Raw genomic sequence first — 207,355 nt, forward strand, 5'->3', positions numbered from 1 at the left:
GCAATCAGGCATGTGTCAGACGAAGCAGAGGGACAATGGCTCGGCGATATAGGCCGGTTTGTCCGATCCTTCGATTTCAAGCGTAGCGGTGGCCTTGAGCAGCCATTGGCCGGGTTTCTTCTCGGTGACGTCGTTCATGTCGACCTTGAGTCGAACCCTGGAATTAACCTTCACAGGCTGGATGAAACGCACGCTGTCCAGGCCATAGTTGACCACCATCTTCGCGCCTTCGGGCAGGATGAGGATGTCTTCCATCAGTTTGGGGATCAGCGACAACGACAGGAAACCATGGGCGATGGTGCTGCCAAAAGGCGTTTGCGCGGCTTTGACCGGGTCGACATGGATGAACTGATAATCGCCTGTGGCTTCTGCGAACAGGTTGATGCGTTCCTGGTCGATGGTGAGCCATTGGGAACGTCCGAGTTCCTTGCCGACATAATCTTTGAGCTCTGCAACTGGAACATAGGGCATTGAGACTCTCCTTGGGTTCATCGGATTTATAGTTTTTCGAGTGGGGGCTTGACCTCCCTGCGAACCACTTTAGATCAACATGACAAATTGCTCCGGTCAACTGACCATGCTTTTGGCGAATGCCGACTCATAGCGTGCTTATAATGTCGGGCCCCTTCTTGGTGGGGGAGAGCGCGGGAGAGGATGGATGTTGTTACGTGGCCTGACCTGGCTGGTGCTGTTTCAATTGCTCGGCACAGCCCTCAATCATCTGTTTTTGCCGGTGCTGCCGGGGCCGATCATTGGCCTGCTGTTGCTGCTGGGGTATCTGATCAGCCGCGGTCAAGTCGGCGAACCGCTGAACCTTGCGGCCAGCAGCCTGTTGCGTTATTTGCCGTTGCTGCTGGTGCCGCCGGCCGTGGGCGTGATGGTCTACGCCACTGACATTGCCGCGGATTTCTGGGCGATCACCGGTGCGCTGGTGTTGTCGTTGGTGCTGTCGATGGCCTTCGCCGGGGTGCTGATGCAGCGCCTGGTCAAGCGTCACGCCCATTCCGAGGACAGCCAATGATGTTCGATTGGCACGGCGCCTGGGCGTCGGTGATTCATCATCCGCTGTTCGGCATCGGCATTACGCTGGGCGCGTATCAATTGGTGCTGGCGGCGTTCGAGAAAACCCGCTGGATTTTTCTGCAACCGGTGCTGGTCTCCATGCTGCTGGTCATCGGCGTGCTGGTCAGTTGCGGCCTGAGTTACGTTGAGTACCGCAAGAGCACCGAGATCCTCAGTATCTTGCTCGGGCCGGCCACCGTTGCGCTGGCGGTGCCGCTGTACCTCAACCTGCGGCGGATTCGACAGTTGTTCTGGCCGATATTTACTACGCTGGTGATAGGTGGCGTGGTCGCCACGGGCATGGGGGTGCTGCTGGGTTGGTGGTTCGGCGCCGAACACATGATCCTGATGACCATGGCCCCCAAGTCGGTGACCTCGCCGATTGCCATGCTGGTGGCGGAGCAGATTGGTGGCGTCGCGGCGCTGGCGGCGGTGTTCGTGTTGATCACCGGGGTGATCGGAGCGATCTTCGGGCCGAGTCTTTTGACTCGTCTCGGTGTCCACAGCCCGGAGGCCCGCGGTATGGCTCTGGGCATGACCGCCCATGCGGTCGGCACGGCGGTGGCCATGCAGGAAAGTGAGGAGTGCGGCGCCTTCGCGGCGCTGGCGATGAGTCTGATGGGCGTGGCCACGGCGGTGTTCCTGCCGTTGGCGGTGTCGATGGTGGTGTAAGGAAATGTCTATGAGTCTGCCGCTTTTTCCGCTGAACACGGTGCTGTTTCCGGACTGCATCCTCGACTTGCAGATTTTCGAAGCACGCTACCTGGACATGATCGGCCGTTGCATGAAACAGGGCAGCGGCTTCGGCGTGGTGTGTATTCTCGAGGGCGAAGAAGTCGGCATCGCTCCTGAAGGCTACGCGCGGGTGGGGTGCGAGGCGCTGATCACCGATTTCCATCAGCAGGACAACGGCCTGCTGGGCATTCGGGTAAAGGGCGGGCGGCGTTTTCACGTGGTGCGCACCGAGGTGCAGCGCGACCAGTTGATCGTCGCCGAAGTCGAGTGGCTCAAAGATGAACCTGAGCAACCGCTACAGGATGAAGATGCCGACCTGGTCGCGCTGCTCAAGGCCTTGGCGGAACACCCGATGGTCGAAGCACTGAGCATGGGCACCGAAGCGACGGGGCAACAGTCGCTGGCCAATCAGTTGGCGTATCTGTTGCCGTTTTCCGAGGTGGACAAGATCGACTTGCTGCAACTCGATGATCCGCAGCAACGGCTGGATGCGATTCAGGCGTTGCTGGATGAACTGCAAGGTGAGTTGTTTGCCTGATGTCCACTGAAAGATCGCAGCCGCTACAGGTGCGATCTTTCAATCCTCAATATGCATACCGCAACAAAGCTTGCGGCAAATGCCGCAACACAAAGAAGCCGAACAACGCCAGCAACGACGGCAACACCAGCCACCAGACCTTGGGTGGCATGGCGTTGAGCGGCACCTGGCGTTGCGTCAGCCACAGGCTCGCCGCACACACGCATGCCGCCAGCATCGCGCCGGCCAGTACATCGGTAGGCCAGTGCGCCCCCAGGTAAACCCGCGACAGGGCAATCGCCAGCGCCGGCAAACAACCCAGCAACAACCAGGTCAGGCGCATTCGCGGCGGTTGTCCGCGGCCAGCCAGCACCGCGAGCGTCAGAAACAGCGCGAACGAGCCCGAGGCGTGGCCGCTGGGCATGCTGTAGCTGGTCAGTGGATCGCTCAGCACTTCCGGGCGAATGCGGGCGAAAAAGTGCTTGGTTGCCGTGTTACCCAGCGCGGTGAAAAGCAACGTGCTGCCGGCGAAGATCGCGTGCCGCCATTGTCGCGTCAGCAACAGCAGGGCCGTCAACAGGGCGCTGATCATAAACATGTTGCGGAACTCGCCAATCAGCGTGAACACCACGGCTACTTCATCGAGCATCGGGCTGCGGTGTTCCTGCACCAGGGGCATCAACCCTTGGTCGAGGGCGGTCAGGTGCGGATAGCCGATGAACAGTCCCGCCAGAATTAGAAAGCTCATGCCGGTGATCAGCATCGTCGCCTTGCGATGGCGGCGCATGCTGCTGGTAATGCTCAAGCCCACCATGACGGCGATGCTGCCGGCAACGATCCCGGCCTCGGGCCAGAACCCTTCGGGCAATGGCAAGCGAATCGCCGCGCCGGTGGCCCAGCCGGGCAGCAGATAGGCAACGCTCCAGCCCGCGGCGGCCAACAGGCTGACGGCGGCGAAGCGGGGGAAGGGCATATCGAACATACCTGCGACCATCGGCAGCATTGGCCGCAACGGGCCGATAAAGCGTCCGACTAACAGGCTGGCAATGCCATAACGCTGAAAATACGCTTCGGCCCCGGCGATCCATTCCGGATGATGGCGCAACCCCGGCAGGCGCCGGATGTTCTGGTGGAAATGTCGTCCCAGGAAATACGAAACGATGTCGCCCAGCACGCCGCCGAGGAAACCCAGCAGCAATGTTTCACCCAGCGACAGTGCGCCACTGCCGGCCAGTACTGCCGCGGCAAACAACAACACCGTACCGGGTACGATCAGCCCGGCAATCGCCAGGCACTCCACACACGCCACTACGAACACTGCCATGGCCAGCCACTGCGGATTGACCGTCAGCCAACCGATCACGCTATCGAGCCATGGGCCCATAAAAACAACTCCATCGAATGTTCACTTGGCCCCAAAGGGACGAATCTCCCAAATGCTGAACGACCGCTCCCACTGGGATTCCCGTTTGCCCGGGCACGTTTCAAGTCAGCAAAAAATAATCGCGCCCTTCGACCTGACCCCGACGCATCGGATTGCGAGTGCAGTACGGCGCGTAAGCCGCATCGACGAAACGGTACATTAAATGTTCGTCGCGCCCCTGGGGGATGCCCAGGCGTGTGGTCTGGATGATATGGCCGGGCGCAGGCCCGATGTCTTCCACCAGCAGCACTTCATGGTCAAAACGCTTGGCGTCCCAGACCGGCACCTTCAGCCCCAGCGCCTTGCACAGCAACGTCTGCCCGGCGCACAGCTTTTGTGAGGGGCGAGGGCGGCCCTGGGCGTCGGGATTGTTCAGCAGCATCTGCGCCAGGCTGGCTGGCCCGCTCAGTTCATCGACCCATGGATAGGCGGATTTGATCAGCACCGCATTGCCCGGACCTTGGGCACTGAAGTTCAGGGAATCGCCGCCGCGGGCGTAATACATATAGATGTGGCCGCCATCCAGAAACAAAGCTTTACGCTTTTCTGTGTAGCCCAGGGAAGCGTGGCTACCCTTTTCTTCGCAGTAATAGGCTTCGGTCTCGATAATCCGGGCGCTGAGCCACAGGTCGTCGACCCGGTGGCGGATGATTTTGCCCAGCAGATCCCGGGCCAGCGTTTGGGCGTCGCGGTCGAAAAATGCATCCGGCAGAGCCTTGGGCGGGCGCGTTTCGGACGCACGAACAGTCAGGTTAGTCATGATGAACAGCGTTTATCAGGGCTGATTGAGTCGTGATGATAACAATATGCTAAGGGGGCGCTCTCAATGAGTTTCCCCGCCGCGCCGGGTCTGCTGTTGTGCAGGGCAAGGCGCGAGAAGCGTGGTTTGGTCATTCCAAATAAGCTTCGAGCAACGCAGCCCTGCACAACAGCAGGCCCGGCCCTTCGGGTTGTGCCTTAAAGCGGGCCAGGCTGCGTTGCAGGCCTTGGAAAGGGAACAACCATTCCCAGCGGCCTGCGCCTTGCCTGGCCCGCTTTAAGGCGACAACGCGGCGGGGAAACTCATTGAGAGCGCCCCCTGGTCACGGCTGAACGTCGGCAAATTGCCTTCCATTTCGACCATCCGCCCGTCACCGCTGTTAGTCCCGAGACGCGACAGCTATAATCTGCCGCTTTCCTCTTTACCAAGACCACAGCAGACCATGACTGAGTCCGTTCTTGACTACATGACCCGTTTGGGTCGCGCCGCCCGCGAAGCTTCCCGCGTGATCGGCCGTGCCAGCACCGCGCAGAAAAACCGCGCCTTGCAGGCGGCCGCCAATGCGCTGGATGCTGCGCGTGCCGAGCTGACCGCAGCCAATGAACTGGATTTGGCCGCTGGCCGTGCCAATGGTCTTGAGCCGGCCCTGCTGGAACGCCTGGCGCTGACCCCGGCGCGCATCGACGGCATGATCGTCGGTTTGCGTCAGGTCGCGGCCTTGCCGGACCCGGTCGGCGCGATCCGCGACATGAGTTACCGGCCGTCGGGCATTCAGGTCGGCAAGATGCGCGTGCCGTTGGGCGTGATCGGGATCATCTACGAATCCCGGCCTAACGTGACCATCGATGCTGCCAGCCTGTGCCTGAAGTCCGGCAACGCGACCATCCTGCGTGGCGGCTCCGAAGCGATTCACTCCAACCGCGCCATTGCCGCCTGCATCCAGCGCGGCCTGGCCGAGGCCGATCTGCCGGCCGCGGTGGTGCAAGTGGTCGAAACCACCGACCGTGCCGCCGTCGGCGCGCTGATCACCATGCCCGAATACGTCGACGTCATCGTGCCCCGCGGCGGCCGTGGCCTGATCGAACGGGTCAGCCGCGATGCCCGCGTGCCCGTCATCAAGCACCTGGACGGCATCTGTCACGTCTACGTCAGTGCCCACGCCGATCTGCCGAAAGCCCAGCGCATCGCATTCAACGCCAAGACTTACCGTTACGGCATCTGCGGCGCGATGGAAACCCTGTTGGTCGATCAAGCCGTCGCCAAAGAGTTTCTGCCAGCGATGGCTGCCCAGTTCCGCGAAAAAGGCGTCGAACTGCGCGGTTGTGAGCGCACCCGGGCGATCATCGAGGCCGTCGCGGCCACTGAAGACGACTGGACTACCGAATACCTGGCGCCGATCCTCTCGATCCGCGTGGTCGACGGGCTGGACCAGGCCATCGAGCACATCAACCAGTACGGCTCCCATCACACCGACTCGATCGTCAGCGAAAACCTGTCTGACACCCGGCGTTTCGTGGCTGAAGTCGATTCGTCCTCGGTGATGATCAACACCCCGACCTGCTTCGCCGATGGCTTCGAATACGGATTGGGTGCCGAGATTGGCATTTCTACTGATAAGCTGCACGCCCGCGGCCCGGTGGGCCTCGAAGGTCTGACCTGCGAGAAGTACATCGTGGTCGGTGACGGTCAGCTGCGCGGCCAGGAGTCGCTCTGACTTGGGCGACCTCGACCCGTCAGTCCCAGTGACCGCCAGCGAGCCCCGGCCTCGACGCATTGGCGTACTGGGCGGGACCTTCGACCCGGTGCACATCGGCCATTTGCGCGGTGCACTGGAAGTCGCCGAATCGCTGGCTCTCGATGAGTTGCGTCTGACACCCAGTGCCAGGCCGCCCCATCGGGACAAGCCGCAGGTATCGGCGAAGGACCGTCTGGCGATGGTCAAGTGCGCGGTGGCCGGTGTGGCACCGTTGGTGGTGGATGCCCGCGAATTGCAGCGGGACAAGCCGTCCTACACCATCGACACCCTGGAACTGATGCGCGCCGAACTTGCCGCTTCAGACCAGGTTTTTCTACTTTTGGGCTGGGACGCATTTTGCGGCCTGCCCACTTGGCACCGCTGGGAAGAGTTGCTCCAGCATTGCCACATCCTGGTGCTGCAACGCCCGGATGCCGACAGCGAACCGCCGGATGCCTTGCGCAACCTGCTGGCAGCACGTTCGGTGAGCGACCCGCTGGCTCTCAAAGGGCCGAGCGGACAGATTGCATTCGTCTGGCAGACACCGCTCGCGGTATCCGCCACCCAGATCCGTCAACTGCTGGCCAGCGGTAAGTCGGTACGTTTCCTGGTGCCCGACGCGGTCCTGGCCTACATCGATGCGCACGGACTTTACCGTGCGTCGAACTGAAAAAGGGCGCGCTTCAAGGCACGTGAATGCGTGTATCGAAGCGCCCGAACATACGAGCAAAACGAGTTTTATATGACTGACAAAGACGTAAACAAAGTAAAGCGCAAGGGCACATTCAAGAGCGCACCGCTGCCAGTAGAAGCACCAACTGGCGCGCCACTGGCCGGCGAAGAGCTGGTCAAGGTTGCCGTAGCGGCCCTGGAAGACGTCAAGGCCCAGGACATCCAGGTGATCGACGTTCGTGAAAAGCAGAGCATCACTGACTACATGATCATCGCCACGGGTACGTCCAACCGCCAGATCGGCGCGATGCTGGACAAGGTCCGCGAAGCCGTCAAAGCCCAAGGCGTCAAGCCGCTGGGTGAAGAAGGCAAGGGCGACAGCGACTGGGTGCTGCTGGATATGGACGACGTCATCGTGCACATGATGACTGCCTCGGCGCGCCAGTTCTATGACCTGGAACGCCTGTGGGCCGGTGCCGAGCAAAGCCGTTCTGCCAGCGCTGCACACCACAGCCCTGAGAACACCCATGAGCATTTCACCAAGCTCAACAAAGACCAGCAATAAGGGAACGCTGTGCGACTGCGACTGATCGCCGTCGGTTCACGCATGCCCAAGTGGGTGGAAGAAGGCTGGCATGAATATGCCAAGCGTCTTCCTTCCGAGCTGGCGCTGGAACTGGTGGAAATTCCGCTCAACACCCGCGGCAAGAACGCCGATGTGGCGCGCTTTATCCGTCAGGAAGGCGAAGCCATGCTGGCCAAGGTCGGGTCGAACGAGCGCGTTGTCACCCTCGAAGTCCACGGCAAGCCCTGGAGCACCGAGCAACTGGCGGTCGAACTCGATCGCTGGCGGCTGGACTCGCGCACGGTGAATTTCATGGTCGGCGGCCCCGAGGGGCTGGCGCCGGAAGTCTGTGCCCGGGCGGATCAACGCTGGTCGTTGTCGCCGTTGACGTTGCCGCACCCGTTGGTGCGGATTCTGATCGGTGAACAGCTGTATCGTGCCTGGACAGTGCTGTCCGGCCACCCTTACCACAAGTAGTTCTGCCCTCATGTCCCAGCCGATCCGCATCAAGGACCACGAAAAAGACGCCCGTCTGGTGCGTGGCCGCGTCGTGTTCGGGGCTATTACGGTGGTGACGCTGATCGGCGTGCTGATCGCGCGGCTGTATTTCCTTCAGGTGATCCAGTACGAGTACCACTCGACCCTGTCGGAAAACAACCGCGTCCATGTGCAGCCGATTCCGCCGACTCGCGGGCTGATCTACGACCGCAATGGCGTGGTGGTGGCCGACAACCGGCCCAGCTTCAGCCTGAGCATGACCCGTGAACGCTCCGGCGACTGGCAGCAAGTGCTCGACGTGATCGTCGAAGTGCTGGAGCTGACGCCCGAGGACCGGGTGATCTTCGAGAAGCGTATGCGTCAGGGGCGTCGGCCGTTCGAGCCGGTGCCGATCCTGTTCGAGTTGACCGAAGAGCAGATCGCCCGCATCGCGGTGAACCAGTTCCGTCTACCCGGTGTGGAAGTGGTCGCGCAGCTGGTTCGTCACTATCCGCAGGGCGCGCACTTTGCGCACTCGGTGGGATATATGGGGCGGATCAACGAGAAAGAGCTCAAGTCTCTGGACCCGGTGAGTTACAGCGGCACCCATCAAATTGGCAAAACCGGCATCGAGCGCTTCTACGAGCCCGAATTGCACGGTCAGGTCGGTTACGAAGAAGTCGAGACCAACGCCCGTGGCCGCGTGCTGCGGGTACTCAAACGTACCGAACCGATTTCCGGCAAGGACATCGTTCTGAGCCTGGACATCAAATTGCAGGAAGCTGCCGAAGCCGCGCTTGGCGGTCGCCGTGGCGCGGTGGTAGCGCTGGACCCGAAAACCGGTGAGGTGCTGGCGATGGTCAGCCAGCCGAGTTTCGATCCGAACCTGTTCGTCACCGGCATCAGTTTCAAGGCCTACTCCGAGCTGCGTGACTCCATCGACCGGCCACTGTTCAACCGCGTGCTGCGCGGTCTGTACCCGCCCGGTTCGACCATCAAGCCAGCGGTGGCGATTGCCGGCCTGGATGCGGGCGTGGTCACGGCGTCGACCCGGGTGTTCGACCCGGGCTACTACATGCTGCCCAACTACGATCACAAGTACCGCAACTGGAACCGTACCGGTGACGGCTTCGTCGATCTCGACACGGCGATCATGCGTTCCAACGACACCTACTTCTATGACCTGGCGCACAAGCTGGGGATTGATCGGTTGTCGTCCTACCTGAGCAAATTCGGCATTGGCCAGAAGGTCTCCCTGGATATGTTCGAAGAGTCGCCGGGGCTGATGCCGACACGGGAATGGAAGCGCGTGACCCGTCGTCAGGCCTGGTTCCCGGGCGAGACGCTGATTCTGGGGATCGGTCAGGGCTACATGCAGTCCACTCCGTTGCAACTGGCGCAGGCCACGGCACTGGTGGCCAACAAGGGTGTCTGGAATCGTCCGCACCTGGCCAAGACCATCGAGGGCGAGAAGCCGAAGGATGAACATCCGATGCCGGACATTATCCTGCGCGACCCGTCGGACTGGACCAAGGTCAATCACGGCATGCAGCAGGTAATGCACGGTGCCCGGGGTACGGCGCGCAAGGCATCGATCGGCGCGCAATACCGGATCGCCGGCAAAAGTGGTACGGCCCAGGTGGTTGCGATCAAGCAGGGCGAGAAGTACGACCGCTCCAAGGTGCAGGAGCGCCACCGCGACCACGCCTTGTTCGTCGGCTTCGCGCCGGCCGACAACCCGCAAATCGTGGTGTCGGTGATGGTCGAGAACGGCGAGTCCGGCTCCGGCGTCGCCGCGCCGGTGGTGCGTCAAGTGATGGACGCCTGGCTCCTCGACCAGGACGGACGACTGAAAGCCGAATACGCCAGCCCTATCAGTGCGGAGGCTACGGCCCGTGAAGAATAATTTCGATCGCATGCTCTCCAGCGAGGATGTGATGCGTCGCCGTGCGACGCTGTTGCAACGCCTGCACATCGACGGCCCGCTGCTGATCCTGCTGCTGACCCTCGCCGCCGGCAGCTTGTTCGTGCTGTATTCGGCCAGCGGCAAGAGCTGGGATCTGCTGGCCAAGCAAGCCACTTCCTTCGGCATCGGCCTGATATCGATGATCGTCATCGCCCAGTTCGAACCGCGCTTCATGGCCCGCTGGGTGCCGCTCGGCTATGTGGTCGGCGTGATCTTGCTGGTGGTGGTGGACGTCATGGGCCATAACGCCATGGGGGCCACCCGCTGGATCAATATCCCCGGGGTGATCCGCTTCCAGCCCTCGGAATTCATGAAGATCCTGATGCCGGCGACCATCGCCTGGTATTTGGCCAAGCGTTCCTTGCCACCCCAGCTCAAGCACGTGGGGATCAGTCTGGTGCTGATCGGTGTCCCGTTCATTCTGATCGTGCGTCAGCCCGACCTCGGCACTTCGTTGCTGATCCTCGCCGGTGGCGCATTCGTGCTGTTCATGGGTGGCCTGCGCTGGCGCTGGATCCTCAGCGTGATCGCCGCCGCCGTGCCGGTGGCCGTGGCGATGTGGTTCTTCATCATGCACGACTATCAAAAGCAGCGAATCCTGACCTTCCTCGACCCCGAGAGCGATCCGCTGGGCACGGGCTGGAACATCATTCAGTCGAAAGCGGCCATCGGTTCCGGTGGCGTGTTCGGCAAGGGCTGGTTACTCGGTACCCAGTCGCACCTGGACTTCCTGCCAGAAAGCCACACCGACTTCATTATTGCGGTCCTGGGCGAAGAGTTCGGCCTGGTCGGTATCTGCGCGCTGTTGCTGATTTACCTGCTGTTGATCGGTCGCGGGCTGGTGATTACCGCCCAGGCCCAGACATTGTTTGGCAAATTGCTCGCGGGCAGCCTGACCATGACGTTTTTTGTTTATGTTTTCGTCAACATCGGTATGGTCAGTGGCCTGTTGCCGGTGGTGGGGGTGCCGTTGCCGTTCATTAGCTACGGAGGAACTTCGCTGGTGACGCTACTGTCAGCGTTTGGGGTTTTGATGTCGATCCATACCCATCGCAAGTGGATCGCGCAGGTTTGAATAAGGTGAAGATTTCAATGCAAGTAATGCGTGGCTGGGCGACTCGATACGCACCGTGGGTCGGCCTGGTGAGCATCCTTGGTTCCGTGCAGGAAGCATTGGCCGGCGATTACGAAGGCTCACCCCAGGTGGCCGAGTTCGTTGGTGAAATGACCCGTGACTACGGCTTTGCCGGTGAACAGCTGATGGGCGTGTTCCGCGAAGCCGAGCGCAAACAGTCGATTCTGGACGCGATCTCCAAACCCGCCGAACGCGTCAAGCAGTGGAAAGAATATCGCCCGATGTTCATCACCGACGCGCGCATCGCCCGTGGCGTGGACTTCTGGCGTCAGCACGAGGCGGTGCTGGCTCGCGCCGAGCAGGAATACGGTGTGCCGGCGCAGGTGATCGTCTCGATCATCGGCGTCGAGACCTTTTTTGGTCGCAATACTGGCAATTATCGGGTGATCGACGCCTTGTCGACCCTGGGTTTCGACTATCCTCCCCGTGCTGATTTCTTTCGCAAGGAGTTGCGTGAATTCCTGCTGCTGGCCCGTGAAGAGCAGGTCGACCCGTTGACCCTCAAAGGCTCCTATGCCGGAGCCATGGGCTTGCCGCAATTCATGCCGAGCAGCTTTCGCGCCTATGCGGTGGATTTCGACGGTGACGGCCACATTAATATCTGGAACAACCCCGATGATGCCATCGGCAGCGTCGCCAGTTATTTCAAGCAACACGGCTGGGTCGCCGGCGAACCTGTGGTCAGCCGTGCCGATGTGCGCGGCGATCAGGTGGACGAGGGGCTGACCGACGGCATCGAACCGACGAAAACCGTCGGGGAGTTGCGGGCGCTGGGCTGGTCGAGTCATGATGCGCTGCGCGATGATATGCCGGTCACGGCTTTCCGCCTGGAAGGTGACAATGGCCCTGAATACTGGATGGGCCTGACGAATTTTTACGCGATCACGCGTTATAACCGCAGCGTGATGTACGCCATGGCCGTACATCAACTGTCTGAACAGCTGGTCCAAGCACGGGGCGTCAAGTAATGCGGGCATTGCCTATGAATAAACCCCTGAAGCTCATGGCATTCGCCGCGTTGGCGGTGCTGGTCGCCAGTTGTTCGACCAGCCGCTCACCGACTCAGAAGTCTTCCACCGCCGTTCGTTCGGCCCCCGGCCTGGACATCAACCGGGCGCACAAGGATGGCGCACCCTGGTGGGACGTCGACGTATCGCGCATCCCGGATGCCACGCCGACCCTGCACAGCGGTCCTTATAAAGCCAACCCGTACACCGTGCTGGGCAAGACCTACTTCCCGCTGCAGGAATCCAAGACCTACGTCGCGTCGGGCACGGCGTCCTGGTATGGCACCAAGTTCCACGGCCAGAACACCGCCAACGGCGAGGTGTATGACCTGTATGGCATGAGCGCCGCCCACAAGACCTTGCCACTGCCAAGTTACGTTCGGGTGACCAACCTGGACAACAACAAGACGGTGATTCTGCGGGTCAATGACCGTGGGCCGTTCTATTCAGACCGGATCATCGACTTGTCCTACGCGGCCGCCAAGAAGCTTGGCTACGCTGAAATCGGCACGGCGCGGGTCAAGGTCGAAGGCATCGACCCGCAGGAATGGTGGGCGCAGAGAGGTCGTCCGGCGCCGTTGATGCTCAACGAGCCGCAAGTGGCGCAAAATGCCGCGCCGACCATGACCGCTTCCACTGGCACCGTCGAGCAATGGACGCCACCGCCGCAGCAACACGCCGCGGCCGTTGTGCCCGTGCAGATCGATGCAAAAAAAAACGCTTCTGTACCAGCCTCTGGCCAGTATCTGCAGGTGGGCGCGTTCGCCAACCCGGACGCTGCAGAGCTCCTGAGATCGAAGCTCAGCGGGATGGTGAGCGCTCCGGTGTTCATCAGCTCGATCGTGCGTAACCAGCAGACACTGCATCGGGTGCGCATGGGGCCGATCGGCTCTGCGGGTGAAATCCAGCAGGTGCAGAACAGCGTGCGGCTGGCCAATCTCGGTTCACCGAGCCTGGTCAGCGCCGAGTAACACGTAGTACTTGATTGACGGTTCGCTTGCAGTTTTGGGGGGCGAACCGGGTTGTTGGCTCGTTGAAGAACAAAAGCCCGGCAAGGGTTACAGAGTGAGCAACTGAACACGTGACAGCTTTTTGAAAAGTTGTCTGATTAGTTTTGCCCTAGGGCAGTTTCCATTAGCGATTTCGAGAGACGGATGAACATCACCACCTTTGCCAAACGCCTGTGCCTGCTAGTCCCGCTGCTTCTCTCACCCGCGGCTTTCGCGGTCGAGATGATGCCGTCGCCACCGCAATTGGCCGCCAAAGCCTACGTACTCATGGACGCCAGCAGCGGCAACGTGCTGGTAGAGAACAACGGTGACCAGCGTCTGCCGCCGGCCAGCCTGACCAAGCTGATGACCGCGTACATCGCGACCCTGGAAATCCGTCGTGGCCAGATCGGCGAAAACGATCCGGTGACCGTCAGCGAGAACGCCTGGCGTACCGGTGGTTCGCGGATGTTCATCAAGGTCGGCTCGCAAGTTACCGTCAGCGACCTGCTGCACGGCATCATCATTCAATCGGGCAACGACGCCAGTGTTGCGCTCTCCGAGCACATCGCCGGCAGCGAAGACGCATTCGCCGACCTGATGAACAAAACCGTTGCTGATCTGGGCATGACCAACACCCACTTCATGAACCCGACCGGTCTGCCGAACCCGGAGCACTACTCGTCGGCTCACGACATGGCCGTGCTGGCTCGCGCGATCATCCACGAAGACCCGGCTCACTACGCGATCTACTCGCAGAAAGAGTTCTTCTGGAACGGTATCAAGCAGCCTAACCGCAACCTGCTGCTGTGGCGCGACAAGACTGTCGACGGTCTGAAAACCGGTCACACTGACGAAGCCGGCTACTGCATGGTGTCTTCGGCCGTACGTGACGGCATGCGCCTGATCGCCGTGGTGTTCGGCACCAACAGCGAAGTGGCTCGTGCTGCCGAAACCCAGAAGCTGCTGACTTACGGTTTCCGCTTCTTCGAAACCCAGACCTTCTATCAGAAAGGCGCCGAGCTGGCTCAGGCACCTGTCTGGAAAGGCACCACCAATCAAGTCAAGGCCGGCCTGGCTGAAGACCTGACCATGACCTTGCCAAAAGGCCAGCTGAAGAAGCTTGCTGCCAGCATGACCATGAACCCGCAACTGGTTGCACCCATCGCCAAGGGCGACGTGATCGGTAAAGTCGAAGTGAAACTGGACGACAAAGTGGTGCACAGCGCCGACCTGATCGCTCTGGACGCAGTCGACGAGGGTGGTATCTTCCGCCGCATGTGGGATAGCATCCGTCTATTCTTCTACGGCTTGTTCAACTGATAGTGTGCACCTGCATGGCCCCACGCTGATCCGGCGTGGGGCCTTGCTGTCGCCACGGCTTACGCTTACGAGGCCGTTACGCCATGACCGATACCGAAGTAAAGGCGCCTAAGATCGAATTCCCCAACGTTGATTACCCGGTTAAGGTGATCAGCGATACGGGTGTGGGCAACAAAGACAAGATCATCGAGATCGTCAAGAAACACGCGACGATCAACCATGACCGCGTTGATGAGCGCCAAAGCACCAACGGCAAGTACACCACGATTCAGTTGCACATCGTTGCCACCGACCAGGACCAGCTGTACAACATCAACAGCGAACTGCGGGCTACCGGCTTCGTGCACATGGTGCTGTGATGCCTGGCACGCTGGGCTTTCGCGAACTTGGCCAGATGGCTTACGAGCCGGTCTGGCATGCCATGCAACGCTTCACCAACGAACGCGGCAGCGATGCCGCCGACGAGATCTGGCTGGTCGAGCACCCGCCGGTGTTCACCCAGGGCCAGGCCGGCAAGGCTGAACACCTGTTGCTGCCAGGCGATATTCCGGTGGTGCAGGTCGACCGCGGTGGGCAGGTGACTTACCACGGTCCGGGCCAATTGGTGGCCTACCTGTTGCTGGATGTGCGCAAGCTGGGGTTCGGCGTGCGTGACCTGGTCAGCCGCATGGAGCAGTGCCTGATCGAGTTGCTGGCCAGTTACGGCGTGACCGCATCCGCCAAGCCGGATGCACCGGGTGTCTATGTCGATGGCGCGAAAATCGCGTCCTTGGGTCTGCGGATCCGCCACGGTTGTTCCTTTCATGGCCTGGCCCTGAACGTGGATATGAACCTGGAACCGTTTCGACGGATTAATCCCTGCGGCTATGCCGGGCTGGCGATGACCCAGCTGCGCGATCACGCAGGACCGATTGAATTTGCCGAGGTAAGTGCCCGGCTGCGCGCGCAGCTCGTCAAACACCTCGACTATGCTGAGCAGACGACCCTAACGGGCGGAATCGATTGATATGACTACTGATGCAGTGCAAACCATGATCCCGACGCTCGATGTCACTGAGCGTCCGGCCCCGCGTGCCAAGGTTGAAGCCGGCGTCAAGCTGCGCGGCGCCGAGAAGGTTGCACGCATCCCGGTGAAGATCATCCCGACCACCGAACTGCCGAAGAAACCAGACTGGATTCGCGTGCGCATCCCGGTTTCCCCGGAAGTCGACCGCATCAAGGCCTTGCTGCGCAAACACAAGCTGCACAGCGTTTGCGAAGAAGCATCCTGCCCGAACCTGGGCGAGTGCTTCTCCGGCGGCACCGCGACCTTCATGATCATGGGCGATATCTGCACCCGTCGTTGCCCGTTCTGCGACGTTGGCCATGGTCGTCCGAAGCCACTGGACGTGAACGAGCCGGAAAGCCTGGCCATTGCCATCGCCGACCTGAAACTGAAATACGTGGTCATCACCTCGGTAGACCGTGACGACCTGCGTGACGGTGGTGCCCAGCACTTTGCCGACTGCATCCGCGAAATCCGCAAACTGTCGCCGAACGTACAGCTCGAAACCCTGGTCCCGGACTACCGTGGCCGCATGGACGTTGCACTGGAAATCACCGCCGCCGAGCCGCCAGATGTGTTCAACCACAACCTGGAAACCGTGCCGCGCCTGTACAAGGCTGCGCGTCCGGGGTCGGATTACCAGTGGTCGCTGACCCTGCTGCAACGCTTCAAGCAGATGATGCCGCACATTCCGACCAAGTCCGGCCTGATGCTGGGTCTGGGCGAAACCGACGAAGAAGTCATCGAAGTCATGAAACGCATGCGCGAACACGACATCGACATGCTGACCCTGGGCCAGTACCTGCAACCGTCCCGCAGCCACTTGCCGGTCCAGCGCTTCGTGCACCCGGACACCTTCGCCTGGTTTGCCGAGGAAGGTTACAAGATGGGCTTCAAGAACGTCGCTTCCGGCCCGCTGGTACGCTCCTCGTACCACGCCGACGAGCAGGCGAAGCTGGTCAAGGCCGAATTGATGTCGTCCTGATTCCGCGCTGAGAAAAGAGCACGCCCGCAAGGTTAGTCCTTGCGGGCGTTTTCATTGGCGGTGCCCACATCCTCTGCAGGCTTTTCCTGCAAGCCGTGGTGCGACTGACCCTCTTTTGTTTATTCCCGTTCCTGACTACTGTGTGCTGAAGCATTCACACAGGGAGAATCATGGATGACCGCTCGACCGACCCACACCCTTTGTCCTCACGTCCCTGTTCCGGCCTTGCCGCCTGCAGGGCTGATCGGCGTCATTGCGCCTGCCGGCCCCGCTGCCCTGGACACCGATAAAGCGATTGCCTGGATGCGCGCTCGCGGCTATTCGCTGCGAGTGTTCCCCGGTGTTTACGAGAAAGACGGCTACCTGGCCGGCAGCGACGATGTGCGGCTCAATGACTTGCACGCGGCATTTACCGACAGCGAGGTCGACGCCATCATCTGTTTGCGTGGCGGTTACGGTACGCCGCGTTTGCTCGATCGGATCGATTTCGAGTTACTGCGCAACAATGCCAAACCGTTCATCGGCTATAGCGATATCACTGCACTGCACCTGGCAATCAGCCGTTATGCGGGTTTCGTGACGTTTCACGGCCCGATGCTCAATGCTGACCTGCTGGGTGACAAGCAGAAACCCACCGAGTCCTCGTTTTTCAACATGTTGCGCGGGCAAGTGACGGCGGACAGCGTGCTGGCGCACCCGGTGGCCTATCCGTTGACGACCGTCTCGCCAGGCATTGCTCACGGGCGTTTGCTGGGGGGCAATCTGTCGATGATCGCCGCGACCATGGGCACGCCTTACGAGATCGACGCCGAGGGCGCCATCCTGTTCATCGAAGACATCAACGAGCCGCTTTATCGCATTGATCGGCTGCTGACCCACTTGCGTCTGGCCGGCACGCTGCACAAGTTGCGCGGGGTTCTGGTGGGGGATGTGGCGGGCGTGGACACCATCGCGCTGGAGGGCTTGCTCAAGCAGACCTTCGCGTCGTTGCGCATACCCGTGCTGGCGGGGTGGCGCAGCGGGCATTGCGATCCGAACCTGACGTTGCCGATGGGGGCACTGGTCAGGCTGGATGCGGGGAGCAAGACGTTGGTGTTGGAGCAGGATGTGGTGATCAAGTAACAACACATCGCAAAAAAAGATCGCAGCCTTCGGCAGTTCCTGCAGGTGTACACAAAACCCTGTAGGAGCTGTCGAAGGCTGCGATCTTTTGCTTTTAGCGGTTACGCAAACCTTCGAGCAACTTGTGCGTAGGGTACCCATCCGCCGGCCAGCCAAACGACTGCTGCGCGCTGCGGATTGCTTTACGGGTATTGGCGCCGATGATGCCGTCGGGGGTGCCGGCGTCATAGTTCCGGGCGCTCAGCAGGGTTTGCAGCTCGATTCGCTCGGTACGGCTCAGCGGCAAGTCATCTTTTGGCCATAGACCGTTGATCAGGCCACCGCCATTGAAACGCTCAGACAACAGGCTCACGCCCAAGGCGTAGGACGAAGAGTTGTTGTACTTGAGGATTGCGCGGAAGTTATCGAAGATCAGGAATGCCGGGCCGCGATAGCCTGCCGGCAGGAGCAGGGCGGCCGACAGGTGTTCGGAACCGGCCGGAACCTGGACACCATTGGGCAGGGTGACCCCCAGTTGCTGCCACTCGGCGACGCTTTTGCGAATCGCGCCATCGGCCAGGACGTAATTGAAGCTGCTCGGCAGTTGGACTTCGAAGCCCCACGGCTGGCCTTTCTGCCAGCCAGAGCTTTGCAGGTAGTGCGCGGTCGAGGCCAGTGCATCAGCGGCGCTGTTCCAGATGTCACGGCGGCCATCGCCGTCGAAGTCTACGGCGTGGGTGTTGTAGGTGGTCGGGATGAACTGGGTCTGGCCCATGGCGCCCGCCCAGGAGCCGAGCATTTTCTCGGGTTCAATATCGCCCTGTTGCAGGATTTGCAGGGCAGCGATCAGCTGCGCATGAGCAAAGCCTGGGCGTCGACCTTCATAGGCCAGGGTTGCCAGGGAGTTGATCACAGACTTGTTACCCTGGAACTGACCGAAGTTACTCTCCATGCCCCACACCGCGACCAATGCCTGACGGTCGACGCCATAGCGCTGTTCGATGCTTTGCAGGATATCGGCGTACTGGCTGACCAGTGCCTGACCTTTGCGTACCCGCAGCGGCGACAGCGCGCCATCGAGGTATTCCCACACCGGACGAGTAAATTCCGGTTGGCTGCGGTCGGCACGGATCACGCTGGCGTCCAAGCTGACATTGGCAAAGGCACGGTCGAACAGGTCGGCGCGAATGCCGGCGGCGAGGGCGTCTTTGCGAAAGCCCGCCTGCCATTCGGCAAAGGTCTGGGTGGGCTGGATGTCGAGATCCTCACCAGTCGGAACCACTGGCGGAACGACCGCAGGGGCCGTGGCAACGGCTTGGGTTTGAAGCGGCTGGGCGTCGGCGGCGGTGGGTTTTTCCGCGCAGGCGACAAGCAGAACGAGGCTGGAGGCAGCTATCAATTGGCGAAGGTGCCAACGACGGGAAAGACAAAGGGGCATGCACAGGTCCAGAGGATACGAATCAGGTGCAGACCTTAACATGTTGAGCGATGGCTTGCCTTTCAGGCTGCCAGAAAGTAAGAAGCCTCCCAGCTATTAGACTGGAAGGCTTCGCGGCGGTAGCTGCCTTTGCCCTTGCCGGCTCGTTCCTGACGGCTGCGGAACAGTGGCTGGGCGATGATGGATTTGGCCTTGTTGGGGCCATGCTTGGATGGCTTTTTACTCATGATGATCTCTCGCAAGTGAGTGGATTTTGCGGGACAAATCATCGGCCGAAGTTGGGGTTCTGTCTAGTCCCTGGGATATGTAGGAAATGATGACCTGTGGCGAGGGAGCTTGCTCCCGTTCGGCTGCGGAGCAGTCGTAAAACCGTTTCGGGGTCGCTTCGCAACCCGGCGGGAGCAAGCTCCCTCGCCACAGAGGTTGGTGCAGGCTGGAAAACAGGTTATTCGGCAGGCAACGACAATCTCTGCCCAGCCATCAACAACGTCAACCGGCTCAAACTCATCCAGGGTGAACCCGCCGCCTGGCCTTTGATCTGCGCGTCGATGCGCTGTGCTTCAAGCAGCAATTGCGCCCAGCGTTGTGCCGAGTAGCGTTGCAGTGCCTTGCTCATCAGTGGTTTGCGCTTGTCCCAGACCGGCGGTCGGGCCTGGCTGAAGGCTTTGTCCAGCGGCACGCCCTGGCTGTATTGCAGCGACAGGTTGGCCAGCAGGCGCAGTTCACGGGCAAGCGCCCAGAGAATCACCGGCGGTTCGACGCCTTCGCCGCGCAGTCCTTCGAGCATGCGCAGGGCATGAGCGGCTTCGCCGTTGAGGATCGCGTCGGTCAAGCCGAAGACGTCGAAGCGCGCGCTGTCGGCCACCGCCGCTTGCACGGTTTCGACGGTGATCTGACCACCTTCGGCCATCAGCTTGAGCTTTTCGATTTCCTGGGCGGCAGCCAGCAAGTTGCCTTCGACCCGAGCGGCGATCAGTTCGACGGCGTCCTGGCTGGCGGAAAGCCCGGCCTGGGACAGTCGTTGACGAATCCAGCTCGGCAACTGGTTGGTGTCCACGGGCCAGATTTGCACGAACTGGGTCTGCGGACCTTCGACCAGCGCCTTGCCCCACTTGGTTTTCTGCGCACTGCCATCAAGCTTGGGCAGGCTGATCAGCAGTAGCGTGTCTTCTGCCGGGCGCGAGCAGTACTCGATGAGCGCGGCGGCGCCTTTGTCACCAGGTTTGCCGGAGGGCAGGCGCAGTTCCAGAAGACGTTTTTCGGCGAACAGCGACATGCTTGCACCAGCCTGCAGCAGCGTACCCCAGTCGAAACTGGCGTCGGCGGCGAAGACCTGGCGTTCATCGAAACCTTGTTGGCGAGCAGCGGCGCGAATGGCGTCGGCGGCTTCCTGGCACAGCAGTGGGTCATCGCCACTGATGATGTAGACCGGCGCAAGAGCGCCTTGCAGGTGTTTACCGAGTTGGGCGGGGGCGAGTTTCATAAGAGGAGGCGAACGGGGCGCCTGAGCGCCCCGTAAGTCTTATTGCTGCGGCAGTTCGACAGGCGACTGACGCGGAGTCTCCGCTTCAGCTTTCTGCGCTGCTTCCAGCGCGGCGGCTTCAGCCTTGGCCCGGGCGTCGGCGGTCTGTTGCAGCTGCTCCAACTGAGTCGGAGTGAGCTGTTGCAGACGCAGCATCATGCGTTGAACCAGTTCACGACGAGTCTCGCGGCGGGCATCGTTGGCTTCCTGGTCGGAACCTACCAGGTTGTTGCCATCGTGGATGAACACCTTCTGCACTTCAAGCTTGTCGCTCAGCAGTGGCAGGCCACCTTGACCACGGATGTCGTAATTGAGCACGGTGTTCACCTGGTACTCGCCAGTACGGCCGGCACCGGCATAGCTGAGGATGCGCTGGCTTTCCTGCTCATCGGTCAGCACCAGTTTGTAAGGTGCGCCGCTGTAGACCCGGACGCCGCTGCTTTCCAGTACCTGACGCAATTGTGTCACGGTTTCGCCGTAGGCATTGCGGGCACTCAGGTCGAGTTCCTTGATCGCCAGTTCGGTGGTTTCGGTGCCACGCAGGTGGAAACCGCAGGCGCTCAGCAGGACTGCAAGGCCCATCACCAGCAAATTGCGTTTGATCATCTTGTTGCTCCCCTTGAAACCATGTGGGCCGGTCAAGCGGCCCGAAAGGTTTTACTCGGCGCCAGGCTCACCTGGCGCCCGATCCAATTTTTAGCTGGCGACGATATTGACCAGTTTCCCGGGCACTACGATCACTTTGCGAATAGTCAGGCCATCGACGAAGCGCAGGACGTTTTCGTTGGCCCGTGCGGCGGCTTCGACTTCTTCGCGGCTGGCGCTGGCTGGCATTTCGATGTGGCCGCGCAGCTTGCCATTCACTTGAATGACCAGTTGCAGGCTGTCCTGTACCAGGGCGCTTTCGTCCAGCACCGGCCAACCGGCGTCGATCACCGGGTCGGCGTGGCCCAGGCGATGCCACAGCTCGTGGCTGATGTGCGGGGTGATCGGGGCCAGCAGCAGAGTCACGGTTTCCAGGCCTTCGTGAATCAGCGCGCGATCCTGTTCGGTGCCTTGCGGGGCTTTTTCCAGCACGTTCATCAGCGTCATCACCTGGGCGATGGCGGTGTTGAATTTGTGATTCTGGCCGACGTCGTGGCTGGCCTGCTTGATGGCCTGGTGGATCGAACGGCGAATGGCTTTCTGCTCGTCGTTCAGGCTGGCGACATCCAGTTTTCCCGGCAGGCCCTGAGTGACGTGCGCTTGAGCCAGGCGCCAGACGCGCTTGAGGAAGCGGTGCGAACCTTCTACTCCGGAGTCGGACCATTCCGCGCTCATGTCAGGTGGCGAGGCGAACATCATGAACAGGCGGCAGGTGTCTGCGCCGAACTGGTCAATCATCGACTGTGGGTCGACGCCGTTGTTCTTCGACTTGGCCATCTTCTCGGTGCCGCCGATTTCCACCGGCAGACCGTCGGCGATCAGCTTGGCGCTAATGACCTTGGCCTTGCTGTCGCGTTCGAGTTCGACGTCCGCCGGGTTGAACCAGGTGTAGGCACCGTTGGCTTCGCGACGGTAGTAAGTCTCGGCGATCACCATGCCCTGGGTCAGCAGGTTCTTGAACGGCTCGTTGGAGCTCACCAGGCCTTCATCGCGCATCAGCTTGTGGAAGAAGCGCGCGTAGAGTAGGTGAAGAATCGCGTGTTCGATACCGCCGATGTACTGATCCACCGGCAACCAGTGGTCGGCCGCCGATTTTTCTACCAGGCCACCTTCAAAGTGCGGCGAGGCGTAACGGGCGTAGTACCACGAGGACTCGACGAAAGTGTCCATGGTGTCGGTTTCACGCTTGGCCGGTGCGCCGCATTTCGGGCAAGCGCACTCGTAGAACTCGGGCATGCGCGCCAGCGGCGAACCAGCGCCGTCCGGTACCACGTCTTCGGGCAACACCACGGGCAGTTGATCTTCCGGGACCGGTACATCACCGCAAGTACCGCAGTGGATGATCGGGATCGGGCAGCCCCAGTAGCGTTGACGGCTGATGCCCCAGTCGCGCAGGCGGAACTGGGTGCGCGAGGCGCCGAGGTTTTTCTTGATCAGTGCGACTTCGATAGCGTCGAAAGCGCCTGCGAAGTCGAGGCCGTCGAACTCGCCGGAGTTGATCAGCGTGCCGTACTCGCCGTAAGCGTCCTGCCACGGGGCAGGATTAGTGTCACCGGCACTTGTGCGCACCACCGATTTGATCGGCAGGTTGTACTTGTGGGCGAACTCGAAATCACGCTCGTCGTGCGCCGGAACTGCCATGACCGCGCCATCGCCGTAGTGCATCAGCACGTAGTTGGCGACCCATACCGGGAGTTTCTCACCGGTCAGCGGGTGCTCGACGAACAGCGAGGTCGGCAGGCCTTTTTTCTCTTGAGTGGCGACGTCGGCTTCAGCAACGCTGCCGCCCTTGCATTCAGCGATGAACGCTTGCAGTTCAGGGTTGTTCTGCGCCGCCAGGGCAGCCAGAGGGTGTTCGGCGGCCACGGCAACGTAGGTTGCGCCCATCAGGGTATCCGGACGGGTGGTGAAGACTTTCAACGCGCCGGCTTCACCGATGGAAGCGACGTCGTACGGGAACTGCACTTCCATGCCGCGGGATTTGCCGATCCAGTTGCGCTGCATGGTCTTGACCTGTTCAGGCCAGCCAGTCAGTTCGTCGAGGCTCTCCAGCAGCTCATCCGCGTAAGCGGTGATCTTGAAGTAGTACATCGGGATTTCGCGCTTTTCAATCAGCGCGCCGGAACGCCAGCCGCGACCGTCGATCACTTGCTCGTTGGCCAGAACAGTCTGGTCGACCGGGTCCCAGTTCACAGTGCCGCTTTTTTTGTAAATCACGCCTTTTTCGAACAGGCGAGTGAACAGCCATTGTTCCCAGCGGTAGTAATCGGGCTTGCAGGTGGTCACTTCGCGCGACCAGTCCACCGCCAGGCCCAGGCTGCGCAGCTGGCTTTTCATGTAGGCGATGTTTTCGTAGGTCCACTTGGCGGGCGCTACGTTGTTCTTCATCGCGGCGTTTTCCGCCGGCATGCCGAACGCGTCCCAACCCATGGGTTGCAGGACGTTCTTGCCTTGCATGCGCTGGTAGCGGGAGATCACGTCGCCGATGGTGTAGTTGCGCACGTGCCCCATGTGTAGCTTGCCGCTGGGGTAAGGGAACATCGACAGGCAGTAGAAAGTCTCCTTGCCTGGCTGTTCACTGACTTCAAAGGACTTTTGCTCGTCCCAGAACGACTGGGCGGCGGCTTCGATTTCACGGGGCTGATATTGTTCGTGCATGGCTACTTTTGAACTGAATAGGGGTGGCCTAATCCTCTTCAATGCAACGCTGGACGGTGATGACGCCAAATCGGCGTTTCGCTGCCCAGCCGAGCTGGAAGTGGAGTTACAGGAAGCGCCGTAGCATACATGACGGCACTCTACCGAGGGAAACCCTGATTACACGCAAGGGCGCGGCCAATTCCCACCCCAAGGGCCGTTGGTCGCGGCGCTCAGCCGGTTTTTTCAGCGAAGCTAAGCTCTAAAAGGGGAGTGAGTCTTATCTTCAATGAGGTGATGGATGGTTGATTCACAGCAAAAAGCTACAAAACCGGAGTTGTACGAAAGACTGATCGACCGTCTCGCAATGGCCCTGGACGCGGCCAAAACCGCTGGACGGCTTCGCGACGAGCGTCCCCTGGAGCTGGAACTGCGTGGTTTGACCCCCGCAGAGTTTGAGCTGGTCAAGGCCTATCTGGACCGCAGTGAACGTGAAACGCACGGATGCTTGTCAGCAGCAATGAAGCAACTCGAGGCACCACGTACGGCCAAGATCCTCTGGCTCAAGGATAAGACACCCGGCGGAGGCGCGGTAAAGGTCCGGTCTCTGCAGTTCAAGTAAGGACACTTGAAACCATCGCATATGGTTTTTTGAAATAAAGTCCTTCCGCATTTGTTGTCGCATTGCGTTAACCCACTTAGGCTTCGGGCATCTATGGAGATGCCCGATGCCTTTTCGTTATTTCATTAAACAACTTCTATTGCCGCCCGGCGTTCTTTTGCTGTTACTGGTACTCGCCTGGTGGTGGCGCCGCTCAAGGCCGAGGCTGGCGGGAGCGTGCTTCGTTATGGGGGTGGGCGGCTTCTGGTTGATGAGCCTGCCAGTCATGGTGGAGTGGACTGCCAAGGCTCTGGAGCGCGAGCCGCCGCTCGTGCGCGAGGAATGGGCCACCCTGGGCCAGCGCGCCGACGCGATCGTGGTGCTGGGTTCCGGGCGTGAGCGTGGCGACCTGGCCTGGGGTGTCGACCAGCCCACCGGCGTAGGGCTTGGGCGCGAGCGTTATGCCGCGCGTCTGGCCAAGGCTTCCGGCTTGCCGATTCTGGCCAGCGGCGGCCTGCATTACGGGACACCGCCGACTGAAGCGCAGCTGATGGCGGATTCGTTGCTCGATGATTTTGGCGTGACGGTACGCTGGCAGGAAGGGCGCAGCCGCACAACCTGGGAAAACGCGCAGTTCAGCGCCCAGGTATTGTTGCCGCAGGGGATCAAACGGGTGGTGGTCGTGACTCAGGCGTGGCATATGCCGCGGGCGGTGTGGAGCTTTGAGCAGGCCGGATTTGAGGTGGTGCCGGCGCCGGTGGGGTTTTTAGGCGTGGACAATGCGCGGCCGCTGGGTGGCTGGATGCCGGAATTCAAATCGATCTGGCAATCGGGGCAGTTGATGAATGAGCTCGTGGGGCAGGTCGGGTATTGGATGTTCTATCGAGGCGAGCCTGTTGAGGAGTGATCATTCCCACGCCAGTGCATGGGAATGATCCTGCCGGGTTAAACGGTCTTCGCCATCCGGTTGGCCATCAACGCCCAGCCAAACAACAGCACGCAAATGATGATCAACGGCCACGAACGCCATTGCAGATACGGCGTCAGGTTATGCATTGGCACCACTTCGCCGTACAGAATACCGCGTTCGAACTGCGGGATCCGGGCAGTGATCTGACCAAACGGGTTGATCAGGCCGGTCACGCCGTTGTTGGTGGCGCGGATCATCCAGCGGCCGGCCTCAAGGGCGCGCATCTGCGCCATCTGCAAGTGTTGCAATGGGCCGATCGAGGTGCCGAACCAGGTGTCGTTGCTGATGGTCAGCAGCAAATCGCTGCGGGCGGCGAGGCCTGCGGCGAATTCCGGGTAGACCACTTCGTAGCAGATGTACGGCGCAATCTGATAGCCCTTGGCCTGTAGCAGCGGTTGATCGGCCGGTCCACGGGCAAAGTCGGACATCGGCAGGTCGAAGAACGCGATCAGGCCGCGCAAGACTTCCTGCAACGGAACGTATTCACCGAATGGCACCAGTTTCTGCTTCAGGTAAGTGCCATCACCTTCACCGACAACGGTGATGCCGTTGAAGTAGCGCTTCTCGTGATGGACTTCCTGTCGAATCGGTACACCGGTAATCAGCGCGGACTTACGCTCTGCAGCGAAGCTGCCCATCATGTCCAGATAGCCCTCGACGGACTCCTTGAGTACCGGGACCGCCGTTTCCGGCCAGATCAGCAGGTCGACGGGTTTGGAGCTGAAACTCATGTCGCGGTACAGCGCCAACTGCGCGTTGATTTGCGACGGGTCCCATTTCATGCTTTGTTCGATGTTTCCCTGAATTGCCGCGACGCTCAGCGGCGCACCCGAAGGGCTGGTCCAGGCGTGTTCCTTGAGCGCCAGGCCGATCACCCACGGGCCGGCCAGCAGCAACACGCCAGCGGCAATAAAGCCCTTGCGAGCGGTGCGAATCAGGCGCGGTGCGTTATAGACCAGTGCGGCGGTCAGGGCCAGCGCGAAGGAAATCAGCCACATCCCGCCGACCGGCGCGAGCCCGGCCAATGGGCCGTCGAGCTGGCTGTAACCGGAATACAGCCACGGGAAACCGGTGAGGAACCAGCCGCGAAAGGCTTCCTGACCCACCCACAGCGCCGCAAACGCCAGGGCATCGGCCAGCGGCGCTTCGTTACGGCGCAGCCAGCGCGCCCAAATCCAGGCGGGCAAGGCGAAGAACCAGGCAATCGCTGCGGTGAAGAGCAGCATCAAGAACCCGGCCAGCAGTACAGATGCGCCGCCGAAGTTGTGAATGCTGTAGTAGATCCAGCTGGTTCCGCCGGCAAACAGGCCGAAACCGAAACACCAGCCACGGCCCAGGGCCTGACGGGGGCTCAGCTCGCGCAAGCCGGCGTAAAAGAAACCGACCGCCAGCAATGCCAGCGGCCAGATATCGAATGGCGCCAAGGCCAGGGTGGTGAGTGCACCGGCCGCCACGGCCAGCAGGTTACCGGGCCAGCCGGGGCGGGTCATCCAGCGCATTTCAATCCTTAGAGTTACCGAGCTATAGGTGTCAGACGCAGCAAATGAATCCGACGGCTGTCGGCGTTCAGGATGCGGAAGCGATAGGCGCCGATTTCGGTGATTTCGTTGCGTTTTGGCAAGTGCCCGAACGCGCTCATCACCAGACCGCCGACGGTGTCGAATTCGTCGTCGGAAAATTCGCTGTCAAAGAACTCGTTGAAGTTCTCGATCGGCGTCAGGGCCTTGATCAGGAAGTCACCGCTTGGCAGCGGCTTGATGTAGCTGTCTTCTTCGACGTCATGCTCGTCTTCGATGTCGCCGACGATTTGTTCGAGCACGTCTTCAATGGTCACCAGACCGGCCACGCCGCCGTATTCGTCAATGACGATGGCCATGTGGTTATGGTTGGCGCGGAATTCGCGCAGCAGCACGTTCAGTCGCTTGGACTCGGGCACGAAGGTGGCCGGGCGTAGCAGGTCCTTGATGTTGAAGCTGTCGCCGTTCTCCTTGAGGATCAACGGCAGCAAGTCCTTGGCCAGCAACACGCCCATCACGTCATCATGGCTTTCGCCGATCACCGGGTAGCGGGAGTGGGCCGAGTCGACCACGGCGGGCAGGAACTCGCGAGGTGTCTGGGTCGCCTTGATGCTGATCATCTGCGAGCGCGGGACCATGATGTCCCGTACTTGCAGGTCTGCAACCTGGATGGCGCCTTCGACGATGGCCAGCGCTTCGCTGTCCAGCAACTTGTTTTGGTGTGCATCGCGCAGCAGCTCCAGCAGCTCCTGGCGGTTTTTCGGCTCGTGGGCAAAAGCCTGGGTGAGCTTACCCAGCCAAGACTTCTGCCCGTTGCTCGATCGATCTTCGCTCATAGCGATTACTCTGAATCCTTTGTTGTAACGATAGGGGATGTGTCTGTTTCGTCGTCCGCATAAGGGTCCGGATGACCCAGTTCTGCAAGCAACGTTCGTTCCAGTGCTTCCATTTCTTCGGCTTCGTCGTCATCTATATGGTCGTAACCAAGCAGATGCAAGCAGCCGTGAATGACCAGATGCGCCCAATGGGCGTTGAGTGCCTTGCCTTGTTCGGCGGCTTCGCGCTCGACCACGGCCACGCAGATCACCAGATCGCCCAGTAACGGGATATCCAGCAACTCGTCCGGCACATCGGCAGGAAATGACAGCACGTTGGTGGCGTAATCCTTCTGCCGCCAGGTGTGATTCAGTTCGCGGCCTTCTTCTTCGTCGACCAGACGAATGGTCAGCTCGGAGTCGGCGGTGCGCTGGCGCAAGGCCAGTTCGCACCATTTCCGGAACTCGGCTTCACTCGGGGCAGGTGCGTCGCTGGCCAGTTGCAGATCAAGCTCAAGCATCGTGCGGGGTGTCCTTTGGCGCGGCATCGGCAGCGCGATTTTCGAAGCGCTCGTACGCCTCGACGATGCGTTGTACCAGCGGATGGCGCACCACGTCCTTGGGCTGGAAGTGGGTGAAGCTGATGCCCGGAACGTCCTTGAGCACTTCGATCACATGATGCAGCCCGGACTTGGTGCCGCGTGGCAGGTCGACCTGGGTGATGTCACCGGTGATGACCGCCGTGGAGCCAAAGCCGATCCGGGTCAGGAACATCTTCATCTGTTCGACGGTGGTGTTCTGGCTTTCGTCGAGGATGATGAAGCTGTTGTTCAGCGTGCGGCCGCGCATGTAGGCCAGTGGCGCGACTTCAATCACCTGACGCTCGATTAGCTTGGCGACATATTCGAAGCCGAGCATTTCGTAGAGCGCGTCGTAGAGCGGGCGCAGGTACGGGTCGATTTTTTGCGACAGGTCGCCGGGCAGGAAGCCGAGTTTTTCACCCGCTTCAACCGCCGGACGCACCAACAGGATGCGACGAATCTGCTCGCGTTCCAGTGCGTCTACCGCGCAGGCAACAGCCAGATAGGTCTTGCCGGTACCGGCTGGGCCGATGCCGAAGTTGATGTCGTTACCGAGGATTTCCTTCACGTAGCGCAGTTGATTCAAGCCGCGAGGGCGAATCATGCCTTTTTTGGTGCGCAAGGCGACGGACGGTTCGGCGGGGGAGTGGTTGTCCAGTTCCTCGACGGCCGATTCCTGCAGGAACAGGTGAACCATGTCCGGCGACAGCTCGGTACCCTTGGTTTCTCGGTACAAGCGACGCAGGAGGTTTTCCGCGGAGGTGGTGTGCTTGGGCTCGCCGATCAGTTCGAACTGGTTTCCGCGGTTGCGGATCTCGATGGTCAGGCGCTGTTCGATCAAGCGCAGATGCTCATCGAATTGCCCGCACAAATTGGCGAAGCGGCGAGCTTCAAAAGGCTCGAGGATGAAACGATGTGGTTCTATGGGTGCGTTCAAGGTCGTATTTAGCCGCCCTGGGGCAATATTGATGAAATAAAGGATAACGCCAGTCGCCTGGGTGCGAAAGCTCTTAAAGCAGTCTCACTGGATAACTGTGGCGAGGGAGCTTGCTCCCGCTGGAGTGCGAAGCGCTCCCAAATCATCCAGCCTCAATCTTTCAGGATGATCGAGGTGTCTGGTTTGCGGCTGCTTCGCAACCGAGCGGGAGCAAGCTCCCTCGCCACAAAGGCTCTATGGCCTGCTGTTATTGGATCAACGAGCCCCGCAGCGAGTGCGGTTGCGCGGCGTCGATGTGCACGTCGGCGAACTGGCCGATCAGGGTCGGATTGTCGCAGCGGAAGTTGACGATACGGTTATTCTCGGTGCGCCCCTGCAGTTCGCCAGGGTCTTTTTTCGAATAATCGGTAACCAGAATCCGCTGAATGGAGCCCACCATTTGTCGGCTGATCTCGAACCCTTGCTGGTTCAGGCGATGTTGCAGGGCATTCAGGCGTTCTTTTTTCAGTTCTTCCGGCGTTTCGTCGGCCAGGTCGGCGGCCGGGGTGCCCGGGCGCTGGCTGTAGACGAAAGAGTAGGAGAAGTCGAAACCGACGTCTTCGATCAGCTTCATGGTCTGTTCGAAGTCTTTTTCGGTCTCGCCCGGGAAGCCGACGATAAAGTCCGAACTGATGCAGATCCCCGGCACGGCGGCCCGCAGTTTGCGCAGTTTGGACTTGTACTCCAGCGCGGTGTGGTTGCGCTTCATCGCCGCGAGGATTCGGTCGGAGCCCGATTGCACCGGCAAGTGCAGGTGTTTCACCAGTTCCGGCACGTCGGCGTGGGCCTGGATCAGGCTGTCGGAGAACTCCAGCGGGTGCGAAGTGGTGTAGCGAATCCGGTCGATGCCATCGACGGCGGCGACCACCCGGATCAATTCCGCCAGGTCGGCCAGACGACCATCGTGAGTGGTCCCGCGATAGCCGTTGACGTTTTGCCCTAGCAGGGTCACTTCGCGCACGCCGTTTTCGGCCAGGTGGATGATCTCGGCAATCACATCGTCGAACGGCCGGCTGACTTCTTCACCGCGGGTATAAGGCACCACGCAGAAGGTGCAGTACTTGCTGCAGCCTTCCATGACCGACACGTAAGCGCTCGGCCCATCGATGCGCGGTTCGGGCAAGTGGTCGAATTTTTCGATTTCCGGGAACGAGACGTCGACTTGCGGCAGTTTGGTGGCGCGCGCGGCGTCGATCATTTCCGGCAGACGGTGCAGGGTCTGCGGGCCGAACACCACGTCGACATACGGAGCGCGATCACGGATGGCCGCGCCTTCCTGGCTGGCCACGCAACCGCCGACGGCGATGACCATTTCCGGATTGGCCAGTTTCAGTTCGCGCCAGCGGCCGAGCTGGGAATACACCCGGTCCTGGGCGCGCTCACGGATCGAGCAGGTATTGAGCAGGATCACGTCGGCGTCTTCAGCGCGGGCGGTGACTTCCAGGGCCTGATGTTCACCCAGCAGATCGACCATGCGCGAGCTGTCGTACTCGTTCATCTGGCAACCGTGGGTTTCGATGTAAAGCTTCTTGGCCATGGAAAGATTCATCACGTGATTCAAAGAACCGCGCATTATAGGGAACATGTCCCAAGGTTCCTACCGCTGCGCGTCCGGTGGCTATGCTATAGTTCGCGCCCTCATTTTTATCCCCGATGTGTTACCCGCCCACCATGACCAAACGTGAAGCTCCAATCTACAAGGTGATTTTCCTCAATCAGGGCCAGGTGTTCGAAATGTACGCCAAGCAGATCTATCAAAGTGATCTGTGGGGCTTCCTGGAAGTGGAAGAGTTCGTCTTTGGCGAGCGCACGCAAGTGGTCGTCGATCCGAGCGAAGAAAAGCTCAAGGCTCAGTTCGAAGGCGTTGTGCGCAGTTTTGTGCCGATGCATTCGATCGTGCGCATCGACGAGGTCGAACGCCTTGGCACGCCGAAAATCAGCGAAGCCCGCGGCGCGGTCGGTAATGTCATGCCGTTTCCGATGCCGATGCCTGAGAAGTAAGCAGTAGGTTTCTCTAAGGTGAGAATGGCTTTTTGTGGCGAGGGAGCTTGCTCCCGCCAGGGCGCGAAGCGGCCCCGAGATCTGCAATCACGATAAGTCTGGCACACCGCGTTCTTGGGTTTTACGACTGCTGCGCAGCCGAGCGGGGAGCAAGCTCCCTCGCCACAGGGGGGCGTGTTCAATTCAGGGAAGTGGCGAAAACGGCGTACGCCCGTCGGCGCTCTGCAATTCCATCAGGTATTTACGGAAAATTTGCCCCAGCACCTGGGTAGCAACTTCCAGGTCTTCGCGGGGCATTTTTTCGGCGACTTCGTCGGCGGTGTCCAGCGCGTCTTCGGCGCCGTTGACCGCAGCCATTTTCAGCACGATATACGCCTGAATGTTATTGGCCGGTACACCTTCGCCATGGAAGAACATGGTGCCGAGTTTGAATTGCGCCTGGGCATGACCTTGCAGCGAGGCCTTTTCGAAGTAGCTCAGGGCTTTATTGAGGTCGCGCGGTACGTTTTTGCCTTCGTAGTAGAACTCACCCAACTCGTATTGCGCTTGCGCATCCCCTTCATCCGACGCTTTCTGGCAGGCGGCGAGCGCTTGCGTCAGGTCTTGCGGCTGAGTATTGAGGGTGCAGCGACCCATCGCCGGGATCAACAACGAGTTGCCGCCTGCTTGTGCGAGCGCGAGCAGGGGCTGAAGGAGCAACAGGCAGCCCAATGCAAGGGTGCGGCCGGTGCGGTTCATGGGAATCGACTTACCTCTGAGGGGCGCGCGGACCCGTCGAGGGATCCAATAAGCGCGCATTATGAAATAAGCAGGGCCAACCTTACAAAGTCTTTACTCGTTTTTCTGCTGCGCGGGGACTATATCACCCACTTTGCGGGGGATTATTGGCAGCTGAGCAGGAAAAAGGGAGCGGATGTAGGTGAAAGCTGACGCTGGCAATCGCCAACGTCAGCGTCGCAGATTTACTTCAGTGCGGCGAAGGCACGTTCGGCGGCGTCCAGCGTCAGTTTCAACTCGGTTTCGCCGTGGGCGATCGAGGTGAAGCCGGCTTCGAAGGCGCTCGGCGCCAGGTACACGCCGCCTTCGAGCATCAGGTGGAAGAAGCGCCCGAACAGGTTCGCATCGCTGGCCATCACGTCATCGAAGGTGACGATGTCGTCGGCGCCGCTGAAGTACAGACCGAACATGCCGCCGGCCTGAGTGGTCACGAAGGGAATGCCGGCGGCATCGGCGCGCTGTTGCAGGCCATCGAGCAGGCGGCTGGTGTAGTCGCTCAGTTCGGCGTGGAAACCCGGACGACTGATCAGACGCAGCGTGGTCAGGCCAGCCGCCATCGCCAGCGGGTTACCCGACAACGTACCGGCCTGGTAGACCGGGCCCAGTGGCGCGATGTGTTCCATGATTTTGCGTTTGCCGCCGAAGCAGCCCACGGGCATGCCGCCACCGATGATCTTGCCGAAGGTGCTCAGGTCCGGTGTTACGCCGTAATAGGCTTGGGCACCGCCGAGGGCGACACGGAAACCGGTCATCACTTCGTCGAAAATCAGCACCACGCCGTGCTTGTCGCACAGGGTCCGCAGGCCTTCGAGGAAACCCGGTGCCGGCGGTACGCAGTTCATGTTGCCGGCCACCGGTTCGACGATGATGCAGGCCACGTCCTGGCCGACTTCGGCGAGCATGGCTTCTACTGCGTCGATGTCGTTGAACGGCAGGGTCAGGGTGTGTTTGGCGAACGCCGCCGGTACACCGGCCGAGCTCGGTACGCCTTGGGTCAGGGCGCCGGAACCGGCCTTGACCAGCAGGCTGTCGGAGTGACCGTGGTAGCAGCCTTCGAATTTGATGATGCTGTCGCGACCGGTGAAACCACGGGCCAGACGGATCGCACTCATGGTCGCTTCGGTGCCGGAGCTGACCATGCGCACCATTTCCATCGACGGCACGATCGAGCAGACCAGGTCGGCCATCTCGGTTTCCATCGCGGTCGGGGCGCCGTAGGACAAGCCGTGCTCAAGCTGTTTGCGCACCGCATCCAGCACGTCCGGGTGGCTGTGGCCGAGAATCATCGGGCCCCAGGAACCGACGTAATCCACATAGCGCTTGTCGTCTTCGTCGGTGACGTAGGCGCCTTCGGCGTGTTTGAAGAACAACGGTGTGCCGCCAACGCTCTTGAACGCACGAACAGGCGAGTTCACGCCTCCGGGGATGTGTTTCTGGGCATTGGCAAACAGGGTTTCGGAACGAGACATTATTTGGCTCTCAAAATCAGGATTTGAACAATTCGTTAAAGGCGCGGGCGCGACGCGTCACTTCAGCCGTGCTCTCGGCGCCGAACAGGCCATGCACCACCGCCAGCAGATCGACGCCGTGGGCCACCAGCGGGGCAGCGTTGTCCAGGGTGATGCCGCCGATCGCACAGATCGGCAGGTGCAGCTTGCTGCGGGCCTGGTCGAGCAGGTCGAGGCTGCACGCGGGTGCGCCGGGCTTGGTGTTGGAATTGAAGAAGCGGCCGAAGGCGACGTAACTGGCGCCTTCCTTGGCGGCTTGTTCGGCGAGTTCGAGTTGCGCGTGGCAGGTCGAGCCGATGATCGCCTGGCGCCCGAGCAGTGCTCGCACCGGCATCAGTGGGCCATCAGTCTGGCCCAGGTGCACGCCGACATTCAGTCGCGCGGCCAGTTCGGCGTCGTCATTGATGATCAGCTGGGTCTTGTAGCGGTCGCACAGATCACGCAGGGCTTCGGCCTCGCGCAGGCGGCGGGCCTCGTCGCTGCTTTTGTCGCGGTATTGCAGCAGGGTGACGCCGCCTTCGAGCGCCGCCTCCACGTACGAAAGAAATTTACCGGCCAGTAGCTGGCTGTCGGTAATGGCGTACAGGCCACGTAGTTTCATCGGACAAGCCTCTGCGCTTTACGCATCGAAAGTTACGAACAGAAATCCAGCGGCAGGCGGCGGGGCACGAACTGGCCTTTGCCCAGCTGTTCCGCATCTCGCAGGGTGCGCCAAGTGTAGTCAAGCGCGCTCTGTACGGCACTGGCGAGGTGTTCACCCTGGGCCAGGCGACCGGCGAGGGCGCTGGCCAGCGTGCAACCGGAACCGTGATAACTGCCGGGCAGGCGCTGGCAGGTAAAGGTTTCGCGGCGACCGTCGCGGCTGTACAGGCGGTTGTGGATTTCGTGTTCGTCGCCATGGCCGCCGGTGATCAGCAGGTGTTTGACGAATGGCAGGAGTTTTTCCGCGCACTCGTCGGCGGTGCCTTCGGGCAGTTCGGCGAGGATGCGGGCTTCGGGAAGGTTAGGGGTGGCGATGATCGACAACGGCAGCAAGCGTTCGCGCATGGCGTAGCCGACTTCGTCCTTGCCCAGTCGTCCGCCACCGCCGGCACGCAGCACCGGGTCGCAGACCACTGGCAAATGCGGGTGCGCTGAAAGCAGTTCGACCACGGTGTCGACCATTTCCAGGGAACCGAGCATGCCCAGTTTGACGGCGGCGACTTCGGAGTCGTTGAGCACGGCATTGGCCTGGGCCAGTACCCACTCGCGATCGAGCACGCGGAAGTCAGTGACGTTGACTGTGTCTTGCACGGTCAGGGCGGTGACGGCCGGAGCCGCATGGCAACCCTGGGCAAGCAGGGCTTCGATATCTGCCTGCAAGCCGGCGCCACCACTAGGGTCGTGGCCGGAGAGACAGAGGACAACGGGGCGAGAGCTGTAGATATTCATGGTGCGCGAGCTTACCACCAAACATGTTTTTTCGGGTGTTGCGACGTCCAGTCCGGCCGATACATTGTGGGCGAGGGGGCTTGCCCCCGTTGGGGTGCGAAGCGCCCCCTTTGCCTTCTGTCTGGAACACCGCGTCGGCAGATTTACGACTGCTTCGCAGTCGAACGGGGGCAAGCCCCCTCGCCACAGGTGTTCATCACTCGCCGGGACATTGTCACATCCTGATCAAGCCAACAGCTCTAGCTCAATACATAGCGCTGGAACGCCCGTGCTAGAGCCTTTTTAGGAAAAAATTCAATGGTGTTCAATGGCCACTAACGGCTATGCTAGAGTGGATCCAAACCAATAACAGGTAATACCGGTTTTACGTCTACTCAAAAGGAATGGGGGGCTTCCTGACAGAACCGGACAGGCCACGCTGGGGCTTAAATGCGCTATTTGCTGATGTTGCTGTTGTGCTTGCCCCTCCTGGCGAGCGCCGTCGAGTTCGACGAGTTCACCCAGAGCCTTCCCCTGGGCCGAACGATGCAGGTTTATGAAGACCCGGGCGGTCAAGCGACCATTGCCGATGTCCGTGCGCAAGCCGCGGCCGGGCACTTCAAACCCCACGATAAAGCCACCCTCAACGCCGGCTATTCGCGTTCGGCGTTCTGGCTGAAAATCGACCTGCAATACCGTCCGACCAATCCGTCGGCGCAACGGACCTGGCTGCTGGAATTGGCCTATCCACCCCTCGATCACCTTGATCTGTACTTGCCCGATGCTGGCGGCGACTATCAATTGGTCCGACAGACGGGCGATGCGTTGCCGTTCGCCACTCGCGAAATTCGTCAGAACAACTATCTGTTCGGTCTGAGCTTTGCGCCCGGGCAGGCGCAAACCGTGTACCTGCGTCTGCAAAGCGAAGGCTCGATCCAGGCGCCCGTCACCTTGTGGTCGAGCACTGCTTACCTTGAAGAGCAGCCGGTGCGGCTTTATGTGCTGGGGCTGATTTACGGCGTGTTGCTGGGGATGCTGGTCTACAACCTGTTCATCTTCCTCAGTGTGCGCGATACCAGTTACCTCTATTACATCGTCTACATCGCCTCGTTCGGCTTGTATCAGCTGTCGGTGAACGGCGCGGCCGTGGAGTATTTCTGGCCGAACAATCCGTGGTGGGCCAATGCCGCGACGCCGTTCTTCATCGGCTGTTCAGGGTTGTTCGGCAGCCAGTTCGCCCGCAGCTTCCTGCGGACGGCCACCCACAGCCGCTGGCTGGACCGTGTGCTATTGGCGCTGATCGCGTTCAGTACGCTGGTGGTCGGGTTATCTCTGATGACCAGTTACGCCCTGGCCCTGCGTCTGGCGACGGCGTTGGCACTGGTCTTTACCGTAGTGATTTTCGCTGCCGGGGTTTTCGCCTGGTGGCGTGGCTTGAGGGTGGCGCGCTACTTCATCATTGCCTGGTCGGCATTTTTGCTCGGTGGCGTCGTCAACACGATGATGGTGTTGGGGTATTTGCCCAACGTGTTCCTCACCATGTACGCCAGCCAGATCGGCTCGGCGCTTGAAGTGGCGTTGCTGTCCCTGGCCCTGGCTGATCGTATCAACGCCATGCGCGAGCATCAGGCACAGACGTTGTTCGACGCCGGCCAGAAGCTTGAGGTGCTGAACCAGCAACTGGCTCACAGCAATAGGCTCAAGGACGAATTCCTCGCCACGTTGACCCACGAACTGCGCACGCCCATGAACGGTGTGATCGGTTCGCTGGAGCTGATGCAGACCGTCGAGATGAACCCAGAGCTGGAGCAGTATCAGCAAACTGCGGCAGGTTCGGCGCGGGACATGATGCGCATGGTCAACGGCATCCTCACCCTGACCGAATTGCAGGCCGGCAAGCTCAAGGTCTATCCGGACACGTTCAGCTTGCGCAGTATGGTCGAGTCTTTGCGCGGGCAGTTCGATGGCAATGCGTCGAGCAAGTCGCTGGACTTCAAGGTCGAGGTAGCACCCGGGTTGCCGGATCGTTTGTTCGGCGACAGCGGCAAGCTGGCGCAATGCCTGGAATGCTTGCTGGACAACGCAATCAAATTCACCCGAGTCGGTGGTCTGGCGCTGCGGGTGACGGGTAAACCGGCGGCGGAGCCCGGTCGGCTGGCGCTGTCTTTTGCGGTGATCGACACCGGCATCGGTTTTACCGATCTGGGGGAGGCGACGCTGTACCAGCGCTTCTTCCAGCTCGACGGCTCGATGACCCGTGAATATGGCGGTCTTGGCGTTGGCCTGGCGATCTGTCGGCAGTTGGTCGAATTGCTCGGGGGGCGCCTGAGCCACCGTTCCGAACCAGGCCGTGGAAGCCGCTTCCAGCTGGACGTCGAATTCGAGCTGTCGTTGGTGGAGCCTGCTCCCTCGATCACCCGGCAGACCACCGGCCTGCGCTTGCCCCAGGAGTGCACGGTATTGCTGGTCGATGACAACAGCATCAATCAATTGGTGATGCGCGGCATGTTGCTCAAGCTCGGGTTCCGGGTACGCACCGCTGACAATGGCCTTGCTGCGCTCGATCAATTGCAATGTGAAGCCGTTGACGCTGTATTGCTCGATTGCCAGTTGCCGCCAGCGGACAGCGCCTCCATCTGCCGCCGGATCCGTGCGTTGCCGGGTTGCGCCGAATTACCCGTGTTCATGATTGCCCTGAGTGCGGACCGAGTGCACTGCCCGAGCGACACCGTGGTCGACTACCTGAACAAACCGGTGAAATTCGAGGACTTGCAGGCCGCGCTCTATCGACGGGTGCTCTGTTCTGGACAAGGCGAAAGCGCCGACATTTAGGCAGATATGCCACTTTGTTCGGCCTCGGGGCGGTGCTTAACTGAAGCCCTTGGCTGACCAAAGGAGCCCCGTCATGAACCTGCATCAGTTCGCCGAAACCCACGAAGTCACCAACCAGCCCCCGTCGCTGGATGGCATCAACCTCTATCGCATCGACCTGCCTTTGCAGGAATGGTCGCGACGGTTCGATGCCGGTTGGGCCGAGTCGCGGATCGATGCTTACGGCGCATTGGCCGGCGGGCCGCTGATGGAGGCCGGGTTTGCGGCCAATCAAAACAAACCCGTGTTCGTCAGCCATGACCGTTACGGCCATCGCATCGACCTGGTGGAGTTTCACCCGGCTTATCACCAGTTGATGCACACGGCGGTGGAGCATGGCCTGACAGGGTTGCCCTGGACCGATCCGCAACCGGGCGCTCATGTGGCTCGCGCGTCCATGACGTATTTGCACAGTCAGGCAGAGGCCGGTAGCGGTTGCCCGTTGACCATGACTTTCGCCAGCGTCCCGGCGATGCGCCTGCAGCCGGATCTGGCCCGGCAATGGCTGCCGAAAATCCTCGCCACCGAGTACGACCCGCGCAATGTCGGCATGGCCCATAAGGCCGGAGTCACCATCGGCATGGCGATGACCGAGAAACAGGGCGGCACCGATGTGTGGGCCAACACCACCAAGGCGTTTCCGGTGGGGGGCGGTGGGCCGGGCCAGGCGTATGAACTGGTGGGCCACAAGTGGTTCTGCTCGGCGCCAATGTGTGACGCCTTCCTGACCCTGGCCCAGACCGACAAAGGGCTGACCTGTTTCCTGCTGCCGCGTCATCGTCCGGATGACACGCGCAATCAGTTCTACATACAGCGGCTGAAAAACAAACTCGGCAACTGGTCCAACGCCTCCAGCGAGGTGGAGTTCCGTGGCGCCCTGGCCTGGATGGTCGGCGAAGAGGGCCGGGGCGTTCCGACCATTATCGAAATGGTCGCCATGACCCGTTTCGATTGTATGGTCGGCTCCAGCGCGCTGATGCGCCAGGCCCTGACCCAGGCCAGCCATCACTGCGCCCACCGCAAGGTCGGTGGCAAGTTGCTCAGCGAACAACCCTTGATGCAAAACGTGCTGGCCGACCTGGCCCTGGAAAGCGAAGCCGCCCTGGCGTTGAGCCTGCGCATGGGGCGAGCGCTGGATCATCTGGATGACGACCACGAAGCGAAATTCGCTCGATTGGTGACGGCAGTGGGCAAGTACTGGATCTGCAAACGCGCGCCCGCGATGATCAACGAAGCGGCCGAATGCATGGGCGGCGCCGGTTACGTCGAAGAAAGCATCTTGCCGCGACTGTACCGTGAGGCACCGGTCAACTCGACGTGGGAAGGCTCCGGCAACGTGCAATGTCTCGACGTGTTGCGCGCGTTGTCGAAAGAACCGGGCGTGCTCGATGTGCTGTTCAACGAGTTGGGCGATGGCCATGGCGACAAACGCCTGGCCACACACATCGGCCAGTTGCAGAAGGCGTTCAAGGACACCGACGACATTCAATACCGCGCCCGCCAGCTCACCGAAGACATCGCCTTGGGGCTTCAGGCCAGGCTGTTGCTGGAGGCGGGTAATGCGGCGGTCAGTGATGCGTTCATCGCCAGCCGCCTCGGTTCGGCCGGTCGGGTGTATGGAACGTTGCCGCGAGGGCTGGATGTGGAAGCGATTGTGGCCCGCTCGACACCGCAGGGCTTCTGAAGGGCGAAAAGATCGCAGCCTTCGGCAGGTGTACGAGGACCTCTGTAGGAATTGCCGAAGGCTACGATCTTTTTTCACTGTTCCCGTGAAGCGATGATGCAGGCAAGATGAAGGTCTGCAAGCCAGAACACAGGAAGCTGATCGTGACCGAAGCGTTTATTGTCGTTCAAACCGCCGAGCAAGCCGTTGATCGGCTTGCTGTCTTGCACGAGCGTGCAACCACAGCGCTGAATCAAGCGCTCAAGCGTTATCTCAAGGATCGCGTCGAGCCGGACGCTGAACAGCGTGCCCTGTTTCGTTATCCCGAGTTGCGTCTGACCTACCTCTGCCAGGGCGAAGTCCCACAGACCACTCGCGCCTATGCCAAGGTTCAATTGCCGGGGACCTACAGCGTCACCGTCACTCATCCAGCAGCCTTTCGCAAATACCTGCTGGAGCAACTCGTTCCGTTGATGCACGACTTCACCGTGACCGTGGAAGTCGGCGTCAGCCAGCAAAACATTCCTTATCCGTATGTGGTCGAGCAGGGCGATGAGCTGGCCGGCTCTGGCGTTACGGCGGCGGTACTGGCGCGGGTGTTCCCGAGTACGGATCTGTCGGCCGCCACCGATGGCATCGCCGACGGCTTGTACGATTGGGAAAACACCGACCCGCTGCCATTGGCCCTGTTCGATGCCGCGCGGGTGGACTTCTCCCTGCGCCGACTGGTGCACTACACCGGCAGCGACTGGCGGCATGTGCAGCCGTGGATTCTGCTGACCAACTACCACCGTTACGTCGACCAGTTCATCGTTCATGGCCTGGAACAACTGCGCAAAGACCCGCGTTTTGTACGCATGGTGTTGCCGGGCAACGTGATCATCGAAAAGGGCATGGACCACGGCGAAGCCTCGGCGATTGCCGCGGGCGTGGTCTGGCATCGTTACCAGATGCCGGCCTATCACCTGATCGCCAGCGATGGCCATGGCGTGACCCTGGTGAACATCGGCGTCGGCCCGTCCAACGCCAAGAACATCACCGACCATTTGGCCGTGCTGCGTCCGCATTGCTGGCTGATGATCGGCCACTGCGGCGGCTTGCGTCAGTCGCAGACCATTGGCGATTACGTGCTGGCACACGCTTACATGCGTCGCGACGGGATTCTCGACCGGGTGGTGCCACCGAACATTCCGATTCCGGCCTTGGCCGAAGTGCAGTTGGCGTTGCAGCAAGCGGCGGCCAACATCACCGGTGAGAAGGGCGACGAACTGAAGAAACGCCTGCGTACCGGCACCGTGTTGACCTACGACGACCGTAACTGGGAACTGCGCTGGGCGCAGGAACGTCCGCTGATCAACCTGTCCCGCGCCGTGGCGGTGGACATGGAAAGCGGCACGATTGCGGCCCAGGGTTATCGCTTGCGGGTGCCCTATGGCACGTTGCTCTGTGTGTCGGATAAACCGCTGCACAGCGAAATCAAACTGCCGGGGTCGGCCAACGCGTTCTATGAGCGCGCGGTCAGCCAGCATTTGAAAATCGGCATCGAGGCGGTGGATCTGTTGCGCACCGAGCTCAACTCGCTGCACTCACGCAAACTGCGCAGCTTCGACGAGCCGCCGTTCCGCTGATTGTTCTCATGGTCATTTGACGGTTGGGGCACTAGCATTAGCAGCCCTGACCGTTAGATGTTCTTCTCGCCATGTCCCGTCCTCAACGTCCCGTTTCCCGCCGCCCTGGCGTGAAGCCTGTGTCATCTTCTTCCGCCCCGCGCCGTATCGCCAAAGCGCCCCCGGCCGAGCCGAAGCTGATTCTGTTCAACAAACCTTTCGATGTGCTGACGCAATTCAGCGACGGCGAAGGGCGGGCGACGCTCAAGGACTTTATCGAGATTCCGGGGATTTACCCGGCAGGACGGCTGGACCGCGACAGCGAAGGCTTGTTGCTGCTGACCAACGACGGCCAGCTGCAGGCGCGGATTGCCGACCCGAAACACAAACTGGCCAAGACTTACTGGGTGCAAGTGGAAGGCGAGCCAACCGCTGAGCAGTTGCAGCGTTTGCGCGAGGGCGTCGAGCTGAACGATGGTATGACCTTGCCCGCCGAGGCGCGGCAGCTTGATGAGCCTGAGCTGTGGCCGCGCAACCCGCCTGTGCGTTTTCGCAAAAGCGTGCCCACCAGTTGGCTGGAGTTGGTAATTCGCGAGGGGCGCAACCGTCAGGTGCGGCGCATGACCGCGGCGGTCGGCTTGCCGACGTTGCGCCTGGTGCGGGTCAAAATCGGTGACTGGTCGATCGAAGGGCTCGATCAGGGACAGTGGAAGGAAGTGCCGGCGCGTTTATAGCGTGCCGGATTCGATCAGGCCGATGACCACGCTTTTGATCACGAATGCGGCCACACCCAACCCCAGCACAAAGAACAGAATGAACGAGCCGAAGCGTCCGGCTTTGGATTTTTTTGCCAGATCCCAGACGATGAAACCCATGAAAATGATCAGGATGCTGACCAGGCCAGTCATCATCCACTCTTCGAAAACTGCAGGATCCATTGAACATCTCCAGCGCGGGCGGGGCTAAAAAGGCGGGAGGAGTATACGCCAAGGGGGATTGGCGGGGTATTGACCTGCGTCGGATTGTGGCGAGGGGGCTTGCCCCCGTTGGGTTGCGAAGCAGCCCCAAAGCCAGCCCATGAGTTTTACCTGACACACCGCGTTCTTTGATTTTACGACCGCTGCGCGGCCGAACGGGGCGGTGCGGCGTTCCGACAAGCCCCCTCGCCACAATCAGCTGCGCAGGTGGGTTAGAGGCAGTTCAGTGCTGTTAAGCACCTGGTTCAACACGAAACTCGACCGTACACTCGTCACCCCTTCAATCCGGGTCAGATGCCCCAGCAGCAGCTTCTGATAGTGATCCATGTCCGGCACCACCACCTTGAGCTGATAATCCGCGTCCATCCCGGTCACCAGGCTGCATTCCAGCACTTGCGGTAATGTGCGAATGGCGGCTTCGAAGTTCTCGAAACGCTCGGGTGTATGGCGGTCCATGCCGATCAGCACGTAGGCGGTCAGGCTCAGGCCGAGCATCTTGCGGTCCAGCAAGGCGACCTGGCGGGAGATGTAGCCGTCGTCTTCCAGTTGCTTGACCCGTCGCGAGCAAGGCGAAGGCGACAGGCCGATGCGTTCGGCCAGCTCCTGATTGGAGATGCGCGCGTCGCGCTGTAATTCCGCCAAAATACTCAGGTCGTATCGGTCGAGTTTGCTCATCAATCAGGCCTTTGTCATAACTATTGCGGCAGATTATCTATCCTGAGTTAAAAATTGCGCAAGTGATGTTTATTTGAGCAATCTTCGCAATCCTCTGTCGGTGCTCCGGGCCTATTCTTATCACCAGAATCACTGCTCGGACAAACAGTCCAGTGCGGCTCGCCCAATCAGGCCAGCTGCGGTCGCCACCCCCACCGGGGATGCGTCGGCCCCCGAGCTACACACTGTCCAGAAGACGGCGTGAGGTGAGCCGACGTCATAAGCGTCGAGCACGGACGAAGTTCTCAAAGGGAGGCCGACGGGTCTCCCTTTTTTCTTGCCCGCAATTCGGCATGCCCTTAATAAAAAGCCGCTCAATAAAAAAGTTACGTGACTGATAACCTGTTGCAGAACCGGCCTGCGCTTTCCCAGTCTTACGTACAGGCCCTAACCCGCCGTGAGGAAAAGCATGAAATCGCGCATCTGGCGTTTAGCCAGTGTTGGTTTGCTGTGTGTAAGTGTCACTGCACAATCGCTTGCCGATGAACCGCAGAACCGTGGCCCCGATGGCGGGCAGCGTGGGCCTGATCATCGGGGCAATGAACAGGGCCAGGGCCATGGCAGCAGCAATCAGCCACGCCCGCAGAACACCGAAATCATTCGTGGCGACAACAGCCGCCAATTCGAACGCCACGACCAGAATCAGGGCGGCCAGTGGCAGAACCGGGCGCCGCACGACTCCAGCGTTCAGGGCGGCCAGTGGCAGAACCGTACGCCGCACGACTCCAGCGTTCAGGGTGGCCAGTGGCAGAACCGTCCGCTACACGATCCAAACGTTCAGGAGCGAGCGCCGCAACAACCGAGTAATAATCTGCCAATCCAGAGTCGGCCCGATACCGTGCGCCAGACCCAGGAACCGCGGCGTGGCTACTATCAGGACGAACCGTGGCGTAACAATCACAACCAGCCATGGCAGACCGGGGGGCGGGAGCCGCGTCACGATGACCGTCGCTGGCCCGGTCGTCCGGAGGGGCACGGCACAGGCTGGGGCCCCGGCCCGCAGTATCGTCCTGGGTACGTGATCGACCGCTTCCCGGAGGAGCGTCACTTCCGCGTGCCGTATCGTGGCCAGGATTACTTCTATTCCGGTGGCTACTGGTATCGCCCGCAAGGCCCGCGTTATGTGGTGGTTCAGCCGCCTCGCGGGATTCGCGTCAGCTACTTGCCCGATTACGCCCGTGAAGTGTGGATCGGCGGCACGCTGTTGTTCCTGGCGGCCGGCGCATATTACGCCTATCAGGAGAGCACTCAGGATTACGTCGTGGTCGACCCTCCTGTGCAGCCGCCACCGGTGAGCAATGGTTATGACGTGGTGGCGTACCCAGCCAACGGCCAGTCGCCGGAGGAAGTCAGCCGGGACGCTTATGAATGTTATCGCTGGGCCGTGCAACAGAGCGGTTTCGATCCACGTACTGCCACCTACCGACCGGATCCGTCGGTGGTGCAAGTTTACCGACAGGCCCAGGGCAACTGCCTGAGCAGTCGCGGTTATCAGGTGAGTTACTGAGCCCTGGCGGCCTTCACCACTTCCTGCGGGTCGGCGTGCACCAGCACTTCGGCTCGCGGGTAGACGGCATGAATCGCATCGGCGGCTTGATCGCTGATGCCGTGGGCGACTGACAGGGTCAAGTCCCCCGGCAATTCCAGATGCAGTTGCACGAACCACTGGTTGCCGGAAATCCGCGTGCGCAAGTCGTGGGCACCCAGAACGCCGGGTACGCTGCAGGCCAGTTCGAGCATGTGCTGGCTGACATCGGTCGGCAATTCTTCATCCATCAGCACTGCAAAACTATCCCGGGCGATTTGAATCGCGCTCCAGAGGATGTAAGCAGCGATCCCCAGGCCGAACCACGGGTCGACTTGCTGCCAGCCAAACCCTGCCAGCACCAGCGCTACGAGAATGCCGCCGTTGAGCAGCAGGTCCGAACGGTAATGCAAGGAGTCGGCGCTCACCGCGTTGGAGCCGGTAGCCTTGATTACCCGGTGCTGCAACATCAGCAGGGCCACGGTCAGGACGAGGGAGAACACAATCACCCCGATACTGAGCCACGCTGCGCCTATCGGTTCCGGATGTTTCAACCGTTCGATCGCCTGCAGGGAAATCAGCACGGCACTGCCACCAATGAACAGCGCCTGAGCCATGCCCGCCAGTGATTCGGCCTTGCCGTGCCCATATCGATGATCATCGTCGGCCGGGCGCAAGGCGTAATGCACGGCCATCAGGTTGAGCAGCGAGCTAATGCCGTCGAGGGCGGAGTCGGTCAACCCGGCGAGCATGCTCACCGAGCCGCTCAGCCACCAGGCGATGGCTTTGGCGATGATCAATATGCACGCGACCGCCACCGAGGCGCGCGTCGCCAGCCGCAGCAGGCGGGCGTGGTCGGTAGGGGTCGTCATCAGTGCTGTGGTTCCTTCAAATGCACGAATTATGCAGCCGGTTGCAGGCCGAACATAGCCAGTTGCTGGGCGCTGCCCTTGTGCTGGATCAGACGCGGATCGTCCAGCGGGAAGCTGCGGCCCAGTTCACTTTCGAGAATAGTCTGCAACTTGTGGTTATCGACCTTGCCGTCGGCGCCGATGGCTTCCTTGAGTTTTTCCGGCGCCACCTGGGCGGTCCGGCCGGGCTCGAAGTAAATGGCACCCGTGGTGAAGTCCACTGCAAAGGCGATCAGGCCGGGGATGATATAGAACAGCAGGCCCACTGCATCCAGCGCGGCAATGGCCGGGTCAATCTTGCCGTCAATCTGGCCGCGGCGATCGGGGTAGAAAATCGAACCGCAGGCGGTCATTTGGGTCAGCAAGGACGCGATCAATACACCGCCGATCAAGCGAAAGGGAGCACGCATTTGAAATCTCCTGGGTTATCTGGAAACGAAGCATCGTCGATATGAATTAGGACCGCGCTGAACGCCGTTATACTCGGCCCTCTGTTTGGGAGCCAGCATGATTTCTTTGCCAATTGATGAAGTTTTACCCGCCCTGCGTGAAGCCCTCGCTACGCGCCACGAAGCCGTGCTCGAAGCACCGCCCGGTGCTGGTAAAACCACCCGGGTGCCGTTGGCCTTGCTCGATGAGCCGTGGCTGGCCGGGCAGACCATTCTAATGCTCGAACCGCGCCGGTTGGCAGCGCGGGCGGCGGCGGAGCGCTTGGCCAGTGAATTGGGCGAGAAGGTCGGCGAAACCGTGGGTTATCGCATTCGTCTTGACAGCAAGGTCGGCCCCAATACCCGCATCGAAGTGGTCACCGAAGGCATCCTCACCCGGCGCCTGCAGGATGACCCGGCGCTGGAAGGCGTGGGCTTACTGATTTTCGATGAATTCCACGAGCGCAGCCTCGATGCCGACCTGGCGCTGGCCCTGAGCCTGAATGGCCGGGAGCTGTTCCGCGACGATCAACCGCTGAAAATCCTCTTGATGTCGGCAACCCTGGAAGGCGAACGCCTGGCCGGGTTGCTGGATGACGCGCCAATCCTGCGCAGCGAAGGTCGCATGTACCCGGTGGCGATGCGCTGGGGCCGGCCGTTTCAGCCCGGTGAGTTCATCGAGCCAAAGGTGGTGCAGACCATCCTCGACGCGCTGAACGATGAAACCGGCAGCCTGCTGGTGTTCCTGCCGGGGCAGGCGGAAATTCGGCGGGTGCATCAACAATTGGCCGATGCCTTGGGCGAGGGCACGCCGGTGTTGCTGTGCCCGTTGCACGGCGAACTGGACCTGGCGGCGCAGCGGGCGGCGATTGACCCGGCGCCTGCGGGCAAGCGCAAAGTGGTGCTGGCCACCAACATCGCCGAAACCAGCCTGACCATCAATGGCGTGCGCGTGGTGATCGATGCCGGGTTGGCGCGCGTGCCGCGTTTCGACCCCGGCAGCGGCATGACTCGCCTGGATACCCAACGGATCTCCAAAGCCAGTGCAACGCAGCGTGCAGGTCGGGCCGGGCGTTTGGAGCCCGGCGTGTGTTATCGCTTGTGGTCGCAGGACCAGCACGAGCAACTGGCGGCTTACGCCAGTGCGGAAATACTCTCGGCGGACCTTGCCGGGCTGGCCTTGCAACTCGGTCGTTGGGGCGTGACGCCGGGGCAGTTGGTTTGGCTCGATGTGCCTCCGGCAGCGGCTTATGCACAGGCCCAGGATCTGCTTGAGCGTTTGGGTGCGCTGGAGGGAGAAGCGCTGACCCGTCATGGTCAGGCCATGGCCGAACTGCCGGCCCATCCACGGATCGCCCATTTGCTGTTGCGTGGCCAGGCGCTCGGTCTGGCCGACATGGCCTGTGATGTCGCGGCACTGCTTGGTGAGCGCGATATCTTGCGTGGTGCTGGCGCGGACCTGCACAGCCGACTGGTGCTGTTATCCGGTGAAGAGCGGGCCGCTCGCGGTGCGCAGGGCGGTGTTCAACGGGCCCGGCAACTGGCGCGACAGTATCGCGGTTATTTGCGCGGCAAAGCGTCGGAGCCGGTCAGCGATCCCGAACATCCGCGTTGGCTCGGTGCGCTGCTGGCATTGGCTTATCCCGATCGGGTCGCCCAACAGCGGCGGGCCGGTGGCGCGGAGTATCGCCTGGCCAACGGTCGTGCGGCGCTATTTGCCGAGGCGGACAGCCTGATGAAGCAACCGTGGCTGGTGATCGCCGATCTGGGCAGTCGTCAGGGCCAGCGTGAAGAACGGATTTATCTGGCGACGGATTTTGATCCGGCGCTGTTCGACTCCGTGCTGGCCGAACAGGTGCGGTGCGTCGATCAACTGGATTGGGATGAGCGCGAAGGTGTGCTGCGGGCCGAGCGTCAGCGCAAGGTCGGCGAGTTGATCCTCAGCCGCGAACCGCTGACCGGGCTCGATGAAAGTGCTCGCAGTCAGGCGCTAGTGAACCTGGTGCGGCGCAAGGGGCTGGAGTTGTTGCCGTGGACCCCGGAGCTGCGTCAGTGGCAGGCGCGGGTGGCGTTGTTGCGGCAGTTGGATCTCGCGGGTAAAGGCGAGAGCGAATGGCCGGATGTCAGCGACGCAACATTGCTCAAAAGCCTCGAACACTGGCTGATGCCCTATCTGGGGAAAGTCTCGCGGCTCAGTCACTTCGCCAATCTGGACCTGTCGAGCATCGTTCACAACCTGCTGCCGTGGCCGTTGCCGCAACGGCTGGATGAGCTGGCGCCGCATCATTTGAGCGTGCCGTCGGGCTCATCGATTCGTCTGGATTACAGTGAACAGCCACCGATTCTGGCGGTGCGGTTGCAGGAGTTGTTCGGCTTGGCCGAGACTCCGCGGATTGCCGGCGGCCGGCAAGTGGTGAAACTGCATCTGTTGTCCCCGGCGCGGCGGCCAGTGCAGGTGACGCAGGACCTGGCGAACTTCTGGCGCAGCACCTATGCCGAGGTGAAGAAGGATTTGAAGGGGCGGTATCCGAAGCACTACTGGCCGGATGATCCGCTGGTGGCCGAGGCGACGGCGCGGGTTAAGCCTCGTAAGTAGGGCACGGATTTTTGTGGCGAGGGAGCTTGCTCCCGTTGGGCTGCAAAGCAGCCCCAAATTCTGTCACATCATTTTTCAGGTGCGTGGCGTCAATCGGTTTACGACTGCTGCGCAGTCGAGCGGGAGCAAGCTCCCTCGCCACAGGTGTTTTATGGCGCGGCCGGCAACAGAAACCGCGCAATCACCGGCAAATGATCGGAAATGCGCAACGTATCGTCCTGCCGCACCCGCGCTTCGACCCGTTTGATGCGCGGGCTGTAAAACAGGTAGTCGACGGTCCGGTCCGGCCCGTTCAAGCCGGGATCATTCGGGTAATGGGTCAACCATTGTGCCCGGTCGATACCGCTGGCTTCGTTGTTGGTGGGGATCATCGGGTATTTGTCCCACAGCACATGCAGCGCGCTGTCGGCAGAGTAGGGCGTGCGTTGCTCGGCGGGCAGGCGTTGATACTGGCCCAGCGGCAACAGGTTGAAATCTCCACCGATCAACCACGGCGTGCCTTGGCTTTCGAACTTGTCGAGCACCTTGGCCACGGCGGTCACCTGGGATTGCAAGGTATCGTCGAGCTGGCTGGTGCGGTCCAGATGGGTGTTGAGCACGGCCATCTGGCCACCGTCGTTCAATGCCAGGTACGTGACCAGCAAGGCGTCTTTCGGCTTGAACTGACGGCTGATGACATTGGCCGGCGCGACCGGCAATTGCAGGCGTTCGGCGTGTTCGATTCGGTAGCGGCTCAGGGTCGCCAATTGCCGGCCAACGCTGCCGAAAATATGCGGTTCAGGTACGAAGTCGGCTTTCCAGTCGAAGGCCTGAGTGGTGCACGGATACAGGTCGGTGACCCGATCCTGAAGTAATTTGAACTGGTTCTGGTAGTCGCTGGCCTTGGCGCCTTCATCGAGTTCCTGCAACAGCACGATGTCCGGTTGCTCGTCGCGAATCACCCGCGCCACTTCGTCGAGGCTGAAGGCCATGTCTTCAGGTGTAGGGGATTCGTCGTCTCCTGCGGCCAGGTCGTTCCAGAACACGTAGCGCTTGCCGGCCAGATACTGGACGTTCCAGGTCATCACCTTCAGCGCCTGGCCGGGCACCAGCGTCGGCGCCTGGGCGTTGCAACTGACCGGCAGCGCTTCCTTGGCGTCGGGGCGCCAGGTCAGGCTGTAGATCAGCATTGCAATCAGGCTGATGGCGATCAGCAGGCCCAGCAGGGTGTAGCGCAGTAGACGGGGCATAGCTCGGCTTATCGCGTTACAAGATTGACCCCGAGCATAACCGAGAGCAGCGCCAAAGCCCAAGGGTAGAGCGGTCAGAGCCGCTCATCAGATTTCTCGGGCGCATCGGCGATCAGCATGAACAAACGGAACAGCACCACGCTGGTGAACAGCTGCAGGAAGCTGTGGGCGCTGTCGATCAGCAGGGAGATCACCGGGTTCTGCGGGTCAGGGTAAACCGCCAGCGTCGCTCCCTTGAGCACCCACAGCGGGCCCATCACGCACAGAATGCACACCAGAATGCGTATGAAATGCCCGCGGGTCAGGCGCAGGCTTTCCTTCATCGCCGCCAGCGGTGCCAGGCCGCGCAGCACCAACAGGTACTCGCCGAACGCCAGCGTCACCATCAGCCAGATGCCCGGCAGGAAATACAGCGACAGGCCGATCAGGATCAGCAGGGTATTAAGGGCGGTCAGCACGGCGAAGCGCGGCCACAGGGTCGCCGCGGCTGCCAACAGGTCGCGGGTACGCGGCGATTCGCCTCGGCTGCGGGCATCGAGAAACAGGATCAGCGCGGCGGTGTACAGCGGATACACCAGCAAGCCGACAATCACACTGATGCCGGCGAAACTGTCCGGCCCGGTGGAGCGGTCGACCACTTGTTGCAGCAGCGCCTCGACAATCACCAGCGGCAGGCATAGCTGCACGATCTGGCTCAGATTGCGCTTGAAGAAATACAGAGAGTCACGCAGTACATCGAACGAATTCATCAGTCGGTATCGCAGGTTGAAAGCAGTGCCTCACTTTAACCGATCAACCCCTTCGGGGCACAAACGTAAACGTTCGGTAAAGGTCATTGAAACATCCTGTATCAGCCCCATTACTGGTGAGCACCTTATCCACTGTGGGTGAGGGCACTGATATTCCCGGCAATCTACGAGGTCGCCATGAACAGCGAAGAACAAACCCTGATCGATGGACTGTTTTCCCGGCTGCAACAGGCCGAAACGGACTCAGCCCCGCGCGACGCCCAGGCCGAGGCGCGGATCAAGGAACACCTGACTCGCCAACCAGCGGCGGGCTATTTCATGACCCAGGCGATTCTGGTGCAAGAGGCAGCCATCAAGAGCCTCGACGAACAGAACAAGCAACTCACCCAGCAAGTGCAGCAATTGCAGGCCGAACTGCAACAGGCCAAGGCCCAGACAGCGGCGCCGGCGCCAAGCGGCGGCTTTTTGTCGAGCATTTTCGGCGGAGCTTCCCGTGATCCGCAGCCTGCGCCGACTCAAAGCGCAGCCCCCTCGAATGGCGGCTGGCGTGAACCAGGACGGCCGTCGTTCAACTCGCAGCCGCAGCAAAACTTCGGTGCACCGCCTGCTCAGCAGAATTTCGGAGCGCCACCTCAGCAGAATTACGCACCGCAACAGCCTGTCGGCAGCGGTTTCCTCGGCGGTGCGTTGAAAACGGCAGCAGGTGTGGCCGGTGGCGTGATGCTGGCGCAAGGCATCAGCAGCCTGTTCCATCACAATCAGCAGCCGGAAGTGGTTGAAGTCATCAAGGAAGAACCGGCCAAGGTCAACGATCAGAGCGATAGCAGCGGTTGGGGCAATGATCAGCGCGTAGCTGACAACTCCAGCGATCAGGGCGGTTTCACCGACGCGGATTACGATGATGACAGTTCATCGTTCTTCGGCGGCGATGACGACGACTCCTTCATCTGACCTGCCATTCGTCCGGAGCGCCATGGCGCTCCGGGCCGATTATTCGCGGAACAATCCTTCTGGCTGGCATACTGGGCGACTTTTCGGGCCTGGAGCCTGATCCAGCCCGCGCGCCTGTGCGCCACGACCCCGCGCGCCAACGCGCTGAGAGGATGTACGGTGAAAAAAATCGCAGTGTTCGCCGATGTCCAGAACCTCTACTACACCGTGCGCCAGGCCTATGGTTGCCACTTCAACTATGCCGCCTTGTGGGCTGACGTCAGCAAGCAGGGGCAGATTGTCGAGGCCTACGCCTATGCGATCGATCGTGGCGACAGCAAACAGCAGCAGTTCCAGCAGATCCTGCGCAACCTCGGCTTCGTCGTGAAGCTCAAGCCCTACATCCAGCGCAGCGACGGTTCGGCCAAAGGCGACTGGGACGTGGGCATCACCCTCGACATCATGGACGCCGCCGACCATGTTGACGAAGTGGTGCTGGCCTCTGGCGACGGTGATTTCGACATGCTGCTGGAGCGCATCATCGCCAAGCACGGTGTGCAGGCGGTGGCCTACGGCGTGCCGGGCCTGACGGCCAACTCGCTGATCCGCGCCGCCAGTCGTTACGTACCGATCGAAGGCGCGTTGCTGCTCAAGAATTGATTTTTACGGAGTTGAAACAGGTTTGGAACGCATAGCAGTCATCGACTTTGAAACCACCGGGATCTCCCCGAGCAGCAGCTGCCGGGCCACGGAAATTGCCGTGGTGATTCTTGAACAGGGGCGCATCGTCGAGCGTTACCAAAGCCTGATGAATGCCGGCGTGCGGGTGCCGGCGTTCATCGAACAACTGACCGGCATCAGCAACGCCATGCTGCGCACTGCGCCTTCGGCCGAGCAGGTGATGAACGAGGTCAACGAATTCGTCGGCATCACGCCGCTGCTGGCGCACAACGCTGCGTTCGACCAGAAGTTCTGGGACTACGAGCTTGGGCGAATCAAACGTACACGCCTGCAGAACTTTGCCTGCTCGCTGTTACTCGCCCGCCGCCTGATGCCCGCCGCGCCGAACCACAAACTCGGCACCCTCACTACCTTCGCCAGTCTGCCCAATACCGGCAAGGCTCACCGGGCCATGGCCGATGCGGAAATGGCCGCCAACCTGACGGCGCATCTGGCGCAAGAGCTGCGGCAAAAGCATGGATTGCGCGAGTTGTCCCATGATCTGTTGTGCAGCCTGCAGAAAGTACCGGCGGCGAAGATCAATGAGCATTTGAAGCGGTATCGCGGGTTCTGACAGAAGCACCCTGGAGAACTATTTGCCATTCCCCTCCAGTTGACCCAACGGCACGCGCTTTTCGATGGCACTCGACAACACAATCGAGGTCTTGCTGAACCCGAACGTGGCGATCCGGTTGATCAACTCTTCCAGCTCCGGCATCGAGCCCACCGCCGCTTGCATGATCACGCACGGGTCGCCGGTGACGCGATGGCATTCGGTGAGCTGTGGGATTTTGATCAGTTCGTCGTAGGTTTTCTGATTACCGTGCTGGTTCAGGCGCAGCTCGATGACGCACTGGATCGGCAGGCCGATTTTGGACAGGTCGACTGTCGCCTGGTAACCGGTGATCACCCCGCAAGCCTCAAGTTTGGCGACGCGTTCGGCCACCGCCGGAGCGGACAGGTTCACCTGGCGCGCCAGATCGGCGTAGGACGCACGACCGTTTTCCAACAGGGCGCTGAGGAGCATGCGGTCGTATTTGTCCATCGTGGCCTACCTGAAAAATGACTGACTTTCGAAAGCACGGTTTATAGCGTCGAACTCCGTGTTTTGAAAAGTGTACCGGCGCTATAAACAGGTTTTGTAGCTTATTTTCCGCTGTTGGCCTTTCTAGAATAGCGGCTCTCCTTGTCTTGTTCATCGAGCTGCCCATGTCTGGTCTACGCCGTTTTTCCTTACCGCTGATCGCTGCTTTTTTCGCGTTGTACGTGATTTGGGGGTCGACTTATCTGGTGATTCGCATCGGCGTGCAGTACTGGCCGCCGTTGCTGCTCGCCGGTATCCGCTTCGTGCTCGCCGGGACGTTGATGTACGCGTACCTGCGCTGGCGCGGGGCGCCGGCGCCGACCTGGGCGCAGTGGAAAGCGGCGGGGATCATCGGGATTTTGCTGCTGACATGCGGTAACGGTGCGGTGAGCGTCGCCGAACACACGGGCGTGGCCTCTGGCGTGGCCGCGTTGGCGGTGGCGACGGTGCCGCTGTTTACCTTGCTGTGCGGATATTTCTGGGGCGCGCGTAATACCCGTCTCGAATGGGCCGGGATTGTGCTCGGGCTGATCGGCATTGCCATGCTCAACCTCGGTTCCAACCTGCAGTCGAGCCCGTTGGGCGCGGCGTTGCTGGTGTTCGCGGCGGCGTCCTGGGCCTTCGGTTCGGTGTGGAGCAAACATTTGCCGTTGCCTCAGGGCGCGATGGCCAGTGCTGTGGAGATGCTGGTGGGTGGCGTGGTGTTGCTGATCGGCAGTGCGGTGAGTGGTGAGCGTCTGGAAAGTCTGCCGCCGATCGAAGGTTGGGCGGCGCTGGCGTACCTGACCCTCTTCGGTTCGATCATCGCCTTCAACGCCTACATGTACCTGTTGAAACACGTGCGGCCGGCAGCGGCCACCAGCTATGCCTACGTCAACCCGGCGGTGGCGGTGTTGCTGGGGATCGTGTTTGTCGGCGAGACCATCGGTATCGAAGAAACGCTGGCGATGGCGGTGATCATCAGTGCGGTGGTGTTGATCGGGTTGCCACAGTGGCGCCGTGGCACAGATCGGCCTGCCCCTGCCGTAGCGGTGCCGACAGAATCCCGCGCGAATTAGGGTAAACTGCGCGCCATTGCACACTTGTTTCGCACAATCGCGCTGATTTTTCCTACGGTATTCCCATGACTTTCGCCACCCTTGGCCTGATCGAACCCTTGCTGCGCGCCCTCGAGACGCTTGGCTACCAGACCCCGACGCCGGTTCAGGCGCAAGCGATTCCGGCGGTGCTGGCCGGTCGCGACCTGATGGCCGCGGCCCAGACCGGCACCGGCAAAACCGCCGGTTTCGCCTTGCCGCTGCTGCAATTGCTGGCCATGGAAGGGCCGAAAGTCAGCGCCAACTCCGTGCGCGCGCTGATTCTGGTGCCGACCCGCGAACTGGCCGAACAGGTTCACGAAGCCGTGCGCCAGTATGCCGAGAACCTGCCGTTGAGCACCTACGCGGTGTACGGCGGCGTCAGCATCAACCCGCAAATGATGAAACTGCGCAAAGGCGTCGACCTGTTGGTGGCGACCCCGGGCCGTTTGCTCGACCTGTTCCGTCAGAACGCGCTCAAGTTCAACCAGCTGCAAACCCTGGTGCTGGACGAAGCCGATCGCATGCTCGATCTGGGCTTTTCCGAGGAGCTGGGGAATATCTATAAAGCCCTGCCTTCGAGACGTCAGACGCTGCTGTTCTCCGCGACCTTCTCCGATGCGATCCGCATGCTGGCCGGGCAAATGCTCAACGACCCGCTGAGCATCGAAGTCAGCCCGCGCAACGTGGCCGCCAACACCGTCAAGCAATGGGTGGTGACGGTGGACAAAAAGCGCAAGCCGGAGCTGTTCATTCACTTGATGCGCAAGGGCAAGTGGAAGCAGGTGCTGGTGTTCGCCAAGACCCGTAACGGCGTCGACGCGTTGGTGGAAAAGCTCCAGGGCCTGGGCGTCAATGCCGACGGCATCCACGGCGACAAACCCCAGGCAACTCGCCAGCGGGCGCTGGATCGCTTCAAGGCCAGCGAAGTGCAGATCCTCGTGGCCACCGACGTGGCTGCCCGAGGCCTGGATATCGAAGATTTGCCATTGGTGGTCAACTTCGACCTGCCGATCGTGGCCGAGGACTACATCCACCGCATCGGTCGTACCGGCCGTGCGGGCGCAACCGGGCAGGCTATTTCGCTGGTCTGCGCTGATGAAGTGAATCAACTGTCGGCCATCGAGATGTTGACCCGTCAGACGTTGACTCGCCAGACAGAGCCGGACTTCGAGCCCGAGCACCGCGTGCCGGATACCGATGCCAGCGGTCAGGTGATCAAGAAGCCGAAAAAACCGAAGAAGCCCAAAACCTCCGGTGGCGGCAAGCGCAACCTGGGTAAATGGGTCGAGAGCGGTGAGGCGTCGGCGCCGGAGCCTTCGATCAAGCCGGTGCGTAAAGTGCCGGTGTTCAATACCGGGCCGCGTAAGCGTAAGCCTTGATCCTCTGAAGATCGTTCCCACGCAGTGTGGGAACGATCAGTGTCGGTGCTTCAACCACTCCACCATCCCCAACCCCGCCGCTCGCCCACTGGCGAAACACGCGGTCAGTAGATAGCCGCCGGTCGGCGCTTCCCAATCGAGCATTTCCCCTGCGCAGAACACACCGGGTAGTTGCTTGAGCATCAAACGTTCATCCATCGCCTCGAACATCACGCCACCGGCACTGCTGATGGCTTCGTCCAATGGCCGGGTTTTCACCAGCGTCAGCGGCAATGCCTTGATTGCTTTGGCCAGCAGGGCCGGATTGGCAAAACAGTCAGCCGGTGTCAATTCCCGCAACAATGCTGCTTTCACGCCATCTAGCCCAAGCTGACTGTGCAGGTGTTTGGCCATGGAGCGTGAGCCGCGCGGTTTGCTCAGCGCCGCCTGGATTTTATCCACAGGCTTGCCCGGCAACAGATCGAGGTGAACGGTTGCCGAGCCATGTTGATTGATCGCTTCGCGGATCGCTGCCGACAGGGCGTAGATCAAACTGCCCTCAATTCCCGTGGCAGTGATCACACACTCGCCGAGTCGCGGCACGTCGTCATTGAGACCGATGGCGATGTTTTTCAGCGGGCTGCCGGCGAATTTGCTGACCATCAATTCGCTCCAGGCCTGCACCTCGAAGCCGCAATTGCTCGGTTGCAATGGCGCCAGCCCTACACCGCGCTGTTCCAGCGGCAGCATCCAGGCACCGTCCGAGCCGAGACGCGACCAGCTTCCGCCGCCGAGTGCCAGCAGGCTCGCATCCGCGTGAACGGTTTTTTCGCCTTCGGGGCTGTCGATTAGCAAATCACCGTTGTTATCCCAACCGAGCCAGCGATGGCGGGTGTGGATAACTACGCCCGCATCGCGCAGGCGTTTGAGCCAGGCACGCAACAGGGGCGCGGCTTTCATGTCGGTGGGAAACACCCGGCCGGAGCTGCCGACAAAAGTTTCGATGCCCAGGTCATGAATCCATTGGCACAAGGCTTCGGCGCCGAACGAGCGTAACAGCGGGGCGATCTGCGGCGCCCGTTCGGCATAGCGTGAGAGAAATGCCGGGTAGGCCTCGGAGTGGGTGATGTTCATGCCGCCGACCCCGGCGAGCAGGAATTTTCGCCCCACTGAAGGCATGCCGTCGTACAGGTCGACCTTGATCCCGGCCTGGCTCAACACTTCAGCCGCCATCAAGCCGGCGGGGCCGCCGCCGATGATGGCGACGTGAGGGGGGAGGGAAGTGGAGGGCTGGGTCATGGCGAGAGCTGCGGCGTGGCGGAATAAGCCGCGCATTCTACCAGCCCTGCTCCCTGTGGGAGGATTCGAGGGCTGGTTAAAAAACAACCACCGCTCTGTAACCTATACCCCGCATGGGCTGCAGGCCCTTTCACTCAGGTTATCCACAGGCGGTTCCACAGGCATTGTGGGTAAAGACTCACACATCAATGACAACCTGATGACTGCCACACCCGTTGGGCGCTGTGATGGAGGATGCCATGACGGCGCGCCAGAGCCTTGCGATCCTTGCTGTAGCCGCCGCCGATCACGCCGACCATCGGAATATCCCGGCCCAGGCAATGGCGCATCACGCTTTCATCACGAGCGGCGACGCCTTCGTCGGTCAGCTTCAGATAACCCAGGGCGTCATCCTTGTGCACATCGACACCGGCGTCGTACAGCACCAGATCCGGTTGATAGAGCGGCAGCAAATAGTTGAGCGCATCGTCCACCACCTTCAGGTAATCGGCGTCGCCCATGCCCATCGGCAACGGGATGTCCCAGTCGCTTTCGGCTTTGCGTGCAGGAAAATTCTTTTCGCAGTGTAGGGAAACGGTCACCGCTTCCGGGGTGTTGTGCAGGATTCGTGCAGTTCCGTCGCCCTGATGCACATCGCAATCGAAGATCAACACCCGATTCACCCGGCCACTTTCCAGCAGGTAATGGCTGATCACCGCCAGGTCATTGAAGATGCAGAACCCGGCAGGGTGATCGTAATGCGCGTGGTGCGTGCCGCCGGCCAGGTGACAAGCCAAGCCATGTTCCAGCGCCTGTTCGGCCGCCAGCAGCGAACCGCCGACCGCCCGCACGGTGCGCCGGGCCAGTGCTTCGCTCCAGGGCAGGCCGAGGCGCCGCTGGTCTTCGCGGGACAACTCGCCACCCATGTAGCGTTCGATGTACGCAGGGTCATGAGCGAGGGCGAGAATATCCGCCGGGCACAGGTCCGGGCGCAGCAGATCGGCGTCGCGGGTCAGGCCACTGTCCACCAGGTGATCGCGCAGCAGGCGAAACTTGTCCATGGGGAAGCGGTGATCCGCCGGGAACTCGGGGCTGTAGTCTTCGTGGTAGATCAGGGGCAGGGGCATGGCTGATTTATCGGGGAAGCATGTAGGAATGAGTGAACGATCCTACCAGCGATGTAGACTTGCGGCATGGAAACCGAGGGGAGGGGCACGATGGAGCCGATACTGGAACTCGAAAGCGCACGACTGTCATTACGGCAGTGGCGCGATGAGGATTTGCCGGCGTTTGCGGCGATGTGCGCCGATCCACAGGTGATGCGTTATTTTCCGGCGCCCTTGAGTCGGCTGGAAAGTGCCTCGCTGATCGGGCGGGTTCGCGGGCATTTTGCCGAGTATGGCTTCGGCCTCTGGGCACTGGAGCGCAAGGACACCGGAGCGTTCATCGGGTTTACCGGGCTGAGTGTGGTCGGCTTTGACGCACCGTTCACGCCAGCCATCGAAATCGGCTGGCGCCTGGCGCGCGAGCACTGGGGCCTGGGTTATGCCAGCGAGGCGGCATGGACCGCTCTGCGCTGTGGGTTTGATCGCTTGGCGCTGCAAGAGGTCGTGGCGTTCACCACCGAAACCAACCTGCCTTCGCAAAAAGTCATGCAGGCGATCGGCATGCACCATGCCCCCGCCGATGACTTCGAGCACCCGCGGCTTGCAGAGGATCATCCGCTGCGCCCGCACGTGTTGTATCGCATCACCCGTGAGCAATGGCTGCAAACCTTGCATGGATAAGCAGGCACGGACGTTTACAATGGCCCTCATGTTGAGCCGGGCCATAAACTGAATCGACCGCCGCAGCCAAGACTGCGCGGCATTATTGCTCTGTGTGAGGAGAGTCTGAATGAGCCAAGTGTTGGAAGATCTGGTAGACCTGCTGACCCTGGAACCGATTGAAGAAAACCTGTTCCGTGGCCGCAGCCAGGACCTGGGTTTCCGTCAGTTGTTCGGCGGCCAGGTGCTCGGCCAGTCCCTGTCGGCGGCCAGTCAGACAGTCGAAGAGACGCGTCATGTGCACTCGATGCACGGTTACTTCCTGCGTCCGGGCGATGCGAAGTTGCCGGTGGTGTATCAGGTTGATCGGGTGCGCGATGGCGGCAGTTTCAGCACGCGCCGGGTGACGGCGATCCAGAAGGGCAACCCGATTTTCACCTGCAGCGCCTCGTTCCAGTACGACGAAGAGGGCTTCCAGCATCAGAGCCAAATGCCGCAAGTGGTCGGCCCGGAGAGCCTGCCGTCGGAGCTGGAACTCACTCAGCAGCGCGCACACCTGATCCCGGAGCACATGCGCGAAAAACTGCTGTGCCCGAAACCGATCGAATTCCGGCCGGTGACCGAAAAAGACCCCTACAACCCGCAGCCTGCCGATCCGGTCAAATACGTCTGGTTCCGCGCCGATGGTGCGTTGGCTGACACTCCAGCGCTGCACAAATACCTGCTGGCCTATGCGTCGGACTTCGGCCTGTTGACCACCTCGATGCTGCCCCACGGCAAATCGGTCTGGCAGAAAGACATGCAGGTTGCCAGCCTTGATCATGCGTTGTGGTTCCACGCCGACCTGCGCGCCGATGACTGGTTGCTGTACGCCATGGACAGCCCGTGGGCCGGTAACTCGCGTGGATTCTCCCGTGGCAGCGTGTTCAACCGTGCCGGGCAACTGGTGGCCTCGGTCACTCAGGAAGGCCTGATTCGTCATCGCAAGGACTGGATATGAGCCTGGCCGAAGTGCGGCACTGGGTGTTCGACATGGACGGCACCCTGACCGTGGCCGTGCATGACTTCGCGGCGATTCGCGTGGCATTGGCGATTCCTGCAGAACACGACATCCTCACTCACCTCGCTGGGCTGCCGGCCGAAGAAGCGGCGGCCAAACATGCGTGGCTGCTGGAGCATGAGCGGGATCTGGCGCGGGGTTCGAAACCGGCGCCGGGTGCGGTGGAACTGGTGCGTGAGTTGGCCGGGCGTGGCTATCGCCTGGGCATTCTCACGCGCAATGCCCGTGAGCTGGCCCATGTCACGCTGGAGGCGATTGGCCTGGCCGATTGCTTTGCGGTGGAGGATGTATTGGGCCGGGATGAAGCGCCGCCCAAACCGCATCCCGGTGGTTTACTGAAACTGGCCGAGGCCTGGAAGGTGCCGGCGAGTGAAATGGTGATGGTCGGTGATTACCGCTTCGACCTGGATTGCGGCCGGGCGGCGGGGACGCGGACGGTGTTGGTGAACCTGCCGGATAATCCGTGGCCGGAATTGACCGATTGGCATGCGCGCGATTGCGTGGAGTTGCGGCAGCTGCTTTCGGCTTGAGAGATTGGGCGTCCGATCAGACGCCCCAAAACTCACTGCCCGAACAACGCCTTCTGCCCCTCGGGCGAGGTAAACATCCCGTCCCCATTGTGCCCGACGCCGGGCACTTCGATCAGCTGCTGACTCAACCCTTGAGGATGGCGCCGTTTCAGATAATTGAAATAATTGCGCCCGCGAATCAAACGAGAAGCGCCCTGGGCTTTGGCTTCGCAACTTTTATCCAGTGCCGGGTGATTCGGGTCGATGTCCTGCTGCCCGAGTAGATAAACGATGTCGCGTTTGACGTAGTTTTCTTCCAGCTGCGCAGGCGTTTGCCCATTGGCATAGGCGGGCAAGTCCGCCAGCCCATACTTCCAGCGATTGAAGTTCGGACACCCCGCGTGACTGAACGCCACTGGCCGTTGCTCATTGAAATAGGCATACGACGAAGGATTGGCGATCACATAACGCACCTTCACCCCCGCTGTGTCGAGGGCTGGCTGAGGGTGGCTCAACATGGCGTAACGCTGAACTACCTGAGCGCCGCCCGAGTGACCGGCAATGACAATTTGCTTCACGTCCGGAAACTGTCGCCGATCACCCAGGCGAGCGATGATTTCGTCGAGCGCCGCGTAGGAGCTCAGCGTAAACGGCGCGGTGGATAACCCGCCGGCCATCCAGTCATTGCCGTGCCAGCGTAAAACGCTGTCAGGCACCGGGTGGCTCGCGATGTCGGTTTCATTGAGAAACTGTGGGGCGAGCACCAGGGTGTTATCGCTTTGCCCGGCTTGCTGGGCCGCGTGCTCGGCGCTCTGGCGGTAGGTTTCAGCGTTGCGCAAACGACCATGAATGATGATCAGCACTCGTTCGATATTCTTCGCCGGTGTCGGGCCGATGCCCACCGCGATTTCGCCGGCGCTCAACAGCAGGCGCCCGGAACTGATCTCCTTGACCCCCTGCTCGGCAGCCTGGGCGCTTGTGCAGGTGATCAACAGAGCTAACAACCACTTGTGCATTACAGATTCTTCGCGGCAAAGGTATCGCACTGGCCAACCTGGCCTTGTGCAAATCCGGCTTTGAACCAGCGCACCCTTTGCGCTGACGTACCATGAGTGAACGAGTCCGGTACCACGCGGCCCTGACCTTGCTGCTGCAAGCGGTCATCGCCGATGGCGTTGGCGGCGTTCAAGGCTTCTTCGATGTCACCGGGTTCCAGCCAGTTCAGGCGCTTCTGCGCAATGTTGGCCCAGACCCCGGCCAGGCAATCAGCCTGCAGTTCCTGACGCACCAGCAAACCACCGTCGCCCTCCATTTGCCGGCCCTGCTGCCGAGCGGTCTGAATCTTCGCCGAAACGCCGAGCAAGGTCTGCACGTGGTGTCCGACTTCGTGAGCGATCACGTAGGCCTGGGCGAAATCACCTGCGGCGGAAAAACGCTGGGACATTTCCTGGAAGAAACTCATGTCCAGGTAGACCTTCTGGTCTGCCGGGCAATAGAACGGACCAGTCGCCGATGTCGCCAATCCGCACGCCGAGTTCACCTGATTGCTGAACAGCACCAGGGTCGGGTCTTTATATTGCCGACCGGCCTGCTGGAAAATCTGGCCCCAGGTGTCTTCGGTGTCGCCGAGGATCGAGCGCACGAATTCGGCGTTTTCATCATTGGCCGGCGGTGCCTTGCGGGTGTGGGTGGTGGCCGGAGCCGATTGCTCGCTCATTTGCCCGGTCAATTGACCGAGGATCTGCATCGGGTCCTGGCCGGTGATCCAGCCGATCCCGACGATCAACAGGATCGCCGTCAGGCTCAGGCCCTTGCCCCCGCCGAAGCGCATCCCGCCACCCCCACCGCCGACATCATCGCCACGGGCATCGACCACGTTGTCGCTGCGTCGGCCTTTTTTCCATAGCATGGGGGTGAGTCCTCGTTTGAATATGGTGATGAGTGTTGCTGGTCAGAGAGAGCGGCGCCAGTCCGGTCGTCTGTCTTTTACTGCGCACGGAACATTTCAGACTTGTATTGAACACGGATAGCCCAGCGAATTCCTTCAGGGCGACAGGTTTTTACCGAGTGGGCGAATGCTTGTCTCGAGAATCACTGATCAAACTCACTCTATATCGGCGATATGCCGGGCAGCGATGTAGCCGAAGGTCAGCGCCGGGCCGAGATTGATACCGCCGGCTGGATAGTGCCCGCCCATGATGCTGGCCATGTCGCCGCCCGCTGCATACAACCCGGCGATGGCCTGCCCCGACTCGCCAAGAACCTGGGCATGTTCATTGACCTTGAGCCCGGCGAAGGTGCCAAAGCAGCCAGGCTGGACCTTCACGGCGTAGAACGGGCCTTGTTCAATCGGCGCGACGCACGGGTTGGGTTGCTGCAACGCATCGCCCTGTTTGCGGTTGTAGGGCGTCGAGCCACGACCGAACAACGGATCTTCGCCGTTGCGCGCACACCGGTTGTATTCATCCACCGTGCTGCGCAATCCGTTTGGGTCGATGCCGCAGGCCAGGGCCAATTCCTCGACAGTGTTGCCGGTTTTCAGATAACCGCTGCGGATAAAGGATGACAGCGGCACCGGAAACGGCCGAGAAATTCCCAGGCCATAACGCCGTTGAAAACCATGAGTGCAGATCAGCCAGGAGGCGACTTCTTCGCCCAGCGGTGCGGCGGCGACCATGGCCGTCACGTAGTCGTAGTAGCCGTCGGCTTCGTTGACGAAGCGCCGGCCGTTGCTCAGCACACCGATGATCCCCGGTTTGCCGCGTTCGATGATGTGCGGGAAGTGGCCGATGCTGCCGTCACTGTGCGGCACTTGCGAAACCGGCGCCCAGGCCACGGGCGATGCCATGTCGGTGTTGACCCGCGCACCGGCGCTTTCGCCCAATCGCAAACCATCACCGGCGACGCCGAGAGGCGGCAGCGCCAGGTGTTCGTTGCCGGTCGGTGTGCGGGGGAACAGCGCCTTGCGCCGCTCGATATCATTGGCGAAACCTCCGGTCGCGAGCACCACGGCCTTGCGTGCATGGATGCGGATATTGCCTTTGGCGGTACTGACGATCGCGCCTTGCACCTGATCGCCTTCGCGAAGCAACTCGGTCACCGGTGCCGATTCCCAGAGCAAGACGCCCAGGTCTTCGGCGGACTTTGCCAACCGCGCAACCAGCGCCACGCCGTTGACCAGTTGCATCGCCCGACCATGAACAACGAGGTCGAACAAGTGCCGAGTGAAGCGCCGGGCCACGTGCCATGCAGCGGGCAAAGAGTGAGTCAGGTTGAGAAATGCGCTCAGGTCCGTTCCCGCCATGATCGGCATGCCCATGAACGAAGTTTCCCGCATGGTTTTGCGAAGGCGCTTGAGTAGCTTGCCGACTTTTCGCCCGTCATAAGGCGCAGCGATCACCGACCGTCCACCGGTGCCGGCACCCGGTGTGTCGCCATGAATGTCGGCGATGGCGTTGCCATCGGCGAATTGCAGGGCAGTGTGTTGCTCGAAGAACGCGACCATTCGCGGGCCAGCCTCAAGGAACGCGTCGATCATCGCCGGATCGTAACGCTCACCCAATTCGTGCTTCAGGTAAGTGCGCGGTTGCTCGACGTCTTCAACGATGCCGGCACGACGCGCCAGAGGATTGCACGGCACCCAGGCCCATCCGCCGGACCACGCCGTGGCGCCGCCGAACACCGGGTCTTTCTCGACCACGATCACTTTCAAGCCATGCCAGGCTGCGGTTACAGCTGCGGACAATCCGGCCGCACCGGAGCCGACGATCAGCACATCGCATTCGATGTCCGCAAGGAGGGGAGAGTCGGCAGGCATCGTTTAAAAGCTCCAGGTTGTTTTTGGAATTTGATTCCAGAAAATATAAAGGCTTGATTGATCCCGGCAACCATTCACTGCATAAAGAGGGCGGTTATCGGACAGCGGGTTCCAGATTTCGCATTACGTGGTTTGTCTTTTAGAATCGGCAAAATTTCGAGTGGAACCCCCCATGGCCGGCAGTCAGATCGAACGTGTTTTCAGCGTGCTGGAAAGCCTCACCAGTGACCCTCGCGGCCTGCCGATGCAGACGTTGGCGGAGCAACTGGACATCCCCAAAAGCGCGACCCACCGTCTGCTCGCCGAGCTGATTCGGCTGGGTTACGTGCGACAGAATCCGGAGAACCTGCGCTATCACCTGTCGACCAAACTGGTGGCGATGGGTTTCCGTTACCTGTCGAGCAGCGGCGCCGATATCGTGCAGCCGGTGCTCGATCGCCTGGCCGAGGAAACCGGTGAGCTGGTGCGCCTTGGCGTTATTGAAGGCGAGCGCCAGGTCTGGATCGCCAAGTCTCAGGGCGCTCGCTCGGGCCTGCGTTACGACCCGGACATGGGCCGTGATGCGCCCTTGTTCTATACCGCTTCGGGCCATGCATGGCTGGCGTGCATGAGCGATGCCGAAGCGTTGTCGCTGGTGGAGCGTCAGGGGAGCGAACGGCCGAAAGACCTGGGGCCTAACGCGCCGCGCTCCAACATTGAGTTACTGGAACGCCTGCGTCTGGCGCGAGAGCAGGGCTATGCCTGGGTCGAAGAGAGTTCGGCCGTGGGCACCTCGGCGATAGCGGCGGTGGTGCGTCACCCAAGCGATGGTCGAGTGATCGGTGTGCTGAGCATTGCCGGGCCAAGCGCGCGGATGCCGGGGGCACGGTTGCATGAACTGGCGCCGCTGTTGTTGAAGTTCACTGAAGAGCTGTCTGCCGCAAGCCTGGCTTCGGAGTTGTTCGTCTAATTCTGCCCGCACAAACCCATATGTGGGCTATGCGAATCTGTGCGTTGTTCGAACACAAGTTGCCGTTACTCCTGTAAGAATCTGGAACCAGGTTCTAAATTATTGGAATTCATCCCTCCGACAATAATCACAAGAGGACCGCAGCATGACTTCGCCCCTTCGCATCGCCCTGATCGGTGCCGGCAACATGGGCCAGCAGCATTACCGGCATCTGCAAACCCTGACACAAGCGACGTTGTGTGCGGTGGCCGATCCCGGCCCACAAGCGGCAGGCCTCGCGGGCGAATGGGGCGTGGGGTATTTCGCTGATCACCGTCAGATGCTGGAGCAGGCGAAGCCAGACGCGGTGATCGTCGCCAACCCGAACACGCTCCACGTCAGCACGGCGCTCGATTGCCTCGCCGCCGGCGTGCCGGTGCTACTGGAAAAACCGGTGGGTGTGCACCTGGATGAAGCGCGCGAACTGGTGGCCGCGTCAAAAGCCACCGGAGTTCCCGTGCTGGTCGGCCACCATCGCCGGCACAATCCGTTGATCGTCCGCGCCCATGAACTGGTGCAGGGTGGCGTTTTGGGGCAACTGACGACGGTGACGGCGCTCTGGCAGTTGCGCAAACCCGACAGCTATTTCGAAACGTCGTGGCGCCGCGAGCCCGGTGCGGGGATGTTGTTGACCAACCTGATTCACGACCTCGACCTGCTGCGCCATCTGTGCGGCGAAGTGCGCCAGGTGCAGGCAATCACCAGCAATGCGGTGCGTGGGTTTGCCAACGAAGATTGCGCGGCGGTGCTGCTGCAATTCGACAACGGCGCACTGGGCAGCCTGACCGGTTCCGACGCGGTGGCGGCGCCCTGGAGTTGGGAGCTGGGTTCCGGGGAGAATCCGGCCTATCCGCGCCAGGCCGATCAGCCCTGTTACTTGCTGGCCGGGACGGGTGGTGCATTGAGCATTCCGCAGCTCAAGCGCTGGCACTACGCCGACGTCGATGGCGGATGGCATCAACCGTTGCTGGCGGAACAGGAACGCTTCAGCGTCGATGAAGCATTGCGTTTGCAGTTGCAGCACTTCGTGCGCGTGGCGCGTCGGGAAGTCGAACCCTTGGTGAGCGCGGCCGATGCTGCGCGCACCCTGGCGCTGGTTGAGGCGATTCGCGAGGCCGCCGAAACCGGTCGTGCCTGCACCCCGATGTCAATCGAGGGATGAGCATGAGTGAGCGAATCTTTTCCCTGGCCAGCCTGACGGTGCTGGAGTTGTCTCCGCCGGAGATGGTCGAAGTCGCAGCACGGGCAGGATACAGCCATGTTGGACTACGCCTTGAACCTGCGACACCCGAAGAACATCACTTTGCGCTGGTAGCCGATGTCGGTTTACGGCGTGAGACGCTGGCGCGGCTGCACGACACCGGCATTCGTGTGCTGGATGTTGAAATCCTGCGTCTTAAACCGCAAACCGTCGTCGCTGACTTCGAGAAGATTCTGGCGGTCGGGGCGCAATTGGGTGCCAGTGAATTGCTGGTGGCCGGTAACGATCCCGACGAACAACGACTCACCGAGAACTTCGCCCGGCTGTGTGATCTGGCGGCACCTTACGGGCTGCATCCGCATCTGGAGTTCATGCCATGGACCGATGCACGCAATCTCGAACAAGCGGTGCGCGTCGTCGAAAACGCTGACCGGGAAAACGGCGCGGTGTTGGTGGACGCGTTCCATTTCGACCGATCGGGTTCGCGGTTGGAAGATCTGGCCAAAGTTGCCCCGTCACGGTTACGGTACACGCAGTTATGCGATGTCGCGGGGCCACGGCCAACGGACATGGCGGAGATTTTGCGTCAGGCGCGTAACGAGCGGCGTTTTCCGGGCGATGGTGATTGTGATCTGGCGGGGTTGTTGCAGTGTTTGCCGGCCGATATCCCGTTAAGCCTGGAGATTCCCACCGTGAAGTTGCTGGAGCAGGGCGTGAGCGGGTTGCAGCGGGCGCAGATGGCGTTGGATAAGACCCGGGAATTGTTGGCGCGCCTTTGAACCTGTGGCAAGGGAGCTTGTCGGACCGCCGCACCGTCCCGTTCGGCGGCGAAGCGGTCGTCAACGACCTGTGATATGCAGTGACGGAACACCTTTGCTGATTTGGGGGACTGCTGTGCAGTCCAGCGGGAGCAAGCTCCCTCGCCACATTCTGATTTGATTACAGAGGCTTTGCATGACCATCAGCACCCCGCTCTCCGGTGTAAACCAACCCTTCAAAGGGATTCTGCTGATCGTTGTCGCGACCTTTCTGTTTTCCAGTCACGACGCCTTGTCGAAATATCTATCGGGGTTCTATCCGATCGTCATGGTGGTCTGGGCCCGTTATGTGGTTCACACCTTGCTGATGGCCGGGATTTTCCTGCCGCAATCGGGGTTGCGAGTCCTGCGCACCAAACGGCCATTGCTGCAGTTGTTCAGGGCGTTGTGCCTGTTGGGCACCAGTTTGTTTTTCACCACTGGTTTGCAGTACATCCCGTTGGCCGAAGCCACGGCGGTCAACTTTCTCGCTCCGGTTCTGGTCACCGCGTTGTCGGTGCCACTGCTGCGTGAGCGGGTCACCCGTGGCCAATGGATCGCGGTGATTTGCGGATTTGTCGGCGTATTGATCATCGTCCATCCCGGCGGGGATCTGTTCACGCCAGCAGTCTTGCTGCCACTCTGCTCGGCGCTGTTTTTCTGCTTCTATCAATTGCTCACCCGCAAGCTCAGTGAAATCGACAGCCCGACCACCAGTAACTTCTTCGCCGGCCTGTGCAACACCCTGGTGATGAGTGCGTTGGTGCCGTTTTTCTGGAAAGTGCCAAGCCTTGGGCATGGATTGATGATGGTTGCACTGGGCGCCTGCGGGATGACGGCGCACCTGTTTCTGACCCAGGCGTTCCGCCATGCCGCCCCCGCGCTGCTGGCACCGTTCGGCTATTGCCAGATTGTCTTTGCCGGTTTGCTCGGCTGGTTGCTGTTTTCTCACACGCCGACCCTGACCACGGTGGTCGGGATCGCGGTGATTTGCTGCAGCGGGTTGGCGGCGGCGTGGCAACAAAGCCGCCGCTGAACCCGGTCAAAATTTGAAACGCACCACCAGGTTTTGCAGGCCCGCCGCCAGTCGCGACAACTCCTGGCTGGTGGCGCTGGTCCGGGTCGCGGCGTCGGCGCTTTCCAGCGACAGGTCGCGGATGTTCAGCAGATTACGATCCACCTCACGGGCCACCTGCGCCTGTTCTTCCGAGGCGCTGGCGATCACCAGGTTACGTTCATGGATCTGCTCCATCGCCCGGGTGATTTCTGCCAGTGCCAGCCCGGCCTGTTCAGCAATCGACAAGGTTTCGGCGACACGCTGACTGTTGTCGTGCATCGACATCACCACACCGTTGGTATCGCCCTGAACCCGGCCAATGATCTGTTCGATCTCCCGGGTTGATTGCTGAGTGCGATGCGCCAGCGCCCGAACTTCATCAGCCACCACCGCGAAACCACGCCCGGCTTCCCCGGCCCGCGCAGCCTCGATGGCGGCATTGAGCGCGAGCAGGTTGGTCTGTTCGGCGATGGCGCGGATCACGTCCAGCACCTTGCCGATTTCCCGGGACTGCTCGGCCAGGGTCTGAACCTGTTGCAGTGCGATGCCCGCATTGCTGCTCATCGCCTGAATCGAATCCAGTGTTTCAATCACCCGTGCCTGGCCCTGATTGGCTTGCTGTGTGGACTGTCTGGTGCTGTCGGAAGTCGACACCGCGTTGCGTGCCACTTCTTCCACCGCGACGGTCATTTCGTTGACGGCCGTGGCGGCCTGCTCGATTTCATTGTGTTGCTGTTGCAGCCGACTGGAGTCCTGTTGAGTGCTCTGATTCATCTGCAGGGCGGCGGCCGCCAATTGAGTCGACGTGCCGCTGATCAGTTGCAGGGTTTCCCGCAGGCTGGTCTGCATGGCCGACAGGGCCTTGAGCAAGCGTGCGGTTTCATCGGCGCCGTGGCTGCGGATCGGTTGACTCAGGTCACCGGCGGCCACTTGCTCGGCCACGTCGACCGCCTGACGGATCGGCAGGACGATGCTGCGAATCAACAGCCAGGCCAGGCACAGGGTCAGGAGCGCGACCGCTATTAGCGCACCGATCACGGTGATTTTTACCTGGTTGTAGAGCGAGTCAGCCTGGTTGGCTGACAGGCTGACTTCGTTGGCGGAAAGCGCCATCAATTCGGCGAACTGGTCACCGGTCTGGGTCGAGTAGTCCTGGATTTTTCCATTGAGCAACGCGGTCATTTCTTCGCTGCGGTTCTCCCGCGACAGCGCTTCGTATTGCGCCAGCGCCTGGCGGTAGCTGGTGACGGTGGCGACGAACTTTTCGTACGGCCCCCGGTTGTAATCACCGACCAGCGGAGTGAATTTTTCCAGCGTCTCTGCAAGCCAATCCTGCACTTGGTGCAGGCGTGTGACGGTGGCATCGAGCACCTTTGGATCGCGGTTGAGCGCCATGCGCAGGCTGAGCACGCGAATACTCAGGATGTAGTCGCGGATTTCACCCAGGTGGCGAATGCTGGGCAGGGAGACGTTTTCAGTGTGCTGGCCGGTGGCGCGAACCTGCGCGACCTGTTTAAGGGCGAACAGCCCCTGCAACAGGACCAGCAGGGCGATGACGCCGAAGCTGATCACGGCACGTTTGGCGATGCTCAAGTTACCTGGCGACATGGTGTGCCTCTGTGGCTGTGAGAAAAACAGGGTGAAATGGATAAATCGCGGCCATAAAAAAACGCAGGCCCGGGATCAGGCCTGCGTTTGTGGTGTATCAATCTTTTACGGTCGGAATCTTGCGCGGTGCCATGAAGTACATCCAGGTCAGCGCGATGAAGTACATCGCCGGAATGATGGTGAACAACACGGTGTAGTTGTTGTTGGTGATGGTCAGAATGTGGCCGACCAACTGGGTCATGAACATCCCGCCGATCGCCGCGCACATGCCGCCGAAGCCGAACACCGTACTCATCATGTGTTTAGGCGTGTAGTCCATCACCAGGCTCCAGATGTTCGCGGTCCAGGCCTGGTGCGCGCCGATGGCCAGGGAGATGGCGAACACCGCGAGCCACAGGCTGCTCGAACCGGCGGCCATGACCACGCCGATGATGCAGCAGGCGAACAGGAACATGGACATCAGTCGGGCCTTGATCGGGTTGATCCCGCGACCGATCAGGAACGAAGACAGGATCCCGCCGCCGACGCTGCCGAAGTCAGCCGTGAGGTAGATGATGATCAGCGGAATACCCATCTGGGTCACGTTGATCCCCAGGTTGTATTGCTGATTGAGGAACGGCGGCAGCCAGTACAGGTAGAACCAGAACACCGGCGCGGTGATCGAGTAGGCGAGGGCGAAGGCCCAGGTGCCACGCATGCGCAGGATTCGCGAGAACGGTACGCGGGATTGTTCCGGTTCGACTTCCTTCTGGATGTAGTCCAGTTCCGATTGTTTAACGCTCGGGTGATCTTCCGGGTTGAAGTACTTCAGGCCCCAGAACAGCAACCAGATGCCGCCCAGCGCCGCCATGCACAGGAACGCGGCTTGCCAGCCCCAAGCGTGAAGAATCAGTGGCAGCAGCATCGGTGTGAACATCGCACCGACGTTGGTCCCGGCGTTGAAAATACCGGTGGCCACGGCGCGCTCGCCAGCAGGGAACCACAACCGGGTGGTTTTCACGCAGGCCGGGTAGTTGGCGGCTTCGGTCAGACCGAGAATGAACCGGCAGACCATGAAACCCGCCGCCGAAGTGGCCAGGCCATGAGCGCCGGTGGCCAGGCTCCAGAGCAGTACCGCGAAGAAGAACACGCGCTTCACGCCGACCCGGTCGATCAACCGGCCTTGCAGCACGAAACCGACGGCGTAGCCGACCTGGAACCAGAAGTTGATGTTGGCGTAGTCCATCGCCGTCCAGCTCAGTTCCTTGGCCAGGATCGGCTGCATGACGCCCAGGGCGGCACGGTCGATGTAGTTCAGGGTGGTGGCGAAAAATACCAGCGCCAGCATTCCCCAGCGGGTTTTGCCGACGGCCATGGCGCCGCGGATTTTGTCGCCGATGCCGCCAGTGGCGACGCTTTGGGCCGAAGCCACGCGAGAGCTTTGAGAAGGAAACATGAGTGTGCCATCCGTTCAATGACTGACAAGCGAGGCTTGTCGGGACTTCAAGGGCGCGTGATCAATCGATGGCGACGGGCGCGGATGAGATTGATCGGCTGAGGTGTTTTCGTCAGGCGACGACAACGTTTTATTCAGCGAGCGGCGCAGTTCGGCCGAGTGGGCGCAAGGTTCGGATGGACACCAGGTCTGGCGTGAGATCGGTGGAGCAAGCAAACAAGGCGTTGAATGAGCGCATGAGCGTGTACCCGTTTTTTGAAATTTTTATGTGGTGTTCAGGGTCTTTGGTAACCGAGTCCATGGGGTCGTGACCGGACTCAATGTGGTGTCGATGGTGCGCAGTGGACGAAAAATCGTCAATTCGCCAACCGCCATTGTGTTCGATAATCGCCCGCAAAACTAACCGGGTAGTACACTTTGAATTGCTGTGCGGATTCGTCAAGCCAATAATTTGCCCAACAAGAATGTCCCCACCACCGGGAGTCGACACATGCAGCGTTCCATTGCCACCGTTTCCTTGAGCGGTACCCTGCCGGAAAAACTAGAAGCCATCGCCGCCGCCGGTTTTGACGGGGTGGAAATTTTCGAGAATGACCTTCTCTACTACGACGGCAGCCCACGGGAAATCAGGCAGATGTGCGCTGATCTCGGGATCGCGATCACTCTGTTCCAACCCTTTCGGGATTTCGAAGGTTGCCGCCGCGATCGCCTGCCGCGCAATCTGGAAAGGGCCGAGCGCAAGTTCGATTTGATGCAAGAGCTGGGCACCGACCTGGTGCTGGTGTGCAGCAACGCCTCGGCCGACTCCATCGGCGATGAGCAGATCCTGGTCGACGACTTGCGTCTGCTCGCCGAACGGGCCGGCGCTCGTGGTTTGCGGATCGGTTACGAAGCGCTGGCCTGGGGCCGCCACGTGAACACGTACCAACAGGTGTGGAACATCGTTCGCCAGGCCGATCATCCGAACCTTGGCGTGTTGCTGGACAGTTTCCATACGCTGTCGCTCAAGGGTGACCCGACGGCGATCGCCGAGATTCCCGGTGACAAGATCTTCTTCGTGCAAATGGCCGATGCACCGATCCTGGCCATGGATGTGCTGGAGTGGAGCCGGCATTTCCGTTGTTTCCCCGGCCAGGGCGAATTCGATCTGCCGGGGTTCCTCGCGCCGATCATCAAGAGTGGCTACACCGGCCCGCTGTCGCTGGAGATCTTCAACGACGGCTTCCGCGCCGCGCCACCCCGGGCCAACGCCGCCGACGGCTTGCGTTCGTTGCTGTACCTGGAAGAGAAAACCCGCCAGCGCCTGGAACAGGAAGCTGCGCCTGTGGCCAATCGCGACATTCTGTTCGATACCCCAGGCGCCAGCGAATACAACGGCATCGAGTTTCTTGAGTTCGCCGTGGACGAAAGCCTCGGCGCGAAGTTGTCCCATTGGCTGGAGCGACTGGGTTTCGTCAAGGCTGGGCAACACCGTTCCAAGAGTGTCAGCCTGTTGCGTCAGGGCGATATCAACCTGATCCTCAACTCCGAACCTTATTCCTTCGCCCACAGTTTTTTCGAGGCCCATGGGCCATCGCTGTGCGCCACCGCCGTGCGGGTCAAGGACAGCGCCAGTGCGTTGGCCCGAGCCGTGGCTTACAAAGGCCAGCCGTATCGCGGGCTGGTAGGCCCCAATGAGCTGGAACTCGCCGCCGTGCGTGCGCCGGACGGCAGTCTGATTTACCTGGTGGACCAGGACGCCGACGTCTATGGCACCGACTTCAATTTGCAACCGGCGGCCGTGGCCAGCGGTGGCCTCAAGCGCATCGACCACATGGCCATGGCACTGCCCGCCGACAGCCTCGACAGCTGGGTGTTGTTCTATAAAAGCCTGCTGGATTTCGAAGCCGACGATGAAGTGGTGCTGCCCGACCCGTATGGTCTGGTGAAGAGCCGTGCCTTGCGCAGCCGTTGCAGTTCGATCCGCCTGCCGCTGAACATTTCCGAGAATCGCAACACCGCGATCTCACACGCACTGTCGAGTTATCGCGGTTCCGGCGTGCATCACATCGCTTTCGATTGCGACGACATCTTTGCCGAAGTCAGCCGTGCCAAGGAGGCGGGCGTGCCGCTGCTGGATATCCCGCTCAACTACTACGATGACCTCGCCGCACGCTTCGATTTCGACGACGAATTCCTCAGCGAGCTAGCGTATTTCAACGTCCTCTACGACCGTGATGCCCAGGGTGGCGAGCTGTTTCACGTGTACACCGAGCCGTTCGAAGGGCGGTTTTTCTTTGAAATCATCCAGCGCAAAAACGGCTATGCGGGTTACGGTGCGGCCAACGTAGCCGTGCGACTGGCGGCCATGGCCAAATCCCGAAGTGGTGGCGTACGTCAGACAAAGTTGTAGGAAAATCGTAAACACGGGTACAAAACCGCTGCCGCGTGGCTTCCTTCACTGTGCGCAGCGGCCCATAATCGCCTACTTGTGCAGTGATGGCCGTGAGCCCGCAATGACAATAATTTCAAAACTCTCCGTAGCGCCCGAAAAGCCAATTGCCGAGCCTCGCAAGAGTCGCAAGAACAACCCGGAAAAAACCCGCGAGAACATCCTTCAAGAGGCCATTGTCGAGTTCGTCCAGCAGGGGCTTTCCGGTGCGCGCGTCGATGCGATCGCCGAGCGCATCCACACCTCCAAACGCATGATCTATTACTACTTCGGCAGTAAGGAACAGCTCTATGTCGAGGTGCTGGAAAAACTCTACGGAGATATCCGCAGCACCGAAAGTCGCTTGCACCTGGCCGAGCTGGCGCCGGTGGAGGCGATTCGGCGGTTGGTGGAATTCACCTTCGACCACCATGATCGCAACGTTGATTTCGTGCGTATCGTCTGCATCGAGAACATTCACAACGCTGAGTATGTGAAGCGCTCCGATGCGATCAAGGCGATGAACAACACCATCCTCGATTCACTGGGCGAGATTTTGCGTCGCGGGGCCGCAGAGGGTGTATTCCGCGCCGGCCTCGATCCGCTGGATGTGCACCTGTTGATCAGTTCGTTTTGCTTCTATCGCGTGTCGAACCGTCATACCTTTGGTGAGATCTTTCAGATCGACTTGCCGGACGAAAGTATCAAGCAGCGTCATCGGGAGATGATCTGCGAGTCGGTGTTGCGGTATCTGCAGGCCTGACGCCTTCGCAGGCAAGCCTCGCTCCTACGGACGATGCTTGCCTGCGAAGCTTTTCAACCATTCATGCTCTGAAAATGCTCCAGCATCCGCTGGGCATCCGGCACCACGCCGCTGAATAATTCAAACGCCTTCACCGCCTGAAACACCGCCATGTTGCCGCCGTCCAGGGTTCGGCAACCCAGCGCGCGAGCATTGCGTAGCAGTTCGGTTTCCAGCGGGAAGTAAACGATCTCCGCCACCCACAACTGCGGCCGAAGCAGTTCTACCGGCACCGGCATGCCAGGCAGCTTTTTCATGCCCATGGGCGTGGTATTCACCAGTCCATCAGCCTGACCCAGCGTCCCCGGCAAGTCATGACCGGCCACGGCGCGGCCAAAACCGAAATGCTGATTGAGGTTGTCCGCCAAAGACTGAGCCCGGCTGTGATCCACATCGAAAATGCTCAGCAGTTGTACGCCTTCGCTCAATAACGCGTGGGCCACCGCTGCGCCTGCGCCACCGGCGCCCATTTGCACCACTCGTTCACGGGCAACGTCCTGCAGGCCGCGACGAAACCCTTCGGCGAAGCCCAGGCAATCGGTGTTGTGGCCGATGCGTTTCCCGTCCTTCAACACCACCGTGTTCACCGCGCCAATGCCGCGGGCTTCCGGAGACAATTCGTCGAGCAACGGGATGATTGTCTGCTTGCACGGGAAGGTGATGTTCAGCCCGGTGAAATTCATCCGCTCGGCGGCCATCAGCAGGTCGGGCAGGGCGCCGCTGTCGAGTTTCAGCTGATCCAGGTCGATCAGTCGATACAGGTAGCGCAGACCCTGCGCATCGCCTTCGTGCTCGTGCAGCGCCGGAGTGCGGGAAGCCTGAATGCCGGCGCCGATCAGCCCGGCCAATACCACGGTGTTCTGTGTCATCACGCTTAACCTTTCAAACGTTGGCTGAAATGCTCCAGCGCCAAACGATAGCCGTGGCTGCCGAAACCGCACATCACCGCCGTGGCGATGGACGAGACAAAGGAGTGATGCCGGAAGGGTTCGCGGGCATGGACGTTGGACAGGTGCACTTCGATCACGGGCAGTTCGCTGGCGACCAGCGCATCGCGAATGGCGACCGAGGTGTGGGTCCAGGCAGCCGGATTGATGACGATCCCGGCGCAGCGGCCACGGGCGGCATGAATCCAGTCGAGCAGTTCGCCTTCATGGTTGGTCTGGCGAAACTCCACCTTCAGGCCGAACTCTTCGGCGGCGCGACCGCACAGCGCTGAAATATCCGCCAGGGTTTCGTGGCCATAAGTCGCCGGTTCACGGGTACCGAGCAGGTTCAGGTTCGGGCCGTTGAGCACCAGAACGATAGGGGACATCGGGTCTCTCCACTTATTATTGTTGGCATTGGCCGAGGGTCTCAGCCTGTGGAGATAAATTGTACTAACTGGTTAATAAGGTCAATTGTAGAGGCGCCGGCCCTGGATTATCTGTGCGGTGATCGAACATTCAGCGCGGAAGACGCTCAACCAGAAAATCGATAAACGCCCTGAGCCGCAACGGCACATGGCGGCTTTGCGGATACAGCAAAGTGAAGGGGCGGGAGCGCCCGCCATAGGGCTTGAGCACTTCCACCAGCGAGCCATCCGCCAGTTCGTTTTCGACGATGAAGCGATAGGTTTGAAACAGCCCGGCGCCGTGTTTCGCCAGCGTCACGCCGCCCAATACATCATCGGAACAGCAGTAATTACCTTCGGCCAAAATCTCCAGCGGCACGCCGTTATCGTTGAACAGCCAGGCAATCCGCCGCCCGCTGCTGGGTAGCTCGAACTGGATGCATTCGTGGTGCGCCAGGTCGTCCAGGGTTTGTGGCATGCCGGCACGCTTCAGATAGTCAGGGCTGGCGATCATCACCAGCGCGGCGTCTTCCAGTGGCCGGGCAATCAGTCCGGAGTCGGGAATCGCCCGCACACGGATGGCCATGTCATAGCCTTCGCCGACGAAATCGATGTTGCGATTGCTGATGTGCACCTCGACTTTCACGGCGGGAAAACGCGCCCGGAACGCCGGCAGCAGCGGCAGGATGCGGTGGTGGGCATAGGTGGTGGGAATGCTGATACGCAAGGTGCCGGAGGGTTCCTGCTGTTGACCCATGACTTCGCGCTGAGCCTCGACCAGTTGCGCAAGGGCCAGGCGACACTCCTCAAAATAGCGCCGGCCACTGTCGGTCAGCTTGACGCTGCGGGTGGTACGCGCGAACAGCCGCACACCCAGACGTTCTTCCATCCGCGACACCGAGCGGCTGACCGCGGCCGGGGTCACACCCGCCACCAGGGCCGCGGCGGTAAAGCTGCCCGCTTCGGCGGCCAGGCAAAACAGTTCGATGCTGCCGAGCTGAAGATCGTCGAAATGTCGCTGCATGATTGATTACACCAAGAATCAAATGGGATGCCTGAGGTGGTATTTATCAAATGCAGGCGTACAAATACAGGATTCGTTTCAACCACCAGCGCCGTTGAGTTCATCACCGGCCAGATATTGGCAGTGAAAGGATTGCTTACTCTTTTTTGCCCTGATTGGCAGGGGACGGTCGACCTGAAACGCTAGGCTCAAACGTGGTCAGCTGATCGAACGGTTAGCGCCAGTTATCGGGTTTTTCAAGGAATGGCGAATCTTCGGATTCTATAACCTAACTGATGGGTTAGCATGAATGTATGCCGCTACAAGGGATTGTCACTGGTAGTCATGTTGCGTGACGAGCATTGCCCACCACACGTTCACGTCGATGGAGGCACATGGAGCGCACGCTTTCGGTTCAGCTTCTGGCACAACGGCGTAGAGCTCTGGGATGTCATTCCTCATTCGCATCGACCTCCTCTGGCCATGCTGGAGGGGTTACGCCAGGCGCTCAGGCAACCTGCCCATTTGCGGCGAGCCCGTGGCATCTGGTGGAGCAAATTGCAGACGGCCTGCCTCGACAATCAGTTATGGGATTGGCAGGGCAATGAAGTGGTCGTGATGAAGAGGGTTGCCAGCACGACTTACATGATTGGTTCGGCTCGCTATGAGCCTGAAGGAAACAAGACCTTATTGACGCTGATGGGAGCACCGGAGGGCGTGGAGATCGAATTATGAAAACGATAAGTGCAAAAATGCAGGTAGATCACCCTGTGACCGAAGGCGTTTTGGACGAAGCGATCGAGAGTGGCGAGTTACGCCGTCGCAGTGGATTGAATGCAACGACGGTGATCTTTCTCGATCCATGTCTCGCCGTCGGTTTCGAGGATGGCAGCGGTGTGTTGTTGCCAGTGAAAAACTATCCAGAGTTCGATGGTTTTGAGACCGAGGATTTCGCCGGTTTGAAAATCGGTTTCGCCGGAGCCGCGCTTTTTCATGAAGACAAGGATCTGCAGGTCTCCATCGCCGGTTTGATTTCGGCGAGCAAACCGCTGATGGATATGGCGGCCTCGGTGGTCGCCTCGCGCAATGGCCGTCAGAGCAGCACCGCCAAAGCCGAGGCAGCTCGGGCCAACGGCAAGAAGGGCGGTCGCCCACGCAAGGTCGATGCGGCTCTTTGATCGCCCACAAAAAAGCCGTCCCGAGGACGGCTGATCTGTGTAACGGTTGCAATCAACGACGGGTCAACAACACTCCGGATTCCATGTGATGGGTCCACGGGAACTGGTCGAACATCGCGCATTGAGTAATGCGGTGAGTGTCGTTCAGTTGGGCGATGTTGGCCGCGAGGGTTTCCGGGTTGCAGGAGATGTAGAGGATGTTGTCGAAGCGCCGGGTCAGTTCGCAAGTATCCGGGTCCATGCCGGCGCGGGGCGGATCGACGAACACGCTACCGAACTCGTAGCTCTTGAGGTCGATGCCGTGCAGGCGACGGAACGGGCGAACTTCGTTCAGGGCTTCGGTCAATTCTTCGGCAGACAAACGCACCAGCGTGACGTTATCCACCGCGTTTTCGCTCAGGTTGCTGAGCGCTGCGTTGACCGAGGTCTTGCTGATTTCGGTGGCCAGCACTTTGCGCACGCGCGTAGCGAGCGGCAAAGTGAAGTTGCCGTTGCCGCAATACAGCTCCAGCAAGTCGTCGGAACGATCGCCAAGGGCGTCATACGCCCAGTTGAGCATCTTCTGGTTCACCGTGCCGTTGGGTTGGGTGAACGCGCCTTCCGGCTGGCGATAGCTGAAGATGCGGCCGCCGACTTCAAGTTGCTCGACCACGTAATCGTGACCGATCACTTCGCGTTTGCCCTTCGAGCGACCGATGATGCTGACGTTCAGGTCGGCTGCCAGCTTCGACGCCGCCGCGTGCCAGTGCTCGTCCAGCGGGCGGTGGTAGCACAGGGTGATCATCGCATCGCCGGCCAGCGTGGTCAGGAACTCCACTTGGAACAGTTTGTGGCTCAGGGCAGCACTCGCTTGCCACGCCGCCTTGAGCTGCGGCATCAACTGGTTGATGCGCAGGCTTGCGATCGGGAACTCTTCGATCAGGATCGGCGTGCGCTTGTCTTCCTGGGAAAACATTGCGTAGTGGCGCTCGCCGGCTTCACGCCACAGGCGGAATTCGGCACGCAGGCGGAAGTTTTTCAGCGGCGAATCGAACACCGCAGGCTCGGGCGCACCGAACGGGGTCAGCAGATCACGCAGGCGCGTGACCTTTTCTTCGAGCTGAACGGCGTAGGCCTGGGAATCAAAAGTCATGCGTTGAACCAACCTAACTTGATCACGAACAGAATCGACAGAACCACCAACGCCGAGTTCAGCTCACGGCCACGGCCGGACAGCAACTTGATGGCGGTCCAGGAAATGAATCCGAACGCGATACCGTTGGCGATGGAGTAAGTGAATGGCATAGCCAGCGCGGTGACTACCACTGGCGCGGCAACGGTGATGTCGTCCCAGTCTATTTCCGCCAGCCCCGAGGTCATCAATACGGCGACGAACAGCAAGGCAGGTGCGGTGGCGAAGGCCGGTACGCTGGCGGCCAGTGGTGCGAAGAACAGCGCCAGCAGGAACAGAATCGCCACCACGACGGCGGTCAGGCCGGTGCGGCCACCGGCACTCACGCCGGCTGCGGATTCGATATAGCTGGTGGTGGTCGAGGTGCCCAGCAACGAACCGGCCATGGCCGCGGTGCTGTCGGCGATCAGGGCACGACCCATTTTCGGCATGTGGCCGTCCTTGCCCATCAGGCCGGCGCGCTTGGCGACGCCGATCAGGGTGCCGGAGTTGTCGAACAGATCGACGAACAGGAACGCGAAGATCACGCTGACCAGACCGATGTCCAGTGCGCCTTTGATGTCCAGTTGCAGGAAGGTCGGTGCCAGCGACGGTGGCATCGACATCACGCCGCCGAACGGGCTGAAGCCCAGCAGGATGGAAACGATGGTCACCGACAGAATGCCGATCAGCACCGCACCGCGCACTTTCAGGGCCTCCAGGGCAACGATCAGGGCAAAGCCCAGGGTTGCGAGGATCGGCGCCGGTTGCTTCAGGTCGCCGAGGCCGACCATGGTCGCCGGGTTGCTGACGACGATGCCAGCGTTGTGTAGGGCGATCAGTGCCAGGAACAGGCCGATGCCGGCGGCAATCGCCGAACGTAGCGCCAACGGGATGCTGTTGATGATCCATTCACGGATGCGGAAAATCGACAGCAGGAAAAACATCACCGCCGAGAGGAATACCGCACCCAGCGCCACTTGCCAGGTGTGGCCCATGTGCAGGACCACGGTGTAGGTGAAGAAGGCGTTCAGGCCCATGCCCGGTGCCAGCGCGATCGGGTAGTTGGCGATCAGGCCCATGGTCGTCGAGCCGATGGCGGCTGCCAGGCAGGTGGCGACAAACACCGCGCCTTTGTCCATGCCGGTCTCGCCGAGGATGCTCGGGTTGACGAACAGAATGTAGGCCATGGCCAAAAAGGTCGTGACGCCCGCCAGAATCTCGGTCCGCACGTTGGTGTTGTGTGCCTTGAGTTGAAACAGCCTTTCCAGCATGTCTGCTCCCCGTGGCGCGCCCGGCGCCGTGAATGTATCGACCTCAACAGCAAAGCACAGACCGCCGTAGGCGCCTGGGAATTTTCTGTGGGTCGGAAAAAGCCGCGCATCATACCAGCAGCGTGGAGCCATGGCTGCTTATGGCTGCGATCGTCGTCGATGTTTTGCCAAAAAGGGAAGTGCGCCATACTGCGCGCTGTTTTTTTAGGGCAGGGAAGGGTGGAATATGAAGTACATGGGCACGCGCGTGGTTGCCGTATTCACGATGTTGATCGCGTTGTTCCTGGGTGCCCAAACCGCCTCGGCAGCGTCGGCTCCACCACTGAGTCAGGTCAAGGTGCTCAAGGTCGAGTCGCCCAACTGTGGCCTTGAAGATATTGCGGACAAGCAGGAGCAGACCCGTTGCGATCACCAGGGGCCGAACATCAAGGTGTACGTGCTGGAAGTCGGTTACGGTCGCGAAGCCCATGTTGCCCTGGACGGTTTCGAAGTGGATGGCACCCGGACCCCTGTCTGTGCTTTTGATACCGGCAACCTGACCGAGTGCTCAGCCGGGAAAAAAACTGTCGGCTATCTGTACATCTTTAACCTGGCAGGCAAGCAGGACGGCATCTTCACATTCAGCAACACCTCCATCAACGCGCCGGGCAACACGATGTCGACGCAGCTTTACATCAAGTAACGGCCAGGCTCGAACAAGGGGCAGGAAAGCTGACTACGCTTTAAAGATCATTCTCTGGACCGCGCCCATGACCTTTAGAGCCCTGATTACCCTCGCCGAGGGCATCGACGATCTGCAAACCGTGACCCTGATCGATGTTCTGCGCCGCGCCAAGGTTGAAGTGGTGGTGGCCAGTATCGAGTCGCGGCGCATGCTGACCTGCGCTCGCGGCACCCGCCTGACCGCTGATGCGATGCTGGTCGATTTGCTGGCCCAACCCTTTGACTTGATCGTTTTGCCCGGCGGCGCCGTGGGGGCGCAGCATTTGGCGGCCCACCAACCCCTGCAACAATTGATCAAGGACCAGGTCGCCGCCGGGCGCTTGTTCGCCGGCATTGCCGAAGCGCCGGCGCTGGCGCTGCAGACTTTTGGCGTGCTGCGTCAGCGGCGCATGACGTGCCTGCCTTCCGTCAGCCATCAATTGTCGGGCTGCAACTTCGTCGATCAACCGGTGGTGGTCGATGGCAACTGCATCACCGCCCAGGGTTCGGGCGCCGCGTTGGAGTTTGCGCTGACGCTGGTGGAGCAACTCTGCGGCAAAGCCACGCGGTCGACGGTGGCGGGGGAATTGCTGGTGTAGAAGACGGCTTCAGGCCCTGACCTCTTCCACCGGCACATGCATGCGGTCGCGGTTGGCCAGGGTCGGGAACAGTCTGACCCAGACCCCGGTCACCATCAGTGTGCCGATGCCGCCCATCACCACGGCCGGTACGGTGCCGAACCAGTGGGCCGTCAAGCCAGACTCGAATTCGCCGAGCTGATTCGAAGCACCGATGAACAAGCCATTCACGGCACTGACCCGGCCGCGCATCTCGTCCGGAGTTTCCAGCTGCACGAACGAGGCGCGGATCACCATGCTGATCATGTCTGCCGCGCCTAAAACCACCAACACAGCGAGAGAGAACCAGAACGAAGTCGACAGGCCGAAAGCGATGGTCGCCACGCCGAATACACCCACGGCGGTAAACATCACCCGTCCGACGTTGCGTTCCACGGCAAATCGCGCCAGAAACAGCGACATCAGCAGTGCGCCCACCGCCGGGGCCGAACGCAGCAGGCCCAGACCCCAAGGGCCGGTCAGCAGAATATCTTTGGCGAACACCGGCAGCAGCGCAGTCGCGCCACCCAGCAAGACGGCAAACAGATCCAGGGAAATCGCCCCGAGAATATCCGGACGGCTGCGAATGAAGCGGATGCCTGCGAGCAGCGAATCCAGGGTTGCCTTGCCCTTGTTCAACGGTGTCTGCCGAGCCGGTAGGTTAAGCATCAGCGCACAGGCGATGAGGTAGAGGATCACCGTCGGGCCATACACCCAGACGCTGCCGAAGGCGTAAAGCAAACCGCCCAGCGCCGGGGCAACGATGGTGGCCGATTGCTGCGCAGATTGCGCGGCAGCAACCGCGCGCGGGAATAAGGCACTGGGCACGATGCTCGGCAGCAAGGCCTGGGTGGTTGGCATCTCGAAGGAGCGGGCGGCGCCGAGCAGGAATGCGAGGATGAAGATCATCTCCCGGGTGACATGGTCAGTCGCGCTGCCGATGGCCAGCGACAGGGCGATCAGCGCTTGCACGGACTGACAGATCGCCGCGACCTTGCGCCGGTCATAGCGATCCGCCACATGCCCGGTGTGCAGCATGAACAACACCCGCGGGGCAAATTCCACCAGACCCACCAGACCCAGATCGAGCACATTGCCGGTCAGTTGATACAGATTCCAGCCGATGGCCACGGTCAGCATTTGAAAACCGCTGGCGGTAAATACCCGAGCCAGCCAGAACGCAATAAAAGGGCGGTGATGACGTAACAGCAGGGGCGCTTGGCTGGGCATCTGAAGGCAAGTCTGGGTGAGGGGAAGGGCGAGATTATCACCAACCTGTAACCAGAGGTTGCGAGCGCGGAAAATTTAGTTAGCTAGATACCGATCCCACAGAACATACAAATACCCTGTGGCGAGGGAGCTTGCTCCCGCTGGGATGCGAAGCAGCCCCGAACCTGCTACCCCACACCACAGGCACATCGCGTTACCCGGTTTTACGACTGCTGCGCAGCCGAGCGGGAGCAAGCTCCCTCGCCACAGGGAATGCATTGCAACGCATGACCAAACCCGTGAGGCAACCTGTCACGCGGCAATAGACCACACCGTCCATCGGCAAAAATGCGACTACTCTTTCAACGTTGCTTGATCCAGATCAAGACCCTTCGTGGAAATGATCCGGTGGCCAGATGGCCAGATTCCCTACGTTGTGATGATGGTAGAAAAAGAACGAGTTCAAATTCGCCACACTCCATAACCGTGGGGGCAGTGGGTGCAGGCCGCAAGCCTTCAGCCAGTATTACCTGACAGAGGAAGACTTATGTTCGGTTTGGAGGCGCTTGATCTCGCCCGGATTCAGTTCGCGTTCACCATTTCGTTCCACATCCTGTTCCCGGCCATCACCATTGGCCTGGCGAGTTACCTGGCGGTACTCGAAGGCCTGTGGCTGAAGACGCACAACGACACTTACCGCGATCTGTACCATTTCTGGTCGAAGATCTTTGCCGTCAACTTCGGCATGGGCGTGGTGTCCGGCCTGGTCATGGCCTATCAGTTCGGCACCAACTGGAGCCGCTTCTCGGATTTCGCCGGTTCCGTGACCGGGCCGTTGCTGACCTACGAGGTACTCACTGCGTTCTTCCTCGAAGCCGGCTTCCTCGGCGTCATGCTGTTCGGCTGGAACAGGGTCGGGCGCAAGCTGCACTTCTTCGCCACCGTCATGGTCGCCATCGGTACCCTGATCTCGACCTTCTGGATTCTCGCCTCCAACAGTTGGATGCAGACCCCGCAGGGCTACGAAATCGTCAACGGCCAAGTCATTCCAGTGGACTGGCTGGCGATCATTTTCAACCCGTCGTTCCCTTACCGCCTGATGCACATGGCCACGGCGGCGTTCGTCGCTACCGCCTTCTTCGTCGGTTCGTCGGCGGCCTGGCATTTGCTGCGCGGCAAGGACAACCCGGCCATCCGCACCATGCTCTCGATGGCCATGTGGATGGCACTGATCGTGGCGCCGATTCAGGCCGTCATCGGTGACTTCCACGGCCTCAATACCCTCGAGCACCAGCCGGCGAAAATCGCTGCGATTGAAGGTCACTGGGAAAATGTCGGCGATGAGCCGACCCCGTTGATCCTGTTCGGCTGGCCGGACATGAAAGCCGAAAAGACCAAATTCGCGGTCGAGATTCCGTACCTGGGCAGCTTGATCCTGACCCACACCCTGGACAAACAGGTGCCGGCGCTCAAGGAGTTCCCGCCTGAAGACCGGCCGAATTCGACCATCGTGTTCTGGTCGTTCCGGGTCATGGTCGGCCTGGGTTTCCTGATGATCTTCACCGGTTTGTGGAGCCTGTGGCTGCGCAAGCGCGACACGCTGTATACCTCGCGTCCGTTCCTGTACCTGGCGCTGTGGATGGGCCCATCCGGCCTGATCGCGATTCTCGCTGGCTGGTTCACCACTGAAATCGGCCGTCAACCGTGGGTGGTCTACGGCTTGATGCGCACGGCGGATGCGTCCTCCGGGCATAGCTTCGTGCAGATGAGCATCACCTTGATCATGTTCGTCGTGGTGTATTTCGCGCTGTTTGGTGCCGGTCTTGGTTACATGATGCGCCTGGTGCGCAAAGGGCCGAAGATCGACGAAGGCAAGGAAACCAACGAAGGCGGTCCTGGCCAGAAGCGCACGCCGGCCCGTCCGCTGTCCGCCGCCGACGACAACGGTGACGGCGATCACAACCACAGCCTGACCAAGGAGATTTGAATCATGGGTATTGATCTTCCGCTGATCTGGGCCGTGATCATCATCTTCGGCATCATGATGTACGTGGTCATGGACGGCTTCGACCTGGGGATCGGGATTCTTTTTCCGTTCATCAAGGGCAAGACCGACCGTGACGTGATGATGAATACCGTCGCCCCGGTCTGGGACGGCAACGAAACCTGGTTGGTATTGGGCGGCGCGGCATTGTTCGGCGCCTTCCCGCTGGCCTATTCGGTGGTGCTCTCGGCGTTGTACCTGCCGCTGATTTTCATGCTGATCGGGCTGATTTTCCGTGGCGTGGCCTTTGAGTTTCGCTTCAAGGCCAAGGACGCCAAGCGCCACTTGTGGGACAAGGCATTCATCGGTGGTTCGATCGCCGCGACCTTCTTCCAGGGCGTGGCATTGGGTGCGTTCATCGATGGGCTGCCGGTGGTCAATCGTCAGTTTGCCGGTGGTTCACTCGACTGGCTGACGCCGTTCACGATGTTCTGTGGCGCGGCGCTGGTCGTGGCTTATGCGCTGCTCGGTTGCACCTGGCTGATCATGAAGACCGAAGGCAAGCTGCAGGAGCAGATGCATGACCTGGCGCGACCATTGGCCTTCGTGTTGCTGGCGGTGATTGGCATCGTCAGCGTCTGGACGCCGTTGGCCCACGCCGAGATCGCCGCACGCTGGTTCACCCTGCCTAATCTGTTCTGGTTCCTGCCGGTGCCGATTCTGGTGCTGGTAACTTTGTACGGTCTGATTCGCGCGGTGGCTCGCAATGCGCATTACACGCCATTCCTGCTGACCCTGGTGCTGATCTTCTTAGGCTACAGCGGTTTGGGAATCAGTCTGTGGCCGAACATCGTGCCGCCGTCGATCTCGATCTGGGACGCTGCCGCACCGCCGCAGAGCCAGGGCTTCATGCTGGTGGGCACGCTGTTCATCATCCCGTTCATCCTGGGTTACACCTTCTGGAGCTACTACGTGTTCCGCGGCAAGGTCACCCATGAAGACGGTTACCACTAGCCCATACGAATACGGCGCAAGGTTGATACCTGCGCCGTTGCAGAGGAGAACGCGATGATGGCTGGCAAACCTGATTTGCAGGAAATCGAAGCCGCAGAGAAAAAGCCGCTTTGGCAACGACTCGGCTGGCTGGCGTTGATCTGGGCCGGCAGCGTTGGGGCACTGTTCATCGTGGCCACGCTGATGCGCATGTTCATGAATGCCGCGGGTCTGAGCACCCACTGAAATTCCCATCCCGTTGCCTTGCGGCACGGATTTTTAACCCTCCTGCGACGGAGGGTTTTTTTTGCCTGCTTTTATTTGCGTGCCTTGAGAATCACGAACTTGGGAGTAGCGGCTACTTGTTCGACGCCGCGGAACAGCCGCGCAAGCTTGCTGTGATAGCCCAGATGACGGTTGCCGACGATGTACAGCGCGCCGCCCACCACCAGCGCTTCGCGCGCTTGCTGGAACATCCGCCAGGCCAGGAAATCGCCGACCACTTGCTGTTGGTGGAATGGCGGATTGCACAGCACCACGTCGAGGGATTGGGGTTCCTGCCCCGCCAACCCATCGCCGGCACGTACGATCACGTCACGATCACCCAGCGCCGCGCGCCAGTTTTCAGCGGCCGATTGCACGGCCATGAATGACTCGTCCACCAATGTGTAATGGGCCTCGGGGTTTTGCAGGGCGCTGGCGATCGCCAGCACGCCGTTGCCACACCCCAGATCGGCGACCCGCGCTGTGCCGAGGTTGTTCGGCAAATGCGGCAGAAAGGCTCGCGTGCCGATATCCAGCCCTTCGCGACAGAACACGTTGGCGTGATTGAGCAGTTCGATTGCAGGCGTGTCGAGTCGATAGCGCGTCGGGTATGGAGAGACAGCGGGGGCTTTGGTTTCGGGCGTGGCGATCAGCAGCCGAGCCTTCTTCACGGCCAGCGAGGCTTGCACCGGGCCGATGTAGCGCTCCAGCAGATCGCCCGCGGCACGTGGCAGGTGCTTGACCATCGCGGCGGCAATCACTTGAGCACCGGGAGCCAATTGACCCTGTAGCCGGATCAGTTGCTCTTCCAGCAAGGCCAGGGTTTTCGGTACCCGGATCAATACTCGGTCAAACGGCCCGACGAACGCTTCGCTGGCTGGTACGCTCGGCACCGCATCAAACGCCTGGCCATTGCGCGTGAGGTTTTTTTCGAGCCCCTGAAAGGCCAGAAATGAATCGCCGCTGCTGGTCACTCGGACCTTGCCCGCCAGGCTAACGGCCAATGCGCCGAAGCTGTCGTTGAGCACCAGTACGCGAGTATCAGCCGTCGGTTGTTGCCCGGCCAGATGATTGAGCAGGTATTCGTCTGCGGCATCAAACGCTTGCAGTGGTTCGTTCTGCTGTTCTGGCTGGCGGATCAGGTCGAGTTGGGCGAAAGAAGTTTCGAGCAGAGGCATGAGGCGGAGGGCTCTGGGTAGTCAGCGGAGATAATCAACGAGTGGCCGCCGGACGTTGTAGCGGGCGGAGCCATCCGAGCGGACTGCGTCGTGGACGCTTCACACGACATCACTCGGGATGGAGCGCAGATGGTACGTTTTTTTGGTCTGGATTACTTGCAGGGATTACCTGATTCGAACAGTTTCAGATGACGCCAGCTTTCGCTGCCCTGATCACCGCCGCGATCTTGTTATTGACGCCAAGTTTGTGGATGGCGTTCTTTACATGGAAATGCACAGTGCTTTCGCTCACGCAGAGGATGATTGCGATCTCGCAGGCCGTCTTGCCGACGGCTGAGTATTTCAGCACCTCGATTTCTCTGCATGACAAACTCGTTGTGGGCGGCTTCAGCGAGGAGGCCGGCAGGTCTTTCGCGATAATCCCGTGCAGGTGACGGTTGATAAACATCGCGTAGCCCAGATTTTTGTACAGTTCATACGCGGTAATCGGGCAATGGGTTCTGGCCACGCTCAAGATGCTGCAAAGCCCGTTCTTATCATGAACGGATTGGGACCAACCGTAGTGCAACCCCTGGTTTTTTTGCGCTTGCCACAGCCGTGGTGTTTTTGAATAGCACTCTTCTTGCCAGAGAATCGGTACTTCGGAGCCGCAGCAGTGGGCTAGTATTGGATCAACCGCATCGTAATGCTCGTTTTGATATTTCGTGTTCCATTCGCTAGGGTAATTATTCAGGATTATCTTATGGCGGTGTGTCCCTGTTGTTGGGGATGTTATTGAAAATGCACAAAAATTAAAGCCCATATTTTTAACGAGGTTAAGCGATATCTCGTACGCGGTCTCTATTTTTTGAGCGCAAGAAAGCTGTGTTAGCTGTGACTCCTTCCACACTTTCATTTGGTAACTCCATGCGGAATTTCTTGGGGGGGGTGCCGATTGGATCCAAGATCCGGCACGTCCCAGAGTGTAGGAGAATTCTTACAAGCATGCTGAACTATTTTGCTCTTGAAAAATTCTGTAGCTGCATAACTAGTTCTTAGCGTTGTTTTAGGGTTATACAAAATCAACACTCCGGTACTAGTTCTTTATTGCACTGCCCAAGTCTCTGCACGAATAACACTACAAACCATCGGTGTTTACGTCGTCTGCTTTGGGGGACACTGGTGTCATCTGTTGATCGGAGCGGCCCATGACTGCCAGTGTTGAAAAATTCACTCGTCAGACCTTGCTTGAGGTCCAGCCGTTGACTCCGAACCTGTTCACCCTGCGTACCACCAGGGATGCGGGCTTTCGTTTCCGAGCGGGGCAGTTCGCCCGGCTGGGTGTCACCAAGACAGACGGCAGCACGGTATGGCGGGCTTATTCCATGGTCTCTTCGCCCTATGACGAGTTCCTCGAGTTCTTCTCTATTGTTGTGCCGGGAGGGGAATTCACCAGTGAGCTGTGTCGGCTGGAAGCTGGCGATACGCTGCTGGTCGACCGTCAGGCCTTCGGTTATCTGACGCTGGATCGCTTCGTCGATGGCCGTGATCTCTGGTTGTTATCCACAGGCACGGGCGTGGCGCCCTTTCTGTCGATCCTGCAGGACTTCGAAGTTTGGGAGAAATTCGAACGAATCATCCTGGTCTACAGCGTGCGCGAAGCGCGGGAGCTGGCGTACCAGGCATTGATTGCGGAGCTAGCGCAGCGTGACTACCTGGCCGAGTACGCGCACAAACTGCAATTCATTCCCACCGTCACCCGCGAACAGCATCCGGGTGCCTTGAACGGGCGGATCACCAGCCTCATCGAGAATGGCGAACTGGAACAGACGGCCGGTGTAGCGCTGACAGCCGAGCATTCGCGGGTGATGCTCTGCGGTAACCCACAGATGATCGATGAGACGCGTAAGCTGCTGAAACAACGGGACATGCACTTGAGCCTCAGTCGCCGACCTGGCCAAGTGGCGGTGGAAACCTACTGGTAAACAAACGGCGCCCCGGAGGCGCCGTTTCTCTGGGCAATCAGCGATCAGGGCCGATTGTTCTGAGCCTTGAGCAGATCGCGGATCTCGCTCAGCAATTCTTCTTCCTTGGTCGGAACCGGCGGCAGGGTTGGCGCAACGGCCTCTTCGCGTTTCAGACGGTTAATGGCCTTGACGCCCATGAAGATCGCGAAGGCGACAATGATGAAGTCGATCATGCTCTGGATGAACTTGCCGTAGGCCAGCATCACCGCCGGGACATCACCGTTGGCAGCCTTGAGCGTAATGGCCAGGTCACTGAAGTCCACCCCACCGATCAGCAGTCCGATGGGTGGCATCACCACGTCGCCGACAAATGACGTAACGATTTTGCCGAAGGCGGCGCCGATGATAATACCGACGGCCATGTCGACCACATTACCTTTGACCGCGAAGGCCTTGAACTCACTTATCACGCCCATAGGTTATTTCCTTGTTACAGATGAGGTTGGTGAGCGCAGTGTAAATCAGCAAAGCATCCCTTGCTTGAAACGCCTTCTTACAATGCTCGTGTCTATCGACACATCTTCCGGCAATTAGTTTACAAAATGCCACTCTTCGCGCGCGTCTACCCGCTCTAGACCGGGCTTTCCAGAACCTTTTCGCTATCGGCCCGGTACGGGATTTCTATTTATGTTTTGGCCTTTGGGTCACTAGCCTCTGTGGTGCGCACCAGGATGCGCTTAATAAAACCAGAGGAAACTTCCATGACAACTCCCCTTGGCCTCGGGGCTTTTCCCCTTCGTCGTACCTTCGGCGTTCTGAGCGTCAGCCTGCTGTCCTTCTCCATCAACGCTGCGACGTTGACCCGTGATAATGGTGCCGCTGTCGGCGACAACCAGAACTCGCAAACCGCCGGCGCGACCGGGCCGGTGCTGTTGCAAGACGTACAGTTGATTCAGAAGCTCCAGCGTTTCGACCGTGAACGCATTCCTGAGCGTGTGGTGCATGCCCGTGGCACCGGCGCCCATGGCACGTTCACCGTGACTGACGACCTCAGTGACTTGACCAAGGCCAAGGTATTCGCCGGCGGCCAGAGCACGCCAGTATTTGTGCGTTTCTCCGCAGTGGTCCATGGCAACCACTCCCCGGAAACCCTGCGTGACCCGCGGGGGTTCGCCACCAAGTTCTACACCGCCGACGGTAACTGGGACCTGGTCGGCAACAATTTCCCGACCTTCTTCATTCGGGACGCCATCAAGTTTCCGGACATGGTCCATGCCTTCAAGCCGGACCCGCGCACCAATCTTGACGATGACTCCCGTCGTTTCGATTTCTTCTCTCATGTTCCGGAAGCCACTCGCACCTTGACCGAGTTGTATTCCAACTCCGGCACCCCGGCCAGTTATCGGGAGATGGACGGCAACAGTGTACATGCCTACAAGTTGGTTAACGCCCAGGGCGAAGTTCACTATGTAAAGTTTCACTGGAAAAGTTTGCAGGGAATAAAAAATCTCACTCCTAAAGAAGTCGCCAATGTTCAAGGTCAAGATTACAGTCATATGACCAACGACTTGGTTGCTCATATTAACAAGGGGGACTTTCCGAAGTGGGACTTGTACGTCCAGGTTCTAAATCCTCAAGATTTGTCCAAGTTTGATTTCGATCCATTGGACGCCACCAAGATCTGGCCCGGTGTTCCTGAGCGAAAAGTTGGACAGATGGTATTGAACCGTAATCCGGCGAATGTATTCCAGGAAACCGAACAAGTGGCGATGGCACCGGCCAACTTGGTTCCGGGTATCGAGCCTTCGGAAGATCGCTTATTGCAGGGGCGAGTGTTCTCGTATGCCGATACCCAACTGTATCGCCTGGGGGCCAATGCACTGCAGTTGCCGATCAACGCACCGAAAGTCGCCGTGAACAACGGTAATCAGGATGGTGCGATGAACATCGGCGCCAGCAGCACGGGGGTGAATTACCAGCCGAGCCGTCTGCTGTCCCGTGAGGAGCCGCAAACCGCGCGTTACAGCCAGTCGACCCTGTCGGGCAGCACGCAGCAGGCGAAGATTCAACGTGAGCAGAACTTCAAGCAGGCCGGTGATCTGTATCGCTCGTTCAACCAGAAGGAACGTCAGGACCTGATCGACAGCTTCGGCGGCTCCCTGGCCACCACCGATGACGAGAGCAAGCACATCATTCTGTCCTTCCTCTACAAGGCCGACCCGGAATACGGGACAGGCGTAACCAAAGTGGCCAAGGGTGATCTGGCCCGGGTCAAGGCGTTGGCGGCCAAACTGGTCGACTGATCTATCTGCCTGAAGCGGGGCCTCGTACGGGGTCCCGTCTGACCAAGGAGTCCCGCCATGCGTGTTTATCTGTCTGTGTTTCTGGCGTGCGTGTCGTTCGGTGTATTTGCCGGGCCTGACGCGCAAGTCTCGAAGGACCCCGAGGCGCTGAAAGCGCAATTGCAGGATTACTATTTCGATGCCGCCCGAAGGGGGGATGTGCCGATGCTCGATACCTTCATCGAGGCCGGCTATTCCCTCGACACCCGCGACAGCAAGGGTTACACCGCGTTGATACTGGCCGCCTATCACGGTCAGGGGGCTGCCGTGGAGCGCTTGTTGGCGGCCGGGGCGGACGCCTGCGCTCAGGACCAACGCGGCAATACCGCGCTGATGGGCGCGATTTTCAAAGGCGAAGTGCAGATCGCTCGAACCCTGCTGGCCGCCAATTGCAGCCCCGACCAACGCAACGGCGCCGGGCAGACTGCCGCAATGTATGCCGGGTTGTTCAAGCGCGTCGAGTTGCTCGACGCACTCAAGGCCAAAGGGGCGGACCTGAACGCCGAGGATCCGTTGGGCAACAGTGCCGCGCGTCTGGCCAGCGGTGAAATCCGCACGGCGGCGCCGCGCTGATCCGCGTCAGCTGAGCTATCATCGCGGTTTTTGCCGGGAGTTCAGATGGCCAAGGCCAAGCGCATGTACGGCTGCACCGAGTGTGGCTCAACCTTCCCCAAGTGGGCCGGCCAGTGCGGCGAATGCGGAGCCTGGAACACGCTGACCGAAACCATGGTGGAGAGTGGCGGCGCCGCGGCCCCCAGCGGTCGCACCGGTTGGACCGGCCAGCAGGCACAGATCAAGACCCTGGCCGAAGTCAGCGTCGAAGAAATTCCGCGTTTTTCCACGGCGTCCAGTGAGCTCGATCGTGTTTTGGGTGGCGGCCTGGTGGATGGCTCGGTGGTGTTGATCGGTGGTGACCCCGGCATCGGCAAGTCGACGATTCTGTTGCAAACCTTGTGCAACCTCGCCAAGAGCATGCCGGCGCTGTATGTCACCGGCGAAGAGTCCCAGCAACAAGTGGCCATGCGTGCCCGGCGGCTGGGCTTGCCTCAGGATCAACTGCGGGTGATGACTGAAACCTGTATTGAAACCATCATTGCCACCGCCCGGCAGGAAAAGCCCAAGGTGATGGTGATCGACTCGATTCAGACGATCTTCACCGAGCAACTGCAGTCGGCACCGGGGGGCGTCTCCCAGGTGCGCGAAAGTGCGGCATTGCTGGTGCGTTACGCCAAGCAAAGCGGCACGGCGATTTTCCTCGTGGGCCATGTCACTAAAGAAGGTGCGCTGGCCGGCCCCCGAGTGCTGGAGCACATGGTCGACACCGTTCTGTATTTCGAAGGCGAATCCGATGGGCGCCTGCGTTTGCTGCGGGCGGTGAAAAACCGGTTCGGCGCGGTGAATGAACTGGGCGTGTTCGGCATGACCGACAAAGGACTGAAAGAAGTCTCCAACCCTTCGGCGATTTTCCTGACACGCGCTCAGGAAGAAGTCCCGGGCAGTGTGGTCATGGCCACGTGGGAAGGCACCCGGCCGATGCTGGTGGAAGTCCAGGCGCTGGTAGATGACAGCCACCTGGCCAACCCGCGCCGGGTGACGCTCGGTCTGGATCAGAATCGCCTGGCCATGTTGTTGGCGGTTTTGCACCGCCACGGCGGCATCCCGACCCACGATCAGGACGTGTTCCTCAACGTGGTCGGCGGTGTGAAGGTCCTGGAAACCGCTTCTGATCTGGCGCTGATGGCGGCGGTCATGTCCAGTTTGCGCAACCGGCCGCTGCCGCACGATCTGCTGGTGTTTGGCGAAGTCGGGTTGTCGGGTGAAGTACGCCCGGTACCGAGTGGCCAGGAGCGCTTGAAAGAGGCGGCCAAGCACGGCTTCAAACGCGCCATCGTACCCAAGGGCAACGCGCCGAAAGAGCCACCGCCGGGGTTGCAGATTATCGCCGTGACGCGCCTGGAACAGGCCCTCGACGCACTGTTCGAATAAACCGTAAACGGGACACAAACCCTGTGGGAGCGAGCAGGCTCCCACAATGGAAGGGGGAGGCCTTCAGGCTTCGATCAGGGCACCCAATTCGCGCTCTAGTTCCCGGGGATCGCCCAGGTTGAACTCAATCAACCGTCGCAGGCGCTCGATGGATTCCAGGCTGATGTGTTTGCAGACGAACCCGAGCTGGCCATGGTCATCGTGGGTCAGTTGCACATCCATCTTGATGGCGAGGTCATCGTTGAGATGAATGTCGACCAGGAAATGCCATTCCCGATTACCCAGCCATGGCTCGGGCTTCTCGACCAGCAGTCCCTTGAGCGATAGGTCAATCAGCCGCACCGGCCAGGTGAATTCCCCTTGGCTCAGCTCGGTTCGGGCATCGAACGCAATACGTCTGAAGCGGCGGCGATCGGCAGGTTGTTCGCTCATGGCGCAATCCTCGTAAAGGTTCGCTGACTATAGACCTGCATTGCCGGAGGCTGCCAGCACAGTGATGGCTCTAGACTGATGTCGAACTATGGTCTTTGCCGCCAGTAGCGCTAAACTCGAGATGGCTGTCTTTCTTGTCCACTCTGGCTGGAATCATAAAATGAAAAATAATAATAGCCCGCTACGCCACTTACCCTGGCTGCTGCTGGCAGTCGTAGGAGCGTGCGCCCTGGGCGTAGTGGCATTGCGTCGAGGCGAGGCGATCAACGCCTTGTGGATCGTTGTCGCAGCCGTCGCTATCTATCTTGTCGCATACCGCTACTACAGCCTGTTCATCGCTAACAATGTGATGCAACTCGATTCGCGTCGGGCTACACCTGCCGTAATCAACAATGACGGTCTGGACTACGTGCCGACCAATAAACACATTCTTTTCGGCCACCACTTCGCGGCCATCGCCGGCGCGGGACCGCTGGTCGGTCCGGTGTTGGCGGCGCAGATGGGTTACCTGCCCGGTACGCTGTGGCTGATTGCCGGCGTGGTGCTGGCCGGTGCGGTTCAGGACTTCATGGTCCTGTTCATGTCTACCCGCCGCAACGGCCGTTCCCTGGGCGACATGGTCCGTGAAGAAATGGGCCGTATCCCCGGGACCATCGCGCTGTTTGGCTGCTTCCTGATCATGATCATCATCCTCGCGGTGCTGGCGCTGATCGTGGTCAAGGCCCTGGCCGAGAGCCCGTGGGGCATTTTCACGGTGATGGCGACCATCCCGATCGCGATGTTCATGGGCGTCTACATGCGCTACATCCGCCCGGGCCGTATCGGTGAAATCTCGGTGATCGGCGTGGCGTTGCTGCTGGGTTCGATCTGGCTGGGCGGGCAGATCGCCGCTGACCCGGTGTGGGCCAAGGCGTTCAGCTTTACCGGGGTCCAGATCACCTGGATGCTGATCGGCTACGGTTTCGTGGCAGCCGTGTTGCCGGTGTGGCTGATTCTGGCGCCGCGTGATTACCTGTCCACGTTCCTCAAGATCGGCACCATCGTTGCGCTGGCGATCGGCATTCTGATCACCATGCCCGTGCTGAAAATGCCGGCATTGACCCAGTTCATTGACGGCACCGGGCCGGTGTGGAAGGGCGGGCTGTTCCCGTTCCTGTTCATCACCATTGCCTGTGGCGCAGTGTCGGGTTTCCATGCGCTGATTGCTTCCGGCACCACGCCGAAGCTGCTGGATAACGAAGTCAACGCTCGCTACATCGGTTACGGCGGCATGCTGATGGAATCCTTCGTGGCGATCATGGCGATGGTGGCCGCTTCGGTGATCGAGCCGGGCGTGTACTTCGCCATGAACAGCCCGGCCGCGGTTGTCGGCGGTGATGTGGTGGCGGTAGCGACAGCGGTCAGCAACTGGGGCTTTGCCATCACGCCGGAAGCGTTGCAAGCGGTAGCCAAGGACATCGGTGAAACCACCGTCCTGGCCCGTGCCGGCGGTGCGCCGACCCTGGCGGTCGGTATCGCGCAGATCCTGCACAGCGTGCTGCCGGGCGAAAACACCATGGCGTTCTGGTACCACTTCGCGATCCTGTTCGAAGCACTGTTCATCCTCACCGCGGTCGACGCCGGCACCCGTGCCGGGCGTTTCATGCTGCAGGATTTGCTCGGCTCATTCGTACCGGCGCTGAGACGCACCGAGTCCTGGACCGCCAACCTGATCGCCACCGCCGGTTGTGTGGCGATGTGGGGCTACCTGCTGTACCAAGGCGTGATCGACCCGTTGGGTGGCATCAACACCTTGTGGCCGCTATTCGGTATCTCCAACCAGATGCTGGCTGGTATCGCGTTGATGCTGGCAACTGTCGTGCTGATCAAAATGAAACGCCAACGCTACATCTGGGTCACCATGCTGCCAGCCGTTTGGTTGCTGATCTGCACCACCACTGCAGGCTTCATCAAGCTGTTCGACGCCAACCCGGCGATCGGCTTCCTGTCGCTGGCCAAGAAGTACAGTGATGCCCTGGCCAGCGGTCAGATCCTCGCTCCGGCCAAGAGCATCGAGCAGATGCAGCACGTGATCTACAACGCTTATACCAACGCAACGCTGACCGCACTGTTCCTGTTCGTGGTGTTCAGCATCCTGTTCTATGCGCTCAAGGTCGGCATTGCCGCCTGGGGCACCAAAGAACGCACGGATAAAGAGTCGCCATTCCAGGCTCAGCCGGATGCGTAACCTGAGGATTGCACCATGTTCAATGACCTGAGTCGCCTCGGTAAATACCTCGGTCAGGCCGCACGCCTGATGGTCGGCATGCCCGACTACGACAACTACGTCGAGCATATGCAAACCAAACACCCGGACAAACCGGTGATGAGTTACGAGGCGTTCTTTCGGGAGCGCCAAGAGGCTCGCTACGGCGGCAAGGGTGGACCGAAGTGCTGTTGATGTACGCGGTTTAGGTAACACACCACTGTAGGAGCAGGGCTTGTCGGCGAAGGCGATCTTCAAGATGCTTTCGCCGGCAAACCTGGCTCCTACAGTTTTTTTGCGTCCGGGAGATCTTATTTTGTTAGCGCCAATCCCTGTCACGATCCTCAGCGGCTTTCTCGGCGCTGGCAAAACCACCTTGTTGCGCCACCTGCTCAAAGCCGAGCACGGCCTGAAAATCGCCGTGATCGAAAACGAGTTCAGTGACGCCGGCATCGACACCCAACTGTTGGGCGACGAGCCAGTGCAAGTGATGACGCTGTCCAACGGCTGCGTCTGCTGCACCATCCACACCGATTTGACCAAAGCGCTGTACCTGCTACTGGAGCGCCTGGACAGTGGCGAAATCGCCTTTGACCGCCTGGTGATCGAATGCACCGGTCTGGCCGACCCGGCCCCGGTGGCACAAACCTTTTTTATCGATGAAGAGCTGCGCGAGCGCTACATCCTCGACGGCATCATCACCCTGGTGGACGCGGCTCATGCCGAACTGCACCTGACCCAGACCATTGCCCAGGCGCAGATCGGTTTTGCCGACCGCTTGCTGGTGAGCAAGCGCGATCTGGTGGATGAGCCGACCTTCACTGCCCTCAGCGAACGCCTGACCCGGATCAACCGTCGCGCGCCGATTCGTGTGGTCGACCACGGTAAGATTGATCTGGCCGAATTGCTCGATGTGCGTGGCTTCAACCTCAATGCCGACCTCGGTGGTGGCGTGAGTTTGCGCCCGGTGAGCAAGGCGCCCTCCATCGATCGCATTTCCAGCCTGGTGCTGCGTACCGACAAACCGCTGGATATCGACAAGCTCAGCGAGTTCATGAACGAACTGCTGGAAGACCATGGCAAGCAATTGCTGCGCTACAAAGGCGTTTTGAACATTCTTGGTGAGCCGCGGCGCATGGTGTTCCAGGGCGTGCTGAAATTGTACGGCTTCGATTGGGATACCGAGTGGGCGGACGATGACACGCGCGAAAGCGTGATCGTGTTCATTGCCGATGAGTTGCCGGAGGAGAAGATTCGCGAGGGGTTTGCGCGGGTTGCGGCGCAGTAAGCCCCGACATTTTCAGCGGGCCCGATGTCGTCGTCGCAAGCAGGTCGAATCGTCGCACCGTCGCTCCCACAAGGGGATGCATTTCCAGTGTGGGATCGAGCCTGCTCGCGATGGCAATCTACCCGGCAACACGATTCTGGCTGAGTACTGATCCGGAGTGCAGCAGTACCTCCTCAAGATGATCCAGATGCCGGTGCATCAACATTTCGGCCATCACCACATTCCCACGTTCTACCGCATCGACAATCCCCATGTGCTCCTGCCATCCGCAATAATCACCGGTCTGAGCGTCATACTGCGCAATCGCCAATGAAGTCAGCGGCACCAGACTGCCAAGAAAATGCGCCAGCGGCGCATTTCCCGCCATTTCGGCCAGTTGCAAGTGAAACTCCCCCGATAACCGGATCGCTGGACCACGCTCCTTGCATTGGCGTTCGCTTTCGATCAAGGCTCGCAGGCGCTTCAGGTTTTGCGCACGAGGTTGCTGGCAGGCAAGTTTCACTAGCGTGACTTCGGTCAGACGGCGAGCATGAAGCGTCTGACGGGTCTGTTCGGCATCGGGATCGGCGACCCGGGGGCGATGATTGGTCCGCAGGATGATGATCTGCTGATGGGACAGCTGCGTCAGTACTCCACGAATGTCACTGCGCCTGGCACCGAACATCTGCGCCAGGCTTTCTTCGGTAAAGCGACTGGCCGCATTGATGCGCTGTTCGAGAATGGCGTCGAAGATTCGCGAATAGAGATCATCCGCCGGCGGACGAAAGGGCAGGGCAACAAGCGTTTGTGGTGAGGCGAAGCTGTTCATGGCCTGTCTCCAGTTCGAAGAGGGGGTCAACTGCCGAGGTGGTCGTCCGGGATATTCAATTCGATGCCCATCCGTTGACCTTCCCGAAGGATGTGCCGACGCATTTCGGCGCTGGCCTGGGCGCTGTTTTTGCTGCGTATCGCTCGTACCATGGCTTCGCTTTCTTCAAGGCGCTCAGCCAAGTGCTCCGGAGAATTGCGCAGCACGTCGGCGCTTTGCTTGAGGGCATTGCTGGTCTGCTGCACCACGCTCTGGAAAATCGGGTTCGAGGTCAGGGTGAACAACTCTTCGTGGAACGCGATGTAGGCGTTCACACCGGCCTCGCTGTCATTGGCTTCCAGGGCTTCGCGCATGTCCATCAGGGTCAGGCGCAGTTGCCCGACTTCCTTGCTGCTGATGGACTGCGCCACCAGGCCGACGATGAACGGTTCGAGGGTGTAGCGCAGTTGCAGCACGTCTTCCAGGCTGGCCCCGGCGACTGCGCTGTCGTGTCTTTGGCTGTCGCTGAGATTGGCCTCCAGCACCACCACGCCTTTGCCCGGCATCGAGCGCACCAGGCCGAGGGTTTCCAGCACGATCACCGCTTCGCGCAGGCTTGGGCGGCTGATGCCCAGTTGTTCGGCCAGTTCACGCTGGCCCGGCAGCATGTCGCCGGAACGCCACTGACCGCGAGCCAGCGCGGCCCGTAGTTTTTCTACCACTGAATTTACGACGGTTGACGAGGTAATCACTGTTCGCTCCAAATCGCGATAAATGTGCCTGCCCGTGGGCAGGCACACGTTGTTTAAAATTCCTGCTGATGTGCCGGGACAACCGGTTTTCTCGGCTGGAAGGTATAACCCACCTGGCCGGACAGCACTTTGTTTGCCCGTTGGATATCGATGTCCTTTTCCCAGCGGGCAATGGCCACCGTGGCGACGCAGTTACCAATCAGATTGGTCAGCGCCCGGCCGATGCCCATGAACCAGTCCACCGCCAGCACCAGCACCAGGCCCACCACCGGAATTGCCGGGATCGCCGTCAGGGTGGCGGCGAGAATCACCAGCGCCGAGCCGGGAATCCCGTGGGCACCTTTGGAGGTGATCAGCGACACCAGCAGAATCGTCAGCAGGTCAGTCATGGCCAGCGGCGTGCCGGTGGCATTGGCGATGAACACAATGGCCAGGGTCAGGTAGATCGAAAAACCATCAAGGTTGAACGAATACCCGGTCGGAATCACCAGGCCGACCGTGGAGCTGCCGATGCCCAGATGCTCAAGCTTGCGCATGATTTGTGGCAGCACGGCGTCGGAAGAAGCGGTGCCCATGACGATCAGCAGTTCTTCACGCAGGTACTTGAGCAGTGGCCACATCCGCAGGCCCGAGAGGCGCATCACCAGGCCGAGAATCAGCGCCACGAATGCCGCGCAGGTCAGGTAAAACAGGCCGACCAGGCTGCCCAGGTGTTGCAGCGAGTCCAGGCCATATTTGCTGGTGGTGAAGGCGATGGCGCCGAAGACGCCGATCGGCGCCAGGCGCACGATCATGCCCATGATGCGGAAGATCACATGGCTCAGCTCGTTGATCAGCCGGGAAATACCCGACGCCGCTTCACCCACCAGATTCAGCGCGCTGCCGAACAGCACCGAAAACAGCAGGACTTGCAGGATGTTGTTGTCGGCGAAGGCGCCGATCACCGAGGTCGGAATCAGGTCCATCAGGAACTGCGTGGTGGTGTGCATGTGCTGACCGCGCTGGGCGATGTCGCCCATGTCGGCGGCGGAGAGCTGCTCCAGATGAATGTTCGCGCCGCTGCCGATGCCGGTTGTGAAGGCGAACACCAGGCCGATCACCAGGGCGATGGTGGTCAGTATTTCGAAGTAGATGACCGATTTGAGGCCGATGCGTCCGACCTTCTTCAGGTCACCGGCACCGCTGATGCCGCTAACCACCACGCAAAACACGATCAGGCCAATAAGCATCTTGATCAGTTTGATGAAGCCGTCGCCAAGGGGTTTGAGTTGGGCGGAGTATTCGGGAAGGGTCAGCCCGCAGACGATGCCGAGCACCAGTCCGAGAACCACTTGAAGGAAGATTGAACGCGAGCACCATCTGAGCATGGGAGGAATCCTGGTCGGTGTCCTGGCTGCCGTGCGCCAAGCGCATCAGATTCAGGACTTAATTATTGTGGTCTTACCGGTATGTCCAGTGCAGGCGCAGTCTACGCTGGATTTTTTCAGGATTACAAGGGGACTCAGCAAAATTGGCATGACCGGTCTGACCAGTGGTGCCGACCCCAATTGATCTTTATGGCGGACGAAAAAAAACCGGCCATCACTGGCCGGTTTTTTCATTGCTGCGGTTTAGCGGGGCAATTAAGCGCCGTACACCGGCAGTTTCTTGCAGATGGCCTTGACCTTCTCACGAACGGCGTCGATCACCGCTTCGTTGTTCAGGTCAGCCAGGATGTCGCAGATCCAGCCGGCCAGCTCTTTGCACTCTGCTTCCTTGAAGCCGCGAGTGGTCACAGCCGGGGTACCGAAACGCAGGCCGGAGGTGACGAACGGGGAGCGTGGATCGTTCGGTACCGAGTTCTTGTTCACGGTGATGAACGCTTTGCCCAGTGCAGCGTCGGCGTCTTTACCGGAGATTTCCTGCTTGATCAGCGACAGCAGGAACAGGTGGTTCTGAGTACCGCCCGACACCACGTCGAAACCGCGCTCGATGAACACGCCGGCCATGGCCTGGGCGTTTTTCACCACTTGTTGCTGGTAGGCCTTGAACTCAGGCTGCAGCGCTTCCTTGAAGCAGATCGCCTTGGCAGCGATCACGTGCTCCAGCGGGCCGCCCTGGGCGCCCGGGAATACTGCGGAGTTCAGCTTCTTCTCGATGTCGGCGTTGGCGCGAGCCAGGATCAGGCCGCCACGTGGACCGCGCAGGGTTTTGTGGGTGGTGGTGGTCACCACGTCAGCGAAAGGCACCGGGTTCGGGTAGACGCCAGCGGCGACCAGACCGGCCACGTGGGCCATGTCGACGAACAGGTAAGCACCAACCTTGTCAGCGATAGCGCGGAAGCGTGGGAAGTCCAGAACCTGCGAGTAGGCAGAGAAACCGGCCACGATCATTTTCGGCTTGTGCTCAACGGCCAGACGCTCGACTTCGTCGTAGTCGATCAGGCCATTGGCATCGATGCCGTACTGAACGGCGTTGTACAGCTTGCCGGAGGAAGAAACGCTGGCACCGTGGGTCAGGTGACCACCGTGAGCCAGGCTCATGCCCAGAATGGTGTCGCCCGCTTGCAGCAGGGCCAGGTAAACGGCGCTGTTGGCTTGCGAACCGGCGTGCGGCTGAACGTTGGCGTAATCGGCGCCGAACAGCTCTTTGGCGCGGTCGATGGCCAGTTGTTCGACGATATCGACGAACTCGCAACCACCGTAGTAGCGCTTGCCTGGGTAGCCTTCGGCGTACTTGTTGGTCAGTACCGAGCCTTGAGCTTCCATCACCGCAGGGCTGGTGTAGTTTTCCGAAGCGATCAGCTCAATGTGTTCTTCCTGGCGCTGAGCTTCTTGCTCCATGGCGGCAAAAAGATCGGCGTCGAACTTGGCAATAGTCAAATCACGGCTGAACATGGCGGTCCTCAAGGATCGGGGCAGAAAAGGGAGGCATTCTAACCCAACCGCTTTTAGATGGCATATGAAAGGACATCATGTCGCAGACAAGTGGGCTTCATGACGGGATCAGCGGTGATCGTGCGGGCCTCATCGCGGGCAAACCCGCTCCCACAGGGATCTTCAGTGGTCAAAAATCTTGGGTTCACCCAAAAAACTGTGGGAGCGGGCTTGCCCGCGATGGGGCCGTCCGCAGCACTCTGAAACTCAGTCGAACATGAACAACGCATCATTGCTGAACTGCGCTTCGAACCGGCCGGCCGGCATCGGGCGGCCGAACAGGTAGCCCTGAACCTCATCGCAGCCATGCTCGCGCAGGAAGTCGAGCTGTTCGTGGGTTTCCACGCCCTCGGCGATTACCGCCAGATTGAGGCTGTGGGCCATGGCGATGATCGCCCGGGCAATCTGCGCATCCTGCTCGCCCGACGGCAGGCCATCAACGAAGGTGCGGTCGATTTTCAGCACATCGATCGGGAATTGCTTGAGGTAGTTGAGCGATGAATAACCGGTGCCGAAGTCGTCGACCGCAATGCTCAGGCCGAGGTTTTTCAGTCCGGCGAGGATCTGCATCGCCTCGCTGACTTCACGCATCAGGATACTTTCGGTCAGCTCCAGCTCCAGGCACGCCGGCGGCAGGCCGGTTTCCCTGAGGATGGTGGCGATCCGCGTGCCGAGCTGCCCGTCGGAGAACTGCCGGGCCGAAATATTCACCGAGACCTTCGGCACCCGCACCTTGGCCTGGTGCCAGGTCTTGAGTTGACGACAGGCCTCACCGATCACCCAGTCGCCGACATCCACCACCAGCCCGAGCTCTTCGAGCACCGGAATGAAGTCCCCTGGCGGCACCAGGCCGCGGCGCGGATGGCGCCAGCGCAGCAGGGCTTCGGCGCCGGTCAGGCGTTTGCCGTCGCCGCTGAATTGCGGCTGGTAGTACAGCACGAATTCGTTTTGTTCCAGAGCGTGGCGCAAGTCGCTTTCCAGCTCCAGACGCTCCAGGGCGCTGGCGTTCATGTCGGCCTGATAGAACTGGAAGTTGTTCTTGCCGCGTTCCTTGGCGTGGTACATCGCGGTGTCGGCGTTCTTCATCAGCTGACTGAGTTCGCTACCGTCCTGAGGACTCAGGGCGATGCCGATACTGGCGGTGACGAAGAACTCGCGGCCTTCGAGCACGAACGGCTTCACCAGGCTGGCGAGGATCTGTTCGGCCACGTGAATGGCTCGGTTCAGCGCGATCTCGCGGTTGACCCGGGGTTGCAGCAGCAATGTGAACTCATCACCACCCATGCGCGCCACGGTGTCGTCATCGTCGACGCAGCCGAGCAGGCGCGTGGCCATTTCCTTGAGCATGCGGTCGCCGGCGGCATGACCCAGGGAGTCGTTGATCGGCTTGAAGCGGTCCAGGTCGAGGAACATCAGCACCACCCAGGACTTCTGCCGTTCGGCCGATTGCAGCGCGGTGTGCAGGCGATCCTGGAACAGCGTGCGGTTGGGCAGGTGGGTCAGGGCGTCGTAATAGGCGAGGCGGTGAATCCGTTGCTCACTGGCCTTGCGTTCGCTGATGTCGCTGAAGAAACACACATAACTGGCCAGATCGCCTTCGTCGTCGAGCACCGCCGTAATCCCGACCCAGGCCGGATAGTGCTCGCCGTTGCGACGCTTGAGCCAGACTTCGCCTTCCCAGGTGCTGTGCTGATGCAATTGCTTGAGCACGTAGCGCAGATGAGTTTCCTGCTGCTCGTCGACGGTGAGCATGTTCGGCAACTGATCGAGCACCTGGGACACCGCATAGCCGCTGACGCGACTGAAGGCCTCGTTGGCCTGGACGATGTAGCCGGCCGGGTCAGTGATCAGAATCGCCGAGGTGGAGTGCTCGAATACCGTGGCCGCCATGCGCAGGTCCTTCTCGGCCCGGCGTTGCTGGCTGATGTCGCGACCGACCCCGAGCACACCTTCGAAGGCGCCGTGTTCGTCCCAGACCAACACCAGGCGCAACTCGATAGGGATCTTGCGTCCGTCGGCCCGCAGGCAGTCGAACAAAAACAGTTGGGTCTGCACCTGACTGCGCAGCAGTGTCAGTTGATCGGGTTTATCCAGCGCTTTGCTGACCCGGTCCATCAGGCTGTAGATGCCGCTCAGTTGTTGCGGGTTGGCGATGGTCGATTGCCAGCCGTTCTGGAATATCCAGTCGGCGTCGAAGCCCAGCACCGCTTGCACCGAAGGGCTGACGTAATTGAGCGCCATCTTGCTGTCGGTGGAGAAAATCACGTCGCTGATACTTTCGGCGAGCATCCGGTAGCGCTGCTCGCTGTCGCGCAGGGATTCACTGGCTTCGATCTGCTCGGTGATGTCCTTGGCCACACCGATGATGCGCGTGACCTGATCGTGCTTGTCCCGCGCCAGGGCCTGTTCGCGAATATCGAAACGCCGCCATTTGCCATCGCGATGACGGAAGCGCAGCTGGCACTGCAGCAATTGGGTGTAACCCGCCTGACGCTGGGACTGGCGCGAGCGGTGGTAGTAGTCGGCATCTTCCGGGTGCAAGAGGATTTCCCAGAAGTACTCGCCCATCTGGTGCAGCTCGGTGCGGTTGTAACCCAGCGTCTGCCCCAGGTGATGGTTGCTGAAGATCATCCGCTGGCTGATCACGTCTTGCACATACAGGTGATCCGGCACGGTACGCACCACATCGGACCAGAATCCTTCGCGCTCCAGCAGCGAAAGCTCAATGAGTTTGCGGCTGGTGATGTCGCTGATGCTCAGGATCACCGCTCTATGGTCGGGCTGATCTTCCGGCAGGCGCAGCACGAGCCACAAGTGCTGGTCGCGGCCATTGGCGTCCTGAAGCTTGATTTCCAGCTCAAGCTGTTTCTGCTGGTGGAGCACCGCTTCGAGCACTTGATTGCCGATGGCCGTGCAGTCCAGAGGGCAGCCGTTGATCAGTAGTTTCCAGGCCTGATCGCAGGAATTGACGTTGAGCAGTTGCAGGGCGACCTGGTTGACCTCGGTGATGCGCAGTTCCTGCAACAGTTGCTGGCGTTGCTCCGGTATCCCGAGCCAGGTTCTCAGCTGCTCGCTGCTGGTGAGTTGCGCCTTGTCGAAAAAGCTTTTGAGCCCGGACAGGTCCAGCACGCACAGGGCAACACCGGTGCCTTCGAAGATGTCCTGATAGCGTCGGCGGCCTTCATGCAGTTGGCGTTGGCGGCGACGAATGTTCAGCAAAGCGATGAACGGTAACAGTGAGAAGGCCAGGCCCAGCAGGCATTTGCCGATGAATGCCGGCAGCAGTTGTTCGATCACCCGTTGCCGGTCGAACAGCCCGCGCAGTTGCCAGTCGCTGCTGCTCAGGGGGACGATCAATACGCTGTTGGTCAGTTCGTCGGGTGTCAGCGCCGCGGGTTTGGCTGAAGGCAGGGCGTCATCGCGACTAATGATCTGATGATTGATGCGGTTTTCCACCAGCCACAGGGGGCGAAGGCCGGCGTCGCCCTGTTTGGTCAATGAAGAAAAAAATGTCGGTGTCAGGCGCAGGGCCCAGTAGCCGCGAGTGCTGCCGCTGGCCTGATGCAGGAGCAGGTGCACCACCGAGCCGTCATCGGCATTGCTGAAATAGTGGGCCTGGGCGCGGCTGCGCTGGACCAGTTCGCTCAGGTAGTTGGCGTCCTGGCTGTCGACGGCGCTGTCACTCAGGACTTTCCCGGAGGGGCTGAGCAGCGCCAGGCTGCGCAGGTCGGGCAGCGACTGTTGCAGTTTGCGCAGCAATGCCTGCTGTTCGTCGGCGCTTTGCGGTTGTTCGACGATCGGTAGCAGATTAAGGGCGATCTGGGCGTTGAGCGCCATGTTGAGGCTGACTTGCGAAGCCAGGTCGGCGGTGTAGTTGATGGTGTACTGGCGCTGGTTTTTCTGGGTTTCGCGCAGTTGATCCAGCAACTGCCAGAACAGCAGTGCGAGCAGCAACAGCACGAGAGTCGCCAGCGCGCCCTTCAAGCTTCCGCGCAGGGGCGAGCCGAGCCCAGGGTTGAGCACGCTCGCGGACGGTGGCGGAGTGACATTGGACAAACTGTAATCCTGCGGTTTGGCTGGACTGGCGCGGCGTGCACTATAAGCCGGACGCCCGAAGGGCGGCTAGCATGCCTTGAGTTGTGGCGAAGTGCCAGCCCCGCTCGGCTGGACTGCCTCCTGTCAATGAGGTAGCTTTGCCGGTTACGCGGGAGCGTTCCAGCTCCTAGGTTTTTCAGCGCGCACGCCTTGATACCCATCAAACGAACGACGCGCATGGCCTGGCCGGGCATCGCCTGCGCTCCAATCATTCATCAGTCACTGACCCTAGGTTCTCCATGGCTCAATACGTCTTCACCATGCATCGGCTGGGCAAAGTTGTTCCGCCGAAGCGGGAAATCCTGAAAAACATTTCGCTGTCGTTCTTCCCCGGCGCCAAAATCGGCGTCCTCGGTCTCAACGGTTCGGGTAAGTCCACGCTGCTGAAAATCATGGCAGGCGTCGACACCGAGTTCGACGGTGAAGCCCGTCCGATGCCGGACCTGAACATCGGCTACCTGCCGCAAGAACCGATCCTGGACCCGACCAAGACCGTGCGTGAAGTGGTCGAGGAAGCGGTCAGCGTGATCAAGGACGCCCAGGCGCGTCTGGACGAGGTCTACGCGGCCTACGCCGATCCGGATGCCGACTTCGACAAGCTGGCTGCAGAGCAAGCCAAACTTGAAGCCATCCTGCAGGCCAGCGATGGCCACAACCTGGATCGCCAGCTGGAAGTCGCTGCCGATGCGCTGCGTCTGCCGGCCTGGGATGCCAGGGTTGAACATCTTTCCGGTGGTGAAAAGCGTCGTGTGGCCCTGTGCCGCCTGCTGCTGTCCGCCCCGGACATGCTGCTGCTCGACGAACCAACCAACCACCTGGACGCCGACTCCGTCGCCTGGCTGGAGCACTTCCTGCACGATTTCCCGGGCACCGTGGTTGCGATCACGCACGACCGTTACTTCCTGGACAACGTTGCCGGCTGGATCCTCGAACTCGACCGCGGCGCCGGTATCCCGTACGAGGGCAACTATTCGGGTTGGCTCGAAGCCAAGTCCGATCGTCTGGCTGCCGAATCCAAGCAGCAATCGGCTCACGAAAAGGCCATGAAGGAAGAGCTGGAGTGGGTGCGCAAAGGCGCCAAGGCCCGCCAGTCCAAGTCCAAGGCTCGTCTGCAACGCTTCGAAGAAATGCAATCGCAGGAATTCCAGAAGCGCAGCGAAACCAACGAGATCTACATCCCGGCCGGTCCACGCCTGGGCGACAAGGTCATCGAGTTCAAGAACGTCACCAAGGGCTACGGCGATCGCGTGTTGATCGACAACCTGTCGTTCTCCATGCCTAAAGGCGCCATCGTTGGCGTGATCGGTGGTAACGGTGCCGGTAAATCGACCCTGTTCCGCATGCTGATGGGCAAGGAAACGCCGGATTCGGGCAGCATAGAAGTCGGCGAAACCGTGCAACTGGCGTGCGTCGACCAGAGCCGTGAAGACCTGGATGGCAGTAAGACTGTGTTCCAGCAGATCTCCGACGGTTCCGACCAGATTCGCATCGGCAACTACGAGATCCCGTCGCGTACCTACGTCGGTCGTTTCAACTTCAAGGGTGGCGATCAGCAGAAGTTCGTCAAGGACCTGTCCGGTGGTGAGCGTGGTCGCTTGCACCTGGCCCTGACCCTGAAAGAGGGCGGCAACGTCCTGCTGCTCGACGAACCGTCCAACGACCTCGACGTTGAAACCCTGCGTTCCCTGGAAGAAGCCTTGCTGGACTTCCCGGGCGCCGCCATTGTGATCTCTCACGATCGGTGGTTCCTTGACCGCGTCGCGACTCACATCCTGGCGTACGAAGACGACTCGCAAGCGGTGTTCTTCGAAGGCAACTACACCGAGTACGAAGCCGATCGCAAGAAACGCCTCGGCGAAGCGGCCTCCCAGCCGCACCGGGTACGGCACAAGAAACTGGCCTGATTTCAGGCTGGTCGAAAAAAACGGAGCCTTCGGGGCTCCGTTTTTTTTGCGCTCAGTAAGACCGAGGCTTGCCCGCAAAGGCGTCATCGAACTTACCCGATCTCTATGGCCAGCACCTCAATCACCAAATCCCCCGCCGGGCGTTTCCACGACACTTCATCGCCCACGTGCGCACCCAGCAACGCCCGTCCCAGCGGCGAACTCCAATTGATCAACCCATGGGCGGCGTCCGCCTGGTCTTCTCCAACCAATTGCACGCGCTGCTCGTGATCGTGTTCGTCGGCAAAGGTCACCCAATTGCCAATCTGCACTTTGTCGGTGGAGGAGGCTGGTGCAACCACCTGCGCACTTTGCAGGCGCTGCTTGAAGTAGCGCCAGTCGCGATCAAGGTCAGCCTGGCGCTGCTTGTCGGCCAGGTCACCTTTGGCGCTTTCCTCGTCGAGCAGGCTTTGCAGCGCGGCGACTTTCGCCTGGAGCTGCATGAGCCCGGCGGGTGTGACGTAATTGGGCTGCGCGCTGACCTGTCGTTCGACTGGCAGGTCGGCTTGCGCGGCAGCGTTATCTTCATTGACGAAGGCGCGACTCATGTTGTTCTCCCGTTATAGGGTTTGGGCCATGGTCGCGTGCTTTAAGTTTCGACGAATGTCTGTAAACGACTTATTGCGAGCGATAGGCTCGCGCGGCGTCCCGGTCTTTCTCTCGTTGCCAGGCCCTTTCGCGCTCATCCCAATGGCGTTCCCTGTACTCGTTGCGATCCTCGCTTTCCCGCATGGCCTGGCATTGACGCAAGCCATCGGTCCAGCCTTCTGTGTATTGCTTGTCCTTGAGGTAGCGTGGGACGTTTTTGCGAAATTCACCGGTGATTGCCCCGGCGGCTTGCCGGCCACTGCTGCAACCGTCATCGAAGCCATCGGCGAACGCTGGCGGATACCCTTTGGCGATCAGATCCTCGTGAGTCGACTGGCACCCTGTAATCAATAGCAACAACCCCAACACACCCACGCAACGCCACATCTCGGACTCCAGGGCCGTTCAACGGCCTATAGGGGAAGTCTAGAAGCGGATTTGTCGGATGGGAGTGAAAGAAGGGTCAAAAGATCAATAGTGATACCACTTCACTTCAAGCATCACTTCGTTTTCAGGTGATGCCAGGTGGCTGAATTCGCGTTGGGCACTCAGGCGCAGCCCGAGGTTGCGCGACAACTCCCACTGCTGATTCAGGCTCATGCTCCGGCGCACTTCGCCGTTGGTGAAGTAATCGCCCTTGGCTTCCAGGCTGAAATTCCCCAGCGGGTTTTTCCACAGCAGACCGCTGTTGAAGCCCGCTGCCGGGGCAATGAAGCCCGCGAAGTCGTTGTTGTGCTCCACGCGCACGGTGCCCAAGGCGAACCCGAGCATGTCGTCGCTCAGTTGCCAGGTCCCGCCACCACCACCGTTGACATGACTGACCAGGGTTTCCTCATCATGCTTGCCCGGCACACGCTCCAGGCCGCCGGTGACTTGCCACGACAGCGGCTGCAACAGCGCGTTGCGCGGGGTCAGGGAGCGGATGGTCGCCAGGTCCAGTTGCTGCAGCTGCCAGTGATTGCCTTCGTATTGGCGCAGCTTCATCTGCAGGATTTCGATCTGCGCGCCAAGGGGGAAGCTTTCGGCGTTGTCGTTGAGGTCGTGGTAGGCCATGCGCAGGCCATATTCGCCGAAGGCTTGGTCACCCCGGGTGCCGATGCCGGCCTGCCAGGTGCGGGACTCGTGGCCATCCTCGGGCAAGCCTGGTCGCGCAATGTCCAGTTCAGGAGGCGGGTTCTGATTGATCGCGCGCAGCAATTCGAAACTACGCTGAGCCCGTTGCGGGTCACGTTCCTGGCCGTTGGCGCGATAACGCTCCAGACGATAGGCCGCGTCGATGATCAACGCCTGACGCTCGCGCGGTTGCGCCTTGAACGCCGGTTCCTGCAATTGCTTCTGATCGGCGCTGATTTTCAGCACCCACTGCTGCTCTTCATCGGTCAACGGCTGCGCGCGGCTCAGCAGTTCACGCTCGCGGGACGGGCGATATTCGATCGACTCCACGAGTCCGGCCTGTTTCACCGCTTTGACGGTGTCGGTGGGAATGGCGGTCAACGGGAACTGATCGGTCAGCTTCAGGCCCGGCCGCGCCACCTGCAGCAGCTCAAGCAGGCGATAGGAGCAGTTTTCATCGAAGAAGAAGTAGTCGAACTGGATCTGCTTGAGCTCCCAGACATGCTCGACCATGCGCTCGGTTTCCTGCTGGGTCAGGTTCAGGCGGTATTCCCACAGGTCGCGGTTTTCGAGGCTACGGTACTCCGAGAGTTTTTCCTGATAGGGCACCAGTGCAAACAGCCCGGGATAACCACCCATCAGGCCTTTCCACGCGTACAAAATGCTGTTGTCCGACCCTTCGATGTAGGCGCCGAAGTTGATCGCGTAACTGAGCAGCGAGGTCTTGTCGCGCTGCACATCGGCCTGATCGATGCGCAGCAAGGTATGGCCGAACATCGACGACGGGCTGTTCAGGTAGGCGGCCGGGAAAATCATCACCGCACTGTGGGGTGAAACGTCCTTGAACCATTGCTTGAATTCAGCACAGTCCAGCGACGGCAGATCCGTCAGGTCAAGTTGCGCCTTGAGCCAGCGAGTACGGGCCGGATAGACGCATTGCGCATGTTGCTCGCCGGCACTGGCCGGGGCATACAGTGCTTGTACGGTCGCCGCCAGTTCGCGGTCGGGGTGTTCGTTGCCGTCGGGGGCGAGAAAGAATTTCTTGTCGCTGACATAGCTGCGCCAGCCACCGAGCTTGGCGGTTTCGTAATGACCCAGGGAAATCCAGAAGGGGTCGTTGGCCAGTTGCTGCAAACGTTGATTGTCGATGTGGGGCGCGGCGGACAGCGGGGCGCAGACACAGAGCGCCAGCCAGGCAAGGCGTTTGAGCATAGTGAGCAACTTAAGTCGAAAGTAACAAAGACCCAAAGGGGCAGGCCAAAAAGGGCCAGGGTCAAAAATAAAACCCGCTCCCCAAAGAGAGCGGGACGGGTCGAGCTTAAGCTTGAGTGGCGTACTTGGCCAGACGAGGATCGTTCTTCAATACGGCCAGGGTATTGGTATGCACGTCTTCAGCGGTCACGTCAGCCTTGCTGAAAATTTGCTGGAAGTGTTGATGAGTCACGGCGGCGAAGTGCGCACGGTCTTCCGGCGCCACGCCCAGTACCACGGCGTAAGTGGTCAGCGCTTCGCCCTGACCTTTAGCCATGTCTTCGGACAGCTCGTTCATCATGCCATTCATGGCAATCCAGGATTTGCCGCCATAGGTCAGCGCCGCATTGGTCGAGCAACCGTTGGTGCCGGAGGTCATGCCGAAAGTTGCATTACCGGAGGTGCCGTTGGTGGTGGATGCCAGGAAGTGTGCCGGGGTGCCACGCTGACCTTCGAACAGCATGTTGCCCCAACCGCAGTCCGGACCGCCTGGCGCCTGAGCCATGGCGTTGATGGATACAACGGTGAAGAGAGTACCAAGAAGAATCCGTTTCATAGCTATGTTCTCTTTGTGTGCATACCAATGGACAGGGTGCTGGCCCCTAATGGTGCCAGTGGGCCGGTTATTCGTTCCAGCCGCGCAGTTTGGAGTTTAGGCAGGTTCCAGGGGTTCCGTGATTTTTTGCGAAACATTCCCTGAAAACCTTGATTTTGACCCGCGCGGCCCGTGGATGGGGGCTTGTCTAAGCTTTGGCTTGAGGTGCGCCTTGCCAGTGGGTACAGGCAGCGCCAGAATGCCGTTATCTGCCCCGCCTGATGTAAGGAAGCCCGATGCCTGATCCTGTTGCTGCCAGCTTGCGTCTAGCGCCTGAAGCGCTGACCCGTCCGTTTTCCGCTGAACAGTTCAGCTTCTCTACCACCAATGATCTGGAGCCCTTCCGCGGTGTGCTTGGCCAGGAACGTGCGGTCGAAGCCTTGCAGTTCGGTGTGGCCATGCCGCGCCCCGGTTACAACGTGTTCGTCATGGGCGAGCCCGGCACCGGCCGGTTTTCGTTCGTCAAACGCTACCTCAAGGCCGAAGGCAAACGCCTGCAGACCCCGGCCGACTGGGTCTACGTCAATAATTTCGATGAGCCTCGCGAGCCTCGCGCCCTGGAATTGCCGTCGGGCACCGCCGGGGCTTTTATCGGTGATATCAACGGCTTGATCGACAACCTGCTGGCGACCTTTCCGGCAGTATTCGAGCACCCGTCCTACCAGCAGAAGAAAAGCGCCATCGACCGTGCGTTCAACCAGCGTTATGACCGTGCGCTGGATGTGATCGAGCGTCTGGCGCTGGAGAAAGACGTCGCGCTCTACCGCGACAGCAGCAACATTGCCTTCACCCCGATGAGCGAAGGCAAGGCCCTGGATGAGGCGGAATTCGCCCAGTTGCCGGAAGCCGAGCGCGAGCGCTTTCATGATGACATTTCCGGGCTCGAAGAGCGGTTGAACGAAGAGCTCGCCAGCCTGCCGCAATGGAAGCGCGAGTCGAGCAATCAGCTGCGCCAGCTCAACGAAGAAACCATCACCCTGGCCTTGCAGCCCTTGCTGGCGCCGCTGTCGGAAAAGTACGCGGAAAACGCAGGCGTTTGCGGTTACTTGCAAGCGATGCAGGTGTACCTGCTCAAAACGGTGGTCGAGCAACTGGTGGATGACAGCAAGACCGACGCCATCGCCCGCAAATTGCTTGAAGAGCAATACGCCCCGAGCCTGGTGGTCGGGCATCCGCACAGCGGCGGTGCGCCGGTGGTGTTCGAGCCGCACCCGACCTACGACAACCTGTTCGGCCGCATCGAATACAGCACCGATCAGGGCGCGCTCTACACCACCTATCGGCAGTTGCGACCGGGTGCATTGCACCGGGCCAACGGCGGTTTCCTGATCCTCGAAGCGGAAAAAATGCTCAGCGAGCCATTCGTGTGGGATGCGCTCAAGCGTGCCTTGCAATCGCGCAAGCTGAAAATGGAATCCCCGCTGGGTGAGCTGGGCCGTCTGGCCACCGTGACGCTGACGCCGCAACACATTCCGTTGCAGGTCAAAGTCGTGATCATCGGCGCCCGGCAGCTCTACTACACGCTGCAAGACCTCGATCCGGACTTCCAGGAGATGTTCCGCGTCCTGGTGGATTTCGATGAAGACATTCCGATGGTCGACGAAAGCCTGGAGCAGTTCGCCCAGTTGCTCAAAACCCGTACCTCGGAAGAAGGCATGGCGCCGCTGACCGCGGATGCGGTGGCGCGTCTGGCGACTTACAGCGCACGTCTGGCCGAGCACCAGGGACGTTTGTCGGCACGGATCGGCGATCTGTTCCAACTGGTCAGCGAGGCGGATTTCATCCGCGACCTGGCGGGTGACGAGATGACTGACGCCGGGCACATCGAGCGTGCGCTCAAGGCCAAGGCTACCCGTACCGGACGAGTTTCGGCGCGGATTCTCGATGACATGCTGGCCGGGATCATTCTGATCGACACCGATGGCGCGGCGGTCGGCAAGTGCAACGGGCTGACGGTACTGGAAGTCGGCGATTCGGCCTTCGGGATACCGGCGCGGATTTCCGCCACGGTGTATCCGGGCGGCAGCGGCATCGTCGACATCGAGCGCGAGGTCAACCTCGGCCAGCCGATTCACTCCAAAGGCGTGATGATCCTCACCGGGTACCTGGGCAGCCGCTATGCCCAGGAGTTCCCGTTGGCGATTTCCGCAAGCATCGCCCTAGAGCAGTCCTACGGTTACGTCGACGGCGACAGCGCATCGTTGGGCGAGGCCTGCACGCTGATCTCGGCCTTGTCGAAAACTCCACTCAAGCAGTGCTTTGCGATTACCGGTTCGATCAACCAGTTCGGTGAGGTGCAGGCGGTAGGCGGGGTCAACGAGAAGATCGAAGGCTTCTTCCGGCTCTGCGAGGCTCGCGGCCTGACGGGCGAGCAGGGAGCGATCATTCCTCAGGCTAACGTCGCCACGCTGATGCTCGACGAGAAGGTGCTGGCGGCGGTGCGCGCGGGGCAGTTCCATGTCTACGCGGTGCGCCAGGCCGACGAAGCACTGAGCCTGCTGGTCGGCGAGCCGGCCGGTACGCCGGATGAGAATGGCGACTTTCCCGAGGGCAGCGTCAACGCGCGGGTGGTGGAACGCTTGCGGGTGATCGCGGAAATGGTCAGCGACGAAGACCTCAAGGAGGCCGAAAAAGAGTTGGCGCAGGAAGCATTGCTGGAAGTCAAACCGGCCTGAGTCAATCTCGAAACTGAGGAGGCTCCCTGTGGCGAGGGAGCTTGTCGGACCGCCGCACCGCCCCGTTCAGCTGCGTAGCAGTCGTCAAATCGGCGATGAGGTCTGTCTGATAAATTTCGGGGCCGCTTCGCAGCCCAACGGGGCAAACCCCCTCGTCACATCTCTGGCGTCAATATTTGCACGGCGACCACTCGGCGCCTTCTGGCTGCGGGCCGCGTGCGAGCTGAACTTTTCTTCTATTCTCTGCTCAAGGATATCGACAGTTATCACTGGATCGAGACAGCCTTCCCGTGGAGGCTGAATACCGGATCTACCGAGGGTCGCCGCCATGTCGCGCAACCTCTGCCTCACCCGTCAATGCCTGGGCCTTGTGACCCGTATCGAATGTGCTATCCGCCCGCTGGCGGGAGATACGGGCATGTGGACCTTGCTTTTTGCCGCCGGAATGGCCGGCGAGCAACCTTCAGCCATCAAGGCTCAAGGCCCGTTCCGTGGGCCGGTCGTGGCTGAATCGATCCTCGACACCATCGTCGAAAGTCTGACTCTGCATGGCTACGAGCTGGCCGATGATCCGCAAATCTGGTGCCTGCACCTGCAAGCCCAGTTGCGAGAGATCAACGGTGGCCGTTTCCACAACCTTGCCGGTCCCGGGTTTCGACCTGAAGGCTGATCCAGGCTATTGATCCAGGTTACCTGGCTCGGTCTTGTCGAGTTTGACCTCGAAACCGTATTGCACGGTGGTGAGGTTGGTTCGCTGATAAGTTTCCAGACGTGTGGGCTGGCCGTAGAAGTAATGCACTGCGAATAACCCCGGACCTTGCGCGTTCGCGTCGTGACTGACCGAAAGAATCTCCTTCAGATAGTTGCCACTGTCGTCCTTGGCGAAAAAGCGCCAGTCCTGGTCGGGGAACAGCTTCAGATCAACCACCAACTCATTCCCTTTGAGCGCCAGGCCCTTGGGCAGTTGGTGGGCGTCGTAGGTTTGCTTGTCGACAGTCGCCAGGAACAGCGGCATGGAGCCGACCGCGTAGGCCGGAGTTTCTGCAAACAGATTCAGATCGTAGGTGATGCTGCCGCGTAGCGGGTCGACCTGATACGCCTCCGGTGGCAGCTCGATCGGCCCGTCGCGCCGGCCATTGCTGTCTTGGGTAAAGAACGTCACGGGACTTTCGCCGGGATTGAACGAGGTGCCGAGCAGTTCGTCATTGAAGTTTCTGGGGTGATTGAATTCAATGCGTGCGGCGCTCGGGTCTTCGATCGACTGGCTGATACTGATGCTTTTTTTCAGTTGGTTTTCGTCCAGCGTCGCACCCTTGAGCCAGGTCGCAGCCTGGTCGTCGTATACCACCACGGGCAATGTCAGTGGCTGGATGGCTTTTTCCGTCGTGTGCGGGTCGAAGCGGCGTACTGGCAGGTCCAGGTTCTTGCGGGTCACCGTGACCGCCGAGAAGTCCAGCAAGCTGACTTCGAGCGTGTCGATCGGTCCGTTGAAGTACACCTTGGCGTACTGTCGGGTTTGTTGTTTTTCAAAGGCACGCTGGTCGTCCTCGAGCTGTTTTTCGAACGCTTCGCTCCAGGCTTTCTGCTGTTGCATTTGCGCCAGTTGTTTTTGATAGAACGCAATTTGCGCGGCGGTTTCATGGATCGCGCCCGAGCGCGAGAGGAATTGCCCGGTGCTGTCCCTGGCCTGAACGATCAGCGGGTTGGGCGGTGTATCGCGAACCTCGGGGGCCGGTGGTGCGCTGTTACTGAATTCGATTTCGGCATGGTTTTTTTCAAGCTTCAGCAGCGTGACACTAAGGTTGTCATTGGTGCGCGTCTGGCCGACGTCCTTTTTTGTCAGGTCGAAGCTGTAGATTCGGCGTGGGGCGATGACCTCCACCTTGCCTTGCAGACTCACCGGTTGTGGCAGGTGTTTCTTGTCCACATCCAGGCCTTCAATGAAGGGGTAGGTCACCGTCAAATCATCGGGGTTGGTCAGGTTGGAGCTCGACGGGCTCAGCTGAATGCCGGGATCGGTTTCCGACCATTCCGGCTGAAACGCGATGACGCGCTTGTTGCTGAGGGTCACCGATTGCCATTCCAGGTCATGAGGGAAAAGGAATGCGCCAGGGGTGTTGAAGTGGAGGGGGAATACCGGTTGCAGATCGGTCAGGTAATCCGAGCTGGACTCCTTGTGCAGCACGAACAGCCCGTTGATGTAAGTGTCGACCAGCGCCTGGGGCGTGGGGTAGTGCTTGAATACGGCGAGGGCATCTTCGCCGTATTCGGTGACCACCGGTTTACTGTCGAGCTTGAGTTGCGCACGCTCGAGCAGCAGCAGTGAACCGCCGAGTTCGGTCACGACGTCCTTGAGTTTCGGATCCTTGATCGCCTCCAGAGACTTTTCGAACTGCGCGGTCTTTTCTTCGAGGCTGACCTGGCGTTTCTCATCGCTGGGTGAACAACCACCGAGCAGCAATGCGAGGCAAAGTCCGGCACTCGTTAAGGGCAATCGCACATCCATTTCCAGTTTTCCTGTCCGATGTCGCTGACCTGTCATTGATCTGGACACTAGCAGAAAAACTTTGTCACACACACGCAGGTTGCGGATTTTCCGGCGGTTTCTGGGTGTAACAGGCGGCTGTTATACTCGCCGCCATTTCCAGCCCCTTGTGTGAGACTCAATGGAACGCTTTATCGAAAATACAATGTACGCCTCCCGCTGGTTGCTGGCGCCGATCTATTTCGGTTTGTCGCTGGGCTTGCTGGCGTTGGCACTGAAATTCTTCCAGGAAGTCATCCACGTCATCCCTAACGTGTTCTCGATGGCCGAGTCGGATCTGATTCTGGTGTTGTTGTCGCTGATCGACATGGCGCTGGTAGGCGGCTTGCTGGTGATGGTGATGATCTCCGGTTACGAGAACTTCGTTTCCGAACTGGATATCGACGACAGCAAGGAGAAGCTCAACTGGTTGGGCACCATGGATTCGTCTTCGTTGAAGATGAAGGTCGCGGCTTCCATCGTGGCAATTTCGTCAATCCACTTGCTGCGGATTTTCATGGACGCCAAGAACGTCGATCCGGAGCATTTGCAGTGGTACGTGATCATCCACATGACCTTCGTGGTGTCGGCGTTTGCCATGGGTTATCTGGACAAGCTGACCAAGCACTGATCCGCCCTTACTCGGTCCACCGCACCGCCCGTCTGTTGCGAAACAGACGGGCGGTGTCGTTTGTGGCTTGTACTTTGGCGCGTCGAGGCATATCCCTGTAAGAACCCTGGCTCTCCACTGCGTGAGGTGCGCTCATGAACCTGCAAGAGTTGAATGCGTTTGCCATCGCCGGAAAGATCGATGAGTTGAACCTGATCTCGATGGAAGGCGTGTTCTACGTGCTGGAGGCTCGGATGCATGGTACGGCGCATCCAGTGCTCGATGCTCATGGCGAGACATTGCAGCTGCGGTCGGTCGAGCATGCGCGTGAAGTGCTTCACGACTGTCCCAAGCCATTCAACGTTGTATGTACCTCGGCCCATGATGAAATGTGCGGTACCAGCGCCGAGGAAAGTCCGAAATTACCGGGCACCTTCCGTTCTGCGTAACAGGGCTGACGCCGCTCATCAACGTGGCGGCATCTGTGCTAGTCTGCTCGCCCTTTTGATTCCGGGCGCTCCGGGATGCGCTGTGCACGCACGGCAAGTTCCAGGGCCGTCCGCACAGCGGAGCAGTGTCATGTCCGAAGTAAATCTGTCCACCGATGAAACCCGCGTCAGCTACGGCATTGGCCGTCAGTTGGGCGACCAGCTGCGTGACAATCCGCCACCGGGCGTGAGCCTGGACGCAATCCTGGCGGGTCTGACTGACGCGTTCGCCGGCAAGCCAAGCCGTGTGGGTCAGGAAGAAATGTCCGCCAGCTTCAAAGTGATCCGCGAGATCATGCAAGCTGAAGCGGCTGCCAAGGCTGAAGCTGCTGCTGGCGAAGGCCTGGCTTTCCTGGCTGAAAACGCCAAGCGTGAAGGCATCACTACTCTGGCTTCGGGCCTGCAATTTGAAGTGCTGACTCAAGGTGAAGGCGCCAAGCCAACCCGTGAAGATCAAGTGCGCACTCACTACCACGGCACTCTGATCGACGGCACTGTGTTCGACAGCTCCTACGAGCGCGGCCAGCCTGCAGAATTCCCGGTAGGCGGCGTTATCGCTGGCTGGACCGAAGCCCTGCAACTGATGAACGCCGGCAGCAAATGGCGTCTGTACGTGCCGAGCGAACTGGCTTACGGCGCTCAAGGCGTTGGCAGCATTCCGCCGCACAGCGTACTGGTATTCGACGTCGAACTGCTCGACGTTCTGTAATCCCGGTGTTGGAGCTGGCCCGCTCCTGCAGGGCCAGCTCCGGCATTTTTACAAATGATCTTCATACCTCGAACTTGGTATTCAGGTCATGACTCGGGCGCAACGCCCGGGCATAGCAAAACAGAAACAGATTGCGCACCAGCTCCTTGAGTACCACCGGCTCACTGGAACTCAGGCCGTTGACGTCCAGATCACCCTGATCCTGCAGCTCGTTCAAGGCTTCTTCTTCAAGCACCGCACAGACTTCCCCGGTTTCCCGATGCAGGATTCTGAGGTAGGGATGTGGGCGGTCCAGCCAGGCATCGATCAAATAAGTCATGGGTCTCATCTCCATTGATTGGGTTCAATGAGAATAATTCCTATTCATTAAATAGCAAGGGCCTATTGGCGGTTTGCGTTTTTTATCGGGTAAGGATTGCGTAAGGTCAAAACGGCTGGCGTTTGGCTATTGCGAGGAGTGCTGGGTGAGGCGGGAAGGGCAAAGCACCATCCCACGCAGGGCGCGGGATGGAATACAGCGGGCTCAGACTTTTCTGACGAACTCGGATTTGAGTTTCATCGGGCCGATGCCGTCGATCTTGCAGTCGATGTCGTGGTCGCCATCGCACAGGCGGATGTTCTTGACCTTGGTGCCGACCTTGACCACCAGGGAAGTGCCTTTGACCTTGAGGTCCTTAATCACGGTGATGGTATCGCCGTCCTGCAGCACATTGCCGACCGAGTCCTTTTTCACGGTATCGTCGGACGCTACTTCGGCTTCGCCAGTGGCGGACCACTCATGGGCGCACTCCGGGCAGATCAGCTGTGCGCCGTCTTCGTAGGTGTATTCGGAATTGCATTTCGGGCAGGGTGGCAACGTGCTCACTAAAGCTCCTTGGATTCAGGATGGCTAAAAAGCGCACATTATATAGGGATTTATCGCAGGAGGGGGCGAACAGCAAAAGATCGCAGCCTTCGGCAGCTCCTTGGTGTACCCATGTGGAGCTGCCGAGGGCTGCGATCTTTTGAATTTGCTATGAATATCAGTGCGTGCGAGCGACCGCAAATTCACTCAATTCCACCAGCGCATCGCGGTATTCGCTGGCGGGCAGGGCGCCGAGGCACTTGATCGCACGGGCCACGTAGTCGCGGGCCAGTTGCGCGGTGTAATCCAGCGAGCCGGAAGCTTCGACCGCTTCGCGAATGCTTTCCAGGTCTTCGATGCCACCTTTCTGGATCGCCTGACGAACCAGTGCGGCCTGCTCCGGAGTGCCTTCGCGCATGGTGTAGATCAGCGGCAGCGTCGGCTTGCCCTCGGCCAGGTCGTCACCGACGTTCTTGCCCAAGGTCTCGGCATCGCCACGGTAGTCCAGCAGGTCGTCGACCAGTTGGAAGGCCACGCCCAGGTGATCGCCGAAGGTGCGTAGCGCTTCGCTCTGTTCCAGCGAGGCGCCGGCCAGGGCCGCGGCACTGTGGGTCGAAGCCTCGAAGAGCATCGCGGTTTTGCCGCGAATGACTTCCATGTAGGTTTCTTCGGTGGTGCTGGCGTCGCGGACCTTCGACAGCTGTAGCACCTCGCCTTCAGCGATGATGCGCGTGGCTTGCGAAAGGATCTTCATTACCGGCATGGAGCCCAGTTCGACCATCATTTCGAAAGAGCGCGAATACAGGAAGTCGCCCACCAGCACGCTCGGCGCGTTGCCCCACATGGCATTGGCGGTCGAACGGCCACGGCGCATGCCGGACATGTCGACGACGTCGTCGTGCAGCAGGGTGGCGGTGTGCAGAAACTCGATGGTCGCGGCCAGCAGGCGCAGGTCATCGCCTTCGCGGCCCAGTGCCTTGCCGCACAGCAGCACGAGCAAGGGACGCAGGCGTTTGCCGCCAGCCGAGGTAATGTAGTCGCCGATTTTCGATACCAGCGGCACTCGGGAAGTCAGCTGCTTCTTGATGATGCCGTCGACGGCGCTAAAATCGTCCGCCACCGCGCGGTAGAAAGCTTGGGGTTGCATCAGCGACAGTTGCTCCAGAAGGGTTGCGCGGCATGCTAGGACCCACGTCCGGGCCTGTCAAGGCGCGATGGACGGCCACTTGCAACGCCAGAGTAGCTTGCGTACAATCGCGCACCCTGAACTTCCTGGGCAGCACCTGCCTTACGCAATTGCAAACAGGCCTTCCAGCCTTATGCAGCCATGCCAGCCAATACCTCTTCTTATAAAGAGCTGGGTGAGCAGGATTATCGGAGAAATACCATGTCTTATGCAGTAATCGTTACTGGTGGCAAGCAGTACAAAGTTGCTCCAGGTGAATACCTGAAGATCGAAAAACTGGAAATCGCTACCGGCGAATCCGTAACTTTTGATCGCGTTCTGTTGGTTGCCAATGGCGACGACGTGAATATCGGCGCTCCAGTTGTTCCTGGCGCTACCGTTGTGGCTGAAGTGATCTCCCAAGGTCGTCACGATAAAGTCCGCATCATCAAGTTCCGTCGCCGTAAGCACCACATGAAGCGTATGGGCCACCGCCAGTGGTACACCGAGATCAAAATCACCGGTATTCAGGCTTAATCAGCCTAATTCCTCACTAGGAGAATTGAACTCATGGCACACAAAAAAGCTGGTGGTAGTACCCGTAACGGTCGCGACTCAGAAGCCAAACGCCTTGGCGTGAAGATGTATGGCGGCCAGGTCATCAAGGCCGGTAACATCATCGTGCGTCAGCGCGGCACCCAATTCCACGCTGGCTACGGCGTTGGTATGGGTAAAGATCACACCCTCTTCGCGAAAATCGAAGGCGTGATCAAGTTTGAAGTAAAAGGCGCCTTCGGTCGTCGTTACGTGAGCGTCGTCGCAGCTTAATTGCGCGATCGCTGGAAAAGCCCTGTCTTGCGACGGGGCTTTTTCGTTTGTGGGGTGAGTCTCTTGCAAAGCTGTTTGTGATGGGCTCCAGCGCTGTATTGGCGGTCGTTGATTGAGGTCGCTGCGCTCATTTTTGCAAGAGTCTTATGTCTTGGTTGTTTTTCGGCTCGTCCGTATGGCGAGAGGCGTTTTGTTATGAAGTTTGTTGATGAAGTATCGATTCGAGTAAAGGCCGGCGACGGTGGCAACGGTTGCATGAGTTTCCGTCGAGAAAAATTCATTGAAAACGGCGGCCCGAACGGCGGTGACGGTGGTGATGGCGGTTCCATCTACATGATGGCCGACGAAAACCTGAACACCCTGGTCGACTACCGTTACACCCGGCACTTCGATGCCGAGCGCGGTTCCAACGGTGGCAGTACCGACTGCACCGGCAAAAAAGGTGAGGATCTGATCCTGCGGGTGCCGGTAGGTACCACAGTGATCGACTCTGCCACCCAGGAAGTCATTGGCGACCTGACCAAGGCCGGCCAGAAGCTGATGGTGGTTCAGGGCGGCTGGCACGGTCTGGGTAACACTCGTTTCAAATCCAGTACCAACCGTGCGCCGCGCCAGACTACGCCGGGCAAGCCGGGTGAGCAGCGCGACCTGAAACTGGAAATGAAGGTGTTGGCGGACGTCGGTCTGCTCGGTTTGCCGAACGCCGGCAAAAGTACCTTCATTCGCTCGGTGTCGGCCGCCAAGCCGAAAGTCGCCGACTACCCGTTCACCACATTGGTGCCGAACCTGGGTGTGGTCAGTGTCGATCGCTGGAAGAGCTTTGTGGTCGCGGATATTCCGGGCCTGATCGAAGGTGCTTCCGACGGCGCGGGCCTGGGGATTCGCTTCCTCAAGCACTTGTCGCGTACGCGTCTGCTGCTGCACCTCGTCGACATGGCGCCGCTGGATGACACCAGTGCGCCTGATGCCGCTGAAGTGATCGTCAGCGAGCTGACCAAGTTCAGTCCGTCCCTGGCCGAGCGTGATCGCTGGCTGGTGCTGAACAAGTGTGACCAGATCCTTGAGGAAGAGCACGATGCTCGCGTCAAGGAGATCGTTGATCGTCTGGAGTGGACCGGTCCGGTCTATGTGATCTCGGCGATCGCCAAGCAAGGCACCGAGCGCCTGTGCCACGACATCATGCGTTACCTGGAAGATCGCGCCGATCGCCTGGCTAACGACCCGGCCTACAAGGAAGAGCTGGCTGAACTCGATCAGCGCATCGAAGATGAAGCGCGCGCCCAGTTGCAGGCGCTGGACGATCAGCGTGCTCTGCGCCGCAGCGGCGTGAAGTCGGTCCATGACATCGGTGACGACGATTGGGACGAAGAAGATGTGGATGACGAAGACGGTCCGGAAATCATTTACGTGCGTGACTGATTCGTTGCGATAAACTTAAGCGCCGCTCACTGGAGCGGCGTTTTAGTATCTGGAAATCGACTGTTGGTCACGAAGAACCACGAATAACGTCACGGGCAGTGCCAGGTCGCGCTGCCCTCAAGCTAAGGTTGAAGATGATGCGGAGCAAGGTGACAGGTGCGCAGCGTTGGGTCGTGAAGATCGGCAGCGCTTTGCTGACGGCGGACGGCAAAGGCCTGGATCGCGCAGCAATGGGTGTCTGGGTCGAGCAGATGGTTGCCCTGCATGAGGCGGGCGTTGAACTGGTGCTGGTGTCCTCCGGGGCAGTGGCGGCGGGCATGAGCCGTCTGGGCTGGACCTCACGACCCAGTGCGATGCACGAGTTGCAGGCGGCTGCCGCCATCGGTCAGATGGGGTTGGTGCAGGCCTGGGAGTCGAGCTTCGCCGAACATGGTCGGCATACCGCACAGATTCTCCTGACTCACGACGATTTGTCCGACCGCAAGCGCTACCTGAATGCTCGTAGCACCCTGCGTGCGCTGGTCGAGTTGAAGGTGATCCCGGTGATCAACGAAAACGACACCGTGGTCACTGACGAAATCCGTTTCGGCGACAACGATACGTTGGCGGCGCTGGTGGCGAATCTGGTCGAAGCCGATTTGCTGGTGATCCTCACCGATCGCGATGGCATGTTCGATGCTGATCCACGCAACAATCCCGACGCCAAGCTGATTTATGAGGCGCGGGCCGACGATCCGGCGCTCGATGCGGTAGCCGGTGGTACTGGTGGTGCGCTGGGGCGTGGCGGCATGCAGACCAAGCTGCGCGCTGCGCGTCTGGCGGCGCGCTCTGGTGCGCACACCATCATCGTTGGTGGGCGTATTGAGCGAGTGCTGGATCGCCTCAAGGCTGGCGAGCGCATCGGCACTTTGCTGTCGCCTGAGCGCGGCATGCTGGCGGCCCGCAAACAGTGGTTGGCCGGGCATCTGCAGACTCGCGGCACGCTGGTGCTGGACGCGGGTGCGGTGACCGCGCTGTCTCAGGGCAACAAAAGTTTGCTGCCGGTAGGTGTAAAGCTGGTCCAGGGCAGCTTCCGTCGCGGCGAAATGGTGGTCTGTGTGGCGCCGGACGGTCGTGAAATCGCCCGTGGCCTGGCTAACTACAGTGCTCTGGAAGCACAAAAAATCATCGGTCAGTCGTCTGAGGCGATTATCGGTCTGTTGGGTTACATGGCGGAGCCGGAGCTGGTTCACCGGGATAACCTGATTCTGGTCTGAAGGAATACCTGAATGTGTGTGGCAAAAGGATTATTGGGCTTGTTGTTGGCGATGCCATTGCTGGCCTCGGCCGAGGAAATTGGCCAGGTGTCGACGGTGTTCAAATTCGTCGGCCCGAACGACCGTATTGTTGTCGAGGCGTTTGATGATCCGAAAGTGGAGGGCGTGACCTGTTACCTGTCGCGTGCCAAGACGGGTGGCGTGAAAGGTGGTCTGGGATTGGCCGAGGATCGCGCCGAGGCGTCTATTGCATGTCGCCAGGTCGGGCCGATCAGCTTCAAGGGTGAGCTCAAGGATGGCGAGGAGGTATTCAAGGAGCGCACCTCGCTGGTATTCAAGACTATGCAGGTAGTGCGATTCCTCGACAAGAAGCGCAATACCCTGGTGTATCTGGTCTACAGCGATCGCTTGATCGAGGGCAGTCCGCAGAATGCAGTGACGGCAATTCCGATTCTGCCGTGGACGCACGCTCAGTAAGATAACGAAGGTCCAGGTGTGGGGGTGAGTCTGCTTGCTCCCACATTTTTTTTGCATTGTATTTAATAAATCGCAGGCAATAAAAAACCGACCCTGAGGTCGGTTTTTTAACGAGCGCGTCGCTTAGGCAGCAGCGGCAACGTTCAGGGCCTTGACGTGGCCATTCAGGCGGCTCTTATGGCGAGCAGCTTTGTTCTTGTGGATGATGCCTTTATCGGCCATACGGTCGATAACTGGCACGGCCAGAACGTAAGCAGCTTGAGCTTTAGCAGCGTCTTTTGCGTCGATGGCTTTAACTACATTCTTGATGTAGGTACGAACCATGGAACGCAGGCTGGCGTTGTGGCTGCGACGCTTCTCAGCCTGTTTTGCACGTTTTTTGGCGGAAGGTGTGTTGGCCACCGTCGAGCTCCTCGAAAGACTTTTTAGGAAATAGCAAACAAAATAGGCCGCGAATCATGCCGATGAGTTGATGTCTTGTCAAGGGCGGAAGAGACGTTCCGCTAAGTGGCCGGTTCCGGCCCCATGAAAACTACTGCGCTCGGCAATACAGCGTTGAAAGCAGACTCGAAATGCTCATTGACTAAAGTCAACTCCGCTTTCTCGCCTGCTTTCGCCTTGTCTTGCCTTCGCTCGCTACGTTTTCAAGGGGACGGTGCGCTGGATATTTCTTTCCGGCGCGCGACCTGTAAACTCGCGAGCTTTGGCTCTGTGCTGTTGCGGCGCGGAGTATCGCATAAGTGGGCGCGTTGTTCGCCTGCTGTTTATCGACAGGCACAAACTCTTTCAATGAATCTGCTCAAATCGTTGGCCGCTGTCAGCTCTATCACGATGCTTTCCCGGGTGTTGGGGTTTGTTCGTGACACTCTAATCGCCCGTGCATTTGGTGCCGGAATGGCGACTGACGCCTTCTTTATCGCCTTCAAGCTGCCCAATCTGCTGCGGCGGATCTTCGCCGAAGGGGCATTTTCCCAGGCGTTTGTGCCGATTCTTGCCGAATACAAAAGCCAAAAGGGCGAGGAGGCGGCGCGAACCTTCATTGCCTACGTCTCAGGCCTGCTGACACTGGTACTGGCGCTGGTCACTGCGTTGGGCATGCTCGCCGCCCCCTGGGTTATCTGGGCCACGGCACCGGGTTTCGTCGATTCTCCTGAAAAATTCCGGCTGACAACCGATCTGCTGCGGGTCACTTTCCCTTATATATTGCTGATCTCCCTGTCGTCGCTGGCCGGGGCGATCCTCAACACCTGGAACCGCTTCTCGGTGCCAGCTTTCGTGCCGACCCTGCTCAATGTCAGCATGATCATCTTTGCAGTATTCCTGACGCCGTATTTCGATCCGCCGGTGATGGCGCTGGGCTGGGCCGTTCTGGTGGGTGGGCTGGCGCAGCTGCTCTATCAACTGCCGCACCTGAAAAAGATCGGCATGCTGGTACTGCCGCGTTTGAATCTGCGCGATAGCGGTGTCTGGCGGGTCATGAAACAGATGCTGCCCGCGATCATCGGCGTTTCGGTGAGTCAGATTTCGCTGATCATCAATACTATATTTGCCTCGTTTCTGGTGGCCGGCTCCGTGTCCTGGATGTATTACGCCGACCGCCTGATGGAATTGCCATCCGGCGTGCTGGGTGTGGCGCTGGGCACGATTTTGTTGCCGACGCTGGCCAAGACCTATGCCAGCCAGGATCGCCACGAATACTCGCGAATCCTCGATTGGGGGCTGCGCCTGTGCTTCATGCTGGTGTTGCCGTGCGCCCTGGCGTTGGGGATTCTGTCTGAACCGCTGACGGTTTCGCTGTTCCAGTATGGCCATTTCAGTGCTTTCGATGCGGCCATGACTCAACGCGCGTTGATCGCTTATTCCGTCGGCTTGCTGGGGATTATCGTGATCAAAGTGCTGGCGCCGGGCTTCTATGCGCAACAAAACATCCGCACTCCGGTGAAAATCGCGATTTTCACCCTGATCGTCACTCAGCTGTTCAACCTGGTGCTGATCGGTCCGCTGGCGCACGCTGGCCTGGCCCTGGCCATCAGCGCGGGTGCCTGCATCAACGCCGGTTTGCTGTTTTATCAATTGCGCAAGCAGCAGATGTATCAGCCGCAACCGGGTTGGGCGAAGTTCGGGCTCAAATTGCTGGTGGCGGTAGCGGTGATGTCTGCAGTATTGCTGGGTGCGATGCACTTTATGCCGGCCTGGGGGCAGGGGCCTATGCTTGAGCGGCTGCTGCGTCTGGGTGCATTGGTGATCGCAGGCGTCGTGGCGTATTTCGGCATGTTGCTGTTGATGGGCTTCCGTTTGCGTGACTTCAATCGCAAGGCCTTGAGCTGAAGACGTTATCTCGATAATCATGGGCGAACCGGCAGTTTTGTCGGCTCGATTACTTTGGGTTACGGTGTTGCCTGTCGTCGGCCGCCGGGTGTGGTTATAATCGACCACTTTATGAGCAAGAAGCGCGTTATGCAGCTGGTTCGAGGTCTCCACAACCTGCGCCCCCAGCATCGGGGCTGTGTCGCCACTATTGGCAACTTTGACGGTGTTCACCGTGGCCACCAGGCTATCCTGGTCCGGCTGCGAGAGCGTGCGCTCGAGTTGGGCGTGCCCAGCTGCGTGGTGATTTTCGAGCCGCAGCCGCGGGAGTTCTTCGCTCCGGACACCGCCCCGGCCCGTCTGGCCCGCCTGCGGGACAAACTGCAGCTGCTGGCCGAAGAGGGTGTCGACCGGGTGTTGTGCCTGGCTTTCAACCATCGCCTGAGCAAACTCAGCGCCAGAGAGTTCGTCGATACCATTCTGGTGGACGGCCTCGGCGTGCAGCATCTGGAAGTCGGTGACGATTTCCGATTTGGCTGCGACCGGCTGGGGGATTTCGACTACTTGCAACAGGCCGGCGTCCTTCAGGGCTTTACCGTCGAAGCGGCGCAGACCGTCGAGCTGGACGGCATTCGTGTCAGCAGCACTCAGGTCCGCAATGCCCTGGCCGCTGCCGATTTCGCCTTGGCCGAGCAACTGCTCGGTCGCCCGTACCGGATTGCCGGTCGGGTCCTGCATGGCCAGAAGCTGGCGCGCCAGTTGGGTACGCCCACGGCCAACGTACAACTCAAGCGTCGTCGTGTGCCGTTGAGCGGGGTTTACCTGGTCAGCGTCGACATCGATGGCAAGACCTGGCCAGGCGTCGCCAATATTGGTGTGCGGCCAACGGTCGAAGGGGATGGCAAAGCTCACCTCGAAGTGCACCTTTTAGATTTTGCCGGCGATCTGTATGACCGGCGTTTGACGGTGGTTTTCCACCACAAGCTGCGTGAAGAGCAGCGTTTCGCCTCTCTGGAGGCGCTTAAGACGGCGATCAATGCGGATATCGCCGCCGCCCGTGCCCTGTCGCACCTAGCGCCAATCGCTAATGAAGAGCCTTAAATGACCGACTATAAAGCCACGCTAAACCTTCCGGACACCGCCTTCCCAATGAAGGCCGGCCTGCCTCAGCGCGAACCGCAGATTCTGCAGCGCTGGGACAGCATTGGCCTGTACGGTAAGTTGCGCGAGATTGGCAAGGATCGTCCGAAGTTCGTACTGCACGACGGTCCTCCGTACGCCAACGGCACGATTCATATCGGTCATGCGCTGAACAAGATTCTCAAGGACATGATCATCCGCTCGAAAACCCTGTCGGGTTTCGACGCACCTTATGTTCCGGGCTGGGACTGCCACGGCCTGCCGATCGAGCACAAAGTCGAAGTGACCCATGGCAAGAACCTGGGCGCCGACAAGACCCGCGAACTGTGCCGTGCCTACGCCACCGAGCAGATCGAAGGCCAGAAGTCCGAATTCATCCGTTTGGGCGTGTTGGGCGACTTCGCCAACCCGTACAAGACCATGGACTTCAAAAACGAGGCCGGTGAAATCCGCGCCCTGGCGGAAATCGTCAAGGGTGGCTTCGTGTTCAAGGGCCTGAAGCCTGTGAACTGGTGCTTTGACTGCGGTTCGGCCCTGGCTGAAGCGGAAGTCGAGTACGAGAACAAAAAGTCCGCGACCATCGACGTGGCCTTCCCGATCGCCGACGAAGCCAAGCTGGCTGCCGCGTTCGGTCTGCCGTCGTTGGGCAAACCTGCTTCGATCGTGATCTGGACCACCACTCCGTGGACTATCCCGGCCAACCAGGCGCTGAACGTTCACCCGGAGTTCAACTACGCCCTGGTCGACGTCGGCGACAAGCTGCTGGTACTGGCTGAAGAATTGGTCGAGTCCTGCCTGGCCCGCTACAGCCTGGAAGGTTCGGTGATCGCCACCACCACCGGTAAAGCGCTGGAACTGATCAACTTCCGTCACCCGTTCTACGATCGCCTGTCGCCGGTTTACCTGGCCGACTACGTTGAGCTGGGCGCGGGCACCGGCGTGGTTCACTCCTCGCCAGCCTACGGCGTAGACGACTTCGTGACCTGCAAGAAGTACGGCATGGTCAACGATGACATCATCAATCCGGTGCAAAGCAATGGCGTGTATGTGCCATCGCTGGAGTTCTTCGGCGGCCAGTTCATCTGGAAGGCCAATCCGGCCATCGTCGATAAACTGACCGAAGTCGGCGCGCTGCTGCACACCACCACCATCGAACACAGCTACATGCATTGCTGGCGTCACAAGACCCCGCTGATCTACCGCGCCACCGCGCAGTGGTTCATCGGCATGGACAAAGAGCCAGCAGCGGGCGACACCCTGCGCAAACGCGCGATCAAAGCCATCGAAGACACCAAATTCGTCCCGGCCTGGGGCCAGGCGCGCCTGCACTCGATGATCGCCAACCGTCCGGACTGGTGCATCTCCCGTCAGCGCAACTGGGGCGTGCCGATCCCGTTCTTCCTGAACAAGGAAAGCGGCGAACTGCACCCACGCACCGTCGAACTGATGGAAATCGTCGCCCAGCGCGTCGAAGTCGAAGGCATCGAAGCCTGGTTCAAGATGGACGCCGCCGAGTTGCTCGGTGACGAAGCGCCGCTGTACGACAAGATCAGCGACACCCTGGACGTCTGGTTCGACTCGGGCACCACGCACTGGCACGTCCTGCGCGGTTCGCACCCGATGGGCCACGAGACCGGCCCTCGCGCCGACCTGTACCTGGAAGGCTCGGACCAGCACCGCGGCTGGTTCCACTCGTCGTTGCTGACCGGTTGCGCCATCGACGACCACGCACCGTACCGCGAACTGCTGACCCACGGTTTCACCGTCGACGAATCCGGTCGCAAAATGTCCAAGTCCCTGGGCAACGTGATCGCGCCGCAGAAGGTCAACGACACCCTGGGCGCCGACATCATGCGTCTGTGGGTAGCGTCTACCGACTATTCGGGTGAGATGGCGGTTTCCGAGCAGATCCTGCAACGCAGTGCGGACGCTTATCGGCGCATCCGTAACACCGCGCGTTTCCTGCTTTCCAACCTGACCGGTTTCAACCCGGCCACCGACCTCCTGCCGGCCGAAGAAATGCTCGCCCTGGACCGTTGGGCCGTGGATCGCACGCTGTTGCTGCAACGCGAGCTGCAGGAGCACTACGGCGAATACCGTTTCTGGAACGTTTACTCCAAGATCCACAACTTCTGCGTGCAGGAGTTGGGCGGTTTCTACTTGGACATCATCAAGGACCGTCAGTACACCACTGGTGCCGACAGCAAGGCCCGTCGTTCGTGCCAGACTGCGCTGTTCCACATCTCCGAAGCGCTGGTGCGCTGGATCGCGCCGATCCTGGCGTTCACCGCCGACGAGCTGTGGCAATACCTGCCGGGCGAGCGTAACGAGTCTGTGATGCTCAACACCTGGTACGAAGGCCTGAGCGAACTGCCGGAAGGCTTCGAGCTGGATCGCGCTTACTGGGACCGGATCATGGCGGTCAAGGTTGCAGTCAACAAGGAAATGGAAATCCAGCGTGCAGCCAAGGCCGTCGGTGGCAACCTGCAAGCCGAAGTGACGCTGTTCGCCGAAGACGCGCTGAGCGCCGACCTGGCCAAGCTGAGCAACGAACTGCGTTTCGTGCTGATCACTTCGACCGCCAGTGTTGCGCCATTGGTGCAGGCACCGGCCGATGCCGTGGTCACCGAAGTCAGCGGCCTGAAGCTCAAGATCGTCAAGTCGGCTCACGTCAAGTGCGCCCGCTGCTGGCACTGCCGTGAAGACGTCGGTGTGAACCCGGAACATCCGGAAATCTGCGGTCGTTGTGTCGACAACATCAGCGGCGCGGGCGAGGTTCGTCACTATGCCTAATGCGGCTGGCCGTTTCGGACGGCTGAGCTGGCTCTGGTTGAGTTTGCTGGTTCTGGTCATTGACCAGGCCAGCAAGTTCTACTTCGAAGGCAAGCTCGAGATGTACCAGCAAATCGTGGTGATCCCCGATTTGTTCAGCTGGACCCTGGCCTACAACACCGGTGCGGCGTTCAGCTTCCTGGCTGACAGCTCCGGCTGGCAGCGCTGGTTGTTTGCCTTGATCGCGGTGGTGGTCAGTGCGGTGCTGGTGATCTGGCTCAAGCGCCTGGGGCGCAACGACACCTGGCTGGCGATTGCGCTTGCCCTGGTGTTGGGTGGCGCGCTGGGCAATCTGTACGACCGCATTGCCTTGGGCCATGTGATCGATTTCATTCTGGTGCACTGGCAGAACCGCTGGTATTTCCCGGCGTTCAACTTTGCTGACAGCGCCATTTCTGTCGGTGCCGTAATGCTCGCGCTGGATATGTTCAAAAGTAAGAAGACCGGAGAAACCGTTCATGACTGAACAGGTATTGGCTGAACAACGTATCGGCCAGAACACGGAAGTCACCTTGCACTTTGCATTGCGCCTGGAGAACGGCGACACCGTCGACAGCACTTTCGACAAAGCCCCGGCGACCTTCAAGGTCGGCGACGGCAACCTGTTGCCAGGCTTCGAGGCCGCGCTGTTCGGCTTCAAGGCCGGCGACAAGCGCAGCCTGTCCATCGAGCCGGAAAACGCCTTTGGCCAGCCTAACCCGCAAAACGTGCAGATCATCCCGCGCTCGCAGTTCCAGGACATGGAACTGTCGCCAGGATTGCTGGTGATCTTCAATGATGCGGCCAATACCGAGCTGCCAGGCGTGGTGAAGGAATTCGATGACGCGCAAGTGACCATCGACTTCAACCACCCGCTCGCCGGTAAGACCTTGACCTTTGACGTCGAGATCATCAACGTCAAAGCGTTGTAACTGACCGAATACGGTCACCTGTAGGAGCAGAGCTTGCTCGCGAAGGCGTCATCACATTCAGCATCAATGTTGACTGACACACCGCTTTCGCGAGCAAGCTCTGCTCCTACAATGATCTAACTTCTTGCGCGCAAGACACGAGGCACAGCATGCAAATCAAACTCGCCAACCCCCGTGGCTTCTGCGCCGGCGTGGACCGGGCGATCGAAATCGTCAACCGCGCCCTGGAAGTCTTCGGGCCGCCGATCTATGTGCGCCACGAAGTGGTCCACAACAAATTCGTCGTCGAAGACCTGCGTGCCCGTGGGGCGATCTTCGTCGAGGAACTGGATCAGGTGCCGGATGACGTGATCGTGATCTTCAGCGCCCACGGCGTTTCCCAGGCCGTGCGTACCGAAGCCACAGGTCGTGGCCTGAAGGTGTTCGACGCGACCTGCCCGCTGGTGACCAAGGTGCACATCGAAGTCGCGCGTTACAGCCGCGACGGCCGTGAATGCATCCTTATCGGTCATGCCGGTCATCCGGAAGTCGAAGGCACCATGGGACAATACGATAGCAGCAATGGTGGCGCGATCTATCTGGTCGAAGACGAGAAAGATGTCGCCGAATTGCAGGTGAACAACCCTGAAAAGCTGGCTTTCGTTACCCAGACCACCCTGTCCATGGACGACACCAGTCGCGTGATCGACGCCCTGCGTGCGCGTTTTCCGGCGATCGGCGGTCCGCGCAAGGACGATATCTGTTACGCCACGCAAAACCGTCAGGACGCCGTCAAGCAACTGGCGGACGAATGCGACGTGGTGCTGGTGGTTGGCAGCCCGAACAGCTCCAACTCCAATCGTCTGCGTGAACTGGCCGAACGCATGGCCACCCCGGCCTATCTGATCGACGGTGCCGAAGACTTGCAAAAGAGCTGGTTCGACGGTGTCGAGCGTATTGGCATCACGGCCGGTGCCTCCGCTCCGGAAGTGCTGGTACGTGGCGTGATCCAGCAATTGCAGGCCTGGGGTGCCACGGGGGCCGATGAACTGGCCGGTCGCGAGGAGAACATCACCTTCTCCATGCCTAAAGAGCTGCGCGTGCGTTCGCTGCTGTAATATTTTTCGCCTTTCGACACAGCGCCTGCTCAGCCTTACGGTTGGCCAGGCGCACTCGACCGCTCGCCGCCAGCACCACCTGGAGCTGGCTGACCGGCTCGCGAGCCGAGCAAATATGTAGCGTCCCTGCCTGAAATGCCCGCCCGGGCATCAGCGGTTGGCCCAGACTGCTGAACCGCACGAAACGCCTGACCCACCAATTGCCGACAATCGGCGTCCGCGCATCACCTGCGCGCTCGACCAGTAGCGGATTGCTGCTGTCCTCTGGCCCTTTGCCGCTGATGTCCAGAATGATCCGCCAGCCCTGGCTCCAATCGCCGTTGATGCCATGAATGACCACGTTCTGGTTGCGGGTTATGGCCAGGGTTCTGGCCTGGCGGATCCCACTGATCAGCGACTCGGCCGCCTGCTCCCGATGATTCGATTCCGTCAGTGCAGCGAACGCCGGACTGACCAAGTGCAGAACAATCCCGACAATCGTCAGTCCCATGAGCAGTCCGATCAGGCTGAAACCTTGCTGATGCATGTCATCTCCCTCCATGGAGTGCTGCGGCCCGCGCGATCCTTGCGCGAGTAATGGCAAAACAACCGTACATCTGTCGGTCGAATGTTCTAGCGTGTAGAAGCAGGTATAGCCGACGGCAACGGAGGGCACTGATGGATCATCGTACAAAAGGTTTCACGCTGATCGAGCTGCTGGTCACGCTCGCGGTGTTTCTGATCCTGATTACACTGGCCGTTCCGGCGTTCACCCGCTCGGTGCAAAGCAACAAGGCCGACACCGAGGTCGGCGACTTGCAACGGGCACTCAATTACGCGCGGCTTGAGGCGATTGATCGGGGCTTCACCACTCGGGTTCGCCCGACGGCCGGCGGCAGTGTCTGGACCGGCGAGCTGAGCGTTTATGACGGTACTGGCAATCCGGCCAATGTATTGCGGGTTGTTCCAGCGATGAGCAGCGGAGCAACTCTGACGCTAACCTCAGGAGTGACCGCGATTGATTTCAACAATCTCGGCGGCTTGGCAGCGCCGTCCACGGCGGTGGTGATCAGTTATGTGCTCGGGGCGCAAAGCAGGACGCTGAATGTGTGTTTGAACGGACGAATTCTATTGGGTGGAAGTTGCGGATGAGGGGTTGGAGCAAGCGTGCACAGGAGGGCATGACGCTGATCGAGGTATTGGTCGCGTTGTTGGTGCTGGCTGTGGGTCTGTTGGGCGCGGCGGCGATTCAGCTCAATGCGCTGAAGTACACCGACAGCTCACGGATGACCAGCCAGGCGAGTTTTATCGCCTACGACATGATGGACCGCATTCGCGCCAATTCCGGCGCCGATTACACCGTCACGCCGCCGACCTCGGGCAACTTGAGCGTGGCCCGGGATCAGGACCTCTACGACTTCACCACCAATATCGTCAATTTCGGCGGCGCCACGGCCACCGGCAGCATCGTCCGCAACCAGCGGGTATACACCATCACCATTACCTGGGACGACTCCCGGGCCGCCAATATCGCCGATTCGCGCCGCAGTTTTGTCCTCACCAGCCGTGCCACCGTTGATCCGGTGACGACACCATGAACAGAACCAGCAGAGGTTTCGGCCTGATCGAATTGCTGATCGCCCTGGCGTTGAGCCTGATCGTGGTCCTGGGCGTGGCGCAGATTTTCATCGCCGCCAAAAACACCTACGTCAGCCAGAACACCGCTGCCGGCATGCAGGAAGATGCGCGGTTCGTCCTGAGCAAGATGATTCAGGAAATTCGCATGGTCGGCATGTTTGGTTGCCTGGGTACGATTACCGACGCCAGCTCGGCGGGGGATTTCAATGCCAGCCTGCTCACACCGATCAGTTGGGACAATGCCAACCTCAAATTGACTCTGGTCACCGCAGATGTCGGCGGCAGTGGTGGAGTGCCGACCTGGACGGTGGTTTCCGACTGCCGAAATACTGCGACGGCCTACACCGGTTTACGCACGCCGGCATCGGGGCAGTTGGCGTTTCCAATCCGGCGGCTGGTCTACAGCTTCAGCAACAACCAACTGCTGATGGGCTCCGGCACTGGCACGCCGACTCAGGCGGTGCTGGTAAACAACGTCAGTGCCTTTGGCGTGAGCTTCGGCATCGCCAGTTCAGCCACGGATACAGCCGCCTCCAGTTACAGCAGTAATCCGTCCGATCCGGCGCGAATCCGCAGTGTGCGGCTGACGCTGACCCTCACCGACCCGAACAACCGGGTCCGCAATCAAACCTTCAACGTAGTTGCCGCCTTGCGCAACCGGTTGCAATGAGGGGAGGGCCGATGAGTCGTGCGTCCATGACATCTCACGTCCAGCGCGGCATGGCGCTGTTGGTCAGCCTGGTGTTTCTCCTGGTGCTGACATTGATCGGTCTCTCGTCGATGCAGAGCGCCACGTTGCAGGAGAAAATGACCAGCAGCGTGATCCTGCGCAACCAGTCGTTCCAGGGCGCGGAAGCGGCGTTGCGGGTCGGTGAAAGCGCGGTGCAACTGAACTCCTACTCATTGCCGGTCTGCAGTGGCACCAGCCAGTGCGCACCGCCGGCCGAGGCGTCGGTCATTACCGCCGCCGGGTTCAACTCCACCTCGGGGGTGAACTGGATCGCCTCCGGTAGCGGCTTTTACGGAGTGCAGAACATTGGCACTACCCTGACTGCCGTGAATGTGCCGAGCAACACGTCGGCAACCCTTTATCGGGTGACCGCCGTGGGCATCGCGGGCAGCTCGCGCAGTGTGGTGGAGAGTATTTATGCGAAGTACTGAGACTCGCACAGGCTGGCGTCGTTGGTTATTGCAGCTGCTCTGGGGCGCGGCCTTGAGCCTTTACCTGGCCTCGCCGACCTACGCCTTCACGCCCTCGGATTCTCCGCTGTTGAGCGCCGCCGCCGTGCCTGCCAATGTGATGCTGCTGCTCGATGACTCGGGGAGTATGAACAACATTATCTGGGCAGCCGGCTTCGACCCGACGGTCGCACGCACCCCGGTGACTATTTGCCTCTCCAATGGTACGTGCCTGAAAGGCCGCGACCTGGACATGACCGATAACAATATCGCCTTGTCGAGTTTGACTCATGGAACATGCTCGAAGGCTGGATGGTACGGTTTTTATAAAAACAGCCTTCTCGGTCTGGATTCGCTTTGCCTGAAGCTTCCCGATCCGGTGGGAAGCGAGGACACGCGGTATACGGCGAATTATTTGTCCTACCTGATCAGCCTGGCCAACAATACTGACCGGGACTTCACCGACGGCTCGATCCCCAACGATTACCGGATGAACGTGGCGCGCAACGTTTCCAAGACGTTGGTGGCCAATAACCGTTCGCTACGCATCGGCCTGTCGACGTTCAACCTGGCGGTCGGTAACCATAAGAATGACGGCGGTTACATCGCCCGCTCGATCAGCGATTTGTCGGCGGTCAGCGGCACTGTGACTCAGGCTCAAGCCGATACCAATTACAACGCACTGATCGCCGGGATCGACGAGTTGAGTGCGCAAGCCAATACGCCGCTGGCGGAAGCCTATTACGAGATCACTCGTTATTTCCGTGGCATGGCGCCGTACAACAACTCGACGCCCGACACCTATACCAGTCCGATTCAGTACCGTTGCCAGAAAAACTACGGGGTGGTGATCACCGATGGTCTGCCGACCTACGACCGAACCTTTCCGACCGATGATCCGCTGGGTGGCAGCCAGTTACCGAACTGGGACGGGATCAGCAGTAACGATGGTACCGATCCCTCAGGCGACGATGAGGGCGACACCCTGTACCTGGATGACATTGCCAAGTTCGCCTTCGATATCGACATGCGTTCCACGGGAACCGATGCCGCGGGCAAAAGCTGGGACGCGGTGGATTTTCCCAGGCAGAACATGAACACCTATACCGTGGGTTTCACCGCTGCAAACCAGATGTTGGCGGATGCCGCGACCTACGGGCAGGGCAAGTACTACCAGGCGAGCGACAGTGCGGGACTTAACAATGCATTGTCTGCAGCCTTGAGCGACATCACTTCCAAGGCCGGCTCAGGTGGCAGTGGCGTGGCCAGCGGCACGACCCTGACCAGCGACTCGAGCTATTTCCAGACCAGCTACGATCCCAAGGACTGGCGGGGTACGATCAAGTCCTTTGGCTTCACGTCGGCGGGCGCGGTTAACACCGCCGCTGTGCTATGGACGACCGACACCACCATCGTGCCCGGCGCCACTGCGCCGACCTACCAGTCCTGGAACACGCAAACCAACGCCGCGGTCACCCTGGCTTACAGCAATTTCTCTGCGGCGCAGCAGACCGCCCTCAACCAGGGGCTGCCCACTGGCATCAACGGCAACGATCTGGTGGAGTGGAGCAAGGGCATCAACAAAACCGGGCTGAAAGTTCGCAGTGTATTGCTCGGCGACATCATCAATTCGCCACTCGTGCTGGCTTCACCCACGGACAAAACCGCGTCCGATCTGGTGGCAGACACCAGCTACAGCACTTACCTGACCACCAAAGCCGCCAACATGAATGCCAGCCTGGTGGTGAATGCCAACGACGGTTTTGTAAACATCATCAACTCGGCCAATGGTGTCAGGCGTTATGCCTACATGCCCTCCAGCGTGCTGCCATCGCTGAACGACATCGCCGATCCCGCTTACATCAACGGTGTGAGCCACAAGTTTCTGGTCGATGGTCAGGTCGGCGTGTTTGATGCCCAGCTCAATAGCGCCTGGAAAACCCTGGCAATTGGCGGTACGGGGGCGGGCGGCAAAACCTTCTATGCGCTGCAATTGTTCGACGCATCGGCCGGTAACGAAACTAAAGCGCTGTGGGAAATCAGTGCACCGGCCACGGCCAGCACAGCGAACGTTTTCAATGATCTGGGTTATGCCTATGCGCGCCCCGAAGTGGCACGCTTGGCCGATGGTCGCTGGGCCGCGTTTATCTCCAACGGCTATGGCAGCAACTCCGGGGTGGCAGCGTTGTATGTGGTGGATATTCGCGACGGCTCGCTGATCAAGAAAATCGTGGTCGACAGTACCGAAACCACCAACGGCCTGTCGTCGGTGAAGCTCAGGGTCAACTCGCAGAATGTGGTGCAGGCTGCCTACGGGGGCGATCTGAAAGGGCGGTTGTGGAAGTTCGATTTGAGTGGCACCACCCCTGACACCTGGGGCGTGGCGTTTTCCGGCAAGCCGTTGTTCACCACTGCAGGTGGCGCGACCCAGCCGATTACCGCGCAACCGTTGCTGGCGGATCACGTGTTGGGCGGCAAGGAGGTGTTTTTCGGCACCGGCAAATTCAATGAGGTTGCCGACAAGACCAACAAGGATCTGCAGGCGTTCTACGCGGTATGGGATGCCGAGGGGGGCGCAGGACAAATCACTGTTTCCAGCTTGCAGGCGCAGGCGGTGACCGGCGTGTTTTCGGGCAGTACCGGGCAATTCATCACCACCAGCCAGAACGAGGTGACCTACCCGGCCAAGAAAGGCTGGTACTTGCCCCTGGTATACAACAACGTGCTGACGGGGGAGCGGGTGATCTATCAGGCCAGTCTGGTATCGGGGCGAATTGTTTTTACCACGCTCAGCGTGGATACCGTGGACCCCTGTGCCAGCTTCGGTACCGGCAAACTGGTCGAACTCGATGCGTTCAGCGGTAAGATGCTCAATTATGCGGTACTCGACACCAATGCCGACGGGGTGGTCGATGGCAACGACACGATTTCCAGCGGGGTGATCTTCACCGGTGGTATCCCGACCCTGAACGCGGTCGTCAATGACGCAACCCGCAAGATTGTGAACGACTCCGGTGGTGGCGTGACCACTCTGGTGGAAAAATCCGGTGGCGGCAGCGGCCGTCGCATCATGTGGCGACAAATACAGTAAGTGAGAGTGAGGCATGCGCAGATCCAACCGAGGTTTTACCCTGATCGAAATCATGATCGTGATTGCGATCATCGGGATCGTCATCACCATTGGCTATCCGAGCCTCACCGAGTACGTAAAAAAGGGCCGCCGTACTGAAGTCGCCGGGTTGCTTTCCGAGCAGGCGCAGATCCTCGAGCGTTTCTATTCGAAGAATAATGTCTACACCAATGCCACCGGCCTCAGCGCCGGCAATGATTTCTACACCATCACCCCGACCCTGACCGATCAGACCTTCCTGCTGACGGCAACACGCAAGGCCGGTTCGACCATGGCCAGCGACAAGTGCGGTGATTTCACTCTCACCAATACCGGCGTCAGGAGTATGGTCAATGCCGCGTCCGGCCTGGCCACCAAGGATTGCTGGGGTCGCTGAGTTCCTTTTTCGGGCGCCTTTTGCGCCCTCTGTCTATTGAACGGTTGGATCAGAACATGAGCAGTCAACAGCAAGTGGTGATTGTCGGTGGCGGGGTGATTGGCCTGCTGACGGCGTTCAATCTCGCGTCCGAAGTGCAGAGCGTGGTGCTGCTGGACCGCTCGAACGTCGGTCAGGAGTCTTCCTGGGCCGGTGGCGGGATCGTTTCGCCGCTCTACCCATGGCGCTACAGCCCGGCGGTCACTGCACTGGCTCATTGGTCCCAGGATTTTTATCCACAACTGGCCCAGCGTTTGTTCGCTGCCACCGGTGTCGATCCTGAAGTGCACACCACCGGGTTGTATTGGCTGGACCTGGATGACGAGGCCGAAGCACTCGCCTGGGCCAAACGGGAGAACCGTCCGCTGCGGGCTGTGGATATCTCTGCGGCCCACGATGCAGTGCCGGTATTGGGCGCCGGTTTTTCGCGGGCGATCTACATGGCCGATGTGGCCAATGTGCGTAATCCACGGCTGGTGAAGTCCCTCAAGGCCGCCTTGCTGGCGTTGCCGAACGTGACGATCCATGAACAATGCGAGGTCAGCGAATTTATCCGGGAAGGTTCTGCGGTGGTCGGGGTACAGACCTCGACGGGGGCCATTCGGGGTGATGAGGTGGTTTTGACAGCGGGGGCCTGGAGCGGTGACTTGCTGAAAAAGCTGGGCCTGGAGCTGCCGGTCGAACCGGTCAAGGGCCAGATGATTCTCTACAAGTGCGCGGCGGACTTCCTTCCGAGCATGGTCCTGGCCAAGGGGCGTTATGCCATTCCCCGGCGCGACGGGCACATCCTGATCGGCAGTACGCTGGAGCATGAGGGTTTTGACAAGACGCCAACCGACATGGCGCTGGAAAGCCTGAAGGCATCGGCGGTGGAATTGATTCCGGCATTGGCGGATGCCGAGGTGGTGGGGCATTGGGCGGGGTTGCGGCCCGGGTCGCCTGAAGGAATCCCCTATATCGGTCGGGTGCCGGGATATGACGGGCTCTGGCTCAACTGCGGGCATTACCGTAACGGGCTGGTGCTGGCGCCGGCGTCGTGTCAGTTGTTTGCCGATGTGATGCTGGGGCGGGAGCCGATTATCGACCCTGCGCCGTATGCACCAGCCGGACGAATCTGACAGAAGAGCTGTTAACGGTTCAATCCAGCCCCAATTTCTTCAGCCTGTAACGCATCGACCGAAATGACAGATTCAATCGCTGGGCCGCCGCCGTGCGGTTCCAACGGGTTTCTTCCAGGGCCTGGAGGATGAGTTTGCGTTCGACGTTTTCCAGATAGGCTTCCAGATTATCGATCTGTGTCAGGTCTGGCACGCCGCCGTCCGGGTTGCAGTTGCCTTCCGCCAGGCGCAGGTCGCTGGCTTCGATCTGTTTGTTCTCGCACAAGGTGTGAGCCCGTTCGAGCATGTTCTCCAATTCCCGCACGTTTCCAGGAAAGCGATAGTTTTTCAGCGCTTCGAGGGCTTGTGGGTGGAGTTTTGCGGGGGGCTGGCCAGTGCTGGCCGCCAGTCGCTTGAGCATATTGTTGGCCAGAAGCTCAATGTCGTCGCGGCGTTCGCGCAAGGACGGTACTCGCAGCTCGATCACGTTCAGGCGGTAGTACAAGTCCTGGCGAAAGCGTTCGGCGGCGACTTCGGCATCGAGGTCTTTGTGAGTGGCGCAGAGGATGCGCACATCGACCACGGTTTCCTGCTGGCCACCGATGCTGCGAACGGCTTTCTCCTGTATGGCCCGCAGCAGTTTGACCTGCATTGCCAGCGGCAGGTCAGCCACTTCGTCGAGGAACAAAGTACCGCCGTGGGCTGCCTGGAACAGCCCGGGCTTGTCTTCGATGGCGCCGCTGAAACTGCCTTTGCGATGGCCGAAAAACTCGCTTTCCATCAATTCCGACGGGATTGCCCCACAGTTCACCGGGACGAACGGTCGGCTGGCGCGCGGGCCTTGGTCGTGGATAAGTCGAGCGACCAGTTCCTTGCCGCTGCCGGACTCGCCACTGATGTAGACCGGGGCTTGGCTGCGGGCCAGTTTGTCGATTTGTTTGCGCAGGTTGCGCATGGGCAGCGAGTCGCCCAGCAGCCGACGGTCGATGCCGCTGCTGGTGCCGCCTGGCGCTGGCAAGCTCAGGGCGCTGATGACCAGTTCGCGCAGACGGGTGAGGTCGACCGGTTTGGTCAGGAAGTCGAAGGCGCCGGCCTTGAGGGCGTTTATTGCTGTTTCCAGGCTGCCGTAGGCGGTGATCATCGCCACCGGCACTTGTGCATAGCGCTGCTGGATGTGCTGCACCAGCGCCAGACCGGTGCCGTCAGGCAGGCGCATGTCGGTCAGGCACAGGTCGAACGTATCCCGAGCCAGTAGCGCCTGCGCTTCTGCGAGGTTGCGTGCGCTGAAGGTGTCGAGTTTCATCCGTCCCAGGGTGATTTCCAGGAGTTCGCGGATATCCGGCTCGTCGTCGACGATGAGGATTTTTTGCCGTGGGCTCGTGTTCAACTTTGTTTCCGTCCGTGAGCAAAGGTGATGCGAAAGCAGCCGCCGCCTTGGCGTGATTTGAAGTCTAGGCGGGCTTGATTGCTTTCGCACAGCTCACGGGACAGATAAAGCCCCAGGCCAGTACCCTGGCTGCTGGTGGTGAAGAACGGTTCGAACAAGTGAGTACGTTGGTCCGGTGCAACGCCAGGGCCATCGTCTAGGACTTCCAGGGTCGGCAACTGGCTGTCCGGGTCGATAAACAACTCAAGCCAGGCCTGCGCCCGATCATGCTTGAGGGCGCTATGGCGCCAGGCATTGCGCAACAGGTTATCGAGAATCTGGGTCAGCTGATCCGGATCCATCAGGGTTTTGAAGTCTCCCAAGCCGATGCGCAGGTGAATCTGCTGATGTTCTTTCGAGCCTTCGCGGGTTTCGGCGACGAAATGCTCCAGCCACGGCTTCAAATCGAGCCGTTGCGGCACGGTTTGCTGGCGACGGGACAATTGCAGGACGTTTTCGATTACCCGATTCATGCGCTGAGATTGGTCTTGAATAATCTGGGTCAGACGCCGGTCCGCACCGTTCAGTTCCTCGGATTCCTGCAGTAACTGCGCGGCATGACTAATGGCGCCCAGTGGATTGCGGATCTCATGGGCAATCCCGGCGGTCAGGCGACCGAGGGCGGCGAGTTTCAGTTGTTGGGCCTGTTGGGCGATTTGGGCGAGGTCTTCGAGAAAAACCAGCGTCTGGTGGTGCGGGCTTTGGTCCAGGGCAATGAAGCTTGGTTGCAGCTCGAGGCCGTTGCTGGCGATCTGCAGGCTTTGCGGGCGCAACGTTGGATTGTTGAGCCACAGTTGGAGTCGCTCGACCAACGGTATCGAGTAATCGTCGATCAACTGGCCGTCCAGTTTTTCCTGCCCCAGCAAGGTCAAGGCGCTGTGATTGGCCAGTTGCACCCGCCGTTGGTTGTCGAGCACCAGAATGCCCGTGCGCATGCGTTGCAGGATCAGTGCGTTGAGGGCTTCGAGACCGAGCACTTCACTGGCCCGCTGTTCGGCCAGGGTTTCGCTGACCTCCAATCGTCGGGTCAATCCCTGCACCAGCAGCGCCGCGGCAAAACACAGGGCGCCGAGGGTGCCGATTTGCAGGTAATCACTGGGGCTGGCGGGGTGGTTGAAGCTCAGGATGAAGCTCAAACCCACGATGCCAAGGGCACCGACCGCTGCGATCAGCAGACCGACACGCCCGCGCAGCAAGGTATTGCTGATGGCTACTGAGACGATCAGCAAATTGCCGATGGCACTGGCCATGCCGCCCGCGGCATAGAACAGGCCGCACAGCAGCAGGACATCGACCAGCGCCAGGCCGAACAGCTGCGCGGGGCGTCGGGTGTTCCCCAAAAAGACCACCAGCAGGATATTCAGCACCAGGTACAACCAGCTGCCGTTGCGCAGCAGGTCGTCATTGGCGAACTTCAGCAACTGGTTGTCCATGTTGCTGGAGATCAACAGCACCAGGGTGATGCCGACGCTTAAGCGGTAGAGGTGATAGAGGCGCAGCAGTCGCTGGGCCTGTTTGTTGCCTGGGCTGGGCGTCTCAGCGATCACTTGAGCCCGGGCCTTGCTCAAGGTGAGCCTGGCTGCAATACCACTGTTGTTCGAGTTTCAACGCGCGGTCGCGGGGCAGGTGTACGCCGCAATGAGCACAGCGAACCATGGGCGGAGCATCTTGCTCGCGCGGCATATTGGCGACCGACGTCGGGCCCTTGAACTTGCGCCAGAACCATATGGCAGCGGCAATCAGGGCGATCCAGAACAATAGACGAAGCATGGTGAGCTGCTTTTTGATTAATGAGTTGGCAGTTTAGCCAAGGACGGGTCAAGCGCACAGCGCAATACGTTCACCCAAAAATCCGGCAATAAAAAAGGCGCCTCGAAAGGCGCCTTCCCGGTACAACATCTCTATGTCAGTCGAACAGGCCGAAGGTCATGTGGCTGAACCAGGAACGGTCGGTGTTGCTGGACTCGGGTTCCGGTTCTTCGATCACATCGCCGTTTTCATCTTTAGGCTTGAGCTCGTTCGGAATCGCGTCCTTGGCATCCTGGAACTGCTTCTGCACGTCCTGGTTGGCGCGGGTTTCGCCCGGCGGCAGTGGCGGACGGGATTCGATCAGGCCCAGGGTGGCCTTGCTCAGCCACGAACGGTTGTCGGCTTCGGCTACCGATGGCACGAACTGACCGTCCACCAGGCTCGGGTGGTTCGGGTAGTTGAGTTTCAGGGTTTCGAGACTGGTCGCAGCCAGTTCGTCCAGGTGCAGGCGCTGGTAGGCTTCGGTCATCACCGCCAGGCCGTCACCGACCGATGGGGTTTCCTGGAAGTTTTCCACTACATAACGGCCACGGTTGGCGGCGGCAACGTAGGCCTGACGGGTCAGGTAGTAGTCGGCAACGTGGATTTCATAGGCCGCCAGCAGGTTACGCAGGTAAATCATGCGCTGCTTGGCGTCCGGCGCGTAGCGGCTGTTCGGGTAGCGGCTGGTCAGCTGGGCGAACTCGTTGTAGGAGTCGCGAGCAGCGCCCGGGTCACGCTTGGTCATGTCCAGTGGCAGGAAGCGCGCCAGCAGGCCGACGTCCTGGTCAAAAGAGGTCAGACCCTTGAGGTAGTAGGCGTAATCGACGTTCGGGTGCTGCGGGTGCAGACGAATGAATCGCTCGGCGGCGGACTTCGCAGCCTCAGGCTCGGAGTTCTTGTAGTTGGCGTAGATGAGCTCGAGTTGAGCCTGATCGGCATAGCGACCGAACGGATAACGCGACTCCAGGGCCTTCAGCTTGGCTGTGGCGGCGGTGTAGCTATTGTTGTCCAGATCGTGCTGAGCCTGCTGGTACAGCTCGACTTCGCTCAGGTTTTCGTCTACGACTTCCTTCGATGAGCAAGCAGCGGTCAATGCGAGGATGGCGATCAGCAGCAGGTGTTTCACTTGCATGGCGGCTTGCGTCCCTATGACGGCCGCTGTCTTGGGCGGGGCCGTCCTGTTATGATGAGTGCCCCGTTGAAAAGCCTCGGGGCAAAAGACGCCGTATTTAACCACAAGCGCGCAGCCGAAACCAAAGGCTGTGCCGACGCCTAGTCTGAGCATGTCCGATAAAATTGAACTTCGCGCAGAGGTGCCGTCCGAATTGGGCGGCCAACGCCTCGATCAAGTCGCCGCACAATTATTCGCTGAGCACTCGCGCTCGCGCCTTTCCGCCTGGATCAAAGACGGCCGCCTGACTGTGGATGGGGCGGTTATCCGCCCGCGAGACATCGTTCACGGTGGCGCCATTCTTGAATTGACTGCCGAGCAGGAAGCTCAGGGCGAATGGATCGCTCAAGACATCGAGCTGGACATCGTCTATGAAGACGACGACATCCTGGTGATCAACAAGCCTGCGGGCCTGGTGGTGCATCCGGCCGCAGGTCACGCCGACGGCACCTTGCTCAACGCCTTGCTGCACCACGTGCCGGACATCATCAATGTGCCCCGCGCCGGTATCGTGCATCGTCTGGACAAGGACACCACCGGTCTGATGGTGGTGGCCAAGACCATTCAGGCGCAGACACAGCTGGTCACTCAATTGCAGAGCCGAAGTGTCAGCCGGATCTATGAGTGCATCGTAATCGGTGTAGTGACGGCCGGCGGCAAGATCAACGCACCGATCGGTCGTCACGGCCAGCAGCGCCAGCGCATGGCGGTGATGGAAGGTGGCAAGCAAGCCGTCAGTCACTACCGCGTGCTCGAGCGTTTCCGCTCCCACACTCATGTGCGAGTGAAGCTGGAAACCGGTCGTACGCACCAGATTCGCGTGCACATGGCGCACATCAACTACCCGTTGGTCGGAGATCCTGCCTACGGCGGTCGTTTCCGTATTCCACCGGCCGCCAGCGTGACCATGGTCGAATCCCTGAAGAATTTCCCGCGTCAGGCGCTGCATGCGCGGTTCCTGGAGCTGGATCATCCGACCACCGGTAAACGCATGAGCTGGGAATCGCCACTGCCGGATGACTTCGTCTGGTTGCTGTCGCTGCTCAAGCAAGACCGCGAGGCGTTCATCGGATGACCTGGCTGACGCCTGACTGGCCCGCGCCGGCCAGCGTCAAAGCCTGCGTTACCACCCGTGCGGGCGGCGTCAGTCTGGCGCCGTTCGACAGCCTGAACCTGGGCGATCATGTCGACGACAGCCCTGAAGCCGTCGCCGAAAACCGCCGTCGTCTCACCGATCGTTTCTCGATTCAGCCGGCCTGGCTGCAACAGGTTCACGGCATTGTCGTGGCCCAAGCGGACCCAAACCTGGTAGCCACTGCCGACGCCAGCTGGACGGCAACACCCGGTATCGCTTGCACAGCGATGACCGCCGACTGCCTTCCTGCGCTGTTTTGCGACCGTGCCGGCACCCGCGTCGCTGCCGCCCATGCCGGTTGGCGCGGGCTGGCGGCGGGTGTGCTGGAAGCGACCCTCGACAGTCTGGCTGTACCGCCTGAAGACGTACTGGTCTGGCTCGGCCCGGCCATTGGCCCTCAAGCCTTTGAAGTCGGCCCGGAAGTGCGCGAAACCTTCGTCCAGCAATTGCCTGAAGCAGCCAAAGCCTTCGTGCCGAGCCAGAATGCCGGCAAGTTCATGGCCGACATCTATGAACTGGCGCGTTTGCGTCTGGCCGCTCGCGGTGTCACCGCTGTTTATGGCGGTGGTTTCTGCACAGTGACCGATCCACGTTTCTTTTCTTACCGCCGCAGTCCTCGCACCGGCCGGTTTGCCTCCCTGATCTGGCTCGAACGCTAAACTTCTCTGATCTACATCAACTGCACGACGCTTGAATCTCCCAGAATCGACCACATCTATAGCGGTATCTGGCAGGTTTCTTTATTCGGGATGTTTATAGGTCCGGCCTGCTCAAAAGGAAGGTGAACCCATGCGTATAGACCGTTTAACCAGCAAGCTGCAGTTAGCCTTGTCCGACGCCCAATCCCTGGCTGTCGGCCTCGATCATCCGGCCATTGAACCGGCGCATTTGATGCAGGCCATGCTTGAACAGCAGGGTGGTTCGATCAAACCCCTGCTGATGCAGGTGGGTTTCGACGTCAACAGCCTGCGTAAAGAGCTGACCAAAGCGCTCGATCAGCTGCCGAAAATCCAGAACCCGACCGGTGACGTGAACATGTCGCAGGATCTGGCACGCCTGCTCAACCAGGCCGATCGCCTGGCCCAGCAGAAGGGTGACCAATTCATCTCCAGCGAACTGGTGCTGCTCGCCGCGATGGACGAGAACAGCAAGCTCGGCAAATTGCTGCTCGGCCAGGGCGTGAGCAAAAAGGCGCTGGAAAACGCGATCAACAATCTGCGTGGCGGTGAGGCGGTCAATGACGCCAACCAGGAAGAATCACGCCAGGCGCTGGATAAATACACCATCGACCTGACCAAGCGCGCCGAAGAGGGCAAGCTCGATCCTGTGATCGGCCGTGACGATGAAATTCGCCGCACCATTCAGGTTCTGCAACGCCGCACCAAGAACAACCCGGTGCTGATCGGTGAACCTGGCGTGGGTAAAACCGCCATCGCCGAAGGCTTGGCTCAGCGCATCATCAACGGTGAAGTGCCGGACGGTCTCAAAGGCAGGCGCCTTTTGTCCCTGGACATGGGGGCATTGATTGCCGGCGCCAAATACCGCGGCGAGTTCGAAGAACGCCTCAAGTCCCTGCTCAATGAACTGTCGAAGCAGGAAGGGCAGATCATTCTGTTCATCGACGAATTGCACACCATGGTCGGCGCCGGCAAGGGCGAAGGCTCGATGGACGCGGGCAACATGCTCAAACCGGCATTGGCTCGCGGTGAGCTGCATTGCGTCGGTGCGACCACGCTCAACGAGTATCGCCAATATATAGAGAAGGACGCGGCCCTCGAGCGGCGCTTCCAGAAGGTCTTGGTGGACGAGCCGAGCGAAGAAGACACCATCGCCATCCTGCGTGGTCTGAAAGAGCGCTACGAAGTTCACCACAAGGTGGCAATCACCGACGGTGCAATCATCGCCGCGGCCAAGCTCAGCCATCGCTACATCACGGACCGCCAGTTGCCGGACAAGGCCATCGACCTGATCGACGAAGCCGCCAGCCGCATCCGCATGGAAATCGATTCCAAGCCGGAAGTGCTGGACCGTCTGGAGCGTCGTCTGATTCAGCTGAAGGTGGAATCCCAGGCGCTGAAGAAAGAAAGCGACGACGCGGCGAAGAAACGTCTGGAAAAATTGCAGGAAGAAATCGCCCGTCACGAGCGTGAGTATTCGGATCTCGAAGAGATCTGGAACTCGGAAAAAGCCGAGGTCCAGGGTTCGGCACAGATCCAGCAGAAAATCGAACAGTCCCGTCAGGAACTGGAAGCCGCGCGCCGTAAAGGCGATCTGAACCGCATGGCCGAGCTGCAATACGGGGTGATCCCGGACCTGGAGCGCAGCCTGCAAATGGTCGACCAGCACGGCAAAAGCGAAAACCAGTTGTTGCGCAGCAAGGTGACTGAAGAAGAGATCGCTGAAGTCGTGTCGAAATGGACCGGCATCCCCGTGGCGAAAATGCTCGAGGGCGAGCGCGAAAAACTGATGAAGATGGAAAGCCTGTTGCACCAACGTGTGATCGGTCAGGACGAAGCAGTGATCGCCGTCTCCAACGCAGTGCGGCGTTCCCGTGCCGGGTTGTCCGATCCGAATCGCCCGAGCGGTTCGTTCATGTTCCTCGGCCCGACCGGTGTCGGTAAAACCGAGTTGTGCAAGGCGCTGGCCGAGTTCCTCTTTGATACTGAAGAGGCGATGGTACGGATCGACATGTCCGAGTTCATGGAGAAGCATTCCGTGGCTCGTCTGATCGGCGCGCCACCGGGCTACGTGGGCTATGAGGAGGGCGGTTACCTGACCGAGGCGGTGCGTCGCAAGCCTTACTCGGTGATCCTGCTGGATGAGGTCGAGAAGGCCCACCCGGATGTGTTCAACATCTTGCTGCAAGTGCTTGAAGATGGCCGTTTGACCGACAGCCATGGCCGCACGGTGGATTTCAAAAATACCGTGATCGTCATGACCTCCAACCTGGGCTCGGTACAGATCCAGGAACTGATAGGGGATCGCGAAGCGCAGCGTGCAGCGGTGATGGATGCGATTTCCACGCACTTCCGGCCGGAGTTCATCAACCGGGTCGACGAAGTGGTGATCTTCGAGCCACTGGCTCGGGATCAGATCGCGGGCATTACCGAGATCCAGTTGGGTCGCCTGCGTAGCCGTCTGACCGAGCGCGAGCTGAAGCTTGAGCTGAGTCCGGAAGCGATGGATAAGCTGATCGCCGTCGGTTACGACCCAGTCTATGGCGCACGGCCGCTCAAACGGGCGATCCAGCGCTGGATCGAGAACCCGCTGGCACAGCTGATTCTATCGGGTCGTTTCATGCCCGGAGAGACCGCCAAAGGTGTGGTGGAGCACGACGAAATCGTCTTTGTCTGATCCCCAGTGGCAACAAAATGAAAGAGGCCTCGCATTGCGAGGCCTTTTTTTCGATAGGCTGTTGAACTCAAAGGAAAATGCTTGTAAAGTGCGCCCCGCAGTAAGTCACCCCGAGAGGGTTTCTGCTCCCCAAGCAGGAATCTGAAATAAGTTGCAAATCATTAACTTGAAAGCAATTTAGGGGGTTGACAGAGGTGCTTAAGATTGTAGAATAGCGCGCCTCAGACACACGAACGCAGCGATGCGAACGGGTCGAAGAGGTGAAGCAAGCTTCACAGTTGTAAATTGAAATATGTAGTTCCGTGATAGCTCAGTCGGTAGAGCAAATGACTGTTAATCATTGGGTCCCAGGTTCGAGTCCTGGTCACGGAGCCAATTTCAAACCGGGGTATAGCGCAGTCCGGTAGCGCGCCTGCTTTGGGAGCAGGATGTCAGGAGTTCGAATCCCCTTACCCCGACCATTTTTGGGTCGTTAGCTCAGTTGGTAGAGCAGTTGGCTTTTAACCAATTGGTCGTAGGTTCGAATCCCACACGACCCACCATTTTTGAAACCAGTTAACGCTGGGATCGAATCTTAAGATCAGACGCCAAAAGCTCTGTTCGCAGAAGGCGCCTTTCAAAGGTGCCTTTTTTTTACCGGGGTATAGCGCAGTCCGGTAGCGCGCCTGCTTTGGGAGCAGGATGTCAGGAGTTCGAATCCCCTTACCCCGACCATATTAAAAATCCTCGTATCGAAAGATACGGGGATTTTTTTTGTCTGCGAAAAAGCAGATCGCTTCAAGTCATCGTACAACTTGCCGATAACGAGCTAACGGGGCATGGACAGGGCCTCGACTCCAGCCAATAAAAACAAAGGCGCTCGTTATGTTTCTTCGTCAGCTGAATATTGCCCCTCGCGCCGCGCTGGGTTTTGCCTTGATCGCGGTACTGGTGGCATTGCTCGGGGTATTTGCACTGGGGCAGATGTCGAGCATTCGCGACAGCGAGGTGGCGGTGGAGGCCCAATGGTTGCCGAGCATTCGCGGCGGTGACGAGATCCGCGAGCTCATGTTGCGCATCCGTACCATTTCCCTGCGCATGGCCTTGGATCAAGATCCGAAGAACATCGCCACTTACCGCAGCCAAATGGACACGCGCGACAAGGAATTGAGCGAGAAAATTGCCGCTTATGACAAATTGGTCACCACCCCTGAGGGCCAGGAGTTGTATGACCAGTTCAAAAAAACCTTCGCCGCCTACGGCAGCGGCATCGCCCAATCCTTCACCCTCGCTGAGCAAGGGAGGCGTGACGAGCTGACCAAACTACTGCTGGTCGACATGAAGACTGTTGTCGACGGTTCGGGCAAACAGCTCAACGATCTGGCGGAACTGTTCACCCGGCTAGTGGCCGCCGAGAGCCGGAAATCCCAAGAGCACTATGCCACCTCCCGGATGATCGTCAGCCTGTTTATTGCCCTCGCGGCGCTGGCCACGGTCGGCCTTGCGATGCTGTTGACCCGTAGCATCGTCAAACCCTTGGCAGAGGCGTTGAACGCTGCGGAAAACGTGGCACGAGGCGATCTGACCCGCCCCATCGAGACCCATGGCAACGACGAAGTGAGTCGCTTGCTCAAGGCGCTGGCGACCATGCAACACAACCTGCGTGACACCTTGCAGGGCATCAGCGGTTCGGCGGCGCAATTGGCGACGGCAGCCGATGAATTGAACGCGGTCACCCTCGACAGCACCCAGAATCTGCAACAGCAGAACAACGAGATCGAACAAGCGGCGACAGCCGTCACCGAAATGACCACCGCGGTGGAGGAGGTCGCACGCAACGCGGTTTCTACCTCTGACGCCACGCGCCAATCCAGTGAGTCGGCACACGTTGGCCATCAGCGAGTGAGCGAAACCGTGAGTGCCATCAGCGCCCTTGCCAGCGACGTGCAGACGACGGGCGGCTTGGTGCAGTCGCTGGCCAACCAGTCTCAGGACATCGGCAAGGTGCTGGATGTGATTCGTGCCATTGCCGAACAGACCAATTTGCTCGCCCTCAACGCGGCCATCGAAGCGGCGCGTGCGGGCGAAAGTGGTCGAGGTTTCGCGGTGGTTGCCGACGAAGTGCGTGCCCTGGCGTACCGCACGCAACAGTCGACTCAGGAAATCGAACAAATGGTTCAGGGCATGCGTACTGGCTCAACCCAGGCGCTGGACTCCATGCAAGCCAGCTCCTCGCGGGCAGCCAGCACCCTGGCGTTGGCGGAGCATGCTGGCGAAGCGCTGCAGACCATCACCGCTTCGGTTCACCAGATCCACGAACGCAACCTGGTGATCGCCAGCGCCGCCGAGGAGCAGGCGCAAGTGGCGCGTGAAGTTGATCGCAACCTGGTGAACATTCGCGATTTGTCGGTACGCTCCGCCGCTGGCGCCGATCAGACTAGCGCCTCCAGCCATGAGCTGTCGCAGTTGGCCAATTCGTTACGGACCATGGTGCAGCGGTTTCAGTTGTAAATCCGCCGGACGAAAAAAAGCCCCGCTCCTCGATGGAGAAGCAGGGCCTGGTCTTCATTGGCTTAGCTGTTGTCTTTCAGGTGCTCGAACAAGCCTTTTGGCATTTTTTTGCCATTGGCTTCGTAGCTGGCTTTCACATTGTCGAAAGCCTCTTGTTCCGAGATTTGACCATCGTGGTTAGTGTCGATCTTGTCGAAGTCGCCCTTGGGCGCCACTTTCAGGAACTCCGCACGGGACACCTGACCATCGCCATCGGTGTCGGTCTTGGCCATCGAGGCATCGCCGCACTTGCCTTCGCCACATTTGCCTTCTGGGGTTTTTACCGAAGTTTCGGCGGAGGCGACCATGTAGCCCTGGGTCAGTGGCTGCGCGGCGAATACGGAACCGGACAACATCAGGCCGCCGGCCAGGACGGCACCGAGCAGGCCAACGGTGTTTTTGCTGAGAGTAGTGGTACGGGACATTACAAATCTCCTGGGTTGCACGACACAACCGTTCGATAAAGGACGCCACGCAAGTGCGGCGATGACCGAAGCAGGCGGTGCCTTGCTCGGGTGTGGCCATTTAGCGGGCGCGGTGTATCGCTACTGTGTCGTGCAAGGAGGGAGTTTGTAAGCGAAGGGGTGAAATCGTGGGGGAGATACAGTGAGACACAGAAGTGTTCACGGGGTAGACCGAGGCGCCTGCATCGCGGGCAAGCCACGCTCCCACAGTTAATCTTTGTTGGCCGCATATTTGCGTACGACGCAGATCCTGTGGGAGCGTGGCTTGCCCGCGATGAGGCCCTGACAGACGCCGAAAATTTAGTGCAACTTGAGCCGCGGCTCGGTCCCACGCCCAATCTTGCTACCCAGCATCAACATCGCCGTTCGGAACGCGCCATACAGCGCCATCTGGTGCATGCGGTACAGCGACACGTAAAACATCCGTGCCAGCCAGCCCTCGAGCATCACGCTGCCGGTCAGGTTGCCCATCAAGTTACCCACAGCCGAAAAACGCGACAGCGAGATCAGCGAGCCGTAGTCGGTGTATTTGTATTCCGGCAGGGCCTTGCCTTCGATCCGCAGTTTCAGCGATTTGGCCAGCAACGAAGCCTGTTGGTGGGCCGCCTGGGCACGCGGCGGCACATTGCGGTCGCTGCCCGGTTGCGGGCAGGCCGCACAGTCGCCGAAGGCGAAGATGTTCTCGTCGCGGGTGGTTTGCAGGGTCGGCAGCACTTGCAGCTGGTTGATGCGGTTGGTTTCCAGGCCATCGATGTCCTTGAGGAAACCCGGCGCACGAATCCCGGCGGCCCAGACTTTGAGGCTGGCGTTGATTACCTGGCCGTCGGCGGTAATCAGGCTGTCGGCGGTCACTTCGCTGACCGCGGCATTGGTCATGACGTTGACCCCGAGTTTCTCCAGGGTTTTATGCACAGGCCCGCCGATCCGCTCCGGCAGCGCCGGGAGAACCCGTGGTCCGGCTTCGATCAGGGTGATGTGCATGTTTTCCGGTTTGATCCGGTCCAGGCCATAAGCCGCCAGTTCATGGGCGGCGTTGTGCAGTTCCGCTGCCAGTTCGACCCCGGTGGCACCGGCGCCGACGATGGCCACGCTGATCTGTTGCACGGTGTCGGTCTGTCCGGCGTGCGCGCGCAGGTAGTGATTGAGCAGTTGCTGATGGAAGCGCTCGGCCTGCTTGCGGGTGTCGAGGAACAGGCAGTGTTGCGCCGCGCCTTGAGTACCGAAGTCGTTGGTGGTGCTGCCGACAGCAATCACCAGCGAGTCGTAAGGCACTTCGCGCGCGGGTACCAGTTCAAGGCCAGCGTCGTCGTAGGTGGCGGCCAGCTGGATTTTCTTCTGTGTGCGATCGAGCCCGCTCATGCGCCCCAGCTGGAACTCGAAATGGTTCCATTTTGCCTGGGCAACATAGTTGAGTTCGTCTTCGGAAGAGTTGAGCGATCCAGCGGCCACTTCGTGCAACAGCGGTTTCCAGATGTGGGTCAGGTTCGCGTCGACCAGCATCACACTGGCCGTGCCGCGCTTGCCCAGAGTCTTACCCAGACGGGTAGCCAACTCCAGACCGCCGGCGCCGCCGCCAACGATGACAATACGATGAGTCATGGGGATATCTCGCAAGGCTAAAAGAAATCTGTACCGTTACCCGAGCGAGCGCAAGGCAGCTCATAGCGTCAGGTAACTGATAAGTCGGCTCAACAGGCCTAAACCAATGGTCACTGCCAACACCACCACCAGGAGCATCCACGGCCGGAAAGGCCGGCGCTCGACTTGGTGCTGGGACAGGTGCAGGTACTCTTCGACATGCTTCTGGTCGTCGGGGTTCAGGCGGCTGGTCATAAAGGCCTCGTCGGGTAGACGTTGCTGAATGTGCAGACGTTACAGCAGATTGTCTGCAAGCGTTGAACGGTGCATGTGGTTCGGGTGAACGATTGCGCTTTGTAACATTCGGCCAGTGATTGCGCCATCCTGTGCAGGGTTGCCGCTATATGTGGCGGGACTCACAAGCTGATCCCGACATCGAAGACGATGCTGCGTCCCAGGTTGCTGCGCAGGAAATCCGGGGCATCCGGGTGGGCGAAGAGTACGCGGGCGAAGGTCGGGCCGACCAGCGACAACGAGCGCCAGCCCTGGCGCAGGTATTCGGTGGGCGGCGGGAAGTGGCTGTTGAGGTCCAGCACTTCGCGCTTGAGGCTGGCGAAGGCGATGATGTCCAGATCCCCCAGGTCCATGCCGCGCTCTTTGTAGTTGTGGGCTTTTTTGCGCAAGGTTGGTGCCAGTCTCAGCAGAAATTCATTAGCCGGGATCCGCCGGGGCTTGGCCTCGCGGCGCACCAGTTGGCTCAGGGAGAACGCGCTGCGCCGACGTTGCAGCTCATCACGCCATTCATCATTGAGGCGCCGGCCCTCGTCGAGCACGAAGAACACCTCGAAATTCGCGTCGCGAAACAGCACGTCCGGCGGCTCTCCGGCGGGGGCAAACTCGTCGGCGCGATAGGGAATGTTCAGACCTTGCAGCAGGCGCTGGCAAACCCAACGCTCACGCTCCCATTTGCGGGCATTGGAAAGGAACGTGTTGGCTTGCTCGGCCGCAATGGTCAGCAGGCGTAAATAATCGGAGTCATCCATAGGCCCAAGCTTAGCGTTCAAATGTGATCTGAATAATAAAGTCTGTCGCAAAAGAAAAAAGTCGGTCGCGATTTCTTCAGATAGAACCTTACCTGCTTTTTCTGACGTACCTATAGGTGTTCGCGCTGTTGTAGCCTTTCCATACTGTGTTTGATGACATCCATCACCGCAGCGGTCATGACTGAGGTAGAGACACCAAACATCAGGATGCCGTTGGCTGCTTCCAGTGGGCCAAGCAGACGCCAGCGTGGGGACATGATGATATCGCCATAGCCCAGCGTGGCGAAGTTGACTGCCGAGTGATAGAGCGCAGTGGCGAATTCGTCGAATTCGTCGAGCAACATGAACAGGGTGGCCCAGATGGCGATCTGCACGAAATTGCCGAGCAACATCAGCACCATGACCATCGACAGCAACAGGATATTCAGCCATTGCGATTCACGATTTGGATGGGTATGCCTGAAATGCACGTAATGGCGCAAACAGATAGTTATGAAAACGGCTTGCATCAGCAGGCAGAACAGCATCACGGGGAGACCGGCGAGTAGATTCAACAGCATGGCGATATCCTCGGCAGACGTGTCAGATCGGTCCCTGGCGGTCTGTCTCGGGTTCTTGCGCTTTATCGTCCACCCATTGCCAGAACAGCCGATAACCGACCGCCAATATCACAGGGCCGATAAACAGGCCGAGGATACCGCTCGTGACCATGCCGCCCAAGGCACCGATCAGCACCACCGGCATTGGCACATCGACACCTCGGCCTAACAGCAACGGCTTGAGGACGTTATCGACCAGGCCCGCAACGAAGACATAGATGGCAAACACAATGGTCGCCGTACTGGCACCTTCGTTCGCGAAGACGTAGACGATGACCGGAAGGGTAATCAGGGTGGCCGGTAATTGCATGATGCCAATAAGCAGCACCGCCAAGGCGAGAAGACCTGCGCCGGGGATGCCCATGGACACAAAGCCGATGCCGATCAACAGCATCTGGATGAAGGCGATGCCAACCACGCCCAACGCCACTGCCCGGATGGTCGCGGTGCACAGCTCGGTGATTTTCGGTCCCTTGACCGGGCCGCAGAAGCGCGAAGCGATTTGCACTGCGCTGCGGTGGCCACTTTCACCATAGGCTAAAAAAATACCGGCAATAATCAGGGCAAAGATAAATAAAAGGAGCCCCATGCCGGCCCCCGCCAGCTTGCTCAGCAGGGAGAGGCTGACACCTTTGATTTGCGGTATGAACTTCTGTAGCAGGTCGGGCAGGTTGGTGACAGCTTGTGTCCATAAGCCATGAAGGGGTTTGCCCACAAGTGGCCAGCCGGCCACCGCGTCGGACGGAGGGGGGATATGGAAACTGTCACTTTTGACCATGCTTATCGCCCGTTCCACGGAGTCTGCAATCGAGGTTCCCAACAAATAGGCAGGCACCATAAGGATGCAGATGGCGATCAGCACAATCAGCGTCGCGCTGAGCCCATCCTTGTTTCCCAGCGCGCCTTTGAACCTGACTTGTGACGGGTAGAGGGTGATTGCCAGGATTATCGACCACAGCATCAGATCGAGGAATGGACTGAATATCTGGAAGCAGAAAACCACCAGAACGGCGATCAACCCGGCACGAATCAGTACATCGAGCAGACCTCGGGAAAAAGCCTTTTCGGAAATGGGCGTGGGAACCATCGATTTTTCCTCCTATAGGAGCAAAGGCATGAGCCGGGTAAATCCAGCATAGACGTGCTCCTCGCCACAGGTTTCTCTGATTCAAGACCCTCTTTCCCCGCCCAACGCCCGGTTCCGGGCGGTGCACAAAACGGATAGCGATCTGCGCAAAGCGGATATTGCCCCGTGCCTGGCGACTTTACCCTCGGCTGTACGGACGTTAGCCGCGTTACCGACTCTTAAAAAAACAACAACAAGAGATAGATGCCATGCGCAAGATTGACGTACATGAGGTTATCGACAAGGCACGATTCAACCGCTTTCACTGGATGGTGCTGTTCTGGTGCGCCCTGATCATCATTTTCGACGGTTACGATTTGGTGATCTACGGCGTGGTGTTGCCGATGCTGATGAAAGAGTGGGGGCTCAGTCCTCTGCAAGCCGGCGCACTGGGAAGTTATGCACTGTTTGGAATGATGTTCGGCGCGCTGTTTTTCGGCCCGCTGTCAGACAAGATCGGTCGTAAAAAAGCCATCACCCTGTGCGTGATGCTGTTCAGCGGTTTTACCGTGCTCAACGGTTTTGCCAGTAACCCCACCGAGTTTGGCCTCTGTCGGTTCATTGCCGGGCTGGGCATTGGCGGGGTGATGCCCAACGTCGTGGCGCTGATGAACGAATACGCGCCGAAGAAAATCCGCAGCACGCTGGTGGCGATCATGTTCAGCGGCTACTCGGTGGGCGGCATGCTCTCGGCGGGGCTCGGCATCGTGCTGATCCCAAGTTTCGGTTGGCAGTCGGTGTTTTACGTGGCGGTGCTGCCGTTGCTGCTGTTGCCGTTGATCATGTACTTCCTGCCTGAATCGGTGGGCTTCATGCTGCGTCAGGGGCGCAATGAAGAGGCGCGCAACATTCTCCAGCGAGTCGATCCGGCGTACATCGCGCAAACCGGCGATCAGCTGCACATAAGCGAAGTGAAGGGCAGCGGCACCCCGGTGTTGCAGTTGTTTCGTGAGGGGCGGGCGCTGCGCACGCTGATGCTGTGGCTGGCGTTTTTCTGCTGCTTGTTGATGGTCTACGCCTTGAGTTCCTGGCTGCCGAAACTGATGGCAAGCGCCGGTTACAGCCTGGGCTCGAGCCTGTCGTTCCTGCTGGTGCTCAACTTTGGCGCCATTTTCGGCGCGGTCGGCGGCGGTGTGCTGGGTGACAAACTCAACCTGCCGCGCGTGTTGGCGGTGTTCTTCGCCGTTGCAGCCGTATCGATCACCTTGCTTGGCTTCAACAGTCCGATGCCGGTGTTGTACCTGCTGATCGCCATCGCTGGCGCCACCACCATCGGCTCGCAGATTCTGCTGTACGCCTGCGCCGCGCAGTTCTACTCCATGGCCATTCGCTCCACCGGTTTGGGCTGGGCGTCGGGCATCGGCCGCAACGGCGCCATCGTCGGCCCGCTGCTGGGCGGTGCCTTGCTGGGGATCAGCCTGCCGCTGCAACTGAACTTCATGGCGTTTGCTTTGCCCGGTGCGGTGGCCGCCATTGCCATGACCGTGTTCGCGATCAGCAGTCAGCGCAGTGTCAAACAAGCGCTGTCGGGCCTGCGCCATGGTTCGCCTGACGGGTCTGTCGGCGACGTTTCATGAAAGCGTTATTCCGGGATTTTTCCTTGTCGGCTGCCGTGGCCGGATTTATCGCGACGGTGATTTCCTACGCGGGCCCCCTGGTGATCATCTTTCAGGCCGCCGAAACCGCTCACCTCTCGCGAGAAGTGCTGTCGTCGTGGGTCTGGGCGATTTCCATCGGCAGCGCCGTGCTCGGCATCGGTTTGAGCTTGCGTTACCGGGTGCCGGTGATCATCGCGTGGTCGGCGCCGGGCTCGGCGTTGCTGGTGGCGCTGTTGCCGGGAATATCCATGCCCGAAGCGGTGGGCGCGTACCTGGTCAGCAGCCTGATTATCTTTCTGGTCGGGGTGTCGGGGGCATTTGACCGGATCATCGGCAAACTGCCCGCGGCGATTGCGGCGGCGATGCTGGCAGGGATTCTGTTCAGTTTCGGCACCGGGTTGTTCGTCTCGTTGCAAGGCAAGCCGCAGCTGGTGCTGGCGATGTTTGCCACGTACCTGATCTGCAAACGGGTGATGCCGCGTTATGCGGTGTTGATGGTGCTGCTGGTGGGCTGTTCCATCGCGTTTCTCGCCGGTGATTTGCACCGCGAAGCGCTGGTGATCGGTTTGGCCACGCCAGTGTGGATCACGCCTGCGTTCAGTTTGAGCGCGACGCTGAATATCGCCTTGCCGCTGGTGATGGTGGCGCTGACCGGCCAGTTTGTCCCCGGCATGGCGGTGCTGCGCGCCAGCGGCTACTCAACGCCCGCCGGCCCGATCATCGCCAGCAGTGCGTTGGGCACTGCGCTGTTGGCGCCGTTCGGTTGTCACGGGCTGAATCTGGCGGCGATTACCGCCGCCATCTGTACCGGTCGCGAGGCCCATGAAAACCCGGGCAAACGCTATGTGGCCGGGGTGGTGGGCGGTCTCTGTTATTTGGTGCTGGGGATCTTCGGCGCCACGCTGGTTTCGTTGTTTTCGGCGTTCCCCAAAGAACTGATCGCGGCCTTGGCCGGGCTTGCGTTGTTCGCTGCGATAGCGGGGGCACTGGCTGGCGCAATGGCGGTGCCGAGTGATCGTGAAGCCGCATTGGTGACCTTTCTCACCACCGCCTCGGGCATGTCGCTGTTTGGGTTGTCTGCCGCTTTCTGGGGACTGATTTTCGGCATGGTCACCCACTGGTTGTTAAACGCCCGGCGTCCCATCGCTCGCAGCGCAAATGCTGCGACTGAAGCACTTCAACCTGTCGATCAATAAAAATAAGAGAAAAAACGATGAAACAGATTTTTCCAACAACCGGGTCAGTGTTGTCCATCGCTGTCGTCTCGAGTTTCTCCACCGGTGCGGTGGCCGCCGAGGGCGGCTTCATCGAAGACAGCACCGCCACCTTGCAAGCGCGCAATTACTACTTCAGCCGGGACTTCTCCGACATCGTCGGGGCCAATAAACAGTCGAAGGCCGAAGAGTGGGCACAGGGCTTCATTCTCAACGTCAAATCCGGTTATACCCAGGGTCCTGTCGGTTTTGGTGTGGATGTCATTGGCCTGCTCGGCCTCAAACTCGACAGCAGCCCGGACCGGGTCAATACCGGTTTGCTGCCGGTGCGCAATGATGGACGCGCGGCGAATGAATACAGTCGTTTGGGGGGCGCGCTGAAGGTGCGTTACTCCAAGACCGAATTGAAGGTGGGGGAGCTGCAACCCAACCTGCCGGTGCTGGCCTTCAGCGATATCCGTCTGCTGCCGCCCAGTTATCAGGGTGCAAGCATCAGCTCCAATGAGATCGATGGCCTGACCTTACAGGGCGGTCATTTGAGTTCGACCAGCCTGCGCAACGAGGCTGGCGATGAAAAGATGCAAGCCATGCTCGGTCATGTACCCCAGCGTCAGGTCAGCAGCGATGGTTTCAACTTTGCCGGCGCCGACTACGCGTTCAATGATAAACGCAGCTCGGTCAGTGCCTGGTTCGGGCAATTGGAGGATATCTACAACCAGCGCTTTCTCGGCTTCAAGCACAGCGAGCCGTTGGGTGACTGGACCCTGGGCGCCAACCTTGGCTATTACGATTCGCGCGAGGACGGCAAAAAATTACTGGGCAACATCGACAACCGGGCGTTCTTCTCTTTGCTGTCGGCCAAGCGCGGCGGTCACACGTTTTATGTCGGCTATCAGGGCATGTTCGGCGACAGCGCCTTCCCGCGAGTATTTGCGAACATCTCACCGCTGGGCAATGAGGTGCCGACCTACGAGTTTGCCTACACCGATGAGCGTTCCTGGCAGGCGCGTTACGACTACGACTTCGCTGCCCTCGGTGTGCCGGGGCTGACCAGCACCGTGCGTTACATCACCGGCAATAACGTCGACACCGGCAAGGGGTTTGAAGGTAAGGACCGCGAGCGCGATCTGGACATCGGCTATGTGTTGCAAAGCGGCAGCCTCAAAGGCCTCGGGATCCGCGTGCGCAACGCCATGGCGCGTTCCAACTACCGCAGTGATATCGACGAAAACCGCCTGATTCTCAGCTACACATGGAAGTTGTTATGACCGGAGCGATCACAGATCGGTGGTGCAGTTGCCCATGACTTCGTACGTCACGCGATGGGTCTGGCCCTGATGGTCGATATATTCCATGGTCGCTGGCACGACTCCGCAGGCGGTTGCGGTGTCTGTCACTGAAACGACCTTGGCGATGTCCAGTGGCTGTGCCGGGTTGTACGGGGTGGCAGCGGCTGGCTCGTTGGCGGCCAGGGCCGAGGTGGCGGCGAGGGTCAGGAACAGGCTGGTCAGGGTTTTCATTTTTCTGTGCTCTGTGTGGGTTCCAGTGTCTGAATTTTAGTCTTTGCCTGTGGGGGATAAAGGGGGCTGGGTCTGATTCAGTCTTGCGGGAAATGTAACAATCGCTGTTGATTGTGTGCATATCCGTTTCTGCGGTAGTGCCGGCTGGCGGTTTCGCTCTTACAGCGAGTCACTTTGAAAAGCCCAAAGTAACCAAAGGCTCTTGCCCCTTTCGTTCGGCCCTTCGCCTAGGCTCAGGGTGCCCTCGCTCCGGTCCTGCTCCGTGGGCCCGCCGCCATCGGCCATCCATGGCCGGGGGCGGCTAACCCGGCATCCATGCCGGGTTGCCCACTGCGCAGAACCTCCACTCGGCCTCTCGAGGGGGCGTGCACCGCAAAAGCAAAAGCGAGGCGGCCTACCAGCCGGCCTGACTTCAAGAGAACGCGTTTCCCTGTAAGAGCTGCCGAAGGCTGCGATCTTTTGATCTTGCCGTTGCTTTGGTTTTTGATCTTGATCTATCCGCCCCTTTCCCAGAAGCCGAACGCAGGTATTGCGCAGGGGGCACCGCGGCAGGGATGCCGCGGTAGCCGCCCCCGGCCATGGATGGCCGATGGCGGCGGGCCCCCGGAGCAATGCCGGAGTGAGGGTATGCCGAGCCTAAGCGAGGCACCGAATGGCGGGGCAAAGCGCTTTGGTTACTTTCGCGCTTTTCGAAAGTGACCCGCCGTAAGGGCGGAACCCTAGGTGGTCGTTACCGCAGAAATGGATATGTACCCAATCGTGGAGCACCCCCGGGGCCGGTACAAATGTGTATACCAACCCGAAGTCGAAGGGAGTAAAGGCCGGTGTAGACTGATGACCTGTTCTCTTCTGGTAAGACAAAGGAGTGTGCCCAGCCATGATCGGTGCCGAGTTACTGTCATCCGAAACCCTGACGGTGGGTTGGCTGATCTATATACCGGCGCTGATCTGGGCAATTGCGCGAGCGCCATGGGTCGAACTGTTCAGCGACAGCCGCCGCCAGCATCTGTTGTTCGGTACGGTGTTTGCGCTGTTCATGCTGTGGCTGGTGCGACGGGACTTCGATACCGGTGTGTCCTATCACTTCATCGGCATGACCGCCGTGACCTTACTACTGGATTGGCCGTTGGCGATTGTCGGCGGGTTGGTCGCGCAGGTGGGCTTGGTGTTGCTCGGGCGTCAGGACCTAGCCGCTGTCGGGGTCAATGGCGCTCTGCTGATCCTGCTACCGGTGCTGGTCACCGAGTGCTGCGCCATCCTGGTGGAGCGCGCGCAGCCGCGTAATCCCTTCGTGTACATCTTCTGTTCCGGTTTTTTTGCCGCTGCGCTGTCGGCCTTGTTGTGCCTGATCCTGACGCTCACGCTGCTGTGGTACGACGAGCGATTCGTCATGCCGTACTGGCTGGAAGACTTTGTCGGTTACCTTTGGCTGCTGATTTTTCCGGAAGCGTTCATCAACGGCATGGTGGTCAGCGCGTTGGTGGTGTTTTGCCCAGAATGGCTGGAGACGTTCAATCGCACGCGCTATCTATCGGCGCCCTGGAAAGATGACGATCCCAAATCTTGATCCACATCAAATCCAAAAAACGTTGACGAATCCATGCTTCGGAAAACCTTCAGGAGCATCGAAATGAGTGTCTACGAGTGGGCCAGGCAGGAGTTGCGTCAGAGTCTGGATGTGGCGCAAGAGGTGGGCTTCGATCCGGGGTTGAGCCTGCGTGCCTTGCTCAGTGCGGTGGTGCAGCAGAGCAAGGCAGTGCGCAATCTTGAAGACCTGGCCGATGAGTTGCGGTTTCTCGCCGAGAACCTCGACGAGGGCCAGGACTATGGCTTTATGCGGCCCTGATGGCCGGGATCAGTGACGCGGGTCGAAGTCGCCGCTGAACAACTCATCCTCGGCATCGGGGGGCACCGGAATCTTGTGTTCTTCCGATGCCCAGGCGCCCAGATCGATCAGTTTGCAACGGTCCGAACAGAATGGCCGGAATTTGTTCTCGGGGCTCCATTCGACAGGGGCGCCACAGGTTGGGCAATCGACGGTCGGGGTTTGGCTCATGACTGGCCTCCACGCAAAGTAAGGTAAAAGTGATGCAGACGTTCGACCTCGCTGTGCAGCCAGGCGAGGTCGCGGTCGTTGACCACCACATCGTCGGCATGGCTCAAGCGGTCCTGTCGGCTGGACTGAGCCTTGAGGATCGCCTGGACTTGCTGCTCGCTGGTCTGGTCACGCTGCAGGGTGCGTTCGATCTGTAACTGTTCCGGGGCATCGATCACCAGGACCCGTTGGGTCATGGCGTACTGCCCGGACTCGATCAGCAGCGGCGAAACCAGAATCGCGTAAGGCGATTGTGCCTTGGCCAGATGATGGGCGATTTCCTCGGCGATCAACGGATGCAGTAGCGCTTCGAGCCAGCGGCGTTCTTCCGGCACCTCGAAGATCAGCTTGCGCAGGGCTGCACGATCCAGCTGACCATCGGCTTGCAACACGCCGGGGCCAAAGTGCTCGGCGATTTTTGCCAGTGCCGGGCGACCGGGTTCGACCACCCAGCGAGCCGCATGATCGGCGTCGACCACGTGCACGCCGAGGTCGATGAAGTGCTGCGCGGCCGCACTTTTGCCGCTGCCGATGCCGCCGGTCAGGCCGAGAATCCAGGGTTTTTCCACAGGGGTATTCATTTCAAACCGACAAACTGCCAATAGAAGCCGGTTATTTGACCACCCCAGAGCAAGGCAATCCAGCCGGCAATGGCCAGATAGGGTCCAAAGGGTAGCGGCGTCGAGGTTTTCGCATCCCGCAGGCGCAGCAAAATCACCCCGAGAATGGCCCCTACCAGCGATGACAGCAGAATGGTCATGGGCAGGATCTGCCAGCCGCCCCAGGCGCCGAGCATCGCCAGGAGCTTGAAGTCACCGTAACCGATGCCGTCCTTGCCGGTGACCAGCTTGAACAGCCAGAACACCGTCCACAGCGCCATGTAGCCGGCCACCGCGCCCCAGAACGCGTCATGCAGTGATACGAAGAGCCCGAAGCTGTTGAGGACCAGTCCCAGCCACATCAATGGCATCACCAGTACGTCCGGCAACAGTTGATGTTCGGCATCGATCAGGCTCATCGCCAGCAGGCCCCAACTCAGGACCAGCACCATGCAGGCCTGCCAGCCGAAACCGAAATGCCAGGCGACGAACGCCGACAGCAGGCCGCAGGCCAGTTCGGTCAGCGGGTAACGTTTACTGATCGGCGCTGCGCAGCTCGAGCATCGCCCACGTAAAAACAGATAACTGAGTATTGGAATGTTCTCCCACACTCGAATCCGATGGCCGCAGTGAGGACACTCGGAGTGGGGCAATATCAGGTTGTAGGTCGGACCGGGGGCTTCGACTGGCAAGTCCAGTACGTCATGGGCCTGCAGGCGCCATTCACGCTCAAGCATTTTCGGCAGGCGCCAGACCACCACGTTGAGAAAACTGCCGATCAGCAGGCCGATCAGCCCTGCGGTCATCACGAAGGCCAGCGGGTTGAGGCTCAGAAATTCGTTCAAGGACATATCAGACCGCTGAGCCGAGTTGGAAGATGGGCAGGTACATTGCAACCACCAGCCCGCCGACGATAACACCCAGCACCACCATGATGAACGGCTCCATCAGGCTGGTCAGGTTATCGACCATGTTGTCCACCTCGGCCTCATAGAAACCCGCGACCTTGTCGAGCATGTCGTCCAGCGCGCCGGACTCTTCGCCAATGGCCGTCATCTGGATCGCCATGGTCGGAAAGATGCCGGAGGTACGCATGGAAAAATTCAGCTGCATGCCGGTCGAAACGTCCTGCTTGATGCGCAACACCGCTCGCTTGAACACGATATTGCCGGTCGCGCCCGCCACTGACTCAAGGGCTTCGACCAGTGGCACGCCGGCGGCAAACGTCGTCGACAGGGTGCGGGCGTAACGGGCCACGGCGGACTTGTACATGAGCGCGCCAACCAACGGCAGTTTCAGCAGCCAGGTGTCCGTCCGGTCGCGAAAGCCCGGGGAATTCTTGAAGGCATGGCGCAGGCCGAAGATCCCCCCAGCCAACACGCCGAGTATCATCCACCACCAGTCCTGCATGAACTCCGACAAGCCGATGACCATCACGGTGAACGCCGGCAGTTCGGCGCCGAACCCCGAGAATACCGACTGGAATTGCGGCACAACCTTGACCAGCAGAATGCCGGTCACAATGATTGCGACGAACACCACGGCCAGCGGGTAGGTCATGGCTTTCTTGATCTTGGCCTTGAGGCTTTCGCTCTTTTCCTTGTAGGTCGCCACCCGTTCCAGCAGGGTATCCAGGGCACCGGCCTGCTCGCCAGCGTCCACCAGGTTGCAGTACAGCTCGTCGAAATACTGGGGCTTTTTGCGCAGGGCCGCGGCGAAGCTGTTACCGGCCGCGACTTCCTGTTTCACCTCGTCCACCAGCTTGCGCATGTTCGGGTTATCGAAGCCTTCGCCGATGATCTCGAACGATTGCAGGAGCGGTACGCCGGCTTTCATCATGGTCGCCATCTGCCGGGTAAACAGGGCGATGTCCAAGGGTTTGATGCGCTTGCCGGCACTGAAAATGGACGCGTACTTTTTCCGCACCTTGCCCGGATTGATGCCCTGCTTGCGCAACTGGGCCTTGATCAGCGCTGGATTTTGTCCGGTCAACTCGCCGGTCATTTTCGCACCTTTGCGATCCGTGCCTTCCCAGGCATACACGCTGATTTTCGCTGCTTTGACCGCCATATTCAGTCCTTCGTGACCCGGTTGATTTCTTCAAGGCTGGTGATGCCTTGCATGGCCTTGAGCAAGCCCGACGTGCGCAGGTCGTTGAAGCCGTCCTTGCGCATCTGGAGGTCGATCTCCAGTGAATTGCCTTCGGCCATGATCAGCCGTTGCAGGTCAGGAGTGTTCTTCACCACTTCATAAATCCCCACTCGCCCTTTGTAGCCAGCATTGCATTGATTGCAACCGACCGGTTCATAGATCGTGAATGAGCCGATGCGTTCCTCGGGGAAGCCTTCCTTGAGCAGCGTCTCGCGGGGAATCTCGATGGGCTTCTTGCAATGGCTGCACAACTTGCGCGCCAGGCGCTGGGCAATGATCAGGCTGACCGAGGTCGCAATGTTGAAGCCCTGAATCCCCATGTTGTGCAGGCGGGTCAGGGTTTGCGCAGCGCTGTTGGTGTGCAGGGTGGAAAGCACCATGTGCCCGGTCTGGGCGGCCTTGATGGCAATTTCGGCAGTTTCGAGGTCGCGGATTTCGCCGACCATGATCACGTCCGGGTCCTGGCGCAGAAACGAGCGCAACGCCTGGGCGAAGTCCATTCCCTGCCTGGGATTGACGTTGACCTGGTTGACGCCCTCCATGTTGATTTCCACCGGGTCTTCGGCAGTGGAGATGTTGATGTTGACGGTGTTGAGGATGTTCAGTCCGGTATAGAGCGACACGGTCTTGCCTGAACCGGTGGGCCCGGTCACCAGGATCATCCCCTGTGGTTGCTTGAGGGCGGCCATGTACAGGTCTTTCTGCTCCGGCTCATAGCCGAGGGCATCGATGCCCATTTGCGCGCTGGACGGATCAAGGATCCGGATCACCACTTTTTCGCCCCACAGGGTCGGCAGGGTGTTGACCCGGAAGTCGATGGACTTGCTCTTGGACAGGCGCATCTTGATTCGCCCGTCCTGGGGTTTGCGCCGCTCGGAGATGTCGAGACTGGCCATGACTTTGAGCCGGGAAGCAATGCGGTTGGCCAGTTGCGTTGGTGGCTTGGCAACTTCATGCAGGATGCCATCGGTGCGCATCCGCACGCGGTAGGTTTTTTCGTAGGGTTCGAAATGCAGGTCGGAAGACCCGCTCTTGATCGCATCGAGCAACATCTTGTGGACGAAGCGCACCACGGGCGCGTCATCGGTGTCCTGTCCGCCGATGGCGTCCTGTTTCTGGTCGTCGACCGACTCGATGTCCAGACCGTCGAGGTCGACATCGGCCATCTCTTGCAGGTCGGTGGCGTGGCTGTCGAAGAATCTTTCGATGGCGTCGCTAAGCTTGTCCTCTTCGACCAGGATGGCTTCGGTGTTCAGCCCGGTACTGAATTGGATGTCGTTGATGACCTGTTGATTACTCGGATCGGAAACCCCCACGAACAGTTTGTTGCCGCGTCGCCAGAGGGGTAGGGCGTGGTGCTGGCGGATCAGTTTTTCGCTGACCAGCCCCTTGGGTTGGGTGTCTTTTTCCAGGCAGTTGAGGTCCAGCAGGGCCATGCCGAAATGCTCCGAAGCCACCTCGGCGACCTGCCAGCTTTTCAGCAATTTGTTTTGCACCAGATAACTGACCAGTGAGACTCGATCGCGTTGGGCTTGCTGATACGCCTGTTGCGCACTTTGATCAGTGATCAGCTCGGCCAGCACCAATTGCTTGGCCAGACCGCTAAGGGCAATGTCATTCATTGGGATTCCGGACGCAGGCGGTTAATGACTTATAGCCTAGTCAAACAGTGGAACCAAACCAGCCGAGGTGAGGTGACAAAAAATGTCAGAAAGTGCGGATCCTGGGGGTACGAAAGGTCTTTGTCGTGATCCCGAGCCCAGTCTGCAGGGGCGCATACGACTTGGCATGACCTGTGCTGCACCCTCTACAGATCATGAGATTTCGACTCATGCATGGAGCCTGTCTATGAAAAATCAAAATGGTTTTACCCTGATCGAACTGCTGATCGTGGTGGCGATCATCGGGATTCTGGCGACGTTTGCGTTGCCGCAGTATTCGAAGTACCAATCACGGGCGAAAGTTACCGCTGCGCTTGCAGAAATCTCGGCACTGAAGGTGCCTTTTGAAGACATTATGAATCAGGGTACAGATCCTACCCTCGCTTTGATCGGCGGTACGGCGACTACAGGTAACTGCACGATTACGGCATCGGGTACCACCGCTACCGGTGTGGGCACTATTGTCTGCACGATCCTCAATGCTCCAGGGCCTGTGCTCAGCAAGACCATTACGCTTTCGCGTACCCTCGCCGGTGGCTGGACATGCGCCACCACGGCTCTACAAGAGTACGCACCTAAAGGCTGCACCGGTACCTGATCCATATCACCCGGCATAAACAATGCCCCGCTTCTCACGACGCGGGGCATTTTTGTTGGTCATTTGGGCGGGGGGCGATTCGGATGATCACGAAAATCCCCGACAATTCATGCCCTTAGGCCTGCGTTAAAACCCGCAACTTGCATGTAGATAATGTCGCACTCATGCATTTTGCATGATTTCGAAAGTTGTCATTTTTATTAAGTTGTTGATTTATAGGTATTTATTTTTTGGTTGCTAGTTGGCACAGCGTTCGCACTCTCTCTGGTAACCCTGCTGACAAGACGACACGCAGCAGACTTTCCAGAAGAACAGGAGTTACTCGTATGAAAAAGTTCGCTATCACTGCCGTTACTGCTACCGCGCTGACCCTGACGATGGCCAACGCCGCATTCGCCCAGACCAGCCATACCACCCAGGCTCCCATGACGCTGGCCGCCGGTGAAGTGACCAAAGCCAAGGAAGCTACTTCCGATACCTGGATCACGACCAAAGTCAAAGCAGACCTGGTGACTGAAAAAGGCATCCCTGGCACCGACATCAAAGTCGAAACCAACAAAGGTGTCGTGTCGCTGTCGTCCACTGTTGCGGTGACTGAAGCTCAGAAAGCCACCGCCGTGGCCATTGCCAAGAAAATCAAAGGCGTCAAAGCGGTGTCCGCTGACGGCCTGAAAGCCGAGTAAGGCAAGGCTTCTCGCCTGGACCGGGAGAAGATGCGGCAGGCGGGCCAGGTCATACGTCTGTCGCTTTTTGAGAGTTCATGCGAAAGGCCATATGGACGTGGCCGTTACAGGCCCCGACATTCGTGTCGGGGCCTGTTCTATTGGGAGCAACGCAAAAAACTGTGGGGGCGAGTTCAGTTACCGCGCTTGCTGGTGATTTGAACCAACCGGTTTCCTTCAAAGCGCAGGTACTGGTACATCCCGCCGTTGGGCCCGTAGGTCCATTCCTCGACCTGAAACTCTTCCCGTCGATTGGCGCTGCGCTTGTAGCCAAGCAGGTCGCGGGCGACGGGCTCTCCGCATTTTTGCAGCACTTCGCTGGACCTGTCCCCGACGCTGATCAATTGACTGCCGCAGCGCAGGGTATCGGCCGCCGCAGCTTGGCCGGCAGCCAATACCAGGGCCAGGCTCATAAGCCATTGCGCGCCCATCATTCGGCATCCAGATGCAAGGCCGTCACCACGCGGCCATCGCTTTCGGCCTCACCGAGGTTGGCGTCGATGAAGTACACGCGGTCATCGGCCAACTGCCCTTTGTCCACCAGGTAGTCCTTGATGCTGCTGGCCCGTTCCTGGCCCAGCTGACGCAACAGAACCTCGCTGGAGCTCCAGAAGCCGATCACGCTTTCGCGCATTTTTTTGCTGCGTTCTTCCTTGCCCAGATCCTTCCATTCCGCGGGCGGCTGGATCTTGAGGCGTGTGCGGTAGATTCCTTCGAGCAGCGGGCCTTTCTCGCTGTCCGGCACTTCCAGCATGGAGGCCTGGGCCGGCACTTTGTCACCGCGGCGCTGGAGCATTTTGTAGTAGTTGTACTGGTATTCCCGTTCCAGGCGTTGCTCGGCGAGCAGTGGGCCGTCGCTGCTCTTGGCGGCAGTGCCTTCGATTTCCAGGCGCAGGGCCGGACGCTCCTTGAGCGCCTGGGACAGTTTGATCAGTGTCGCTTCGGCTTCCTTGCTCAAGTCGCTCGAACCTGGTGCAAACGCCACGGTGCCCAGCTCCTCTGAACCGCCGCCGCTGACCAGCCCGCCAATCATTTTGAACGGCGCCGCGGCCGCCTTCACGATCAGATTGCGCAGGGTCTGCCAGATGATCGGCATGATGCTGAACTGCGGGTTGTTCAGGTCGCCGCTCACCGGCAGTTCGATGGAAATCTTGCCGTCGACATCCTTGAGCAAGGCAATCGCCAGTTTCAGCGGCAGGCTCACTGCATCCGGACTGTCGACCTTTTCACCCAGTTGCAGCTGCTCGACCACCACTTTGTTTTCGGCCAGGAGCTGACCGTTGGTGATCTTGTAATGCAGATCCAGATTGAGCCGGCCCTTGCGGATGCGGTAACCGGCGAACTTGCCGGAATAAGGCGTCAGGGTCGTCAGTTCCACCCGTCTGAAACTGGTAGCGATGTCCAGACTGGCCATCGGGTCGAACGGGTTGACCGAGCCCTTGATGGTCACCGGTGCATAGCGGTCGACCTTGCCTTTGACGTCGACGTTGGCCGGTTTTACGTGGCGGCTGTCGATGGTGCCGATCTGCCCGTTCAGTTGTTGGACGGCCGTGGCGAAGTTCGGTGTCAGGCTGAAGTCGGCGAAGTTTGCCGAACCGTCATTGATGGCGATGCTGCCAATGTGGATGCCCAGTGGTTTTTCGTTTCCGGCTGCCGGTTTGGCTGCGGCAGTTGTGGTCGTTGTGGCGCCGGAGTCGGCCGGTTGCGGGATCAGCAGGTCATCGATGTTGGTGGTGCGGTCATCGTTGATCATGAAGCGGGCATAGGGCTGGAACAGATTGACCTTGTCGATCGACAGGCTGTCGCCGTGCTGATAGTTCAGGCCTTCGAGCGCCAACTGTTGCCACTTGAGGAAGTCACGGGTTTTCAGAGTGTCGAGGGTATGTAACTGATCGATCTGGGCTTTACCTGTAACGCTGAACGCCAGGGGCTCGGTGCTTTTCAAGTCAACCGCCAGATCACTGCCCAGCATGCCGCTACGCAGTTCGAGGCGAATGAACGGATTGATGTAGGACTGGGCGACGCGCAGGTCGATATCCCTGGTCTGCACGTTCAGTTTGGCGCTGATCGGGGCCAGATTGACCGTGCCGTCCGCCATGATCTTGCCTTGCTTGCCCACGCCCGTGTCGAGCTTGAGGTTGAAAGGGGAGCCGTTGAGGCTGTCGAAATTCTGCAGGTCCAGGTTCAGCGGGCCGAGCTCCAGCGCTACGGCGGGTTGTGCCTTACGGTCGGCCAGATGCACCTGATAATTACGCAGTTGCACGTCTTTGAGCAGCACCTGCCAGGGCTTGCTCGGCGCGGTCGGTTCGGGCTTCGGTGAATCGGCTGCCGCGGGTGTGTTGGTGGGTTCGGCGTTGGCTTTGGCCGCCTGTTTGGACGGCTGGCTGGCGAACAGTTTTTGCCAATCGAGTTGCCCATCGGCTTCGAGGGCTGCCCAGGTTTCCAGTTTCTGGCTGCGGATCTTGCCGACCACCACTTGCTGCTTGGCCAGATCCACGGTGGTGTCGCTGACGTCCAGTCGTTCGAGCTTCACCAGAGGTCGGCCGTCCGGCGCCTTGATGGCGAAAGGCGCGACGCTGACGACGACGTTGTCCAGCAGCAGTTCGGTGCCTTTGTTCAGATTGAGTTTGTAGTCGGTGCTCAGGTTCAGGACGCCGTTTTCCAGGACCAGTGGCACAGCATCGCGCACATAGGGCCAGAAGGACTTCATCTTGCCATCGGTGATTTTCAGCTTACCTTCAGAGGCGATCGGGCTCAGGCTGAAATTGCCGGTCCAGTCGATCTGCCCGCCGGCGGGGCCGACCGCGACCAGGGTCATGTCGGCGTTGTCGTCGGGCAGGGTACTGAGGTTCTTCAGCTCGAAATCGAGTTTGTCGTAGAGGAATTCGATGGGCTCGCTGGGCCGGGCATCTTCGAAATGCACGTAGCCGCCGGCCAGTTTGATCCGCTCCACGCGCAGCGGGAAGGGTTTGGCGTTCGGGTCGACCGGGGTCGGTTCGCTGGCGGGGATTTTGAACAGCCCGAGAAGATTGAGCTGGCCGTCCTTGCCGAAGCGTATTTCGGTCTTGGGTTTGTCCAGTTCGATATCGGACAGGTGCAGCGCCTTGGTCCACAGGCTGTCGATCTGCAAGTTGGCGTACAGGCGTTCGAAGCCCACTTGTTCCTTGCCCGGCTCGCCGATGATCAGGCCCCAAAGGGTTACTTCAAGGCTGAACGGGTTGAGTTCGATCCGCGAAATTGTCGCGGGCGTCATGGCGTAGTTGGCCAATTGCTGGTTGGCAACCCGCAACGCGATGCCCGGCAAAATCAGAAACCCCAGCAGGCTGTAAAGGGCCAGGGCTGTTAACAAGGCGCCGATAGCGCGGATCAATCCTTTGGGCATGTATGGCTTCATCTGTCGGAATCGGAGTGCCTTGGAGTATGGCATGCGTTTGCGGTTCCGAAGCAATCACGCTTTATAGGCGTTGTCTGATAATGGGTGTGGATTTTCAGAGCTGCAGGATCAGCGTTTTCAGCGGCGGTTGTTGGTCCGTCGACGGAAAGTCGCTGCCCGGTGTCAGCGCTGTCCACTCACGCACCGGGCGTCCGGCCTTCTCTGCGCAGCGCAGCACCTGTTCGCGCCAATCGTCCATGCTGACCTTCGCCAGGTTGTTGCAGCAGATCAACACGCCATTGTCGGCAGTGGTCAGCAGCGCCGGTTTGAGCAGGCTCTGGTAATCGCGCAACAGATCGACTGTGCCGAAAGCGCTCTTGGCCCAGGCCGGTGGATCGAGCAGTACCAGATCGTATTGACGCGGCTCCAGGCGCTGATAGCTCGGCAGTTTTTGCCCGCGACGCTGGCTGATCGGCAGGCCGGCCAATTGACGAATCGCCGGGAAGTAATCGGACTGGATGAACTCCATGGTCGGCAATTGCGGGTTGAGCAGACCGTTTTCGCGGCCGACCGCCAGGTTGCCTTCGGCAAAGTCCAGGTTGCACACCTCGCTGGCACCACCGGCCGCAGCGCAGAGACCGACGCCACAGGTGTAGGCAAACAGGTTCAGCACACTTTTGTTTTTGCTGTGCGCCTTGACCCAGCCGCGGGCGTTGCGCAGGTCGAGAAACAGCAACGGATCCTGGCCGGCATGGCGCCCGCGAACCCGGTAGTTCAGCCCCCATTCGTGGCCGATCAAGTCTTGCAGGGCGGCCTCGTCGGCGCGGTACACAGTGTCTTCGCGGTCGATGCGCGAGTTGCCGCGGGAGCGGTCGTTGTAGACCAGCAGGCTATCGAGGCCAAGCTGTTGATTGACGATTTCGTGCAATTGCAGCAGGGCGTCACGCTCCAGTGACTGATGAAAGCTTTGCACCAGCAGTTGCGGGCCATAGCGGTCGATGGTCAAGCCGCCGGCACCTTCCTGGCTGCCGTGGAACAGGCGATAGCAATCGGTGCCTTGCTGATGCAGCTCGGCGAGCAGGTCCTGGCGACGATCAAGGGCGGCGCACAGCGCCTGATTCAAGGAAGACATGCTGGGCGCCTTGCTGGAGGGAATTGAGGGCGCGGGAGTTTAACACTGTGGCGAGGGGGCTTGCCCCCGTTCCAGTGCGCAGCACTGGCAAAAATTCGAGGGAGCGCCAAGCTTTTTGGGCCGCTTCGCTGCCCAACGGAGGCAAGCCCCCTCGCCACAATAAGCCTCACAGCGCGGCCGGTGGCCGCGCGCAACATTATTGGTTCAGGCGTTGATCAATCAGCCCTTGCACCACGCTTGGGTCGGCGAGGGTCGAGGTGTCGCCGAGGCTGTCCAGTTCGTTGCAGGCGATCTTGCGCAGGATCCGTCGCATGATCTTGCCCGAACGGGTTTTCGGCAGGGCCGGGGCCCACTGGATCAAGTCCGGTTTGGCGAAGCTGCCGATTTCCTGGCTGACATGGGCCAGCAGTTCTTTCTTCAGATCGTCGTTGGGGTCGACGCCGTTCATGGGTGTGACGAAGGCGTAGATGCCCTGGCCTTTGATGTCATGGGGGTAACCGACCACGGCGGCCTCGGCAATGCTGTCGTGCAGCACCAGCGCGCTCTCCACTTCGGCGGTGCCGATGCGGTGCCCGGAGACGTTAATCACGTCGTCGATGCGCCCGGTGATCCAGTAATCGCCGTCCTCGTCGCGGCGTGCGCCATCGCCGGTGAAGTAGTAGCCGGGGTAGGGCTTGAAGTAGGTTTCGACCATCCGTTTCGGATCGCCGTAGACGCTGCGGATCTGCGCCGGCCAGCTGGACTTGATGGCCAGCACACCGCTGCCGGCGCCTTTGATTTCTTTGCCGTGCTCATCGAGCAACACCGGTTGCACACCGAACATCGGTTGGGTGGCGCAACCGGGTTTGACCCGTTGGGTGCTGACCAGCGGGCTGAGCATGATGCCGCCGGTTTCGGTCTGCCACCAGGTATCGACAATCGGGCAGCGTTGCTCGCCGACTGTATTGAAGTACCACTCCCAGGCTTCCGGGTTAATCGGCTCACCGACAGTACCGAGTAAGCGCAGGCTCTCGCGGGATGTTTCCTTCAACGGCCCGGGACCTTCACGCATCAACGCGCGCAGGGCGGTCGGGGCGGTGTAGAAGATGTTGACGTGGTGCTTGTCGATCACCTGCCAGAAGCGCGAGGTGCTGGGGTAGCTCGGTACGCCTTCGAAGATCAGCGTGGTCGCGCCATTGGCCAGCGGCCCATAGACAATGTAGCTGTGGCCGGTGACCCAGCCGACATCGGCGGTGCACCAGAAGACTTCACCGTCGCGATAGTCGAGCACGTATTTGAAGGTCATTGCCGCTTGCAGCAGGTAGCCGCCGGTGGTGTGCAGCACGCCTTTGGGTTTGCCGGTGCTGCCGGAGGTGTAGAGGATAAACAGCGGGTCTTCGGCGTCCATCGGCTCTGGCGGGCAATCGTCACCGACATCGCGCAGGGCCTGGTGATACCAGAGGTCGCGGTCTTCAACCCAATTCACCTGGTTTTGGGTGTGCTCGACCACGATCACACTGCTGACGTGCGGACAACTTTGCAGGGCCTTGTCGACGTTCTGTTTGAGCGGTACGAATTTACCGCCGCGCACGCCTTCATCGGCGGTGATTACGGTGCGGCAGTCGGCGTCGAGGATCCGGTCACGCAGTGAGTCCGGGGAGAATCCGCCGAACACCACCGAATGAATCGCGCCGATCCGCGCACAGGCGAGCATGGCGTAGGCGGCTTCAGGGATCATCGGCATGTAGATGCACACGCGGTCGCCTTTCTTCACGCCACGGCTTTTGAGCACGTTGGCCAGTCGACAGACGTTGTGATGGAGTTTTTTGTAGGTGATCTGGATGGATTCGGCGGGGTCATCGCCTTCCCAGATGATCGCGGTTTGATCGCCACGCTTTTCCAGATGACGATCGATGCAGTTGTAGCTGACGTTTAACTTTCCGCCGGCGAACCAGCTCGCTTCACCGGTTTTCAGGTCGTACCGCTGAACGGTCTGCCACGGCGTGCTCCAGTCGAGGAACCGTGTGGCCTGTTCGGCCCAGAAGGTGCTGGGGTGTTCAATGGATTCACGGTACAGGCGCTTGTAGTCGTCCTGACTCAACTGTGCAGCCCGGCGGACGGCATCGGCTTTGGGGAACGTGCTGATATCGAACATGACGGTTCCTTATTCTTGTTTTGCGACAAGAGGGGAGCTGCGCGACCCTCGTAGGAGCTGCCGAAGGCTGCGATCTTTTGATCTTGTCTTTTACAACCAGGATCAAAAGATCGCAGCCTTCGGCCGCTCCTACAGTGATAGCGCACGCCACCGATTTTGCAGTAAACCCGGTGCCGTGGAACTGTCGGTGCTGCAAGTTGAAGGGGCGGGTAAACCGCCCCTTCAGCCTATCACCCGCGGTGACGACCGCGGAAGTAGTTGATCAGGCCTTGGGTGGAAGCATCGTCGGCCGGGGTTTCTTCGCTGCCGACCAGGCGGTTGTAGACGCCTTTGCCCAGCTCTTTACCCAACTCCACGCCCCACTGGTCGAAGGCATTGATGCCCCAGACCACGCTTTGCACGAAGACTTTGTGTTCGTACAGCGCTACCAGTGCGCCAAGACGACGCGGGCTGATGCGTTCGAGCACCAGGGTGTTGCTCGGACGGTTGCCCGGGATCACCTTGTGTGCGGCCAGTTTTTGCACTTCATCCTCGGCCATACCCTTGTCACGCAGCTCGGCTTCAGCCTCGGTGCGGGTCTTGCCGAGCATCAATGCCTGGCTTTGCGACAGGCAGTTGGCGTACAGCCACTGGTGGTGGTCGGACACCGGGTTGAAACTGACGATCGGCACGATGAAGTCGGCCGGGATCAGTTGGGTGCCCTGGTGCAGCAACTGGTGGTAAGCATGCTGACCGTTGCAGCCAACGCCGCCCCAGATTACCGGGCCGGTATCGGTGGACACTGGCGTGCCGTCCTGGCGCACGCTCTTGCCGTTGGATTCCATGTCCAGCTGTTGCAAGTGCTTGGTGATGTTGCGCAGGTAGTGGTCGTACGGCAGGATCGCGTGGCTCTGCGCGCCCCAGAAGTTGCCATACCAGATGCCGAGCAATGCCAGCAATACCGGCATGTTCTGTTCGAATGGCGCGCTCTGGAAATGCTGGTCCATGGTGTATGCACCGGACAGCAGTTCCTTGAAGTTCGACATGCCGATGGCCAGGGCAATTGGCAAACCGATGGCCGACCACAGCGAGTAACGGCCGCCGACCCAGTCCCACATCGGGAAGATGTTCTCTTCACGAATACCGAACGCCACGGCCGCCGCGTTGTTGCTGGAGACGGCGATGAAGTGACGGTACAGCTCGGCTTCCGAACCGCCCTGAGCCAGGTACCAGGCGCGGGCGGCCTGGGCGTTTTTCAGGGTTTCGAGGGTGTTGAAGGATTTCGACGAGACGATGAACAGCGTGGTCTCGGCGCGCAGCTTCATGGTCAGTTCGTGGAATTCACTGCCGTCGATGTTCGCCAGGTAATGGCAACGCACGCCTTTCTGGGCGTAGGACAGCAGCGCTTCGGACACCAGCTCGGGGCCGAGGAACGAGCCACCGATGCCAATGTTCACAACGTCGGTGATCGGCTTCTCGGTGTAACCGCGCCACAGACCGTCGTGGATACGGCCCACGAGATCGGTGATCTGGTTCAGCACTTTGTGCACGTCGGGCATCACGTTGACGCCGTTGACCGACAGCTTGTCGCCCACCGGACGGCGCAGTGCGGTGTGCAGGGCCGGGCGTCCTTCGGAAGCGTTGACGATTTCGCCCGAGAACAGCGCTTTGATCGCGCCCTTGAGGTCGACTTCGTTGGCCAGGCCCACCAGCAGATTGCGGGTCTCGGCGTTGATCAGGTTCTTCGAGTAGTCGAGAAACAGGCCGCAGCTGCTGAGGGTGAATTGATTAAAACGCTGCGGATCGGCATTAAAGGCTTCGCGCATGCTGAAATCCTGCATGGCTTGGCGGTGGTCATTCAGCGCTTGCCAAGCGGGCAGAGCGGTAACGTCGTGAGGAGTGCGGTAATACGCCATCGCTGCGGTTTTCCTTTTACTTGAACGGCCTTTTGAACACTAAAAATCCCGGAGCGCTGTGGGTGGGCGTCCGGTCAACTGCGTCGACACGATTTCTGGCGCAGGGCGAATACAGTAAACCTCGCGCTGCAATCTGTCTTGACTTTGTCTGACCTGCTCCCGGTACTTTTTTAACATTTAACCAGGAGCGGTCCGACAAACGGAAAGCTGGCAGGGGGGGCGGTCCGGTCAGGCGACCTGAACCGGAATGGCATTGCTGGTGTGGCTCAGTTCGTTGCCCGGCGCCATGTAGAGCATGCGCGGCTTGAAGTTGAGCAGTTCGGCTTCGCTGTAGTGGGCGTAAGCGCAGATGATCACACGGTCGCCGACCTTGGCCTTGTGGGCCGCGGCACCGTTGACCGAGATCATGCGCGAACCTTCTTCGCCACGAATCGCGTAGGTGGTGAAGCGTTCGCCGTTGTCGATGTTGTAGATCTGGATCTGTTCGTACTCACGGATGCCGGACAGGTCCAGCCATTCGCCGTCGATGGCGCAAGAGCCTTCGTAATCGAGTACAGCATGGGTGACTTCGGCGCGATGCAGCTTGGCCTTGAGCATGATGGCGTGCATGAGTGTTTCCCCGGGTCGGAATCGAACGGGGGGCAGTTTGCCCGAAGGCTTTGTGGGCGGCAATACAACGCAAAAGATCGTCCTAACACGGCCCGAGCCTGCGGCGTCTCCTAAAGGTCTCCGCGAGACCGTGTAGGGGCTGCCGCAGGCTGCGATCTTTTGATTTTGCCGTTAAGACGTAGCGTCGAGGTTCAGATGCAGGTTGTCGATCAACCGCGTCGTGCCGAGGAACGCCGCCACCAGAATCACCAGATCCCGATCTTGCGCTGTCGCCGGACGCAAGGTCAGCGCATGGCGAATTTCCAGGTAATCCGGACGCAGGCCAGCGGCTTCCAGTTGCTTGATCTGCTCGTTGATCAGCGTCGGGTAATCGCGCTCGCCCTGTTTGATCGCGTCGCTGATCCGGGTCAGGGTGCGATAGACCTCTGGTGCGATGGCCCGCTGTTCTTCGCTGAGGAAACCATTGCGTGACGACAACGCCAGACCGTCGGCGGCCCGTACGGTCGGTTCGCCGATGATCTGGATCGGCATGTTCAGGTCGTGCACCAGGGCGCGAATCACCGCCAGTTGCTGGAAGTCTTTCTGGCCAAAGATCGCCAGGTCCGGCTGGACCATGTTGAACAGTTTGCTGACTACCGTCGCCACCCCTTCGAAATGCCCCGGACGGCTGGCGCCGCACAGGCCTTCAGACAGTTGTGGAACGCTGACGCGGGTCTGGCCGGCCATGCCGTCGGGGTACATTTCTTCGACGGTTGGGGCAAACAGCAGATGGCAACCGGCCTGGAGCAGTTTCTCCTGATCGGCGGCCAGGGTCCGCGGGTATTTGTCGAGGTCTTCGCCGGCGCCGAATTGCAGCGGGTTGACGAAAATGCTCGCGACCACGAAATCCACCCGTTGGGTGGCTTTGGTAATCAGCGCGATATGCCCGCTGTGCAGGTTGCCCATGGTCGGCACAAAGCCGATGCGCTTGCCTTCGCTACGGGCGCGGGCCACCGCGGCCCGCAGTTCGCGTACGGTTTTTACGGTGTTCATGCAGAGAATCCGTGTTCGATGCCAGGGAAAGTCGCCGCTTTGACTTCAGTGACGTAAGCGCTCAAGGCTGCTTGAATGCTGGTTTGGTCGGTCATGAAGTTTTTCACGAACTTTGGCACGCGGCCGGTCATGGACAAGCCCAGCATGTCGTGCAGAACAAGGACCTGACCGTCGGTGCCACTGCCGGCGCCGATGCCAATCACCGGGATCTTCACCGCCTGGCTGATTTCTTCGGCCAATTCGCTCGGCACGCATTCGAGCAGCAGCATGGCCGCGCCGGCCTGTTCCAGGGAAATTGCGTCGGCACGCATCTGCCGCGCCTGGTTCTCGTTGCGGCCCTGGACTTTATAGCCGCCGAGGATGTTGACCGATTGCGGTGTCAGCCCCATGTGCGCGCACACCGGGATGCCGCGTTCGGCCAGCAGACGGATTGAGTCCGCGAGCCACAATGCCCCTTCAACCTTGACCATGTGCGCACCGGCCTGCATCAACAGGGCGCTGTTGGTCATGGTTTGTTCAATGGTGGCGTAGGCCATGAAGGGCAGGTCGGCGAGGATCAGGGCATCGGTGTTGCCGCGTTTGACGGCTGCCACGTGGTAGGCCATTTCAGCAGTGGTCACCGGCAGGGTGCTGTCGTGACCTTGCAAGACCATGCCGAGGGAGTCGCCCACCAGCAGCACTTCAACCCCGGCCTCATTGCAGGCGTGGGCGAAGGTCGCGTCATAGCAGGTCAGCATGGTGATCTTTTCACCTGTCTGCTTGAGGCTCTGGAGCGTGGTCAGGGTGATGGCTGGCATGAAAAAAATCCTCATTACAGGCGCTATGAAAACTACTGCGAGTAACGCGCGTGATTCGTCATTTATACAGGCGCACCCTCTTTCGTGGTGCTTGTAAGGCCTGGACTGCGCCCTTTAGCGCCGCGTTGGCGGCAGCGGGACGCCTATAGTCGTGAGGAGAACCCGGGAAGTCAATTGCATGTGTTACCGCATTGTTACGTGGGGGGTGTTACCGACGTTACTGATGCGATTCAGCAGATTTGCGATGGGCTTGTATCGTCAAAAGCGGCAACTCAGGCTGCCGGGAGGCGTTCCAGGCCGACGAACGGGCAGGCGGCGAGTAATTCTGCGAGGGTGCGGCCGTCAGCCAGGCGCAAGTCCGCCGGTGCCAGTTCGGCCAACGGATAGAGCACAAAGGCTCGTTCCTGCAGGTGATAGTGAGGGACTTTGAGGCGCGGTTCGTCGATCAGTCGATCGCCGAACAACACGATGTCCAGATCCAGCGTGCGCGGGCCCCAGCGTTCAAGGCGCTGGCGGCCTTGTCCGTTCTCGATGGCTTGCAGGGCATCGAGCAGCTCCAGCGGCGCGAGGCGGCTGTCGAGAGCGGCGACCGCGTTGGTATAACGCGGTTGGCCGGGCAGCAGCGAGTCGCTTTGATAAAACCCGGAAACACCGACCAGTTCGGTCTGCGGCAAGCGTGCCAAGGCCTCGACAGCGCTGCGCAACTGTTCGGCAGGGTCAGCCAGATTGCTACCCATGCCGATGTAGATGCGTTCCATGGCCTATTCGCCTGTCGTGCTCGAAGCGCCGGCAGCGCGTTTGCGTTTGGCGCCGCCACTGCGGCGACGTTTGCGCGGAGCACCGCTGCCGTCGTCCTTGCCGCTGAGTTCGCGGATCATGTCCCGACGTTCGCTGTCGTTGGCGTCCTGATAGTCGGTCCACCATTCGCCCAGGCCATCAGTCTGTTCGCCAGCGCTTTCGCGCAGCAGCAGGAAGTCGTAGCCGGCACGGAACCGCGGGTTGTCCAGCAACAGGTCGGCCCGCTTGCCGCTGCGGCGCGGCAGACGCTCCTGCATGTCCCAGATCTCGCGGATCGGCATGGTGAAGCGTTTCGGAATCGCAATACGCTGGCACTGTTCGGCAATCAACTCGTGCGCTGCTTCCTGCATCGCCGGAATCGGCGGCATGCCACGTTCTTGCAAGCGCAGCACGCGGGCCGGCAGGGCAGGCCAGAGCAGGGCGGCGAACAGGAACGCCGGGGTGACCGGTTTGTTCTGCTTGATCCGCAAGTCCGTGTTGATCAGTGCTTCACTGATCAGCGTGTGGGTGTACGTCGGGTTGTACTCCAGCGCCTCGGCACTGGCCGGGAACAGCGGATCGAACAACTGCAGGTCGACCAGCATCTCGAAGGTGTCCGCGGCGTGGCCGGAGAGGAACAGCTTGAGCACTTCTTCGAACAGACGGGCTGATGGAATCTCGCGCAGCATCGGTGCCAGATCGCGGATCGGCAGGGCGCTGTGCTTCTCGATACCGAAATTCAGCTTGGCGGCGAAACGCACGGCCCGCAGCATCCGCACCGGGTCTTCCTGGTAGCGCTGCTTCGGATCGCCGATCAGGCGGATCAAGTGATTGCGGATGTCGTGTACGCCATTGGCGTAGTCGAGAATGCGCTCGCTGACCGGATCGTAATACAGGGCGTTGATGGTGAAGTCGCGGCGTTGCGCGTCTTCTTCCAGGGTGCCGTAGACGTTATCGCGCAGGATGCGCCCGCTTTCGTTGCGGGAAGACTGGTTGCTGTCTTCGTCCTCGTCGTTTTGCGGGTGATTGGCGCGGAAGGTCGCGACTTCGATGATTTCGCGGCCAAAGTGGATATGCACCAGTTTGAAGCGACGACCGATGATCCGCGCGTTGCGGAATTCGGCCCGTACCTGTTCAGGGGTGGCACTGGTGGCGACGTCGAAATCTTTCGGCGTGATGCCGAGCAGCATGTCACGCACACAGCCGCCGACCAGGTAAGCCTGGTAACCGGCGTTCTGCAAGCGTTCGACGATGTTGACCGCGTAACGGCTGAATTGCGCCTTTTGCAGCGAATGTTGGCCGCTATTGAGCACTTCAGGCGTGCTGCGGATGTGTTGCGTACGACGCAGGGGAGAACGGAATGACTGGAACAGCTTCTTCAGCATGGGATGCACTGTTTGAAGGAATGTTCGGCCATAACGAAGAATGACCGCATGATGGGCCGGGATTCTAGCATTTAGTCGGGGGATGGTGTAGGAAGCTGCGCAAGCGCTTGAAGGGAGATGTCTTGAGGGGCGGTTTTGTAGCAGCTGCCGAGCCTGCGTTCGGCGGCGAAGCCGTCGTAAAACCAGAAATTGCGGTGTGTCAGTAGGAACCGGTTGCCCGTATTAGCGACTGCTGCGCAGTCGAACGCAGCCTCGCACTGCTCGGCAGCTGCTACAAGGCAGAGAATGCCAAACGCCAGAAACCACAAGGGGAGCCGAAGCTCCCCCAGAAGTAGTTGCGTGCTCTATTTTTATTATTGGTTTCGGGCTTCTTGTTTTTGTTGAGCGCCCTCGCCATGAAGTTTTCCTTCATGACCCTCCCAATCGGGAGCCAAGAGCAAACGGATTGCTTTGGTCGCTGTGTTGCTATGATCGTGTGATCCAACCAGTTCAGGCACTGCCTAGGGACAGTTTTTTATTATTCTCGGCCTGGTTGCGGGGCAAGCCCCAAATGCAACGCCTCTCCAAAAGAATCAGTTAGCTACGCCTCTCGCCGTCTTGTTTTTATTGTGCGTGAGTCGATTCGTCTTATTTTTATTGTCTTGTGCATTACTTGTTATTGTTCTTGTACTGAACATATAGCAGGGTGCGTGCCAACTTTTGTGAGGCCCAGTAAAACAAGGGGTTAGGCGGGCTAATGGTGTTTTTCGAGGCCAAAAAAAACCGGGGCTTCGTTACCGTAAGCCCCGGCTTCTGTTACGTGAAAAAGCTGAGGTAACAGTTTTTCCACAATGTCACGTGTTACCCGCGCATCTGACAGGCGCGGTTCAGCTCTCGCTGGCCACCCCGGTCTTGCGCCGCGGGATGCCCAGGCGCTGACGGCGTTCCCACAAGCATTTGCGACTGACCCCGAGCTTGCGGGCCAGTTCGGTTTCGGTCATGTGATCCTGATGCTCGAGCACGAAGTGCTGGAAGTAGTCTTCCAGGGACAGATCTTCGGTCGGTTCGTGGCTGGTGTTACCGGCGCTGTTGCCCTGCTGGGGCGCGAGGCCGATGAAATCGTCGTCTTCCAGATCGCTGAGTTCGATGTCGATGCCCAGCAGCTCGGCGGAAATCTCCGGGCTCTCGCACAGAATCACCGCGCGCTCGACCGCGTTTTCCAGTTCGCGAACGTTACCCGGCCAGGAGTAATGCCGAATTGCTTGCTCGGCATCCAGGGCGAATTTCAGATCGGTGCGGTTGACCCGCGCGCTCTGCCGCGCCAGGAAGGCATTGGCAATTTCATTGACGTCCGCACCGCGCTCGCGCAGGGCCGGCAGTTTCAGGGCGATCACGTGGAGGCGGTAATACAAGTCTTCACGGAACTGGCCGATCTTCGCCAGGCTCTTGAGGTCCCGGTGGGTCGCGGCGATCAGGCGTACATCGACCTTCTGCGACTGGACCGAGCCAACCCGGCGGATTTCACCTTCCTGCAATACGCGTAACAGGCGGGCCTGGGCTTCCAGTGGCAGTTCACCGATTTCATCGAGGAACAAGGTGCCGCCGTCAGCCGCTTCCACCAACCCGGCACGCCCGGCGCTGGCGCCGGTAAACGCGCCTTTCTCGTGGCCGAATAGTTCGGACTCGATCAGGCTTTCCGGGATGGCTGCGCAGTTCACCGAAATCATCGGCGCCTTGGCGCGTTTGGACAGGTTGTGCAGGGCACGTGCTACCAGTTCTTTACCGGTACCGGATTCGCCCTGGATCAGGACATTGGAATCGGTCGGCGCGACTTTACGGATTTTGCTGTACAGGTCCTGCATCGGCGGGCAAGAACCGATGATGCCGATTTCGCCGTTGCTGTTGTCGACACCACTTTTTGCTGCGGCGCCATTGGACGCTTTGCCGACGACCGGCTCACCGCTGGCTTGCGCCGATTGCCGGTCACGCAGGATTCGCGCGACGGCCTGGAGCATCTCGTCGTGATCGAAAGGCTTGGCGATGTAGTCCACCGCGCCCATTTTCATGGAGTCGACGGCCGAACGCAGGCTGGCGTAACTGGTCATGATCAGCACCGGAGTGCCCAGGCCGAGTTTGATCAACTCGGTACCCGGCGCGCCCGGCAGGCGCAGGTCACTGACGATCAGGTCAAACGTGGGAATGCTGAAACGCTCTTGTGCTTCCTGCACGGATCCGGCTTCGCTGACCTGGTACTGGTTACGTTCCAGCAGACGGCGCAAGGCGGAGCGGATAATTGTTTCGTCTTCGACGATCAAAATGTGCGGCATTGATTCGATACTCTCGACGGTCTCAGTTCACAGCGGACGTCGCTTCGACATGACGCGGTAAGGTCACCCGGATACGGGTGCCGCGTTGGCTTTGAACATCAGCCGGGCTGTCGATGGTGATTTGTCCATAATGCTCTTCAACGATGGAATAGACCAGTGCAAGGCCCAGACCGGTGCCTTCGCCAGGATCCTTGGTGGTGAAGAAGGGTTCGAACAGTCGGTCCATGATGCTCGAGGGAATACCGCTGCCTTCGTCTTCGACGATCAGATCGACCGTGTGTTCGCCGGCTTCGCTCTTGACGCGCACTGCACTGCCCGGAGGCGAGGCGTCACGGGCGTTTGAGAGCAGATTGATCAATACCTGGGCGAGCCGCTGCGGGTCGCCTTCGACCCAGTGATCGGGGTCGCACAGGTTGTAGAACTGTACTTCGAAATTGCGCCGGTTCAAGGCCAGCAGGCCGATGGCATCCTGGGCCACTTCCGCCAGACAAACGGGCTCGTCGCTGTGCTGATGAGCGCCCGCGTGGGCGAAGCTCATCAGCGACTGAACGATGCGTGACACGCGTTTGGTCTGCTCGAGGATCTGCCCGCTGATTTCCGTGAGTTCGGCGTCTTCTTCACGTTCTTCGCGCAGGTTCTGCGCGAGACAGGCAATGCCGGTGATCGGGTTGCCGATTTCATGGGCCACGCCGGCCGCCAGTCGGCCAATGCTGGCCAGGCGCTCGGAGTGCACCAGTTTGTCTTCGAGCATCTGGGTTTCGGTCAGGTCTTCCACCAGCAGCACCAGGCCGCTGTTACCCGGTGCCAGCGGTTCGTCGATCGCCGCTTTGTGCAGGTTCAGCCAGCGGGTCTGGCCATCGAGGGCCAGGTGCTGCTTGTGCAAGTGTTCGTCCGGCAGATTGATGAAACCTTGCAGCAGCTCTTTCCACGGGTCGGCAATGGTGCTCAGGCGCGAACCGACCACACGCTGCGCGGCAATCCCGGTCAGCTCCTCCATGGCTTTGTTCCACATGAGGATTTCCTGATCCTTGGCCAGCGAGCACACGCCCATCGGCAATTCCTGCAGGGTTTGGCGGTGGTAGCGACGCAGGGCATCGAGTTCGGCGGCAAGGCCGGTGAGGCGCGAGTGGTAATCCTCGAGGCGACTTTCGATGAAGTGGATGTCTTCGGTGACGTAGTTTTCGCCGCCGGCCTTATAGGGCAGGAAGGTTTCGACCATGTCCTGCGCCACGCTCGGGCCCATCAGACCGGAGAGGTTGGCTTCGATACGGTCACGCAAACGACGCAAGGCGTAAGGCCGGCGTTCGTCGAACGGCAGATAAAGGTCACGCAGCGCTTGTTCGACTTCTTTCTGCGCCGCCTTGGCGCCCAGCGGTTTGGCCAGTTGCGTGGCGAATTCCTGAGGCGAGGCGGCATGCAGTTCGCGGCGTTGCGGGCGGCGAACGTTGTCCACCGCGCAGGCTTCGGCGGCGCTGGCCTCTTCGGGGCTGGCGTTGGTGAACAGTGAAATCAGGGTGAACATCAGCACGTTGGCGGCCAACGAGGCAATCGCCGCCATGTGCCAGCTGGTGTCGTCCAGCACGTAAATCATGTTCAGCAACGGAATGTAGAAGCCTTGCAGATTGCCGACCAGCGGCAACAGCATGGTCACCAACCACACCAGAATCCCCGCCAGGAGGCCGGCGATGAAGCCTCGACGGTTGGCGGTCGGCCAGTACAGCACCGACAACACACCCGGCAGGAACTGCAACGTGGCGACGAAGGCGACGATGCCGAGGTTGGCCAGGTCCTGTTCCGCGCCCAGCATCAGGTAGAAACCGTAGCCGGCCATGATGATCGCGACGATCAGTGCCCGGCGGGTCCATTTCAGCCAGCGGTAGATATTGCCCTCGGCCGGCGGCTGATAGAGCGGCAGCACCAAGTGGTTCAGTGCCATCCCGGACAGCGCCAGCGTAGTAACGATGATCAGCCCGCTGGCCGCCGACAATCCACCGACATACGCCAGCAGCGCCAGGGCTTTGCTGTTGGCGGCGATGCCGATGCCCAGGGTGAAATATTCCGGATTGGTGGTGGCACCGAGTTTCAACCCGGCCCAGAGAATCAACGGCACTGCCAGGCTCATCAGCAGCAGGAACAGCGGCAAGCCCCAGCTCGCGCTGACCAGCGAACGCGGGTTGAGGTTTTCGGTAAAGGTCATGTGGTACATGTGCGGCATGACGATCGCCGAGGCGAAGAACACCAGCAGCAGCGTGCGCCATGGGCCTTCCTGCAGTGGCGTGTGCAGGGCGGCGAGGGCGGTCTGGTTTTGCAGCAGCCACAGTTCCAGCTGTTGCGGGCCGTCGAACACGCCGTACAGCGCATACAGGCCGACACCACCAATCGCGATCAGCTTGATCACCGACTCGAAGGCGATTGCGAACACCAGGCCTTCATGTTTCTCACGGGTGGCGATGTGGCGCGAACCGAAGAAAATCGTGAACAGCGTAATCAGCGCGCAGAAACTCAGGGCCACGCGATGTTGCACCGGCTCGCGGGTGAGGATGCCGATGGAGTCGGCCACTGCCTGAATCTGCAACGCCAGCAACGGCAGCACGCCGACCAGCATGAAAATCGTCGTCAGCGCACCGGCCCAGGTGCTGCGGAAACGGAACGCGAACAGGTCGGCCAGCGATGAGAGTTGGTAAGTGCGGGTGATTTTCAGGATCGGGTACAAAAGCACCGGCGCCAGCAAAAACGCCCCGGAAACCCCGAGGTAGCTGGACAGAAAACCGTAGCCGTACTGATAAGCCAGGCCCACCGTGCCGTAAAACGCCCAGGCACTGGCATAAACGCCCAGCGACAGGGTGTAGGTCAGCGGATGGCGAATGATCGCCCGGGGGATCATGCCCCGTTCACTGATCCAGGCTACGCCGAACAGCACCGCCAGGTACGCGGCGCTGATCAGGATCATCTGGGTCAGGCTAAAGCTCATCGGCATCTTTTTGGCTCTGCAGGATGAAGGTCACGACGATCAGAATCAGCCAGAGCAAATAAGGGCGATACCAGGCGCCAGTGGCGTCGATCCACCAATCCATGATGGCCGGGGAGAACAGATAAATCCCCACTACCAGGAGCAGGACCAAGCGATAGATGTACATCCCGGCCTCTCTCTTTTATGCGCGTGCCCGAAAACGTGCGGCGATGGTAACGGATGGGTGCGCCACTGCAAGTGGCATCACTGCAGTTGCGCTTCAGGCAACGTCAGTGTGCGCGGGATCAGCGACGCATCCCAGTGGGCAATGCCCCAATTCAGCACTTCCCGTGGCGTGGCGTCATTGAGTTCGATAACAGGAGTGTGCCCCAGCGCCCGCAATGCGCGCAGCAACAGCGGCGTAGCCTGATCTTCGGTCAGCGGCGGCGAGCGATAGGATTTGCCGAGTTTGTGGCCGTCCGGCTGGGTAATCAGCGGGATGTGCAAGTAGCGCGGTTGCGGCAGGCCGAGCAGTTCTTGCAGATAGAGCTGGCGTGGCGTGGAGTCCAGCAGGTCGGCGCCGCGCACGATATCAGTGATGCCTTGCCAGGCATCGTCTAGCACCACCGCCAATTGATAGGCGTAGAGCCCGTCACGGCGACGAATCACGAAGTCGCCGACCTCACGGCCCAGATGTTGACGGAATTCGCCCTGTACCCGGTCGATGAAGTGGTATTCGAGCTCCGGTACACGCACGCGGATCGCAGCATTCTCGGTGCCGTGCCCCGCGTTGCGGCAGAACCCGGGATAGATGCCGTGATACGGCTCCAGTTGCTTGCGCGAGCAGGTGCATGCGTAGGCCAGGCCCTGGCTGAACAGGCGATTGAGGACTTCGGCGTAGGCCGCGTGCCGGTCACTCTGTCGGACCATCTCGCCATCCCATTCGAAACCATAGCTTTCCAGCGCCTTGAGAATCGCCGCCTGAGCACCGGGCTCCTCGCGTGGCGGATCTAGATCCTCCATTCGCACCAGCCAGCGCCCGCCGACCGAACGGGCGTCGAGGTACGAGGCCAGCGCTGCAACCAGCGAACCGAAGTGCAGATGCCCGCTGGGCGTGGGGGCGAAGCGCCCGATGTAGGCGGAAGAGGCGATGGCGGTCATAAGGGCGATGTCAGGCTGTCCAATCGTATTGAGCACGGCTTGAAGCCGCCTTCACGAGCAAGCTCAGCTCCTACAGGAGATTGCGCCAGCCTTTGTAGGAGCGAAGATTGTTCCGGGCGGCGATCCGACGAAGGCGATTTCGAAGTCGCAACAAATATCAGCAAATATCAGAAACAAAAACGGAGCGTTCGCACGCTCCGTCTTTCGTTCAAGTCGAGATTACTTGCCGACTTGCTTTTCCTTGATTTCCGCCAGGGTCTTGCAGTCAACGCACATGTCGGCGGTAGGACGGGCTTCCAGTCGCTTGACGCCGATTTCGACGCCGCAGGACTCGCACCAACCGTATTCTTCGTCTTCGATCAGTTGCAGGGTCTTGTCGATTTTCTTGATCAGCTTGCGCTCACGGTCGCGGGCGCGCAATTCGAGGCTGAATTCCTCTTCCTGGCTGGCACGGTCTGCCGGGTCAGGGAAGTTGGCCGCTTCGTCTTTCATATGATCAACGGTACGGTCGACTTCCTGCATCAAGTCCTGTTTCCACTTGTTCAGGATCTTGGTGAAGTGAGCACGCATGGGTTTACCCATGTACTCTTCGCCCTTCACTTCTTTGTAGGGTTCGAAGCCGCTGATCGACTGATTTTGCTGCTTTGCTTGGGTGGGCATGAAATGGACCGCCTCTACTCTTGTAATCCATTGCGCAGGATTGCTCCATCACCGACACCTGCCGGCCCTGCGGCTGCAAGCGGGCGAACTTACCAGATCAAATCGGACCGCGCTACTCCCGGATGTCGAGCCCGCGGCCCGTGGTGCTTGCAAAAGATTGCAAAGCTTCGTCTGGTGGCTAGGGAGACCTGATCAATTATTGATTTTAGCCAAACCTGAGACATACGCTTGAATCGATTGAGACCAGCATTATATGGCTCTGACCGCTTTAGGCTCTCGCTCGTTCCTGCGCTTGGGTAGAATCAATTCTTTTCCCCGTTGTAAGGAAGGCTAATGGCTCTGTCCTACAGTGCGCGCAGTCGCGCTATCGAACCGTTCCACGTTATGGCCCTGCTGGCGCGGGCCAACGAGCTGCAAGCGGCTGGCCACGACGTGATTCACCTGGAAATCGGCGAGCCGGACTTCACCACCGCCGAACCGATCATCCAGGCCGGCCAGGCCGCGCTGACGGCGGGGAAGACCCGTTACACCGCCGCTCGCGGCATTCCTGAGCTGCGTGAGGCCATTTCGGGTTTTTATCAGCAGCGTTATGGGCTGAACATCGATCCGCAACGCATCCTGATCACGCCTGGCGGTTCAGGCGCATTGCTGTTGGCCAGTGCCTTGCTGGTGGACCCAGGCAAGCACTGGCTGCTGGCCGACCCGGGTTATCCGTGCAACCGGCACTTCCTGCGCCTGGTGGAAGGTGCGGCGCAACTGGTGCCGGTCGGCCCGGACGTGCGTTATCAACTGACCCCGGACCTGGTCGCGCGTCACTGGGATCACGACAGCGTCGGTGCCCTGGTCGCATCGCCGGCCAACCCCACCGGGACCATCCTGACCCGTGATGAACTGGCCGGGCTATCCGCGGCGATCAAGGCCCGCCACGGTCATTTGGTGGTCGACGAGATTTACCACGGCCTGACTTACGGCACGGACGCGGCCAGCGTGCTGGAAGTCGATGACGGCGCTTTCGTCCTCAATAGCTTTTCCAAGTATTTCGGCATGACCGGCTGGCGCCTTGGTTGGCTGGTCGCACCTGAAGCAGCGGTCGGTGAACTGGAGAAGCTCGCCCAGAACCTCTACATCAGCGCACCGAGCATGGCCCAGCACGCGGCATTGGCCTGCTTCGAGCCCGCCACCATCAGCATTTTCGAGGAGCGCCGCGCCGAGTTCGGTCGACGTCGCGACTTCCTCCTGCCAGCCCTGCGGGAATTGGGTTTCGGTATCGCCGTAGAGCCGGAAGGCGCGTTCTATTTGTACGCCGATATCAGCAAGTTCGGCGGCGATGCCTTCGCGTTCTGCCGGCACTTCCTCGAAACCGAGCATGTTGCAATTACTCCGGGCCTGGACTTCGGGCGTCATCAGGCCGGGCATCATGTGCGGTTTGCCTACACCCAAAGCCTTCCGCGCTTGCAAGAAGCAGTCGAGCGGATCGCCCGCGGTTTGAAGAGCTGGCAAGGCTGATGCGTTTTCATCCTCCCCTTGAAGAGGGGCGCTTGATTCGTCGTTACAAGCGTTTTCTTGCCGATATCGAAACCGTTGGCGGCGAGTTGCTGACCATTCACTGCCCGAACACTGGCTCGATGCTTAACTGCCAGGTCGAGGGCGGGCAAGTCTGGTTCAGCCGCTCCACTGACCCCAAGCGCAAGTTGCCCGGCACTTGGGAAGTTGGCGAAACCCCACAGGGGCGGCTGTTCTGCGTGAACACCGGGCGCGCCAACGGCTTGATCGAGGAGGCGTTGCAGGCCGGCGTCATCACCGAGTTGAACGGCTTTACCGAACTGAAGCGCGAAGTGGCCTATGGTCAGGAAAATAGCCGCATCGATTTTCGTCTCGATTACCCGGGCGGGCCGGCTTATGTGGAAGTCAAAAGCGTCACCCTGGGCTTTGATGGCTCGGCGGTGGCGGCATTTCCTGACGCGGTGACCCAGCGTGGGGCCAAGCATTTGCGCGAACTGGCGCATTTGGCCAGGGACGGGATTCGGGCAGTGCAGTTGTATTGCGTGAACCTGACAGGGATCGACGCGGTGCGTCCTGCCGAAGAAATCGATTCGGCCTACGCAGCTGCGTTGCGTGAGGCGGTGGCGTGTGGAGTCGAAGTGCTGGCGTATGGCGTGCGCTTGACTCACGAAGAGATGGTGGTGGACCGGCGACTGGATGTGCTGTTGAACGGTTAGAGCGTGACCCAGATTCCTTGCTCATCTTCGTGGCAGGGGATGCTGGTCAGGGATTGTCCGGCGCAGGGGCCGGCGACGCATTCACCGTCCTCGATCAGAAACAGTGCGCCGTGGGTCGCGCACTGGATCAAGCTGTTGCTGGGGTCGAGAAACTGGTCGGGCTGCCATTCCAGCCCGACGCCCCGGTGCGGGCAGCGATTTTCATACACATACACCCGACCGCCCCGGCGTACGGCCAGGAGCTTCTGGCCGTTGACGTCGAAACCGCGACTGCTGGCGTCAGCCAATTCGGCGCCTGTGCAAAGAAGCTTCATGTCTATCCTCAAGTCCTGTGGCTCGTGACCTGGTACGTCCGAGCTTGACGTTCAAATGCAAGCAATTATCAAATGACGGCTCGCCCGTAGGGCGATTACCGGATGCCGAGAATACTTGGCCTGTCATGACTATGCCCGGGAAACCTTTGAAGGAGGCTGTTTATGCACCTGTTCGATCCCGGTACGACTGGCCAATGACCCTTCTGATTAAACCTCGTGCGTTGTTCATTGGCTTGAGCCTGTTGTGTTTGCTGGCGATCTGGCTGTCGCTGGCGTTGGGGCCGGTGAGTTTGCCGTTGTTCGACACCTTGCGCGCGGCGCTGCGCTTGGTCGGCCTGCCGATTGCCGCCGACGGGTTGGAGCAGGCCGAACTGATCCTCGGGCAAATCCGCCTGCCGCGAACCTTGCTCGGTTTGGCGGTGGGCGGGGTTCTGGCGCTGTCTGGTGTGGCAATGCAGGGGTTGTTTCGCAATCCTCTGGCCGATCCGGGCCTGATAGGGGTGTCGAGCGGCGCGGCATTGGGCGCGGCTATCGCGATTGTCGGCGGCTCGGTATTCGGTGGACTGCCTGAATCCTTCGGGCCATATCTGTTGTCGGTGTGCGCGTTTCTCGGCGGGTTGGGGGTGACGGCGCTGGTCTATCGACTGGGGCGACGCAATGGCCAGACCAACGTCGCGACCATGCTGCTGGCCGGTATTGCATTGACTGCCCTGGCTGGTTCGGCGGTCGGGCTCTTCACCTATCTGGCGGATGACGCGACCCTGCGCACCCTGACGTTCTGGAACCTGGGCAGCCTTAACGGCGCCAGTTATGCGCGACTCTGGCCGTTATTGCTGGTGAGTACCGGTGTGGCACTGTGGTTGCCGCGTCGGGCCAAGGCCTTGAACGCATTATTGCTGGGGGAGTCGGAGGCCGGCCACCTGGGTATCGACGTCGAAGGACTCAAGCGCGAATTGGTGTTCTGCACGGCGTTGGGTGTCGGCGCGGCGGTAGCTGCGGCGGGGATGATCGGGTTTGTCGGCCTGGTGGTGCCGCATCTGGTGCGACTGCTGGTCGGCCCCGATCATCGGGTGTTGTTGCCGGCGTCGGTGTTGGCGGGGGCCAGTCTCCTGTTGTTTGCTGATCTGGTGGCGCGGCTGGCGCTGGCGCCGGCTGAGTTGCCGATCGGGATTGTCACGGCCCTCATCGGCGTGCCGTTCTTTCTGTATTTATTGCTCAGAGGGCGTGCCTGATGTTGCGAGCGCAGAACCTGCAAATCCGCCGCGGTCGAAAAATTGTCCTGACGGACATCACCCTCGAGCTTAAACCGGGCGAAGTCCTCGGCGTGTTGGGGCCTAATGGCGCCGGCAAAAGCACGTTGCTCGGCGCCCTGTGCGGAGAATTGCCGGCGGACCATGGCAGCGTCTGGCTCGATGAGCGTGAGTTGAGTCATTGGAACGGAGCGCAGCGAGCCCGGCGTTTGGCAGTATTGCCGCAAGTGTCGACCCTGGACTTTGCCTTTCGCGTCGAAGAAGTGGTCGGCATGGGCCGTCTGCCTTATCAAAGCGGTCGGGTCCGGGATGAGGAGATTGTCGCCGCCGCGTTGCGGGCGGCTGATGCGGGGCACTTGAGCGGTCGCAGTTACCTGGCGTTGTCCGGTGGCGAACGTCAGCGGGTGCATTTGGCGCGGGTGTTGGCGCAGCTTTGGCCGGGCGAGGCGGGGCAGACGTTGTTGCTCGATGAGCCGACGTCGATGCTCGACCCGCTGCATCAGCACACTACTCTGCAAGCGGTGCGTGAATTCGCCGATCGCGGTGCGGCGGTGCTGGTGATCCTGCATGATTTGAATCTGGCGGCGCGTTATTGTGATCGCCTGTTACTGCTTGAAGGTGGGTGTCCTGTGATGCTGGACACGCCGGAACAGGTATTGCGCCCGGAACCGCTCAAGGCAGTGTTCGGGCTGGAAGTATTGGTGCAACCGCACCCGGAGCGTGGGCATCCGCTGATCATCGCCCGCTGAGGTGTTTTAGGGATGAAAACACGCGTGATGGTTTTTCTGGCCGCGCTGTTACTGAGTGCTTGCCAGCATGTAGCGGTGCCGCCGGTCAGCGGCGAAATCCGGGATTTGCGCAGCGGTCAGACCCTGACCGCGCAAGAACTGCTTGCACGGTTGGCGGAACCTTCGCGGTTGATCGTCGGCGAGCAGCATGACAATCGTGATCACCATCAACTGCAATTGTGGTTATTGCAGGCACTGGGTGAGCGACGGCCTCAAGGCAGTCTGCTGCTGGAAATGTTGACGCCGGCTCAGCAACAGCGCGTCGATGACGTTCGGCATACCTCACCGCTGCCGACCGATTTGTCCGGGGCATTGGCCTGGCAGCCGGGATGGGACTGGAATCTTTACGGGCCGATCGTTCGTTTTGCCCTGACTCAGCCGTACCCGTTACTGGCGGCCAATCTGGACACGCCTGAAGTCCGTACTGTCTATGCCAAACCGCCAACATTGAGCGGTGCGCGTTCCAACGCTCCGACGGTCAGGAATGAGTTGCTGGCACAGATCAGCGATTCCCACTGCGGCTTGCTGCCTGAATCACAGATGCCCGCGATGCTGGCCGTGCAGCAGCAGCGTGACCGGCGGATAGCCGAGCGATTACGGGCGGCACCGATGCCTTCACTGTTGTTTACCGGCGCGTTCCACGCCCGCAAGGATGTCGGGGTGCCGATCCATGTGCTGGACCTGGGGGAGCCCAAGGCACCAACGGTATTGATGCTGGCGGAGCAGGGCGCTGAGATCACGTCGGCCATGGCCGATTACGTCTGGTATACGCCCACCACGCCGCCGCAGGATTACTGCGCGCAAATGCGCAAGCAGTTCGGCAAGCCGTCAGGCCAATAAAATCAGGCGAGTTTTCCACAGGCAAAAAAAGACCCGGCAAGAGCCGGGTCAAATAACCGTGATTAGCCTGATGAGGAGATAATCTGAGAGTCCGAACCAAGGGCTTTTCAGAATATCGACCAGTCTCGCGACCAGTTGTGATAATCATAGCAATTCTCATTACCAAGTCAACCGCTGATTTCTCGTATTCGTGAAACACGTCATTCCTTCGCTGGAAAGCCTCGTAATCATTGGGTTTCAGGCTGTGCGTTCGAGTGAAATTATCCGTTCAATTCTTGTGGCGAGACGAAATAGCATCCAGCTGTTTGTTCAAGGCTTCCTTGCGCTCGGCGGGAATGTCGTTCCAGTGGACATCCATCAACGCGCCTTCAATCGCATACAACAACACCTTGGACGCCCGAAAACCGCGAGTGCGCACGGCCCGATAAGCGTCCACAGCTCCCAGCCGACGCAAGTCCGAGGCACTGTGGATGCCCACGGCATGCAGCCATTGCGCCGACGTCTTGCCAAGATTCTTCAGGTGTTGCAGTTCATCATTCATCAAGCCTCCTTGCGACAGCCGAATGGTGCGTGGGCGAGCCTCTCAGCAGTGTAGCCATCAGTAGGAAAAGCGTGATTGTTTGGTCGGTTTCGACGCAAAAGCTTCTAAGAGGAAAACTCAAGAAGCGGCGTGAAAAGGCGGAGCATGTAGTCCGAGGGCGTGTGGGAAATTGAGTTTTCGAGCAAAAAAAGTACAACGTCCAGCGCAAGGCGGGGGCGCTGGACTGGGTGAGACGTCGCTTTTAGCGGGTGCGATAACGCAGGCGTGTACCGAAATTCATCGACATCAGGATCTCATCGGCACTCAGCTCCGGCGGGAAGTAGGCGCCGGAGATCTGCGCGTGGGCCAGGCTCGCGCCTTCCAGGGATGAGTTGCGAAAGTCGACGCCGCGCAAGTCGGCAGAGCGAAAGTAGGCATCGGTGAAGTCGATGCCGTCGGCGTTCAGTTCACGCAGATCGAGCCCGCGGAAGTCACCACCGACCATGTCGATAGGTCCATCTTTCGGGCGTTCATTGTTGAAGCTTGTGATGTCGTCTTTGTGCAGCAAGGCATAAAGCGGGGTGTCGAGAAGTTTTGGCTGGCTCATGTCACATCACCTGATGGTTTTATGACGCCAGTATAGTGCCACTATTTGGCAGCCGTGAAGCCGGTGAGGGCTTCACGGTTGAAATAGTTTCTTACAGACCAGGCAGGCGCTGGCGAATCTGCGCAACGACCGTATCGAGGGTGCCACTTTCATTGGTCTGGACGCGCTTGCTGCAGAGGATTTCTGCTGGCGTCAGTGCCTCGCGGCTGGCTTGCTGGGCGGCGATAACAGCCAGGTTGGCGTCGGACGGATCGTTGTTGTCCGCCTGGCGTTGCTTCAACCAGCTCTCGATCACCGCTTGTGGAGCGTCGCAATCGAGGATCAGGAACGGCGCGCCGGTGGCCTCGGCGATTTTTGCCGCGCTGTCGCGTTGGTCGCGCTTGAGATAAGTGGCATCGATCACCACCGGGAAGCCGGCACGCAGAATTACATTGGCAACCTCATGCAGGCGGGCATAGGTGGCGACGCTGGCGTCGGCGCTATAGATGCCGGCCTGCGGGTCGTTCGGTACGGTCTGTTCGCCGAACATGCGCTTGCGCTCGACATCCGAACGCAGGCGAATGGCACCCAATGCTTCCACCAGACGCATGGCCACATGGCTTTTGCCGACGGCGGAAACACCGTGGGTGATCGCCAGGAAACGCGAAGGAATGGTGCTGTAGCTTTCCGCCAGGTTGGCGTAGTTGCGGTACTGACGCAGAGTGGTAGCGCGCTGCACCGGGTCGGCCTCGGCCGGCATGCTGAACAGGCTGACCTTGGCGCGAACCAGGGCGCGGTAGGCTTTATAGAAGTTCAGCAGCTCAAGACCCTGGTAGTCGCCGGTCAGTTCCAGGTATTGGCTGATGAAACGGCGCGCCAGGCTCTTCAGGCCGCGGTCTTCCAGGTCCATTGCCAGGAAGCCGGTGTCGGCGTAAACGTCGGTGAAGCGGAACGGTTCGTTGAACTCGATGCAGTCGAAGATCACCACTTTGCCGTCGATCACGGTAGCGTTGCCCAGGTGAATGTCACCATGGCATTCACGAATGAAGCCGTCGGCCTTGCGCTGGGCGAACAGTGGCTTGAGGCGCTCGAAGCTGCTTTCGGCCCAGGCTTGCAGTGCCTCGAGTTGCAACAGATCGGCCTTGTCGCTGAGGAACGGAAGGATCTGTTCGAAGTTCTGCCGTACCGGCGCCATGACGCTGTCCGGCGTGCCGGCTTCGTGTTCGGCAGGCACTTTCGGCGCACTGAGGTGGAATTGAGCGATCTGCGCGGCCATCGCGTCGATGTGCGCGGTGGTCAATTCGCCGTTGGCTTGCAGGGTGCTGAGCAGTTGGCTTTGTGGGAACTGACGCATTTTCAGGGCGTAATCGACAACCGGACCATCGCCGCCCAGTTGTGGCGCCTCGGCACTGCCGGTGATCGGTAGCACTTCAAGATACAAGTCATGGGTCAGGCGCTGGTTCAGGCGCAGCTCTTCGCCGCAGAAATGCTTGCGAGCTTCGAGACTGGTGAAATCGAGGAAGCCGAAATTCACCGGCTTCTTCACTTTATAAGCATAGGGACCGGTGAGTATCACCCAGGAAATATGGGTCTCGATGACCTGGAACCCTTCTACGGGATGCGGGTAGAGGGCCGGGTTTTGCAGGGCAGCGATCAGGGACTGGCTCACAGGTGATCCTTCAGAGTCTGGGGGGAAATTCAAGGCCGTCATTATGGCTGCAAGTCCGTCCGACGCAAACCTCAGAGGGCTCCTGTTGAGTATGAATAAAGTGCGTATAATCCGCCGCCATGACTCGATCTCGATCCCCCCGCACCCCTAAAAAACCACCTTCCAAGGGCATGCGCCCCTGGCTGGGCTGGGCCCTTAAACTCAGCCTGGTCGGCCTTGTGGTGCTGGCCGGGTTCGCGGTTTACCTCGACGCCGTGGTTCAGGAGAAGTTTTCCGGCAAGCGCTGGACCATCCCGGCCAAGGTGTACGCGCGCCCGCTCGAGCTGTTCGTCGGACAAAAGCTCAGCAAGGACGACTTCCTCACCGAACTCGATGCCTTGGGCTACCGACGCGAAGCGGTCAGCAACGGCCCCGGCGCGGCAGCGGTCAATGGCAATACCGTCGACTTGAATACCCGAGGCTTCCAGTTCTATGAAGGCATGGAGCAGGCGCAGCCCGTGCGCGTGCGGTTCTCCGGCGATTACGTGGCCGAGCTCTCGGCGACCAACGGTTCGAAGCTTTCCGTGGTGCGACTGGAGCCGCTGCTGATCGGCGGGATTTACCCGAAAAACCTTGAAGACCGCATCCTGATCAAGATCGATCAGGTTCCGCCGTATCTGCTCGAAACCCTGGTTGCCGTAGAAGACCGGGATTTCTACAGCCACTGGGGCGTGTCGCCGAAGTCGATTGCCCGAGCTATCTATGTCAACACCTCGGGCGGCAAGATGACCCAGGGCGGTAGTACGCTGACGCAACAGTTGGTCAAGAACTTCTACCTCACCAGTGAACGCAGCCTGACCCGTAAGCTCACCGAAGCCATGATGGCGATGTTGCTTGAGCTGCATTACGACAAGAGCGAAATTCTTGAGGCTTACCTCAATGAAGTATTCGTCGGCCAGGATGGTCAGCGCGCGGTGCACGGCTTCGGCCTGGCCAGCCAGTTTTTCTTCGGGCAGCCATTGTCCGAGCTGAAACTGCATCAAGTCGCTTTGTTGGTGGGCATGGTCAAGGGGCCGTCCTATTACAACCCGCGCCGCAACCCTGAGCGGGCTCTGGAGCGGCGCAATCTGGTGCTCGATGTTCTGAAGGAGCAAGGCGTTGCCAGCGCCGAACAGGTTGAGGCGGCGAAGAAAATGCCACTGGGTGTGACCACTCGCGGCAAGTTGGCCGACAGCTCGTTCCCGGGCTTCCTTGATCTGGTTAAACGTCAGTTGCGCGAAGACTACCGCGACGAAGACTTGACCGAAGAAGGGCTGCGAATCTTCACCAGTTTCGACCCGATCCTGCAGATGAAAGCCGAAGCCTCGGTCAACGACACGTTCAAGCGCCTGGCCGGGCGCAAGGGTTCCGATGACGTGGAAGCCGCGATGGTCGTGACCAACCCGGAAACCGGTGAGGTCCAGGCCATGATCGGCAGCCGTCAGGCGAGTTTTGCCGGTTTTAACCGTGCGTTGGACGCGGTGCGACCGATCGGCTCTTTGATCAAGCCGGCGGTTTATCTGACCGCTCTTGAAAAGCCGAGCCAGTACACGCTCACCAGTTGGCTATCGGACGACTACTTCTCGGTCAAAGGCGCGGACGGTCAGATCTGGAAACCACAGAACTATGATCGCCGTTCCCACGGCACGGTGTTCCTGTACCAAGGGTTGGCGCATTCCTACAACCTGTCGACCGCGCGTCTCGGGTTGGCGGTGGGCGTGCCGAATGTCTTGAAGACCCTGGCACGCCTGGGCGTAAGCCGCGAATTCCCGGCGTTCCCGTCGATGTTGCTCGGTGCCGGCGGTATGACCCCGATCGAAGTGGCGACCATGTACCAGACGCTGGCCAACGGCGGGTTCAATACGCCGATGCGCGGGATTCGCAGCGTACTGACTGCCGAGGGCGAGCCGCTCAAGCGTTATCCGTTCCAGATTCAGCAGCAATTTGATCCGGCGTCCATTTACCTGATCCAGAACGCCATGCAGCGCGTCATGCGCGAAGGTACCGGTAGTTCGGTTTATAACGTGTTGCCGAAAACCCTGACCCTGGCCGGTAAGACCGGTACCAGTAACGATTCGCGGGACAGCTGGTTCGCCGGTTTCAGTCAGGATCTGCTGGCCGTTGTCTGGCTGGGGCGCGATGATAATGGCAAGACACCGTTCACCGGTGCCACCGGCGCGTTGCAGGTCTGGACCAGTTTCATGCGCAAGGCCGATCCGCTGCCGCTGGACATGCCGCAACCGGACAACATTGTTCAGGCCTGGGTCGATTCGCGCACTGGTCAAGGTTCCGAAGCCAACTGCCCAGGTGCGGTGCAGATGCCGTATATTCGCGGCAGTGAACCGCCTCCCGGTGCTGCTTGCGGTGGTGAAAGCCCTGCAGAATCGGTGATGGATTGGGTCAAGGGCTGGATGAATTAAGCAAAGAGGATTTGAAGTGAACAAGTGGTTGATTCCAGCGGTGACTGCCGTGGCTTTGCTCAGCGGCTGCTCCACTGTGCAGCGTGGTTCGATCCCGGTTGAGGATGCCGGCACTGCCGTCTCCAACAGTGAGCGGATTTCGGCGAATGGCGGTTTCCGTCAATCGACGGTGAAACGTCCTGTACAAGCTCAGACTCAGGCGATCCCGCAAGGTGACACCGGGGTCGTGGTGATGGTCCCGGGTGGTGGCGCCGTCTCCTCGGCACCGATCAGCACTTCGCCAATTACCCCAGGCCCGATTACTCCGGGGCCGATTGATACCTCGCCGGTTCAGTCGGCACCGATCAATCAGGGCAGTTACAGCATGCCGTCGACGCCCAGCGGGATTCCTTCGGCGAACTCCGGCGGTCTGTCTGCCGATGAGCAACTGGACGGTCCGGTCCTGGCATTGTTGACCACCGCCCAGCAGCAACAGGCCAGTGGCGACCTTAATGGTGCATCTTCCAGCCTCGAACGTGCCCAGCGCGTTGCACCGCGCGAGCCGCAAGTACTTTATCGCCTGGCCCAGGTGCGTATGGCTCAAGGTGATGCGGCTCAGGCCGAGCAGTTTGCCCGCCGTGGCCTGACGTTCGCCAATGGGCGTCCGGATCTTCAGGCCAGCCTGTGGGAATTGATCGCCCAGGCCCGAGAGAAGCAGGGTGACCCGGCCGGTGCTGCGTTGGCTCGTCAGAAGGCCAAGGTTTCGCTGTGATGGATATGCGCTTTCCGAAGATTGCCGAACAGTTGCTGTTGATCGAGCGCGAGCTGCGCGTTCAGGGCTGGTGGGATGAAGTACCGCCGTCTGCTGAGGCGCTCTCCAGCGTTGAACCGTTTTCGGTGGATACGCTGGATTTCGAGCAATGGCTGCAATGGGTCTTCTTGCCAAGGATGAAGTCGATCCTGGAGCAGGATCTGCCATTGCCCAATGCATCAGGGATTCAGGAGATGGCCGAAATGGTCTTCGCCTCCCGCAATGTCCAGGGCAAGGATCGGCAGCTTCAGGTCTTGCTCAAAGAGTTCGACGCGTTGATCACCGTCTCCCGCTGAATCGGAAACTGCCAGTGCTTACTGGCAGTTTTTCGCAATCTGTTTCTGTGCTTCGGTGAGGCGCTCCTGACGTTGTTGGTCGGTCAGGCGGCGCGTCTCGCCGTCGACTTCCTCCCGCAATCGCGGATTGTTCTGCAGTTGAGCCAGGTTCGTCCGAGCTTGTTCACAGAACACTCTTAGCTGGGCCTGCTGCTCGGCGACCTGCTTTTTCACTTTGTGATCGATGGCCTTTTGATCGCCGATGACGTTGCCGCGCGGTAGCGCGCCCGGCTTGCCGACGGGCGGGGAGGGCGTGACCATGACGGTGGCCTCCCGGCCTTGGGGCGGCTGTGCATCGAAATGGGTGACGCCCTGGGCATCGACCCATTTATAGATCTGACCCGCCATGCACAAAGGGCTCAGGCTGATCAGCAAGCTGGCGGTGAAGATGAGCGTTCGCATGCCATTTCCTTATCGGGGGTGCGCAATTGAAGCTAACACAGTTGCGGTTTAAAGGTTTTTTCTTGCGTTCTCATGCGCTTAGTTCAATAAAGCACATTGACGGCTTGACTTGCGATGGGCGAAACAGAAGAATCCAAAGTCCGCTGTAGAGGGACTGCCAGAAGCAGACCCACTCGGCAGATCATGAGGCGCACATCCGCGCCGACCTGTTACACCCGCAACGCGTTACCTCGCGCTGGGTGGGAAAGGCCCGCAACACTTGGGACGATCCCAATACTTGCTCAGTCAGTGCTGACGTAGTCGGCGACCACCGTCGCTCATGCTCTGCCGAGAAGTAAACCTATTAAGACCCGTCCTCTTGTATGTGGGCGGTATTCTGGCGTTTTAGAGGTGAACAACGTGGAGCTTTTATCTGGCGGTGAGATGCTCGTCCGCTTTTTGCGTGACGAAGGCGTCAAATATATCTACGGGTACCCGGGTGGTGCTCTTCTTCATGTCTATGATGCCCTGTTCAAAGAACCGGAAGTGACCCACATCCTGGTTCGTCACGAGCAGGCTGCGACCCATATGGCTGACGGCTATGCCCGTGCCACCGGTAAAGCCGGCGTGGTACTGGTGACGTCCGGCCCGGGCGCAACCAACGCCATCACCGGTATTGCCACGGCCTACATGGACTCCATTCCGATGGTGGTCATTTCCGGCCAGGTGCCTAGCACCATGGTAGGCACCGATGCGTTCCAGGAAACCGACATGATCGGTATCTCCCGGCCGATCGTGAAGCACAGCTTCATGATCAAGCACGCCTCGGAAATCCCGGAAGTCATGAAGAAGGCGTTCTACCTGGCGCAATCCGGTCGTCCTGGTCCGGTCGTTGTCGATATCCCGAAAGACATGACCAACCCGGCCGAAAAGTTCGAATACATCTTCCCGAAAAAAGCCAAGCTGCGTTCCTACAGCCCGGCCGTTCGCGGTCACTCCGGGCAAATCCGCAAGGCAGCCGAAATGCTTCTGGCGGCCAAGCGCCCTGTGTTGTATTCGGGCGGCGGCGTGATCCTCGGTGGTGGCTCTGCGCCGCTGACCGAGCTGGCGAAGATGCTCAACCTGCCAGTGACCAATACCCTGATGGGCCTGGGTGCCTACCCTGGCACCGACCGTCAGTTCATCGGCATGCTCGGCATGCACGGCAGCTACACCGCCAACCTGGCGATGCACCATGCCGATGTGATCCTTGCAGTCGGCGCGCGTTTCGATGACCGCGTGATCAACGGCCCGGCCAAGTTCTGCCCGAATGCCAAGATCATTCACATCGACATCGACCCGGCTTCGATTTCCAAGACCATCAAGGCAGACGTGCCTATCGTTGGCCCGGTCGAGAGCGTCCTGACCGAAATGGTCGCGATCCTCAAGGAAATCGGCGAGACCCCGAACAAGGAGTCCGTTGCCAGCTGGTGGAAGCAAGTTGATGAGTGGCGCGGTGACCGCGGTCTGTTCCCTTACGACAAGGGCGACGGCAGCGTGATCAAGCCGCAGACCGTGATCGAAACCCTGTGCGAAGTGACCAAGGGCGACGCCTTTGTGACCTCCGACGTGGGTCAGCATCAGATGTTCGCGGCGCAGTACTACAAGTTCAACAAGCCGAACCGTTGGATCAACTCCGGTGGCCTGGGCACCATGGGCTTCGGTTTTCCGGCGGCCATGGGCATCAAGCTGAGCTTCCCGGATGACGATGTCGCCTGCGTAACAGGCGAGGGCAGCATCCAGATGAACATTCAGGAACTGTCGACCTGCCTGCAATACGGTTTGCCGGTAAAAATCGTCATCCTGAACAATGGCGTGCTGGGTATGGTTCGCCAGTGGCAGGACATGAGCTATGGCAGCCGTCACTCGCACTCCTACATGGAATCGCTGCCTGACTTCGTCAAACTGGCAGAGGCCTATGGTCACGTTGGCGTGCGCATCACCGACTCGAAAGATTTGAAGTCGAAGATGGAGGAGGCGTTCGCCATGAAAGATCGCCTGGTGGTTATCGATATCTCGGTTGACACCAGCGAGCACGTCTACCCGATGCAGATCAAAGACGGCTCCATGCGTGATATGTGGTTGAGCAAGACGGAGCGTACTTAATCATGCGGCACATTATTTCCCTGCTTCTGGAAAACGAACCGGGCGCCCTGTCTCGTGTAGTCGGCCTGTTTTCGCAGCGCAACTACAACATCGAAAGCCTGACCGTGGCGCCAACCGAAGACCCGACTTTGTCGCGTCTGACGCTAACCACTGTCGGCCATGATGAAATCATCGAGCAGATCACCAAGAACCTGAACAAGCTGATCGAAGTGGTCAAACTGGTCGACTTGTCGGAGAGTGCTCACATCGAGCGCGAACTGATGCTGGTCAAGGTCAAGGCCACCGGCGCCCAGCGCGCCGAGATCAAGCGCACCACCGATATTTATCGTGGGCAGATCGTTGATGTCAGCGCCAGCGTGTATACCGTTCAATTGACCGGTACCAGCGACAAGCTCGACAGCTTCATTCAATCGATCGGCACTGCCTCGATTCTGGAAACCGTACGCAGTGGCGTCACCGGGATTGCCCGCGGCGACAAAGTACTGAGCATCTAAACCAAATTAGCGAATGGCCTGAGGGCCAGATATAAAGGGGAAATTCATGAAAGTTTTCTACGATAAAGACTGCGACCTGTCGATCATCCAGGGCAAGAAAGTTGCCATCATTGGTTACGGCTCCCAAGGCCACGCTCAAGCGTGCAACCTGAAAGACTCCGGCGTTGACGTTACCGTTGGCCTGCGTAAAGGTTCGGCCACCGTTGCCAAAGCTGAAGCCCACGGCCTGAAAGTGACTGATGTTGCTTCCGCCGTAGCAGCTGCCGACCTGGTCATGATCCTGACCCCGGACGAGTTCCAGTCCTCGCTGTACAAGAACGAAATCGAGCCGAACATCAAGAAAGGCGCCACCCTGGCCTTCTCCCACGGTTTCGCGATCCACTACAACCAGGTTGTTCCGCGCGCTGACCTCGACGTGATCATGATCGCGCCGAAAGCTCCGGGCCACACCGTGCGTTCCGAGTTCGTCAAAGGCGGCGGTATCCCTGACCTGATCGCTATCTACCAGGATGCTTCGGGCAACGCCAAAAACGTTGCACTGTCCTACGCTGCCGGCGTTGGTGGCGGTCGTACCGGCATCATCGAAACCACCTTCAAGGACGAGACCGAAACCGACCTGTTCGGCGAACAAGCCGTTCTGTGCGGCGGTACCGTTGAGCTGGTAAAAGCCGGTTTCGAAACCCTGGTTGAAGCTGGCTACGCGCCGGAAATGGCCTACTTCGAATGCCTGCACGAATTGAAGCTGATCGTTGACCTCATGTACGAAGGCGGTATCGCCAACATGAACTACTCGATCTCCAACAACGCTGAGTACGGCGAGTACGTGACAGGTCCGGAAGTAATCAACGCCGAATCCCGTCAGGCCATGCGCAACGCCCTGAAACGTATTCAGGACGGCGAATACGCCAAGATGTTCATCAGCGAAGGCGCCACCGGCTATCCTTCGATGACCGCCAAGCGTCGTAACAACGCCGCTCACGGTATCGAAATCATCGGTGAGCAACTGCGCTCCATGATGCCGTGGATCGGTGCCAACAAGATCGTCGACAAAGCCAAGAACTAAGTCACGAGCTTGTACGGAAAACGCGGCCTAGGCCGCGTTTTTTCGTTTGGATCCGCCGGTTCTGGTATAAAGCTGCATCGTTTGCGGTCGAACCGTCGTCCCAGACACCTGTCGAAACTTTCCACCCCGTTGCAAGGTAATGTCCATGAGCGAACGTCCCGAAGAGCCAAAGCAGGCTTCTGACGCCGAAAGCCTTCTGCCCATCGATGAGCACATCGAAGAAGGGCATGACGCTGAAGGCCGTAAAGTCCGGCATCGTGGTATCTATCTTCTGCCGAATCTGTTCACCACTGCGAACCTGTTCGCAGGGTTCTATTCCATCATCAACTCGATGAGCGCCCAGAGCGCCTTGAGTGCCGGTGATGCAATCGGCGCGAGCAAGTATTTTGCGTTTGCCGCGATCGCGATTTTCGTTGCCATGGTGCTCGACGGCCTCGACGGTCGCGTCGCTCGCATGACCAACACCCAAAGCGCCTTCGGTGCGGAGTACGACTCGCTGTCGGATATGGTTGCCTTTGGCGTCGCGCCGGCTTTGCTGGCATTCGGCTGGGCCTTGGGCGATATGGGCAAAGTCGGCTGGATGGTCGCCTTCATCTATGTGGCGGGTGCGGCGTTGCGCCTGGCACGCTTCAACACGCAGGTCGGCACCGCCGACAAGCGCTACTTCATCGGTCTGGCCAGCCCGGCCGCGGCCGGTGTGGTCGCGGGAATTGTCTGGGCGTTCAGCGATTACGGCATTCAGGGTTCCAAAATGTCGTTCCTGGTTGCACTGATGGTTGCCGCCGCAGGCATGCTGATGGTCAGTAACATCAAGTACAACAGCTTCAAGGAGCTGGACTTGAAGGGGCGCGTTCCCTTTGTCGCGATCCTGGCAGTGGTGCTGGTATTTGCCGTTGTATTCAGTGATCCGCCGCGCATCCTGCTGCTGGTTTTCCTTGCCTATGCGGCTTCCGGGCCGGTGCAGTACCTGCTGCGTCTTCGTCGGCACAAAAAAGCCGAGTGATGTAATTTCCCTCATACTCCGCAGTCTATGGGTGCATCTGTCCTCCAATGCTGCGGAGTTGCCATGCTGATCAAAGTCCCCAAAGCGTCTGACTGTCATGAGTCAGACGTCACGCCTGAATCTCTCTACCTTTCTCGTCGCAATGTATTAGGCGCGGCCGTTGCCGGTTTGGCTGTGAGTACGCTGCCGCGGTGGGCGAGTGCCGACGATGCTGCACGTTATGCCGATGTCGAGCCTGGCAAGGCGCCGTCCTGGTTTGCCGAAAAACTGCCTTCCACTAAATGGGGGGCGGTCAACGTCAAGGATGAAGCAATCACGCCTTTCAAGGATGCGACCCACTACAACAACTTCTATGAGTTCGGTACCGACAAAGGCGATCCTGCGGCCAACGCCGGTGCGCTAAAAACCGAACCGTGGAGCGTGGTGGTAGACGGGGAGGTGGGTAAGCCGGGACGGTATGCGCTGGAAGACTTCATGAAGCCTTATCATCTGGAAGAGCGTATTTATCGTCTTCGCTGTGTGGAGGCCTGGTCGATGGTCATTCCGTGGATTGGTTTTCCAATTTCGGCTTTGCTGAAGGAAGTAGAACCGACGTCCAAGGCCAAATTCATTCGCTTTGAAACCCTGCAAGATCCCAAGACTATGCCCGGGCAGCGTTCTGGCTTCGCCTTGATCGACTGGCCATATGTAGAAGGGCTGCGTCTGGATGAGGCGATGAATCCGTTGGCGATTCTCGCTGTAGGCATGTATGGACGTGAGTTGCCCAATCAGAACGGTGCGCCGCTACGTCTGGTGGTGCCGTGGAAATACGGCTTCAAGAGCATCAAGTCCATCGTGCGAATCAGCCTGGTCAGTGAGCAGCCGAAAACCACCTGGCAGAGCATTGCCTCGAATGAGTATGGTTTTTATGCGAACGTGAACCCTGCAGTCGACCACCCGCGCTGGACGCAGGCACGGGAAAGACGTTTGCCGAGTGGTCTGTTCAAGCCCAATGTGCGGGACACGCAAATGTTCAACGGCTACTCGGATGAAGTCGCTTCTTTATATGCAGGGCTCGATCTGCGGAAGAATTACTGATGCGATATCTGTTCTGGCGTATTGGTGTCTTTATCGCCGCAGCTATTTGGCCGCTGCTTTGGTTGTATCAAGCCTGGGCGGATGTGCTGGGACCTGATCCAGGAAAGGTGCTGGTTGATCGTCTAGGGTTGGGGACGCTTGTCCTGCTGCTCATTACGTTAAGCATGACGCCATTGCAGAGGCTCACCGGTTGGTCGGGGTGGATAGCTGTCCGACGGCAGTTGGGGTTGTGGTGTTTCGCCTATGTGGTTTTGCATTTGAGCGGCTATACGGCGTTCATCCTCGGCTTTGATTGGTCACAACTGGGTATCGAGTTGCGCAAGCGGCCGTACATTATCGTCGGGGTGCTGGGGTTTCTCGGTTTGTTGGCGCTGGCGGTTACCTCCAATCGTTACAGTCAGCGGCATTTGGGCGTTCGCTGGAAAAGACTGCATCGGTTGGTCTATGTGATTCTCGGGCTTGGGTTACTGCATATGTTGTGGATCGTTCGCGCCGATCTGAGGGAGTGGGCGATCTACGCTTCTATAGGTGCGTTGTTATTAGTATTGAGATTGCCGCCTGTAACCCGCCGAATTCCACGTTTAATCGTTAAAAAGGCACCTTCTGCAAGAAAGGCGTAATTAGAGGTTGACGGCAGATCCTGGACGTCTATAATTCGCCCCACTTCCGGCGCAGTCGAAACGGAAAACTCCTTGGTAAACAACGAGTTACGCAGTTTTCGACAGCGGCTACGCTTCAGTTCATCGAAGCCAGAAGGAGTTGATAGGGCAGGGGATTGTCGCCTTATTGACGATTCGATCTTCTCGGTCGAAAGCGGAGAAAAAGAGGTGTTGACAGCAGCGACTAACGCTGTAGAATTCGCCTCCCGCTAACGAGAGATCGGAAGCGCAAGTGGTTGAAGTTGCAAAGGA

194 protein-coding genes, 4 tRNA genes and 2 pseudogenes are annotated in these 207,355 nt (G+C 59.8%); 107 read left to right on the top strand and 93 right to left on the bottom strand.

Annotation, left to right across the window (positions count from 1 at the left end; all coding sequences use genetic code 11):
- Nucleotides 1-15 precede the first annotated feature (15 nt).
- Entirely contained in the window at nucleotides 16-471 is a 456-nt protein-coding gene (locus F475_RS14710; RefSeq protein ID WP_007937463.1) for a MaoC family dehydratase, read from the bottom strand.
- 187 nt (nucleotides 472-658) lie between these two features.
- Here F475_RS14710 and F475_RS14715 point away from each other — a divergent pair, with 187 nt between their 5' ends.
- The 3 genes from F475_RS14715 to F475_RS14725 are packed head-to-tail and all read left to right on the top strand — an operon-like array spanning nucleotide 659 to nucleotide 2,335.
- Entirely contained in the window at nucleotides 659-1,021 is a 363-nt protein-coding gene (locus tag F475_RS14715; RefSeq protein WP_064620620.1) for a CidA/LrgA family protein, read from the top strand.
- Nucleotides 1,018-1,734, top strand: coding sequence for an LrgB family protein (locus F475_RS14720; protein WP_018925746.1), 717 nt, complete (start codon nucleotides 1,018-1,020; stop codon nucleotides 1,732-1,734). Before F475_RS14715 ends, F475_RS14720 begins: the two co-directional genes overlap by 4 nt.
- A gap of 10 nt (nucleotides 1,735-1,744) precedes the next feature.
- Nucleotides 1,745-2,335 carry an LON peptidase substrate-binding domain-containing protein gene (locus F475_RS14725; protein WP_018925747.1) on the top strand — a complete coding sequence of 197 codons (591 nt, stop codon included), beginning with the start codon at nucleotides 1,745-1,747 and terminating at the stop codon, nucleotides 2,333-2,335.
- 46 nt (nucleotides 2,336-2,381) lie between these two features.
- On the opposite strand, the gene F475_RS14730 is transcribed toward F475_RS14725, so the two are convergent.
- Both F475_RS14730 and F475_RS14735 read right to left on the bottom strand, forming a co-directional pair.
- Complete coding sequence (locus F475_RS14730; protein ID WP_111454203.1) at nucleotides 2,382-3,698, bottom strand: bifunctional DedA family/phosphatase PAP2 family protein; 1,317 nt, start codon at nucleotides 3,696-3,698, stop codon at nucleotides 2,382-2,384.
- A gap of 100 nt (nucleotides 3,699-3,798) precedes the next feature.
- Nucleotides 3,799-4,497 carry a DNA-3-methyladenine glycosylase gene (locus tag F475_RS14735; RefSeq protein WP_064620614.1) on the bottom strand — a complete coding sequence of 233 codons (699 nt, stop codon included), beginning with the start codon at nucleotides 4,495-4,497 and terminating at the stop codon, nucleotides 3,799-3,801.
- A gap of 442 nt (nucleotides 4,498-4,939) precedes the next feature.
- Between F475_RS14735 and F475_RS14740 the strand changes: the two genes are divergently transcribed.
- The 13 genes from F475_RS14740 (at nucleotide 4,940) to F475_RS14800 (ending at nucleotide 17,518) form a co-directional block, all read left to right on the top strand.
- Nucleotides 4,940-6,211 carry a glutamate-5-semialdehyde dehydrogenase gene (locus F475_RS14740; protein ID WP_111454204.1) on the top strand — a complete coding sequence of 424 codons (1,272 nt, stop codon included), beginning with the start codon at nucleotides 4,940-4,942 and terminating at the stop codon, nucleotides 6,209-6,211.
- 1 nt (nucleotide 6,212) lies between these two features.
- Nucleotides 6,213-6,902, top strand: a complete 690-nt coding sequence (gene nadD / locus F475_RS14745; protein ID WP_111454205.1) for a nicotinate-nucleotide adenylyltransferase — start codon at nucleotides 6,213-6,215, stop codon at nucleotides 6,900-6,902.
- 72 nt (nucleotides 6,903-6,974) lie between these two features.
- Entirely contained in the window at nucleotides 6,975-7,469 is a 495-nt protein-coding gene (rsfS, locus tag F475_RS14750) for a ribosome silencing factor (RefSeq protein WP_019581345.1), read from the top strand.
- Between the two features lie 9 nt (nucleotides 7,470-7,478).
- Nucleotides 7,479-7,946 (top strand): 23S rRNA (pseudouridine(1915)-N(3))-methyltransferase RlmH, encoded by a 468-nt coding sequence (rlmH, locus tag F475_RS14755; protein ID WP_111454206.1) that lies wholly within the window; start codon nucleotides 7,479-7,481, stop codon nucleotides 7,944-7,946.
- A gap of 10 nt (nucleotides 7,947-7,956) precedes the next feature.
- Nucleotides 7,957-9,852 carry a penicillin-binding protein 2 gene (gene mrdA / locus F475_RS14760; RefSeq protein ID WP_111454207.1) on the top strand — a complete coding sequence of 632 codons (1,896 nt, stop codon included), beginning with the start codon at nucleotides 7,957-7,959 and terminating at the stop codon, nucleotides 9,850-9,852.
- 31 nt (nucleotides 9,853-9,883) lie between these two features.
- Nucleotides 9,884-10,987 (top strand): rod shape-determining protein RodA, encoded by a 1,104-nt coding sequence (rodA, locus tag F475_RS14765; RefSeq protein ID WP_019650887.1) that lies wholly within the window; start codon nucleotides 9,884-9,886, stop codon nucleotides 10,985-10,987.
- A 17-nt stretch (nucleotides 10,988-11,004) separates the two neighbouring features.
- Nucleotides 11,005-12,015 (top strand): lytic murein transglycosylase B, encoded by a 1,011-nt coding sequence (mltB, locus tag F475_RS14770; protein WP_086945938.1) that lies wholly within the window; start codon nucleotides 11,005-11,007, stop codon nucleotides 12,013-12,015.
- Nucleotides 12,015-13,025: a septal ring lytic transglycosylase RlpA family protein gene (locus F475_RS14775; protein ID WP_064620605.1), complete on the top strand. Its 1,011-nt coding sequence runs from the start codon at nucleotides 12,015-12,017 to the stop codon at nucleotides 13,023-13,025. Before mltB ends, F475_RS14775 begins: the two co-directional genes overlap by 1 nt.
- Before the next feature lie 183 nt (nucleotides 13,026-13,208).
- Entirely contained in the window at nucleotides 13,209-14,366 is a 1,158-nt protein-coding gene (locus F475_RS14780) for a D-alanyl-D-alanine carboxypeptidase family protein (protein ID WP_018925757.1), read from the top strand.
- 83 nt (nucleotides 14,367-14,449) lie between these two features.
- A complete protein-coding gene (locus tag F475_RS14785; protein ID WP_003215438.1) occupies nucleotides 14,450-14,725 on the top strand; it encodes a DUF493 domain-containing protein in 276 nt (91 codons plus the stop codon).
- A complete protein-coding gene (gene lipB / locus F475_RS14790) occupies nucleotides 14,725-15,372 on the top strand; it encodes a lipoyl(octanoyl) transferase LipB (RefSeq protein WP_007937425.1) in 648 nt (215 codons plus the stop codon). Before F475_RS14785 ends, lipB begins: the two co-directional genes overlap by 1 nt.
- A gap of 1 nt (nucleotide 15,373) precedes the next feature.
- Nucleotides 15,374-16,396, top strand: a complete 1,023-nt coding sequence (lipA, locus tag F475_RS14795) for a lipoyl synthase (protein WP_007946663.1) — start codon at nucleotides 15,374-15,376, stop codon at nucleotides 16,394-16,396.
- Nucleotides 16,397-16,570: 174 nt separating this feature from the next.
- Nucleotides 16,571-17,518 (top strand): LD-carboxypeptidase, encoded by a 948-nt coding sequence (locus F475_RS14800; RefSeq protein ID WP_018925758.1) that lies wholly within the window; start codon nucleotides 16,571-16,573, stop codon nucleotides 17,516-17,518.
- 94 nt (nucleotides 17,519-17,612) lie between these two features.
- Here F475_RS14800 and F475_RS14805 read toward each other — a convergent pair whose 3' ends face one another.
- From F475_RS14805 to leuS, 5 genes are all read right to left on the bottom strand, one after another.
- Entirely contained in the window at nucleotides 17,613-18,935 is a 1,323-nt protein-coding gene (locus F475_RS14805) for a lytic murein transglycosylase (RefSeq protein WP_019650890.1), read from the bottom strand.
- Nucleotides 18,936-18,997: 62 nt separating this feature from the next.
- Entirely contained in the window at nucleotides 18,998-19,162 is a 165-nt protein-coding gene (gene arfA, locus F475_RS14810; RefSeq protein WP_003176285.1) for an alternative ribosome rescue factor ArfA, read from the bottom strand.
- 218 nt (nucleotides 19,163-19,380) lie between these two features.
- Nucleotides 19,381-20,418: a DNA polymerase III subunit delta gene (holA, locus tag F475_RS14820; RefSeq protein ID WP_007937416.1), complete on the bottom strand. Its 1,038-nt coding sequence runs from the start codon at nucleotides 20,416-20,418 to the stop codon at nucleotides 19,381-19,383.
- Nucleotides 20,419-20,457: 39 nt separating this feature from the next.
- Nucleotides 20,458-21,063 (bottom strand): LPS assembly lipoprotein LptE, encoded by a 606-nt coding sequence (gene lptE / locus F475_RS14825; protein WP_064620598.1) that lies wholly within the window; start codon nucleotides 21,061-21,063, stop codon nucleotides 20,458-20,460.
- Nucleotides 21,064-21,153: 90 nt separating this feature from the next.
- Nucleotides 21,154-23,760, bottom strand: a complete 2,607-nt coding sequence (gene leuS / locus F475_RS14830) for a leucine--tRNA ligase (RefSeq protein WP_018925761.1) — start codon at nucleotides 23,758-23,760, stop codon at nucleotides 21,154-21,156.
- Nucleotides 23,761-24,040: 280 nt separating this feature from the next.
- Between leuS and F475_RS14835 the strand changes: the two genes are divergently transcribed.
- Nucleotides 24,041-24,361: a hypothetical protein gene (locus tag F475_RS14835; RefSeq protein WP_019650894.1), complete on the top strand. Its 321-nt coding sequence runs from the start codon at nucleotides 24,041-24,043 to the stop codon at nucleotides 24,359-24,361.
- Between the two features lie 106 nt (nucleotides 24,362-24,467).
- On the top strand, nucleotides 24,468-25,247 hold the full coding sequence (locus F475_RS14840; protein WP_026286383.1) for a YdcF family protein: 780 nt from the start codon (nucleotides 24,468-24,470) through the stop codon (nucleotides 25,245-25,247).
- Nucleotides 25,248-25,285: 38 nt separating this feature from the next.
- On the opposite strand, the gene lnt is transcribed toward F475_RS14840, so the two are convergent.
- The 5 genes from lnt to miaB all read right to left on the bottom strand — a co-directional run bounded on the left by lnt (nucleotide 25,286) and on the right by miaB (nucleotide 30,736).
- Nucleotides 25,286-26,809 (bottom strand): apolipoprotein N-acyltransferase, encoded by a 1,524-nt coding sequence (gene lnt / locus F475_RS14845; protein ID WP_064620595.1) that lies wholly within the window; start codon nucleotides 26,807-26,809, stop codon nucleotides 25,286-25,288.
- A gap of 14 nt (nucleotides 26,810-26,823) precedes the next feature.
- Nucleotides 26,824-27,663: an HlyC/CorC family transporter gene (locus F475_RS14850; RefSeq protein WP_007909641.1), complete on the bottom strand. Its 840-nt coding sequence runs from the start codon at nucleotides 27,661-27,663 to the stop codon at nucleotides 26,824-26,826.
- Nucleotides 27,664-27,668: 5 nt separating this feature from the next.
- A complete protein-coding gene (ybeY, locus tag F475_RS14855) occupies nucleotides 27,669-28,163 on the bottom strand; it encodes an rRNA maturation RNase YbeY (protein WP_018925765.1) in 495 nt (164 codons plus the stop codon).
- Entirely contained in the window at nucleotides 28,156-29,160 is a 1,005-nt protein-coding gene (locus F475_RS14860) for a PhoH family protein (RefSeq protein WP_019020889.1), read from the bottom strand. The genes ybeY and F475_RS14860 overlap by 8 nt, the downstream gene beginning before the upstream one ends.
- A gap of 247 nt (nucleotides 29,161-29,407) precedes the next feature.
- On the bottom strand, nucleotides 29,408-30,736 hold the full coding sequence (miaB, locus tag F475_RS14865; RefSeq protein ID WP_018925767.1) for a tRNA (N6-isopentenyl adenosine(37)-C2)-methylthiotransferase MiaB: 1,329 nt from the start codon (nucleotides 30,734-30,736) through the stop codon (nucleotides 29,408-29,410).
- Between the two features lie 134 nt (nucleotides 30,737-30,870).
- Between miaB and F475_RS14870 the strand changes: the two genes are divergently transcribed.
- Nucleotides 30,871-31,200: a DUF1820 family protein gene (locus F475_RS14870; protein ID WP_003185742.1), complete on the top strand. Its 330-nt coding sequence runs from the start codon at nucleotides 30,871-30,873 to the stop codon at nucleotides 31,198-31,200.
- A 183-nt stretch (nucleotides 31,201-31,383) separates the two neighbouring features.
- On the opposite strand, the gene F475_RS14875 is transcribed toward F475_RS14870, so the two are convergent.
- From F475_RS14875 to F475_RS14890, 4 genes are all read right to left on the bottom strand, one after another.
- Entirely contained in the window at nucleotides 31,384-31,938 is a 555-nt protein-coding gene (locus F475_RS14875) for a tetratricopeptide repeat protein (RefSeq protein ID WP_018925768.1), read from the bottom strand.
- A gap of 224 nt (nucleotides 31,939-32,162) precedes the next feature.
- Complete coding sequence (gene hemL / locus F475_RS14880; protein WP_018925769.1) at nucleotides 32,163-33,446, bottom strand: glutamate-1-semialdehyde 2,1-aminomutase; 1,284 nt, start codon at nucleotides 33,444-33,446, stop codon at nucleotides 32,163-32,165.
- 16 nt (nucleotides 33,447-33,462) lie between these two features.
- The gene (thiE, locus tag F475_RS14885) at nucleotides 33,463-34,086 is read right to left on the bottom strand and encodes a thiamine phosphate synthase (protein ID WP_019581335.1); all 624 of its coding nucleotides are present in this window, start codon (nucleotides 34,084-34,086) and stop codon (nucleotides 33,463-33,465) included.
- Between the two features lie 32 nt (nucleotides 34,087-34,118).
- On the bottom strand, nucleotides 34,119-34,916 hold the full coding sequence (locus tag F475_RS14890) for a hydroxymethylpyrimidine/phosphomethylpyrimidine kinase (protein WP_019581334.1): 798 nt from the start codon (nucleotides 34,914-34,916) through the stop codon (nucleotides 34,119-34,121).
- 429 nt (nucleotides 34,917-35,345) lie between these two features.
- Between F475_RS14890 and F475_RS14895 the strand changes: the two genes are divergently transcribed.
- From F475_RS14895 to F475_RS14910, 4 genes are all read left to right on the top strand, one after another.
- A complete protein-coding gene (locus F475_RS14895) occupies nucleotides 35,346-37,727 on the top strand; it encodes a hybrid sensor histidine kinase/response regulator (protein WP_111454208.1) in 2,382 nt (793 codons plus the stop codon).
- Nucleotides 37,728-37,800: 73 nt separating this feature from the next.
- Nucleotides 37,801-39,450, top strand: coding sequence for an acyl-CoA dehydrogenase family protein (locus F475_RS14900; RefSeq protein ID WP_111454209.1), 1,650 nt, complete (start codon nucleotides 37,801-37,803; stop codon nucleotides 39,448-39,450).
- Between the two features lie 107 nt (nucleotides 39,451-39,557).
- Nucleotides 39,558-41,057 (top strand): AMP nucleosidase, encoded by a 1,500-nt coding sequence (amn, locus tag F475_RS14905; protein ID WP_168206186.1) that lies wholly within the window; start codon nucleotides 39,558-39,560, stop codon nucleotides 41,055-41,057.
- 146 nt (nucleotides 41,058-41,203) lie between these two features.
- Nucleotides 41,204-41,770 carry a pseudouridine synthase gene (locus F475_RS14910; RefSeq protein ID WP_167331180.1) on the top strand — a complete coding sequence of 189 codons (567 nt, stop codon included), beginning with the start codon at nucleotides 41,204-41,206 and terminating at the stop codon, nucleotides 41,768-41,770.
- Here F475_RS14910 and F475_RS14915 read toward each other — a convergent pair.
- Together F475_RS14915 and F475_RS14920 are read right to left on the bottom strand one after the other, a co-directional pair.
- The gene (locus F475_RS14915; RefSeq protein ID WP_007937369.1) at nucleotides 41,765-41,974 is read right to left on the bottom strand and encodes a DUF2788 domain-containing protein; all 210 of its coding nucleotides are present in this window, start codon (nucleotides 41,972-41,974) and stop codon (nucleotides 41,765-41,767) included. The two genes, F475_RS14910 and F475_RS14915, sit on opposite strands and share 6 nt — an antisense overlap.
- A 234-nt stretch (nucleotides 41,975-42,208) precedes the next feature.
- A complete protein-coding gene (locus F475_RS14920; RefSeq protein WP_007937367.1) occupies nucleotides 42,209-42,688 on the bottom strand; it encodes an Lrp/AsnC family transcriptional regulator in 480 nt (159 codons plus the stop codon).
- A gap of 448 nt (nucleotides 42,689-43,136) precedes the next feature.
- Between F475_RS14920 and F475_RS14925 the strand changes: the two genes are divergently transcribed.
- A complete protein-coding gene (locus F475_RS14925; RefSeq protein ID WP_111454210.1) occupies nucleotides 43,137-44,234 on the top strand; it encodes a DUF6515 family protein in 1,098 nt (365 codons plus the stop codon).
- On the opposite strand, the gene F475_RS14930 is transcribed toward F475_RS14925, so the two are convergent.
- Together F475_RS14930 and F475_RS14935 are read right to left on the bottom strand one after the other, a co-directional pair.
- Complete coding sequence (locus F475_RS14930) at nucleotides 44,228-45,124, bottom strand: cation diffusion facilitator family transporter (protein ID WP_111454211.1); 897 nt, start codon at nucleotides 45,122-45,124, stop codon at nucleotides 44,228-44,230. The genes F475_RS14925 and F475_RS14930 overlap by 7 nt on opposite strands.
- Before the next feature lie 29 nt (nucleotides 45,125-45,153).
- Nucleotides 45,154-45,573, bottom strand: a complete 420-nt coding sequence (locus F475_RS14935; RefSeq protein WP_018925778.1) for a hypothetical protein — start codon at nucleotides 45,571-45,573, stop codon at nucleotides 45,154-45,156.
- 97 nt (nucleotides 45,574-45,670) lie between these two features.
- Here F475_RS14935 and hrpB point away from each other — a divergent pair, with 97 nt between their 5' ends.
- Nucleotides 45,671-48,187 carry an ATP-dependent helicase HrpB gene (hrpB, locus tag F475_RS14940; protein WP_111454212.1) on the top strand — a complete coding sequence of 839 codons (2,517 nt, stop codon included), beginning with the start codon at nucleotides 45,671-45,673 and terminating at the stop codon, nucleotides 48,185-48,187.
- Nucleotides 48,188-48,336: 149 nt separating this feature from the next.
- On the opposite strand, the gene F475_RS14945 is transcribed toward hrpB, so the two are convergent.
- Together F475_RS14945 and F475_RS14950 are read right to left on the bottom strand one after the other, a co-directional pair.
- On the bottom strand, nucleotides 48,337-49,416 hold the full coding sequence (locus F475_RS14945; RefSeq protein ID WP_064620566.1) for an endonuclease/exonuclease/phosphatase family protein: 1,080 nt from the start codon (nucleotides 49,414-49,416) through the stop codon (nucleotides 48,337-48,339).
- A gap of 74 nt (nucleotides 49,417-49,490) precedes the next feature.
- Nucleotides 49,491-50,165: a YciC family protein gene (locus tag F475_RS14950; protein WP_019581325.1), complete on the bottom strand. Its 675-nt coding sequence runs from the start codon at nucleotides 50,163-50,165 to the stop codon at nucleotides 49,491-49,493.
- Nucleotides 50,166-50,342: 177 nt separating this feature from the next.
- Here F475_RS14950 and F475_RS14955 point away from each other — a divergent pair, with 177 nt between their 5' ends.
- The 3 genes from F475_RS14955 to F475_RS14965 all read left to right on the top strand — a co-directional run bounded on the left by F475_RS14955 (nucleotide 50,343) and on the right by F475_RS14965 (nucleotide 52,389).
- Nucleotides 50,343-51,116, top strand: coding sequence for a DUF2076 domain-containing protein (locus tag F475_RS14955; RefSeq protein ID WP_018925782.1), 774 nt, complete (start codon nucleotides 50,343-50,345; stop codon nucleotides 51,114-51,116).
- 159 nt (nucleotides 51,117-51,275) lie between these two features.
- The gene (locus F475_RS14960; protein WP_018925783.1) at nucleotides 51,276-51,755 is read left to right on the top strand and encodes an NYN domain-containing protein; all 480 of its coding nucleotides are present in this window, start codon (nucleotides 51,276-51,278) and stop codon (nucleotides 51,753-51,755) included.
- 22 nt (nucleotides 51,756-51,777) lie between these two features.
- A complete protein-coding gene (locus F475_RS14965; RefSeq protein ID WP_018925784.1) occupies nucleotides 51,778-52,389 on the top strand; it encodes a PolC-type DNA polymerase III in 612 nt (203 codons plus the stop codon).
- An 18-nt stretch (nucleotides 52,390-52,407) separates the two neighbouring features.
- Here the strand turns inward: F475_RS14965 and F475_RS14970 are convergent, their stop codons facing one another.
- Nucleotides 52,408-52,860: an Lrp/AsnC family transcriptional regulator gene (locus tag F475_RS14970; protein WP_111454213.1), complete on the bottom strand. Its 453-nt coding sequence runs from the start codon at nucleotides 52,858-52,860 to the stop codon at nucleotides 52,408-52,410.
- 164 nt (nucleotides 52,861-53,024) lie between these two features.
- Between F475_RS14970 and yedA the strand changes: the two genes are divergently transcribed.
- Both yedA and F475_RS14980 read left to right on the top strand, forming a co-directional pair.
- On the top strand, nucleotides 53,025-53,957 hold the full coding sequence (gene yedA, locus F475_RS14975) for a drug/metabolite exporter YedA (RefSeq protein ID WP_018925786.1): 933 nt from the start codon (nucleotides 53,025-53,027) through the stop codon (nucleotides 53,955-53,957).
- Between the two features lie 65 nt (nucleotides 53,958-54,022).
- A complete protein-coding gene (locus F475_RS14980) occupies nucleotides 54,023-55,357 on the top strand; it encodes a DEAD/DEAH box helicase (RefSeq protein ID WP_111454214.1) in 1,335 nt (444 codons plus the stop codon).
- A 36-nt stretch (nucleotides 55,358-55,393) separates the two neighbouring features.
- Here the strand turns inward: F475_RS14980 and F475_RS14985 are convergent, their stop codons facing one another.
- Nucleotides 55,394-56,635 (bottom strand): TIGR03862 family flavoprotein, encoded by a 1,242-nt coding sequence (locus tag F475_RS14985; protein ID WP_177431110.1) that lies wholly within the window; start codon nucleotides 56,633-56,635, stop codon nucleotides 55,394-55,396.
- A gap of 185 nt (nucleotides 56,636-56,820) precedes the next feature.
- Nucleotides 56,821-57,741, bottom strand: coding sequence for a histone deacetylase (locus F475_RS14990; RefSeq protein WP_111454216.1), 921 nt, complete (start codon nucleotides 57,739-57,741; stop codon nucleotides 56,821-56,823).
- Nucleotides 57,742-57,831: 90 nt separating this feature from the next.
- Here F475_RS14990 and F475_RS14995 point away from each other — a divergent pair, with 90 nt between their 5' ends.
- The 3 genes from F475_RS14995 to F475_RS15005 all read left to right on the top strand — a co-directional run bounded on the left by F475_RS14995 (nucleotide 57,832) and on the right by F475_RS15005 (nucleotide 59,970).
- The gene (locus F475_RS14995; protein ID WP_019581317.1) at nucleotides 57,832-58,401 is read left to right on the top strand and encodes a GNAT family N-acetyltransferase; all 570 of its coding nucleotides are present in this window, start codon (nucleotides 57,832-57,834) and stop codon (nucleotides 58,399-58,401) included.
- A 109-nt stretch (nucleotides 58,402-58,510) separates the two neighbouring features.
- Complete coding sequence (gene tesB / locus F475_RS15000) at nucleotides 58,511-59,380, top strand: acyl-CoA thioesterase II (RefSeq protein WP_111454217.1); 870 nt, start codon at nucleotides 58,511-58,513, stop codon at nucleotides 59,378-59,380.
- Nucleotides 59,377-59,970: an HAD family hydrolase gene (locus tag F475_RS15005; RefSeq protein ID WP_019650914.1), complete on the top strand. Its 594-nt coding sequence runs from the start codon at nucleotides 59,377-59,379 to the stop codon at nucleotides 59,968-59,970. Before tesB ends, F475_RS15005 begins: the two co-directional genes overlap by 4 nt.
- A 32-nt stretch (nucleotides 59,971-60,002) precedes the next feature.
- On the opposite strand, the gene F475_RS15010 is transcribed toward F475_RS15005, so the two are convergent.
- From F475_RS15010 to F475_RS15020, 3 genes are all read right to left on the bottom strand, one after another.
- The gene (locus F475_RS15010; protein WP_018925793.1) at nucleotides 60,003-60,965 is read right to left on the bottom strand and encodes an alpha/beta fold hydrolase; all 963 of its coding nucleotides are present in this window, start codon (nucleotides 60,963-60,965) and stop codon (nucleotides 60,003-60,005) included.
- Nucleotides 60,965-61,858 carry a neutral zinc metallopeptidase gene (locus tag F475_RS15015; RefSeq protein ID WP_096479511.1) on the bottom strand — a complete coding sequence of 298 codons (894 nt, stop codon included), beginning with the start codon at nucleotides 61,856-61,858 and terminating at the stop codon, nucleotides 60,965-60,967. The genes F475_RS15010 and F475_RS15015 overlap by 1 nt, the downstream gene beginning before the upstream one ends.
- A gap of 195 nt (nucleotides 61,859-62,053) precedes the next feature.
- Nucleotides 62,054-63,766: an FAD-dependent oxidoreductase gene (locus tag F475_RS15020; protein ID WP_111454218.1), complete on the bottom strand. Its 1,713-nt coding sequence runs from the start codon at nucleotides 63,764-63,766 to the stop codon at nucleotides 62,054-62,056.
- A gap of 172 nt (nucleotides 63,767-63,938) precedes the next feature.
- Between F475_RS15020 and F475_RS15025 the strand changes: the two genes are divergently transcribed.
- The 4 genes from F475_RS15025 (at nucleotide 63,939) to F475_RS15040 (ending at nucleotide 67,788) form a co-directional block, all read left to right on the top strand.
- Nucleotides 63,939-64,715 carry an IclR family transcriptional regulator gene (locus F475_RS15025; protein WP_111454219.1) on the top strand — a complete coding sequence of 259 codons (777 nt, stop codon included), beginning with the start codon at nucleotides 63,939-63,941 and terminating at the stop codon, nucleotides 64,713-64,715.
- 145 nt (nucleotides 64,716-64,860) lie between these two features.
- Nucleotides 64,861-65,916 carry a Gfo/Idh/MocA family protein gene (locus F475_RS15030; RefSeq protein ID WP_111454220.1) on the top strand — a complete coding sequence of 352 codons (1,056 nt, stop codon included), beginning with the start codon at nucleotides 64,861-64,863 and terminating at the stop codon, nucleotides 65,914-65,916.
- Between the two features lie 2 nt (nucleotides 65,917-65,918).
- On the top strand, nucleotides 65,919-66,734 hold the full coding sequence (locus tag F475_RS15035; protein WP_111454221.1) for a sugar phosphate isomerase/epimerase: 816 nt from the start codon (nucleotides 65,919-65,921) through the stop codon (nucleotides 66,732-66,734).
- A gap of 175 nt (nucleotides 66,735-66,909) precedes the next feature.
- Nucleotides 66,910-67,788 carry a DMT family transporter gene (locus tag F475_RS15040; RefSeq protein WP_064620533.1) on the top strand — a complete coding sequence of 293 codons (879 nt, stop codon included), beginning with the start codon at nucleotides 66,910-66,912 and terminating at the stop codon, nucleotides 67,786-67,788.
- A gap of 6 nt (nucleotides 67,789-67,794) precedes the next feature.
- Here F475_RS15040 and F475_RS31090 read toward each other — a convergent pair whose 3' ends face one another.
- The 3 genes and pseudogenes from F475_RS31090 to F475_RS15050 form a co-directional block, all read right to left on the bottom strand.
- On the bottom strand, nucleotides 67,795-68,658 hold the full coding sequence (locus F475_RS31090; protein ID WP_371924335.1) for a methyl-accepting chemotaxis protein: 864 nt from the start codon (nucleotides 68,656-68,658) through the stop codon (nucleotides 67,795-67,797).
- Nucleotides 68,650-69,417, bottom strand: a pseudogene (locus tag F475_RS31095) (MCP four helix bundle domain-containing protein); the annotation flags it as partial. The pseudogene F475_RS31095 and the gene F475_RS31090, both read right to left, overlap by 9 nt.
- A gap of 97 nt (nucleotides 69,418-69,514) precedes the next feature.
- A complete protein-coding gene (locus F475_RS15050; RefSeq protein WP_018925801.1) occupies nucleotides 69,515-70,852 on the bottom strand; it encodes an MFS transporter in 1,338 nt (445 codons plus the stop codon).
- A 490-nt stretch (nucleotides 70,853-71,342) separates the two neighbouring features.
- Here F475_RS15050 and quiC point away from each other — a divergent pair, with 490 nt between their 5' ends.
- Nucleotides 71,343-73,244, top strand: coding sequence for a 3-dehydroshikimate dehydratase QuiC (gene quiC, locus F475_RS15055; RefSeq protein WP_111454223.1), 1,902 nt, complete (start codon nucleotides 71,343-71,345; stop codon nucleotides 73,242-73,244).
- A 103-nt stretch (nucleotides 73,245-73,347) separates the two neighbouring features.
- Complete coding sequence (locus F475_RS15060; RefSeq protein ID WP_018925803.1) at nucleotides 73,348-74,025, top strand: TetR/AcrR family transcriptional regulator; 678 nt, start codon at nucleotides 73,348-73,350, stop codon at nucleotides 74,023-74,025.
- Between the two features lie 53 nt (nucleotides 74,026-74,078).
- Here F475_RS15060 and F475_RS15065 read toward each other — a convergent pair whose 3' ends face one another.
- From F475_RS15065 to F475_RS15075, 3 genes are all read right to left on the bottom strand, one after another.
- Nucleotides 74,079-74,933, bottom strand: a complete 855-nt coding sequence (locus F475_RS15065) for a shikimate dehydrogenase (protein WP_018925804.1) — start codon at nucleotides 74,931-74,933, stop codon at nucleotides 74,079-74,081.
- A 5-nt stretch (nucleotides 74,934-74,938) separates the two neighbouring features.
- A complete protein-coding gene (aroQ, locus tag F475_RS15070; protein WP_007937291.1) occupies nucleotides 74,939-75,379 on the bottom strand; it encodes a type II 3-dehydroquinate dehydratase in 441 nt (146 codons plus the stop codon).
- A gap of 130 nt (nucleotides 75,380-75,509) precedes the next feature.
- The gene (locus tag F475_RS15075; RefSeq protein WP_018925805.1) at nucleotides 75,510-76,421 is read right to left on the bottom strand and encodes a LysR family transcriptional regulator; all 912 of its coding nucleotides are present in this window, start codon (nucleotides 76,419-76,421) and stop codon (nucleotides 75,510-75,512) included.
- 285 nt (nucleotides 76,422-76,706) lie between these two features.
- Between F475_RS15075 and F475_RS15080 the strand changes: the two genes are divergently transcribed.
- A complete protein-coding gene (locus tag F475_RS15080; protein WP_026346000.1) occupies nucleotides 76,707-77,135 on the top strand; it encodes a hypothetical protein in 429 nt (142 codons plus the stop codon).
- On the top strand, nucleotides 77,132-77,578 hold the full coding sequence (locus tag F475_RS15085) for a DUF2442 domain-containing protein (protein ID WP_018925807.1): 447 nt from the start codon (nucleotides 77,132-77,134) through the stop codon (nucleotides 77,576-77,578). The genes F475_RS15080 and F475_RS15085 overlap by 4 nt, the downstream gene beginning before the upstream one ends.
- A 52-nt stretch (nucleotides 77,579-77,630) precedes the next feature.
- Here the strand turns inward: F475_RS15085 and trmA are convergent, their stop codons facing one another.
- Together trmA and F475_RS15095 are read right to left on the bottom strand one after the other, a co-directional pair.
- Nucleotides 77,631-78,710 carry a tRNA (uridine(54)-C5)-methyltransferase TrmA gene (gene trmA, locus F475_RS15090; RefSeq protein ID WP_111454224.1) on the bottom strand — a complete coding sequence of 360 codons (1,080 nt, stop codon included), beginning with the start codon at nucleotides 78,708-78,710 and terminating at the stop codon, nucleotides 77,631-77,633.
- The gene (locus F475_RS15095) at nucleotides 78,707-80,002 is read right to left on the bottom strand and encodes an NCS2 family permease (protein WP_018925809.1); all 1,296 of its coding nucleotides are present in this window, start codon (nucleotides 80,000-80,002) and stop codon (nucleotides 78,707-78,709) included. Before F475_RS15095 ends, trmA begins: the two co-directional genes overlap by 4 nt.
- A 226-nt stretch (nucleotides 80,003-80,228) precedes the next feature.
- On the opposite strand from F475_RS15095, the gene F475_RS15100 reads away from it, so the two are divergent.
- Nucleotides 80,229-80,684: a DUF4879 domain-containing protein gene (locus tag F475_RS15100; protein WP_111454225.1), complete on the top strand. Its 456-nt coding sequence runs from the start codon at nucleotides 80,229-80,231 to the stop codon at nucleotides 80,682-80,684.
- 67 nt (nucleotides 80,685-80,751) lie between these two features.
- Nucleotides 80,752-81,303 (top strand): DJ-1 family glyoxalase III, encoded by a 552-nt coding sequence (locus tag F475_RS15105; protein WP_111454226.1) that lies wholly within the window; start codon nucleotides 80,752-80,754, stop codon nucleotides 81,301-81,303.
- A gap of 9 nt (nucleotides 81,304-81,312) precedes the next feature.
- Here F475_RS15105 and F475_RS15110 read toward each other — a convergent pair whose 3' ends face one another.
- Nucleotides 81,313-82,551, bottom strand: a complete 1,239-nt coding sequence (locus F475_RS15110; protein WP_111454227.1) for an MFS transporter — start codon at nucleotides 82,549-82,551, stop codon at nucleotides 81,313-81,315.
- Nucleotides 82,552-83,077: 526 nt separating this feature from the next.
- Between F475_RS15110 and F475_RS15120 the strand changes: the two genes are divergently transcribed.
- The 3 genes from F475_RS15120 to F475_RS15130 are packed head-to-tail and all read left to right on the top strand — an operon-like array spanning nucleotide 83,078 to nucleotide 85,753.
- A complete protein-coding gene (locus tag F475_RS15120) occupies nucleotides 83,078-84,517 on the top strand; it encodes a cytochrome ubiquinol oxidase subunit I (RefSeq protein ID WP_018925813.1) in 1,440 nt (479 codons plus the stop codon).
- Nucleotides 84,518-84,520: 3 nt separating this feature from the next.
- Nucleotides 84,521-85,528 carry a cytochrome d ubiquinol oxidase subunit II gene (gene cydB, locus F475_RS15125; RefSeq protein ID WP_018925814.1) on the top strand — a complete coding sequence of 336 codons (1,008 nt, stop codon included), beginning with the start codon at nucleotides 84,521-84,523 and terminating at the stop codon, nucleotides 85,526-85,528.
- Nucleotides 85,529-85,585: 57 nt separating this feature from the next.
- The gene (locus tag F475_RS15130) at nucleotides 85,586-85,753 is read left to right on the top strand and encodes a DUF2474 domain-containing protein (RefSeq protein ID WP_081625770.1); all 168 of its coding nucleotides are present in this window, start codon (nucleotides 85,586-85,588) and stop codon (nucleotides 85,751-85,753) included.
- A 71-nt stretch (nucleotides 85,754-85,824) separates the two neighbouring features.
- Here the strand turns inward: F475_RS15130 and F475_RS15135 are convergent, their stop codons facing one another.
- The gene (locus F475_RS15135) at nucleotides 85,825-86,949 is read right to left on the bottom strand and encodes a class I SAM-dependent methyltransferase (RefSeq protein ID WP_111454229.1); all 1,125 of its coding nucleotides are present in this window, start codon (nucleotides 86,947-86,949) and stop codon (nucleotides 85,825-85,827) included.
- A 184-nt stretch (nucleotides 86,950-87,133) separates the two neighbouring features.
- Nucleotides 87,134-87,844: an autoinducer binding domain-containing protein gene (locus tag F475_RS15140; protein ID WP_111454230.1), complete on the bottom strand. Its 711-nt coding sequence runs from the start codon at nucleotides 87,842-87,844 to the stop codon at nucleotides 87,134-87,136.
- A gap of 292 nt (nucleotides 87,845-88,136) precedes the next feature.
- On the opposite strand from F475_RS15140, the gene F475_RS15145 reads away from it, so the two are divergent.
- Nucleotides 88,137-88,913 (top strand): ferredoxin--NADP reductase, encoded by a 777-nt coding sequence (locus tag F475_RS15145; RefSeq protein ID WP_111454231.1) that lies wholly within the window; start codon nucleotides 88,137-88,139, stop codon nucleotides 88,911-88,913.
- A 44-nt stretch (nucleotides 88,914-88,957) separates the two neighbouring features.
- Here the strand turns inward: F475_RS15145 and mscL are convergent, their stop codons facing one another.
- Nucleotides 88,958-89,371 carry a large-conductance mechanosensitive channel protein MscL gene (mscL, locus tag F475_RS15150; RefSeq protein WP_111454232.1) on the bottom strand — a complete coding sequence of 138 codons (414 nt, stop codon included), beginning with the start codon at nucleotides 89,369-89,371 and terminating at the stop codon, nucleotides 88,958-88,960.
- Between the two features lie 285 nt (nucleotides 89,372-89,656).
- On the opposite strand from mscL, the gene katB reads away from it, so the two are divergent.
- The 3 genes from katB to radA are packed head-to-tail and all read left to right on the top strand — an operon-like array spanning nucleotide 89,657 to nucleotide 93,223.
- A complete protein-coding gene (gene katB / locus F475_RS15155) occupies nucleotides 89,657-91,198 on the top strand; it encodes a catalase KatB (protein ID WP_018925820.1) in 1,542 nt (513 codons plus the stop codon).
- A gap of 57 nt (nucleotides 91,199-91,255) precedes the next feature.
- Entirely contained in the window at nucleotides 91,256-91,810 is a 555-nt protein-coding gene (locus tag F475_RS15160) for an ankyrin repeat domain-containing protein (RefSeq protein WP_111454233.1), read from the top strand.
- Between the two features lie 45 nt (nucleotides 91,811-91,855).
- The gene (gene radA, locus F475_RS15165; protein WP_019581287.1) at nucleotides 91,856-93,223 is read left to right on the top strand and encodes a DNA repair protein RadA; all 1,368 of its coding nucleotides are present in this window, start codon (nucleotides 91,856-91,858) and stop codon (nucleotides 93,221-93,223) included.
- A gap of 63 nt (nucleotides 93,224-93,286) precedes the next feature.
- Here the strand turns inward: radA and F475_RS15170 are convergent, their stop codons facing one another.
- A complete protein-coding gene (locus F475_RS15170) occupies nucleotides 93,287-93,655 on the bottom strand; it encodes a PilZ domain-containing protein (protein WP_064620492.1) in 369 nt (122 codons plus the stop codon).
- Nucleotides 93,656-93,815: 160 nt separating this feature from the next.
- Between F475_RS15170 and F475_RS15175 the strand changes: the two genes are divergently transcribed.
- The 3 genes from F475_RS15175 to yjiA all read left to right on the top strand — a co-directional run bounded on the left by F475_RS15175 (nucleotide 93,816) and on the right by yjiA (nucleotide 97,188).
- On the top strand, nucleotides 93,816-95,882 hold the full coding sequence (locus tag F475_RS15175) for a carbon starvation CstA family protein (protein ID WP_111454234.1): 2,067 nt from the start codon (nucleotides 93,816-93,818) through the stop codon (nucleotides 95,880-95,882).
- Nucleotides 95,883-95,897: 15 nt separating this feature from the next.
- Nucleotides 95,898-96,095, top strand: a complete 198-nt coding sequence (locus F475_RS15180) for a YbdD/YjiX family protein (protein ID WP_007937254.1) — start codon at nucleotides 95,898-95,900, stop codon at nucleotides 96,093-96,095.
- Nucleotides 96,096-96,216: 121 nt separating this feature from the next.
- A complete protein-coding gene (gene yjiA, locus F475_RS15185; protein WP_026286390.1) occupies nucleotides 96,217-97,188 on the top strand; it encodes a GTPase in 972 nt (323 codons plus the stop codon).
- Nucleotides 97,189-97,306: 118 nt separating this feature from the next.
- Here yjiA and F475_RS15190 read toward each other — a convergent pair whose 3' ends face one another.
- The 5 genes from F475_RS15190 to F475_RS15215 form a co-directional block, all read right to left on the bottom strand.
- Nucleotides 97,307-97,996: a GntR family transcriptional regulator gene (locus tag F475_RS15190; RefSeq protein ID WP_111454235.1), complete on the bottom strand. Its 690-nt coding sequence runs from the start codon at nucleotides 97,994-97,996 to the stop codon at nucleotides 97,307-97,309.
- 26 nt (nucleotides 97,997-98,022) lie between these two features.
- A complete protein-coding gene (locus tag F475_RS15195; protein WP_064620485.1) occupies nucleotides 98,023-98,727 on the bottom strand; it encodes a FadR/GntR family transcriptional regulator in 705 nt (234 codons plus the stop codon).
- 53 nt (nucleotides 98,728-98,780) lie between these two features.
- Complete coding sequence (locus F475_RS15200) at nucleotides 98,781-100,094, bottom strand: C4-dicarboxylate transporter DctA (RefSeq protein ID WP_018925865.1); 1,314 nt, start codon at nucleotides 100,092-100,094, stop codon at nucleotides 98,781-98,783.
- A 255-nt stretch (nucleotides 100,095-100,349) separates the two neighbouring features.
- Nucleotides 100,350-101,603 (bottom strand): serine hydroxymethyltransferase, encoded by a 1,254-nt coding sequence (gene glyA / locus F475_RS15210; RefSeq protein ID WP_018925867.1) that lies wholly within the window; start codon nucleotides 101,601-101,603, stop codon nucleotides 100,350-100,352.
- Between the two features lie 246 nt (nucleotides 101,604-101,849).
- Nucleotides 101,850-105,698 (bottom strand): bifunctional diguanylate cyclase/phosphodiesterase, encoded by a 3,849-nt coding sequence (locus tag F475_RS15215; protein ID WP_018925868.1) that lies wholly within the window; start codon nucleotides 105,696-105,698, stop codon nucleotides 101,850-101,852.
- Between the two features lie 278 nt (nucleotides 105,699-105,976).
- On the opposite strand from F475_RS15215, the gene ettA reads away from it, so the two are divergent.
- Nucleotides 105,977-107,641, top strand: a complete 1,665-nt coding sequence (gene ettA / locus F475_RS15220) for an energy-dependent translational throttle protein EttA (protein ID WP_018925869.1) — start codon at nucleotides 105,977-105,979, stop codon at nucleotides 107,639-107,641.
- A 92-nt stretch (nucleotides 107,642-107,733) separates the two neighbouring features.
- Here the strand turns inward: ettA and F475_RS15225 are convergent, their stop codons facing one another.
- From F475_RS15225 to F475_RS15240, 4 genes are all read right to left on the bottom strand, one after another.
- On the bottom strand, nucleotides 107,734-108,228 hold the full coding sequence (locus F475_RS15225; protein ID WP_111454236.1) for a GreA/GreB family elongation factor: 495 nt from the start codon (nucleotides 108,226-108,228) through the stop codon (nucleotides 107,734-107,736).
- A 70-nt stretch (nucleotides 108,229-108,298) separates the two neighbouring features.
- Complete coding sequence (locus F475_RS15230; protein ID WP_111454237.1) at nucleotides 108,299-108,655, bottom strand: hypothetical protein; 357 nt, start codon at nucleotides 108,653-108,655, stop codon at nucleotides 108,299-108,301.
- An 84-nt stretch (nucleotides 108,656-108,739) separates the two neighbouring features.
- A complete protein-coding gene (locus F475_RS15235; RefSeq protein ID WP_111454238.1) occupies nucleotides 108,740-110,593 on the bottom strand; it encodes a DUF4105 domain-containing protein in 1,854 nt (617 codons plus the stop codon).
- A 106-nt stretch (nucleotides 110,594-110,699) separates the two neighbouring features.
- Complete coding sequence (locus F475_RS15240; protein ID WP_018925873.1) at nucleotides 110,700-111,188, bottom strand: DUF3015 domain-containing protein; 489 nt, start codon at nucleotides 111,186-111,188, stop codon at nucleotides 110,700-110,702.
- Nucleotides 111,189-111,463: 275 nt separating this feature from the next.
- Between F475_RS15240 and F475_RS15245 the strand changes: the two genes are divergently transcribed.
- Together F475_RS15245 and F475_RS15250 are read left to right on the top strand one after the other, a co-directional pair.
- The gene (locus F475_RS15245; RefSeq protein WP_018925874.1) at nucleotides 111,464-113,902 is read left to right on the top strand and encodes a Lon protease family protein; all 2,439 of its coding nucleotides are present in this window, start codon (nucleotides 111,464-111,466) and stop codon (nucleotides 113,900-113,902) included.
- 328 nt (nucleotides 113,903-114,230) lie between these two features.
- Entirely contained in the window at nucleotides 114,231-114,572 is a 342-nt protein-coding gene (locus tag F475_RS15250) for a hypothetical protein (protein ID WP_019581273.1), read from the top strand.
- 6 nt (nucleotides 114,573-114,578) lie between these two features.
- On the opposite strand, the gene F475_RS15255 is transcribed toward F475_RS15250, so the two are convergent.
- Nucleotides 114,579-116,408 carry a hypothetical protein gene (locus F475_RS15255; protein ID WP_111454239.1) on the bottom strand — a complete coding sequence of 610 codons (1,830 nt, stop codon included), beginning with the start codon at nucleotides 116,406-116,408 and terminating at the stop codon, nucleotides 114,579-114,581.
- Between the two features lie 160 nt (nucleotides 116,409-116,568).
- Between F475_RS15255 and F475_RS15260 the strand changes: the two genes are divergently transcribed.
- The 3 genes from F475_RS15260 to F475_RS15270 all read left to right on the top strand — a co-directional run bounded on the left by F475_RS15260 (nucleotide 116,569) and on the right by F475_RS15270 (nucleotide 118,233).
- Complete coding sequence (locus F475_RS15260; protein ID WP_007938436.1) at nucleotides 116,569-117,057, top strand: TIGR00645 family protein; 489 nt, start codon at nucleotides 116,569-116,571, stop codon at nucleotides 117,055-117,057.
- 134 nt (nucleotides 117,058-117,191) lie between these two features.
- Complete coding sequence (locus tag F475_RS15265; protein WP_111454240.1) at nucleotides 117,192-117,485, top strand: DUF6482 family protein; 294 nt, start codon at nucleotides 117,192-117,194, stop codon at nucleotides 117,483-117,485.
- 130 nt (nucleotides 117,486-117,615) lie between these two features.
- Nucleotides 117,616-118,233, top strand: coding sequence for an FKBP-type peptidyl-prolyl cis-trans isomerase (locus tag F475_RS15270; RefSeq protein ID WP_007938433.1), 618 nt, complete (start codon nucleotides 117,616-117,618; stop codon nucleotides 118,231-118,233).
- Between the two features lie 61 nt (nucleotides 118,234-118,294).
- Here F475_RS15270 and F475_RS15275 read toward each other — a convergent pair whose 3' ends face one another.
- The 3 genes from F475_RS15275 to F475_RS15285 form a co-directional block, all read right to left on the bottom strand.
- On the bottom strand, nucleotides 118,295-118,552 hold the full coding sequence (locus F475_RS15275) for a hypothetical protein (RefSeq protein ID WP_018925879.1): 258 nt from the start codon (nucleotides 118,550-118,552) through the stop codon (nucleotides 118,295-118,297).
- Nucleotides 118,553-118,756: 204 nt separating this feature from the next.
- The gene (locus F475_RS15280) at nucleotides 118,757-119,098 is read right to left on the bottom strand and encodes a zinc ribbon domain-containing protein YjdM (protein WP_018925880.1); all 342 of its coding nucleotides are present in this window, start codon (nucleotides 119,096-119,098) and stop codon (nucleotides 118,757-118,759) included.
- 157 nt (nucleotides 119,099-119,255) lie between these two features.
- Nucleotides 119,256-120,224, bottom strand: coding sequence for a polyprenyl synthetase family protein (locus F475_RS15285; protein ID WP_018925881.1), 969 nt, complete (start codon nucleotides 120,222-120,224; stop codon nucleotides 119,256-119,258).
- A 240-nt stretch (nucleotides 120,225-120,464) separates the two neighbouring features.
- Here F475_RS15285 and rplU point away from each other — a divergent pair, with 240 nt between their 5' ends.
- From rplU to F475_RS15310, 5 genes are all read left to right on the top strand, one after another.
- Complete coding sequence (gene rplU, locus F475_RS15290) at nucleotides 120,465-120,779, top strand: 50S ribosomal protein L21 (protein ID WP_007901869.1); 315 nt, start codon at nucleotides 120,465-120,467, stop codon at nucleotides 120,777-120,779.
- Nucleotides 120,780-120,812: 33 nt separating this feature from the next.
- Nucleotides 120,813-121,070, top strand: coding sequence for a 50S ribosomal protein L27 (gene rpmA, locus F475_RS15295; RefSeq protein WP_003228360.1), 258 nt, complete (start codon nucleotides 120,813-120,815; stop codon nucleotides 121,068-121,070).
- Nucleotides 121,071-121,265: 195 nt separating this feature from the next.
- Entirely contained in the window at nucleotides 121,266-122,489 is a 1,224-nt protein-coding gene (cgtA, locus tag F475_RS15300) for an Obg family GTPase CgtA (RefSeq protein WP_018925882.1), read from the top strand.
- Nucleotides 122,490-122,626: 137 nt separating this feature from the next.
- Nucleotides 122,627-123,745, top strand: coding sequence for a glutamate 5-kinase (gene proB / locus F475_RS15305; RefSeq protein ID WP_007938428.1), 1,119 nt, complete (start codon nucleotides 122,627-122,629; stop codon nucleotides 123,743-123,745).
- A gap of 12 nt (nucleotides 123,746-123,757) precedes the next feature.
- Nucleotides 123,758-124,222 (top strand): CreA family protein, encoded by a 465-nt coding sequence (locus F475_RS15310; RefSeq protein ID WP_111454241.1) that lies wholly within the window; start codon nucleotides 123,758-123,760, stop codon nucleotides 124,220-124,222.
- 123 nt (nucleotides 124,223-124,345) lie between these two features.
- Here F475_RS15310 and rpsT read toward each other — a convergent pair whose 3' ends face one another.
- Nucleotides 124,346-124,624, bottom strand: a complete 279-nt coding sequence (gene rpsT / locus F475_RS15315; protein WP_007901883.1) for a 30S ribosomal protein S20 — start codon at nucleotides 124,622-124,624, stop codon at nucleotides 124,346-124,348.
- Between the two features lie 387 nt (nucleotides 124,625-125,011).
- Here rpsT and murJ point away from each other — a divergent pair, with 387 nt between their 5' ends.
- From murJ to ispH, 6 genes are all read left to right on the top strand, one after another.
- Nucleotides 125,012-126,550, top strand: coding sequence for a murein biosynthesis integral membrane protein MurJ (murJ, locus tag F475_RS15325; RefSeq protein WP_026286392.1), 1,539 nt, complete (start codon nucleotides 125,012-125,014; stop codon nucleotides 126,548-126,550).
- A 129-nt stretch (nucleotides 126,551-126,679) separates the two neighbouring features.
- On the top strand, nucleotides 126,680-127,630 hold the full coding sequence (gene ribF, locus F475_RS15330; RefSeq protein WP_018925885.1) for a bifunctional riboflavin kinase/FAD synthetase: 951 nt from the start codon (nucleotides 126,680-126,682) through the stop codon (nucleotides 127,628-127,630).
- Nucleotides 127,631-130,462, top strand: coding sequence for an isoleucine--tRNA ligase (gene ileS / locus F475_RS15335; protein ID WP_064620459.1), 2,832 nt, complete (start codon nucleotides 127,631-127,633; stop codon nucleotides 130,460-130,462).
- Nucleotides 130,455-130,967, top strand: coding sequence for a signal peptidase II (gene lspA / locus F475_RS15340; protein WP_019581266.1), 513 nt, complete (start codon nucleotides 130,455-130,457; stop codon nucleotides 130,965-130,967). Before ileS ends, lspA begins: the two co-directional genes overlap by 8 nt.
- A 7-nt stretch (nucleotides 130,968-130,974) precedes the next feature.
- Nucleotides 130,975-131,412: an FKBP-type peptidyl-prolyl cis-trans isomerase gene (gene fkpB / locus F475_RS15345; RefSeq protein WP_177318289.1), complete on the top strand. Its 438-nt coding sequence runs from the start codon at nucleotides 130,975-130,977 to the stop codon at nucleotides 131,410-131,412.
- Between the two features lie 149 nt (nucleotides 131,413-131,561).
- Nucleotides 131,562-132,509, top strand: coding sequence for a 4-hydroxy-3-methylbut-2-enyl diphosphate reductase (gene ispH / locus F475_RS15350; protein ID WP_111454242.1), 948 nt, complete (start codon nucleotides 131,562-131,564; stop codon nucleotides 132,507-132,509).
- Here ispH and F475_RS15355 read toward each other — a convergent pair.
- On the bottom strand, nucleotides 132,478-133,035 hold the full coding sequence (locus F475_RS15355; protein ID WP_111454243.1) for a GspH/FimT family protein: 558 nt from the start codon (nucleotides 133,033-133,035) through the stop codon (nucleotides 132,478-132,480). The two genes, ispH and F475_RS15355, sit on opposite strands and share 32 nt — an antisense overlap.
- Nucleotides 133,036-133,166: 131 nt before the next feature.
- Here F475_RS15355 and F475_RS15360 point away from each other — a divergent pair, with 131 nt between their 5' ends.
- The 7 genes from F475_RS15360 to thiO are packed head-to-tail and all read left to right on the top strand — an operon-like array spanning nucleotide 133,167 to nucleotide 139,968.
- Nucleotides 133,167-133,640: a GspH/FimT family pseudopilin gene (locus F475_RS15360; protein ID WP_018925890.1), complete on the top strand. Its 474-nt coding sequence runs from the start codon at nucleotides 133,167-133,169 to the stop codon at nucleotides 133,638-133,640.
- Entirely contained in the window at nucleotides 133,637-134,086 is a 450-nt protein-coding gene (gene pilV, locus F475_RS15365) for a type IV pilus modification protein PilV (RefSeq protein ID WP_026286393.1), read from the top strand. The genes F475_RS15360 and pilV overlap by 4 nt, the downstream gene beginning before the upstream one ends.
- Nucleotides 134,083-134,796, top strand: a complete 714-nt coding sequence (locus F475_RS15370) for a PilW family protein (protein WP_018925892.1) — start codon at nucleotides 134,083-134,085, stop codon at nucleotides 134,794-134,796. The genes pilV and F475_RS15370 overlap by 4 nt, the downstream gene beginning before the upstream one ends.
- 11 nt (nucleotides 134,797-134,807) lie before the next feature.
- Nucleotides 134,808-135,287 (top strand): PilX N-terminal domain-containing pilus assembly protein, encoded by a 480-nt coding sequence (locus F475_RS15375; protein ID WP_018925893.1) that lies wholly within the window; start codon nucleotides 134,808-134,810, stop codon nucleotides 135,285-135,287.
- Complete coding sequence (locus F475_RS15380; RefSeq protein WP_111454244.1) at nucleotides 135,274-138,396, top strand: pilus assembly protein; 3,123 nt, start codon at nucleotides 135,274-135,276, stop codon at nucleotides 138,394-138,396. Before F475_RS15375 ends, F475_RS15380 begins: the two co-directional genes overlap by 14 nt.
- A 13-nt stretch (nucleotides 138,397-138,409) precedes the next feature.
- A complete protein-coding gene (locus tag F475_RS15385) occupies nucleotides 138,410-138,811 on the top strand; it encodes a type IV pilin protein (protein ID WP_019581258.1) in 402 nt (133 codons plus the stop codon).
- Between the two features lie 56 nt (nucleotides 138,812-138,867).
- On the top strand, nucleotides 138,868-139,968 hold the full coding sequence (gene thiO, locus F475_RS15390; protein WP_111454245.1) for a glycine oxidase ThiO: 1,101 nt from the start codon (nucleotides 138,868-138,870) through the stop codon (nucleotides 139,966-139,968).
- A gap of 19 nt (nucleotides 139,969-139,987) precedes the next feature.
- Here the strand turns inward: thiO and F475_RS15395 are convergent, their stop codons facing one another.
- The 4 genes from F475_RS15395 to F475_RS15410 form a co-directional block, all read right to left on the bottom strand.
- Nucleotides 139,988-141,334 carry a sigma-54 dependent transcriptional regulator gene (locus F475_RS15395; RefSeq protein ID WP_019650972.1) on the bottom strand — a complete coding sequence of 449 codons (1,347 nt, stop codon included), beginning with the start codon at nucleotides 141,332-141,334 and terminating at the stop codon, nucleotides 139,988-139,990.
- On the bottom strand, nucleotides 141,331-142,920 hold the full coding sequence (locus F475_RS15400; RefSeq protein WP_064620435.1) for a PAS domain-containing sensor histidine kinase: 1,590 nt from the start codon (nucleotides 142,918-142,920) through the stop codon (nucleotides 141,331-141,333). The genes F475_RS15395 and F475_RS15400 overlap by 4 nt, the downstream gene beginning before the upstream one ends.
- Nucleotides 142,910-143,143, bottom strand: a complete 234-nt coding sequence (locus F475_RS15405; RefSeq protein WP_064620433.1) for a PP0621 family protein — start codon at nucleotides 143,141-143,143, stop codon at nucleotides 142,910-142,912. Before F475_RS15405 ends, F475_RS15400 begins: the two co-directional genes overlap by 11 nt.
- Before the next feature lie 136 nt (nucleotides 143,144-143,279).
- The gene (locus F475_RS15410) at nucleotides 143,280-144,296 is read right to left on the bottom strand and encodes an outer membrane protein assembly factor BamD (RefSeq protein WP_018925899.1); all 1,017 of its coding nucleotides are present in this window, start codon (nucleotides 144,294-144,296) and stop codon (nucleotides 143,280-143,282) included.
- Between the two features lie 151 nt (nucleotides 144,297-144,447).
- Between F475_RS15410 and rluD the strand changes: the two genes are divergently transcribed.
- The 9 genes and pseudogenes from rluD (at nucleotide 144,448) to F475_RS31105 (ending at nucleotide 151,314) form a co-directional block, all read left to right on the top strand.
- Nucleotides 144,448-145,410, top strand: a complete 963-nt coding sequence (rluD, locus tag F475_RS15415; RefSeq protein WP_007901932.1) for a 23S rRNA pseudouridine(1911/1915/1917) synthase RluD — start codon at nucleotides 144,448-144,450, stop codon at nucleotides 145,408-145,410.
- Complete coding sequence (gene pgeF, locus F475_RS15420) at nucleotides 145,407-146,129, top strand: peptidoglycan editing factor PgeF (RefSeq protein ID WP_111454246.1); 723 nt, start codon at nucleotides 145,407-145,409, stop codon at nucleotides 146,127-146,129. Before rluD ends, pgeF begins: the two co-directional genes overlap by 4 nt.
- Nucleotides 146,130-146,259: 130 nt before the next feature.
- Nucleotides 146,260-148,824 (top strand): ATP-dependent chaperone ClpB, encoded by a 2,565-nt coding sequence (gene clpB / locus F475_RS15425; protein ID WP_018925901.1) that lies wholly within the window; start codon nucleotides 146,260-146,262, stop codon nucleotides 148,822-148,824.
- A gap of 299 nt (nucleotides 148,825-149,123) precedes the next feature.
- Nucleotides 149,124-149,199 (top strand) — tRNA-Asn (locus F475_RS15430).
- Between the two features lie 9 nt (nucleotides 149,200-149,208).
- Nucleotides 149,209-149,285, top strand: a tRNA-Pro gene (locus tag F475_RS15435).
- A 5-nt stretch (nucleotides 149,286-149,290) separates the two neighbouring features.
- Nucleotides 149,291-149,366 (top strand) — tRNA-Lys (locus F475_RS15440).
- A 95-nt stretch (nucleotides 149,367-149,461) separates the two neighbouring features.
- Nucleotides 149,462-149,538, top strand: a tRNA-Pro gene (locus F475_RS15445).
- A 150-nt stretch (nucleotides 149,539-149,688) separates the two neighbouring features.
- Nucleotides 149,689-150,459: pseudogene (locus F475_RS31100) on the top strand (MCP four helix bundle domain-containing protein); the annotation flags it as partial.
- Nucleotides 150,451-151,314 (top strand): methyl-accepting chemotaxis protein, encoded by an 864-nt coding sequence (locus tag F475_RS31105; protein WP_371924336.1) that lies wholly within the window; start codon nucleotides 150,451-150,453, stop codon nucleotides 151,312-151,314. The pseudogene F475_RS31100 and the gene F475_RS31105, both read left to right, overlap by 9 nt.
- 62 nt (nucleotides 151,315-151,376) lie before the next feature.
- Here the strand turns inward: F475_RS31105 and F475_RS15455 are convergent, their stop codons facing one another.
- From F475_RS15455 to F475_RS15480, 6 genes are all read right to left on the bottom strand, one after another.
- A complete protein-coding gene (locus F475_RS15455; RefSeq protein ID WP_086945899.1) occupies nucleotides 151,377-151,778 on the bottom strand; it encodes an EF-hand domain-containing protein in 402 nt (133 codons plus the stop codon).
- 339 nt (nucleotides 151,779-152,117) lie between these two features.
- Nucleotides 152,118-153,416, bottom strand: a complete 1,299-nt coding sequence (locus F475_RS15460) for an NAD(P)/FAD-dependent oxidoreductase (protein WP_019581250.1) — start codon at nucleotides 153,414-153,416, stop codon at nucleotides 152,118-152,120.
- A gap of 60 nt (nucleotides 153,417-153,476) precedes the next feature.
- Nucleotides 153,477-153,650: a DUF3094 domain-containing protein gene (locus F475_RS15465; protein WP_007938396.1), complete on the bottom strand. Its 174-nt coding sequence runs from the start codon at nucleotides 153,648-153,650 to the stop codon at nucleotides 153,477-153,479.
- 161 nt (nucleotides 153,651-153,811) lie between these two features.
- Nucleotides 153,812-154,438 carry a DUF1780 domain-containing protein gene (locus F475_RS15470; RefSeq protein WP_007938395.1) on the bottom strand — a complete coding sequence of 209 codons (627 nt, stop codon included), beginning with the start codon at nucleotides 154,436-154,438 and terminating at the stop codon, nucleotides 153,812-153,814.
- Between the two features lie 110 nt (nucleotides 154,439-154,548).
- The gene (locus F475_RS15475) at nucleotides 154,549-154,998 is read right to left on the bottom strand and encodes a potassium channel family protein (protein WP_018930176.1); all 450 of its coding nucleotides are present in this window, start codon (nucleotides 154,996-154,998) and stop codon (nucleotides 154,549-154,551) included.
- Between the two features lie 22 nt (nucleotides 154,999-155,020).
- Complete coding sequence (locus F475_RS15480) at nucleotides 155,021-156,124, bottom strand: AI-2E family transporter (RefSeq protein ID WP_111454247.1); 1,104 nt, start codon at nucleotides 156,122-156,124, stop codon at nucleotides 155,021-155,023.
- A gap of 248 nt (nucleotides 156,125-156,372) precedes the next feature.
- On the opposite strand from F475_RS15480, the gene F475_RS15485 reads away from it, so the two are divergent.
- From F475_RS15485 to F475_RS15495, 3 genes are read left to right on the top strand one after another with little or no spacing between them, the layout of a single operon-like run.
- Nucleotides 156,373-157,740 carry an aromatic acid/H+ symport family MFS transporter gene (locus tag F475_RS15485; protein WP_111454248.1) on the top strand — a complete coding sequence of 456 codons (1,368 nt, stop codon included), beginning with the start codon at nucleotides 156,373-156,375 and terminating at the stop codon, nucleotides 157,738-157,740.
- Entirely contained in the window at nucleotides 157,737-158,957 is a 1,221-nt protein-coding gene (locus F475_RS15490) for a benzoate/H(+) symporter BenE family transporter (RefSeq protein WP_111454249.1), read from the top strand. Before F475_RS15485 ends, F475_RS15490 begins: the two co-directional genes overlap by 4 nt.
- A gap of 17 nt (nucleotides 158,958-158,974) precedes the next feature.
- Entirely contained in the window at nucleotides 158,975-160,243 is a 1,269-nt protein-coding gene (locus tag F475_RS15495) for an OprD family porin (RefSeq protein WP_111454250.1), read from the top strand.
- A gap of 9 nt (nucleotides 160,244-160,252) precedes the next feature.
- Here the strand turns inward: F475_RS15495 and F475_RS15500 are convergent, their stop codons facing one another.
- On the bottom strand, nucleotides 160,253-160,495 hold the full coding sequence (locus F475_RS15500) for a DUF2790 domain-containing protein (RefSeq protein ID WP_018930181.1): 243 nt from the start codon (nucleotides 160,493-160,495) through the stop codon (nucleotides 160,253-160,255).
- 877 nt (nucleotides 160,496-161,372) lie between these two features.
- On the opposite strand from F475_RS15500, the gene F475_RS15510 reads away from it, so the two are divergent.
- Nucleotides 161,373-162,062, top strand: a complete 690-nt coding sequence (locus tag F475_RS15510; RefSeq protein WP_018930184.1) for an energy-coupling factor ABC transporter permease — start codon at nucleotides 161,373-161,375, stop codon at nucleotides 162,060-162,062.
- A gap of 63 nt (nucleotides 162,063-162,125) precedes the next feature.
- Nucleotides 162,126-162,341 carry a hypothetical protein gene (locus F475_RS15515; RefSeq protein WP_111454251.1) on the top strand — a complete coding sequence of 72 codons (216 nt, stop codon included), beginning with the start codon at nucleotides 162,126-162,128 and terminating at the stop codon, nucleotides 162,339-162,341.
- 9 nt (nucleotides 162,342-162,350) lie between these two features.
- Here the strand turns inward: F475_RS15515 and yacG are convergent, their stop codons facing one another.
- Genes yacG through pilB form a run of 5 tightly spaced genes read right to left on the bottom strand, consistent with a single transcriptional unit; the run spans nucleotide 162,351 to nucleotide 166,962 of the window.
- Nucleotides 162,351-162,551: a DNA gyrase inhibitor YacG gene (yacG, locus tag F475_RS15520; protein ID WP_007938961.1), complete on the bottom strand. Its 201-nt coding sequence runs from the start codon at nucleotides 162,549-162,551 to the stop codon at nucleotides 162,351-162,353.
- Complete coding sequence (coaE, locus tag F475_RS15525) at nucleotides 162,548-163,171, bottom strand: dephospho-CoA kinase (RefSeq protein WP_026286732.1); 624 nt, start codon at nucleotides 163,169-163,171, stop codon at nucleotides 162,548-162,550. Before coaE ends, yacG begins: the two co-directional genes overlap by 4 nt.
- On the bottom strand, nucleotides 163,168-164,040 hold the full coding sequence (locus F475_RS15530) for an A24 family peptidase (protein ID WP_064620394.1): 873 nt from the start codon (nucleotides 164,038-164,040) through the stop codon (nucleotides 163,168-163,170). Before F475_RS15530 ends, coaE begins: the two co-directional genes overlap by 4 nt.
- Before the next feature lies 1 nt (nucleotide 164,041).
- Complete coding sequence (locus F475_RS15535) at nucleotides 164,042-165,259, bottom strand: type II secretion system F family protein (RefSeq protein WP_018930188.1); 1,218 nt, start codon at nucleotides 165,257-165,259, stop codon at nucleotides 164,042-164,044.
- 2 nt (nucleotides 165,260-165,261) lie between these two features.
- Nucleotides 165,262-166,962 (bottom strand): type IV-A pilus assembly ATPase PilB, encoded by a 1,701-nt coding sequence (gene pilB / locus F475_RS15540; RefSeq protein WP_064620392.1) that lies wholly within the window; start codon nucleotides 166,960-166,962, stop codon nucleotides 165,262-165,264.
- Nucleotides 166,963-167,188: 226 nt separating this feature from the next.
- On the opposite strand from pilB, the gene F475_RS15545 reads away from it, so the two are divergent.
- Both F475_RS15545 and F475_RS15550 read left to right on the top strand, forming a co-directional pair.
- Nucleotides 167,189-167,599 (top strand): pilin, encoded by a 411-nt coding sequence (locus F475_RS15545; RefSeq protein WP_111454252.1) that lies wholly within the window; start codon nucleotides 167,189-167,191, stop codon nucleotides 167,597-167,599.
- A 326-nt stretch (nucleotides 167,600-167,925) separates the two neighbouring features.
- On the top strand, nucleotides 167,926-168,282 hold the full coding sequence (locus F475_RS15550; protein ID WP_111454253.1) for a BON domain-containing protein: 357 nt from the start codon (nucleotides 167,926-167,928) through the stop codon (nucleotides 168,280-168,282).
- Between the two features lie 173 nt (nucleotides 168,283-168,455).
- On the opposite strand, the gene F475_RS15555 is transcribed toward F475_RS15550, so the two are convergent.
- From F475_RS15555 to dksA, 15 genes are all read right to left on the bottom strand, one after another.
- Complete coding sequence (locus tag F475_RS15555) at nucleotides 168,456-168,752, bottom strand: DUF2845 domain-containing protein (protein WP_064620386.1); 297 nt, start codon at nucleotides 168,750-168,752, stop codon at nucleotides 168,456-168,458.
- Nucleotides 168,752-171,748: a DUF748 domain-containing protein gene (locus F475_RS15560; RefSeq protein ID WP_177431109.1), complete on the bottom strand. Its 2,997-nt coding sequence runs from the start codon at nucleotides 171,746-171,748 to the stop codon at nucleotides 168,752-168,754. The genes F475_RS15555 and F475_RS15560 overlap by 1 nt, the downstream gene beginning before the upstream one ends.
- Before the next feature lie 61 nt (nucleotides 171,749-171,809).
- Entirely contained in the window at nucleotides 171,810-172,826 is a 1,017-nt protein-coding gene (locus F475_RS15565; protein ID WP_064620380.1) for a class I SAM-dependent rRNA methyltransferase, read from the bottom strand.
- A gap of 196 nt (nucleotides 172,827-173,022) precedes the next feature.
- Nucleotides 173,023-174,960 carry an acetate--CoA ligase gene (gene acs / locus F475_RS15570; RefSeq protein WP_111454255.1) on the bottom strand — a complete coding sequence of 646 codons (1,938 nt, stop codon included), beginning with the start codon at nucleotides 174,958-174,960 and terminating at the stop codon, nucleotides 173,023-173,025.
- 230 nt (nucleotides 174,961-175,190) lie between these two features.
- Nucleotides 175,191-176,855, bottom strand: coding sequence for a glucose-6-phosphate isomerase (gene pgi / locus F475_RS15575; RefSeq protein ID WP_064620373.1), 1,665 nt, complete (start codon nucleotides 176,853-176,855; stop codon nucleotides 175,191-175,193).
- A 228-nt stretch (nucleotides 176,856-177,083) separates the two neighbouring features.
- Nucleotides 177,084-177,464: an aspartate 1-decarboxylase gene (gene panD, locus F475_RS15580; protein WP_008153310.1), complete on the bottom strand. Its 381-nt coding sequence runs from the start codon at nucleotides 177,462-177,464 to the stop codon at nucleotides 177,084-177,086.
- 171 nt (nucleotides 177,465-177,635) lie between these two features.
- Nucleotides 177,636-178,496: a pantoate--beta-alanine ligase gene (panC, locus tag F475_RS15585; RefSeq protein WP_007938070.1), complete on the bottom strand. Its 861-nt coding sequence runs from the start codon at nucleotides 178,494-178,496 to the stop codon at nucleotides 177,636-177,638.
- Nucleotides 178,493-179,293, bottom strand: coding sequence for a 3-methyl-2-oxobutanoate hydroxymethyltransferase (panB, locus tag F475_RS15590; protein ID WP_018930198.1), 801 nt, complete (start codon nucleotides 179,291-179,293; stop codon nucleotides 178,493-178,495). Before panB ends, panC begins: the two co-directional genes overlap by 4 nt.
- A gap of 272 nt (nucleotides 179,294-179,565) precedes the next feature.
- Entirely contained in the window at nucleotides 179,566-180,051 is a 486-nt protein-coding gene (gene folK / locus F475_RS15595; protein ID WP_019650997.1) for a 2-amino-4-hydroxy-6-hydroxymethyldihydropteridine diphosphokinase, read from the bottom strand.
- Nucleotides 180,052-180,054: 3 nt separating this feature from the next.
- Nucleotides 180,055-181,455 (bottom strand): polynucleotide adenylyltransferase PcnB, encoded by a 1,401-nt coding sequence (locus F475_RS15600; RefSeq protein ID WP_018930200.1) that lies wholly within the window; start codon nucleotides 181,453-181,455, stop codon nucleotides 180,055-180,057.
- Between the two features lie 866 nt (nucleotides 181,456-182,321).
- A complete protein-coding gene (locus tag F475_RS15610) occupies nucleotides 182,322-183,761 on the bottom strand; it encodes a sigma-54 dependent transcriptional regulator (protein ID WP_018930202.1) in 1,440 nt (479 codons plus the stop codon).
- 22 nt (nucleotides 183,762-183,783) lie between these two features.
- Nucleotides 183,784-186,738 carry a sensor histidine kinase gene (locus tag F475_RS15615; RefSeq protein ID WP_026286733.1) on the bottom strand — a complete coding sequence of 985 codons (2,955 nt, stop codon included), beginning with the start codon at nucleotides 186,736-186,738 and terminating at the stop codon, nucleotides 183,784-183,786.
- Nucleotides 186,722-186,898: a hypothetical protein gene (locus F475_RS15620; RefSeq protein WP_003176118.1), complete on the bottom strand. Its 177-nt coding sequence runs from the start codon at nucleotides 186,896-186,898 to the stop codon at nucleotides 186,722-186,724. Before F475_RS15620 ends, F475_RS15615 begins: the two co-directional genes overlap by 17 nt.
- A gap of 77 nt (nucleotides 186,899-186,975) precedes the next feature.
- Nucleotides 186,976-187,872: a tRNA glutamyl-Q(34) synthetase GluQRS gene (gene gluQRS / locus F475_RS15625; RefSeq protein ID WP_018930204.1), complete on the bottom strand. Its 897-nt coding sequence runs from the start codon at nucleotides 187,870-187,872 to the stop codon at nucleotides 186,976-186,978.
- Between the two features lie 219 nt (nucleotides 187,873-188,091).
- Nucleotides 188,092-188,532, bottom strand: coding sequence for an RNA polymerase-binding protein DksA (dksA, locus tag F475_RS15630; protein ID WP_007902025.1), 441 nt, complete (start codon nucleotides 188,530-188,532; stop codon nucleotides 188,092-188,094).
- Nucleotides 188,533-188,865: 333 nt separating this feature from the next.
- Between dksA and F475_RS15635 the strand changes: the two genes are divergently transcribed.
- Nucleotides 188,866-190,038: a pyridoxal phosphate-dependent aminotransferase gene (locus F475_RS15635; RefSeq protein ID WP_064620364.1), complete on the top strand. Its 1,173-nt coding sequence runs from the start codon at nucleotides 188,866-188,868 to the stop codon at nucleotides 190,036-190,038.
- On the top strand, nucleotides 190,038-190,751 hold the full coding sequence (gene sfsA, locus F475_RS15640) for a DNA/RNA nuclease SfsA (protein WP_018930206.1): 714 nt from the start codon (nucleotides 190,038-190,040) through the stop codon (nucleotides 190,749-190,751). Before F475_RS15635 ends, sfsA begins: the two co-directional genes overlap by 1 nt.
- On the opposite strand, the gene F475_RS15645 is transcribed toward sfsA, so the two are convergent.
- The gene (locus F475_RS15645; RefSeq protein WP_064620359.1) at nucleotides 190,748-191,065 is read right to left on the bottom strand and encodes a Rieske (2Fe-2S) protein; all 318 of its coding nucleotides are present in this window, start codon (nucleotides 191,063-191,065) and stop codon (nucleotides 190,748-190,750) included. The genes sfsA and F475_RS15645 overlap by 4 nt on opposite strands.
- Before the next feature lie 248 nt (nucleotides 191,066-191,313).
- Between F475_RS15645 and F475_RS15650 the strand changes: the two genes are divergently transcribed.
- Genes F475_RS15650 through F475_RS15660 form a run of 3 tightly spaced genes read left to right on the top strand, consistent with a single transcriptional unit; the run spans nucleotide 191,314 to nucleotide 193,943 of the window.
- Nucleotides 191,314-192,297, top strand: coding sequence for an iron ABC transporter permease (locus F475_RS15650; protein ID WP_177431111.1), 984 nt, complete (start codon nucleotides 191,314-191,316; stop codon nucleotides 192,295-192,297).
- Nucleotides 192,297-193,064 (top strand): heme ABC transporter ATP-binding protein, encoded by a 768-nt coding sequence (locus F475_RS15655; protein ID WP_111454257.1) that lies wholly within the window; start codon nucleotides 192,297-192,299, stop codon nucleotides 193,062-193,064. Before F475_RS15650 ends, F475_RS15655 begins: the two co-directional genes overlap by 1 nt.
- A 12-nt stretch (nucleotides 193,065-193,076) precedes the next feature.
- The gene (locus F475_RS15660) at nucleotides 193,077-193,943 is read left to right on the top strand and encodes a ChaN family lipoprotein (protein ID WP_111454258.1); all 867 of its coding nucleotides are present in this window, start codon (nucleotides 193,077-193,079) and stop codon (nucleotides 193,941-193,943) included.
- Between the two features lie 268 nt (nucleotides 193,944-194,211).
- On the opposite strand, the gene F475_RS15665 is transcribed toward F475_RS15660, so the two are convergent.
- The 3 genes from F475_RS15665 to F475_RS15675 all read right to left on the bottom strand — a co-directional run bounded on the left by F475_RS15665 (nucleotide 194,212) and on the right by F475_RS15675 (nucleotide 196,718).
- Nucleotides 194,212-194,484, bottom strand: coding sequence for a TfoX/Sxy family protein (locus tag F475_RS15665; protein WP_009050884.1), 273 nt, complete (start codon nucleotides 194,482-194,484; stop codon nucleotides 194,212-194,214).
- A 241-nt stretch (nucleotides 194,485-194,725) separates the two neighbouring features.
- The gene (locus F475_RS15670; protein WP_018930211.1) at nucleotides 194,726-195,070 is read right to left on the bottom strand and encodes a pentapeptide repeat-containing protein; all 345 of its coding nucleotides are present in this window, start codon (nucleotides 195,068-195,070) and stop codon (nucleotides 194,726-194,728) included.
- A gap of 91 nt (nucleotides 195,071-195,161) precedes the next feature.
- A complete protein-coding gene (locus tag F475_RS15675) occupies nucleotides 195,162-196,718 on the bottom strand; it encodes a bifunctional aminoglycoside phosphotransferase/ATP-binding protein (RefSeq protein ID WP_111454259.1) in 1,557 nt (518 codons plus the stop codon).
- A gap of 119 nt (nucleotides 196,719-196,837) precedes the next feature.
- On the opposite strand from F475_RS15675, the gene mrcB reads away from it, so the two are divergent.
- From mrcB to F475_RS15690, 3 genes are read left to right on the top strand one after another with little or no spacing between them, the layout of a single operon-like run.
- Nucleotides 196,838-199,156 (top strand): penicillin-binding protein 1B, encoded by a 2,319-nt coding sequence (mrcB, locus tag F475_RS15680; protein WP_064620347.1) that lies wholly within the window; start codon nucleotides 196,838-196,840, stop codon nucleotides 199,154-199,156.
- A gap of 16 nt (nucleotides 199,157-199,172) precedes the next feature.
- On the top strand, nucleotides 199,173-199,907 hold the full coding sequence (locus tag F475_RS15685) for a tetratricopeptide repeat protein (protein ID WP_018930214.1): 735 nt from the start codon (nucleotides 199,173-199,175) through the stop codon (nucleotides 199,905-199,907).
- The gene (locus F475_RS15690) at nucleotides 199,907-200,242 is read left to right on the top strand and encodes a YqcC family protein (protein WP_018930215.1); all 336 of its coding nucleotides are present in this window, start codon (nucleotides 199,907-199,909) and stop codon (nucleotides 200,240-200,242) included. Before F475_RS15685 ends, F475_RS15690 begins: the two co-directional genes overlap by 1 nt.
- 18 nt (nucleotides 200,243-200,260) lie before the next feature.
- Here the strand turns inward: F475_RS15690 and F475_RS15695 are convergent, their stop codons facing one another.
- On the bottom strand, nucleotides 200,261-200,683 hold the full coding sequence (locus tag F475_RS15695; protein ID WP_064620345.1) for a DUF4124 domain-containing protein: 423 nt from the start codon (nucleotides 200,681-200,683) through the stop codon (nucleotides 200,261-200,263).
- Nucleotides 200,684-201,082: 399 nt separating this feature from the next.
- On the opposite strand from F475_RS15695, the gene F475_RS15700 reads away from it, so the two are divergent.
- From F475_RS15700 to msrQ, 6 genes are all read left to right on the top strand, one after another.
- Nucleotides 201,083-202,807: an acetolactate synthase 3 large subunit gene (locus F475_RS15700; protein ID WP_026286735.1), complete on the top strand. Its 1,725-nt coding sequence runs from the start codon at nucleotides 201,083-201,085 to the stop codon at nucleotides 202,805-202,807.
- A 2-nt stretch (nucleotides 202,808-202,809) separates the two neighbouring features.
- Complete coding sequence (ilvN, locus tag F475_RS15705; protein ID WP_003205610.1) at nucleotides 202,810-203,301, top strand: acetolactate synthase small subunit; 492 nt, start codon at nucleotides 202,810-202,812, stop codon at nucleotides 203,299-203,301.
- A gap of 46 nt (nucleotides 203,302-203,347) precedes the next feature.
- Nucleotides 203,348-204,364 carry a ketol-acid reductoisomerase gene (gene ilvC, locus F475_RS15710; RefSeq protein WP_003228216.1) on the top strand — a complete coding sequence of 339 codons (1,017 nt, stop codon included), beginning with the start codon at nucleotides 203,348-203,350 and terminating at the stop codon, nucleotides 204,362-204,364.
- Nucleotides 204,365-204,509: 145 nt separating this feature from the next.
- Nucleotides 204,510-205,367 (top strand): CDP-diacylglycerol--serine O-phosphatidyltransferase, encoded by an 858-nt coding sequence (gene pssA, locus F475_RS15715; RefSeq protein ID WP_008006914.1) that lies wholly within the window; start codon nucleotides 204,510-204,512, stop codon nucleotides 205,365-205,367.
- Between the two features lie 63 nt (nucleotides 205,368-205,430).
- Nucleotides 205,431-206,444 (top strand): protein-methionine-sulfoxide reductase catalytic subunit MsrP, encoded by a 1,014-nt coding sequence (gene msrP / locus F475_RS15720; protein WP_111454260.1) that lies wholly within the window; start codon nucleotides 205,431-205,433, stop codon nucleotides 206,442-206,444.
- Nucleotides 206,444-207,064, top strand: a complete 621-nt coding sequence (gene msrQ, locus F475_RS15725; RefSeq protein WP_111454261.1) for a protein-methionine-sulfoxide reductase heme-binding subunit MsrQ — start codon at nucleotides 206,444-206,446, stop codon at nucleotides 207,062-207,064. Before msrP ends, msrQ begins: the two co-directional genes overlap by 1 nt.
- Nucleotides 207,065-207,355 lie beyond the last annotated feature (291 nt).

Origin of the sequence: Pseudomonas sp. URMO17WK12:I6 (genome assembly GCF_003253625.1) — a bacterium.
Classification (GTDB): domain Bacteria; phylum Pseudomonadota; class Gammaproteobacteria; order Pseudomonadales; family Pseudomonadaceae; genus Aquipseudomonas.

Excerpts from the sequence above, each read along its gene's own strand:
- F475_RS14710 (WP_007937463.1), bottom strand. The coding sequence starts at position 471 with ATGCCCTATGTTCCAGTTGCAGAGCTCAAAGATTATGTCGGCAAGGAA.
- F475_RS14715 (WP_064620620.1), top strand. The coding sequence starts at position 659 with ATGTTGTTACGTGGCCTGACCTGGCTGGTGCTGTTTCAATTGCTCGGC.
- F475_RS14720 (WP_018925746.1), top strand. The coding sequence starts at position 1,018 with ATGATGTTCGATTGGCACGGCGCCTGGGCGTCGGTGATTCATCATCCG.
- F475_RS14725 (WP_018925747.1), top strand. The coding sequence starts at position 1,745 with ATGAGTCTGCCGCTTTTTCCGCTGAACACGGTGCTGTTTCCGGACTGC.
- F475_RS14730 (WP_111454203.1), bottom strand. The coding sequence starts at position 3,698 with ATGGGCCCATGGCTCGATAGCGTGATCGGTTGGCTGACGGTCAATCCG.
- F475_RS14735 (WP_064620614.1), bottom strand. The coding sequence starts at position 4,497 with ATGACTAACCTGACTGTTCGTGCGTCCGAAACGCGCCCGCCCAAGGCT.
- F475_RS14740 (WP_111454204.1), top strand. The coding sequence starts at position 4,940 with ATGACTGAGTCCGTTCTTGACTACATGACCCGTTTGGGTCGCGCCGCC.
- rsfS (WP_019581345.1), top strand. The coding sequence starts at position 6,975 with ATGACTGACAAAGACGTAAACAAAGTAAAGCGCAAGGGCACATTCAAG.
- mrdA (WP_111454207.1), top strand. The coding sequence starts at position 7,957 with ATGTCCCAGCCGATCCGCATCAAGGACCACGAAAAAGACGCCCGTCTG.
- rodA (WP_019650887.1), top strand. The coding sequence starts at position 9,884 with ATGCGTCGCCGTGCGACGCTGTTGCAACGCCTGCACATCGACGGCCCG.
- mltB (WP_086945938.1), top strand. The coding sequence starts at position 11,005 with ATGCAAGTAATGCGTGGCTGGGCGACTCGATACGCACCGTGGGTCGGC.
- F475_RS14775 (WP_064620605.1), top strand. The coding sequence starts at position 12,015 with ATGCGGGCATTGCCTATGAATAAACCCCTGAAGCTCATGGCATTCGCC.
- F475_RS14780 (WP_018925757.1), top strand. The coding sequence starts at position 13,209 with ATGAACATCACCACCTTTGCCAAACGCCTGTGCCTGCTAGTCCCGCTG.
- F475_RS14785 (WP_003215438.1), top strand. The coding sequence starts at position 14,450 with ATGACCGATACCGAAGTAAAGGCGCCTAAGATCGAATTCCCCAACGTT.
- lipB (WP_007937425.1), top strand. The coding sequence starts at position 14,725 with ATGCCTGGCACGCTGGGCTTTCGCGAACTTGGCCAGATGGCTTACGAG.
- lipA (WP_007946663.1), top strand. The coding sequence starts at position 15,374 with ATGACTACTGATGCAGTGCAAACCATGATCCCGACGCTCGATGTCACT.
- F475_RS14800 (WP_018925758.1), top strand. The coding sequence starts at position 16,571 with ATGACCGCTCGACCGACCCACACCCTTTGTCCTCACGTCCCTGTTCCG.
- F475_RS14805 (WP_019650890.1), bottom strand. The coding sequence starts at position 18,935 with ATGCCCCTTTGTCTTTCCCGTCGTTGGCACCTTCGCCAATTGATAGCT.
- arfA (WP_003176285.1), bottom strand. The coding sequence starts at position 19,162 with ATGAGTAAAAAGCCATCCAAGCATGGCCCCAACAAGGCCAAATCCATC.
- holA (WP_007937416.1), bottom strand. The coding sequence starts at position 20,418 with ATGAAACTCGCCCCCGCCCAACTCGGTAAACACCTGCAAGGCGCTCTT.
- lptE (WP_064620598.1), bottom strand. The coding sequence starts at position 21,063 with ATGATCAAACGCAATTTGCTGGTGATGGGCCTTGCAGTCCTGCTGAGC.
- leuS (WP_018925761.1), bottom strand. The coding sequence starts at position 23,760 with ATGCACGAACAATATCAGCCCCGTGAAATCGAAGCCGCCGCCCAGTCG.
- F475_RS14835 (WP_019650894.1), top strand. The coding sequence starts at position 24,041 with ATGGTTGATTCACAGCAAAAAGCTACAAAACCGGAGTTGTACGAAAGA.
- F475_RS14840 (WP_026286383.1), top strand. The coding sequence starts at position 24,468 with ATGCCTTTTCGTTATTTCATTAAACAACTTCTATTGCCGCCCGGCGTT.
- lnt (WP_064620595.1), bottom strand. The coding sequence starts at position 26,809 with ATGCGCTGGATGACCCGCCCCGGCTGGCCCGGTAACCTGCTGGCCGTG.
- F475_RS14850 (WP_007909641.1), bottom strand. The coding sequence starts at position 27,663 with ATGAGCGAAGATCGATCGAGCAACGGGCAGAAGTCTTGGCTGGGTAAG.
- ybeY (WP_018925765.1), bottom strand. The coding sequence starts at position 28,163 with ATGCTTGAGCTTGATCTGCAACTGGCCAGCGACGCACCTGCCCCGAGT.
- miaB (WP_018925767.1), bottom strand. The coding sequence starts at position 30,736 with ATGGCCAAGAAGCTTTACATCGAAACCCACGGTTGCCAGATGAACGAG.
- F475_RS14870 (WP_003185742.1), top strand. The coding sequence starts at position 30,871 with ATGACCAAACGTGAAGCTCCAATCTACAAGGTGATTTTCCTCAATCAG.
- F475_RS14875 (WP_018925768.1), bottom strand. The coding sequence starts at position 31,938 with ATGAACCGCACCGGCCGCACCCTTGCATTGGGCTGCCTGTTGCTCCTT.
- hemL (WP_018925769.1), bottom strand. The coding sequence starts at position 33,446 with ATGTCTCGTTCCGAAACCCTGTTTGCCAATGCCCAGAAACACATCCCC.
- thiE (WP_019581335.1), bottom strand. The coding sequence starts at position 34,086 with ATGAAACTACGTGGCCTGTACGCCATTACCGACAGCCAGCTACTGGCC.
- F475_RS14890 (WP_019581334.1), bottom strand. The coding sequence starts at position 34,916 with ATGAATATCTACAGCTCTCGCCCCGTTGTCCTCTGTCTCTCCGGCCAC.
- F475_RS14895 (WP_111454208.1), top strand. The coding sequence starts at position 35,346 with ATGCGCTATTTGCTGATGTTGCTGTTGTGCTTGCCCCTCCTGGCGAGC.
- F475_RS14900 (WP_111454209.1), top strand. The coding sequence starts at position 37,801 with ATGAACCTGCATCAGTTCGCCGAAACCCACGAAGTCACCAACCAGCCC.
- amn (WP_168206186.1), top strand. The coding sequence starts at position 39,558 with ATGAAGGTCTGCAAGCCAGAACACAGGAAGCTGATCGTGACCGAAGCG.
- F475_RS14915 (WP_007937369.1), bottom strand. The coding sequence starts at position 41,974 with ATGGATCCTGCAGTTTTCGAAGAGTGGATGATGACTGGCCTGGTCAGC.
- F475_RS14920 (WP_007937367.1), bottom strand. The coding sequence starts at position 42,688 with ATGAGCAAACTCGACCGATACGACCTGAGTATTTTGGCGGAATTACAG.
- F475_RS14925 (WP_111454210.1), top strand. The coding sequence starts at position 43,137 with ATGAAATCGCGCATCTGGCGTTTAGCCAGTGTTGGTTTGCTGTGTGTA.
- F475_RS14930 (WP_111454211.1), bottom strand. The coding sequence starts at position 45,124 with ATGACGACCCCTACCGACCACGCCCGCCTGCTGCGGCTGGCGACGCGC.
- F475_RS14935 (WP_018925778.1), bottom strand. The coding sequence starts at position 45,573 with ATGCGTGCTCCCTTTCGCTTGATCGGCGGTGTATTGATCGCGTCCTTG.
- hrpB (WP_111454212.1), top strand. The coding sequence starts at position 45,671 with ATGATTTCTTTGCCAATTGATGAAGTTTTACCCGCCCTGCGTGAAGCC.
- F475_RS14945 (WP_064620566.1), bottom strand. The coding sequence starts at position 49,416 with ATGCCCCGTCTACTGCGCTACACCCTGCTGGGCCTGCTGATCGCCATC.
- F475_RS14950 (WP_019581325.1), bottom strand. The coding sequence starts at position 50,165 with ATGAATTCGTTCGATGTACTGCGTGACTCTCTGTATTTCTTCAAGCGC.
- F475_RS14955 (WP_018925782.1), top strand. The coding sequence starts at position 50,343 with ATGAACAGCGAAGAACAAACCCTGATCGATGGACTGTTTTCCCGGCTG.
- F475_RS14970 (WP_111454213.1), bottom strand. The coding sequence starts at position 52,860 with ATGGACAAATACGACCGCATGCTCCTCAGCGCCCTGTTGGAAAACGGT.
- yedA (WP_018925786.1), top strand. The coding sequence starts at position 53,025 with ATGTCTGGTCTACGCCGTTTTTCCTTACCGCTGATCGCTGCTTTTTTC.
- F475_RS14980 (WP_111454214.1), top strand. The coding sequence starts at position 54,023 with ATGACTTTCGCCACCCTTGGCCTGATCGAACCCTTGCTGCGCGCCCTC.
- F475_RS14985 (WP_177431110.1), bottom strand. The coding sequence starts at position 56,635 with ATGACCCAGCCCTCCACTTCCCTCCCCCCTCACGTCGCCATCATCGGC.
- F475_RS14990 (WP_111454216.1), bottom strand. The coding sequence starts at position 57,741 with ATGCCCCTGCCCCTGATCTACCACGAAGACTACAGCCCCGAGTTCCCG.
- F475_RS14995 (WP_019581317.1), top strand. The coding sequence starts at position 57,832 with ATGGAGCCGATACTGGAACTCGAAAGCGCACGACTGTCATTACGGCAG.
- tesB (WP_111454217.1), top strand. The coding sequence starts at position 58,511 with ATGAGCCAAGTGTTGGAAGATCTGGTAGACCTGCTGACCCTGGAACCG.
- F475_RS15005 (WP_019650914.1), top strand. The coding sequence starts at position 59,377 with ATGAGCCTGGCCGAAGTGCGGCACTGGGTGTTCGACATGGACGGCACC.
- F475_RS15010 (WP_018925793.1), bottom strand. The coding sequence starts at position 60,965 with ATGCACAAGTGGTTGTTAGCTCTGTTGATCACCTGCACAAGCGCCCAG.
- F475_RS15015 (WP_096479511.1), bottom strand. The coding sequence starts at position 61,858 with ATGCTATGGAAAAAAGGCCGACGCAGCGACAACGTGGTCGATGCCCGT.
- F475_RS15020 (WP_111454218.1), bottom strand. The coding sequence starts at position 63,766 with ATGCCTGCCGACTCTCCCCTCCTTGCGGACATCGAATGCGATGTGCTG.
- F475_RS15025 (WP_111454219.1), top strand. The coding sequence starts at position 63,939 with ATGGCCGGCAGTCAGATCGAACGTGTTTTCAGCGTGCTGGAAAGCCTC.
- F475_RS15030 (WP_111454220.1), top strand. The coding sequence starts at position 64,861 with ATGACTTCGCCCCTTCGCATCGCCCTGATCGGTGCCGGCAACATGGGC.
- F475_RS15035 (WP_111454221.1), top strand. The coding sequence starts at position 65,919 with ATGAGTGAGCGAATCTTTTCCCTGGCCAGCCTGACGGTGCTGGAGTTG.
- F475_RS15040 (WP_064620533.1), top strand. The coding sequence starts at position 66,910 with ATGACCATCAGCACCCCGCTCTCCGGTGTAAACCAACCCTTCAAAGGG.
- F475_RS31090 (WP_371924335.1), bottom strand. The coding sequence starts at position 68,658 with ATGCAGACCAGCCTGCGGGAAACCCTGCAACTGATCAGCGGCACGTCG.
- F475_RS15050 (WP_018925801.1), bottom strand. The coding sequence starts at position 70,852 with ATGTTTCCTTCTCAAAGCTCTCGCGTGGCTTCGGCCCAAAGCGTCGCC.
- quiC (WP_111454223.1), top strand. The coding sequence starts at position 71,343 with ATGCAGCGTTCCATTGCCACCGTTTCCTTGAGCGGTACCCTGCCGGAA.
- F475_RS15060 (WP_018925803.1), top strand. The coding sequence starts at position 73,348 with ATGACAATAATTTCAAAACTCTCCGTAGCGCCCGAAAAGCCAATTGCC.
- F475_RS15065 (WP_018925804.1), bottom strand. The coding sequence starts at position 74,933 with ATGACACAGAACACCGTGGTATTGGCCGGGCTGATCGGCGCCGGCATT.
- aroQ (WP_007937291.1), bottom strand. The coding sequence starts at position 75,379 with ATGTCCCCTATCGTTCTGGTGCTCAACGGCCCGAACCTGAACCTGCTC.
- F475_RS15075 (WP_018925805.1), bottom strand. The coding sequence starts at position 76,421 with ATGCAGCGACATTTCGACGATCTTCAGCTCGGCAGCATCGAACTGTTT.
- F475_RS15080 (WP_026346000.1), top strand. The coding sequence starts at position 76,707 with ATGAATGTATGCCGCTACAAGGGATTGTCACTGGTAGTCATGTTGCGT.
- F475_RS15085 (WP_018925807.1), top strand. The coding sequence starts at position 77,132 with ATGAAAACGATAAGTGCAAAAATGCAGGTAGATCACCCTGTGACCGAA.
- trmA (WP_111454224.1), bottom strand. The coding sequence starts at position 78,710 with ATGACTTTTGATTCCCAGGCCTACGCCGTTCAGCTCGAAGAAAAGGTC.
- F475_RS15095 (WP_018925809.1), bottom strand. The coding sequence starts at position 80,002 with ATGCTGGAAAGGCTGTTTCAACTCAAGGCACACAACACCAACGTGCGG.
- F475_RS15100 (WP_111454225.1), top strand. The coding sequence starts at position 80,229 with ATGAAGTACATGGGCACGCGCGTGGTTGCCGTATTCACGATGTTGATC.
- F475_RS15105 (WP_111454226.1), top strand. The coding sequence starts at position 80,752 with ATGACCTTTAGAGCCCTGATTACCCTCGCCGAGGGCATCGACGATCTG.
- F475_RS15110 (WP_111454227.1), bottom strand. The coding sequence starts at position 82,551 with ATGCCCAGCCAAGCGCCCCTGCTGTTACGTCATCACCGCCCTTTTATT.
- F475_RS15120 (WP_018925813.1), top strand. The coding sequence starts at position 83,078 with ATGTTCGGTTTGGAGGCGCTTGATCTCGCCCGGATTCAGTTCGCGTTC.
- cydB (WP_018925814.1), top strand. The coding sequence starts at position 84,521 with ATGGGTATTGATCTTCCGCTGATCTGGGCCGTGATCATCATCTTCGGC.
- F475_RS15130 (WP_081625770.1), top strand. The coding sequence starts at position 85,586 with ATGGCTGGCAAACCTGATTTGCAGGAAATCGAAGCCGCAGAGAAAAAG.
- F475_RS15135 (WP_111454229.1), bottom strand. The coding sequence starts at position 86,949 with ATGCCTCTGCTCGAAACTTCTTTCGCCCAACTCGACCTGATCCGCCAG.
- F475_RS15140 (WP_111454230.1), bottom strand. The coding sequence starts at position 87,844 with ATGAAAGTGTGGAAGGAGTCACAGCTAACACAGCTTTCTTGCGCTCAA.
- F475_RS15145 (WP_111454231.1), top strand. The coding sequence starts at position 88,137 with ATGACTGCCAGTGTTGAAAAATTCACTCGTCAGACCTTGCTTGAGGTC.
- mscL (WP_111454232.1), bottom strand. The coding sequence starts at position 89,371 with ATGGGCGTGATAAGTGAGTTCAAGGCCTTCGCGGTCAAAGGTAATGTG.
- katB (WP_018925820.1), top strand. The coding sequence starts at position 89,657 with ATGACAACTCCCCTTGGCCTCGGGGCTTTTCCCCTTCGTCGTACCTTC.
- F475_RS15160 (WP_111454233.1), top strand. The coding sequence starts at position 91,256 with ATGCGTGTTTATCTGTCTGTGTTTCTGGCGTGCGTGTCGTTCGGTGTA.
- radA (WP_019581287.1), top strand. The coding sequence starts at position 91,856 with ATGGCCAAGGCCAAGCGCATGTACGGCTGCACCGAGTGTGGCTCAACC.
- F475_RS15170 (WP_064620492.1), bottom strand. The coding sequence starts at position 93,655 with ATGAGCGAACAACCTGCCGATCGCCGCCGCTTCAGACGTATTGCGTTC.
- F475_RS15175 (WP_111454234.1), top strand. The coding sequence starts at position 93,816 with ATGAAAAATAATAATAGCCCGCTACGCCACTTACCCTGGCTGCTGCTG.
- F475_RS15180 (WP_007937254.1), top strand. The coding sequence starts at position 95,898 with ATGTTCAATGACCTGAGTCGCCTCGGTAAATACCTCGGTCAGGCCGCA.
- F475_RS15190 (WP_111454235.1), bottom strand. The coding sequence starts at position 97,996 with ATGAACAGCTTCGCCTCACCACAAACGCTTGTTGCCCTGCCCTTTCGT.
- F475_RS15200 (WP_018925865.1), bottom strand. The coding sequence starts at position 100,094 with ATGCTCAGATGGTGCTCGCGTTCAATCTTCCTTCAAGTGGTTCTCGGA.
- glyA (WP_018925867.1), bottom strand. The coding sequence starts at position 101,603 with ATGTTCAGCCGTGATTTGACTATTGCCAAGTTCGACGCCGATCTTTTT.
- ettA (WP_018925869.1), top strand. The coding sequence starts at position 105,977 with ATGGCTCAATACGTCTTCACCATGCATCGGCTGGGCAAAGTTGTTCCG.
- F475_RS15225 (WP_111454236.1), bottom strand. The coding sequence starts at position 108,228 with ATGAGTCGCGCCTTCGTCAATGAAGATAACGCTGCCGCGCAAGCCGAC.
- F475_RS15230 (WP_111454237.1), bottom strand. The coding sequence starts at position 108,655 with ATGTGGCGTTGCGTGGGTGTGTTGGGGTTGTTGCTATTGATTACAGGG.
- F475_RS15235 (WP_111454238.1), bottom strand. The coding sequence starts at position 110,593 with ATGCTCAAACGCCTTGCCTGGCTGGCGCTCTGTGTCTGCGCCCCGCTG.
- F475_RS15240 (WP_018925873.1), bottom strand. The coding sequence starts at position 111,188 with ATGAAACGGATTCTTCTTGGTACTCTCTTCACCGTTGTATCCATCAAC.
- F475_RS15245 (WP_018925874.1), top strand. The coding sequence starts at position 111,464 with ATGCCTGATCCTGTTGCTGCCAGCTTGCGTCTAGCGCCTGAAGCGCTG.
- F475_RS15250 (WP_019581273.1), top strand. The coding sequence starts at position 114,231 with ATGTCGCGCAACCTCTGCCTCACCCGTCAATGCCTGGGCCTTGTGACC.
- F475_RS15255 (WP_111454239.1), bottom strand. The coding sequence starts at position 116,408 with ATGGATGTGCGATTGCCCTTAACGAGTGCCGGACTTTGCCTCGCATTG.
- F475_RS15260 (WP_007938436.1), top strand. The coding sequence starts at position 116,569 with ATGGAACGCTTTATCGAAAATACAATGTACGCCTCCCGCTGGTTGCTG.
- F475_RS15265 (WP_111454240.1), top strand. The coding sequence starts at position 117,192 with ATGAACCTGCAAGAGTTGAATGCGTTTGCCATCGCCGGAAAGATCGAT.
- F475_RS15270 (WP_007938433.1), top strand. The coding sequence starts at position 117,616 with ATGTCCGAAGTAAATCTGTCCACCGATGAAACCCGCGTCAGCTACGGC.
- F475_RS15275 (WP_018925879.1), bottom strand. The coding sequence starts at position 118,552 with ATGACTTATTTGATCGATGCCTGGCTGGACCGCCCACATCCCTACCTC.
- F475_RS15285 (WP_018925881.1), bottom strand. The coding sequence starts at position 120,224 with ATGCAACCCCAAGCTTTCTACCGCGCGGTGGCGGACGATTTTAGCGCC.
- rplU (WP_007901869.1), top strand. The coding sequence starts at position 120,465 with ATGTCTTATGCAGTAATCGTTACTGGTGGCAAGCAGTACAAAGTTGCT.
- rpmA (WP_003228360.1), top strand. The coding sequence starts at position 120,813 with ATGGCACACAAAAAAGCTGGTGGTAGTACCCGTAACGGTCGCGACTCA.
- cgtA (WP_018925882.1), top strand. The coding sequence starts at position 121,266 with ATGAAGTTTGTTGATGAAGTATCGATTCGAGTAAAGGCCGGCGACGGT.
- proB (WP_007938428.1), top strand. The coding sequence starts at position 122,627 with ATGCGGAGCAAGGTGACAGGTGCGCAGCGTTGGGTCGTGAAGATCGGC.
- F475_RS15310 (WP_111454241.1), top strand. The coding sequence starts at position 123,758 with ATGTGTGTGGCAAAAGGATTATTGGGCTTGTTGTTGGCGATGCCATTG.
- murJ (WP_026286392.1), top strand. The coding sequence starts at position 125,012 with ATGAATCTGCTCAAATCGTTGGCCGCTGTCAGCTCTATCACGATGCTT.
- ribF (WP_018925885.1), top strand. The coding sequence starts at position 126,680 with ATGCAGCTGGTTCGAGGTCTCCACAACCTGCGCCCCCAGCATCGGGGC.
- ileS (WP_064620459.1), top strand. The coding sequence starts at position 127,631 with ATGACCGACTATAAAGCCACGCTAAACCTTCCGGACACCGCCTTCCCA.
- lspA (WP_019581266.1), top strand. The coding sequence starts at position 130,455 with ATGCCTAATGCGGCTGGCCGTTTCGGACGGCTGAGCTGGCTCTGGTTG.
- ispH (WP_111454242.1), top strand. The coding sequence starts at position 131,562 with ATGCAAATCAAACTCGCCAACCCCCGTGGCTTCTGCGCCGGCGTGGAC.
- F475_RS15355 (WP_111454243.1), bottom strand. The coding sequence starts at position 133,035 with ATGCATCAGCAAGGTTTCAGCCTGATCGGACTGCTCATGGGACTGACG.
- F475_RS15360 (WP_018925890.1), top strand. The coding sequence starts at position 133,167 with ATGGATCATCGTACAAAAGGTTTCACGCTGATCGAGCTGCTGGTCACG.
- pilV (WP_026286393.1), top strand. The coding sequence starts at position 133,637 with ATGAGGGGTTGGAGCAAGCGTGCACAGGAGGGCATGACGCTGATCGAG.
- F475_RS15370 (WP_018925892.1), top strand. The coding sequence starts at position 134,083 with ATGAACAGAACCAGCAGAGGTTTCGGCCTGATCGAATTGCTGATCGCC.
- F475_RS15375 (WP_018925893.1), top strand. The coding sequence starts at position 134,808 with ATGAGTCGTGCGTCCATGACATCTCACGTCCAGCGCGGCATGGCGCTG.
- F475_RS15380 (WP_111454244.1), top strand. The coding sequence starts at position 135,274 with ATGCGAAGTACTGAGACTCGCACAGGCTGGCGTCGTTGGTTATTGCAG.
- F475_RS15385 (WP_019581258.1), top strand. The coding sequence starts at position 138,410 with ATGCGCAGATCCAACCGAGGTTTTACCCTGATCGAAATCATGATCGTG.
- thiO (WP_111454245.1), top strand. The coding sequence starts at position 138,868 with ATGAGCAGTCAACAGCAAGTGGTGATTGTCGGTGGCGGGGTGATTGGC.
- F475_RS15405 (WP_064620433.1), bottom strand. The coding sequence starts at position 143,143 with ATGCTTCGTCTATTGTTCTGGATCGCCCTGATTGCCGCTGCCATATGG.
- F475_RS15410 (WP_018925899.1), bottom strand. The coding sequence starts at position 144,296 with ATGCAAGTGAAACACCTGCTGCTGATCGCCATCCTCGCATTGACCGCT.
- rluD (WP_007901932.1), top strand. The coding sequence starts at position 144,448 with ATGTCCGATAAAATTGAACTTCGCGCAGAGGTGCCGTCCGAATTGGGC.
- pgeF (WP_111454246.1), top strand. The coding sequence starts at position 145,407 with ATGACCTGGCTGACGCCTGACTGGCCCGCGCCGGCCAGCGTCAAAGCC.
- clpB (WP_018925901.1), top strand. The coding sequence starts at position 146,260 with ATGCGTATAGACCGTTTAACCAGCAAGCTGCAGTTAGCCTTGTCCGAC.
- F475_RS31105 (WP_371924336.1), top strand. The coding sequence starts at position 150,451 with ATGCAACACAACCTGCGTGACACCTTGCAGGGCATCAGCGGTTCGGCG.
- F475_RS15455 (WP_086945899.1), bottom strand. The coding sequence starts at position 151,778 with ATGTCCCGTACCACTACTCTCAGCAAAAACACCGTTGGCCTGCTCGGT.
- F475_RS15460 (WP_019581250.1), bottom strand. The coding sequence starts at position 153,416 with ATGACTCATCGTATTGTCATCGTTGGCGGCGGCGCCGGCGGTCTGGAG.
- F475_RS15465 (WP_007938396.1), bottom strand. The coding sequence starts at position 153,650 with ATGACCAGCCGCCTGAACCCCGACGACCAGAAGCATGTCGAAGAGTAC.
- F475_RS15470 (WP_007938395.1), bottom strand. The coding sequence starts at position 154,438 with ATGGATGACTCCGATTATTTACGCCTGCTGACCATTGCGGCCGAGCAA.
- F475_RS15475 (WP_018930176.1), bottom strand. The coding sequence starts at position 154,998 with ATGCTGTTGAATCTACTCGCCGGTCTCCCCGTGATGCTGTTCTGCCTG.
- F475_RS15480 (WP_111454247.1), bottom strand. The coding sequence starts at position 156,124 with ATGGTTCCCACGCCCATTTCCGAAAAGGCTTTTTCCCGAGGTCTGCTC.
- F475_RS15485 (WP_111454248.1), top strand. The coding sequence starts at position 156,373 with ATGCGCAAGATTGACGTACATGAGGTTATCGACAAGGCACGATTCAAC.
- F475_RS15490 (WP_111454249.1), top strand. The coding sequence starts at position 157,737 with ATGAAAGCGTTATTCCGGGATTTTTCCTTGTCGGCTGCCGTGGCCGGA.
- F475_RS15495 (WP_111454250.1), top strand. The coding sequence starts at position 158,975 with ATGAAACAGATTTTTCCAACAACCGGGTCAGTGTTGTCCATCGCTGTC.
- F475_RS15500 (WP_018930181.1), bottom strand. The coding sequence starts at position 160,495 with ATGAAAACCCTGACCAGCCTGTTCCTGACCCTCGCCGCCACCTCGGCC.
- F475_RS15510 (WP_018930184.1), top strand. The coding sequence starts at position 161,373 with ATGATCGGTGCCGAGTTACTGTCATCCGAAACCCTGACGGTGGGTTGG.
- F475_RS15515 (WP_111454251.1), top strand. The coding sequence starts at position 162,126 with ATGAGTGTCTACGAGTGGGCCAGGCAGGAGTTGCGTCAGAGTCTGGAT.
- yacG (WP_007938961.1), bottom strand. The coding sequence starts at position 162,551 with ATGAGCCAAACCCCGACCGTCGATTGCCCAACCTGTGGCGCCCCTGTC.
- coaE (WP_026286732.1), bottom strand. The coding sequence starts at position 163,171 with ATGAATACCCCTGTGGAAAAACCCTGGATTCTCGGCCTGACCGGCGGC.
- F475_RS15530 (WP_064620394.1), bottom strand. The coding sequence starts at position 164,040 with ATGTCCTTGAACGAATTTCTGAGCCTCAACCCGCTGGCCTTCGTGATG.
- F475_RS15535 (WP_018930188.1), bottom strand. The coding sequence starts at position 165,259 with ATGGCGGTCAAAGCAGCGAAAATCAGCGTGTATGCCTGGGAAGGCACG.
- pilB (WP_064620392.1), bottom strand. The coding sequence starts at position 166,962 with ATGAATGACATTGCCCTTAGCGGTCTGGCCAAGCAATTGGTGCTGGCC.
- F475_RS15545 (WP_111454252.1), top strand. The coding sequence starts at position 167,189 with ATGAAAAATCAAAATGGTTTTACCCTGATCGAACTGCTGATCGTGGTG.
- F475_RS15550 (WP_111454253.1), top strand. The coding sequence starts at position 167,926 with ATGAAAAAGTTCGCTATCACTGCCGTTACTGCTACCGCGCTGACCCTG.
- F475_RS15555 (WP_064620386.1), bottom strand. The coding sequence starts at position 168,752 with ATGGGCGCGCAATGGCTTATGAGCCTGGCCCTGGTATTGGCTGCCGGC.
- F475_RS15560 (WP_177431109.1), bottom strand. The coding sequence starts at position 171,748 with ATGCCATACTCCAAGGCACTCCGATTCCGACAGATGAAGCCATACATG.
- F475_RS15565 (WP_064620380.1), bottom strand. The coding sequence starts at position 172,826 with ATGTCTTCCTTGAATCAGGCGCTGTGCGCCGCCCTTGATCGTCGCCAG.
- acs (WP_111454255.1), bottom strand. The coding sequence starts at position 174,960 with ATGTTCGATATCAGCACGTTCCCCAAAGCCGATGCCGTCCGCCGGGCT.
- pgi (WP_064620373.1), bottom strand. The coding sequence starts at position 176,855 with ATGGCGTATTACCGCACTCCTCACGACGTTACCGCTCTGCCCGCTTGG.
- panD (WP_008153310.1), bottom strand. The coding sequence starts at position 177,464 with ATGCACGCCATCATGCTCAAGGCCAAGCTGCATCGCGCCGAAGTCACC.
- panC (WP_007938070.1), bottom strand. The coding sequence starts at position 178,496 with ATGAACACCGTAAAAACCGTACGCGAACTGCGGGCCGCGGTGGCCCGC.
- panB (WP_018930198.1), bottom strand. The coding sequence starts at position 179,293 with ATGCCAGCCATCACCCTGACCACGCTCCAGAGCCTCAAGCAGACAGGT.
- folK (WP_019650997.1), bottom strand. The coding sequence starts at position 180,051 with ATGGAACGCATCTACATCGGCATGGGTAGCAATCTGGCTGACCCTGCC.
- F475_RS15600 (WP_018930200.1), bottom strand. The coding sequence starts at position 181,455 with ATGCTGAAGAAGCTGTTCCAGTCATTCCGTTCTCCCCTGCGTCGTACG.
- F475_RS15610 (WP_018930202.1), bottom strand. The coding sequence starts at position 183,761 with ATGCCGCACATTTTGATCGTCGAAGACGAAACAATTATCCGCTCCGCC.
- F475_RS15615 (WP_026286733.1), bottom strand. The coding sequence starts at position 186,738 with ATGCCGATGAGCTTTAGCCTGACCCAGATGATCCTGATCAGCGCCGCG.
- F475_RS15620 (WP_003176118.1), bottom strand. The coding sequence starts at position 186,898 with ATGTACATCTATCGCTTGGTCCTGCTCCTGGTAGTGGGGATTTATCTG.
- gluQRS (WP_018930204.1), bottom strand. The coding sequence starts at position 187,872 with ATGACCGCCATCGCCTCTTCCGCCTACATCGGGCGCTTCGCCCCCACG.
- dksA (WP_007902025.1), bottom strand. The coding sequence starts at position 188,532 with ATGCCCACCCAAGCAAAGCAGCAAAATCAGTCGATCAGCGGCTTCGAA.
- F475_RS15635 (WP_064620364.1), top strand. The coding sequence starts at position 188,866 with ATGGCTCTGTCCTACAGTGCGCGCAGTCGCGCTATCGAACCGTTCCAC.
- sfsA (WP_018930206.1), top strand. The coding sequence starts at position 190,038 with ATGCGTTTTCATCCTCCCCTTGAAGAGGGGCGCTTGATTCGTCGTTAC.
- F475_RS15645 (WP_064620359.1), bottom strand. The coding sequence starts at position 191,065 with ATGAAGCTTCTTTGCACAGGCGCCGAATTGGCTGACGCCAGCAGTCGC.
- F475_RS15655 (WP_111454257.1), top strand. The coding sequence starts at position 192,297 with ATGTTGCGAGCGCAGAACCTGCAAATCCGCCGCGGTCGAAAAATTGTC.
- F475_RS15660 (WP_111454258.1), top strand. The coding sequence starts at position 193,077 with ATGAAAACACGCGTGATGGTTTTTCTGGCCGCGCTGTTACTGAGTGCT.
- F475_RS15665 (WP_009050884.1), bottom strand. The coding sequence starts at position 194,484 with ATGAATGATGAACTGCAACACCTGAAGAATCTTGGCAAGACGTCGGCG.
- F475_RS15670 (WP_018930211.1), bottom strand. The coding sequence starts at position 195,070 with ATGAGCCAGCCAAAACTTCTCGACACCCCGCTTTATGCCTTGCTGCAC.
- mrcB (WP_064620347.1), top strand. The coding sequence starts at position 196,838 with ATGACTCGATCTCGATCCCCCCGCACCCCTAAAAAACCACCTTCCAAG.
- F475_RS15690 (WP_018930215.1), top strand. The coding sequence starts at position 199,907 with ATGGATATGCGCTTTCCGAAGATTGCCGAACAGTTGCTGTTGATCGAG.
- F475_RS15695 (WP_064620345.1), bottom strand. The coding sequence starts at position 200,683 with ATGCGAACGCTCATCTTCACCGCCAGCTTGCTGATCAGCCTGAGCCCT.
- ilvN (WP_003205610.1), top strand. The coding sequence starts at position 202,810 with ATGCGGCACATTATTTCCCTGCTTCTGGAAAACGAACCGGGCGCCCTG.
- ilvC (WP_003228216.1), top strand. The coding sequence starts at position 203,348 with ATGAAAGTTTTCTACGATAAAGACTGCGACCTGTCGATCATCCAGGGC.
- pssA (WP_008006914.1), top strand. The coding sequence starts at position 204,510 with ATGAGCGAACGTCCCGAAGAGCCAAAGCAGGCTTCTGACGCCGAAAGC.
- msrP (WP_111454260.1), top strand. The coding sequence starts at position 205,431 with ATGCTGATCAAAGTCCCCAAAGCGTCTGACTGTCATGAGTCAGACGTC.
- msrQ (WP_111454261.1), top strand. The coding sequence starts at position 206,444 with ATGCGATATCTGTTCTGGCGTATTGGTGTCTTTATCGCCGCAGCTATT.